We start from the raw sequence: 212472 nt of genomic DNA on the forward strand, positions 1-212472 counted from the left end.
TTCGCATTTACCGACGCTCATCTTCTCTCTGCGGATGACGTGACAGCGTTTTCGCCGCCGGATGTTAGGACCGAATACCTCCCTATGTACGGAGTCGAAGCACCGGAAACAGCGTGGTCTGCAGAAGGCGCTGCACCGGAACTCCGAGCGGGAGCGCTCGCGGAAGCCTGGGACCCGGAAGCGATTGAGGATGCGCTGCGACCGCTTGCCGACGGATATGCAGCTTGGGTGTCGCAGCTGAGCCAACGCATTGACGCGCTGCTCCCGGGACAGCGTCAGGCGGCGCGCGCTAATCTAGAACTCTGTTCTGCCTTAGCGAACCGATTGCACGACGCGGTGAACCTACTGCGTGCCGACGAGAATGTTAGGCTAGCGTTCTGCTTTGCGAACCGCGCAATGGCGATGCAGGGGACATGGTCGCGGGGGCGGCCTCTCGTCTGGCGCCCTTTCCAGCTTGCATTCCTGGCTGTTGCGCTTCGCTCTACTGCGGATCCCCGCGACTCGGGCCGCGACGTGTGTGATCTTCTTTGGTTCCCTACGGGCGGGGGCAAGACGGAAGCCTATCTGGCACTCGCCGCATTCACGCTCGCGTTTCGCCGACTACGCTCACCATTGGGGGGTGGCACCGGCGTCATCTCTCGCTATACGCTACGTCTTCTGACGATCCAGCAGTTCCGAAGAGCACTCGCTACTGTGACAGCGTGCGAAGTTCTGCGCGTGGAAGGACTTAGCGATCCGAATAGCCGGGCGGTTGGCTGGCGCCCGGCAGCGTGCCAGCGTCGCGAGACATTCCTTTGGGGGGGAACGCGATTTTCTGCTGGTCTGTGGGTTGGCGGAAACGTCACTCCCAACCGCATGGATACGATATCTGCCAGAATCGATAACAGCCTTCAGATCTATTTGGGGGCGATAGATATTCTGCGTGGAGCCCGCTTCGGCTATACAGGGCCGGACGCGACCCTCGCGCGCCTTGTACGGAGCGGTCGGATTCATCAAGGCGGCGAACCGGCACAAGTGGTTAACTGCCCCTGCTGCCGTGCCCTACTTGCAGTGCCTCAGTCGAATGGCGGCGCGAGCGGGCTCGGCACGGGACAGCATGTAGTGCACATTCCTCATGCGGCCCCAGGCCGACGGATCTCAGTGACGCGGCTCGTCGCGCCAGCACCCGGCGTCGAACTCGTCGGAGCGGAATCGGCCGGGCTTGTCGATGCCTTCTCAACGACACTCACGTTCCAAGTGGCCGAAGGAGCTATGTTGACGGGCGAGCGGCTAGATGAGTGGTGGCATGATGCTGTTGCGCCCGCCCTTCACCCAGGCGAACTCCTGTGCGCGCGTCCGGCCCGGCCCGGTTATTCGCTTATCCGAAGGAACGGGCCGGCATCCGCGATAGTCGGTTTCGAAGTCCTGTGTCCGAATCCGGAGTGCGAACTCAATAGAAGCGCTTGGGCAGAGAACGTTCCCGTCCTGCGCTCTGCGACCCGGGCTGTCGTACCGACTGACAGATCCTTCCGTGCGCCGGAACACGCTGCGCTACCATCGTTGGATGGTAGCTGGCAGGATCCACCGCTCGATCATGGACGCCTCTCTGCGCGTGTGTTCGGGCGCATACCGATACCCGCCTGTACGGTCGACGAACAGATTTACGCCCAGTGCCCCGGGTTGTTGGTCGCCACCGCCGATAAGTTCGCGAGACTGGCATACGAGCCCCGCGCCGCTGGCATCTTCGGCAACGTCGAGCGTTACCACGCGATTGAAGGCTATTACCGGAGAGGCGGGTGGCAGCCAGGCCAACCCCAGACATATCGCCCTGATCCTCCGGGTGGGCCCGGAGGACACTCGGCTTTACACGTAGGCGTTCCTGCCTTCGATCCTCCTGAACTCGTCATCCAAGATGAGCTTCATCTTATCGAGGGTCCGCTCGGCAGCATGGTTGGGCTGTATGAGACGGCGATCGAGGCGCTTAGTCGCGGTGCGGACGGGCGTCGCGCAAAATACGTGGCTTCGACCGCGACGGTTCGGCAGGCCGGACCCCAGGTGCGAGCTTTGTTCGACAGGGAAGTGGCTCAGTTCCCGCCGCCCGGGCTCAATGTGGATGACTCTTTCTTCGCGCGCACTTCAGAGCCACATCCCTTAAATGAAAAAGATGCAGGGAGACTGTACGTCGGCCTCGCCGCACCTGGAAAGGGTGCTCAGACGCCAATCGTCCGCATTTGGTCCAGCCTTCTCCAATCTGCCCTAACGACCAGACTGGCACCGATCGAGGAAGATCCGGATCGTCTTTGGACTTTGGCAGGCTATTTCAATGCCGTCAGGGAACTCGCTGGTGCGGCAACACTCTACCGACAGGACATTCCTGAACGCATGCGCCGACGCTACGGAACTACAGCTCGATCTACCGAGCCCGTTGGCTACATGGAGCTATCTAGCCGGGTTGATTCGGTGGAGCTTCCCAGCATGCTCGGCGCGCTCGAGACACCGTTCGGTGTCGACGTAGTCTGCGCGACCTCAATGTTCGGCACGGGCGTCGATATCGACAGGCTCGGGCTTATGGTCGTCCATGGTCAGCCCAAAACGACGTCAAGTTACATTCAAGCTACGGGCCGGGTGGGACGGCGGTCCGGCGCCTTGGTAGTTACGTTCCTCCGCGCATCACGTCCGCGAGATCTCGATCATTTCGAGTTCTTCTGCGGTTATCATCGCGCGTTGTACCGCCACGTAGAGGCGATCACGGTGTCTCCTTTCGCACCAAAGGCCCGCGACAGGTGTCTCGGACCGCTATCCGTTGCACTGTTGAGGCAGGGAGCGGCGCTCGATGGCGCCGCAGTTCACGAGGATTGGAGAGTCGAGCAAAGGCTGGCGGGCCAACGCTATCATAGCGAGGCTATGCGGATGGCTGCGCATCGGCGCGACGCCGAGGTACTTGCCCTTGGCGGCATTGTCGAAAGACGCTCCCAGACCCAACCTGCCGACATACGGCCCATCGCGGGCCTGACGCAGGTTGAGATGGAGTCTGAACTTGACCGCTGGCAGATGCTTGCTAGACGAGCCGCTACGCGAGACGATCTAGTGTACAACGAATCCGCGATGGTCCGGGCCCCAACCCGGGAGGTGGTGCTCGGTGATCCGCAACACACCGGCGCCAGCCTGGCACAAGCTTTTGAGAACGCACCTCAAAGCTTGCGCGCTATTGAGGAAACAACCACTTTCAAGATCTAGGTGTCGACTTGGCCGGACAATCCATCCGTCGTTCTCAGTTCATCACTACCTACGGCCCAGGAGCCATCTTGGAAAGTGCCGAAGGTCCGAGGATCATACGTGGCCTTGAATGGGCGGAGATATTTGACGACGCTCGGCCCGACGATCATGAGATTACAGAGAGGCGGCTCTCTGAGGGCCTTTTGAGCGGCGCCCGCATTGTCGCTGTCCCATCCAACGCGGAGCTCGGAGTCGAGGACAGCCGAGGCGTTTACCGGACTTTGCCTTTTCCTAAGTGGTCGCTGTGCGTCCGACACTCCGTCCTTTACCGAAAGAGTGACGGCGACAACCGCACGTGTCCGCTCTGCCCGCCCTCTCAGAATCATTTCGACGCCTGGCGCAAGGCGGGTGCCGAGAAGACACGCTTCATCCAAGTCTGCAGAGCTGGCCACATGCAGGACGTCGACTGGAATTACGTGGTCACGTCCATGGGAGGCCGCTGCAACGGCAGCTGCCGCCCGGACTACTTCCGCTGGGAAGGCGGTGGTGGAGCCCTGGCATCGGTGCTGGTCAGGTGTCCAAATTGCGGGCAAGCCGCCAACCTCGGCCAGGCGTATGCACGTGACTGGCGCTGCTCCGGTGATTTCCCGGAGGAGGGCGGGAACATTAGACCGCCGTGTCCTACCCACGGTCGTATCGTGCAGCGAGGCGCCTCGAACGTATTCATACCGGAAACAGTCACAGCACTGACCATTCCGCCGGCAGCGCTAGAGTTACACCGCCTTCTTGACCAGCGTGCTCTGCGACTGCTTTTCGCTGTTATGCGACCGACGGATTTCGCGGCACTCGCAAGCCTGCTGCAGCGAGCTGTGGACACGGGAAATCTCGGCCAACACGTCGTCGACGCGATTTTGGTTTACCCACCGAGCGAGGTAATGCGTGCGCTCGATGAGGTCACCAGGCCGATCGAAGCGCGCTCAGCGGCGGAAATGCGGCTCGACGAATATCGCCGACTTCGGGACGCCGCTGCAGAGGGTTATCCACTGCAACCAGGAGAGGCGCGCTCGCAGTTTGAAGTTGTTCTCGGCGACGTCCGTCAGTTCGATGTGGTGGGCACGGGTCGCTTCCGCGTCACGCCTGTCAGCAGGTTGCGAGTCGTCATGGCGCAAACAGGTTACCGACGGCTGGACGGTCAGCCGGTTGACCGCAAAGCATGGTTCGACGGGGATGCATGGTACCCCGGCGTCGAACTATTCGGCGAGGGCGTGTTCATCGATTTGATCGATGACGGCGGCAACCCGGCCCCTGTCCCGATAAATGGTGCCTCAGCACAAGCGTGGGCTGCTAATGCAGGCGCGACCTGGGCCGCCGATCCCATTCAACTCGATCCGGCCTTTGTTTGGTTGCACACGCTTTCCCACCGACTGATTTCCTCGTTGTCGCTGAGCTGCGGGTACTCTTCAGCGGCGCTCCGCGAACGTGTCTTTATTGATAGACAACTTGGTGAAGCAGCATTTGGAGGAGTGCTCCTCTATACCGTTCAGCCTGGCGGCGACGGTACGCTTGGAGGGTTGGTGTCATTGGTGCCCGGGTTCCGCCAAATACTCGACGGCGCGTTAGAAACCCTTGACTCTTGCTCTAACGACCCCCTCTGCGGACGGGAGCGCTTCGGTCCAGAACGCGTGAATGGCGCCGCCTGCTATGCTTGCCTCTTCCAGTCCGAGACATCCTGCGAACACCGGAACATGTCCCTGGACCGCAACGTGCTGCTAGGCCGATGACGCCGGGCCTTTTCGTGTCTGGATTCAGTTGGGTTGGCGCCGGCGTTCGCTCTATAGAGACCGGGCTCCACGAACTATTCACTCGAGCTCGACGCCGCGTCGTGGCCTCCACATACTCCATCGGTGGAGCCGCCTTCGATCTTCCAGAACTCTGGATATCCGGAGCACTTGATCGTGGAGTAGAGGTCGTGCTGGTTGTGAACCGCTGGGATGAGCAGCCAAAGGTTGCTCTCGCTCCGCTGCAGCGCCTGGCTCGGCAAGACAGTCGGCTGGCGCTGTACAGTTGGGACGGCCCCGAATGGCATGAACTTCACGCGAAAGTGGTGGTCCAAGACGAGAGCTTCGCTATGATCGGCTCGTCGAACTGGTCTGGAAACGGTTTTCTCCGCAACCACGAGATGGCTGTACTAGTGGAGGGGGAACCTGCGCGTACGGCAGCTCGACTCATCACCTCCCTCACTGGTTCGACTTACGCTCGAAGACAAGTATAGCGGCTAACCATGGTTCAAGACCTCAAGGAAGATCTACGTTTACTGCATGGCGCCGTTCAGGGCTCCGAGCCAGGACCTGTAGCCGGCGACCAACCGGCGGAGTGCTTCACCCGCTTCGTCATCGACCATCTGATCGAAATCGGGCGCGTAGACGATGGTCACGTGGCTTTTTGGGAGGGGCCCGCGGGGCGGGGCGCCGCCCGCATATCCGGCTACGGCATTGGTGAGCAACGCGACACACTTGATCTTTTCATCACCGAGCTCGGGTCGTCAGACGAACTACGCTCCGCAAGGGCCGACGATCTAGACAGGCTCGTCGGCCAGGCTGGTCGCTTTGCAGAGATGGCGCTCAAGTCGGGTGCAAACGCCAATGTCGATACGGCAGCCGGGGCAATGCTGTCTGCCATCCACGATGTGAGCGGCAGGCTTCGGCGGGTGAGAATCTTCATCATCACTGACGCAGTATCCGCTGCGCGTCGGATGCCGAGGCGCACGGTCGCCGCTTTGCCCGCGGAAATCGAAGTATGGGACCTTCCCCGGCTCACTCGCAGCATGTCGGTGGAGGGTGAAGGCGAGCCTATCGATATCGACTTCGAGAACTCGACATATGGCTGTCAACCCTTCCTGCGCTTGGACGGTGGGACGGAGCATTCGACACTACTGATGGTGATCCCTGGACAGGTGCTTTCAGAACTGTACGAAGAGCACGGTGCCGCTCTGCTTGAGTTCAACGTAAGGTCCTTCCTGTCGGTGCGAGGCAAGGTCAATAAGGGGATCCGGGACACAATTTTGGGAGAGCCCGGCAGGTTTCTTGCCTACAACAACGGTATCGTGATTACCGCCGAGTCGGTCTACGAGCAATTTGTGCCAGGGCTGGGCAAGGCCGTGGCCAAGCTAACCAACGTGCAGATTGTCAATGGTGGTCAGACGACCGCGACAATCCACGACACCGCCCGTCGCCTAGAAGCAGACATCTCGCATGTGGCGGTCGCAGCCAAAGTGGTGATCGTTGGGTCGGACGTTCGGGACGAGATAGTAAAAAGGATATCTCGCTTTGCTAACACTCAGAACCCGATGCAGCAGGCGGACCTATCGGCTAACGAGCCATTCCACGTGGCCGTCGAGCGACTGTCGCGGTCGACTTGGTGCCCTGGTGGCGAGCGGCGGTGGTTCTACGAGCGGGCTCGAGGGCAATATGAGGTGGAGTTGTCGCGGGAAGGTGACACCCCAGCTAAGCGAGCCAAGTTTCTGGCGCAGACTCCGAAGGAGCTTCGCTTTTCCAAGGTCGATCTCGCCAAGTTTCTGAACGCATGGGGCCGAAGGCCACACGACGTTAGCCTCGGTGGGCAGAAAAACTTCATCCAACTGATGGAGGACTTGCGACGCCGCAATGGCCTTGCCTGGGAGCCAGACCAGCAATGGTACCAAGATGTTGTCGCCGTTGCCCTTATTTGGCAGACCGCCGAGCGGGTCGTCCGCTGGGAAGGAATCCCCGCCTTCCGCGCCAACGTAACCGCCTATCTTGTGGCTTTGTTATCAGCCAAATCGTCGAGTCGCCTGGATCTCAAGCGCATATGGAACGCGCAGGCGGTAACGCCTCAACTGGAAAGTCTGCTCCGTTCATGGGCAGTTCCAGTGCGTGACGCGCTTGTGCAAGGAGCCTCAGCTCGACAGCGGAACCCTACGGAGTGGTTCAAGCGGGAAGAATGTTGGACCGATATTGGTGAACTACCGCTGCCTATGCCTTCACCACTACCAAGTGAGTTCGGCACCGCTTCCCGCGAGGTAGATCTCATTCCAATTGCCACCAACGGCGCCATATCAACCGATCTCGCCGCCGCGCTGCGGGTAAAAACGATCAAGGCAGGTCAATGGACGAGTATCGCGGAGTGGGGATCGCGAACGGGCAAGCTGCATTGGCGCCAGTCTAGCATCGCAACCACCCTTTCAGGCATGTCTGCCCAGCAGTGGCGTAAAGATCCCTCGCCCAAGCAAGTAGAGGCAGCGATCAACATCTTGAACTTGGTTGAGCAGCAAGCGCCAGAACTGGTGGCGCAATAGCCTGCCAGTGCGCGAAGATATTGTCTCTACCCTGCACCCGAGCTGGCTAATCACACGAACGAATTCCGGACGCCTGTCGGCCACCCCTCCCAGTTCCCGGCGATCTCTAGTTCCGGCTCGTCGGAATTAAGCCATCGCGTGATTTCCGCGACGACCTCGTCCAATTGTCGGCGGGCCCGCCCCTTCAGCGAGCACTCCCACACGATCGCTACGCGCCAGCCCTGCCGCAGCAACTCGGCCGTAGAGCTGGCGTCGCGTTCGACGTTGCGTTCCAGCTTTTTTACCCAGAACTCCGCGTTCGTGGCGGGCGTTATCCCCAGCGGGCATATGTGGGCATGCCAGAAGCACCCATGGACGAAAAGGGTAGCTCTACATCGCGTGAAGACTAGGTCCGGCGTTCCTCGCATGCCACGGACGTGGAGCCGGTATCGCAAGCCAGCACGGTGAAGTGCGCGCCGCAGCACCATCTCAGGCTTCGAGTCGCGCGAACCGATTTGCGCCATATTGTGCCGGCGCTGCTCAGGGCTGAGGGGATCCGGCCTGACGGCGCGGCGTCGTCCAGTCATTCGGTCGACGCTACCTTGCTCGATCGCATTTTGCTTCGGGTTCCCGAAAAAGGTGATTAGGCACGCACTATACGCCTTTAATAGTCCAGGCACGTTGCCGGTCCCCGCGCTTAGCATCTTGCCGCCTGTGCAAGACGTGGGCGACCCGGTCCGCTATCGCATGACTCAACATAGGCGGGACCGCATTGCCGATCATCTTAAAAGCTTCGGTGAGCGCGACGCCGCCGAAGGCAAACCAGTCGGGGAAGCTCTGGATGCGGGCTGCCTCGCGCACTGAAATGGTCCGCGGAGCCGAGGGATGCACGTAGGCATACGTGTCTTTCGACATGTGGCTCGTCATTGTCTTGGAGGGACGAGACGGATCGAGACGCGCCAGCCAATCGCCATGATTACTTTCGCGCTTCGAGATGTAATTGCCTGCGAGCAGGTGGTGAGGCGAGCGAAGACGCTCGCCAATCTGTTCGAGAAGTAGTCGAAGCGGCAACGCGCCGTCGAGATGCCCCCGGAGCGCCCGAAGCTCTTGCACCTCAGGAATAGGCGCGCCCGCGACTGATGATTTTTGTCGAATCATCTCGAGATCATCAGGGCCGAGTGCGAGAAGCCCGTCGAGCAATCCGGCCAGCGCGGCGCTCGTCCCGGCCTGGTCAGCGCGGTAGTCCATCCACCGCCTGCCTGGCCCAAAGAGCGCGAACAGCGCCGCATCATCGGATCGGGCCGCGCGGCAAGCATGAGCATCAACCTTAGCCGGTGCAATCCTCGTGTCCGGTCGCGGCTGTCGGATCCATCGCGAATAGGCATGCTCGTCGGAATCGAACGCATCGACGTCATGCTGAATATTCATGGCATTTCCAGGCTTTAACTCGCCACCGGTCACAGATGGCGTAGGTAGTCCGGCCAAGGCGAGCGAAAGGGGTACCTCCGGCTCCCGACGGACCTCCAGACAGGCCGTGGCGAGCGAACCTGACGATTGAGTATCGGTCTCCGTCAGGACGCCGGCCATAAAGTAGCGTTGACGAGTTTGCGGTACACCATGCCGAGATGCGTCCAAGACCTTTTGCGCCACCTCATAGCGAGCCTCGCCAAGCGACGCGCGTTCTATCGCCTCTTCTAGCAGTTCAGTCGCCTGAAAACTGACGCCGTCGACACGCACAATCGAACGGAAATGGGCGACATTTTCGAAGAGGAAGACGTCCGGTCGGAGGGCACTGAGCACCATGACGTATTGCTCAAACAACCTGTTCCGAGAGTCGCCCGCCTCGGAGTCCGCGTGTGCATGTATGCGAGCATCGCTGAGACTGCGAATCTTTCCCCGACCTATGCGACTGAAGCCCTGACAGGGCGGCCCTCCGACAAGCACAGACACCGGCGCGTGCTCGTAAAGCCGTCTCAGGCCAGCCGCGAAAGCTTCGTCGCAGAACAACGCTGAGCGCAGCGCCTGGCGCCTTGCCCGCCATCCTGTCCATGCTTCGCGGACATCCCTCATGACTTGTGTCGCAAGAAAGTCGACGAAAGTGCCCAGTCTCTTGGTCGAAGCAGTGAGTTGCCCGGCGCCGGCGCCAGCACGGCGATCGGTAAGTAGCTCGGCCTCCGCGTCCCAACCAGAATTTGCCTGCGCTAACCAGTCGGGGTCAACCGTGTGCCGCTGCGTCGGACCGGGGTTACGCTCCGGGGCCGGTCCACTCCATAGCAAGTTTGGAAGACCGACGACCTTCTTGGAGGGGTGCGGGAGTCGAAGACGATCATGGAAGCGCAGCACAGAGGTCTGATCTACTGCCCTTGGGTGTAAGGCTGCACACGCAGCAGCCCAGTCCGGCGACGATCTTATTGCGTTCAAGCGGCCAATAAACGTTCGATCCGCCTCGGATATATCACTCAGGAATAGCGGAAAGGCTCCGCTCTCCAAGCTGCGCAACCCTGCCTGAAGCTCGTTGTCGCCAAGCGTCTCACCCACGTGCTGTAGGTAAAAGGCCAGGAACTCGGAGGCATTAAGGAACTCAGTGAGATCAACTATCGCGCCGACTGGTTGCTCTCCGTGTCCAAGAGCCGCCGCATTACGATTCAATGTAGCGATCGGGGCAGCCTGGTTGTCGAGTGCGAGAACCGTCCTGAACTGCCGGCCCTCGCCTAGCAGATCGAATCCCAAGCTTAAGCCGCCGCAGCCAGAGAAGATGTCCACAACGAGTCTCGGTGCCGCCGGTGCCGGAGCCGGAGCATTTTGATCGACATCCAGGTCAAGTTGCCGTTCGACCGTCGGAAGCACGAACACGTTGCCCGTCAGTCTGCTGCCGGCAAGCCAATTGCGGTACTTCTGTGCCGAATCGCTGCGAACATGCTCACCCCGAAGATGATCCTCCAGGGTGCCCCTGCTTACGCCAATCAACGCAGCCGCATCCTTGTTCGAGAGACGGCGCGATGCGATCTGCTCTCGTACGCGCGCCATAAGCGTACCGTTCTTTTCACCGGCTGGGTTGCTCAAGCCCGCTCCCCTTTGCAAGTGGCATCAATCTTCTTTCTTCGCCCTTAGTCTTCCTGCCGATACTAAGTGCGTTAGCGACCCACCGCAAATCTGATTCCTGCACACCGGCAGTGTGTAGTCACGTAACATATTCATGGCAAGATCACACGGTGAAGGCTGACATGTATCTGATAGCAGTAGGCAGACAAGTCCGCAGCGCGCGACTCTCCCGCGGCTATAGCCAGGAGCGGCTAGCGGAGCTCTCCGGAATCCACCGAAACTACATTGGTCTAATCGAGCGTGGCGAGCGGAACATGCGAGTAGGTACTGTTGCTAAGCTCGCGGAAGCGCTGGACATGTCGCTAGCTGAACTCTTCGCGGATTTGCCTCGCCACAAGGCTGTCGCTGGGCCTTCGCCAGATCCAGCGCTCGACGTTTTGTGAGAGCCACCATATGACTTTGCTGTCCCTTTGGCGAAGCGATGCAGACAATCTGCGGACACTGACAGCGCGCCAAGTTCTTGCACTTGCCGGTGACGGACGGCTTCTCGACGGCTCAGCGTGCTCCATCGAGCTTCGCACCTACCTCGCCGAAGTGGAGGCCGATGACCTCGGTCGCTACGTACTCGAGTGTCTCGGCCCTCGCGACGGCGCGCGCAAGAGCGAGCGCGGATTCGAGGACAGCGGACTAGTCCTCCAAGACGTGGTCAATGAGATCGGCCGACGCCTCGACTACGACGTTATCGACGGGGTTTATCGCGGCACCCGTGGCACGATTGGTCACGACGGTGTCTGGCGTGATGGGTCAGGTCGAGATCTCCTTGTTGAGGTAAAGACCACTGATGCGTACACGATTAGGTTGGAAACGATCGAGGGATATCGCAGGGCACTCGTCGAGGAAGGAGCGCTTGGCCAAGATAGTTCAGTCCTCTTCGTCGTCGGGCGAGATGATACCGGTGCCCTGGAGGCACAGATCCGGGGCTCGCCTTATGCGTGGATGATGCGGATGATTGGCGCCGCAAGCCTAATGCGTTTGCTGCAAGTTAAGGTTAACGCGGAGGCTCCGGCCGTTGTCGACCGCATCCGTTCCGTTCTCCGGCCGATAGAATACACACGGGTCGACAGGATAGTGGACCTGATGTTCGACGTGCGTGTCGACGCGGATACGCCGACCTCAGAGCAAGAGCCGACGGTGGTCTTGGAAGCCGAGCGTCACGAAGTCGCCGGCGCCACACTTCGGCTTCCGTCGTCGCCGGCCAGCGGCGCCGTAGAGCCATTCCGCCGTCGCGCAGCGGAACTCGTATCCGAAGCGGTTGGTGCGAGGCTCACACAGAGGCGGCGATCTTGGTACGAATCACCCGATGGCGCGCGCCGCGCGGTGATCGCCGTCTCCAAACGCTATGAGCGCGACTACCAGTCTTACTGGTATGCGTTCTACGACACACAACGGAAATTCCTCGGAGAGGGAGAGTCGGCTTGGCTAGCCTTGTGCGCTCTCGACACTGAGCGGATTTGGGCTATTCCCGCCCCGGTGATTGAAAACTTCGTGTCGTCTATGAACTTCACAGAGCGTCCTGACGGGCAGACCTACTGGCACGTGCTGACAAAGCTCGTCGGTGATCGATGCCTTCTCGTTGCGGGTGACGGAGAGTTGGATTTGTCGCCTTACGAAGTCTCTATGCCTGCACGCAGCACGTGATCATTGAATTAATGTCGTTCTCTCGTATGGCGATAGATCAAATCCTCGCCGACGAGCGCCAGGGCCCGCAACGCTCAAGCCAAAAGAGCGAAGATGGCCACCTATGGCGGACACCTACGCCACGCGATCACAGGATGCGTCGAATGGCTTTGGCACTCGTATCGCGTACAGCAAACACGTCCGTCAGAATGCGCTCGACTTGTGACGCATCGATTCCCTCGGCCAAGAGACGGGCGGAAAACAGTTGAGTCAACCTATCAAGATCGGTCAAACCCTCCGGACCCGCGGATTTCCTTGGAGGCCTGCGTGATGTCTGATTGTTACCCGCGAGCGCCGCTGCGATTTTCTTCGCCACTCGACTGGCAGCACGCCTAGAAGGGTCGTTTTGCACGTGAGCATAGATAGCGGTCGAACGCGGGTTTGAATGGCCCAAAATCGCGCCGGTTAGTGCCAGGGCTTCACCGGTTGAGATCGCGGTCGAGCCAATCGTGTGCCGAAGGGTGTGGGGCGTAACTCCGGGGAGCTTGGCCTTCTTGATTGCCTTCGCCCAGATGCGTTTGGTACCCTGGAAATAGCTGTCGCCACGCTCAGCCGGGAATACGAAAGCGCTGCCTGCCTCACGTGGGAGGCTTTCGAGCAGCGTGACTGCGGCAGCTCCTAGCGGTCGGATTGACTTGCCGGTCTTGCTATCGTCGAGTTCCAGAAGTCCCTCGCCGAGATTTACCTCGGTCCATTTGAGCGATGCAATCTCCTCTCGCCGGCACCCTGTCAACGCCCAGAGCCGTGCAATATTGACCGCCTTCGAATTGACGCCTTCGGCCTCCAGCGCATCCAGCGCCGACCCGAGGAGCGCTACTTCATCGAGGGCAAGAAAGCGTTTTCGCTGATTGTCGGTCTTACGGACGGCCGCCGTCTCGCAAGGGTTCCTCTGGACGATTTCGCTCCGGATTGCGAAGCTGAACACAGCGGACAAGTCTCGCACCACCTTACGAGCGGCGCCCTCACCGCCCCGTACAATGATGCGTTTGCGGGGACCTATCTTCTCGTCTCGATTCGTCTTTCCGGCGGTGATGTCACGCACGAACCGCTCGATGTCGCCGGCATTCAGTTCGCTGACGCGCTTATGTCCGAGTAGTGGCACGACATGGTTGCGAAGGCGCGCGAGCGTCAATTGCTTGGTCAACGGCTTCATCGGCTGACCCTGCCGTTTCCCGCGCTGGATTACGCAGCCCTCTTCTTCATAGAGGTCGATCAAGGCACTTGTCTTCATCTCGCGTCGCCTGGCGCGGCGTTCATCGGCTGGGTCCTCGCCCTTGGCGACGCCTCCGAGAACAATCTTTGCCTGCTTTCGCGCCTGCTCGGGGGTAAGCGTGCCCAACCGGCCGATGGTCACGAATCGCTGCGCAGCCGTTCGACCACCGCCTTCGGCACGATAACGGACGACGAAGGTTTTGGCACCGCTCATTTCGACGCGCAGGCCAAAGCCGGACAGCTCGCTGTCCCAAATGAAGTACCGCCGGTCCCTCTTATCGGCGAAATCAACCACCCGCTTTGTAAGGGCTACGCCGACGCGCTTTGCCACAGAACTATCTCCTCCAAACTACCCTTTGGTCAACACCTGGTCAACACCGTGAGGGAAAAGTGTGGGTTACCTTAGCGAAGGGCCGAAAATAATGTCAAGTCTTATCAAGGCGTTATCGAACATTTGGATATTAGCGGATAGTGTGGAGTACCCCATCTCTAACCTTGCCAAGGTTGGGGTCGAGCGTTCGAATCGCTTCACCCGCGCGGTTTCTTCATCGATCGTCTAATCAGGGCCACCAGATGGTGGTTCTTTGCCTTCCGGTTGGCCGAGGCTCCTTCTGGTCGCAATCGACGGGGCTAATGCATGGCAGCTGGCCTTTCGCGGTAATTGCCGCGTTTGACCCAGCATCAAGCGCACATCAACACTACAACGGCTGACAAGCACGTCCGAAAAAAGCGCCGGTGGGCTAGGCCCCAAGACATTCCCGCGCAGCGAAAGTTTTCCTCGATCCTCCGTCGAACACCCTTATGTTCCATGGTCGGAGACCGCCCATGGCATTTCGATTCGTACACACCGCCGATATTCATCTCGATTCGCCGCTGCGTTCGCTCGCGTTGCGAAACTCCGAGCTTGCCGAACTCGTCGGCGACGCCAGCCGCCAGGCATTCGTCTCGATCGTGGATCTCTGTCTTGCCGAGCATGTCGATGCGCTGGTTATCGCCGGCGATCTCTATGATGGCGACCAGACGTCGATGAAAACGGCGCGCTTCCTTGCGTCCCAGATGGCGCGCCTGCATCAGGCCGGCATCACAGTTTACAAGATCCGCGGCAATCATGATGCGCTGTCGCGAATATCAAAACAGCTGGTGTTTCCCGACACCGTGACGATCTTCGGCGGCCGGCCCCAATCCGTCCTGCAGAAAGCCGGCGGGCTCGAGGTGATGTTCCATGGCTTGAGCTTTGCCAACCCCAAGGCGCCGGAAAGCCTGCTGCCCAGATATCCGCCCGCCCGCGAGGGGGCCGTCAATGTCGGCATCATGCACACCAGCCTGGCCGGGTCGCCGGGTCACGACGTCTATGCCCCATGCAGTGTCGCCGATCTGCACGGCTACGGTTTCGACTACTGGGCGCTTGGCCACATTCATGTGCGCCAGGTCCATCCCGGAAGAAGCACTGTGGTGATGCCGGGAATACCGCAGGGCAGGGACATCAACGAAGCCGGCGCAAAATCCATTACCCTGGTGACCATACGAGACGACCGTTCGATCGAGATCGAGGAAAGGCTGACCAGTGTGGCGCAATTCGAGCGCGCAAGCGTCGACCTGACCGGTACGGTCGAATGGCCTGACGTCGTCGGGCGTGTCCGTTCCGCCCTAGAAGCTGCCCGGGCCTTTGTTGGGTCGCGTCATGCCGTTATCCGCCTCAGCCTGACGGGCGCGTCACCTGTGTCCTGGGCGCTGATCCGCGACCGCGACCTGCTGCTCGCCGAGGCCGAGCAGGCAGCCGAACAGGTGGGCGACACATGGGTGGAAAAGTTGGAGCTTGATGTTGCTCCGACCGGGGCCGGAACGGCCGGGGAGGGCGCGGATCCGATCTTGGAGCTCGCTCAGTCGATGCGTGCTGATGCCGGCTCGCAGGCTTTCCGGTCCGAGGCGAGGGCGTTCGTGCAGAAAATGATTGCGGACCTTCCTGCCGAAGGGCGCGACTTCGCCGGAAAGGACGAGGCCGGGCTGGAGCTCTTCCTCGACAAGGTGCTGGCCGGCGGCGCCGACCTGGTCACGGCCCGTCTCAAGGCAGGCGGCGCGCAATGAGGCTGCGGCGTCTTGACCTCATCCGATATGGAAAGTTCACCGACAGCGTGATCGATTTCGGACCCAAGCCGGAATCGGGACCTGACCTCCATATCGTGTTCGGCCTCAACGAGGCCGGCAAGTCGACGGCGCTGTCGGGCTATCTGGATCTGCTGTTCGGCATCGAGGAGCGCAGCCGCTACAATTTCCTGCACGAGTACAGCGCCATGCGCATCGGGGGGTTGCTCGAGCTGGCTGGCACGGAGCATGCCTTCACACGCACCAAACAGCGCAGCAACTCGCTCTTGGACGCCATTGGCCAACCGGTGAGCGAAATGGCGATATCGGCTCACCTGGCCGGCCTGTCGCGCGATGCTTATCAGACCATGTTTTCCCTGGACGACGAAACCCTGGAAGCCGGCGGCAAGTCGATCCTGGAGTCGCGCGGCGATCTCGGCAAGCTGCTGTTTACCGCCAGTGCCGGCCTTGGACATGCCAGCGACACGTTGAGCGCACTCGAAGCCGAAGCCGATGGGCTATACCGGAAACAGGCGCATGGTACCGAGCTTGCGCTGCTCAAGAAGCGTCTTGCCGAGCTGAAATCAAGCAGGGATCAGATCGACACTTTGGCCTCGGCCTATGAGAGCCTGGAGGCCGAACGTCGTGAGGCGGCGCAACAATATGATCGAACCATCGCCGAGCGATCGCTGCTGTCGGCCAGGGTTGGCACCATTGCCAAGTACCTGCGCGTCGGTCCGATCCTAGCCGACCTCCGACGCAAGGCCGCCCGGCTGGCCGAGCTGCCCGACATGGCTTCACCGGCGCGGACCTGGACCGGCAGTGCTGCCGGACTGATCGATGACGATGCCAGCCTGAGAACGCGGCTGTCGGCAAATATCGATGAGGTCGAGCGACTGAAAACAAAGATTGCCGCGGTCGATGTCGACGAGGCGATCCTCGGCATCTCCGAGCGCATCCGCGGCCTGGCGGAAAGCAAGGTGCGCCACGTCTCGGCGGGCCTGGACCTTCCCAATCGCAGGATAGACCTGCAAATCCTCGACAATGCGGTTGCGGCCTCGCTTGCCGCGCTCGGACGGTCTTCAGAGACCGATCCCACCGCACTGCTGTTGCCGGCCGCTACTATAGGGGCTGTTCGCGCCATGGTCGAGCAACGGTCCGGGATCGCCACTGCTGCACGCGTTGCCCGTGATGAGGCCACAGCCGCCCTCGATGCGCTGCAGGCGGCGCAAGATCGCGTTGGCGAGGAGCGGGCAGTGCCCGAGCCGGCCAGGGCCAGGCTGAACGCGGCCCTGGCGAAGGCGAGGGCGAGCGGCCACCTCGGTGACATGAAGGCGGCACGCGAGGCGCAGGACGCTGGCGAGGTCAAATGGGAGAGCGCCCTCGGCGGTTTGCATGCGTGGTCTGGCGACGCGCAGGCGTTGGCCTGCATCGCCGTTCCGAGCGCCAGACAGGTTGGCGTCTGGAAAACGCTTGCCGCGCAGCTTGGTAAGAACAAAGCCGTCCTGTCCGAACGTCTCGCCGAACTCCAGGCCAACCACGAAACGCTAGCGGCGCGTCTAAGCGCGCTTCGCGCCTCGGTCGATGTCGCCGACGATGAGGTGGCCGCCGCCAGCCGGCGTAGCCGCAACGAAGCGTGGACAAGGCATCGTGCGGCGCTGAGCGGCGAAACAGCCGACGCCTTCGCCGCGGCGTTGGAACGCGACGACGACGTCAATGCAGGCAGGCTGGCTGGCGCGGGCGCGCTCGCCGATATTCGAGCCATAACGCACGGCCTTGCGGAAGCCGCGGCCGATATCGCGCGTATCGGCGACAACCTTGCGCGAGTCGACATGGAGGTCAACGCCGCATCGTCGCAGATGCGCGCGGCAGCCAGCGGCCTGCTTGGAGAACGTGTGGAGGCATCGCTCGAGGACCTGATCGAACTGATCGAGCGTCGCACTTCGGCTCGCGCTGATGCGCTCGCCGCCTGGCAGGAGATCGAACTGGCCGCCAAGAAGGTCGGCCGGGCGAGCGAAGACGAGGCACGGCTGAGGCTGGACCTCGCCACGGCGCTGGAGAGCGTCGGCATTGGTTCGGATCCTGGCGACAGTCTTGAGACGATCATGGGCGTTGCTGAGTTGTTTCTGGACCGGCAACGCAAGGTGGACGCCGGACATGCCGAGGCGCTCAAGACAGTCGCCGCCAGACAGGAAGAGCTGGCCACCCGGCGCCGGGCAGTTGGCGTGGCCGAGCGCCGTGAAGAAGAATGGCTGGCCGGCATTGTCGAGGCACTGAGAGGCACCTGGCTTGAGAACGGGCTGTCCGCAACGGGCGTCGGCACCGTTCTCGACCAGCTGACTGAGCTGGCCAGGAACCTTCAGGAACGCGACGCGATGCAACTGCGCATCGACAAGATGCAGGCCGACCGGGATAATTTCGTGGTCGAGGGCGCCGCGGCAGCAACTGAAGCCGGCGAGCCGGCAAATGGCGAAGACGCCGAGCAGCTGGCGATCCGGCTGGGCGAGCGCTTGGCGGATGCCGATCGCGCGCGCGAGGCGAAAGCAAATCTCGCTGCGGATTTGCAGCGCCTCCTCGACGGCCGTGAGCTCCTTGACGCCGAGATCTCGGTACACGAGCGCCGCAAGAACGAGGTGCTGAGCGCCTTTGGCGTTACGACGCTTGCCGAAGTGGTGGAACGCGACGAGCAGTTGCGTGAGCGCGACCGTCTACACGCGACAGTCACCGAACTGGAGGACCAGCTGGCGGCCGAACTCGTCGTTCAGACATTCGAGCAGGCGCGCTCGATCCTCGATGCGCTCGATTTCGGAGGCATAGCGATTGAGAAAGCGGAAGGGGAGCAACGGATTCAGCTCCTTGACGAAGCAATCCAGCAGCAGCTGATCCGGCAGACGCGTGCCGCCGACAAGCTCGATGCCATTGGCGGCGACAGCGCCGTCGCCCGAATAGACGCCGAACGACGCACGATCCTGCTGGAAATAGAGGACAGGGCGGTCCGCTACATCGAATTGAAGCTGGGCGTGATGTCCGCCGGAAATGCCTTGCGCGCCTACCGCGAGCGCCATCGCTCCGGGATGATGGCGCGGGCTTCCGATGCATTCGCGCTGATGACGCGCGGGCGCTACTCGGGGCTGACGACCCAACCGGTGAAAGGTGGCGAAGTCCTAATCGCCTTGCAAAGCGACGGGCAGTCGAAAGTGACCGAGGCGCTTTCGAAGGGCGCCCGTTTTCAGCTCTACCTGGCGCTCAGGCTTGCCGGCTATTACGAATTCGCGCAGTTTCGCCCCTCGGTCCCCTTCATCGCCGACGACATCATGGAGACGTTCGACCACGTCCGCTCAGAGGAGGTTTTCAGGTTGTTTGGTCAAATGGCGGATGCCGGCCAGGTGATCTACCTCACACACCACCAGCATCTGTGCGAGATAGCCAAGACGGTGGTGCCGGGCGTGATGATCCACGAACTCGGATAGCATCGACCTGTGCCAAAGGCGGACTTGTGCCTGCGATGTTGTGGCTTGCACCACGGCTCGGCCGAGATCTGCTTAGCTAAGGGCAACACAGAGACCAATAAGCTCGGCGGTGTTGCATCGGTTCGGCATGAGTGAGACATGGAACTTCGGCCCATCGGCGAGCTTCCAGATAGTCTGCTATGGGCGATGGCTCTCATTGAGCTTGAGGTCAGGGCCGAGGCACGCAAGATTGGGTTGAAGCGGACAGGTGTTTCATTGCCCTCCTTCACCAGCAATACGGGGAGAACGAGATGCGGAATCTTATGCTGGTCTTCGCGGCACTTGCCTTGGCCGCATGCCAATCACCTCAAGAAGTTCGGCAATCCGTCGCTGTTGAACCAGCATCGAGTCCGGCTGTTCTGCCTGCGGCAACGATGGTTCAATCGCCGACAATCACTCCTCCTGGAAAGGACGTGCCGGCAAAGTATGCCGCCTTTTCGGGCAGTTGGGTTGGCATGTTGGAGAGCACATCTGAAGGAAGGCTCGATGTTCAGTCCGTTTCCTCAAACGGGAAGGTGACCGTCAACTACGCATGGGGCGTCCTGGACGATAACAATCCAGGTGAGGCTGCCGGCACAGGAAAGATCGTAGGGAATGCGTTGAGGCTTGGCCGTCTTCCGAATGGCGCGGACGTCAGTTTTCAGATGCTGCCCGATGGAACCCTGGCCGAAACATTCGCGCTTGCCGGTAAGACCTATACCGGCGTGTTGACCAAGCAATGATTAGTCATTCTCGTCGCTATCCGGCGTGAAGCGCACGGTGACGGCCGATGACGCTTGGTGGCGGCCACCCGGAGCCAGCAAGGCCCATAAGGCTTGCCTTCCGAGGGAGCCTTCACCGGACGGCCATTGGCGGCACACGAGACCCATGTGGGAGGTTGGGGCTGCTCTTCAGCTTCAACCTCTAGTCCAATCGCTTGGTTTGCCAAGCAGCATCGAATAGCGCGGCTCCATCCATTTCGATTCTATCGACAAGGACCCGCGCTTGCTCGGTGTCGATGCCGGTTTCCCGGGACAGGAGCATGACCCGAAAACGCTTTTCTTCGGATGGAATAGGAAGGCCGGGCCGACCGCCTTCGGAGGACTCGACAGCCCTCCGCCTCGCTGGCTGTCCAGCTTTGAGCTTCGGAATGTCGTTCTCTGCCGGGGAGGTGGCCTGCTGGACGATCATCGCGTTATCGCAGACCAAGAAAGCTCAGGATTGCGATGACCACGACTACCGCTCCGATGATCCAAATCAATCTGTTCATGTCGTTTCCTTGCGTAAATAATTAACTACATCACCCTCGTTATCAACGAGATCGTGCCCACACTTGACGCTGAATGCGGTGATAGAGACGGGGGCGAGCAACCGCCGCCTCAGTCAATACTGCTGTTCAGTTGGAATCTCCCGCCTTCGTAGCGACAACATTCCCAAGCGAGGCTGGTTCCAGGCGCTTTCGAGAGTGGGACCTTTTCGTCTGTCGTTTCAGACTTAAGTCCGATCACAAGGGACCTCAGCGGGAATGTGATGTCCTCAGGCCTGATCCTAAATCGCCTCAGCCGTGCTTGTCGGCCCTTTGCAGTTCTTTGCGGCGCCTTGTTGGCAACCCGGTTCAGCCCCTGGCCTTGCGGCCGTCGAGCATACGATGGCGCAGCGGGAGGGCCTCCTGCACGACCAGGTGCAATACCTTGGCGTCGTTAAGAACCTGGCGCCTCATTATGCATCGGCGCGTCTTGTCGCCATGCCGATCATTGCCGGCGTGGGGATCGCAATCAAGGCGCTGGAAGCTCTCGCCGCCGGGCGTCCGATCGTCGCGTCGCCACTTGGCTTTCGTGGGCTTCCTCCGGATTTCCAGCCCCTGCGCCGAAGCCGACATCCGATGCTTTTGAATTCGCCGCGGCAATCGATCGGCTGCTCAGCGATGAGCAAGCGCGTGACGAGGCGCTTCAGTCCACGCGGAAAGCTAACCAGGCTCTTGGGATGAGAGAGCGCTTCGAATCTCAGATGGCGCAAGCTGTCGAGCGCCTCGCGAATTGTGCGATCGGCTAAGGCCTTTTCCACGCCTCGCAATCGCATCGCCAGGCAAGGCCCAGTCTTGTCGCTGGTCGCCAATAGGGCAGTCACAAGTCAGCGCGCGCAGACCGGTTGTCTTTATAGGAAGGCTCTGCAACAATTGCATCTGCGCCAGTTTCCGCGATCACCGTGTGAAGCTGTAGAAGGCCAGGGACGACACGACGAGTGTCTGAGCGTAACCGCTCGGGATCGTGGCTCACTCCAGGTGGGTTCCCCAACGTCCGGCCCGCAGCGCACCGCTGCCCCTGCCGGACCGATCCGCGGGAGGCCTTTGGCATGCCAAAAATCCACTCTGATTTCGCCGCCAGCTACAGCGAATTGACGCTCTGGGAATTGGCGGATCCAGCAGCGACGGTAGAGGCTGCGGTCGAACTCTACGGCCCGGACGCGGCGACCGCCGCGGCATGGTGCGCGCTGACTGCGAACTTCGACGGGCGCGAGGAGGACTATCGCTTCTGGTGCACGGTCTTCTCAAAACTGGGCAACAGACTCCAGTCTTGAACTCTGTTTGAGAACGAATGTCCCCGTTCCGACACAGTCGATGTGCAACGTCCCCGAGCCGCCTCACTGGAGGCGAGACAGGTGGCGGACAGGCCTGAATACTTAATGCACGAACAACATGTTTCCGGCGCTTAACGCCATTTCATCTAACTTTAGTACAGCGCCGGGAGTGACTGCGCTATCCTTCACCGACGCCGAGCCCGGAGGAAGAATGTCTTTCATCCGATTTCGGCCGGAGCAGATCCAAAGCCGGCATGCGAGGAAATTCATTTCACAGGAGTGTCGGCCACGATGATCGCTTCTGGTGCCAATCTGTTCAGGTCGACGGGAAGAATGACGGGACAAGAGCACAGTGGGAACACGGCCACCCAGCGCGACCCGTTCAGGGGCGTTGAGCGGGTTTCGCCAACCGCTTCGGACGTCGGCCGCGCCAAAATCGGGAATCCTGCCATCGGGATGGCACGTTGCATCGCACGCCACCGGCGCCTCGTGGCCGCCGTTGAGAGGTTCTCCCGGAAACGGTGCGCCAGCCGTTTTAGCCTGCTGTCGGCTGCCGCCTGGCTGGCTCTGGTCGTAAGCCGGCCTCTTGAACGATCTGCGTGGCGCCGACTGGTCCAGCGCAAGCCTGTTGAAAGCTGCGAGGCCGAGCAGAAAATTCTTTATCTGATTGCTGCAATCCTGGCGCGGAAGACGCATTTGCGACCTGCGGAGGTCGACGAAGTCAAAGCCAGTGTCATGGAATTCCAGTCGGGCATTGCTGATTTACTGCGGAGAAAAGACCCGTGACTCTCTGATGTGATCCAGAGGCCGTACTCATCGCGTCAGTGGCCGTTCGACTGTGCCCGGTTGGTGGCCGTCACATCTAGAGCGGCGACTTTGGCTGTTGCGAACTTGCGAGGGCTCGGCGCTACCGAACCGAGCTGGAAGCGCGCCTTCTGGCGTCCACAAAAGGCGGCGTGATCTCATATTTGCGCTCGGCGATTAGATTGGAATCTGCAACTGGCCTTCGCGCCAAACTACTGTCGATGGCCTTGGCGCGCCACTCGTCCATGTCGAGGACGTATGTAGACCACATTCCATAGCGCGCCGACATGGCGTAGCGTTGCCATTTCAAATAGTGCGAGTGGACCGGGGAGCCGGTCTCCACCCGCGCCCAGCCGACGCGCAGCATCTCCACGGCAAGGTCGTGCCCGTCGGCGACACACCTGCCTTTGAGGGCACCGTCGCGATCAGGGAACTCGCCTAGGAGACAGACAACTTGTCTGTCGCCGACCATCCGCTTCAGCCAGGCTTTTGCCAAGGCCCCGCACGGAACCGGCTTCAGAACAGCACTTTCGCCGCGCCGCTTGGCATCGAAGGCCCATTGCGGCAATTCGCAACTGTCGATGCCGGCAAGGCGAACTTTTTGAGCCGATCGAGGAAACCACAAGGTGCGGCCGTCGATCACGCTGGCCCGTCCCGCAATCGCCTTTGAAGATCGCCCAGCGGTCAGGGAAGCAGGCTCACCACTTTGCCCGCTCCCAGCCGCTCTGGCGATATCGGCGCCGGGCGAAGGAGAGGGGAGGCAAGAGCAAGCCAGCGCGGTCAGCGCCCAAAGCAAATGCCTCGCGGTCATGGCCGCGACGCTTTTGCGCCGGCAGCCTGACCAAGCAGGATCGCCGGATGCTGGACGTCCTTGAACTGCCACAGCCCGGCGTGTCTGGCGCGCGCCGCCTGCTCGGCGACGGCGTAGCCGGCGTGGTAGGGCAATCCGTCGGCACGCAGGGCCGCGAAGGCAAAGCCGCTTGTGATCATGAGATTGCCGAGATCAAGCCGATCGCCCTCGATCATGACGAAACAGGCAACATGCACGGTGTCGCCGACCCTCAGCACAGGGGCGCATTCAGGCCTGGTGTCGGCGATCAGGGCGCCGAACACCGCGAGCGAAGCCTCGCCACAATCGGCACGGCGGCCGGCGGCATCGGTGTAGAAAGTTCCGCGAAGGCACGCCTGGGTGCCGTATAGACGATACTTGGTGCCGGCTTCGACCCAACTATCGCCAGTCTCGAGCGTCACGCCCGGTCGCAGGTCGAAATATCCGGGCGGCGCGGCGCCTGCCGGGCCTGCGGCGAGCGCACCGGCCAGGAGAATACGAACGGTCCTCATTGCGCTTGCGCCTTCATCCTGGGATCGGCCCACATGCCATAACCGCCGCGACCGATCTTTTCTGCTTCTGCGAGATCCTTGCGCACCGCAGTGCCGTCAGGGTTCCTTGCCACCCGGTGGCTACCAACCGAAACCAGCTGCTCCTCGAACATGTCCACCGTGTCGAGGCTGCCGGGGTAATTGTAGTAGCCGTAGCAGGTCGCATCCTGAAGCGGCGCATTCGCCTCGCTGACGAAGGCCCGGCAGAAGATCACCTTTGGCGATTGCAACAGCGTCTCCAGTCCCTTCCTGGCATAGTCGGCGCAGGTGCCGGAGAAATCCTCGCGGCGGTTGACCAGATCGCCCTCGCAGGGCTCGATGCCATAGAGGCGGAGTACGGTTTTTGAATCGACGCGGAAGTCGATCGGCGAGACGGCCTTGAAGCCGCTCGTCGAAGCGAAGCCCTTGCGCTCGGCAATGCTTCCCTGGCCATCGTAGTATTCGACGACCAGGACCGTCTTTCCCGGCGCGGCGAGTGACCTGATGTAGGCCTGATCGACGGGTTCGGCCGCGATGGCCGGCACCAATGACGCCAGGCAAAGGACGAAGCTGCCGCCGACGCTGGCTCTCATATTTGACACTCCCAAATAGCATCTCGTTTCGATCCAGCTTGCCAATTACGGATCCTTTGCGCAACAAAAAACAATATCGATTTGACATTCTTTTTTCCGTCAGCTACCGATTTATCGAAACTTCGACCCACCGGCGTGGAAACTTGCGATGGTTTCTCCATTGTTCATATTGGCAAACCGGCGGCTGCTCCTGCTGCTGAGTTCGGCCCTCCTGAGTTGGCCGTCGGCATACTCCGCAAGCAGCGCGGCGGAAAACCGCGACCTGCGCCAGCCGCCGCGCAATTCAACGGTCTCCGCGGTCAGCGCGGGAGAGGCCGGCATAATCGACAGCGTTTTCCATAGCCGCTGGGCGGAGAGGGCAGGAGAGTATGTGCTCGATGGCCAAGGCAGACTTCGTCAAACCCAAGCCCCCACGCGCATTGACGTGGATGTGGCGCCGCCGGGGCAGACGGCGAGCGCATCACGCTCCATCGATCATAGTCAATTTGACTTCGCGTCGGCTAACAACGGACTTCCCGGCGACGCTGAATGCGGGCCATCACCCCTCAATTCGGAAGAGATCGCACGGCTCGTGGCGCAGGCTGCATCCAGGTATGGCGTCGATCGCGATTTCGCACTTGCAGTCGCGATGTCTGAAGGCCGCCTCGACCACAGCCGGAACTCTCCAAAAGGGGCGCGTGGCCCGATGCAATTGATGCCGTCGACGGCAGCCCATTTCGGCGTCAGCGACATCTGTGATCCGGCCGAAAACATCGACGGCGGCGTGCGGCTGCTGCGGGATCTGTTTGCCACCTATCGCAACCCGCTGATCGTTGCCGCCGCCTACAACGCCGGCGAGGCGAGAATCCTTCAATATGACGGCGTGCCACCCTTCCCGGAGACGGTCCGGTTCGTCGCCGACGTCATCAATCGGCAGCTGAAGCTGCCGCCGCTCAGGCGGCAGGCCGGCAGCGGCATAGCAGCTGATCCTGCCGATACCGGCAAGGCGCCTCCTCTCATCGGAGCGAACTCTAAAGGCAAGCCGCGGCAGTGGGTCGGCGGCGTCCTGCAATTTTGACGGAGGAAGACATGAAGCGAGCCCTCTCGAACGCTCGACGGACACGGGCATTTCGAATTGCAGGCACCGCCCTGGTCCTTGGCGTATCGCTGTGCGCCATTGCCGAGCCGGCGTTGGCGCAGACCTCCGGCGCATTTGCACCGCTCGAAACCGCGGTGCAAATGATCGTCGATTTCATAACCGGCCCATTCGGACGGCTGCTCGCCATCATCGCCGTCATCGGGCTTGGCTTTCTGGCCTTCGCCGGACGCCTCTCCTGGTTCACCGCGGGCGCCGTGGTGATCGGCATCGGGCTGGTGTTCGGCGCGCCGGCGATCGTCGACCAGATGATATCGGCTGTCGGCAACTGAGCCATGAGCGATCATTCTGACGACAGGCCGCAACTGACACCGCTGGTCATCGGGCTCACCCGGCCGCCGATGGTGTGGGGAGTCCCGCTCAGCGCCTTCTACCTCATCCTCGGCATCACGCTCATCGCGTTCCTGGTGACCAGCAGTTTCTGGGCAGCCGCAATCGCGCCTGTCACCTATCTCGCCCTGTTCGCGCTCTGCAGCCGTGACGTGCGCATCCTCGATCTGGTCCAGACCGCGGGGCGCCGCACACCGCGCACGCCAAACAGGACCTTTTGGCAAACCAATTCCTACGGGCCCTGATCATGCTCAACATTGTCGCCGAAGAACTGGGCTTCGGACGCCAACGGCGCCGCGACAGACCAATGGCCATGCACGTGCCCTACATGCGCCACCTCGCCAACACGGTGATCGGTCTAGAAAGCGGGGCGCTGCTCAGCGTCATCAAGCTCGATGGCTTGTTCTTCCAGACCGAGGACCAGGCCGAACTCAACATGCGGGCCAGCGTGCAGAACACCATGATCCGGGCCCTAGGCTCGAGCAGGTTTTCGCTGTGGTCGACCGTCATTCGCAGGCAAGTCATTCCAGAGATCGGCGGTTCTTTCTCGGATCCGTTCTGCGCTCTCCTCAACACACGCTACATGGCCGAGCTCAAGCAGCGCCGCATGTTCACAAACGAGCTGTACCTCACCATCGTTCGCTCCCGCATGCGTGGTGCGCTGGGCGTAGCCGATAGCCTTTCTGCCGTGTTCAGCCGGACGCGTGACAGGGACAGCCAGAAACAGCAGGTGCTCGAGCGCATCAACGAGTTGGAGGAAATTGTCTCCACTGTCGCACGCGACCTGCAGAAATATGGAGCCCGGCCGCTTGGCATCGTCTACCGCGACGGCCAGCCCTATTCGGAGCCGTGCGGGTTCTTCAACACGCTTCTGACCTGCGGGACGTCTGCCCCCATGCGGCTGCCGCGCATGGCGATCCGCAACTATATCGGCACCTCGCGGCTGCACTTTTCCAAAAGGACGCTGCAGGCGCAGGGTCCGACGACGGCTGACCACCGCTTCGGCGCCATGCTCTCGATCAAGGAATACCCGCCTTTTTCAGGACCGGGCATGCTGGACGGGCTGCTGCAGCTCAATCACGAATTCATCCTGACGCAATCTTTCACCATCGCCGACAAGCCGATCGCGCAAGAACGGATCGCAAGATTGCAGCGGCAGATCCAGGCGTCCGACGAAGCCGGCAGCACGGTCGAGACCGACATCGATTTTGCCTTCAACAGCCTCGTCAACCAGGAGGCCGTGTTCGGCTATCATCATTTCAGCCTCCTGTGTCTGGCGCACGACCTTGCCGGCGTCGACAAATCCGTCTCGGAACTCGGCGCCTGCCTCACCGACATGAACATCAACTGGCTGCGCGAAGACCTCAATATGGAGGCCTCATTCTGGGCGCAGCTGCCAGGCAACCACAGCTACATCGCCCGTTCTTCCATGCTGTCGAGCGCGAATTTCGCCGGCTTTTCGTCGATGCACAATTTCGCCACCGGCACGGCCACGGGAAATCACTGGGGCTTGCCGGTCGCGCTGCTTGAGACGACCTCGCAGACACCCTACTGGTTCAACTTCCACCAGCGCGACATCGGCCACTTCCTGGTCACCGGGCCGACCGGATCCGGCAAGACCGTGGTGCTGAGCTTCCTGCTCGCGCAGGCGCTTCGCATCTCGCCAGAGCCGCGTGCGGTCTTCTTCGACAAGGATCGCGGCGCCGAGATCTTCATTCGCGCCGTCGGTGGAACCTATGAAGTGCTGGAGCCCGGCGTCGCCACCGGCTTCAATCCGCTGCAGATGGACAATACGCCGGCCAACCGCGAATTCCTGCTGCGGCTGGTCAAGGCGATGCTGCAACCCGCCGACGGCCGCGGCTTCTCGCAGGAGGAAGAGCATACGCTGGAAGGCGCGATCGCGCGCATTTGCCAGGTGCCGGCGCAGCAGCGCACCTTCGCCAACCTCTCGGCTCTGCTGATGGGGCGATCGCGCTCCGACGCCAACGACCTCCAATCACGCCTCAGGCCATGGTTCGAGGGGGAGAGGGCCTGGTTGTTCAATGCGCCGCGCGATGTCCTGTCCTTCTCCGGCAGCCGCATCTTCGGTTTCGATATGACGCATGTGTTGGACAATGCCGAGGTGCGCACGCCTGCACTGATGTACCTTTACCACCGCCTCGATGAGCTGCTCACCGGCAATCCCGTCCTGATCTTCATGGACGAGGGCTGGAAGCTTCTGCAGGACAAGACCTTCTCCGGCTATATCGTCGACAAGATGAAGACGATCCGCAAGCTGAACGGGATCGTCGGGTTCGGCACGCAGTCGGCGGCCGACATCGCCAAGGCACCACAATCGCACACCCTCATCGAGCAGTCCTCCACCAACCTGCACTTTCCAAATCCGCGCGCCGATGAGGAGAGCTATGTCGGCCGCTTCGGGCTGACGGCCAAGGAGTTCGCCTTTGTCAGGAACACGCCACCGGAGCGGCGGACGTTCCTGATCAAGCACGGCAACGATTCCGTCATTGCCCGACTTGATCTCTCGACCATGCCTGACATCCTCAAAGTGCTGTCGGGCCGCAAGGAAACGATCGAGGCATGCGCAGCCCTGCGGGCGCGACTGGGTGATGATCCGGCACTCTGGCTGGCGGAATTCTGCGGTTGGAGGCAATCGACATGATCCGGCGTCTCCCCCTGCTTTTGCTGCTTCTTGCCTCGCCCTCGGCAGCCGATGTGGTGACCATCGACGGCTCGGTGCTCGAAAGGCGAAAGGACCGCAACGGCAATGTCACGGCAATCGAGAAGGCCGATCGCGATCGCTACAGCGTCGATCAAAGCATCACATGCGCGATGTATCGGCCGGGCCGCAAGGACGATCCGGTTGCCGCCGCCAACGTCAACCCAACCATCGCCGGCCTCGTCCGGCGGGTGGCCCGCGAGGAGGGCGTCGACGAGAACCAGTTTCTGGCCCTGGTCTACCAGGAGAGCAGGTTTAACCCCTGTGCAAGATCGAGCGCTGGCGCCATCGGGCTGGCGCAGCTGATGCCGGGAACGGCGGCGGAGCTTGGCGTTGACGCAAACAGCGTCGAGCAGAATCTGCGTGGCGGCGCGCGTTACTTTAAGCAGCAGCTCGAACGCTTCAACGGAAACGCCTCGCTTGCACTGGCCGCATACAATGCAGGTGCCGGCAGCGTCGAAAAGTACGGCGGCATCCCGCCCTTCAGAGAAACGCAGGGCTATGTCGCGGCGATAACGCAAAAGTGGCTGCCGGCCTTTGGCGGCTCGGACAAGTCGGGCATTCCATTGAACTATGGCGGAACGGGTGCCGCCTTCCAGGGCATGCGTACCGCAACGCTGGACGCCATGGGACTGACCAGTGCGGTCGGCGACGGCTCAAACGATGTGGCGTCCTGGTTTGAGCAATTCGGCTCGGCTGCCACCGGCACGGTTCAAGACAGCTGGGACAAGAATTCAGGCGCCCGCAACGCCAATGTCGAAATGCTCAACCGGCTGATCCAACTGGGCGCCAGTTTCGCAGACCTGGTCAACTCGAGCAACGCGGTGACGCTGAGCGACCTTTCAGGCGCCAGCCGTTCGGGTGGCCGTCCGAAGCCCGACGACCAGCCGCCGACAGGCGGATTTTGCGATGCGCGCGTCGGTCTGGTCTGGAGCCGGCAAGCGCAAGCCTGCGTCCACGAGCTCGAGCAAGAGGTCGAGCTGTTCTTCAACCCGCAACAAGGAGGTCTCCAATGAAACGTGCTCTTGTGCTGGTCGCCGCGACCGTGATGGTCACCTCGGCCAAAGCCGACATTCCGGTGATCGACAGGACGAACTATGCCGTCGCCAAGGACACCGCCGACAAGGCCGCGAGAATCCTGGACACCAACAGGGATATTCTGACCACCGTCGAAAAGACCCTGCAGGCAGTTACCGGCAACCGCGGCAGCGACGTCGGCTCGCTCAAGGACTTGGCGATCGGCAATGGTTTCAGCGTCTCCTCGGTGCCTTCCTTCGACAGCGTGCTTCAAAATGGCGTTCCGGATTTTGGCTCCATGGGTCCGGAGATCGCCAAGGCCGCGACGACCTTCATCAACGGCATGCAACTGGTGAAATCGCTTTCTGGCAAACAGCAAAGTTCTCTGGCGAGCGACAAATCGTACGAGGAGATGGTCAAGACGGTGCTCGGCGTGTCGGCTCTGATCACTGGCTCGCGACAGGCTGTCGCAACGCGGCGTGCCGCGCTTGAGCGAGCCGGGCAGGGGATCGGCCAGGCTCAGGACATAAAAGGCTCGATTGACCAGAACACACAATTGCAGGTGCAGACCGGACTGACCCTGAACGAGATGATCGGCGTCATGAACGGTGCCGTCCAGGCGCTGCAGGCGGAGAACCAGCGCAGGTTGACTGATATTTCAAACACCAAGAAGGCGCTGACCTACGAATGACACGAGGCCGGCACGAACCGATCGCGCTTAGCGTCGTGGCGCTGCTGCTTGCCGGGTGCGCCACGCCCAAGGAAAAATCCGCGCCCTGCAAACGGCCGGCCGCCGTGATGAGCTACGCGGCACAAGCCACCCACCTTGAGTGCGGGCCGATGCGGCCGGTCAACCCCGACAGAGCGGCGGCATGGGCAATGATCGGCGGCGATTTTCCCTCTCGAACGGAATAGGGCTGACGTGGATAATTTCATCGGCGAACTGCTGCAGCGCATCGATGCTTCGGGCGAGAATTTCTCCGAGCGTGCGTTCGAGGTTCTGAGCAGGGACATCGAGCCACTGCTTCGGCTGCTGTTCATCCTGGTCGTGCTCTTCTACGGAGTGCAATTGGTGCTGGGAACGTCGAGGCTCAGCGCTGCCGAGATCGTGGGCCGCGTCGCCCGCGTCATGGTGATCCTCGTTCTGGTCAGCACCTGGTCGCACTTCCAGGCTCTCGTCTATGCCTGGATCACAAAAGTCCCGGAGGCGGCGGGGCGGGCAATACTGGCCGCATCGGGCACAGGGGTGACGGAACCCAGCAACGGCCTCTCGGAGATCTGGCAGACCGCCAATCTGGCAGCGTCCACATTTGCCGAGCAGGCCGGCTATTTCTCCGTGCTGCCGGCCTTGATCGGCATGATCATCATGGCCTTTGCCGGGCTGTTCGTCTCCGTGGCGCTGGGCATCCTGGTCCTGGCCAAGGTGATCCTGTGGGTTCTGCTTGGCACCGCGCCGATCTTCATCGCCTGCATGTTCTTTGATGTGACGCGCAACTACGCGATGGGATGGTTGAACCAGTCGCTGCTCTACGCACTGATCCCGTTGTTCGTCTACGTGATCGCCGCCTTCCTGATCGCGGCGATGGCGCCGGAACTGACCAAGATCAACCAGATCTCGGGCAATCGCGAGCTGAAGCTCAGCGACCTTGCAGCCTTCGTGATGTTGTGCCTGGCCGGCAGTTTCGTTCTCTTGCAGATCCAGTCGCTGGCGCAAGGCATTGTCGGCGGGCTCGCGATGCCGGTTGGTCAGCGTTCGCGAGCCCTTACCGGCCGCGGCGTCCTTTCGGGGCGCGCCGCTGTTGCCGGCTCGGCCACACAGATGCAGGCCGCTATCAATCGTGTGCAGGCCCGATTGCGCAGCCCTCAAACGCCGTCGCGCGAGGCCATGCAGCGCGCCATCACCGCCAATGCACAGACGCGGTAACACCAAAACGCAACAGAATTGTCCTCCAACGCTCCGCAACGTCCAATGGCAGAACCCCTCGACGAAAAGCTGAGATCCTACTTCCAGGACGGTGACGTCTGGGAGCACGAGATCTTCAAGCGCGCCATGCGCTCCAGCCGCATCGCCTGGTTTTTCACGCTGCTATTTGCCTCGATCGCGGCCCTTGCCCTGTTGGCGCTGGTGCTGATGGTGCCGCTGAAGAGCTTCGAGCCCTATGTGGTCGAGGTCGACAGGAACACCGGCTATATCGAGGTCAAGTCGGGATTGACGAGGACCTCTGATCTCACCGGTCAGGAGGCTGTCACCCAGGCCAATGTCGTTCGCTACATCCGCAACCGCGAGGGATATGATCCTTTTGCCATCGACGAATATTTCGGGATCGCGGCGCTTTTGTCGACCGACGAGGCGGCCCGCGACCTGCAGATGCAGTTCAGCGCCGCCAACGCGCAAAATCCGGCGAAGATCTATGGCCGGCTGAAGCGGGTGCTTGTCGATATCAAGTCCGTCACCTTCCCAAACGCCAGTACGGCGATCGTGCGCTTCTCGACCACAGAAAAGAGCGAGACGGAAGCCATTCACAGGCATTGGATCTCGGTGGTGAGATTCCGCTACACCGAGAGCCCGCTCAAGAACGAATGGCGCTTCGAAAATCCGCTCGGCTTCCAGGTCTACAGCTACCGCCGCGACCAGGAAACGGTGACACCGGGCGGTTCCGAATGATGGCACGCGGTCTGGTCGTGGTCGCTTATCTGATCCTCTTCGAGTTCACCGCTGTGGCCTTCGGCGCGCAGACGCCGAAGGCCGGTCGCCTGGACGCGCGCATCACCAGCGTCACCTATCAGGAGAACAACGTCGTCCAAGTGCATGCAAGCTATGGCGTATCGACGATGATCGTCTTCGACGAGGAGGAGAAATTTCAGACCATATCGCTCGGCGACAGCGAAAGTTGGCAGGTCGTTCCTGCTGAGCAGGGCAACATCCTTTTCGTCAAGCCGATCGCCAGGAACGTGACGACGAACATGAACGTCGTGACCAGCAGGCGCATTTACTTTCTGGAGCTGAAGGATAGTGCTCCCGCAGGAGGCCGACAGGTGTTCGGCATTCGTTTCGCTTATCCGGAGAAGGACCGCGACGCGGCGCTGAGGAGCGAAGCTGAGCAGCGCGCGGCCTGGCCCAACATCGCCGCGATCGACAAGGCCAATGTCAACATCGACTATTCATTTTCCGGCGATGCGGGTCTGAAGCCGGCGTTAGTGTTCGATGACGCACAAAGACTTTCTTCCGTTTCGGCCGGCGTGCCGCGGCGATCTTCGCCGTCAATTCCGATTTCTCGGAGACGCTGAGGAACTTCCGCAAGGAAGGCGAGTACATCGTCGTCGACGGTGTCGCCGCCCAATACACGTTGCGCGACGGCAATCAGTGGCTGTGCATCTTCAATCTTCGAAAGCCCGATTTCGGCGCGCCCGATGCCGACGCGCTGGCGCCAGTGCGAGACGACATGGCAACGGTCCGCAGGAGGAGCGGAAATTGATCCAGCGAAGTCCCGAACTGGAGGCTTTGGCCGGCAATGACGACCCCGCTGTTGCGGACGGGTCCGTACGTCGCAAGCAGCTTGCCGGTGGTGCCGTCCTGATCCTGTTGGGGCTTGTGGCGGGCTATTTTACCTTGGCTGGGCGTCAACCGTTGCAAGGCCACGTGCCAGCCGGTGACGAGGAGTTCTCGACCACCAGTTTTCGGCCGCCTTCGTTCATGCGTGAGCGAGAACAGCCGGCGAAGCCCACCGCGCCCGAAGTGATGGAATTACCGCCACCGCCACCACCGCCGCCAGTGCCGAGTCCCAATGTCACGCCTTTCGATGTGCCACCGCCCGCAGCGCCTCTATCCGCTCCCGACGCCCCGGCAGCCCCAGGCGATGAGTTTCCCAAACGCTTTCGTTCCAAGATGATCGTCTTCGACGAAAAGGGGGCGACCAGCGACGAGCAAGGCGCCTCGGCCGGCGATGCGCAACCGCGCTCCGTTGCCGGCGAAGACCGTAACAGCAAGTTTCTCGCTGCAGCGGCCAACATCGGCGATCGCTCGGCACGGGCCAGGAAGATCGCCCGGGTCGATGCACTGATTGCGGAAGGCACGCTCCTTCCCGGCATTCTCGAGACCGCGGTTGTCAGCGACCTTCCCGGCCAGATCCGCGCCATCGTCGCCGAGGACGTCTATTCATTCGACGGCCGTCGTGTACTGATCCCGACAGGCACGCGGCTGATCGGTGAATACCAGTCCGAAATCACCCGCGGCCAGAAGCGCATCTTCGTGATCTGGACACGATTGCTTCGCGATGACGGTGTCAGCGTCCGCTTGAACTCGATCGGCGCCGACAGTCTTGGCCGCTCCGGGCTTACCGGCCGGGTCGACACCAAGTTTCGGGAGCGCTTCGGCGCGGCCATCCTGCTTTCGATCGTCGGCGGCGGCGCCAGTTACCTGACCGGCTACGGCAGCCAGACCGCGACAGGCAGCGACGAGGCAAGGCGCGCTGAGGATAACGCACGCTCGACGATTGCTCAGACGTTCTCGGACATGGCCAACCAGGCGCTTGGCGAGAGCCTGAAAATCCCGCCGACGATCAGCGTGCCGCAAGGCGAGCGGATCTTCGTCTTCGTGCGCCAGGACCTCGACTTTTCCGCTGTCTACGACGATCCGGTTTCAGAGGCATTGGAGGAAATTCGTCATGAGCGCGGTTTCGATCGAGCCTGGCAACAATGACCGGCACTATTTCCTTCACCGGTCTCTCGAACCGCTCAGGCCGCTGCTGACAGATCCACAGATTGTCGAGATCTCGATCAACAAACCTGGCCATGTCTATGTCGAGCGCCTTGGTGCCGGTCACATGGAATACCATCACATTCCAAAGCTGACAGCCTCCGAAATCGTCCATATGGGCGAACGGGTCGCGGCCGCCACCAATCAGTTCATTGGTCCCGCAAACCCGATCCTCAGCGCAGCCCTTCCAACTGGGGAGCGCATACAATTCGTGCTGCCGCCGGCAGCGCCCGAGGGGGGCGCGGTTTCGATCCGAAAGCAAGTCGTTGGCGAGTTCACGCTTGAGGATTATCGCGACGCTGGCGCCTTCAATAAGGTATCCGTTGCCATCAGCGGCATGAACGATGCCGATCGCGGCTTGACGGAGCTTTTGCGGAGGGACGACGCCTATGGCTTTGTCCGTAGCGCCATTTTCAGCCGCGTCTCCATGCTAATCAGTGGTGGCACCTCAAGCGGCAAGACCACATTCATGAACGCCTGCCTCAAGGCCGTCCACGAGGGCGAACGCCTGATCACGCTGGAAGATACTCGCGAGCTGTTTCCTCCCCAGCGCAACACCGTGCACCTGCTTTCATCCAAAGGCGACCAAGGCACGGCGAGTGTGACGATCCAGAACCTGCTCGAGGCCTCTTTGCGCATGCGCCCGGACCGGCTGTTCGTGGGCGAAGTGAGAGGAGGTGAGGCGTTCTCGTTCCTGCGTGCGGTCAACACGGGCCATCCAGGCTCGATGTCGACAGTCCACGCCGACACGCCTCGCGGCGCCTATGAGCAGCTCGCCATGATGGTGATGCAATCGGGTCTGTCGGCAGCTTACTCGAAAGCCGACCTTATTTCCTACATTCGCAGCGTCATTCCGATCGTTGTCCAGCTGAGGCGCGAGGGCGGACGTCGTGGCGTGTCGGAGATCTATTTCTCAAGAATGGATCGATCATGACCGGCACGTTCCGCATCGCCTATCTCGTTTTCTGCCTCGCGATTGGTTTTGTCGTCTGGCTGCTCGCCTACGGGGTGGTGCTACAGTTGTTGTATGGCGACGGCCGCATCTTGCAGGTCACCGCGACAACCAATCCGTTCGCAGCGCTCCAGCAGCTTGCCCGTTACCCTGACAACGCCGTGTTGCAGCGGACCAGTCTGGGGGCAGCCGCCGTGTCGGTCCTCATCGCCGGTGCGATCGCCTCTCTCGGTTTGAAGCGTGCTTCCGAACCGCTTGGCAATGCTCGTTTCCAAAATACGACCTCGCTGCGGCATGGCAGATGGTTCCGGCGCCACGGACACATTCTGGGGCGTTACGGGCGCCATGTCCTTCGCGTCCAAGACGAGCGCCATCACCTGGTCATCGGTCCGACGCGCTCGGGCAAGGGGACCTCCTACGTCATCCCGAACGCACTCACTCATCAAGGGTCGATGATCGTTACCGACCTGAAAGGCGAAATCTTCCGCTCAACGGCCGGGTATCGCAAGGCAACCGGAAACCAGGTCTTCCTGTTCGCGCCGGGCAGCGAAAGAACACATCGTTACAATCCGCTCGACTTCATCAGGCCCGACCGGGGCGATCGCACAACGGACATTCTGAACATAGCAAGCATTCTCGTCCCCGAGAGTGCCGATTCCGAGAACGCGATCTGGCAGGCCACCGCGCAGCTGGTGCTGGCTGGGGCTATCAGCTACGTGAACGAGAGCGACTCCTATCGCGGCCGCCGCAATCTTGGCGAGGTGATTTCATTCTTCAACAGCGGCGTCGATCTGCAGGCCCTGATGAGCCTCATCAAAGAAAAGGAGCCGAACCTGTCGCGCTTTACGCTCGAAAGCTTCAACGCCTATATCGCGCTGTCGGAGCGCGCCGCTGCGTCCGCGCTGCTCGACGTGCAGAAGGCCCTGCGTCCCTTTCGCAACGAGCGCGTGGTCGCAGCCACCGAGGTCACCGACATGGATCTTCGTGCGCTGAAGCATCGACCGATCTCGATATACCTGGCGCCCAACATCACCGACGTGGCGATGCTGAAACCGCTGCTATCGCTTTTTGTCCAACAGTCGCTGGACACGCTGCTGCTCACCCAGGACCAGAATTCGCTGCCCATCTACTTCCTGCTGGACGAGTTTCGGCAGCTGAGAAAAGTCTCCGAGATCACCAGCAAACTGCCCTATGTGGCCGGCTACAACATAAAAATGGCCTTCATCATCCAAGACCTCAAAAACTTGGATGAGATCTACGGCGAAACCGCCCGCCATTCGCTTATGGGCAATTGCGGATATCAGCTAGTGCTTGGCGCAAACGACCAGGTCACGGCCGAGAGCGTTTCAAGGGGACTGGGCAAGAAGACAGTGCGTTACAGGACGGAGTCGAGAACGATCGAACTGATGGGGCTGCATCGCCGCACCAAAGTCGAACAGGTGCGCGAACGCGATCTGATGATGCCTCAGGAGGTCAGGCAAATGCCCGCCGACAAGATGGTCATCCTCGTAGAAGGGCAGGCGCCTGTTTTGGCAGACAAGTTGCGCTTTTTTGCGACTTCTCCATTCAAGGCAATGGAGCGGTTCTCGCGATCCAATACCCCCGATGTACCAGCGACGGAGCTGCTGCCGCGGGCTGCGATACCCGCGCTCACAGACGCCTATTCCCAGTCGGGCGCGTCCGAAGATCGCCGCATTGCAGCATTCGGCACAGCTCATCCGCCTACGCCTCCCTCCGGAGCTGCGATAGAGGCGCGCTTTGTTGCTGCAGCTCGAAAACTGAAACAACTGACCACCACGGTATCCGAGAGATCCAGCGGCAAGGCAAAGCGGAATTGGTCCGCGATTTTTGATGAGATCGTGCCTGACGATCCGACCGGGCAGGAAGACGATGCATGCAGTCAGGGCCCGTCAACTTTCGGCACGAGCTAACTTGTTATCCATCCGGGGTGGTTCTTGTCCTACTCAGGACACCGCCTCTTCAAACGCCCTCAGCCGCGGTAGGGCGGCGGCACTGACGCTGGCGTGGATCGCTTCGGGAAAGTCACGAGGAAGGAGTTCAGTTACCCGGGTGAAGGCGCGTTCGCCACGTTCTGCGATATGGGCCATGGCCCCATTCACCACGCTGTCCGGCAGTTTGACCGCGGTGGCGGTCTGAAGGAAATGCCGCGGGTGAATTTGGTCTATCCGGTAGTTACGGTTCGTTCCCACTGCCATTGCCAGCTTCATCTGCTTGCGCGTGATCTGGTTCAAGTCGAGGCTCGGCTGAGCGGTTAGGATGTCGTAGAGCGGGGTCAGTTGGTAGCCGCCACCGGGCGCCAGAAACACGCTGAAATTCTTTGCGTGGCCGTCAGTCGCGCCTAGGATCCAGAACAACATCTGGGCGGCGAGGAAGGTCTTCTGGTCTTCTGCCGGCGTATCACTGCCTTTGAGGAGATTGAGGATTGCCGCCATGCCTGGCCCGCCCTCGTGTTGGTACTTGAGGGTCGGCGGCACAGAGAGGGCTTGGCAGCAGTCTTCCTGTGGAAGGCGGATGAGGCGTCCGCTCTCGGTCCAGCGTCGATCGAAGCGTTCGATGGCCAGCGCCTTGGTCTTGCCGAAGGTGGCAATGCGCGCCGTGTTGACGGGCAGGCCAAACGCTTCGGCCAGCGCCAGGCAGTAAAACTCGTTCTCGACGCTGTTGGTGAGGTCGATGCCGTTAGGCAGCGTGCCGATCTGCGTCTTGAAGATGTGTGTGGTGGGGGTGGTGCCGTGCGGTTTGAGCCACCGTCCGTCATGCCGGAGCAGGGCCGTCTTCTCCTGAGCGCCGGCGACAGAGATGCGGAAGTCATCATCGCGGCTCAAGCCGAGCGGAGCCTGTGCCAGGTTCTTGAGGAGTTTCTCAATCTCACCGTCATCGACGGCTTCGCCGCTGATAGCTTCGATATCTGGTAAGTCATCGTCTCCGGCAATGAATTGCAGTGCGCCCACGCAGTCGCGGCCAATCCGCGCCAGCAGGCTGTAGGCGTCTATACCCCGCGCGCCGACTTTCTCGGCCACACGGCGGCGCAGCGCGTCCGAGTCAGGCAGCAGATTCTCGAAAACGGCGTTGACGGGTTCACCCCGGTAGGCATCTTCGCGCAAAGGCAGGGAGAGGGAGACCGGAAACGCGCCCCGCCGCGCAAGCCAGTGATCCTCGTAGCGGAAGCGAACGGCGCCGCTGGACTCTTTGCTGAGCTGGCCGACAAGGCGGTTGTTCAGATAGACCCGCAACGGCACGTGAAGGGGCCGCCGACCCATCAGCTGAGCAGGTCTTCTATTTCAGAGGAGGACCGCTTGGAACGCGGCGCGACTTGGAACTCCAGGTCGAGGGCTGCCAGCAAAGCCAGCACGCTGTCAAGTCGGGCGGCTGGGTTCCCGCTCTCAATAATGGAAACGGAGGGCTGCCGCATACCGGCACGATCGCCAAGCGCGGCTTGGCTGAGGCCTTTCTGCTTGCGAGCGCGGCGGATGGCATTTCCGATTTGCTCAGGGGTACGGGCGAGGACCATGCTCGAATTATGCGTCAGCTTCTATATTTTGTAAATATGTGTTAGATCGAATATCCTGAACTTATCTGCTAAGTCGGATATACGCAATTATCCAAGGAAGCGCATAACAGATGCTCCCACGGGAACCCCCTTAATGCCTCGGCTGATCGCGTCGCGATATAGACGAGCAAGGCGCATTTGGGGCCGCGGCTCTCGAACCACCAATGGTGAGAGCCATCGATCTGCACGAGCCTCGCCCAGACAGTCACGCCGACCGCGCGGCTGATGCAGTTGGCGCTTCCGCTCACGGCGTGAAGTCCAGATTCCGGCTTCCGTCATCCATTTGCGTAGTGTCTCGGTGCTGACGGCAATCTGGTGCCATTCAAGCAGCTTCTCTCGGGCGAGCGTCGGGCCGAAGTCCCGGTAGCGATCGCTTACCAGATCCAATGTGGTGCTGCGGAAATCCTCATCATGGCGTCGATTGCTCGGCCGACCGCGCTTCTTGGACGCCAGCCCGCCGGCGCCGTCCTGGTCATAGGCCTGCAACAGCCGGTGAACCTGACTCCGGCTGAGGTGAAGGAGCTCCGCTGCATGTACGACGCTCAGCCGTCGGTCGCGGATCTTCTGGATGGCTTCGAGACGATGCAGCTCTTTTTGCGACAAGGTGACCAAAGCATGACGGCTCCCGCAATAAGCCCGCCCTCACGCCAGGCTCTGTGAAGTCGCTAGCCTTCCTTTCCAGCTTCATGTTGACCAGCCTCGGAAGCGGGAAGTGTCGCATCTCTAACTGGGGCAACTGTCGCATTACTAAATAGCTGCTAGAACTATTTGCGGCATAACATACATTATGGAACGGAATATTGTCGTTTAGATTCAACCATATAGAGAGTTGAGCTGGCCGCCGCCTGTAAGTCGTGCCCGACTGCCAAGTGAGGGCTGCCAGTATCTACCTCGATCTCAGTGCTGCTGATGCCGACCTTTTTGGCGTCAGTGAAAAGCTTTTGTGTCAGCTCGGCGACTGAGATGACGCTCCTGCGGCCTTCCAGCTTGCTTTAATCATTGCTAATGCAGCCCCTTGCTGCATTAATCCTCGATCATGCTAATTGGACAGGGAGTAACGATGGCCCAGATGATCCGGTTCGCGATCTTTGCGGTTTCGGCCGCTGTCGCCGGCTTGGCGTGTTTCGCCTTGCATTCCTGCTGGACGTGGACCGCGCCGCTCCTGATCATATCCGTCGGGTCCATGCTTGCCGAACATGCCTTCAACCGGCTGGCCTCGAACGAAGAAAAGCAGCGCGATCTGGAAGATCGCGTGCGCAATCTGCCAATGCAAGCCAATGTAGAACGATCGTGAACCTAGACTTCCTTGTCCCCTTCGCCCCAATGGCACGCCAGTGGGTAGGGGAACATCGACCAGCATTTCATGGGCAAGGCGTCCAGCCCTTACGCGTACCGCGATGAAACAGCGTTCAGGAAGGCCGCCGCGCGCTCCCCGACGGACCCCTATGGCGTGGCTACAGGGCTCAAAGACGGGCGCCCGCCGACGGGGGCGCGTGAAACAAATTGGGACTAAAGCTAAAGAGGCTGCAAGATTTGTGACGGCGATGGCCAATGCTCGACGCCTGTTGATCATGCACCTCGTGCTCGACCGCGAATTGCCGGCTGAGGCGCTTCGAGAGCAACTGGGGCTTAGCTCGTCGGCACTGTCACAGCACATGGCCAAGTTACGCGCACTCGGCTTGGTCCGCGTCCGCCGCGACCGTGACAACATAGTTCACTATTCCTGTTGCAATGACTCGGCCCGCAAACTGCTTGCCCTGCTGGACCACGCTTATGGAAGTGGCCCTTCGAAGCAAAACGCAGACTTGGGAATTCCAGATTGAGCCCTTGCGGACCCCGCATGAGGGACTGTTAAAGTCTATGCGGGAATCGACAGGGAAGGAACCGAGTTCATCCATTGGAATACCACCGGGCCTGTGCGGCGGCCTTCGTCAACCAATTGATGATGAGCGGCCCGGCTACCGAGGGGTTGATTTGGGCTTGAAGGTCCCCAACCGGGCCATGCCGGCGATCCCCCCCGGCAGAAGGATCATGAACTAATATTAGCAATAGCGCAAATACGAAACGGCGCCGGCATCAACGTCGTCAATATCGTAGCCCGATAGGATTCGTTCGCTATCTGGCACCATAGGCTTACCGTGCCCTGGTCGCCCGCGAGATTTACAGGCCGGCTGTCAGACGCCGATCGGCAACCCGTGAGCATGCTTCACCTGGCCCAACGCAAAGCTGGATTCGATCGAGGCCACGCCGTCGAGCCTGGTGAGTTTCTGCTTCAGGAAGGTTTCATATGCCTCTAGATCCTTGACGACGACACGCAGCAAGAAATCCATTTTTCCGGTCATCAAATAACATTCGACGACTTCCGGCCAACGACGGACCGCGCTCGAAAAACCATCGAGCTCTTCCTCCCGTTGTCGCTCAAGCTTGACGGAAGCAAAGGCGCTAACGGGCAATCCAACCTTCACCTGATCAACGATTGCCACGTAGAATCTGATCACGCCTGATTTTTCGAGCATCCGCACTCGGCGCGCGCAAGGCGATGGAGAGAGCCCGGCGATCTCGCTGAGATCTTCCGTTGTCGCGTGAGCATCCGACTGAAGTGCAGCCAGCAATCTGCGATCGATATCGTCAATCACATCTTTTGGCATAGGTTTTTGTTTCCTGCATAAAAATTAGCTGAGTCCGGCCGAAGCGGCTCTAGCTTATCGCGCTTTTAGCCGCAATCGCCCGCTGGATTTTCCTATCCTCCCTCCTCTCGGTGGAGTTATAAAATGAACGATCCTCAACTCGCGTGCCTCAAGGAACTCGAAAGCAAGGTACTGTGGCTTTCCACATGGATGGTCCACAACGCCAACAACCTTCGGCCGAATGACGACGGGCTCAAAGTTGGAGGGCATCAGGCCTCGTCAGCATCGCTCACCACGCTCATGACTGCGCTATACTTCGCGGTCTTGCATCCAGAAGACAGGGTCGCGGTGAAACCGCATGCAAGTCCGGTCTTTCACGCCATCCAGTATCTCTTCGGCAACCAGACACGGTCGAAACTGGAATCCTTCCGCGCTTATGGAGGTGCGCAGTCCTATCCATCACGGACGAAGGATACGGACGATGTCGACTTCTCGACCGGGTCTGTCGGACTGGGCGTCGCGCAAACCCTGTTTTCCTCATTGGTGCAGGATTACCTTCGAGCAAAAGGCATGGCCAACGACCGTCCGGAAGGCCGCATGGTCGCGCTTATTGGCGACGCCGAGATGGATGAGGGTAACATTTTTGAGGCTCTTCTCGAGGGTTGGAAACACGGTCTGCGCAACACGTGGTGGATCGTTGATTATAATCGCCAAAGCTTGGACGCGGTCGTAAGGGAGGGCTTGTGGGAGCGCTTCGTCTCTCTGTTTCGCGATTTCGGCTGGGAGGTGGTAATCCTCAAATACGGCTCCCTGCTCGAGCAAGCCTTCGAGGAGCCTGGGGGCGAGGCTTTACGCGCCTGGATCGACAATTGTCCCAACCAGCTCTATTCGGCTCTGGCTTATCAAGGTGGGGCAGCGTGGCGCAGACGCCTGCTCGATGAGATCGGTGACCAGGGTCAAATCTCCCGGTTGATTGAAAAGCGTTCGGACGAAGACCTTGCGTGCTTAATGACAAACCTTGGCGGTCATGATCTGCCCCTGTTGTTGAGGACCTTCGAAGAGGCCCGCAAGCATGACCGGCCGATCTGCTTTCTCGCCTACACGATCAAGGGATTCGGCCTGCCGCTGGCGGGCCACAAGGACAATCATGCAGGTTTGATGACCACCGCGCAGACCGAAGACCTGCGCGCTCGTCTTCGGATTCGGCCGGGCTGCGAATGGGAATTGTTTGAAGGTCTTCAGCTGCCTGCCGCTGAGCTGGCTGCTTTCCTCAAGGAAGCTCCATTCAATGCCCGGCGCCGTGGCCGCCACCGGGCACCGAAAATCGCTGTCCCTGAGGCGTTTGCCATAGAGGTGCAATCTCCTGTCTCCACACAGCACGGCTTCGGAATTCTCATCCACGAGGTCGCCAAGACGGAGACTGATCTGGCGAGACGGATCGTCACAACGTCGCCGGACGTCACCGTCTCAACCAATCTCGGCGCATGGGTCAATCGTCGGGGGCTCTTTGCCCGGGAAGAGAAGGCGGATCTATTCAAGAAGGAGCGGATCCCGTCGACCTTCAACTGGCAATTCTCGCCCAAAGGCCAGCATATCGAACTCGGCATCGCCGAGATGAACTTGTTTATAAACCTCTCGGCTCTGGGGCTTTCCCATTCGACATTTGGCGAGCGGCTTTTGCCGATAGGGACCCTTTATGACCCGTTCATCGAACGTGGGCTCGATGCGCTGAACTACGCCTGCTACCAAGATGCGCGCTTCATTGTCGTTGCCACCCCTTCCGGGATCAGTTTGGCGCCTGAAGGCGGCGCCCATCAATCGATAGCAACTCCACTTATCGGCATGGCTCAGGATGGGCTCGCCAGCTTTGAGCCAGCCTTCGTCGACGAGCTTGCAACCATTCTGCGATTTTCGTTTGACTACATCCAGCGCGATGGAGACACCCAGCCCGATCCCGTGACCTGGCTCAGGGATGCCACTGGAGGCTCGGTATATCTCAGACTGTCGACTCGGCCGATTGAACAACCCAAACGCGTCATTGATCAGACGTTGGCTGAAGACATCCTCAATGGAGGCTATTGGATGCGAAAGCCAGGGCCAAATGCCCAGATTGTGATCGCCTATACGGGAGCGGTTGCACCCGAAGCCATTGATGCGATTGGGTTGATTGCAGAGGATCGCCGCGATGTGGGCCTTTTGGCGGTAACGTCTGCAGATCGCCTGAATGCGGGATGGACGGCCGCGCAGCGCGCCAGGGAGCACGGCGTCGCCCATGCACAAAGCCCTGTTGAGCGACTGCTTGCCAGCGTCCCCTCACATTGTGGGCTCATCACCGTGCTTGACGGCCATCCCGCCACGCTTGCTTGGCTCGGATCCGTCGAGGGTCACAAGACCCGTTCACTGGGCGTGGAGCATTTCGGCCAGTCGGGCACCATCGCGGACCTTTATCGGCACCATGGAATTGACGCGCAAAGCATCGCGCGAGCCGCACAGTCGCTTTCACCTGGAAGGCCAATCCGACACTTACGAGCGGCCGTCTAACATCTCGGCTCTACAAGGCGCGAAGGTGTATTGGTCTAGCGCTCGCGCTCGTTGCGGTCACGCGGGTGCCTCTCTTCGATTTCCTGCTCCAATCCTGGCGTACGCTGCGCGGATTGCTGGTGTGGATCCTGTCGTGGCGAACTCGGCTCCGGCAGCCCTCTTTGTTGACCCGCTATTTTCCTGGGCAATCCCGTCCTTTCACCCGCACGTAGATCGCGGGGATCAAGAGCTTGATGGGCGCTGCGCAGCCGATCCTCCTGGGCAACCTCCCGGCTGCGGACCACAGGCGCATTCCCTGAAATCGGCTCGTGCTTTGAGTTCGATGTGGTTTGAGGGGCTCGAGATCCGCTCTCAAACAACTGCGAAAGCTCGCCACTGCGAACTGGGGTGTTGTGGTCAGCTTCGCTGGCGGCAAGCTGTTGTTCCGAAATGCGGAGGTTTTCCCGCCGGACGGTCATCACTTCGCGCGCGGCTTCAACGACTTCGTTGAATTGTTTGCGCTCCCATGGCTCGATTGAGCGCTCAATGTCCGCCAGAATAGTCCCTATCCGCTTTTCGTATGCCTCGAACTCAGGACGTGTCATAGCAAGCATGGCAGCTTCCTCGCCTCCAAAAAGTTCCCGGGCCAAAACGGCTTTGGGGTCGTCCCCGTCCGGTGTTTGCCGAGAGAATTCATTCTCAGTCGCGATCTGGGTGAAACGTGACGCGGCCCGGATTCGTTCGAGCTGATCTGCGGCGAACTCGGCCACCTTCTTATCTTGGCTATCGCGCGCAATTGCGCTCCATGCCTGACCAACTTCCGTCACGTATTTGGTACTGCGGATGGACCTCGCCGCGTGACGGAGATTGGAACGTTTGGCTGCATAGCGTGCCTGTGCCGGCTGGCTGGTGCCCTCATGCTCGCTTCTGCCGACATAGCTGACAGGACGCACCTGAGTACGAGCATAGGCCGGCGCACTTGCAAACTCGCGGCGGTCGGTCAGCTCCATGCGGATTCCGTGCTCCCGGGCCTTCTCAGCCATCAGTGAGCGCCATTCCCGAAACTCCCGCGGGCTCGTCTCGATGCGTTCTCCTGTCTCCGCACGCATGGTGACGATCGCGTGGGCGTGGACATGGGGCCGCTTGCCACCCTGCCCTGCCACTTTTGGATCGTCAGACGGATCGTGCATGGCATAAACATACCGATGCCCGGGGAATTGATCGCCAAGGAACTCCCGCACGGCATCTCGAAATGCAGCTTGATCGGTGCCCGCGCGCGCCGAGGCGACCAGATGCATGATGTCGCGTCCTGTGCGGCTTTGCATCTGCTTGCGCCAGTCTTTCTGGACGAGATCGCCGGCTTGTTTGACAGTCTCGATATGGCTGTCCGTATCATCACGGACCCGCCCTTCGAAGCGCTCCACCATTTGGCGAATCCGGCTCGTTGCGAAGGCAACGCCATTGCCGTGACCGTGGAACAGAACCCGTGCCTGGACGTCGCTGCCGATCTTGCTCCTGTTCAACCGCTCTTGGGCGATTGCCGCGGCCTTCGCGTCGCCGGTCAGGCGCTCGCCATCCGGCCCGCGCAGGAGCAGGACCCCCTGCACCCGCAAACGCTCGCCATCCGCTTGCTCGATTGCATAAACGAACCGGCGCTCGCCGAAGGCGGCGCGCAGGACGTGGCGAACGATTTGGTCATGCTCGCGATCGCTTGCCTTTAAGTTCACCGTCACCTGGAACAGACCTACGTCCCGGCTCGAGGCACGATTATCAAAAAGATGCTCCCATTCGGTGCGAAGTTGCAGCAGGCCCGCCTTGCCGATGATCTGCTCGCCCTTGTCGGTTTCTACGGCCAGTTCGCCATTCCGGGAGACGTAGCTCACCATCGCACCCATACGCGCTCCACGACCATAGGACGTGAGCTTGACCACCGCAGGCTGGCTCCCTTGAGCCACGGCTGTGAACCGTTGACGCATCGATCGGTTCGGCGCGACAGCTCCGGTGCGACAGGAACGCGCGCTGGCATTGTGGCCGGCGCGCGCCCTGTCCCCTCGCTTTACCGTTTCGTCTGGTGCCAACGCCACCCCGCCCCTTCGCCGCCAGTCACATTCATGCGCGTCGCGCCCCCGCTGCATTTCATGAAGCAGCGCTGCGCGACGCCGTTCCCACTCCCGTTCGAAAGCCCCCAGGAAAAATTCCATTAGCCAGCCCCCGAGCGCCGCGCCGCGCCGGCGCGTTTCGTCATCTGGGACAGCTCTGCAGCGACCGTCAATGAAATTGCGCGGGCATCATCGGCAGCTGCGGCGATATCCGAAACCGTGCTTAACCGCCCCGTGTTGAGCGCGCGTACGGCTTGATTGAGGCCATTGGCAACAGCACTCAGATCCGCGGCGAGGAGTTGTAGGATCGCGCGATCGGCATCATTGAGAAACGGGCGGATGCCCGCACCCTCGCAGGCGAGTGTGCGGATGAAGGCGGACACTGACATGCCGGCGCCATTCGCGGCCGATTTCATGACGGCAAGCTCATCCGGGGCGAACCGGATATGTGCGACCCTCTCCCGCCTCGGCGGCCGTCTTGCGATAGCTGCGCCGGCTCTCGTCATTACGCTTCTGCCTTGTTCGCGGCCGAAGCCGCGGATCGAGGGCCAGTCCCTCGATCGTCAGAAAAAACGTATCACGTTTTTGCGTATCCTGCCAACCGCTTTGACATCGAATTTTCCTGTTTACCGCAATTTAACTGATTTTTCTTGTAGTTTTGACTATGTTTTTCTATATTGATGGAAATCCATCTGTCCACTGATCCACTTTCGAACAGATCTGGATTCAAGTGGATGTAGGAACACACGTTTATGAGGAGAGCTCGCTCATGCCTGTCGTGATCTCCGCCATCAATGGCAAGGGGGGCGCCGGCAAGACCACCGCCTTGATGAACATTGCTGGCGAGTACGCACTGCGCGGTTCAGCCGTGGCCATGGTCGACATGGACGGGAGAAGCAATCTGACCAAATGGTGGAGCGAGTGCCACGACAAGAACGCGCAGCCGGAAGGCATCAGCGTTTTCAGCCACAAGACCGCCAAGTCCTTGGACGCGTTCGTTGAGCGCCATGGCCACCGTTTCGATTACCTCCTCATCGACACGCCTGGAGAGGATATTTCTACGATCGATCCGGTGATTGGTTGGTCCGACCTGGTGATATCTCCTGTGCAGCCGTCTAAACGCGAGGTCCTTGGCGCGATCGACTGCTTTCACTCCGTACTCAGGATCAACGAGGCTCGCGCCAGCGCATGCCGGCATGGTGTTTTGCGAACCCGCATCTCGATGACGGTTCGCCAGACAGAGCTCTACCGCAAGATTAGGCCAATCATCGAGGACAAGGTCGGAACCTATCTGTTTCGTACCGAGGTTATGGAGCGTAACGTCTACAAGGACATTCAAAACGGCATCGGCACTCTCCAGATGCAGACGCTGTCCGAGGCTGTCGCCAAAGCGCGGCGCGAGACCCAAGAGATCGTGAGCGAAATCGATGCACTGCTGAGCTCCGGCACAGAAGCGGGGCCCGCTTGATGAGCGGCAGGGAAACCCTGTCGCTCGACGAGTTCGCGCTCGCTGCCAGGAAGCAAGCGGTGAGAGGTGATGAAGATCGTGCGTCGGATCTAGTCAGCACTGACCCTAACTCAGACCGCACGTCGCCGAACCGGAGCGACCTTCGACAGGAGGCCCGAAAAGCCTTGCGCCGGATGAAACGAGAGCGCGTTAAGGGGCAAAGCTGCTTTGTCAATGTGAACCTCGACCGGCCAACCAAGCGCCGCTTGAAACTGGCAGCCTTCCATGACGACACAACGATGCAGGCAATCGTGGAAGCGGCGATCGTCAAGTATTTGGACGAGCTAGGCCTATAACTCCAGCCACGTGGTTCTTCCCTGGCGGATCGCGGAATTTGATGTCAGACCCCTCCCCTGCTAGACTCGCGGTCAAGTTGGCTCTGATTTTTCTCACATCGGGCAATTTGAGGTGGAAAGGCACGTCCTATCGATGTGCTTTCTCGACACGCACAGGAGCTGGCAAAAGCCCTCGAAATGGCAATCAAGGACCTTCAGAAATACATTCACGAGCACGCACTCACCGAAACGGAAGACGCCGAATCCGAAAAGCCGGTCTACAGGAAACCCGGCTTCGAAGGCGTACGGAGCTTCGGCGATATGGAGAAGGCCTTCGGTCGGTTTGTGCGCGAACGCCGCGAAGCCAGAAGGCTCAATCGCGCCCAGATGGGAACCATGGTCGGCCTGCATGAGACTATCTTTGCACGCTATGAGCGGGCCTTTTCGAAGCTGCATGCGACGAGACTCATCCATGTTTGCGAGATTCTCGACTGCTCACCGATCGAAATGATCCATTTTGCTGCCCCGCATTTTTTCGGCCAGAACCGGCAAGAAGCTGACGATAAGCTGAAACTGATTTTGCGTGTGCTTGATATGCCGGCTTCGTCGGCATCAGGCCTGTTGAACCTTGTCGAGGGTCTCGCCGGCGCAAATGCCGGAGACGATCCGGGCGATCGATGATGCGATCGCCGCGCCCTGTCCCCGATTCCCGGCCGGCGGCAACGTGCTCATGCCGGCCGCAACTGGCCCGGCCCGAAAGCCCGCTATTCGATCAAAGTTTTGAATCGGTCTCGAACCACCGATTCAGAAAATGCATTGGACGGTATTTGGGCGAACGCAGATAATCCGATGCATGAAGCACGCGACCCATCCACTGTTCCTGCGGCGCATAGACAGTGCCCGCAACATGGCGCGGTACTATGTCATGGCATTGCAACCCACGCTGTTCGGTGACGTGTCCCTTGTACGGCAATGGGGCCGCATCGGCACACGTGGGCGTCAGAAGTCGAGTTTTTCGACGATTGCCTGCAAGCAGCTGCGGCGCTGTCGCGGCTGGCCGCGCAAAAGTCCAATCGGGGATATTCGGGCAATCCCCATGAGGTATCCCCGGCAGGTGCGCCCGATCCGGCGTGCCAGCCGGTGCCGTTTGCCGGCAAGGCATCACAGAAGATCATCACGACCCCTGGCACGAAGTAAGCAGGCAGGCGTGGCGCATCGATGCTGCGCCCAATTCCAAATGACCTCATGCCTCGCCTTTGCGCCAAGCGCCCGGCCTGTTCGGCGGGCGCTGCGCGGTCGGTTGCCGGTGCCAGGCCATCGAGAACGGAACAGCGAAAACCTGCCCCTCCTTGTCCCCAACAGGTTGGCGCATTGGGCCGCTGAAGCGACGATCGTCTGACGCCCCGGGATCGTCGGGGACCCTGTTGGCTTGAGCGCCGTGGGTGACCCTTCGCCACAAAGGGCTCGCGACCCGTCGGATGAGCAGGCTTGCGGTCGAGCTTTCGCCGCCGGAGTTCTCGCCTTGTCCCTTCGCAGGATCGCGGCGCCCCGGGGGAGCGCCGCGTCCAATGCGTGGCCGCCTCAGCGCGACCATATGAGAGCGTATCCCTCGTCATTCTCGACCAGGCTCGCGTAGATCGGAGCGGGGAAGCTTGGATCATCAAGCTTGACGGAGTGGTATTCTCGGCCGGTTTCCTTGGCTGCCTTCTTCCAGCCGGCGCCAATCTCGATGGTCCCTGCGAGGGCCCGAAGGTCGGGCGACTTATCGCTTTCCTTCTCGGCCTCGATCAGGCGGGCCTTGATGTTGAGGTTGAGCGTCTTGATAACTCCGACAAACGAGCCGTCTTCGTTGCGAGTGAAAGTGCCGATCTGAGCCATGGGTTTTCTCCTTGCTGTATCAGGTCGCGACCATCGCGGCCTTGATGGCGATCGCAGGGCACCACGCGACCGGCCCGCACCCGCAGGGCTAAAACGCGAGTGGAAGGCAGCGCAGCGCCGAGCTTCTTGGCGCGCGAGGAAGCCGCGCGCAGCACGGCGGGGAAGAAGGTCGGCATGGCTGTTGCGGGATCGAAGTCGGGCTGCGCAGCAGCTGGACGCGGTGTGAGATACGCCACCAAGAAAGGCCGTAGTGGACGCTCCTCTGGTAACTGCGTGGAGCAGAGGACCCTCGGCGAGGCCAAAACCACCGCTGGCGATGCTATGTCCAATATCCAGGCGCGATCCTGAGGCCCGGCAAGTGTGACCGTGATAATGCGGGTATCTCGGAGGGGCCGCGAAGCGATGGCTCAGTCCGGTGGCATTGAGGGCGCGGGCTGAAGATCGTGCAGGAAGGCGACGGCTCGCTGTGCATGACCGGCAGCGGAAAAGATCGCCCGCTTGTCGCTGGCAAGGACCTGAAGCCAGGAGGCGAGATAGCTCGCGTGATCCGGCCGCGGCTCGAGTTCCGGCGCGATGCCCAGATCCGCGCAAAGGAAGCAGCTGCCAAGTTCGGCAATGAGCTCCTCCCGCGCCCGCTCGCTGCGATCCTTGGCATACCGGCTGAGGTCGCGGTTCACCCGTTGCGGCGCCGATGTCCAATGTGTGGCCTCGTGGCTGAGCGTCGCGACATAGGCCGCCGCATCGCGGAAGGCTTGGAGCGGCGGCATCTGGATATGGTCGGTCGCAGGCGAAAAGTAAGCGCGATCGCCGCCGTGTCGGATGACCGCACCGGTGTTGGCAAAGAAGCGGTCGGCGTGAACGATATGCTCGACCGGCTCACGAACCGGCTCAACCCGCTCATAAAGCTGGTCGGGCAGACCCTCGATCTGGCCGGCGTTGAAGACGCTGTAGGTTTTGAGAAACGGGATCTCGCGGTCGAACTCCTCGCCCGAGGCGTCGATTTGCGTCTTGGTGAGGCGGCCTGCGAAGACCACCAGGGTGCCCGACTCTCCCTTGCGCACCGCCCCGCCGAGCTCGAGCGCCTGCTTGAAGGTCATCCACATCGGGCTGGAGAAGCCCCGCGCGATTGCCTCTGACCACAGCAACAACACGTTCATGCCGTTGTAGGGCATGCCGTTATGCCGTACCGGTCGGGTCACCCGACCGACGGCGGTGGCGCAGTGCCATGGCTGCATCCAGGGGCGGACGCCCCTCTCGAGATCGGCGACAATCCGATCGGTGATCCGCGCATAGATGTCGACGCGCGGCCCTTTTCTGCTCATCTCTCTGAACCTCTGGTTTTGGAGGCCGCGCCGATCGCGGCCCCGTCACGGTCCGCCGGTGGCGAAGGAAGACGGGCAGCGCACCCGCAGGGCCATAGCGCCAGCGAAGGACGGCGCAGCCGTTGCGCTGACTGTCTTGCTGCGCCAGGACCGCGGGAAAGACGGGGCGCGAAAGAGGCGGCGCTGGGCGCCGCCTCGATACGTCTCGCAAGAAGGGTCGGCTCAGCGAATCGCACGGCCGCCCCGGTAGGGATCGTATTCGCAGAGGATTTCGACCTCTGCGTCATCGAGCTCGTCGGCGGGCAGGATGCCGAATTCGGCGTCGACCTGGAAGAGAACGACTGGGGCCATGAGGGTGCGGGCGAGATGCCAGGCGGCCTTCTGGGCAAGAGTGAGATCGTGCGACATCTGAGGGCTCCATCTTGGAGCGGGCCAATCCCCGCTCAATGGCTGCGTCGGGGTGCGGCGGCGGGCGCGATCATCGCGAGGCGACAGCCGAGCGGCCGCAGCTTGCTAGCGGACCCCTTGCGGGTTGATCGTGGAAGACCGCGCCGCACCAGGAAAGCCATCACGAAAGAGCGGGATTGGATTGCTCAAGTCCGGGCCGGCAGTGCTCGGTCGCATCCGATGTCACTGGCCTGAAGGCGGCTCCATGGATCGGCAGCGTGACCGCGGCGGCCATTCTGTCGGACATTTGGCGCGGCCGGGCGACCTGCCGGACCCAAGCTGAGCAGCGTTGGAATTGCGGCGGCAACGTGATCTCTCAACGGCTGTGTAGTGCCTGGCCCATCTTTATCGATCCTTGAGGCAAATCCGCATGCGCCACCAACACTCGAGCCAACGGGTCGCCCTAGGAACATCCGTTGAGTTGGCGGGTCCCGGGTTCAGTAGACCTCCCCCGCCGAGGCAGGCGGGAGAAGTTGGGGCGCGGCAAGCGAAGAGCGGGGCAGAGCCCCGCCCTGAAGGCGCCTACCCGAGAGCTGCCATCTGCAGCTCGGCCGCCTTGCGGTCGACTGTGGGGCCAGAGTTCTCGACCGACCGCTCGAAAGGCTTCCAGACCTCGCCAACAACGTGCTCATAGGCGATGATGGCCCCCTCGGCGGCCATGCGCAAAGCGTGGGCCTGGAGTGCCATGTCCGCAGCGAACTCGCGCTGGCGCTGGGCGGCGCTGTCGAAACCAACGGGACCACCGACATCTTCGTCCCGATCGTCACAGGCGGACTTGGCGGTTGCGTCGCGAGCTTGGGAGACCGCTCGGCTGTAGAACTGGCCGGCGCCGTAGGCGGACCCGACGAAGGCCCCGACGACGCGCTGCAGGTGGATCTGCATGGCGCGCTCGCCAAGCCCCTCGTCCAGCGCTGCTGCGGTGTCGACGATCAGCTTTTCGTGCAGGTCGCGGATGCCGTCGCTGTCGAGGACAGGCAGGCCGAAGCTCTCGGAAACGAGAGAGCACTGCGCGGCATCGGGGCAGGCGAACCGCACCATCTGCAAGGTGGTTGCCTTGCGCAGCGGCACCACGCGAGCGGTAGAGCGAGGATTGGCAGCTTTCTTGATCATGACACATCCTTTCTTCGGTTTCCGAAGCGCAGACCGGCTCCGTGCCGGCCCGCCCTCGGGCGCGGACCCACAGAACCGGCCGAGCGGCGTTCGCTTCAAGGTCCGGGTGGACCGAGGCGAGCAGGGCAGGTTTGCGGCCAAGCAGGGCTCCTTCCCAGCCGTCGCGCGGGACGCGGGGCTGCTATGCCGAGACTGGATCGCTCCGGCCGCCGCGCGGCGCGGAACGCGGCCTTGAAGTGAACGACCGCCGGTTCAGGACCGCTTCAAGCCCGGGGAGGACCGGCACGGGCCTAGTTATCGAAACGGAAAGGGAAGGACAGGCGCTCAAGACCATGTGCCTGACCAGCGGGCTGGACCTGTCCCATCGTGCCGCGAGCACCCTTACCAAGACGGTGCCGGTGTGCTTGCCGGATGCGGTATCGCCGGCGGCGCGCCAGGTCTCGCGCGAACAACTGCATCGCTCCACCTGCTCGCAGATATCCCCGCCTCGCCCTGCAGGTCGACAACTGTTGGCGATTGCTTGTCCGCCGCGCCAGCTAGCCGCGGCAACGCGTCAATCTCCGGCTGCCGCTCCGCCAGGAAGGGTGTGAACGGGCCCCGCAACTCCGCCTCGACGGCGCGGCTTAACCCGACGAGACGCTTTGGTCACCCAATCGGATAGCCAAGCTCCAAGAGCCATGCTTGGCGGCTGCGCGACGCGGGGCCGATATGAACGAGTTCGACATAGTCGCCGGGCCGGTCGAAGACCCGCACCGATCTCGGGGCGCTCGATGGCGGTGGAGCGCAGAGCTGGGCCTGGCGAGCAAGTGCGGCGGACCCGGATCGCGACCACTCCGCGGCTCATGGCCGGCTTCATGCAGGCACATCCCCTATGGCTCACCATCTTCTTCAGCCCTTCCGGACAGCTTCCTGCGGCTGCCACCGCGACCGGAGGGGTCAAGACCGCTCCTCCCCATCCTTTTGCGCCTTCATGTCAGGTCGGCATTCCAGTCGTCTAATTCTGGGCGCAGCCGCTCGGCGCTGCATCCGATCGCCTCGGCGAGCGCTAGAACCCTGCCGGCATAGATCTCGCCCTGGGCATTGTTGTCGGTGGCGGCGACGAGTTGGACACCTGCCCTGACAGCAAGCGCGTGGATCGCTGCGTGCGTACCCGGCGACCAGCCACCGGCCGTGCTGAGGTACAGAGTGTCGGGACGAAGCTGTTCCAGCGCAGCGAGACTTAGGGCGTCGATGGCCGCCTCGGTGACGCAGAGGCGGGACGCCTCCGGGCGGCCGAAGCGGAACAGTACCTTGGCACCGGCGGTGGCAAAGCCGCGCCAGTGCAGTCCACGTTCTTCCCAGCCGGTGACGGAGCCATCTGCATCAGTGTGCGCCGCCCACATGCTGCCATGCGGCCCCTCGCGCAGGAGACCGGCCATAACCGCGGCGCGCAGAATCGGCTCGGGGAGATGGCGACCGTCTCGCAGGTAGCGCCAAGTCGCCGATCCGAGCCATGGCTTGCGCCGGGCCTGCCAGCGAGCCGCTATCGACAGTTCGGGCTGCCGCTGACGGAAGCTGCGCTGCCACACCGGCGCGGTAACCGCGATGCCAACGAGGTCCGCGACTTCGTTGATCGCCGTGACGAAGGGAATGCCCTCGAGATGCTCAAGCAGCCCGAAGACATCTCCCTTGGCATCCGAGAGCGGGTCGAACCAGCCCTTGCCCTCGTGGATAACAATGATTATTGATGCGTCGCGGCGATATTTCATCGCCTTGCGCGTGCTTTCCTTGAGATCGAGGGCGAAGCCCGCGTGCTCAAGCACGGCGGCGCAGGGCACCTTGTCCTTCAGCTCTTCAAGCTTTACTTTTTCCATCTTCGCTCGCGCACCTTGTCGCGCTCCCTGTTTCGAGTCCGCCCAATATTCTCTGGACAGGGACCGGAGGCCGCGAAGAGCAAGGCAGGCAAGGGCGCGGGCGTGATGCGCATTTGTGCCGGGTTTGCGAGGCAGACGAGACCGCGGCGCCGCTTCCCTTGCCGGGCGCAGCACGCAAGCGGCAGCGATGACCAATGATTTCGGCAGCACTTCTCGTCAGCAACGCACACAGTGTGGATATGTCCGTTTTCGTCGAGGCGCGATCCGTGGCTCCTGGAGCGGTCACCTTGGCGCAGCGCGGCAACCCGGCCGCTGCCGGTGCCGGCCGGCAGCGCTACCTGTAACTGGCGCGCGCCATTAGGCCCCGACGCGGGTGCCCGGCATATTCTTGATTCCTAATGGAACAAAGAGCGCCAAGTCAGATTTGAAAAGGTCCGCTGGCTTTGGAGCCGCGGGTGGCTGCCCTCCGCCAGGCCGGCCTGCGCTGTCAGGCGCAGGCCACACGACGACAGGATTAACCCCATGAAACGTCTCCCCCTTTTTCTGCTCAGTTTGGGCGCCATGATGATCCCCACAACACTGCTGGGTGCGGCGCAATGGGAGGGCTTTGGCATCAAGCATCTCGGGTTCGTATTCGACGTTCCCCCGGGGTTTGTACTTGCCCAACGCACCGATCAAGGGGCAGCCTTCGAAGGCCGACACAAAGCATTTCTTGCCGTCTGGGGGGCGCAACTCGGCAAGGCAAGCTTTCGCACCGAGATCGAGCATCGCATTGCCGTGAACGAGAACGACGGCTGGAAGGTGACCTATAAGCGAGTGACGCCGCAATGGGCCAGCTATTCAGGAGTGAAGGAGGGCCAGATCCTTTATGTCCGGGCTATCAAGATTTGCCGGAACAGAGCTGCATTGTTTACCGTCAACTATGCTCGCACCGAGAAGGTCCCTTATGATCCGCTTATCATTCGCATGGTCAAATCACTGAAGGTCCAGGGCTGCTGAGGGTCGGTTACATGGCGGCCAGCCGAATTGCGTTTTTAGAGACAGGCGGCTCGCTTCTGTGTCGAACCATGCAGAACGTCAGCAACCTCGTTGTCCCGTCGCCAATGCGCAGCACCGACTCCTCGGCCGCTCCTCAAGTTCAACGGATCGGCTACGCGCTGCCAGCGGCGTCCAGCGAGGTCGGTCACCTCGGGCTCGCCAGCGCCAACTGATGCAAGGGGCAGCCGTAGGAGCGTCAGCCCTTGCGGCGCCGCAGGCGCGACGCGGGACCGACTGCAACGACGAGACCGGTTAAAAGGGTAGCCTAAGGAGCGTCAGCATGGCGCCGCCGCAGGCGGGACGCGGGTCAGACTACCCCCGGCCAGGAGTGCCGTATCGATTGCCGGAACGCTGCGCTGCGCGTTGGTCAGCCTTCTATGGCTCGGCCCGGCTGGGCTTCCTATGCAGAGGCGCGCGCTGACACGACCCCGAGAAGCTCTTGAAGCTCCCCCTTGGGCAGTGGCCTCGACAGTAGAAAGCCTTGGAGCTGGTCACAGCCGAGCTCGCGCAGGTAATCGCATTGGCTTTCGGTCTCGACCCCTTCGGCAGTTGTACTAAGTCCCGTCGCACGGGCCAGGTTGATAATCGCCTGAACGATGGCCTCGTCACCGTTGGAACGACCAAAGCCCTGCACGAAGCTTCGGTCGATCTTGATCCTGTCGACTTCCAGCGTCTGCAGTCTTCCCAAGGAGGAGAAGCCGGTGCCGAAATCGTCGAGTGCAAAGCGCACCCCGATGCTGCGCAGAGCCTCGATGTTGTTTCGGCATTCGCTCCGGCGCTCCGACAGAGCGCTTTCGGTAACTTCGATTTCGAGCCGCCGCGGGTCCATGTGCGTCTCCAACAAGATACTGGTCACCCGCATGGCGAAACTGGGATTATTCAGCTGCAGGGCCGACACATTCACCGCCAAGGTCTCGATGGGCCAGTCCGCCGCGTCAAGGCACGCCTGCCTGAGAACCAGTTCGCCAAGCTTTTCAATCAGACCGGTTTCCTCCGATAGCGGTATGAACAAATCCGGTGCAACCCAGCCCCGCTCCGGATCAGACCAGCGGGCCAGCGCTTCGACACCCGTCATCCGGTTTGTGTCAGCGTCGTATAGGGGCTGATAGTGGACCTGGATCCGACCGGTTGCATCCAGCGCGTTGCGCAGGTCTTGTTCCATGCCTTTGCGCATCGCCAGCGTCCGATCCATCTCATGCCCAAAGAAGGCGTAGCTGCTGCGGCCCCCCGCTTTGGCATGGTAGAGCGCCACGTCGGCTTTCCGCACCAACTCGACCGTGTCCAACCCGTCCTTGGGTGCAACCGCCACGCCGACACTCACGCCGACAAAGACTTGGATCCCGGCGACCTGAAACGGCCGACGGGCGGACTCGATCAAGTGCTCGCACAGCGCCTTGACCTCATCCTCGCCGCCGACCGAACGCTGAATGATGACGAATTCATCGCCGCTCAGACGCGCCACCGTGTCTCCTTCAGTCGTCAGCCGCCTTAGCCGGTCGGCGAATTCCCTGAGCAATTCGTCACCCGCTGGATGGCCAAAGCTGTCGTTGACCTGCTTGAAGCGGTCGAGGTCGAGGTAAAGAACCGCGAGCTGCTCGCCCGTCGACGGCAGGCGCGCCAATGCATCTGCCAGACGCTCGTTGAACTGACCGCGATTGGGCAGCGCGGTAAGCAGATCGTTATGAGCGAGGTGGTAGATCCGATCCTCGGTTTCGATCAGCTTTAGTGTCCGCCTGCGAAAGCCGACGAGGGCCATGATGACGCCCGCCAGCACCAGGCCGAACAAGGGGACGAGAACGGGCACGAGTTGAAAGAGGACAAATGCTCCGGGCCGGTACGGCCGCCAAACGAAGAAGCCGATAGTTCCAGATCGGTCGACAACGGGATAGGAAGCCTCTCCGGACGCAAGCTTATCGGCCCAGGAGAACCGCGCGCCATCGAGCAGATAGTCTTGGCGCAAGGCGGTGAGAAAACTGCCGTCGAGATAGCGAACGGCCACATGCAGGAATTCCTGGCCTGGCACCTGCGCGATGCGGCCACTGTCGGAAACCACGGGCTTGATGCTGACGACCGCGGGATGGCCGGCGACAACGGCCAGATCGGAGGCGCCTATGGTGAGCACCTGTTCCGTCACACCTTCGGTATCGCCTCGTTTCAACCTTGCCCTCAAAGTCTGGACCAGGGGCGTGGTGGTCGCGCGTATGGCGCGGTAGCTGCCCGGGTCAGCTGTCGACCCATCGGTGAACGCGTAGACCGGCGCATCATTGGCATCGAGAATATAAGCCTGGTCGTGACCGAAATAGGTGTGCATCCAGCTGCCGAGATTGGTATCGAGCCATTTCGCATCGCCGCTGCGCAGTGCGTTGACCGCGTCGTCCCAAACCGTGACGCTCTCCTGGTCGTGCGCTACTGCGCTCTCCAGCTTGGACGTGATCAGTCCAACCAGACTTTTCTGCCGCGCCGCGGCAACGTGGTCAGTCTGGATCGTGGACCAAAGCAATAGACCTGTCGCGGCTGCTGCAATGAGCAGTGTCAGCCCAATGACGGGCAAAGCCGTTCGCATCAGGAAGAGACGACCGGTCGGTTCGGCAAAATGTCGCAGCAGTTTCATGAGATCGCTATAAGCGATGAACACTTCTGGACCGTTAAAAGGCCCTGCGCGACAAGGGGCCGCGCGTGCCCTGCCCGGCAGGCTTGTTCGGGGTCGCTACATCGCCGCGGAGCCGACGCGCCAGTCCGGCGACGAATAGGATGAAAACCGGCGAGAGCTGGACGAGGCGGCGGCAGCCACGGCATCTGAGACCACAACGTCAACAGCTTTTCAGATCAACTGATCCGCTTCTGGGATGGTCTACCACGACCTATCGCACGGTACAAAGCGCCTTGGGTTAAACTGTGAGGATAGGGATAGACGCGCGACGTGTCTGTCAGCAGGCACATCGCCATCCCGGATATATGCAATTTCGCTAAAATTATCGGAACTCATCGCGGTCCCACGTTTTGACTCCGATTCCAGGAGTTCGCGTGCGCATGAGCAAGACCGAATACCGCCTGTCATTCATCGAGTTCCAATCGCCAACGCTGGTCGAGAAAGCTCCTGACCGCGGCAGCTGGTTTCACGAGATCAAGTATGACGGCTACCGGACCCAACTCATTGTGGAGGGTGCAACAGCGCGAGCCTTCACGCGCCGGGGTTACGATTGGTCACATCGGTATAAGCGAATCGTTGAGACCGCCGCGAGCCTACCGGCAAAGTCCGCGATCATTGATGGCGAGGCTGTCGTTCTTGGCGAGACCGGGCTCCCTGACTACCAGGCCTTGGAACGGGAGCTAGGCAATCCGGCCTCGCCGAGGCTTATCTTCTATGCGTTCGACCTGCTTCATCTCAACGGCAGCGATCTTCGGCAGCAGCCGCTTTTGAAGCGCAAGGCGGCCTTGGAGAAGCTGCTCATGGGTTCAGCGCCGACGCTAACCTATGCAGAACATCTCGAGGTGAGCGGCATGGATATGTTCGCCCACGCCTGCCGTATGGGCTTGGAAGGCATAGTGTCAAAGCTTGCCGATTCCCCCTATCGCTCCGGCGTTCAGACAAGCTGGGTCAAGGTCAAATGCATCAAGAGCGACACCTTTCCTGTCGTGGCTTTCGTCGAGAAGCTTGGCGCTCAACCGCGCCGGATCGCCTCGCTCTACATCGGCAGGCGTGAAGGCGACCGGCTGCTTTATGCCGGCAAAGCCCAGAGCGGCTACAGCTTGAGCATCGCGCGACAGCTCCGGGAGCGACTGGACTCGCTGATTGTCGACAAGCCGCCATTGTCGGAGCCGATCGACAAGCCCAAGGCCACCTGGGTTAGGCCGGACGTTCTGGCCGAGGTGCAGTTCAGCGGCGTCACCGACCGCGGCATCTTGCGCGAAGCAGTATTCAAAGGCCTTCGCGAAGATCTCGTCACGATGCCCGCAAAGCCGCTCGCCCCGTCGAAGCGGCGGAACAGGGCCGAGGGAGACGCAGTTCCCCGTGAGAACGTTCTTCAGCTGCTGCCGGACGCGATCTCGCCTTCCAAAGAAGCCCTTATGCACTACTGGGGACAGGTTGCCGAGCAAGCGCTGGTCCATCTCGGCCACCGACCACTGAAGCTGGTCCGCCACGCGAGCGGGACCACGTTCTATCACAAGGGCCCCTTGCCCGATGTGCCGGGCGCCGTGCATCAGCTGCGCGTCCAGAAGCGCGAGGGTGGGGAGGGCGTGCGGGTGTGGGTGGATGATCTCGCCGGTTTACTCGGGCTGGTCGAGATGGATGCTATCGAACTTCATCCGTGGAACGCCACCATCGACGACATCGAGCGGGCCGACCGCGTCGTGCTGGACCTCGACCCTGGCGAGGGCGTCGAGTGGGAGCAGGTGATCGAAGCGGCGCTGGCGCTACGTGACATCCTAGAGGCTTCAGGTCTGAAGAGTTGGGCCAAGGTCACCGGTGGCAAGGGCATCCATTTGATGGCCCCTCTTGAGACAAAGATGACCCACGACAACGCCCGGCAACTCGCCAAATCGCTTGCCCGGTGCCTCGCTGACGCTCATCCCCACCGCTACCTCCTGTCTGCTGCCCCGGCGGCAAGAACGGGACGTATTTTCATCGATTACCTTCGCAACGGGAGAGGCAACACGGCCGTGGGCGCGTTCTCTCCACGAGCACGCCTCGGATTTCCCATCGCACACCCTGTGACATGGGGCCAGGTTGAACGGGGGGTGCGTCCAGACGCCTTCACCATGGATCACCCGTTCAAGGCAGTCATCAGGAAAGCAGCCTGAGGTGAAGCCAGTGCGGCGTGCTTTGGCAGTGCTGTCCAATTTTGCTGCCCTTGCCGCCTCGATTCCGGCGCGGTAAGGGATCGTGCCGCTTCGGTCACGCATGAGGTCGCCGGGAGCCGAGCACTGCCGGAGCGGCCTCAACGCGGCAATTGTCATTGGCCCGATCCGCGCGCCTGCAAGGCTGGTGCAAGCGATCCCCTGCCGGAGCGGTCGGCGATTACTCCCGACGTGCATTGGCCCGATGGCTTCCGCAGCCGCGCTCGGCTGGAAACGACCATCATCTTCCTTGTCTGCGACTGGATACCACCATTTGTTATGGGGGGCATACGGGAAAAATGGCAACCAAAGACTGTGCAGAACTCGATTAGCCAACCCCTGCCTGCCTGATACGGATGCCTTCGGAAAAACCCGTCGTCCTCATCCTGGAAGATGAGGCCCTTATCGCTTTCGATATCGAGGCCGCGCTGAATGACGGTGGCTTCAACGCGGTTGTGCTGGCGTCATGTGCGGAAGGTGAAACCTTTTTGGCGGCAGCCCGACCAGACGCCGCCGTGCTGGATGTCTCGTTGAAGGACGGAGAATGCTCCGCCTTGGCAAAGACGCTCGTAGTTCGCGGCGTGCCGTTCATTGTCCACACCGGCAGTGACCCCGTGGCCAAGGATGACGTATTCAGTCGCGGCATTGCGTTCGGCAAGCCATCCAACCCGGGCTGCCATCGCGGTCAGCTCCAATGACGGGGGCGCGCCCGATGCGCTTGCAGCCAACTTCGCCAAGTCGCCGATTAAGACAGGTTGATTGCGACGTTGCGCAGCAGCGCAACGGATTTTCGCATACCTTCCATCGGGGTCAGCATCATGTCCTCGTGCTCAATTGACAAGACGTCGTCGTAGCCAACCTGCTTGAGAGCGGTACAGAACTGCCGCCACCAGGTCTCACCGTGACCGTATCCTAGTGTGATGTAATTCCACGCTCGTTCGGCATAGAGTTGTGGTGGGCGCGGGTCCAGCGTGCCGTCGATGGCTGCGACGATGGGCTCGACCCGGGTATCCTTGGCGTGGACATAGTAGATGGCCGAGCCGAGCGTGCGAATGCCGGCAATCGGATCCGCCCCCATCCACAGCGGGTGACTGGGATCATAGTTGGCCCCGACCGTCTCTCCGACAGCGTCACGCAGCTTGAACAATGTCTGGACATTGTACACGGCCTGATGGCCATGCAGTTCCAGGCATAGCTTGTGAATGCCAAGGTTCTTTGAAAACGCCACGAGGTCGCGCCAGTAGGGAATGATCCGCTCCTCCCACTGATAGCGCTGGATCTTGAGGCATTCCGGCGGCCAATCGGTGATGATCCAGTTCGGGTTGGCGTCGCCCGGTCCGCCCGGCAAGCCTGACATCATGACGACACGGTCGATCTCCATCAGGCCGGCCAAGCGAATGGTGTCCTGTGTCACACCATGATGGAGTTTCCCCTGGGGGCCCGGGTGCAGTGGGTTGCCCGAGCAATTGAGCGCTGCAATCGTCAGCCCGTGATCCCGGATCTTGGCGACGAACTCCTTGCGCGCGGCAGCGCTCGCGAGCATGGCTTGCAGGTCGATATGGGGCGCCGACGACCAGTTTCCGCACGCGAACTCCAATGTCTGAAGCCCAAGCTCGGCGGAGGCGGCTAACATCTCGTCGAATGAGAGGTCGCCGAGGCTGTCCGTAATCATGCCGATCTTCATCGGAAGCTCCTCATTTCGGTTGATCTAAAACCTGACGGTCTCGAACCGGCCCGACTTGGCGGAGGCAAGCGCTGCCTCGCATAGGATCATCGCTTTGCGGCCGTCGCTTGCCGTGACGTCGGGCCGTCGCCCCGTTTCAACGCAGGTAATGAAATGATCGATCTCGGCCGCGTAGGACTCGGCATAGCGCTCGACGAAGAAGTAGTAGGGCTTGTCGCGCGATATCGCCTTTGCGCCTGACATTTCGACCGATGTCGGCACCCTGTTGCCGGCCCTCAGCATCCCGTCCGCGCCATGCACCTCGACGCGCTGGTCGTAGCCGTAGGCGGCCCTGACGCTGTTATTGATGTGACATTGCCGGCCCGACGCCGTGCGCAGCACGAACATCGCGGTATCGTAGTCCCCCAGCTTGGCATATTGCGGCGCGACAAGCGACGACCCGGTCGCGAAGAGCTCGACCGGCTCCTCGCCCAACAGGTTTCGTGCCATGTCGAAGTCGTGAATGGTCATCTCCCGGAAGACCCCCCCTCCTCCCGCCAGCGCTTCCTCGGTTTCCGGCTCCGGATCCCGGCTGGTGATGATGACCTGTTCGACGGCACCGATCTCGCCTTGCGCAAGTCGCGCCTTCAGCGCCCGAAAGCTCGGGTCGAACCGACGGTTGAATCCGATCTGAAAGGGCACAGCTGACTTCTCGACAGCCGCCAGACATTGATCGGTGCGCTGGAGATCGAGATCGATCGGCTTTTCACAGAAGATCGCCTTGCCGCTGGCGGCCGCGGCCATGGCCAGGTCGGCATGCGTTCTCGTCGCCGAAGCAATGAACACCATGCCGATTGATGGGTCGTTCATCACAGTCTGGGTGTCGGCGATCTCGGCCCCTGTCAGGGCCGAAACCTTCGATGCAGCCTCGGGGTTCGGATCGACGATGTAGCGCAGGCGCACGCGGGGGTGGCGCGCGAGGTTGGCCGCATGTACCTGGCCGATAAGGCCCGCTCCGAACAGACAGACATCGATCATCTCTTTGATTTTCCTAAAAGGCAGCATGGTGCCGGGGCGGCCGTCAGCCTGGCCGGGACAGCGACTGATTGACGTGAGCGGCTGCCCAGCCGGGTCGTCATTTCACGGCTCCCATGGTGAGTCCGCGAACCAGGTGGCGCTGCACCAGCAGCGCGAAGACGACGATCGGCAACGCGCCGATAACGCCGGCGGCCGACATCGAGGCCCAGTCGGTGTCGATGCGGCCGATCAGCGTGGCGGTGCCGCGCGGCATCGTCATCGCGCGAGGCGTGGCCGTCAGCGCCAGGGCGAACAGGAATTCGTTGAAAGTGACAAGCACGGCAAAGATGGCGGTCGCCGCGAGGCCGGGAGCTGCCAGCGGCAGCGTGATGCGCCGGAACGCACCGAAGCGGGAATCGCCATCGACCATGGCGGCTTCCTCGAGATCCACGGGGATCTCCCGAAAGAAGCTCTCCATCATCCAGACGCAGAAGGTGATGTTGAAGGCGGTGTAGGTGGCGATCAAACCCAACCAGCTGTCGAGCAGGCCGAGCTTGAGCATCAGCAGATAGACCGGGATCAGGATCACGACCGGGGGCACGATGCGCAGCGTCAGCAGGAACAGCCCGACCTTGCGCTCCATCATGAAAGGCAGGCGGAAGCGGGCGATCGCATAGGCGCCAAGGGTGCCGCCGAGCAACGCGATCGTCACGGAGAAGAACGTCACCACCAGCGAGTTGGTCAGATAGGCGCCGAACTGCTTATCGGTGAACAACCTGATATAATTGTCCAGCGTCGGACCGTGTGGATAGAGTGTGCCTTCCTGGGTGATCTCGCGATTGGATTTAAGCGATGTCGAGACAAGCCAGTAGACGGGCAAGAGCACGATGGCCAATACGGCACTCATCAACCCGATCCGCGCCAGACGATTGTTCATGACGCATCGACCCTGCGCAGAAGCCGCACGGCGCTCAGGGCCAGCGCAAGCACGACGAGCCCGATAGTGACGAACAGCGCGGCCGCATAGCCCGTCTGCTGGAATTTGAAGGCGGTGTCGTAGCCATAGATCGAAACCAGCCGCGTCGCCTCGCCCGGCCCGCCCCGGGTGAGCACGAACACCTGGTCGAACGTGCCGAAGGCCTCAATCGTTCGCAGCACGATGGCGATCGCCAGCACGGGCCGCATCATAGGAAAGGTAAGATCGGCAAACACCCGCCACGCGCCAGCGCCGTCGACGCGAGCGGCCTCGAAGGGTTCATGCGGCAGCGACTGCAGGCCGGCCAAAAGGATCAGGAACATCAGCGGCGTCCATTCCCAGACGTCGAGCACGACAAGGCCGATGAACGCCTTGACGGGATCTCCGAGAATTTGCACCTGGCCGCCGCCCATCCACTCGGAGACTGCCGTCAGCATGCCCGCGTCGCTGGCATAGATCAGCCGGAAGACGATGGCGACCACGACCGGCGTTATCACCATCGGGATAATCAGGATGGTTCTCAGCAGGCGAATGCCGCGAAATTCGCGCAGGCAAAACAGCGCCAGGGCAAAGCCCAGAATTGCCTCGAAGGTGACCGCCAGGGCGACGAATTTGACCGTCACCAAAAGCGAATTCAAAAACTGGGGATCGCTCCACAGTTTTATATAGTTCCCCATGCCGGCATCGGCGACCACCGAGCCATAACGATAGGCCTTGGTGCTGGCGCGCAGGCCGTCCCACAAGGGATAGACGAGCACGCCGAGCACGATCAGCACGCCTGGCGCGAGCATGAGATAAGGGAGGGCAAGGTCGAACCCCGCCCCCTGCAGACGGTACTTGCGGTTCTGCGCCCCGCGATTTGGCATCAGTAATAGCCGACTGACGACAGGTAATCCTTGACCTGCTTGGCGGCGGTGTCCAATGCGGCCCCGCCTCCCGAGCCAGCCTGCAGCGCCTTGTTGAGCTCGATGCCGAGCAGTTCCTCAACCTTGGCCCAATCTGGCGTGCGCGGCCTCGGCAGCGCGCCAGCGTCGAGCTGCTGCAAGGCGACGGGGATCAGCCGGTTGCCGGGCTTGGCGACGCCGAAGGCGCTCCGCTTGACCGGGATGGAACCTGCTTCGGACAGCTTGGCCTGGACGTCGGCGCTGACATACCATTTCAGGAACTCGATCGAGTTGGCTTTGTTGGGCGCCGATTTCGGAATGCCGGCAATGAAGATGCCCATCTGAGCGATCGCCGCCGTCTGTTTCGGCACTACGCCGAAATCGAGCTTGCCAGCCACCTTTGTCTGCGTCGGATCGTCGGCCTTCAGCGCATTGCCGGAATATTGGATGATTGCACCTGCTTCGCCGCCGAGGATCGCCGCGCCTTCCTGGTCCGAGTCGAACTCGACGACACCGCTCGGCGCGTTTTGCTTCATGGTGCCGACGAAGAATTCGGCCGAGGCTTTGCCTTGGGCGGAATTGAAGACCGGGTTCCACTTGTCGTCGAAGAAGGAACCGCCAAACGACAGGAAGACCGGGTACCAGCTGGTCACGATCGGATTGCCTGATACGCCGCGGAAGACGACCGGATATTTGATCTTGCCCGCCACCACGCCTGCCTTGCCTTTGGCGATGACCTCGTCCCAGGTTTTCGGCGCACCGCCTGTGTAGACATCGTTGCGGTAAGTCAGCGTCTGCAGATCGCCGACGAACGGCACGCAGATGAGCGCCGGCGCGGCGGTTTCAAAACCCTTCACGCGCGGGCCTTTCTGAGGCGGCCAGTAGCCCATGTCGATCATCGAGCCGATCCAGTCCTTGTCGCCGCCATCGATGCCGGCCGCTCCAAGATCCTCGAGCACATTGGCGGCGCCGAACTGCGGCACCCATGGATCGTCGAGAAGATAGAGGTCGTACTGGCCGGCGCTGTTCTTGGCGTCGGCGAACCACTTCTCGAGCGTTACGCCGTATTCATCCTCGAGGAATTCGATGTCGAAGCCAGCATCCTTGGCCAGTGGGATGATCTTCTGTTTGAACGGCGTCAGGCCGCCATCGGCGAAGGCGCCAATGATCACCTTCTTGCCAGCGGCGCTCGCCGGGACAGGCAGGCCGAGGGCGGTAAGGGCCGTCGTGGCAAGTGCAAGGCCAATTCCCCCCTTGAGCACGGAACGGCGAGTAAGTCTGCTAATGCTGGACTGCGTCATTTCACTCTCCATCACTGTTGACCCTGTGGACGGCCGTCAGGCCGGCGGAATTGAAGAAGCATGCATTCGACACATCGAAAGTGAGCCCGATGTTGGCGCCCACCGCCCCCCGGAAGTCGCGGCCGGCACGAACCGAGACATTGCCGCTGCCGATGCGGACATTGACCAAGGTCTCGTTGCCCATCGGTTCGACGACATAGATCTCGCCGGGTAGAGCGGCCCGCGTGCCGGGTGCTGCAACACTCATGTCTTCGGGCCGCAGCCCGATCTCGACCGCCCGGGCAGCGCGGCATGTCGCCAGCCGGGGCGCCTGTATCGGAACCATTACTCCGCCGACTGCGATGCATTGTTCAGCAAGCGCGACCGGCAGAATGTTCATCGGCGGGTTGCCGACGAAGGTGGCAACGAAACGGTTGGCCGGGCGGTCGTAGATATCGGCCGGCGGCGCCATCTGCTGCAGTTCACCGGCGTGCATGACCGCGACGAAGTCGGCCATGGTCAAGGCCTCGACCTGATCGTGCGTGACGTAGAGGGTTGTTGCGCCAAGCCGCTGGCAAAGCCGCTTGATCTCGCCGCGCATGGTCAGGCGCAGGCGTGCGTCAAGGTTCGACAGCGGCTCGTCCATCAGGAAAGCGGCCGGATCGCGAACGATGGCCCGCGCAAGCGCCACGCGCTGCCTCTGCCCGCCCGAAAGCTGGCGCGGCCGGCGATCGAGCAGGTGGCCGATCTCAAGGACCGCGGCGACCTCGTCAATCTTGGCGCGGCGCGAGGCATCCGGCATGCCGCGAATCCATAGAGGATAGCCGATGTTCTCAGCGACGGTCATCTGCGGATAGAGCGCATAGCTCTGGAAGACCATGGCGATGTCGCGGTCGCGCGGCTGCAGCCGGGTTACGTCACGCTCACCGATGAAGAGCTTGCCGGCGCTCGGCATGTCGAGACCGGCAAGGATGCGCAACGCCGTCGTCTTGCCGCAACCCGAAGGACCGAGCAGGGCCAGGAACATGTGGTCGGGGACTGCGAGGTCAAGCGAGCGCAAGACGTTCAGCGCGCCGTAGTTCTTGACTACACTTTGGTACAGGACAGAACTCATTGCCGCTACCCAGCGCGCCCCAAGCGTATCAGTTCTCCCGTTCCTCGACCTCGAAACCGGCTCTGAGGGCCAGGTCGTGCAGGTTGCGATAGCCCATCGTCGCATAGGTAAGGGGATGGGCCTTACTCGGATCCTGTTCGGCCTCGACCACCAGCCAGCCGGCATAGCCATTGTCAGCCAGCACCCCTAAAAGCGTCGGATAGTCGATGGACCCATCGCCGGGCACGGTGAAGATGCCTTCCATCACCGCGCCCATGAAACTCATATCCAGGGCGCGAGCGCGCTTCAGCACATCGGGCCGCACATCCTTGCAATGCACGTGAACGACGCGACCGATGTGATGCCGCAGCAACGTCTCGGCATCGCCGCCGGAAAACAGGCAATGGCCGGTGTCATAGAGGAGGCCAACGGCTTGCCCTGAACCGGCCATCAGCCTGCCGATCTCGTGATCCGTCTCGACGATTGTCCCCATGTGGTGGTGAAAGGCCATGCCAACGCCAAAATCGGCGAACCGTTCAGCCAGTCCCGTTATCTTCTTGCCGTAGGATCTCCACTCGTCGTCGGCGAGCTTGGGACGCTGCGAGATCGGATCGTGAATGGCGCCATGGCGGCCACGCGACGTATCGGCGTAGACGACGTGCTTGGCGCCGAGGTCGCGCAGCAGCGTCAGATGCGGCAGGATGGCGTCGAATTCCTCCTCGACCTCCTTTTCGCAGATCCGGCCATCGTACCAGCCGGAGACCAGTCTAAGACCATGGGTCGCGAGAGCCACGGCGAGGTCCTTGCTGGCACGCGGGAACTTGCCGCCGAGTTCCGTTCCCGCGTAGCCGGCTTCGGCCGTTTCGGAAAGGCAGACCTCGAGTGGGGTATCCCCGCCCAGCTCGGGCACGTCGTCATTGCTCCAGGTAATCGGATTTATGCCTATGCAGACAGCCATCATCGTTCCTCATCGGACAGGCCGGGCCATTTGCTGGCGGTGCCTCATCAAAACCAATCAGGTCGATGAAGGCGTCGGCTCGTGGTGTCTGGGCCCGTTGTTCCCTCTTCCTTTCATTTAAGCGCCGATCTGTCTCCATCGCGAGAGCCAGTTCGGTGAGAAGTGAAGGTGCCAGTTTCACTTCGCGCGGCGCTCGTCTAAGCTCGATCCGCACTCATCCCGCGAGGCTTTTCCAATGCAGCTATCGAGGCGTAAGCGCCAAGGCTTTCCGATGGACGCGCTGATGATCAATCGGACTGTGGATGAACCGATTCATCGCCAGCTCTACCGGCAGATTGCCGCGATGATCCGTGAGCGTCGTCTGGCACCGGGATCGGAATTGCCGTCGACGCGCGCGCTGGCTGAGGATCTGGGCCTCGCCCGCAACACTATCGTGGCTGCGTATGACCAACTGGCGACGGAAGGTTATCTTACGAACCGGCAGGGCGCGCGACCGGTGGTCATCGACCTGCCCGTGAACTCGACCGATCAAGGTGGCAAACCCACGGCCGTGGCGATCCGCCGCCCGCTTTCGAGGCGCGGCGAGAGCCTGATGCAGCAACCCTTCCATCATGGAGCGCCAGGGCGCTTCGCCTTTCATCCGGGCATGCCGGACCCACAAAACTTCCCGTTTGGCGTCTGGGGCAGGCTGCTCGCACGCCGGGCAACGTTTGGCGCCGACATGTTGTTCGGCACCTATCATGTGACCGGCCTGCCGGCGCTCAAGGAGGCGATTGCCGGCTACCTGACCTCGGCCAGAGGGGTGCGATGTTCTCCCGAACAGATCGTCGTAACGACGGGGGCGCAGGCGGCGTTCGATCTGCTGGCGCGTCTGCTGCTCGATCCGGGCGACACAGTCTGGCTGGAGGAACCGGGCTACTACGCGGCCAAGGCAACCTTCACCGTCGCTGGCGCCAACATTGTGCCGCTTGTTGTCGACCGCGATGGATGGCAAATGAGCCAGCCCGAGATTTCACCGCGCCTGATCTATGTGACGCCCGCCTGCCAGCACCCCTTGGGAATCACGATGCGCATGGACCAGCGGCTGCGGCTGTTCGAAATCGCCGAGCGCAACAATTCCTGGATCATTGAAGATGATTTCGACGGTGAGTACAGATTTCAAGGAAGGCCGGTGCCCGCCATACAGAGCATGGATTGCGCGGACCGGGTCATCTATGTCGGCACCTTTGCCAAGTTGCTGTTTCCGGCGCTCAGGCTGGGGTTCATGGTCCTGCCCGCCGCCTTGTGCGAGGGCATTCCGCATGCGCTGAGCACCACTGGGCAGTTCGCGCCCCTCCTGCTGCAGGCAGCACTGGCCGATTTCATCGATGAAGGCCACATGACCCGCCATCTGAAGCGCATGCGGCGCATCTACGCCGAGCGCCGCAAGCTTTTCTACGAATTGTGCCAGACCGAACTGGCCGATCACATGACCCTTTCGGCGGCGGAAGCCGGAATCCAGGTCGTTGCTTCGCTTCACGGAAGTTGCGACGATCGGGCGGTCGTGCAATGCGCCGACAAACTCGGTGTCAACGCATCGCCGCTTTCGAAATATTACTGGTCATCCTCCGGGAATGGCCTCGTGCTTGGCTATGCCGCCTGCAACAAGGCCGACAGCGAAGCGGGAATCCGACGTCTGCGCCAGGCCATCGAGCAGGTACGGACTTTGTCATAAACCCGTCGGCCTGCCAGGAAGCGGGAGCCGGCATCACCTCGAAATCCTTCGCCATGGCTTGCCGAACACCTGGCTGCTGACCTCACCTGGCGGGGACGGGCGCTGAACGGTCTCGGGTCGGCGTCCGACGTCGGAGTTGTCCCGATTCAGTTCGATCTGGCCCTTGCGCAAATCGTAACATCGCATTGGCCCAGGACCTGATTGGCTCACAATGGCCAAGCAAATCCCGACCAGATACCCAGTCAACCGCCTCGCATGTGCCCCCCTGTGCAGGCATAGCGGTGTCTCTGTTCATCCGCCACAGATGCGTGGCGCATTAACATACCATCGAGCGAGCCTACCGCGCCTTCTCAATAATTGCCGTTGTAGTACCGGTCATCGCACGGCGCGGTGTAAATTCGGCCGTAGCGGTCCTGGTACCGGCAGAGCTGATCCTCACGACGCTGCGGGGTGGTGGCGGAGCCGACCACTGCTCCTAGCAACGCGCCGCCGGCCGCGCCGATCACGGTGCTCTTCGTGTTGCCGCCAATAGCCTGGCCGACCAGGGCGCCGCCGGCGCCGCCCAGCAGAGCGCCCGTAGTTGCCCGCTGCTGGCCTTCCGTCTGCGTTTCGCAGCCTGCCAGAGCTGCCGTCATCAGGACAGCCAAAACCGCTTTGTTGAGTCTCATCTGAGGAACCTCCTTGAGGCCGCGAGGGCCGATCGCGCCAAGTGCTGCGGCATTGCGGCGGAACGGCGGCGGGCTGTCTCACGAAGTGAGACATGGTTTCTCGCTGGTTGAACGTTGATCTAAAACGGGCCCTAATCAGCCAGATTGTTAGGCACGACGTTCCCGTGCCGGTGCTGACAGTTTCCCTGATTGGCGCCGGTCCGGCCATTTTCCCAGCAGCGGCGTTGCATTGCTCTCAATCACCGACGTGCCGAATATTGGGATGAGCGACGGCTCTTCAGCCTTTTTCCTACCTCCAGTTTTCAGCGCTGCGATTTCTTCATCGCGCCTCGTGATGCGGCTTTCCAAGTTCGCGATGCGCTCGGTTAGAAAGTAGCGGCCGGCGACGAATCCTCCGCTCCCGAACAGAACTGAAAAGGTGGCAAACGCTATGGGGTTGCCGATGACCAATGCGGCATTCGTTTGGAAGAAGGCGATCAGGTCGTGCATGTTGAACATCCTCTTGGGTTCCGGAGGGTGGAGTTCCGGTCCGAACGACCACGTCCTTCGAACTAGCCTCGCCGCCGCCGTTTTTGGCGCCCGGCACAAGCCTCTCCTGCTCATCTGCTTTCAGGAATAAGGAATATTCCTGTCTCGTCAAGGCCAATCCTTGACCTTTTGTTCTTATTTTGTTCACTGCTGGCCCATGACAGGAAGGCGAACGATGAGACTTCAGCTGGAGATCGAAGGAGGTTCCTCAACAGAGGAGCAGCGCGCCATCGAGGCTGCTAAGGCTGTGTTTGCGGCGGCGCGCATCTCGTCCGAGCAGGCAGCAGATGGGATGTCCGCGGTTGAAACTTGGGGCGATGCAGGCTGTCACGACGATCAAGCTCCCGTGCAGGACGAGGATATGGATGGGTGCCAACAAGGCCGCGATCGAGTTGTTGGATTGATGTGGGACTGCGATCCGCCTTCTCAGAAAGAGCCGAACTCATCGTCGTCGTGGCATTCGACCGCGGCCTAGATAGAGAACTGTTCACGGGTTACGGCCCGACTGATCAGCAAAGCGAGGAGCGGGTGATTAGGATCGCCAAGGCGCTCGCCTCGAAGCATGTCGGCGTGATTGCCTGAAGCCGAGATGCGGACGCTGCATTGGGCGACTACGGCCCACAACCCTCTTCGTCATCGCCGATGCCAGACATGGAATAAGCCCAGTCACTTTTGCGCCGCGCCTCCCGGGCGGAGTTGGCACGGCAGGAACCGGTCCCATCAAAATATCGCTGGGGGCGCGTATGACTGGAGCCGGACGAATATCGTGCCGCGGCAGACCCGGTTCCGTAGGTGGCCTGCGAGGTTCTACGGCAACAGAGCAGATCGGCTTCGCGCGCTACGCAGCATCCCTACCCGATTTTCGGCCCTTGGATTTGGTGCCGCCCTTGATGCCTTCCTTGGCAAGGCTCTTGCGAAGCACCGAGGCCAGGTCGATGACGTTTTCTTTTGGCGCCGGCGCCGGCTTGGGCGGTGCTTTGCCCTTGCGCTTGGCGTCGATCATGGCAATCAACGCATCCTCGTACGTGTCTTCGAACTTCGACGGATCGAACTTGGTGACTTTCTTGTCGATCAACAGCCCGGCTATTTCAAGAAGGTCTTCATCGTATTTGGGGCTTTCCAAGCCATTGAACACGGTCTTTTCCGACGTCATCTCGTCGTGAGTGCGCAGCTCGGTCAGCAGCATCCCCTTCTGGAAGGGCTGGATCAGCACCTCGCGCCCGCGCTGATAGAGCACCACGCAAGAGCGCGCGGCCACGCGCTTGTTCGCCATCGCGTCACGAAGAACCGAAAAGGCTTCGAGCGAGGCGCCGTCCGCCGGGATCAGATAATAGGGCTTTTCCAGATATCGAGTGTCGACATCCTCAATTGCGACAAATGAATCCACCTCAAGTGTGTGGGCCGATGTCAGCTTGAGCTTCTTGATCTCATCGGGCTCGATCTTGATGAAATGGTCCTTGTCTACCTCGTAACCCTTGACCTGGTCCTCGCCCTCGACGACATCGCCAGTCTCTTCGTCGACATAAGCGCTTTTGACGGGCAGCCCATCTTTCCGGTTCAGTATCTTGAAATGGATCTTCGAGGCCTCGCTGGTTGCACCGACCATCTTCACGCCGCACGAAACCGACCCGATCTTCAGGAAGCCTTTCCAAACCGCGCGGGGTGCCGCCATGACATCGCTCCTTGTCTGCCGTCAGTAAGAACACACGAAGTCGCCACCTGTTCCGTCGGCGCACCCCGGCTCCGCTACTCGGTCGCCGCCATCGGGCTGGTAATTACGACAGCGCGGACATCCCGGGGAATGCTGTGGACCGGTAGACGACCGCGTTCGCGCATGCGCGGCCGCGACCGGCGCTGCCGGTGATGTGCCCACCGTGCAACCTCATTTAAGTCAGCTCGAGCCAAGCGTAAGCCGGCCTCTCCGCGCCTGTACATGGCGCATCGACTGACCAAGTCCCCAGTCGGGTTTCCCTTGCAGCATGCGAATGGCCACCGCCTATACAGATCCGCTTTCAACGCTCTAACCGGCGGTGTTAGAGACGTGGAGCGGGGTTCAGAAGTCCTAATGCCGGCAGTGTCTTGACGCCAGCAAGGTGTTCGAGCTGCATCAAAACGGCGTCCACCAGGAGTGCAGCGGCTCCAGATGACCTGCCCAGTGTCGCGGAAACAGCCGCCTTAAGGGCGATCCCTGTCCGAAGAGATCGGTGGAAACGCGGCGGGCGAGTGCCAGGTCGTGTGCGGCCCGATTTTTCGGAGGCGCTAACATTGGTGATTCCGCTGGAGCAGCTTTCCGTGTTTGTTCGCAAACGGAAAATAGGCCGCCGTAGCGGAGCCTCAAAATGATGGACCGCATACGCCGGGTCGGAGGAAGTTTCGAGGCCGCAATGATCTTGATCATGGCCCTAGCAGCAATCGGAATCGTCTTGGTCATCACCACCGACATTTTGTGAGTTCTCAGACCTCATGGCCCTGGGCAGCGTTCGCTCGCTCGTCGAGTTGCGTTCCCAAACTGGTGGCTCGCAGACCTGATCTTGTCAGCACCGAAACTGGCAAAATGTCGAAACCCGGCAGCTACGCCTCGCCGTATCACTCCGGCGGACGCGCCGGCGTGATCGCCCTCCATGGGGTTCTCCGGCGCCATTGCACCGCACTGGGCTAACTCGACAGGAACAATCAACCGATCTTCTTGTTTGACGGCGATCGCGGTTGACCATCTGCCCTTTGCGCTGCCGCGGAACAAAATCCACAGGTGGCCGAGCCTGGAGACGGTCACCGCGCGGGGCGAAACTTCTGATCGTTCAGGTTTCGTAATCGGTAGCGGGAAAAAGAGATGCTGGACAAGACCTGGCGAATTACGAAATCGAGTGTGGCCGGCTTCATCGGCGACAGCGCTTTCAGTCATGGCGCCGCAATGGCGTTCTTCGCCGTGACCTCTCTGGGACCCATTCTGTTGTTGGTCGTGGCCGTAGCAGGCCTGGTATTTGGCCAAAGCGCCGCGCGCGATGCCGTCGCGGGACAATTGACGGGCCTGATGGGCGGTCAAAGCGCGGATGTCATACAAAGCGTACTGCAAAGTGCCTCCAACCGGTCGTCTGGTGCCATCGCCACGATTGTAGGCCTGGTGACATTGTTGCTGACAGCGTCGGGCGTGTTCGGTGAGATGCAGACCGCCTTGAATGAGATCTGGAAAGCAAAGCCCCAGGGGGGCTCCGTCTCTCGCTTAATCCGTGCACGGACGGCCAGCTTGGGACTGGTGATCGCCCTTGGCTTCTTGCTGATCGTTTCTCTTGCTGTGAGCGCCGCCATTACCGCGCTAGGCGACACGATAAATCGGCTTTTGCCGTTCGGATCAATCTTGATCGAAGGGCTGAATGTCTTGATTTCCTACCTGCTGATAGCAGTGCTCTTCGCCGCCATCTACAAGGTCCTGCCGGACCGCCATCTGGAGTGGCGCGACGTGTGGTTCGGAGCGTTTGTGACGGCCGCGCTGTTCACGGCTGGCAAGAGCCTGATCGGCTTGTACTTGGGTAGCAGCGCGATGGGATCGTCATTCGGAGCCGCCAGCGCGTTGATCATTGTGCTGCTCTGGATCTACTACTCCTCGCTAATTTTTCTTCTTGGTGCCGAATTCACTCACGCCTACTCTTTTGAACATGGAAGCCGGCGACCCTTGGGTGAGGCTTCATCGGGTTGAGCCACGGCCGCAGAGCGGCCGGATACGGGGCGAAGACGCGATTGGCAAAAGTGCGGGATTGTTGTTCCTGGAGCGAAGTCGGATCGCCAGGGCTACGAACCATCGACTTCGCCATGGGCGACCCAGGAACCACCCGTCGTTTTCGGACCCGTCGCCAGCGGTCCCCCCGCGATACTGACACGGGTTCGAGACGACGCATGGCACAGCGGGCCTTCGTCACTTACTCTCCTATGACCCCATCGAACATGTTGCCCTACGCCTCAACGCTCAGCCTCCGGAAAAGCCGAACTGGAACCTAAACGCACAGGGCTGGTTTGATGGCAAGAAAGGAGACCTCCATGATACGCTTACTCGTTCAATTCGGCGCTCTCTGTCTGGCGTACAATTTCGGCAAACAAATTGGCCGTGAGCAGGGCCGTCTTTCACCAACGGGCCAACCGCGACGCCGCTCCTTTTCGGAGGCGGGTGCCGCGCAGACTGGTGAGCGCAACGAACAAGGTTAGCCGCTTGCAGACTGCGCCCACCTGCGAACCGCGCAGCGCTTCTGAGGGACCACGCGACGTCGGGCCTCATGCTGGACGAGAAACCTTAGCGGCATGGCGCTCCGCGAGATTGCCCGGCAACTGATCGGGCGGGCATTGGGCGGGCTTTGCACGAGTGTCAGCGCGACGAGGGCCAACGGTGCCTCCTCAACCTGGTAATTGCAGAACGTCCGACAGTAATTACACCCCCACAGTCAATCCGCACTGTCAGCTTGTCGGCTTTGCGATCGATACGGATGATATCCCCGACGAGAACGACCTCATCTCCAGCGCGGGTTTTGGGTGGCGGGTCGACCGAATAGGGTTGACCATAAGACGGAATGTTTACTTGGGCACGTCCAAGATATCAATGCCGGCAAACTGACTTGGTTGCGTGAAATCGTAAGTCTCTCTCATCGCCCCGGTGAGGCCGAGCACCCTCTCCCCGGAGGGGCACAATGCGCGCGGTTAGGGAACTCCAACGCTCCTGATTGACCGCCCGCGATCCAGGAACTCACAAGCGCGCGCGGTAATCGCCCGGGCGCCGTGGACGTCGTACATGTCACCCCGAGCACCGCGTTTTCTTTCCAACTCGTCTTTTCGCGGCAGCTACATGCCACTTCCTGCGAACAAACGCGGTTTCGATCCTAGCAGCCAGGCTGCCATTGCCGCGTTAGGCGCTTTGCGCCAGATAGGCCACGGTCGCAGTCCCACAGCAGAGCCGTGGTGAGGTCATTCAAGTGATCTTCTCTGAATGTGGCAGCGAAGCGACCGTTACATTCTCTTCGCCGCAAGGGCTTCGCCGTGCCGACGATCACGTCTTGACGGATTGGGTTGGCGGCCGCTGCATGCCTTCGGCGCCGGCCCGGCGGGTTCCTGACCACAACGGGGCCACGGAGTCTGTTAGGGGTTATGAAAGCAGTGGATAGTTGCCGAGCAGAGGTGTTCCGGCACGGACTGTTGTTTTAGTCTGCCTCGCCGGATTAATACCCAAGGCGGCCATGCTCGAACGGTTTAGCCCATGTCAGTTTCTGCCTTTCCTGTCAGCCGAGAGCGTGCATCGGTTATGATCGTCGCCGACGCAATAGCTCGGCTTCCGAATGACGAAGCGGCCGAGCTTTGGTTGGAAACGGCTACGCATCTGTTGTCAGTCGCGATTGAACGCGGAGATGACACAGACCAGGCGCGCACTGAGGTCGTTCGGTTCTTCGATGCGGTTCAACGGATGCGAACCACGGTTTCATCAAAATAGATGGAGACGACAATCGTAGGCTGTGAAAAGCCTACAACTATGAACAGTCTCGTTTCGCACATAGTTGGCGTTTACCGGTGCCCAGGCATCCCAGCATTTGTCTGCGTGAGAGAGGGAACCAGGTGCAGTTACCTATCGCAGGACGTTTACAGAGCGTCTGGATACCAGCCCGAATTCGAGGGGCTGCCTTGGGAATCGGAATACCGGGCCGCCAGAAACCCGACAATCTTAGCAACCGATGATACGAAGCGGTAAGTGCCTAACCATACCATCATGGAACCAAGCCCAATCCGGCAGGTTCACCAACGTTATGCCGCTATACTTCTTCGACACGATTGAGAATGGACAGATCACCCGCGATGATCTGGGTGTCGAGATGAGTCCGTGCGACATGCGCGAGGAAGCGAAGCGGCTACTGCCTGCAATCGTGGCAGACCACCCGCTCCCGGCAGACTCAACGATTTTGCGGTATGGGTCCGCGACAAGTCCGGGTGCTGTGTCTATGAGGCGAGCTTAACGCTAATCACAAGGACGCTGCTTGCGCCAGCGTAGGCCGCCCAGGCTTTTTGGCCGAACCCTGGTGTCACCTGTAGGTCGTCCAAACGTTGCATGACGCAGCTTTTCTCGCGCTCGGACCTTTCCACGCCTGACAAGGTTTAGCCGTTAGCGTTGTCATTCGGACTGGTCCGCCGAGCTTTCCTTGCATGGTTTTCGCAAGCGCTTTTGTTTGCCGGCCTTGAAAGCGCCGAAGGCGCGCCGGGCGCAGCAGTCCGTCGCCATGAGCACCATGGCAGGCCTGCCGGACTCGCGCTGCACTCCATCGGTCGCGTTTTGATTATCCGGCAGTTCATCTTTGGCCCAGTGCGATAGGGGCTGGTGCGACGCTTGGCGACCATGCCTTGGTTGACGAGGTGAAAGACAAGTCCACCTCCAGTGCGGGGAAACACACAGCCCCGCGGTCCTCCGAGGCATCGGAGCCCACCAGGGAGAGCACTCATGAGTCGACATGGAATGGTTCAGCCTTCAGCTCAGGCACTCAGCCGCCAGCATCGACGCACGTCTATGGTGATGATCCACTCCAGCAGAGCCGGGCCCGGCCGCCCACCGGTCCCGACAACGTCCGGGCAACTATTTTTGCGCTTTGGCCATTTTCGGGCGGTGCGTTCTACGGGGCTCCGTTCGACTATGGCGGCCGCTATTGCGGCCCGCGCTGCCACAGTGACTATCCTGGTTATATGGCTCGGTATCCGCACCGCTACTCTAGGCATCACCACCGCCATTGCCGGGTCAAGCTGTTGCACCGGGACCATTACCAACTGGGTGTTGGAACGCGTGCAAATTTGCCCTTACTGACGGCCCGCCTCGGCTTCACTGATTTCTCTCGGTTAACTGGCCCCTCGTTACTTTGGTCGCGCCGATCACCGCCAAGCGACGTGTTCGACGTGCGAAGTCCATCGACAGGCGGCAATTGCGTAAAACGGTGGCCGCCACGGCACAATGAGCGCAAGTGACATGAGCGGAGGATGGGAATGATCATCTTGGCTGGCCAGCCGCCCGGCTGAGACGAGGGTCCCCGAAACACTACGGGCAAGTTGCTATTCCTATCCGAATCTGCTCTCCTCTTCCAAGGACCAGTCGCAACGCAGTTTGCTGAATCCATGGTCCCTGTCCTTGATGGCGACCGACGTTTCCCCCGCCCCCCAACCGGCGTCGGTCGCCCTGCTCTTTGGGCAGTTCAATCGCCGATGGCCATGGTTTCCGAGAACGCGGCAGACCTTGACCTGCCACTGAGAATTTCCTCCATCTGAGATTAGAGTCCGGCCCTTGATCGAAGGACGGACTGATGAAGAGAAAGCGGTTCACGGAAGAGCAGATCATTGCGGTTCTGCGCGAGCGGAGGCGGGAGCGAAGGCGGGCGATTTGGCTCGCAAGCACGGGGTCTCGGAGGCGACGCTGTATAATTGGAAGGCGAAGTATGGCGGGATGGACGTGTCCGACGCCAAGCGCCTGAAGGCCTTGGAAGATGAGAATGCCAAGCTGAAGAAGCTGCTCGCAGACCAGATGCTCGAAGCCTCGGCGCTGCGTGAGCTTCTGTCAAAAAAATGGTAGGGCCCGCCGCCAAGCGCGAAGCCGTTGCGCATCTGCAGGCCGTCATGGGCCTGTCGGAGCGTCGGGCCTGTTCCTTTGTGGGCGCTGATCGCAAGATGATCCGCTACCAGTCCCGGCGTCCGCCCGAGACGGAGCTGCGGGGTCGGCTGCGTGACCTCGCCAACGAGCGCCGACGCTTCGGCTACCGGCGGCTGTTCATCCTGCTCAGGCGCGAGGGCGAGGCACCAAGCATGAGCAGGAGGCAGTGCTTGAGGCTCACACCGCTAACCGCCAGATTGCATCGTAGTGATGCCTGTTCAAGTCACGGCATTCGAGATTACAACTCCGCCCTCCCCCCGCCGCCAGCCAAAGGATATGGAACGATGCTAAGTGGAGCTGTCACATCCCCCGTGCCTTGGGGATGCGCGTCGCCAACCTTCGAGCCCGAATGCAGGCGGCCGAGATCACTGAAGACGAATTAATGGCCTTCCAGAAAGTCGTCGCGATCATGGAAAACGGACTAGGCCGTATCGATGGCGACGATCTTATCGCGGCCTCCTTCGTCGACGATCTTTCGCCGGAGAACGTAGCCGACCACGCCGACATTCAGCCGACTTTGACTCCCGTGCCGAAGCAGCGACAAAGTCGCAGGCGAACTTGTGGCAGCGGAATCGCCCACGTACAGATCGCCGTCATGGGACCCGACCGCGACGAGTTGCTGGCTAGGGGGGCGCTCCAGCTGCCATTCTTGCGGCGGTGTTCAGGCCCGCTTGGACCTTTCGGGATTGACGCTCAGAGTGCGGGTTCTCGTCGACAGCACTTGCTAGGTGGCTTGCGCCAGCATTGCTGGCGGGCTGATCGGATTAATGTGAGCTGCGACGTTGAAGTCTCGCAGGGGGCGTCTCTGCTCCTTGCGACCTCATGCAGCGCCGAAGTTCGATGTTCCTCGTATGCAATGCTGGCCGAAAACTGGCGCACAGTGGTTTATTTTTTGAGCCCTGACAGAGGCACACGCATGGAGATTACCAACCCACCGGCCGCCCAGTCGCGCGAAATTGTGCCGTCGAGCCCAGCAATGGTTGCTTGCTCAAGCTGGGTACCGAAGCCCGAGCTGTGAGCAGGTCCATAAATCTCCGGACCTCCGGTTTCGCTCCAGATCAGAAGAAGGCTTTTGGCATCAATCATACTCAGAACATCCAATTTCCCTCCAGCGCTTGCGAAACAACCGTGTTTGGCCGCATTGGTCGCGAACTCGCTGATAATCAGCGCCAGCGATGTCATGGCACTGCTTCCGAGGGGGACATCTACCCCCTTGATGCTTGTCCCGATCTGGGGCGCATTTTTGTACGGCGCAAGAACCGCGTTGAGCAGTGCCAAGAGGGTCGTCTTGCGTTGAATTTCGGCGTCGTCCCGGAGGTCTGCCAAGATAAGATCATGGGCACGGGCCAGTGAGGCCAGCCGGTCTCGCATGTCGCCTGCCAACTCGGCCGCACTGCTCGCTGACCGCTCACTCACCGACACCAAAGCCGACGCGACAGAAAAAAGATTCTTCACTCGGTGATTCATTTCCCTCAGCAGCAGCTTTCGCCGTTTCTCGTTTCGCCTCCTCTCGGAAATATCCCTCGCGATCTTGGATGCGCCCAGAATTGTGCCACCATTCCCCAGAACAGGCGAGACAGTCACCGAAACCTCGACCAGGCTGCCGTCTTTGCGCTTCCGAATGGTGTCAAAATGTTCGACGCGCTCGCCCCGACGTATCCTCTCCAGAATGGCATCTTCCTCTTGCCGTCGATCTTCGGGAATCAGGATGAGTATCGATTGCCCGACGGCTTCTTCGGCCGAAAAACCGAAGATACGTTCGGCGCCGGTATTCCAACTGGTGATGATGCCTTCAATCGTCTTACTCAGGATCGCGTCGGTAGAGCTCTCGACGATGGAAGCAAGCCAAGCGCGTGCGTCTTCACTGCCCTTAGCGCCGATTTCTTCATCGGGCGGAGGCGGCACCAAATAGAGAGGCACAGCGGCTGGACCAATGTCACCCTGACCGAAACGCAAAAATCCATTCCTCTTGGCAGGCAAATGAACGGGCATCCGATTTCCTTGCTTCCAGAAAAATGGAAGCGTCGAACCGCGATAGCAAGTCTGCAGAGCGTCCCCAAAGCGAAAACTTGCAGTTAATTGTCGTGGAGAACGATCATGAAGGCCGCCAAGGTGACGGCGGATCAAAGGGACTCACCCGAAGGAACTACAGGATCATTGGTTCGGGGTGGTCGGTGAAGAGCAGGCTGCGGTCAGCAAATACAGTTTGGTCGGCCGGGATGGGCGTTCCGAGCACCCTTTCACATAGCTGCCGGTCGCTTCGATCTCGGTACTGCTGACCCCGATCGCCTTGGCCGCGGAGAAAAGATTGTGGATTGCGGCGGCCACCGAGATCACGTCTGGACTGGCCAAGCCTGACAAATTGCTGCTCACTCACTTGTCCACAAAATTGACGCCGGGAGTGCTCATGCAGCCCTCAGGCGACGAACGTAAGCGAAGCTTCGTTATTTCGGTGACACGCAGCCAGTTTTTTACCTTGTGCCTCAATGTGACCGGCCGGCCGAGGTGTGCTTCTGCCGCTTTGAATGGCACCTGGGCCATGACCTGCGAAGACACAACCGACCCGCCGGCCATGATCTCAACTCGATACTCGGCCACTCACGCCCCCGCGATTGTTACCCCACCGCGATATAATTAGTTCGAGCTAAAATGGTTCCGGAACTTCGGCGGAGCCAGATGTTGCAGCCCGCGTGGAAAGGCCCATTTGACCAGGGCGGCTCGGTGGCTTGATCTCGCAGGGCAAACCGCCGAGCCTAACTGGCAACGGTTGCCAGCTTATGTGAAATTAGCATCGTGGCCATTGGCCGGCGTCGTTCAAACACACGAGCAAAGAAGACAACGCGGCGTTAGGTTCCAGTGTCGCGCGTAGCGGCACCCACCCTGAAAACTTCAAGCTTCTCGCTGTAAGAGAGCCTTACCCTTTCGCCGCATCGCTTGCAGGTGAACGTCGTTACGGACTTGACCCAGGAGCCTTTCCTGACCAGTGGGTTTTTGCAGCTCGGACACTGGAAGGTCAGGTTTTTGTCAAGCAGCTGATTGGATAGAGCCATCTCATCTTCTCCCAAGATGAAGTGGCCGTGCAAGACTGGTGCCAAAAATGTGCGTATTAGAACGACACAATTGGCGGCGGATCGGGAGTCTTGCCAGGAGTCAATGTGAGGCTGGGCACTCTCGGCAGTCGAATCACTGCCTGGCCATCCCAGTTGGTAGCGGCCGCACCGGTCTCGGCGCAACCAGGCGCGCGTGCGCGAAGCTCCTGGGATCGTCTCCCGATAGATTTCACTACTTCGTCCGACACGTCACCTTTGGAGGGCCGCCTACACTATTGTTCCGGCTGAGCCTACTGGCGTGTGTCTCTGGGGCATTCTTTGAACTCGCAGGCTGGACTGGAACCAAACCGGAAAATAAGTCTTTCCCAAGGGAAGGGCTACAACGGACCCGACACAATAGATGGACATTTCGAACTGGAACTAGCCAAGGCCAGACTGAGTGTGAGCCAAGCAGAGTCGGAACTGAAACGTGTCGAGCGGACAAGCGCTAGGCGTGGGTATCGATCTCGCCCTCTGCGACACGATAGGAGGCGCCCAGCGCCGCGTCAATGAAGCAAGAGAGCACCTGGCGAGGATCAAGGTCGGCGATTCACCTGAGGTTTGCCCACGCGGGCACGGAGGCTAGTTCGTCAGGATAAGCGGTTCGGTGGATTGATCGCGCATCGGCAGGAAGACCGAGCTTAACCGGCAACCGCATCGCTTATCATCTTTCCCAGCTGAGCCTCAGATGTGCGCCATCTGCCCCCAAAGGCGCAATTGGAAGCAATTCGGATGCGACGGCTCCGTCAACTCTGGATCACAATGGCACTTCGAGTTTTGCCGCAAAATTGCCGCCCACGGCAAAGCCCGACTGCGGCGTGTAGCCGGCGGATCAACTACTAATCGGTTGCCGGCAACCCGTGAAGCGCCCTATCATCGGCACGGGGTTGGGAATGTGATGGCGCCGAGGTTCATAGCAAAACAGCTTTCTTGGCCGGCTGGGTTCGGCGGATGGCTCGTCCGAGCCGGTATGAACCGGGGCAACGCCCGCCTGAACAGCTACGCTCTCGACCAATTGCAGTTGGTTCCTGAAGACCGAGTGCTGGAAGTCGGATTCGGCGGCGGCGCAGCACTGCCGCGACTCGTTCTTGGCGCATCATTCGTCTGCGGTGTTGACCGCTCTCAGGATGTGACGAGCGCAGCCGCTCGCAAATTTGCCGATGCGGTGCGCGCCGGACGAGCCGAGTTTCACGTCGGGGCGGTTGAAAAACTGCCGTTGCGGGATGCGACATTCGACAAAGCCCTCAGCGTTCACACCGTATACTTCTGGGAAAGCCTCAAGGCCGGATCTTCGGAATTGGCACGAGTACTCACGCCTGGCGGGCGAATCGTGTTGGGCTTCCTTCCCAAGGCACGTATGGATCGGATGAACATGCCAGCAGATATCTTCACCCCACGTGAGCCTGACGAGATCATCGCTGCTTTGCAAGGAGTGGGGTTCAACGAGACGGAGCTTCGAAAACCGAACACGGAAACGGCATGGGCCGTCGCGACAGGTGTGCGAAGCTGAGCTGTCCGCGCCGATCCAGCGCGGCAAGAAAAAAGTTCGCAGGCGTGAGCCAGCGGCCTACGAGCATCTTTGCCGAAACATCGGGGTGCCGGTGGCGGCGGGATTAGCTGCAAATTGGTTTCCGTCGAGCAAGCAGGCCCGTGAGCCAGTCTGGATCCATCTGCGGCACCGAGGAGAGAAGCAGTTCGGTGTAGGCTGCGTGGGGTGGCGCGAGTACCTCGGTTTTCCAACCCTGCTCCACCACCTGCCCCTGGTGCATAACCACGACCTCGTCGGCAATTGCTCTTACCGTTGCGATATCGTGCGTAATGAAGATGTAGCTAATGCCGAGTTCGTGCTGCAAGCGCATCAGGAGCTTCAAGATCTCTTCCTGCACAATCTGATCGAGTGCCGAGGTCACCTCGTCACAAATAATAAGTTCTGGGTTCGCGGCGAGCGCGCGGGCGATGCAGATCCGCTGCTTCTGGCCACCCGACAATTCACCGGGCAGCCGGTCGAGGAAGCTTTCGTCCATCTCGATCATGTGCATGAGCTCGCCGACCCGCCGGTCGCGCTGCTGCCCCTTAACGCCCAAATAGAACTCAAGCGGGCGTGCGATTATCTCCTCGACCGTCTGGCGGGGGTTAAGCGCGCTATCCGGCGACTGATAGATCATCTGGATACGGCGCAGCAGGTCTTTCGAGCGGCGTTTCAACGAGAGGGTGAGCGGCTTGCCATCAAAGGACATCGATCCAGACAAGGCAGGCAAGAGACCCGTGACGACGCGGGCGAGGGTCGATTTCCCCGACCCTGATTCGCCGACCACTGCGACCGTTCGGCCGCGCGGAACCTTGATCGACACATCCACCAGCACCTTGACCCTTCCGGCATAAGCGGCGGTAACATTGTCGATGGTCAGTAAATGGTCCTCGGTCCGAATCTCGGGCTTCGCAAGCTTGCGCACTGCCCAAAGCGTCCGAGTGTATTCCTGGGTGGGAGCCGTAAGTATCTGCCGCGTATCGGCTTCCTCAACCGTTTGTCCGTGCCGCAAGACCATAATCCGGTCCGCCATCTGCGCCACCACGGCCAGATCGTGAGTCACATATATCGCTGCTGTGTTAAATTCCTCAACAATCCTGCGGATCGACGCAAGGACCTCGACTTGGGTGGTCACATCCAGCGCAGTTGTCGGTTCATCGAACACGATCAGGTCGGGGCGGCAGGCCATGGCCATTGCCGTCATGGCTCGCTGTAGCTGGCCGCCTGATACCTGATGCGGATACCGAAAACCAATGGTCTCAGGCTGTGGGAGTTGGAGGCGCCGATAAAGCTCCACGGCATCGCGATTAGCTTTCTCTCGGCTGGCGATCCCGTGCGCAACTGCTGTTTCAACCGTCTGGTCGAGGAGCCGGTGAGCAGGGTTGAACCAGGCGGCGGCGCTTTGCGCAACATAAGCAATGCGGGAGCCCCGAAGCCGCCGACGACGGGCTTCGCTCATTGACAAAAGATCGGCACCGTCGAAAAGCACCGCGCCTCGGCTAATACGGCAGCCCGGCTTTGCATACCCCATTGCGGCAAGGCCTATGGTCGATTTTCCGGCGCCGGATTCGCCAATCAGCCCGAGCACTTCTCCGCGTTTAAGCGAGAGATCCACGCCGCGCACGATCGGGTGCCAGCGCTCGTCGGAGAAGCCTTCAACGTGAAGATCCCGGACCTCGAGCAGATCTGTTCCCTTTTCGCGCAGGGCGGCACGGCTAGTTTTCATCACGCAGTCCGCTCGTCGAATGCAAAAACCAGTCCACGACAAAGTTCACCGCTACTGTGAGGAGCGCAATGGCGCCGGCCGGCAGTAGCGGAGTGACATCACCATAAGTGATCAGCGTGGCGTTTTCCCGCACCATCGACCCCCAATCAGCCGACGGCGGCTGTATGCCCACCCCCAGGAACGACAAGGCTGCAATCGTCAGAAACACAAAGCAGAATCGCAGACCAAATTCCGCGATGAGCGGCGGCAGAATGTTGGGCAGGATTTCCTTGCGCAGGAGCCATGCTGCACCTTCGCCGCGCAATCGCGCGACCTCAACATACTCCATCACCGCCACGTTGAGCCCGACGGCTCGCGCCAAACGGAACACGCGGGTGGAATCGAGCAGCGCTATGATCAATATAAGGCTGGGTATCGACGAACCGAATATGGAGAGGAGCATCAGCGCGAAAATCAGGCTGGGGATCGACATCAACACATCCACAGCGCGCGACAAGATCTGATCTAGCCACCCTCGGTACATTGCCGCCAGAAGCCCGAGTGTCACACCGGCTGCAAAGGATATGACGGTTGTCGCGAAGGCGATGCCGATCGTGTTGCGGGCTCCGTAGATCAGTCGAGTGAGCATGTCGCGACCGAGTTGGTCGGTGCCGAACATGAACTCGTGACTCCAGGGCGCGAACGCCTCGCTAAAGACCTGCGTTTCCCGGTACGGTGCGATCAGTGGCGCAAAAAGGGCGACGAGAACGTAGCAGAGGGTTACCCCCATACCGAACCAGGCACTGAGCGGGGCCTTCTTCAGCGATGTCGTCATGCGAGATCGGCGTGTGCGCCTTATCCTGGGCGCCCTGGGGGGCTGGATGACGGGCTCCGCGCTTGTCATCGCGGGTGCAACAGCCTCGGGTTGGTAGCGATCGAAATGATGTCGGCGATCAGGTTGAGCAAGATGTAGGTTGCGGCGAAGACGAGGGCGCAGGCCTGCACGACGGGTACGTCTCTTGATTTCACGGCATCGACCATCAGTTGGCCGACGCCAGGGTAGACGAATACAACCTCGACAACCACGACGCCGACGATGAGATAGGCAAGATTGAAGGCGACAACGGTCACGATCGGAGCCCAGGCGTTTGGCAAAGCGTGCCGAAGCACGACCACCATTGGCGTCATTCCCTTCAACCGAGCCATGTCGATATAGGGGCTTGAAAGCATGTTGATGATCGCCGCGCGCGTCATGCGCATCATGTGAGCGACGATGACGAGTGTAAGCGTGATCGACGGCAGGGCTGCGCGCCAGACGTGCTCCCAAAACGGCGTCTGATCGTTTATATTCGCCAAGGTCGGGAACTTCGGTACGACGTTCAAGGTCCAGTTGATCGAAGCCGCAAGCCATAAGGGCAGCGACTGCGCGAACTGCGTGCCCGCGAACGTATCGCGGGAGATGATCAGGAAAGCGAGCATGTAGGCGACGAAGAACTCAGGGAACGAAATTGTCGTGAGTGTCACCGTGTTTACAAGCCGATCGAACCAGCTGTTGCGGTAGAGGGCCGCAAGAATACCCAATCCCAATGCCAGCGGCACCGCGATGAGCGCCGTCATGACGGCCAGAAACATGGTGTTGTATAAACGCGGTGCGATAATCTCCACGACCGTGCGTCGGTAGCCGGTTCGACTGGCGAAGGATGACCCGAGATCCCCTCGTGCCATCTTGCCCATCCAGCTGAAGTAGCGTTCGACCGGGGGGCGATCGAGGCCCACCTCGTGCTGAAAAGCCGCTACGGTTTCGGGTGTAGCTGATTGACCAAGCATCGCCTTCGCAAAGTCGCCGGGCAGCATCGTGATCGCCGAAAAGATAATAATCGAGACGATGAACAGCGTAATCAGGCCGAGACCCAACCGTTGCAGGACCGTTTTTAAAACCGGATTCATACGCATGCTGCGCGCTTTCCCAAAAGCCCGCCGTCCATTGCGGACGGCGTGCTTGGCGAACATCTTATGCCTGTGCCATCCACCAGCGCTCGGCCATCTTCAGTCCGTCATTCTCCCAATTCGGCGCCACGTCGCCATGGGCTAGTTTCTTCGATTTGGCGCTGACGAAGTTGTTGAACACCAGCACTATGCTGCCACCATCGTCATGGGTCAGCTGCTGCATTTCGGCGTACATGGCGGCACGCTTGGCTTCGTCGGTTTCAGCTCGTGCCTTTACGAGCAACTCATTGAAGCGCGGGTTTTTCCAGAACGACTCGTTCCAACTGGATTCCGCTGCGAAGGCCTGCGTGAACATCCAGTCGGCCGTCGCGCGACCACTCCAGTAGGATGCGCACCAAGGCTTCTTCAGCCAGATGTTGTCCCAATAGGCGTCTTCGGCCTCGCGCACCACGTTGACGTCGATGCCGCACTGTGCGGCCGTCTCGCGAATGAGTGCGGCCGCGTCTACCGCACCTGCGAAAGCGGCATCTGCGACCGAAAGATCGATTTTCAGCTTCTCCATCCCCGCCTTCTTCAGATAATGGCGCGATTTCTCGGGATCGAAACTGTGTTGCGGCTCCGGGTTCTTGTAGAACTTGATCGCCGGCGCGATGGGACTGTCATTGGCAACGGTGGCATGCCCAAGGAAAATCTTGTCGGCGATCTCTTGACGGTTGATCGCCCATTTCAACGCCGTGCGCACATCCGGATTATCGAAAGGCGCCATGGTGACGTTCATCGGCAGCGTATAATGCCCGTAGCCGGTGATCTCGATGATGTCGATTTTGGGATTTCGCTTCAACATGCCGAGTGTCTTCAGATCGGCGCGGCCGATATAGTCCACCTCCCCGGTCGAGAGCGCAGCCATGCGTGCGGCCAAGTCGGTGATTGCGATGAACTCCACCTCGTCCAGGTAGGGCCTTCCGTTCTTGAAGTAGTTTGGATTGCGCTTGAGCTTGGCCGAAACGCCCGGTTGGAAGTTCTCGAGCACGAATGCGCCCGTGCGTGCGCCCGAAGCCCAATCCGCTTTCCCGTCAACGCTCGGCATGATCACGAGATGATAATCGCTCATGATGTAGGGGAAATCGGCGTTGCCGCTGTCGAGCGTGAAGACAACCGTTTGTGGGCCGTCGGCCCTGACGTCCTTGACGGAGGCAAGCAGAGACTTCGCGGCCGATTTGGTGTCGGCACCCATGTGATACCGCATGGAGGCCACGACATCGTCTGCCGTCACGCTTTTGCCATTGTGGAAGGTCGTGCCCTTGCGCAGCTTAAAGACCCAGGTCTTGGCGCCGTTGGATGCTTCGAAGCTTTCTGCAAGATCCGGCTGTACGCCACCCTTAGCGTCGACCTCCGTGAGGCCGTTGGACATCGCACCCGAAAAAGCAGTTTGGGAGAAGGTATCGGGATAGCCGGCCGGATCTACGGAATCAGTAGTCGCCCCGTGGGCCATGCCGAGCTTTGCGAAGCCTCCTTTTTGCGGTTCTGCTCGTGCCGCAGTGACAAAGAGCTGATCTGCGGCTGCGATGGCCAGACCTGCCGCCAATCCTAGATGGATGAACTCACGCCGCGAAACCTTGCCGCTCCCGACAAGACCTTTCGCGATGCGCAGTTTGTACTCTGATTCCGACATTGCCGTTCTCCCATTTGCGGATTTTCCGCGTTCTTTTTCCAACCGTCGTCGAGCACGCAATGCGTAAGTGCCCTGTCTTCGTCTTTTGTGTTCCTTCCTGTGCCTTCCGCTCTTGCCCGATCAGGCAGTCACATAGATGTTGCCGTCCTCGACCATGACGGGGAACGTTCGTGCACGCACGGTGGAATCGACCAGCGCCGAACCCGTTTTGATGTCAAACTCCCAGCCATGCCAGGCGCAGCGTACGATCTCGTTTTCCCGGTGATAGACGAAGCGCGCTTCGTCGACCGGCGCAGTGGTTCCGCATTGCGGGCCCTCACACAGCGGCGCCCCGCGATGCGGACAGATATTGAGTAGCGCGTGGAAAGTCTCTCCGATGCGAAACACGCCCACCGAAAGGCTGCGGACCTTTGCGATTACGGGTGTGCCCGTTTCGATCTCGTCGACGCGACAGATGAAGATTTTCTCGGCCATGTTCTGCTCCGTCAGGCAGCATTCGCGGTCAGGATGGGGGAAATGCGCTTGTAAACGTCGAGTGCATTTTGACCCATCACCTTCGTCCTCCAAGCGGGAGGAATGTGCAGCGTGTTGGCGTCGTCGTAGTCCCAATGCGGATAGTCTGACGCAAACATAAGCGTGTTTTCACCGTCCATTGCTTCCAGAATGGACCAGAGATGCTGCACATTCGCCGGCTGCTCCAGGGGCTGTGTGGAAAACCGAATATTTCGGCGGCAGTACTCGGACGGCAGCATCTTCAGCCAAGGCGTCTCCTTGCGAAGCGCCTTGTAATCGGCGTCGAGGCGCCACAGCACCGTCGGCACCCAGGCCACGCCGCATTCGACCACAACGAAATAGAGTTCCGGCCATTTTTCGAAGACTCCATGCGCAATCATGCTGGCGACATGGCTGATCGCCGACATGTGCAGGATGGCGTGTGTCTCCCAGAAGAATGTCGTGGGGGCAGGCGCGATGGCGTTCCAGTTGATTCCCCCATGGCCGCCGAGGTGGATGGCGAAGGGCAATCCCATTTCCGCGCAGGCTTCGTAGATCGGGTGGTAGAAGGGATCGCCGTACGGCCGCACAGAGCCTTGGGAGGCCAGAACCTGGACCATGCGCGGGTGGCTGCCGAGCCGACGGATCTCGGCCGCCGCCTGCTTCGGATCCTGAGGCGCGATGATAATCGAACCCATGAAGCGGTTGTCCTTCGGCAACCACTCCGCGACCTGATAGTCATTGTAAGCACTGACCAGCGCACTGGCATAATAGGGGTTGGCCAGCGTCGAGGCTTCAATCGGCTCGTCACCGGTGAGAATCGCCACGCCGACATTGTATTTGTCGAGATGCTTTTCTTTCATGATCCGGTAGTTGTCGGCTTCGGTCTCGGGCCGCACGTCCTTTCGCGAGAAATCTTGCGGATGGAACCAGGGCCGATGGCCATGCGGGAAGGATCCTCTAGGGCCGGTCTTTTCGCCCTCTATGAACATGTCCTTCCAGACGCCCGAGAGGTAGGGCTCGAGCACCGTGGCGCTGGACCAGTAGTTGTGGCAATCGCAGTCAACGATGAACACTTTAGCTTCGCTCCCTCTTTGCAGACCGCGTTCTGCTGGCCGTTAGTCTCTTTAGCTTCCGCCTTGACAAATGCCGGATCAAGCCAATGATCTCTGGGTAATGATCGGGTTTTTCGATTGAGGGTTAGTGCGTGCAGCTGGACCACATTGAGACGTTCCTCGACATCATCGAATCGCGGAACTTCAACCGGACTGCCGACCGGCTGAACATTACGCAGTCGACCGTCAGCAGCCGGATCAAGAGTCTCGAAAGCGCTGTAGGGTCGGAGCTTTTCCATCGTGGTCGCGCCGGTGCTGAACCGACAGCGGCGGGGCGACGTTTCGAAGCCTACGCGCGGGCGATGCTGTCGACTTGGTCGCAAGCGCGCCATGACGTGCGGGCCTTCAACCGGTTCGAAGGAACCCTGCGCGTGGCAGCGCAGGTTGGCATGACACGCTCAATGCTGCCTGGGTGGGTGGAGGCGCTCTGTCGGGCCCTTCCCACAGCCTCGATCCATGTGGAATCCGACTATTCCAACCAGATGGTGACAGATCTGAGCATGGGGAATCTGGATATAGCCGTGCTCTACGCACCCCGCTATCTTCCCGAGATTGCTTACGAGCATCTGATGGTCGAGGAATATGTGATGGTGTCGACCTTCGCCAGGACAATGTCGCAGGTCAATCCCGACAGCTACATTCGGCCGGGCTACACCGTCGTACTCGAGAAAACGCATTCCGAGCTTATCCCCTCCCTCGCAATCTCGCGTCTCTCCATGGGATCCGAAAGCCTGGCAGAAGCGATGCTGCGGCGAACTGGGGGGAGTTGTTACATGCGCAACGACGATGCCCGCAGGTTTACGGCCGAGTGCCCTTCCTTCCTGGTCGAGGACGCACCGACGCTTTATCAGCCTGTCCACACGGCTATGCTCGCGCGGCGCAAACACGAACCGATTATTCGAAAGGGGCTTCGTGCGCTCCAGCTCGCGGTGATGTCGCTCGAGAGCTAAATCGAAATTCCCGATTGAAGACAGGGGTTCAACCCACTGTTCCCGAAACGGTCCCGCTGCCATGTTGGGGGCTCACTGAAGAGCCCGACCATGAACGCACACACTTCCTTTTCGGCTTCCGACTTCGCAACGATGCGGCAGCGGCAATGGGCCGACGATTCGTCACAGGCGATCCTCTGCCGCAGGGTCATCGACGAGACGCACGACGTGAAGACATTTGTCTTCACGTCTGCATCAGACCACATGTTCTGCTTCAACGCGGGGCAATACATTGTCCTTCACCTCACAATCGGGGGCGTTGCGGTGACCCGTTCCTATTCCGTTTCGTCGCCACCTACTCGACCGCTCGATTTGCACATCACGGTCAAGCGGACACCAGGCGGGCTCGTTTCCAATTGGCTCCACGAGAACCTGCGAGCGGGCGACGAAGTCAACGTCGAAGGCCCACTGGGGTCGTTCAAACTCGACGGCTTGAACAGCGACAAGCCTCTCTTTCTTGCGGGAGGCAGCGGGATCACGCCTCTTATGTCGATGCTGCGCACCTTGACGGACAGAGCGTCCGATCTCGACCTGCGCCTCATCTACAGCGCGCGCTCGCCGCGAGATCTCATCTTCAGGTTGGAACTCGATGCACTCGCTGCCCGGTTTCGTAACCTACGGGTGACATGCGTCTGTTCCCGGGCAGACCCCTCATGGGCAGGACCGACGGGCCGCATAGACGGCCCCATGCTCCGGCGCCTGGTCCCCGATCTTGGCGAGCGCACGGTCTACGCGTGCGGCCCCGAACAGTATATGAACGCGTTGCGAGACGGTCTTGGCCAGGCGGGTGTTGATCCACGGGGGTATCATGAGGAGAGCTTCGGGCGCAGCCTGGGCGGTGTTACTGCGGACGTAGCATCTGCCGTCTCGTCCTCGGTCCACTTCGCACGTTCGAGATTGGACCATCGTTGCGCTCCCGGGGAGACCCTGCTGGAGGCGGCGCGCAACTGTGGCGTCTATGTTCCCAGCGGCTGCCAACAGGGAATTTGCGGCACGTGCCGAATAGCCAAGCTCTCTGGCGAAGTCACCATGCAGGATCTCGGCGGACTCACCTCCGAAGAAATCTCAGCGGGCTTGGTTCTGGCCTGCTGCAGCCGCGCGAAAGGCCCTGTTACACTCGATCTTTGACTTCGGCTAAGGTTCCGAACGGGTCCTAGCTGGCTGCAAGCAGGCGGTTTGCGATTTGCTTAGCTGTGCTAGCAGCTCGCACGTGCTCCACCTCTGCCGCATTGGGCACGTCTATCAAAACCTCGAGGCCCCCAAAGATATCCAATTCACCCTCACATGCGACAGCAAATGAATGCTGTGCCACCCCCGAATGTCCAGGGAAAGTATAAGAAAGTGAGTGTCTCGGACACACCAACTCGCCGGCTGCGGCTTGGGCAAAGTTTGTGTCAGTGCTTTCAAAAGCTGGCTCGGAAACGCCCAGGATGAAGAACACCGCGAGCTTGATCCGCGTATGCTGGGGATTCCCGAAGAAGCTGTCCGGCCCGCCTTGCTCGACGATCAGGCCGCATCCGAGTTCCATACGCCGACGACCGAGCATGGAGATGAACTGTTGCCGGCCGGCGGAAGAGCCAATAAAGACAACGGCGGCTAGCTATCGGCTGGGCTGGGCGGCTTCGCAGGGCTATCGATCCACGTCGCCCAAAACAATGTCCAATGAACCTAGTATGGCGGTGACGTCGGCTAACATATGGCCACGGCAGAGCAGGTCCATTGCCTGCAGATGAGCGAAGCTCGGAGGACGCAGCTTGCATCGGTACGGCTTGTTCGTGCCGTCGGCCACGAGGTAGACGCCAAACTCCCCCTTCGGCGCTTCCACCGCCGCGTAGACCTCGCCGGCAGGCACACGAAAGCCCTCAGTATAGAGCTTGAAATGATGAATCAAAGCCTCCATCGAACGCTTCATGGCCGCACGTCTGGGCGGGACGACCTTGCCGTCGGTATTCGAAACCGGCCCAGGTCCCTCGCTTACCAGCAGGTCGACACACTGCCGCATGATCTTGGCCGACTGGCGCATCTCCTCCATACGCACCAGATACCGGTCGAAACAATCGCCGTTCCTGCCGACGGGTATATCGAAGTCCATCTCGGCATAGCACTCGTATGGCTGGGACTTTCGCAAGTCCCAGGCGGCACCTGATCCCCGCACCATCACCCCTGAAAAACCCCACGCCCAGGCGTCACTTTGCGAGATCTGACCGATGTCCACGTTACGAAGTTTGAAGATGCGGTTGTCCGTTAGCAGCCTGTCCAGGTCGTCCACGGTTTTGCGGAACGGGTCGATCCAATTGCCGATGTCCGTGATCAAGTCTGGCGGCAGATCCTGATGCACGCCGCCGGGACGAAAATACGCGGCATGCATACGAGAGCCGCTGGCCCGCTCGTAGAAGACCATCAGTTTCTCGCGTTCGACAAACCCCCACAAGGGCGGGGTCAGTGCTCCCACGTCCATGGCTTGGGTGGTGACGTTGAGCAGATGAGAAAGGATCCGCGAGATCTCGCTGAACAGAACCCTGATCAGCTGGCCACGCCGCGGCACGGCTAGACCCATTAGTTTCTCGATTGCAAGGCACCAGGCATGTTCCTGGCTCATCGGTGCCACGTAATCCAGACGATCGAAATATGGCAGCGCCTGGAGATAAGTCTTGGTTTCGATCAGTTTCTCGGTGCCGCGATGAAGCAGGCCGATATGAGGGTCGACACGATCGACGACCTCGCCGTCGAGCTCGAGAACCAGCCGTAGCACGCCGTGCGCCGCAGGATGCTGGGGACCGAAATTGATGTTGAAATTTCGGACGGAATTCTCTGCCATCTAGCGGCTCCTTCGAGAAGGCCCGCCTAACTTCCTTCCGAGCCCGACGTTCCATCCGTGCGCCCGGTCGGCATTGTTCCACCAGAATTCGCCAGTCCAAACTCCGGCTCATGCCCAACCGCTTCGGCCAATTGACTGAGGAAATTCACCAGAGCAGCTTGCGGATCATCGAGTTCGCCGACGACCACTGAAATACCCCAACGCCCAAGCACCGCCTCCTCCACAGGGTTTCGGCTGGTCATGAAGATGAAAGAAGGAGGGCGATCTTTTTCATACCCGGATCGATGCCAGGTTTGCCACAGGCGATGCAACAGCAACCGGATGTTCGGGTCGGAGAGGCTATAGCCTATGAAGAGGATCGTGCTGCCAAGTGCATCGGAACGAAACCGCACATCGAGTGGGGAATTGAAGGAAAGCCGGTCGAGATAATCCGTTTCGGTCAGGACAAGAGAAGAATCCTCATCGAAGTCGCCATGGAACTTGACGATGTGGGTAACCCCCTGGCGGGCTTGCGCTACATCGCGTGCATTGGCCACCTTGACGTATCGCCGACCGTATATTTCGAACGCTAGTTCCAGATTCCGGTCGTAATTCGTGGTATAGATGATGGGAAAATTGAGCATCACGATGAGGCGATGCAACTCCGATTTTTCGATCCGGTCCTTGGCGACCGACCAGTTTCTGTCCATCCAACTGCGCAGCGGTCCGATGCTGCCATGCCGTATCCGATAGTACTCGGCTAGAGTTTGAAAACGTTCGCGTCGCATCGAAAACTCGTCGTCGATCCCAAGTTCTTTTGCCATCTGCTCGATCAGTTTCTCCCAAGACGGAAGCCCAACGCTGATCGAGACACCCGCCCCGACGAATAGGATCGCACTACCGCGGCCGATAGCTTTTGCCAGTGATGCGAGACCATCGCTCATGGACAGGTGCCGGTGCTGGATGAGGCGCTCCAAACAGTTGCGGCCATCGCAAAGGGCATTGAGGTTCTCTCACGCGTCACTGGCAATCGTTGGCGACCAAACCAAGAGAGCCACGCTGTGTTCCAGCGACGCGGTCCGAAACTTGCCGTGAGTGCCGTCGCGTTTGATGACCACTTTAGAGACCAGGGCGGCCGTTCCCCGACAACCACCTACCGAAGGGGACAACGGAAGCAGCCGGGACGTGAGGCTTCCGTCAGACGATCGGCCTTTTTCTTGGCCAGCACCTGGGCTGAATTGTCCTTGACCAAAACAAATTGGCGGCCTTTAACAAATCTAAGTGCGGGCGAGCCTCATTCCTGTACATTCACCAAGGATGGAGGCCGAGATGAGCCAAAAGCGCCGCGATCTGGACTACCTTGTTCAGCACTATATTGACTGCAGGAGAGGCAAACCTTGGCCGCTGTCAGTATCGGCGGCCGTGGTGGCGATACGGACAGTTTTCCGCGAAAACCTCGTTTCTGATCGTGAATTGGCAACGCTTATCGCCAGAGCTGCGATCGACCGAGGACAGGTTGTCGAGTTCGACCTCAATGAGCCTGCACAGGCGGCATAGTGCCGATAGACGCAGGTAGCTCGACCACCACGACTCAACAGGCTGTAACTGGGGCCCGGCACGGATAGCTCTTCACGACGACCCTGGACTGCTCGTCACACTACGTGGCCGTTCGCAAACTCGGTCAGTCGCGCAGTTGCCTATTGCCGTGGCGCTCTGCAGCGCAACGCTGGCGGATCAAGTCAAAGGCAGTGGCACGACCTGATCAGCAACAACACGCCGATTGCGTAAGGGACGAACAAAAACACCATAGCCACCCAGTAGCCAGGTTGCGCCAGCGCCGCCAAATCTGATCCAAGCTGTTCCATTGGCTGTCCAACGCAGGAGGGTCCAGCTTGTTCCCGGGTTACGACCTTAGAGCCCCCGGCGGGCATCCGGGTCTTACCATGATGGAGCTGCAGGCTCGGGCATTAGCCTCATCAGGTCTGATTATGCTTTCGCAGATCGTTGCGAAGTAACATTTGTGCGCCGTCAGCCCAAGAGTTGACAGTCGATAGCATATTCGACGCTTCCTCACCCGAACCGGGTTGGGCGGAATTTGGCCAACAAGGGATGTTCGTTTCCCGTGGCAATCTCGCCTGCAAGCAGTTCGCCCGCGATCAGCCCGAGCGTCGCGCCGCTGTGACTGAAGGCAACGTAATATCCCTCAGAGTCCTTCAGCCGACCAAATACCGGCTCCCCATCGCCCGGGATCGGCTTGGGACCGACCCCGTAGCTCTCCAACTCCAGCTTCGGATTGCCCTCGAGCACCTTCGAGGCTTCGTCGAGAAGCCCCTGGAGGGTCGAAGCCTTGACGCCATACGTGCCGTCGGAATTTACGAGTACCTCTTCTTCGGACCATGCGGAATCAAGAACGAGAGCTCCGTCCGGCGTCGGGCGAACAGCGACCCGCGGCGTGTTGAGCACCGCCCGAAGTGGAAGGGCGACAGGCTTGGTCCTGACCAGTAAAGCGATCGGCGTTGCGTCCGCGATATGCTGCCCGGTTTGCGCCACCGAGCGCGGCACGTCACTCCCCGTTGCCAAGAGAACCGCATCGGCAGCAAAAGTGGCGCCCATCTCCGTCGCGACGCCATTGGCGCGCCCGGCGGCGAGCGTCACGGTTGCGCGCCCCGCGTCGGTAACGAGCTGACCGCCCCGCTCCACGAATTCCCCAACCAGCAATTTGATCAACGACGGAAGATCGACCCAGCCTTCGCCCGGATTGAAGATCGCACCCTGGCGCGTGACCGCGCTTGCCGCGATGCCCGGTGTAGCCGAAGGAATGTCGCCTGCGAGCAAATGGCGTGCGTCATATCCAAGGCTCTTTTCATGTGCCAAAGCTTCCATGATCTCGTTCGAGGCGTCGTCCGCATCCCAGGTCAAACCACCGTCGAAGCGCAGCCAGGCAGCATCCGGGTACTTTGCCGACAAGGTTCTGTACCGGTCGATGCCGATCATGCGCAGCTGATGATATTCAGCCGAGCGCTTGCGTGCGGAGTTGAGCCAGGAAAGCGAGCGTCCGGACGCCCCACTGGCCAGCGGTCCGTCGTTGATGAGGATAGTTTCGACGCCGAGCCGCGACAGATGAACGGCGGACGAGACACCAAAAATGCCGCCCCCGACAACAACAACTTTTGAGACCGCGTGTGTAGCCATGGAATGTTCTTTCGCTGTAGATAATGAATCGTGTGAGCGGAATCGGGTCGTCCTGGTCTCTTCGGCTTCGGATCAAAGCACTTCGGCCAGGAAGCGCTTTAGACGCGTGCTCTTGGGGGTGTCGAAAATCGCTGCGGGTGTGCCGGACTCAATGACGCGGCCTTCGTCCATGAAAACGACCTGGTCCGCAACTTTGCGGGCAAAGCCCATTTCATGAGTGACTACGACCATCGTCATGCCGCGCTGGCCGAGGTCCGCCATCAGATCGAGGACGCCTTTGACCAGCTCTGGATCGAGGGCGCTGGTCACTTCGTCAAACAGAATAACCTCCGGATCCATCGCAAGGGCGCGGGCGATTGCCACACGCTGCTGCTGACCACCCGAAAGACTGCCAGGGCGATGGTGTTTGCGTGCGGCAAGGCCGACATCGGCAAGACGCGCCTCGGCGATCCGCGAGGCTTCCTGCACCGGGATGCCCTTGACCTTGGTCAAAGACAGCATGACGTTTTCAAGGGCGGTATGATCCGGAAAGAGATTGAACTGCTGAAACACCATGCCGACGCGCCGCCGCAGCTTCTCGGGTTTCATCGCCAAAATGCTCGCTCCGTCGAGCAACACGTCGCCGCCCTTGGGTTCGACCAGACGATTGAGGCAACGCAACAGGGTCGACTTGCCCGAACCCGAGGGTCCGATGATGCAGGTGACCGTACCCGCCTTGACCATCAGGCTAACGCTCCTGAGGACGTCGAGCTCGCCATAGGCCATATCCAGCTTGCTGACGGCGAGACTGCCGCCCTTGAACCGAGGATGCGCCGAATGAGAGTCGGAACCTACCTCCGACGATGGGCTGCAGGTGGCGCTTTCCAGTTCGCTCACCTCGGCCAGGCCGCTTGTGACCACGCCAGCTTTTTGCTTTCCAGTTCTTAGCCGGTTGTCGATGTGATTGACCACATGGGTCAAGGGCACGGTGATGACGAGATAAAAAACGCCCGCCAGCAGCAAAGGCGACAGATTTCCGGTCACTACCGCCTGATCCTGGCCGACACGGAAAATTTCGCGCTCCGATGTGAGCAGGCCGAGGAAATAAACCAGGCTCGAATCTTTGACATTGCCTATGAACTGGTTGACCAGGGCCGGCAGGACGCGGCGGATGCCTTGCGGGACCACGATCAGGCGCATGCCTTGGCCGTAGCTCATGCTGAGCGCCCTGCAGGCTTCCATCTGGCCGCGTTCGACGCTCTGTATGCCCGACCGGAAGATCTCGCCGATATAGGCGCCGGCGATCAGGCTGAGTGCAAGAATTCCAAGCGGATAAGGCGAAGGCCCGAAGATTTCACGGCCTATGCGGGCGAAGCCCTGGCCGATCAGCAGGATTGTGACGATCGCCGGAAGCCCGCGGAAGACATCCGTATAGATCCGGGCGGGAATGCGCAGCCAACGCGATTGGGAAATGCCCATGATCGCCAGGACCATGCCTATTGCGACGCCGAGCACCGTCGAAGCGGCCGCAAGCACCAATGTGTTTTTCAGTCCGATGGTGATCATGCTGGGCAGCACGTCGGCCATGGCTTGCCAGTCGAGAAAACTGCGACGCAGATTTTCAAGCCAGTTCATTCGGTCCCCTTCTCATTGCGCGGGTGCGAGCTCATCGAAGTGCGGCCAGCGAGGTTTCCAGCCGCCGGCCCTTGGCCGCCGGCTGGGGTGTTCACATCTTGGGGAGATATTGATCGGGCATCGGCGAACCGGGGAACCACTTTTCATAGAGAGTCTTCCAGGTGCCGTCCTGCATGGCTGCATGCAGGACAGTGTTCAGTGCAGTACGCAGCTTGTCGTTGCCCTTGCGAATGACGAAGCCCGCAGGCGCATCGAACGACGGAACATTGACCGCAATCTTCAGCTCCGGGTAGCGCTTGCCATAGTCCTTGGCCGCCTCATAATCGAGAAAATGAGCGTCGACGGTGCCGTTGTTGAGCGCTGAGACGGCCGAGTTGTTGTCCGGAAATTTGACCAGATCAGTTCCAGCAAAATTTTTTGCTGCGTAGATTTCCTGCAGCGTGCCCTGCACGACGCCAAGACGCTTGCCCTTGAGCCCGTCAGCCGATGTGATCGTCTTGTCCGCAGTCAGCACCGACAGGTACCCGGCGAGATAGCCGTCCGAAAAATCGACCGTCTTCTTACGCGCTTCCGTGGTGCCGATTGCGGCCACCGCGACGTCGAAGCGCCCATTGGCGACCGACGGCATCAGGGCCGAGAATTCCTGACCGGTGAAGATCACCTGATCGGACTTGAAACCTAGCCGGCTCGCGACATTCCGGAACAGTTCAATGTCGAAACCTGTGAAAGTGCCATCGGCCTGGGTAAAGGCGTAAGGCTTCGCATCACCCATTGTGCCGACGCTGATGACCTTGGCGTCGATAAGCCCGTAGGGATTGCCTTGCGCCGCACTGGCCTGCGAAACGAAAGCGGCAGCGACGCACGCAATTGCAAGAGCCACTCCGCCAGCCCGGACCGGCGCTATTAGCCATTTCATAATTCCAAACCTGCTCACGTCTTCTCTCCACTCTGAAGGTCAGTTGTTCTTGGTGTTGACTTGGGCCGCCTCTCGGCCGACTCGTCATCCGCGGCTGCGAGGTCCCTGCGGACGTACCGCAAAAGAGACCGGTTTCCATGTTATGAGACCGGTCTCAATCGTAAAGCTATCGCCCGATTGACCTCCCGTCAACATTTCTTGTAGTCGTTCGTACGATGACGAAAGTCCCATTTAGAGCCAGACCCAAAACGGTCGCCGATGTAGCGCGAGCGGCAAATGTCTCAAAAGCGACGGCCGCGCGCGTGCTGGGCGGGTATGGGGTGGTCAGCGACACGGTCCGTGAGAGCGTCACGGCGGCCGCCAAGGCCCTGGATTATCGGCCGAACGAACTCGCCCGCAGCATGACGACCGGAAGATCGGGCATCATCGGGGTGGTCGTCGGCGACATCGAAAATCCGTTCTTCAGTCTGGCCGTGCGAGGCATCAGCGATGCGGCCAAAGGCGCCGGTTTCAACGTCATTTTGGCGAACTCCGGCGAGAAGATCGAAGCGGAAAAGGCGGCTGTACGGCTATTGATCGGCAAGCGCGTCGACGGGCTGATCGTGACACCCTCGGAGTCACGCGACATCACCCATCTGCGCGACATCCATCGTTCCGGTCGGCCGCTTGCCCTGCTTGACCGAGCCCTGCCCGACCTGGATGTCGACACGGTCACGGTTGACGACCGCAACGCCGCCATGCAGGCGACGCGAGTGCTCATAGACGCCGGTCATCGCAATATCGCCTATGTCACTGCGGTCGATGCCAAGGGCAACGAATATATTGACCTTCGGCAAATCTACACGTCGTCGGTCCGCGAGCGCATTGATGGCTTCCTCACTACGTGCAGAGGGGCCGGCGTCGATCGACCTGAGCGCCACGTCCGGCTCGGCGCGACGAGCTCCGAAGCGACACTCAGGATCACTGGCGAACTGCTCTCCCAGCCGGACCGGCCCACCGCGATCCTTGCCTCAGACAGTGTCATTGCGCTGGAAATCCTGCGGACTATCCGCCAACGCGGCATGAAGATCCCCGACGACATTTCGCTGATCACCTTTCACGATGCGGACTGGACCGGTGTCACAACTCCGCCGATCACCGTCGTTGACCAGCCGGTCTATGCACTTGGCCATAGCGTCGCGGAACTGCTCATTCGCCGCCTGAAAGGCGATATCCAACCGCCGGAAAGGCTGGTCCTGCGGACCGCGATCATCGCGCGAGGCTCGGTGGGTCCACCACATCCGTGAGCCCACCACAGTTGACACAGCGCCATATCTTCACCTCGAATGGAACCAAGGAGACGACGACACCGATGGCTAAGAGCCCTAGAGGCCTCACCGGACGTTCGCTTGTGGCGTAGCGACCCCGCATGGAAGTCGTTGGTGCAAAAGAGGTGACGAGCAAAGCCGCACCAAGCAATTCACGTGGCGGGCAAATCCCCAACCAGAAGTGACTTGGCCCAGTGCAGTCGGAGCGCACATCAGGCGGCCATGTCCGCCCATCTCAGTTCCGAGAGGCTGTTGTCGCACAAGGATGGCGAGACTGGCAGTACGCAACCCGTGCGCCTCCCGTTAACCCGCAAGCGGCACCGCTCTTGAAGCTAGCCCTTCGCGATCGCCCTATGCAGCACTGAAGGAAATCGTCTCGACGATGTCCGGGCGTGGAGACCTGCCCTCTGGCCACCCTTGGACCGGAACTGACTGGTTCCGCCGCTTCGGAACAAAGGCGAGCGTTCATCATTCCTTGCTGGAAGGGATGAGGTTTCAGCAGGCAGGATATGGACACGAAAAATTTGATCCTGGGAACCTTGGCGCTTTGCCTTGCGGCTCCAACCATCTCTTCGGCCGCCGAGGCTGACGTGGTGATCTCCGCCCATCACCGGCATCACCATAACGGCATCAGATACAATGATGAGGGAGTTCGTCTTCATTACCGACCTCTCCGCCAAATTGCGTTCTATGACAGCGGTGATCATGAATGGCGCCACCGCCACGACCGCCGCGACACCGTCACCGTGACGAATTCCGTCCACCGTCATAACCAAAACCGTCCCGTGGTCATTCAGCAGGACGGCGGCGACAACGACTAACTGCCTGCCGACCCCCGGCTCCATGCCTCAAGGAAGGAGTCGGGTCAATCATGCTGGTGGTAGGCGGACCACTGGAGCGGCGTTTTGGAGATGCCAGAGGTGGCAGTTCTAGTGCTTATCAACGATGGAGCTGGAGCGGTCGCCGCACTCGACGACATTGCCACGACCGTACATGTCGGCTTGCTGAAGCGCGGAATCGAAGCAGAGGTAAGACTGGTCGCGGGCGGCCAGATCAGCGAAGCCGCCTCGCAATTCGTAAGCCAACAGACGAGGTCAGGTGAAAACATTCTGGTCGCCGGCGGCGGGGATGGCACACTCAGCTCTGCCGCGGCCGTCCTCGCCGAGACTGAGGTGGCCTTGGGTGTTCTCCCGCTTGGCACCCTCAATCACTTTGCAAAGGACCTCGGCGTGCCCCTGGAACTTGAAGCGGCGATGGATGTAATCGCGGCGAGACGCCCGGTGCTCGTCGACGTCGCGGAGGTGAACGGTCGCGTTTTCCTGAACAACTCGTCGATCGGCCTCTATCCATTCTTTGTCGCGGAACGCTCTGCAGAACAGAAGCGACGTGGAGCGGGGAAACTAGCGGCAATCGGTCCCGCTCTTGTCAGGACGTTCAGGGCGGTATCTTGGCAGCTCGTGCGTATCAGCGCCGACAGCGGTGCGGACCAGGTGCTGACACCGTGCGTTTTCGTCGGCAACAATTTCTACGATGCCGGCGATTTTGGGCGCCGCAAAAGCCTGTCTTCGCGAGAACTGTGCGTTTATGTCGTCACGCAGCGAACGTGGCTGGGACTGGCATTGCTCCCGTTCAAGATCGCTCTCGGCCTGATCGATACGCATCGCGACTTGGAACTGCTTCGGCCGTCCCGAATCGAGATCACCTCGAACAGAAGAGAGACCCTCGTTTCGGTGGACGGCGAGGCAACAAGGATGAAGATGCCGCTTCACTTTCAAACTCGAGCAGCGGCACTAAAGGTCCTCTCATTCCGCGACCCGGATACGAAGTAACCCCAGGTGGGAGATTGTGTTTGCAAACACTTGTGCACCTGTCCGACCTACATTTTGGCACCACGGACACCCGCATAGTAGATGCGATTGGCGCCGAGGTCTGGGCATGCGAACCAGATTTGGTAGTTATATCCGGTGATCTGACCCAACGAGCTCGCCGGGCGGAATTCCGTCAAGCACGAGAATTCCTCAATGCGCTTCCCACCCCACAAATTGTGGTGCCTGGCAATCACGACGTACCGCTCTTCAACGTCTTCGCGCGAACGCTCACGCCTCTTGCTCGATACAAGCACTATATCGAGGCAGATACGGATCCTTTTTATATTGATGACGAACTCGCAGTGGTCGGTATCAACACTGCACGGTCCTTTACAATCAAGGACGGCAGGATCAATGCCGGCCAGCTTGCTGCCATGACTGCCCGGTTTGGAGGCCTGGCTGACGAGACCACCAGGGTAGTCGTCACCCATCACCCGTTCGAAGGGCGAACAATCGGCCACGGAACCGGAGTCGTCGGACGAGCCAAAATGGCCATGGAGGCGTTCTCGAAAAGCCGCGTCGACATAATCTTGTCGGGCCATCATCACCTCCAACAAGCCAATCTCAGTACCGTTCGTTATGCGAAAGCGCGATATGCAGCGTTGCTCATACAGGCAGGGACCGCCGTCTCAACGCGCCGTCGCGACGCAGCCAACTCGTTCAACGTAATCCGCGTCGAACGTCCACGGATACGCCTTGAATGTCGTGCTTGGCAGCCGCAGGCGGGACAGTTCTCCACTTCGGCGAAGTATTCGTTCGGTCTGGGTCAAGATGGATGGGCGCTGGACGAAGCGTGACCCAGCAGCGGCCCAACCTGTTCGGACTTGACTTGATGGCGCCTCGGCAGCGAGCGGGGTACAAGGATTGACGAGACTTATCGGTTCGCTAGCTTGAACGGATGGAAATCAACCCGCCCTCTTCGTCAAACGACTTTCTGCGAGGCTTTCGCAGCGACGCTATTTGGCTGATCGCCTCATTGCTTGTGGCTGGCGGCCTTGTCCTCGGATTCAGCCTCCTGGCCGAGGAGGTTATCGAGGGTGACACGAGCACATTCGACCGCGCCGTTCTTATGGCGTTTCGGAGCGCCGATGATCCAACGAATCTGATTGGCCCGCCGTGGCTGGAAGAAATGGGCCGCGACGTCACGGCCCTCGGCAGCGTTGCGTTCCTGGGTTTTGTCTCGCTGGCGGCCATAGGTTACCTGCTGATAACGCAAAAGCGCAGATACGTCTGGCTGGTCGCCGCCGCCGTGGCTGGTGGTGAGGCCCTGAGCACAGTTCTCAAGGTCGCGTTTGATCGCCAGAGGCCCGACATTTTCCACACCACCAGAGTATTTACCGCCAGCTTTCCGAGCGGCCACGCGATGTTGTCCGCTGTCACTTTCCTTACGCTTGGAGCTTTGCTGGCCAGGGCAAGTCCTGATCGCCGGGTGAAAGGGTATTTCGTTGGCCTGGCGGTGTTCCTGACCATCATGGTCGGATTGAGCCGGATCTATCTCGGCGTCCACTACCCCACGGATGTACTTGCAGGATGGTGCGAGGGATCAGCTTGGGCAATCCTTTGCTGGTCGGCGGCCCATTTTATCGAACAGCGGCGCGCGTTCTGATCCCCTCACCTACCCTGTAGTCACGAAAAAATGCCAACGCCCGTTAACTCAGTGAGAGCCAGACGTCTATCCCGTGGCCGGCCATCTGCGAGATTGCGCGAAGCATTCTAAAGCCTTGGCGTCCATCGGTCGGCCGAGCGCGTAGCCCTGCAGCAGGTCGCAGCCGAGCTCTTTCAAGATGCGCGCATGCTCCATCGTCTCGACGCCCTCGGCCACCACTTCGATTCCGAGCGATTTCCCGATCTCGATGATGGATGACACCAAACGGCGTTGCGGCAGCGAGCTGGTGATGGGTGTGATCAGCTGGCGATCGATCTTCAGTCGCCGCGGCTGAAGCTTGAGCAGACTGACGATCGAGGCGTAGCCGGTGCCGAAATCGTCGATCTCAATGTCGATACCGAGGTCCTTAATGTGCTCGATGTTCCAGGCCACGAGGTCGTCATTCTCATCGAGGAAGATGGACTCGACAAGTTCGAAGGAGACCGTACCTTCGCGGATGTTGAGCTTGCGTAGGCCATCGATCAGGTCCTTGTCCTCAAGCCGGCGTGCCGAAACGTTGACCGAAACGTGTGGAATGTCGAGGTGTTGAAGCTGCCAGCGCTCAAAGTCGGCCAACGCCCTTTTGAGGACCGTTCGGTCGATCAGCGCGACGACGTTCAGTTCCTCCGCTACCCTCAGAAAGACGTCGGGACCCAGGATCCCGCGCGTCGGGTGCTGCCAGCGTGCTAAGGCTTCCACGCCGACAATGTCCAACGTGTCGGCGTCAAACTGCGGCTGGTAGAAAACGATGAATTCGTTGCGCTCGAGGCCACCCAGGATCTCGTCGGCGGTCCGCTTGGTCTGCACGATTTCACTTTGCAGCTCGTCGTTGAAGAACTCGTAGCGGTTTCGGCCCCGGCTCTTCGCCCGGTAGAGGGCGAGATCGGCATTGACCAGGAGCTGCCGTGCGTCGAACCCCTCGCCCGTGTTCGCCGCAATACCGATGCTGACGCCGAACCGGCATTGGTGGCCACGAAAATCGACGGGTTGCCGCATCTCATCGATGATGCGGTCGGCCAGCGCGGCGAGCTCGGCGTCGTCGCGCCCGGCGCAAATCACCACGAACTCGTCGCCGCCAATGCGTGCCACGAAGTCGGCTGGTCCCGCATTAGCCGTGATGACCTTCGAGGCATGCATCAACATGGCGTCACCGGCCGCGTGTCCGAGCGTGTCGTTGATCTGCTTGAATCGGTCGAGATCCAGATGCAGGAGCGCAGTTCGTTCTCCCCGACGCGTGCTCGTCGCCAGCATGTCGTCGAGATAGCGGCGGTTCGGCAGCCCGGTGAGCGAATCGTGGAGCGCCACATGTTCGATGCGCCCCTTGGCCACTTCAAGCTCGGCGTTCCTGAGTTCCGACAGATGCCTTTCTCGCACAAGGTTTTCATTGAGCTCGACGTCGCTTGTCACGTCCCATTCGGCGCCGATCATCCTGGGCGTCTCGTTGCGCTCCTGGAAATAGGTCGCGCGCGTGCGCACATGCCGGATCTCGCCATTCGGATGGACAATCCGGTATTGCGAGGAATAGGGGCCCTTCACCGCCGCCGCGGCATCGAAATCCTGCTGCGCCCGTTCGATGTCCTGCGGATGAATCACTGACGCCCAGTCATCATAGCCGCGCGGCTTCCGGTCAGCCGGCTTGCCGTAGATTTCGTTGACTCGGTCGTCCCACACCAGCTCGTTGGTGGCGATGTTGTGCTCCCAGACACCGATCCCCGACGCATCCAGCGCGAGTTCCAGGCGACCGGACAATCGCCTGAGCTCGGCGAAGTTTTTCTGCCTTTCGCCGAACAGCCGCCCCGCAACGAGAATGGGCAGCACGACAAGCGCACCGGCCAATAGCATGATGGCCCGCAAGATCCAGGCATTCTTCGCCGATGAGGCCCAGCCACCTTTTGGGATTGCGGCGATCTGCCAGGAACCGGAGGGCAGGTGCACCGTCTCGGTCACTGGCTTGGCGCGCGTTATACTCTCGCCACCGAAAAAGCGATCACCAGTCCCGCCAAGACCGTCCTTGCCGGTCAGGGCGATCTCGATATCGAGATCGGCGTCCAAAAGGCCGCTTGCTTTATAGAGGCGCTCGACATCAACGACGGCCGAGACGATGCCCCAGAAGCGCTCACCACCGCCCGCCGTCTTCACGAAGACCGGAAAGCGGCCAATGAAGCCATGGCCGCCCTGCGCCAGGTCGACCGGACCGGCCAGCACGGGCGCCCGCAGGTCGCGCGCCCTGAGGGCGGCGGTGCGTTGGGCATCGTTCTTGCGGTAATCCAGGCCGATGGCCTTTTCGTTGCCAACCATTGGATACATGAGCGAGATAATGAGGTCCGGCGCGCCAGCGATGTTGCGCAGTTGAGATTCCTGCTCAAGCAGGTTGCTTGCCAGCGCCGCAAACCTCTGTTGCCCCATATAGGGCTCGGTCACGATTGCCGAAACGAGGCCGCGCGTAAGCTGGAGATTGCCGTTGATGTTGCCTTCCAGCTTGGTCCTTATGATGTTCACTTTGGCCAAGACGTCGGCGCGCGCCAATTGGTCTGAAACGATCCTGTTTTCCCGGTCCGCCAAAACAGCGCAGACTACAAGCACCACAAAAGCGATCGCCGCCGGCACGTTTGCCGAAGAAAAAAACGAGTGTCTCAACCGGCTGAGACTGGATGCGGTGCTGGCCAATTGACCCAAATACCTTTCCCGGGACTAACCCTCGGCCGACCCTAGTAGAAAGTACTTAAATTTGGTTTTCCATGATGCCGGGCAATTTCAGCATTGGGTGGCGATAGCAAGGAGGTCACGTCCGGCGTGGGATCTCAGACAGCGGCACTCTTGGAAGCAGCGCTCCCGACGAGCATCCCGACCTGCCCGGACGAGCAAGACGCCGCGCCTGGCTGGGTGCATCGGAAGGGCAATTTGACGTGCCTGCAGGTTGGGAGCGGGACGGCGGCCCCCGGCGCTCTCACTTTCGATATCGCGCCATAATAGCGCTGAGCCAGTTGAACAGACTGATTTCCTCAGGTCGCCCCTCCGCCTCCTGAATGGCGGTGCGGAGCGTGAGCTCCACCAGATCATCTGCAGCCTCGACGGATTGCGCTCGATAGGAGCGGGCGACCAATCTGAGCGCGGCAATCAGGCGTGGATCTGTTGCGTCGGAAAGTTCATCTGCCGCAACCTGGAGAATTTTTCGGCTATCGGTTTGGTCTTGAAGCATGACATCCATCCCTGTTCTGGGGGGCGGTTCGTCACCGGAGTCGCGCTGACCATCGACGGATGGCGCAAACGCGTAAAACACCAGAGTCAACTTTGAAGCGTCCGCAGGCCGGACTGATAGAGCCGTTTACAGACTAAGCCGGGTATCGGGCCGAGCAAGCTCAAATGATAAGTGAAGGGGAGTTGGTACCAATCCGACAATCGAAATGCTGCCGGCTTGCTTTGAAGCGTCTTCACTTGGACTTCTCGCTGCTTTTGAGCCTTGTGCGCTTGCAGCAGATGTTTTGGCATCTTTTGAATGGGCCGCGACTGGCGCCAGCACCGGTCGCCTTCCGCGAAACCTGGTCTCTGTAGCGACGTCTCGACCCCCGCTGTGTCGCGTACCGGCTGGGTCATCTCTCCGCAATTTCCAGCAGCAATGAAACAATGGGCTAAGCCTTGTCCTGACGTTCAGCAAATCACGGCTCGGCCGTCGGAGCACTAGGACGGCTCGATAGCAGCATTTGAAGAGAGAGGCTCAGCCTGACCAGCTTCTTGTCATTCTCGTCCCGGATTTCAATCGCCAATTGATGCCCGTCGACGTCCTTCAGGGAGTCTCGAGTCAAGTCGATCAGACCTGCTAGCGCCTCGTTTCGTGCGGCTTCGATCCCCCCACATTCGATGCCTGTCTCATCTTTGATGACCGCATCGCTTTCGTAGGTGTCAAAGAAATATCTCGCCATAGAACCCACCTCCACCTCACAAGCTCGTCGCGTTCCTTTGGTGCAGGTAGGCGGTCTCAAAGTCTCCGGCTCGAACGAGGCCAGGCCAGTCAACAGCGTGAAATCGGGAGCCCTCGGTAACAATCAGTCCGTCGCCTCGAAGATCCTGCAGCGTTCGGTTCACGTGCACGGTCGACAAGCCCAAGGCGTCGGCAAGTTCCGCCTGCGTAATCGGAAGCTCCGCCACATGGTCCTTGATGAGCCCCATAGCGCGAAGGCGGACGATGAGTTCGCACAGAATATGCGCCATGCGGGCATACGCGTCGCGCCTTCCAACGTTGGTGACCCACTCTCGATATATAGCCGCGTCGATCAGCGTCGAGCGCCAAAACACCGTCGCAATCGAAGGATGTTGGTCGCAAATGGCCCGCAACGCATCATGCCGCATGAAGCCAACGCTGACGCGCGTGAGTGGTGAGAAGGTACAATCCAAAACAGACAGGTGCATTCCGTGGAGATCAGGAATGTCGCCCGGAACAAAGAACGATGTGATCTGCCGTTTACCCTCCCCAGTCAATTTTGTGGACCCCACCAGACCCTCCAGGATCACAAATGAATGGGTGGGGCGATCTCCTTCGCGCACAATGTCCTGATCGGCCTGAAAGTCCCGCTTCTGGAATTCGATCCCCTCTAAAATGCCGATATCTGACTGCGTCAGATCACAGATTGTCTGAAGCTTACGGATCAAAACGTTCGGGGAAGTGGCCTGTGTCAATTTTCGTGACCGGATTGCGTTACGTGCCGAACTTGGGCTGGGCGCTAATGTTCCTTGCACCCGGTCTGGGAAGGACCTGTTAAAGGGCCCGAGGCGTTTGCCAACTCAACGGCTGCAGTTCCGGGGCGCCTGGACCCTTGGCCAGAGCTTTCGCCTCTCGGACGAGGATGCGCAATTCGTCCCGAGCAGCGAAATGAACTCCAGTGCTTGTGCCGCCGTCACTCCGGTCCCTTTCACGAGCTTTTGGACAATGCCGCGCACAGGCTCGAGCGTCATAGGAGGGAATCCTGGGGGCGTCCTGACTGTAGACATTTGACGTACATTCCAGGTTCGTTTCTCTCCCCTCGGGAAGCCGACGGCGTCGAAGTGCGTAGCGAGGAATGCTGAGCAGTTTCCGCTCACGCTTTTCTTTATACTGCGGCCGTCACGGGCATCGAGCCGGAACAAATTGGGTTGATTTCGGTTCGGAGAACCTGATCGAGGGATCTCATGACCTCCACCTTCAATTCGCCAATGCGTCCAATTTTCATCTCCGGGCCCCGATGCGCACGAGACGTAGAACCCCAGCCCTCTCGCTCGACGTCTCGCAGCGGCAGACACCTCCTCCTCGGGGAGGCTTAGAACTGGTTAGGAACCGGCAGACCTGGCTCGCGCAGATATATGGGCGGCCGTGATGTCGCCGTCGTCACGGTTGGCCGCGCTGAGACGCATCCTGGGGAGCAGCCTGGGGCCGTCCGATGCATCAAATGGGCTCGGGCTCGATGGCGAGAAGAGAGTTCGGTGACTGATCTGACGCCGGAGCAATCGCGGATAGCGCGAGGTCTGCTGAATTGGCCGCAGGTGCGGCTCGCCGTGAAGTCAGGCCTCAGCGAAGGTGCGATACGAGATTTCGAAAGCGGTCGGCGAGTGCCTGGCCCGCGTAAACTTTCAGCGATTCGAAATGCATTTGAAGCGGGCGGCATTCGGTTCTCCACAGATGGCCCGATCAAAGCACAAGGTGAAGCAGGAGCACTGGAGCAGTGCCCTGCGACCCGAGAAGGCGGTTAGGGAAATGCAGGCCGCCCCTTTGAAACCCAAGCAGGCCAAATGCTGTAGCCGCGCGTGCGGTAGCACAGGGCAGGAACGACGCCTTAGCCAGCCATGCGCGCTGCAGGCGTTTGGAGCGGGGGTGCGGCGGCAGCACCGGAGCAGAAGTTCGGGAAAGCCAACAAAGCCGCGGGATGAACCGGGAGCGAGCCGGCGGCCGCGGGTTGACATCGGCGTCGACGCAGTGATCGACATGGTTCCGACCTCTGCCACAGCGAAGGAGAACCTCATGCCTTCATCCACAGCCGGATCAGCCATGCGGAGCCCGATCTGGCCCTTTCAGCAGAGCTATGCCCAGTTACCGGATCATTTCTTCGCGCGTGCCCCTCTCCACCCGGTTTCAAACCCCAGGCTAATCCGGCTGAACGAGCCCCTAGCTCTGGAGTTAAGGCTTGATCCCGATCACCTCGGGAGCCCTGCTGGGATCGCCGTGCTTGCCGGGAACAATTTTCCAGATGGACTGCACCCTATAGCTTTAGCCTACGCTGGCCACCAATTCGGCAACTTCGTCCCCCAACTGGGCGACGGACGCGCAGCACTGCTGGGCGAGGTCGTCGATATGCACGGCGTGCGTCGGGATATCCAGCTGAAGGGTTCAGGACCGACCCGATTTTCGCGCAACGGCGATGGCCGTGCTGCGCTTGGTCCGGTGCTTCGTGAATACGTGGTCAGCGAAGCAATGGCTGCGCTTGGCATACCGACCACCCGAAGTCTTGCGGCGGTGCTTACCGGGGACCCAGTCTACCGCGAGCGTCAGCTGCCAGGGGCTGTGCTGACCAGGGTGGCGGCGAGTCATATCCGTATCGGCACTTTCCAATACTTTGCCGCCCGCAATGATGTAGAAGCGCTGAAGCTCCTTTGCGACTATGCCATCCAGCGTCATTTTCCCGAGGCGGCCAGGAAACCGAGACCTTACCTGGCTCTGCTCGAGGCTGTGATCGCGGCGCAAGCGGAACTGGTGGCGCGGTGGATGTTGCTCGGCTTCATCCACGGCGTCATGAACACCGACAACATGTCGATATCCGGAGAGACGATTGACTATGGACCGTGCGCGTTCATGGATTCATACGATCCGCAAGCGGTGTTCAGCTCCATCGATCAACATGGCCGCTACGCCTACGGCAACCAACCTCGGGTGGCAGTCTGGAATCTGGCACGCTTCGCCGAGACTCTGCTGCCGCTCCTGAGCGAGCGCGAGGGTGAGTCAATCTCGCAGGCCGAGCAGGCACTAGGGGAATTTCACGCTCGCTACGAAGCTATTTTACATCGCGGGTTCAGGGCAAAGCTTGGGCTGCTGAATGAAGCTGACGGTGACTTGGACCTTGCCAACGATCTGTTGGATGTGATGGCGCGTGGGCGAGCGGATTTCACGCTCACCTTCCGCTTGCTGGGAGATGACCTCGACATCCCTGGCGCCCAAGCTACCGCGAGGCGGCTGTTTGAGGATCCCGGCCCCTTCGATGCCTGGTCGATGCGCTGGCGAAATCGCTTGGCGCGGGACGGCAGCGCCACCTCGACGCGCAAAGCCGCGATGCACGGCAGCAATCCCAAGTTCATTCCTCGCAACCATCGCGTCGAGACAATGATCAAGGCTGCGGTGGAGGACGATGACTTCCGAATCTTCGAGCAATTGTTGGCAGTCGTGTCACGGCCGTTCGAGGAACAGCCCACACTGTCCTATTATGCGAAACCACCCAAGCCGCACGAGCGCGTTCTGCAGGCCTTCTGTGGCACGTGACATCCCCGCCATGCCGCGAGACGCCACCGACGCGGGCGAACTCTGTAGGGCCGGGCCAAGCTAACGAGACAGGCCTCAGGACGCGGGCGGGCGAGGCCTCTCGGAGCCAGGCGAAGGATCGATTGCGTCCGCCACCATCTCCCTCTTGGAACTGGGAAGGACCCTCATCAGCAGGATAAAAGTGGCGAGCACGAGGCAGACAGCGTTGGTGACTATGATGGGCCATTCGCCTTTAATGATGCCGAAAGTCAGCCACAGCACGAAGCCCAGCACAGTGATGGCATACATCCACGCGGATATGCCAGCCGTGTCCCGGGTCTTGATGATCTTCCAGGCTTGCGGGGCAAAACTGGTCATTGAGCACAGTGCTGCCAGCGAACCGATGAGCGTGACCTTTTCCACGCAACCAACCTCCAACTATCGGCTCATTCGCACGCCCGAAAGGCCCGCTTCTTCGACCTCGGAGACACTGGCAAAGTCTTTGGTACCGAGGGCACAGTGCTTCCCCGGTTGGAAGCCGCCCAGCGAGAGCCAATCACAGCACTGGCCGAGATGGCCAGGGACGCCCTGCCGCATGGGGATGTTCCCACACAATCTGTCAGCAGATCAGAGCGGCTTCTGAGGGTGGTGATCAGGTTCGAAGCTCAGCCGCTTTGAGCCGCGACAGCAAGTCGCGGGACGCTTGGATAAGGCGCCGTGTCTCCTCAATGGTACGAAGCAAGTCTTCAGCGCTCGCCCGCGCCCGACGGCTACCGAGGTGAGCTGCTTCCAAATAGATCTTGCGTGCTTGCCGGGGATCACTCATCGCTCGACTTTATAAGTTGGAAGCAAGCGGAAGAAACTAACGTGTGTTAAGGCAAGCGGATCTTTGTGATACCCCACCAAGTAGCAGTGCGTCTGGGCAACAACGAGCCCTGACACGTCGTCCGTCTCGCCGGCGGCTGACCGGTGACGCTGGGCGGCAGAAGGTGCGGTGCGTTGACGAAGCCAGGGTTGAGGCAGTTCGAACCCTGTCCAGAGGGATCTTCCAACATGCAAATTTACAGGAAATGAGCTTGAGGGCGACGCCGCCGGATCGCCCAGATTGCCGCCGAGGCTCAGATAGACGGTGTTATTCGGGCCAGACAACGGTCACCTCGACGTAATCGAGCACGCCAGGCACCGGCGCATTGGGCTTGCGAACGGTGACCTCGGCTTTCCGGATCTGGGGAAAGCGCCCGGTGAGAGCCTTCGCGACTTCCAGGGCCAGCGCCTCGATCAGGAAGCGCCGGTGTCCGGTGATGATCTCCTCGATGACGGTGAAGGCGACGCCGTAATTCACCGTTTCCCCGATGGCGTCATCGACGAGCGCGCGTCCCGGCTCGACGGTGAGCGAGGCATCGACATAGAAGCGCTGCCCCAGCGCTTCTTCCTCGTCCAGCACGCCATGCCGGGCAAAGAAGGCGCAATTCTTCATGCGGATGACATACATGGCTCAGCGTTCCGATCCGGTTTCCCGCGCCAGCATAGCATCCGCCACCGCCAGCGCGTCCACGTTGATTGCGACATCATGGACGCGAAACAGATGCGCGCCCTTGAGCCGGAGAATGACGCTGGTCGCCGCCGTGCCGGCCGCCCGGTCGGCGGCGTCGCGGCCGGTGACGGTGCCGATGAAACGCTTTCGCGACGTACCGGCCATCAGCGGGAAGCCGAGCGCGCCAAGCTCGGCAAACCGTGCCATCAGATCGAGGTTTTCCTCCGCCGTCTCCTTGGCGAAGCCGAAGCCGGGGTCGAGCACGACATGGTCGTCGGCGACACCTTGCCCGCGCCCGATTTCAAGCGATTTTCCCAGGAACGCCAGCTGGTCGGCGATCACATCGGGCAGCTTGTCGCGATCCCGTTCGGTATGCATGATGACGAGCCCGGCGCCGGTATCGGCCGCCACCCGCGCAATGTCGGGCTCGCGCTGCAGACCCCAGACGTCGTTGACGATATGCGCACCGCTCGCATGAGCTAGGCGTTTATCTTGTCAAAGTGGCCGTCAGGAAGTGCAGACCGTCAGCTAGCCATCGTCCTTTGAGGACAGCCGAGCCACCGTTGACTGAGTTTGAATCAGCGGTTTGGCGCACTGAGTCCGAAGCTGCCTTGCAGTATACCTCAGACGTGAAGCGGCATGCACTCGGTCATCGTCTGGGCCACACCATTGCCGCAGGCGCTAGACCAAAGCCATCGGCAGATATCGAATCACAACCTGCTCCTGGCGGAAACGCCGCTCCAATTCCGAACGCCGCCTTTGCCAATCGGGCAGATCGACTTCGTGAGTCATAACCTCGAAGATGACGATCTCGTCTGCTCCCTGCCTCCACACACCTTCCGCAGGCGCGCGCAAATACGCGGTGACACCGTCGAAGCGGAGCGCGAGCTCCTCCTTCACACGGTCAAACTCTTGCTTGGCGAAGGGCTTTCCTGCGTTGTCGGCGCGAGGTAGCAGAATCTGGACCAGATGCATGTTTGCCCCTAAACCTCGCAATGCTTGCCTAGAGCCACTTCTTTGGAATGCTTGGCCTATGGTCGTCGACGGGCACAGCCGTCCAGCCTCGTGCGAGCTCTGCGCAGGTCTTTACCCCGTTGATCCTACCGAGTATCGGCGGAGCATGAGACGGTGGGGAGCCAAATACCGTGCTCCGAGCCATCTCCTGTGGGCCCTAGCTTCAGACGTCGAGCAGGCCGAGGACAACCTGTCGGTGCTAACGTCGGTCCTGTCTCCTCCGGGACGGAAAAAGGATTGGAGTTCCTGCATGTCGACGCTTTCATCGCCGTCCTCGTCGACAGCGTTGAAAATTCGCCCGATGAAATCCTGAACCTCCGTCCGCGACAGTGTACCATCACCGTCGGTGTCCATGATGGCGAACATGATCCTCATTTTGGCACCCTGCATCATATCGGCCCCCGCCCTGCGGCCGTGCTTCATACGTCCCGCATCACGATCGCTCATCTCGTCGTCCTGAAGCCTTGGGCCCCTGTGTCGCCAATCCGCCTCGGGGTCTCGGTCCCTTGCTGTTTTTTCCTGCAGCATCTCATCCATCATCTCGCGCATCATTTGACGCATTGCTTGCTGGTTCTGTCCGGCTTCGTCCGCCGTCCGATCCTGGGCTGGTGATGCGGGCTTGGGAACATCCGCCGATTGCGCAAAGGCGGACGGGGCGAGCATAGCGAACGCGGCCGCCAATACTGTAGTCGTGAATGCTCGTGTCATTGGGTTTCTCCATTAACTGCCACGCCGACCACCCGGCGTGCTGTCCAAACCAGCAGGTCGGTTCATGGTTCCTAGGCATCGGGCGCAAAAGCGGCATAGCTCCGATCACCTCAGCAAAGCGCTGGCTGTCTTTGTCGGAATCGACCTTACCGATCACCTGATCGCTGCGCAGATTTGCCAGCGGCGCAACGAAGATCGGTCTTCACCGATTTTGCCGAACTCATTGAACCCACATCGACAAAGGTGGCGCAGATTCCGCAGCCAGTTCCGAGAGTGCGGCTGGATGAAACATTCCAAGTTGGCGGCAACGGCATCGTCTCCGGCCAACACCGGCCGCTTCCCGGTCGCGAACGCCGCATGGGTGATGCCCTGCGAACTACCGTTCAGCAACCTGACGGCTTAGATGGCCACGAAGCAGGCGGATGTTGCGGTTGTTCGACTTGTAGTAAACATCGAAGATCGATCCGAGGACGGGCACGCTTCCCAAGACGGTATCAAACAGCACATTGGCCAACATCCGAGCAACCAACAGCTTCCCAGCGCCGCATTTGCGGGCTCGCAGCACAATTTAAGCCGAGATCAACCCGGTTGCTGTATCTCCCAGCACAGGCACCAGGCCTACCAGAGCATCCAGTCCGAACAGAATTGGCGTTCCCGGGATTCGCCAGCGCGAATCAAGCAGCACTGCCAAGAGGTCGAGCTCGGCGATTGCCCTCGCAGTCTGGCGATCCACAATAGGCGTTTCGCTTGTCCCTACTTTCCGGCTGCCATTGCTCGCTCGATCCAATCTCCTCGGTTTCGCACCTCTCCAGTCCGCTTCCGTCATGTGGAATTAGCTTTGTATCGGCCGGGAAGGCACGTCGTCGAGCAGGTTGGGCTGGTCTGGGACTTTTGTTCGGTGGTCTGCTGGGAGGGTGCCGTCGGGGGTCATCTGGTTAACCGCATCGGGCAAATCCCTGGTAATCCTTGCAATCAGCTCCTCGCGCGAGAGGCCGGTCTGGCGGGAAAGTGCTTCCAGTGTCTGAGCGTCAATCGCCGTTTCCACCTCGTGCGCCTCGATCGGCTGGTTCGGCCCAGTGCCAACCCAGGAGTCCACCTTCGACCCGGCACCTGCATTTCTAAAGCGGTCAAGAATATCGCCCAGCGCGGTGCCGGATAGGCCCTTCGACACCTGGTCCAGTATCCCGCCTTGCGGATTATTGGGATCGCGCTCTCCCGCTCCGCGGATCGCCTCCGCGATCTTGTCGCGGTTTTGATAAGCCAAAACCCCCAGCATAGCGATCGCAAGTCTTCCTAGATTGGCCACTCGTTCCTCCTGTGGTTTCGAACATGGAGAAGGTCTCGCCCTGCCAAAAGTTCCCCCGATTGCCAGCAATATCAGGAACGGCTTGGCAATCGCGACCGCTCCATCGCGCGAGACGGAAGGTCAAGTTTAGTAACGATAGAGCGCCCGAGCCGGTGCTTAAAGTTTCAGCTTTGCCCTCAGTGCATCTATGCGCTTAGACGCCTCTGCCTTGCTGAGGTTGTCTGCAAAGCTTTCCTGATCCTCAGCCTGCTCACACAGGGTTTTCAGATAGGACGCCTGGGACGGCGTCATCGGGTCGCCACCACTCACCCATTGGTCAGGATCTTTCTCGACGTTTGCATCGGTTTTTGCGCGCAAGTCTTCCATTGCAATCTCCTGTCGTAGCCTAGGGAATGCATTTGATCTCTTTTTGTTCCAATCGTTTTCTCAAGGCTGAGGCTCGCTTAGGTTGGGCTGGGGTGTCAGGCACGGCGGCGGCCAGCATGCGCGAGTGATAAAGCAAGAAACGGCCTTCCCCATTAAGCGTCAGCTTGCAGTTTCAACACGAAATCCCTCAATTCGTAACCGCCCGCCATATCCGCAACAGCTATGAACTCATTTTGGAGTCGCTGGAATATCGTGGCCTGTGACCTGCCATCGAGTTCATCGGCACTTCGACCGAAAACCAGCAAACCGCCATCGACAACTGTCTTTGCCACGGCGGTTACCGCGCGTTCGATTTGAAGACGAGGAAAGTTCCTCGTCCCAAGGGCGTTCATCACGCGCACGACGTCATACCGCACTGGCGAGGGCGAAAAAAAATCATCTCTGGTTGCCATGAAGCGACCGTCAGACTTCGTCTTTGCAATGACATCGGGATGAAAAAGCGACACGCGAGTTCGCGTTGCAAAGCTGGGGGACAACAGCCAGGCGAGAAACTCATTTGCTCGCTTGCTACGCAATGCGATAGCACCCAGCGCTACCTGAAGGACAACATTGTCGCTGTCGTAAAAGACCCAGCACACCCCTTTCCGGGCAGCGCTAATCTCATCGTAATAATCGCTTGCCGTCAGCCTGACAGGACGCTCCTGGCTTAGCCTGTTGAACAGTTCCAACGAGGTGATGCCGTCAGAGGCCGCCATATCGTGAACGGTGACTTCCTTATCCACAGGTAGCCGTCGAGTGGCCGATATGATGGCCGCATCCAAGTCCAGAAACCGATCAGACGGGTCCAAGATCGCCAGTGAACTGACGGACGCGTATGATGACTATGCTCCAAATGGTATGCACATAGTCATCAAGCTCGCCGGATCACAGGCGGCGCGCATCGGATCGAAGACTATCCCACGGATGATTTCGACAGAGTCTTGCGCACCAACCTGCGCAGCGTCTTTCTCTGCATGAAGCATGAGCTTCCGCTTCTGAAGCGCGGTGGCGGCGGTGTGATCTGCAACACTGCCTCCGTTGCGGCACTGACTGGCCCAGGCGGGATGTGTGCCTATGCGGCGTCGAAACATGGTGTTCATGGGCTGACGCGGGTCGCGGCGATGGAGAACGCCGCACACGGGATTCGAGTGAACGCCTTGGCGCCGGGGTGGACCGAGACCCCAATGTCGTAACGGCAAGCGCCCAAAATCCATCCTTTGCGGCACAGACGACGAACGCCATTCCTGCCAAACGAGGCGGTAGGCCGAGCGAAATTGCCGAAGCGGCCGTTTGGCTGTGCTCAGGCGCCTCAAGCTATGTTTTCGGCCAGATGCTGATTGTCGACGGGGGAATGACCATTGGCGGATTCGAGTTTGAGGAGATCGCTTGACTGCCTGGTCAATTCCTACTGACGCATAGTGCTGTCGGAATGGCGGCCCTACGTACCTGAGGCGTTCCATCGTTGCTATGGCACCAATCTGCCAGAATAACGAGCTGCATTCTACTCTTCCTTCGGGATAGGGCGCTCGGCCCGACGCTCCGCGCCCGGGTGAACGCCGCTAACGCGGAATTTTACGACGTCGATAGAGCACGATGCCAGCATGGTAGAGGACTCCATCTCTGAACTCACCATCGGCTGTGAAGCCGGTGTCATCCCAATAATCGATGTGGTTGCCACGGACCTCGTATCGGCCCTGGGTAAGCACTTTCTCCACGGCCACGCGCATCGTCATAGCGACCGTTCTGGAGGAGCGTTCGCTATCGCCGAGCGTGTCGCAAGCGGTGACGAACAAAGGTAAGGGCCCAGCTTCGACCTTATCTCGTTGACGGCGGCTCCAATGCTTTCAGCGGCTTGTTTGTCTAACGCGTTCTCCAGCAGACCTGCGGTGGTTTGGACAGACAGGATTCCGAGCGTGTCATCTCCGTCTGCGAATGTGCTGACGTGAATTTCTGTCGGCACAAAAGGTCGTGCCTTGCCCGTTGACTGTTTCAAGCAGGGTCTTCCCTGCCTACTCACGGTCACAATGTCGGTTCGATCGTTCTTTTGCAACCGGGCCTTCGTCCGGCTTCGCGACTTCAAATTCCGGATGGTAGCTGGGTACATCTCAAGAGCTGCCCTCTTCTCGCAAACACCCGGACGCTAACAGGGCCCGGGGCGTATTGCGCAGGCTTACTTCTTGGCGGAGTCGGCGGCGGCCACCTTAGCGGGCCGCGACGGGTTGTGAAGGCTTGCCACAGGTAACGGCCTAGCCAGGTAGGTTGCAGAGGTACCCGGCGGGCATCTTTGCAACGCTCCGAGAAAGAACCGCTCATCCCCTGAACCTTTCGGTGTACCAGGTGATCTTGCCGTCCACCTTCATCGGCTTGTGGATCATCAGACGCTTCGGAAGGTGCTCCGGATGGACTTCAAGGAGCGTGATCTTGATCGATGGCTTGCACCGGTTGCAGTCGAATTTCAGCTTCAAAGGATCAACGCCGCCGCCATAGACCATCATGAGATCGGCCGATCTGCAGTAACGGACATTGCCGCAACTGCATTCCACCTTCACAAGCATATTGTGCCGGGTCGCCTTCCCCAGCGTGTCGATCGGATCATGCGCCATGAGAACAGAAAAGGAACAAATTCCTTGCCCGTCAAGCAGTCTTATGGAATCTTTCCGCAGATGAGCGACGAACCGACCAGGCTTCCCGACGGCATAACGCCCGTGCCGCGCGAGCGCGCCAGAGTGCTAAGGCACATGTGCGAGCGCACAGGTTGCGCGAAGCGCGAGGGTTCGGCTTTGCTCGGCCTCGCCAGGATCCGCATTGGTTCTGTTTCGAGCACCGAGATGATGGGGAGCGCTATCTCTGAAGGAGGAAACCATGGCAGATAGACCACCGTATATGCCCACAGGAATTGGCATCGGCATGCTGAGGGACGACGAAACGAAGATCGGCGTCCTGATTTTCGAGACGGCGGAAGGCAATTTCGACTTCGCAGTCAACTTGCAGGCGGTCGACGTCATTCGGAAGGCGCTCAGCAAAATCGAGACGCACCTCACGAACGGCAAAATCTCGGACGTGGATTAGCTTCGGTGAAACTAATTTATGCCCCTGACGTTCTTGCCGTCTCAGGTAGGTGGGCAGGTGGTACTTGGCAGGATTTAGGAAGTTCGGGTGTCGGCAATGTCTCGGCGCCGGCAAGGTTTTTCAATGCGCAAAGTGGCTGAGCTCAAACGGCACGTGTTGCCCGACGGGAGTGCACCGAACCGGCTGCAAAGGGTCTACGATCAGATGCCCTATGTGTCGTGGCAGCGGCCTCCAAAGCCCAGAACCTAGACGTCAAACAGATCAGTAGGCCCGCGACCGATCTCATCAATGATGTCGGGCGTGTTGTTGCGCGGAGATCCGACCTTGCTGTCGATCGGCCACATCTTCATTAGATCGGACGGAACGGGCTTCATCAGCTCGCGAGGGTCCTGCTCCGGCCCAAGCCAGCGCATGTACTCGGCCGGCGCCAGGATCACCGGCATGCGGTCGTGGATGGTCGCCATCAGATCGTTGGGCTCGCAGGTGGCGATGGCAAAGGTCCGCACAAGTTCGCCCGTAAGCTTGTCGGCATACTCTTCCCATATGCCGGCCATGGCGAAGGGGTCATCAGACTTCATAGCGATAGCATAGGGCTGCTTCTTCTTCCCCGACGCGTCGAGCTTCTGCCATTCGAAATAGCCGTCGACGGGCACCAAGCAGCGGCGCGTATTGTAAGCCTTGCGGAACAAGCCATTACTGGCAATGGTCTCGCAGCGGGCGTTGACCGGCGGCGGGCGGCCGTCACCTTCCCGAGCCCATCCCGGGGCCAGGCCCCAGCGCGCCGACATAAAGCCGGCCATGCTGGTCGACAGCTCTTCACGGATGATGATCGGGTAGGTCAGGCTCGGAGCACCGTTCCAGAGAGGAAAGCTGTTGCCAAGCCGTTCGACCTCGCCAGGATGGGCGATTCGAAACCGGCGAACCATGTCGGGGATTGTGGTCTTTACGAAAACTCGTCCGCACATGCACCAGAGATAGGGACCCGAAAAGCAATAGTCTACTTCGGGACCGCTATTCGATCGCGCCACCCTCATGATTGCTGACAGCCTCCGCTATTACGGCGAAGACGCTGTCGACCTCCTCATCTATCTCACGCGGCCGGATACCAGCCTTGATCGCGTCGGCCATGGCCTGATCGGCAAGATGAGCGATCAGGCCCGGATCGACGGAAGCATGTTCGGGTATATTTTCGCTCATCCAGCGATAGAGGAAATCCACGCCGCGTGTGCTCATTCGGCGATAAGTGCGATGGGTGCCCTAAGTTCCCGGCTGGCACGCGTTGGCTATTGCTTATCCCGGAAATCGAGCAGCTTGGCGTAACGTAGCTTCTCCTCGCCCTTCAGGAACTTCACGCGGCCGACGAGGCCCGGCCTTAGCCATTCGGCCTTTTCCTTCGTGAGACCTTTCGGCGGCGGCGCGCCGATCTTACTCACGACACGGTCATTCGTACGGATGACGCATTTCCTGGTTCGTCGGCTAAGATTACTATCGGACGGCTCCCCTCAGTCTGGATTAAAAGATGATCTTGGAGCTATTTGGGCCCTCCGGCGCTGGTAAGACCACCTTGGCGTCCGAGTTGGCACGCGATCTGCGAGGTCAGGGCCAGCCCGTTCTTTTGCATATCGCTGACCGTGCACACCCGGTTAGAAGAGCCGCCTTTAAACTGGTTTCTGGCGTTCATTCAAAGTGGATTGGACAGCATTCTCTCGGAGAACTGTTTGAGATTCTCCCACCCAAGAACGAGATGTGGGCAGCTCGTCTGAACTGGCATCTTGAGGCTCTTTTGCAAGCTTGGCGCGCCGCAATGGCGTCTAATCAAAAGATCTCAATTTTTGACCAAGGTATGGTTCAATTCGTATCCTCACTGGCTTTGTTCAGCGACATCACGGATCGTGAAAGAGTGTCGCGTGCTCTCGAGCTTCTGCCCAAACCGGACCTTCTTGTCCGATTGCGGGCGCCAAGGCGAATTCTAGAGGTGCGGTTGAGGGAACGCCGGCGTACTCTCGGGATCATTCAGAAGTTCCTCGATCTTGATCTGCAGAGCAGTCTTGATCAAATCCACCACATTAATCTTGTCGAGGAAGAACTTAAATCGTTCCCGGTACCCACTATTAGTGTCGAGAGCTTGGATTCAGACGGCCTCAGAGCCGCCACTCGAGTAATAACGCTTCGATTAACAAGATTGCGCGGCGCGGCCGATATTCAAACGGGCCATCCACGGCGCACCTCCTTTAGCAATTAGCTAAAATAGTTTAGCAAGGCCAAGTGTTTGAAGGCCGCATGACTCTGATAGAGCTGGTTAGACATGCCGGTGAGGTTCTGGCCAAGACCGATCTGATGGACATTGCCTGGCCTGGAATATCGGTTGAGGAGAGCAACTTATCCGTCCAGATCGCGTGTCTCAGGAAACTCCTAGGCCCGGGATCCGACGGAATTGAGTGGATCGCGACGATTCCACGGATCGGCTACCGCTTTGCCGGCGAGATAGAAAAATTGGACGACGCGACAGCAGCACGCAGCCCGTCGGAACCCGGTCCTTCGATAGCCGTGCTACCATTCGCCAACCTTAGCGACGACATCGAGCAGCAATATTTCGCCGATGGGCTGGCGGAAGACATAATCACCCGCATCTCAACGGCTGCGCTGGCTCTTCGTATCCGCGCGAAATTCTTCGTTCAGCTACCGGGGGAAGGTCGTTGACGTGACGCAGGTCGGGCGCGAGCTCGGTGTGCGCTACGTCCTCGATGGAAGCGTGCGCCGCTCGGGCCAAAGGCTCAGGATAGGCGCCGAGCTCAGCGATACCCCCAGCGGCCGCCAAGTCTGGGCCGAGCGCTACGACGTTCAACTGGCCGATTTCTTCGAGCTCCAGGAACCAGATCGTCGACAGCGTTATCGGTGCCATCGAGCCGAGACTTTATGCGGCTGAGCATCGACAAGGCGACGGCCAACCTGCGCGCCATTCAGATCGTGCTCGGGCATACCAAGATCGAGAATACAGTGCGGTATTTGGGCGTCGATATCGAAGACGCTTTGCTCTTAACAGAACGAACTGAAATCTGACGCCGTAGGGGTCATTCGTGTACGGCGGATGACCTCTTCGCGGGACGGTATTGTTGTGCTGCTAGTTCGGGCTGGGGGTGGGAAACGGGCTCCCAGGTTTCGGGCTGCGAGGCCGCGAAAGCCTCCTTTCACCGAGTCATCGACCTTCGACCGCAATGCGACCAATTCCGGTCATGAATACCAGCCGGTATATTGCGCCATAACCGGACATTTGTCCAACGGGCTCGCGGTCGGCTCCTTAGCTGAGACCTGCAACGCGGAGCCCTGTGATGTATAGTGCTCGGTCTTCGGCCCGTACCATGGGGTAATATTTCTCGACCCATTCCACGCACAGCGGTGCAGGCCGTCATCGGGCATGCCTCCGTAGCCGTAGGTCGATCCTAACATCATGTGGGCGATCGCGAGGCTTGGGTTGAGGGCGATCGCCTCCGTCAGCGCTTCCACTGCCTGGGTGAAGTGCCGCGCCACCATGCACGCAAAACCGGCAGCGAAGTGTGTCACGGGTCTTCGGGCTCGCGCCGGATCGCCCGCTCCGCCATCTCGAGGGCGGCTGGCAGGTGCGTGGCCTGCGCGTCCAGACCGAGCAGCACCCGGGTGGTTAGCATCAGTGCCAGCAGACAGTTGGCGCGCGGATAGTCGGGGTCGAGATCCGTGGCCTGCTTCAGCAGTCCCTCGGCGGCATCGATCTCGGCCGCCGATCCCCACGTCCAGACATAGGGCATCGCCTTCATGACGAACCCCCAGGCATCCAGATTGCCCGGCGAGCGGCCCTGGAAGCGCTGGTCATAGCAGAGAATGCGTGCCATAATCCGATGCTCGAAATGGCAGTGAAATTATGGATGCAAATCACGCCTGCCAGAACGGCTTTTGGAGTTCCGCCTCGACGGCTGCCAGGGTGAGACCGACGTCGTCGATCCGCTGAGGCCCATCTTCCGCCAGTCGCTTCAGCTCCTCGCGATAGAACATGCGCTCGCGCCAGACCGCGACCAGCCCGCGCAGGGCGATGAGTCTCGCCCAGACCGATGCCGGTCCAGTCGTCCACGTCGGCTGTTCGCTCCAGAGAGACTGGTAGAATCTTGAGGTAAGAGAAAGCTGCGTGCTCATTTGGCTCGTCCTTTCTTGGTGCTGCTAGAATCGATGACGCTACTTTGGCGGATCAGCGGACCTGCGTACTAAAGCGCGGCCGAAACTGTTCCGAAAAATTCCGAAACGTCTAATATGGCGTGATGCAACGGGTTCACCTCGCCTTTGGTCCGTTCGTGCTCGACCCTGAGAAGGGGACGCTCCTGCGGCAAGAGCTACCGATCTCCATCGGGCATCGCGGCATCACGCTGCTCGCCACGCTTGCAGCGCGGTCCGGCGACATCCTGACCAAGGCCGAGCTGATGGAAGCTGCCTGGCCGGGTCTGGCGGTCGAGGAAAGCAATCTCACCGTCCAGATTGCGACGCTGAGGAAGGCGCTCGGCCCTACCGACCAAGGTGGCGACTGGATCGCCACCGTGCCTCGCGTCGGCTACCGTTTCACCGCGCCTGTCGAGCGCGTGGAAGGTTCAGTGCAGCGACGGATCGCGCCGTCCGGCAAACCCACCATTGCCGTGCTGCCCTTCGCCAATTTGAGCGGCGATCAGGACCAACACTATCTGAGCGACGGCATTACCGAAGATATCATCACCGAACTGGCGCGATACCGGTCGCTCGTGGTGATCGCGCGCAATTCCTCTTTTCAGTTTCGTGGACCAGCGCCGGACCCTGCGGAAGTCCACCGGCAACTCGGCGCGCGCTACGTCGTCGAGGGCAGCGTACGACGGCTGGGGGACCGCATCCGGATCACGGCGCAACTGATCGACGGGCCCAGCGGCTTCCATTTGTGGGCTCAACGCTACGACAGGGCGCTTGAGGACATCTTTTCGGTTCAGGAGGAGGTGGCGGCCCTTGTGGCTGCAACCGTCCAAGGCGCTGCCGAGGCAGATGCGACTAACCGCTCGCGGCGAACGCCGCCGGTCGATTGGGCCGCCTACGACTACTACTTGCAGGGTCGCGCGCACTACCATCAGTATGAAATGGACAAGGGCGAATCCATGTTCGCCCGGAGCGCCGAACTCGATCCGGCTTTTGCTCAAGGTCATGCCTATCTGGCGCAGTGCCTGGTTGCGCGCTTCTGGTATGACCACGATCATCGTACGCTGCAAAGAGCCTTGCAGTCTGCGCGCACGGCGCTCCTGCTCGACCGGAATGACGGCATCTGTAACCAGAGCATGGGTCTTGTGCTTGTACATATGCGCCAGCATGGGGATGCCGGACTGCATTTCCAGCAGGCCCGTACGCTCAATCCGCACGACGTCAACATTGCCGGAGACTATGCGAGCTGGCTCAACTACGGCGGCCAGCCTCAGCAGTCCTTGGCGGTCCTCGAAAGGGCCATACTGCTCGACCCGTTGCCCCCGGTCTGGTTCTGGGAGGTGAAGGGCAGCGCGCTCTTCCTGCTCGGCCGATATGCCGAGGCCATCGACGCTTATCGGAAGGCCGGCGACCAGTTCTTCATCCATGCCTTTCTTGCGGCGGCCTACGCACATCTGGGCGAGATGGAAAACGCCCATGTCGCAGTCGAGGCCACACTGAGCCGGCAACCGGACCTCTCGCTTGGCTACCTTGCCCACCTTCCCTTCGCAGACCCGTCATCATTTGAACTCTTCCTCTCCGGCTTCAGAAAGGCCGGCTTCTTATAGGATCCAGTCCGAGAACTCATCGCTGCATTTGGACATCTATTTCGCCGAGAAGAAGATCCTGGCAACCCTTCCCAAGATGGCAAAGGCAGCGCAAAGCCCTGACCTCAAGGCAGCTTTCGAAAAGCACCGCGGCCAGACCCAGGAGCACGTCGCGCGCTTGGAGAAAATATTCGAAGCCCTAGGCAAGAAGCCCCAGGGCAAGACCTGTGCCGCCATTATGGGCATCACCGAGGAGGGCGCCGAAATCATGGACGACTACAAGGGCTCTCAGGCTCTCGATGCTGGTCTCCTTGCGGCGGCTCAGGCAGTAGAGCACTATGAAATCTCCCGCTATGGTACGTTGCGGACCTGGGCTAGCGAGCTCGGCATGGCCGAAGCGGTTAAGCTTCTCGAGCTTACCCTTGGCGAGGAAAAGGACACCGACGAAGCCCTTACGCAGCTCGCCGAGTCAGCCGTGAACGTCGCTGCCGAGGCAGCTTAGGAACTGCGACTACGGAGTCTGTCATTCGCCGAGAGAGACTCGCGGATACCGCACCATATGGGTCGGTATCCGCGGCGGAACGCTTGGGAAGATCAAGCGCGCCCTGGTCTGACGGCATGGCCAAAACGCTTTCCGGTGTTCCCACGCAGGCGCAGACCGGGTCGCCGGAATCGGCACCAACGACGTTTCATTCTTTGAACAGCGGGAGCAGAAAGGGATATGACACAACAAGAAGCGATCATCAGCGCCTTGCGCGTCGCTGCGAGTTTCGATGCCGCCGCGGAGGCACGCCGACGCATCGACTTTCTAAGCGGGTACCTGCGTGCAGCCGGCCTCTGCACGTACGTGCTAGGCATAAGCGGCGGTGTGGATTCGCTCGCGGCGGCACTTCTGGCTCAACAGGCCGTAAGCGAACTGCGGAGGGCAGGATACGACGCCAAATTCCTTGCTGTTAGGCTGCCGTATGGGACGCAGGCCGATGAGAAGGACGCTCAGCGAGCACTCGAGACCATCGGAGCTGACGAAGCGCACAGGCTCGACATCAAACCGGCGGCCGACGCGATGCTCGACTCGATCAGGTCGGCTGGCGTGGAGCTCGGCAATGCTCGTCGGGAAGATTTCTTGCTGGGCAACATAAAGGCCCGTCAGCGCATGATCGCCCAATTCACACTCGCCGCTGCCAGACGAGGGCTGGTCATTGGTACCGATCATGCGGCCGAGGCAATGATGGGCTTCTTCACCAAGTTTGGCGACGGCGCCGCCGACATCCTTCCCCTTGCCGGGCTAAACAAACGCCGGGTGCGCGCGCTGGCGGCGCATCTGGGCGCTCCGCCGCAACTCGTCAACAAGGTGCCGACCGCAGATTTGGAGAACCTCGTGCCGCTTCGTCCTGACGAAGATGCGTATGGAGTAACATATGATCAGATTGACGATTTCCTCGAAGGTAAGGAAATCGACGAAGCGGCGCGGAAGCGTATCCTTGATGCGTATTTAAGCACCACTCACAAGCGTTCGCTTCCGGTGGCACCCGATCTCCCGCTTCGCTAGCGGCGTTTGGTCCTTGCCACCGTCGGACCGGCACCATGGCGCTGGGCGGCGTTGGGCGGCCGAGCCGCCTGAACATCAATGCATTTGCAGTCGGAGGATGAGACCGCACGCTGCGGGTGCCGTTCTCTCGTTCACAATTTTCGGTAATCGGCCTCAACACGAATTGGGAAATTGACGGAACGCGCGATGTAGCAAATCTCATGAATTCGATGATGGATGGCTGCAGCCTCGTCGAGATCGATGCCGCTTTCGACCTCGATCCTGGGCCGCAATGTGGCGCCCACGAAACGCCCGGCTCCGTTTGGCTCGCTCTCGCCATGGCCCACGGGTTGATCAGTATAAGAGTGGACGACAATTCCCGCGTCACTCGCCAGATGCAGGTACCAAAGCATGTGGCAGGCCGAAACGGATGCGAGAAGGAGATCTTCGGGATTGGGTAGCGCCGGATTGCCCCCAAGCAGCGGGTCATTGGAGCACTTTATCACAGGCTTTCCAATCGTGGTTATATCCCATGTCCGGTCGTAGCCCCGATACGTTCTGGTGCCGGCGCCGCGATTGCCGGTCCATCCTATGCGGCAGGTGTAGTCGTGGAATTTAGCCATTGCTATATCTCTTCTGTGTTTGGATTTTCTCTTATCGGCCCTCCGGCGCCACGTCGTGCAGGCGCCTCGCGAGATCTGCAACCTGCTCTGCTGTCCACTTCGAGTGTGTTCGTCGGCTGCTCGCTGGATCGTGCTCAAGCCCGAGACAAGAGCCCGCGCGCCATTCACGCCTGGGCCGGATCGGCCTTGCTGAAAAATTTCCGCCGCAAGTCGGGCAAACGTCGTGCAGGACCGTCGAAACGCACTCTGCACAATAGGTGCACTCGTAGCTGCAGATTCGAGCCTCCGAACTGCCCGGGGGCAGATCGCGGTCGCACCATTCGCAATTGGGCCTGATCTCGAGCATGGACCATATCTCTTTCCTCGCCGTCTGGATCGCACAAGGTTCTCGTGGCATAAATGCCATTATGACCTCGCATTCTGCCAACGCGCACCGCGAACGACTGATCGCCTTTCTGGTATTCGATCGCACGAAGCTTCTCGATGTCACCGGCCCGCTGCAAGTTTTCAATGACGCCAAGCGAGCAAGCGGAGAACCCGCGTTTCGTACCATCCTTGTTTCGCAACGAGGCGGGCCGATCGAGACGGATGCGGGCATTGCTCTCCACACCGTCAGTTTCGATCACTGCCGTGAGCTCTCGATCGACACACTCCTGATTTCAGGTGGGGCGACGGCCTTAGAAGCCGCAAAATCCCGTCCTGTTCGGGGTTGGTTGATCAGACAAGCAAAAGACGTGCGTCGGCTTGGCTCCATTTGTCTGGGAGCGTTCATTCTGGCCGAGTGCGGCCTGTTGGATGGCCGACGCGCCACGACCCATTGGGAGCGTTGCGCCGAACTTGCAGAGCGATTTCCCGCGATCGACGTCAGGCCAGATCCAATTTTCGTACGATGCGGGGCCGTCTGGACATCGGCAGGGGTAAGCGCCGGCATCGACATGGCGCTGGCAATGGTTGAGGAAGATCTCGGCCACACGACAGCCTTGGCAATCGCACGGGAGTTGGTCCTGTACCTCAAACGGCCCGGCGGACAATCGCAATTCAGCACTGCGCTTCGTCAACAAATCAGAGACCGCGTCGGCCGCTTCGACCGTCTGCATGCTTGGATCAGGCAAAATCCTGGCGCCGATCTGTCCGTCCCGGCACTGTCATCCTTCATGGCCATGAGCCCGCGGAACTTTGCCCGCGTCTACTCTAAGGAAAATGGACAGCCCCCAGGACGAGCCGTCGAGGCTCTACGCGTTGAGGCCGCACGAGACCTTCTGGAGACCAGCCGCCAATCTGTCCAGCAGATCGCACATGAGGTTGGATTCGGCGATCCTGAGACTTTGCGGCGGGCCTTCATGAGATCGCTCGGGGTTGCCCCAAGCGACTACAGGAGCCGCTTTGCGCAAGCTCCTCCGGATTGGGAGTGAACCTGACAAATGGCATAGCCACTCAGCCGGGATTCGCAGGCGAGGATGCTTCACAGCAGCAGCTGGCGGTGCGAGTTGGGCGAGTGGGCCATGCGACCTCCCGCAATGTCATGGCACCCCGCCCTAATTGGGCGGTCGCATGCGCTTGGCGGCACCTCCAATTGCGTTGCGGAAGGCAGCATCGAAATTTACGCCGGAAACCTCCCACTTTTTACCTTCTGTAACGAGTGGGAGGCGCCAAACCGCATGCCAGCCCGGCTCGTTGGTTTCCCAATCGAGGTGCCCGACCAAGATCGCGTCAGCTCCCAATCTGGATTTCAGTCTGGCCAGGCTCCCATCAGGTATTGCATCGACGTTATCCAGCGCGAGCGCCGATAGATCGGCCTCCTTCGGAAATATGATCGGTATCGCGAATCGCACCGAAGCATCTTCAAAGCTTTCGCGCAGGTCCGACCCGTGGACGCCATCGGCGGCGAGTACATAGCTACGCGCCATATCGGTAACCTCGATGACCAGCGCCAGCTTTGGGCGCGGCCCCAACCATGGTCTCTCACCCAGCAGCGCCATCGCATGGTCCATTCGCTTGCGGTCGAACTGGAACGTGAGATCGAAAGGCCGATCGCGTGTGCCCTGCTCGTCGTGAATTGGCCTGCCGAACATGCGGTCATGATAGGTGTAGGACCAAACCATGGCAGGCGCCCCGGTCGCCAGCGAAGCGAAGGCCGGATTGTGCACGATGTCGGGATTTCCGGTCAGCTTTTGCGCTGCCAGTGCGAAACCCTCAGGGATGGCAGGGACGCGCGTTTCCTCGCGATCTCCGGTGACGATCACGCTTGAGCGATAAAGGACATCGTCATTTGCGTGGGCAGTGACTGCAAACGCAAACCAGGACAAGAACGTCAACAGTGGCTTCTTCATTTGACCCGCCCTGCCCTCTTGAGTAACTGCTTATCAGGTTACATATTGACGATGATGGAATCAACAGAATTTGTCCGGACCTACCTCTCGCCGCGCGGCCCTATGCGAATGTTGGGTGGTGCGCCCGCCCTTGACCTTGCCAACACATTGCACTGGCGCGACGGAGCAGAGATCGACTGCATACCGAGCTATCAGGATCTGTTGGTCTTTTGCATTCCGGCCCTGTTGTTGTCGGAAAATGAAGGGCGGGTCCTCGAGCGTCGTGCCGTGACTTACCCACGCGTCGCCCGCGATGTGCATCTCGAGGTGCTAACGCTACGCGCCGCCCTCAAATCGTGGCTCAATGTCTGTGCGAAAAACCTCGGCCATGACGCCGCCTCAAAACGCGTTGCCCTGCGCAGCTTTCATAAAGCGATAGCGCAAGCGGGCGGCTCGGCTGGCCTTGGCGGCATCTTGAACCTCCAATCCTCGTCGGCAAACGAAAGGCTATACCTGCCGCTGCGCCGCTCAGCAGCGGCCGCTGCTATGCTGGTGCTGTTCCCCGCAGGAAAGGACATCCGGCGATGTGAGGCTGACAATTGCGGCGGGTTTTTCATCGACGACAGCCGCTCCAAACCGAGGCGCTGGTGCTCGATGGACAGTTGCGGTAACCGCGCCAAGGCGGCCCGCTACCGCTTGGCACATCGGAAGTAGCGCAGAATGGAAAGGCCGGGCCGGCAGCCAGTCCGCTCAAGACCTGCCGCATCGGACATCGAATGGGACTGTGTCGGTGGTCGCGATGGTACAGATTGTTGGAGGTAGGTCCGACTGTCTCTATCGGTCGACGCATATCCGCTGTAGCTGGGTACCCGGCGAGCGGCGGAACCAGGAGATTTTGAATGGGATCGACTGGTCCGGGCTGCGAAGAAACTCGGGGCACTCGTCCCTTTGACTCGCCCCGGCTGGGTTGAGGCAGGCAGACATTTGCTTGCGGGCCTTCAGCTTGCTGTTAGCGAAATCAATGGCGCTGGTGGCGTCGGCGGCAAGGCGCTTGAGCTGCTCGTCCGAGACACCGCAGCCGACCCACAGAAGGCCTTCGCGGCAGTGGATGAACTGGCTCGTTTGGGCGTGGTGGCGATAGCGGGAGAGTATCACAGTGTCGTTGCTCGCGCGGCGGCTATCAGGGCCGACGAGCTCGGCCTACCCTTTCTCTGCTCGTCGGCGGTACTCGACAGGCTAACGGAAAAACCAACGAAATGGGTCGCACGTCTTGCCCCGCCGCAGTCCCGCGGCTGGCAAATATATGCCGACTTTCTCTCGCGCGCCGGCCACGATCGGATCTCAGTTGCATCGCAGCAGAGTGTCTATTGGGCATCTGGCGTTCACATTCTTCGTGATCGCCTGCAAGCAAATGGCGCGACCTTACCGGACATCAGTATGAGCTCGCTGGACCCCTCAATGTTGTGCGACCAACTTATGGATCATGGCGCAACAGTCCTTCTTCTTCTGGTAGGCCAGCCAGATCCAGCTATCTCAATCGTGAAGTCAGTTCGCAATGACGGCCGCCTGTCCACGATCAAGATCGGCGCTCCAGCTGGGCAACCGGAATTCGCTGAATGGGCCACATTGCTAGGTAAGGATAGCGCTGCGATCCCCTTCCTGCGCTACCGACCCGGACACCTCAACCCGCTAGGATCACGCGTCGAAAGGGCGCTGCGGGAGACGTTGGGCGAGGCGCCCTCCTTCGTTGCTCTGGAAGGGTATGACACGATCCTCGTCCTTGCTCAGGCAATACGGACCTGCGGCACTGACCGGAACAGCATCGCAGAGTCATGGCCGCACATAGAGGTTGCGGGCACCCGTGGCCATATCCAGTTCTTTCGCACACCAGCTACGACCGTTTGGCAGTGGACTGGCGCGCCGATCCAAATCGCCGAAAGAACACCGGGCAACCTGGCGCAATTCAGGCGTGTTGACGATCCAAGGTGAGGCGGAGTTGGCTGGCGGAGGCTCGCGGCGGCAGCAGCGCTGTCACCATTGGCCGTCCAATGCGCCTTGGAGCATTCTCCAGGCTATGGCCAACGGGCTCCGAGAAATCTGAACCTGATGAATTGTTCCATGCAGCCGCTGCCGCAGGGAGCCCGCGTCGACCTCGTGCCGGCGCGGCGCGCTGCTCTCTCCCTTGGCAAGTGATGCTTTGGCATCAGCCCTGAAAATAGTTTTGGTGTTCCCAAACGAAAGGAACATCAGCGCCTAATTGAAGTTCGGGAGCCGATTCGGATCCGACTATTGGATCCTGGAAGGATATCCAATGACCAACGATCTCTCACGCAATCAGGAACGGCGAGGTACAGCTCGGATCGTGAGCTGGGCGGTCTTCGTGATCGCCCTCGTTTTTCTAGGCCTTCTCGCCTTTTTTATATTTGCGCCCTTGTCAAACGCTTCGCGGCAAGCGACACCCCTTAAGGTTGCCCCCGAGCAAAACCAAGGCGGCAACGCACCCGCGCCCACTTCGCCTGCCGCAGGCTGATAAGAAGCGCTCGTCTCGCCGCCAGACCCGGCAAGCTGAAGCTGCAAACCGCGATTACCTCCATACCTCTTCCAGTCCCAGCATCCGCTTCGGTGGCGTGATCTTTCTCGCGCCTCAGCGCGGGTGACCTGACCGACCAAACGGTGCGTATGAATGAACGCCTGTCAGCTAGGGAGGAATGGCCCTCACCAATATTGGAACAATGCGGCACCCGGGCGTCAGGCAGGAACAAAGACACCTCTGCCTCGTTGCCTTCGTGAAGGGATTTCAGGCATACAGGAATAGCAAAATGAAGGTTTTGATCTTAAGCGCTTTGGCTCTTTCGCTTGCGGCTCCGGTGGTCGCTTCTGCTGCCGAGGCTGACGTGGTGGTTTCAACACATCACCGGCATCACCATGGCACCACCATCATATACAACGACGAAGGTGACCGTCTTCACCACCGGCATCGCGGCCAGGACGCGTTCTATGACAACGGCCATCGCTCGTGGCGCCATCGGCATCATCGCCGTGACACCGTCGTCATCACCCGCTCGGTGCACCGTCACCACCACAATCGGCCCGTCGTTATCCAGCAGGACGACTGATCGCTCTCCGGTCCGGCTCCATGCGTCCAACACGGGAACTGGATTGACCATCTAGAAATGAGATGCGCGTGCCCTTCAGCAGGCGTGTCATCGCTTGTCGAAGAGCATCTGGGAAGAGGTCCTTGAGGACCTCTTGTCCGCTGATCGAGCAAGCGTGCCCGACCAAGCAGCGCGTTGCGACCCCAACAGAGCCGAATGGTCGATTAGAGATGCCTATCGCATAGCCAATGCCTGCCAGACGAGTGTACTTAGTACACGACCGAGCTAGGTACTCGGCGGCGGCACATCCCTGGCCCGATGTGGTTAAGGTCGAGCGTACTGGCAGACCTCGCCCGCCGCCGAAGGTGTCGGGCTTTTTTTGTGCCGGAGAGCTGTTCGAACAACTTTCAAACGCATCCCGCCGCCGCTGGTCGATCTTGAGGGAAACTCGGTATAACGTCGCGCGGGCGAGCGGATTTCACGCTCACCGCCGGCCTCGTCCGATCAGCGATTGCCGATCCCTGAATGGAACCGTTTCCTGCCGCTGCGCATTGATGGTCAAGTTAAATGGAGGGTAGCGCAGTGTCCATCATCGACAGCATCACCGGCATTTTCTCCTCCAGCGAGAAGGCAGCTAAGAAGGCTCCTGCTAAGAAGGCCGACCCTAAGAACGCAACTGCAAAGAAGCGATCAAGTGCGAAGGCGAGCGCGGTCAAGAAGACCGGAGCCGCCCCCGCAATGGCAGCCCACTCAAAGAATTCCGCTTCAAAAAGCCAATCTGGTCAGCCCAAATCGGCGGCGAGTAAAAAAGCGACTGCGCAATGACGCAAAGTCTTCCGCCTCGGCGGCTTTCATTGTGATTCGGCCGTGACGCTGAATGGAAAGGTCGTTCGGAAATATTGCCAACGCCGTTGCTCGAGGAGTGGGTCGGCCTATCACATTCATCCTTTGCATTGCGTTGATAGCGGTCTGGGGTTTCTACGGACCTGTGCTCGCCTTTTCAGAAACTTGGCAGCTAATCATCAACACCTCTACGACGATCATTACCTTCCTGATGGTTTTCCTCATCCAGAATACGCAGAACCGAGATGGGGCGGCGGTACAGGCTAAGCTTGACGAGCTGGTGCGGGTGAGTACAGGCAAGAACAGCTTCATCGGGATAGATCTTCTAACCGCGACCGAGGTTGAAGAGATCAGGTCGACCTGTGAGGCCGCAGTGGCCCGCGCCCGCTCAACCGGGCAGACACGCAAAGGCGGCGAAGGCGCAAGGAAAGAACATCGCTGACCGTAAGTATGAGAAACGGCATTAAACCGCTCCTCGCCAATGGCACGAAGCAACATGCCCGCGATCGCTGCCGTAGCTTCCTTAGTCATTTCAGTAGACCTCATATCGAGACGGGCCTGGGATCTCGCGGCGCTACCTCCTCTTCCAAAAATTCTCCATGGAAAGGTAGGTGAACGAGGCCGTCCAGCTCAACAGCACCAGGCCAGTGAGCGCCTCCGATGAGGCAATCAGTCGGATCGGACCCTCGGCCCTGATATCGCCAACTCCCAGCGTCGTGTAATTGGTGACGGAGAAATACAGGAAGTCGACCCATCCATTGGAGATTTCTCCGACGATTTCGCCGAACACCCGATAGCTATGGAGGCCCCAGAAGACGAACCCGTAGAACGTAATCTCGACGGTATGTGCCGCAAGCGCTCCGAAGATTACGATCAGCAGTCGTCCTCGGCTGGGGAACCCGCCGACCTCGGCTGAACGGGCAGAGCTCGCGACCATTTTGAACGCCTCGTAGTGGACCAGAACACACGCTATCGCCAGAACGAGCGATACGAGACTCACTGCGATGACGTTCATGACCATGCACCATTCAAGGAGGCTTCGTGTTGATCGCGCGATTGAGTGCCTGTGTCACGGTCTGATTTTCTGCGATATAGAATTATTGCGTCCGGCTCGTCCAAGTCGCGAAGAAACTTCATCGACGCCCGGTCGGTGGGTTTACTGGATTCGGGGTGGTAACTTGAGGATCTGTGCGGGCTCTTTCTCCAACAGGTCATGCCCAGGCACCTCATCCCAGAAGGCTTGACGCAGGCCCTACTGATCTGGAAATGGTTGGTGCTCGTCGGCGAGTTCAGACCCGCGAATCTTGCCGGGGATCGGCCGACCAAGGCCGGAGCGGCCCTTGCCTTCCAACCGAACTGGATGCTCGTCACGTGCGGCCAAGCTGTATTCATAGACGGCGGCTTGCTCTTCATCAACCACACGGAACCAATGTTCCTGCAGTGCCCTTGGGGACACTCTTTGCCCGGCAGCCTGTTCGGCTGCTTTCATCGGATCGTCCTCCACGACGACGCGAGACGACACGACGGTGTCAACGTAGATCTCTTCCACCTGGTACTTTGCCATCTTGGCCTCAGCGAGCCTTTAGTTCTTCGCTTCGCGTTCCAGCGTTTCGGCGTCATTACCGTGTTGCTCAATCAGGTCGCGGACTTGCTGGGCCGTAATCCCCGGACTTCCAGAGAGATATCGCACCTCGTAGTCTTCTTCGACCGAGACGCGGTTCCGATCCCGAGAGTCTCTCTTTCGCTTGTCGTCTGCCATCTTCATTCCTCCACTCCTGAGGGGCAACGTGGTTCGCCTGGCTTTGTTGCACAGGCATGGCCGCTTCGTCTCGGCGGGCGAGTCCGGCGCGGGGCTGAGATGCTGAGGGGGCTGGCCTACTAGCCGTCAATGCTCGCCGTGAGCCCCTTGGCCGCAATGGCATACTTTCCCCCTAGAAAGGCTCGGGTTGTCGGTGGCGTCGACGGCGACTTCGAACGGCAGAACTTTGGTGAGCCGGTAAAAAAGGAAACAGCCCTCCCCAGGGCCATGAAGTCCCATGACCGTAGCCTAATTTGAGAGGAAGTATTCCGATAACGCACGGCAAATCGTGCCCACGCTGGCGATCGCGACCTGTCAGCCCAACGACAGCTGGCGACCATTACGACCGCATGCCGCATCCTGCGCCGGCCGATTGCATGCGCAGGCTAGGACGCAGCAGTCTGGCGACCCGGTGAAGCCGTTGCCTCCGAAATCCCCCTTCCAAAAGAAGTGCGGGAAAAAGTTCGCTGATTTGTAGCTAGGCGCATTTCTTTAATTCGACAACCTCGACGCCGAGGCGGAACGCCTGCCCGTCCGCGTATGAGGGCGCGTACTCTTCAGATTCGAAAGTAAACGTGATGACGCTCCCATAGGCGGTCACACGCACGGTCCATTTCTTCTCGCGGATGATTTCAACGGCATGCTGCTCATGCGGAGCCATGCTCTCCTCCCAGACGTTGAGGCAGCATCTATAGCGTCGTGAAATTCATTTGAATGCAAATAATCCGACATGTGACGTGTCGAAATTCCGGAGCCGCGCCGGATTAGGCTGTTATGATCTTGAGCTGTTCGAGATGCTCCATGGCCAGCTTGTGCAGCGTTTCGGCCGTCTCTTCCTGGGTCCATCCTTGGGCGATGGAGGTGGCGACAAGGGCGGCGAATGCGGTTTCCAGAGCGACCTCGCAATTGACAGGTCGGTCCGGGCTGGTCTCGGGAAGAATGGGTGGAGCAACTTCAGGGGTTTTTGTCATGCACAGCAATCCGCGCGGCTGGAAAAGGTTCCAACCGCCGGCAGAGGAGTTTGGCCCAGCCGTAGGCTGCCTAACTTGTCAAGGTGCGCGGCCGTTCTTAACGTCGCGGTAACGATAACACGGGAGCAAGCAGACCGTGAATGAACGGACAGGATCGGCGGTGGTTATGTCTGGCTCAACAGGGGACCATCTCTTGCTCGTGACCGCCTTCGCCTTGCTGATCTCCTTCTCGGCCAGCCATGCCTCGCTTTCGTGGGCAGCGCCTATTACCGCTCAATCCATATCCGACCTGAACCGGTCCAGCCACGGGTGGAAACTAAGTCCAACAAGACCCACTCCTACACCGACGACCGGATATGAGGGTCCCCGGCGTCGGCGAGCGCCCGAGCGGATCGCTGCTCCTGCGGATTTGCAACTATAAATCGCTTGCCGCGTTGATGCTCGCACAACGAGCGAAGGGACGCCTCATGTGGTTCTTTACGGCCATACTGCTGGGGTTCGTCGTGGCCATCTCGCTCGGGTGGGCTGTCGGCAGTATTGGTCGGTGAGCCACCGGGCTACTCCCTCTAAAACGGACAAAGTGTCGACCCGGATTAGGAGAGAGGCACCGCCGCAAGCGGTTTGGCTGCCAGAGATCGGTTGCACGCGGGCAAAAACCTGTTACGCCCTTGGTTCGTTTGATGGTTGCGGATGTTGCTGGTTGAGCAGCGTGGAAAGGGCTGTGATGACCTGAGGCAAAGCAAACGGCTTCGTGCATGATGCTTTCTGGGACGCCCTCCGCGCCCCAGTGCGAGGCACTGTCCCCGCTTAGATATACCATCGTCGCATTGGATTGCCGCACATGCCGGGCAACTTCCCAACCCGATCGTCCATCACCCAGCCGTATGTACGAGATCAGAGCGCTGTACGAACCCGGGTCCGCATCAAAGGTCGACAGGGCTTCGCAGCGCTACTCACAAAACCTGGAAGCCAGCTTCTTCGAGAGCGTCCTGTAGGTCGAGCAGTATCATTGGCTCGTTTCAAAACGATCAGAACCGACCCATTTGCCATGATTCGCCCCGGATGGCACAACGCGCGGAAACAATTAGTTCCGTGTGATGAACGGCTGCCCGCGAGCGCAGATTTATCTGCAGTGGGAACTTCGACTGATCGCTTCTGCAGCAGTGATGCAGTCCTGTCGAGCGCACTCCCTTCAGCGGCCGCGACGGTCGGTTTGCTTGCCACCGTCCGCACCTGCGGCTGGTGTTCATGGCCCGTGAAGTCGCAGGTTGTAAGCGACGATGGCCCTTAGGGCTAGTCGTTCGGCGGATCGCCGAGCTCTCCCAAATACCAATTCGCAGTCTGCCGAATCAACTTGCCGACATGTCGGCACTGTTCACATCCCCAAGGTTTGATCGGGCTCCAGATGAAGGAAAGCTGCGAGCGAGCGACGAGCAGCGTCGTGGGCAGGGTGTTTAGTGGCTTGGGCGAACTGCACCAATGCGTGCTCCACTCCGCTCACCGCCGTTTCCGTTAGCTGCATGTGATAAAGGACCTGGTGGGTGAGCATTGCGAGCTTGGCGTCGCGGTACAACGGGCTGTGTTTGACCCGTCCGGTATCGAAGTCTCCGATCCGCATGATGGTTCCTCCAAGCATTGTAATGACTCCAAAGCAAATCTCTGGCGTCGGCATTGGTTCCGATGGCCTCGAATCGCTTTTTGCAAGGAATTGGCGCCCGCCGACGGCTTTTGGTCGTGGCTGAACTCGGCGCCGATGGCGGTAGGTCATGCACCTCACGCGGCGATATTCGCGCAGCCGAGAGACCGCGCACAGCGCGGCTGGACGTTGGCAGGTACACAATGTCCGAAACCCTGTGGCCACTCAGCCGGTATGGACGGCGAATGTTCAGAAGCCGTGCTCTTGGGGCTGACAGCGGCGCAGACGGCGTGCCAGGCCGCGGCGGCCGGCCAGCCTCCACCCGAACGTTGCGATCATTGTTCCGGCTGTGGTTCATTTTCGGCTTCCCAGCATTCGGAGCGGTGACCACCATCAACAGGCTGAAGATCACGCGACCCGCTTCCAATGGATCTGATATTCCGGCCGGTTTAGTTGGGAAGTCGCGCTTTAGATGCCGTTTGCAGCAGGTTGTGCGGCAGAGAGAGTTAGGCACTCGGTGGCGGGCTCAATCGAAGGCTGTTCGAACACAACTTACCGGCGCCCTCTGGCCGACAACTCGCAGGCGCTCACCCGATTTTGCGTGCCCTCGATACGTTCCCTCCAGACGCAGAAAGCCCGCCGGCCCGAGCCAGCGGGCAGTCACACGGAGCCGCGGCACCCGGCCCGATTTGGTCTTCTGGGCATCGGTTCAATGTCCACACCGCCTGCGCTCATCTGCCGCGATCGTCCCCACACAGCCTCGCCCGATCGGTTTGCCCGTACCTGATCGTGTGACCATGGCCATGTCTCCTGTCGGCGCGCGGCGGACCGGCGGGCTGCGATGGCCGGCGCGGTAAAGGCAGTGAGTTCGGTGCCTTGGCATCCACCTAGCGTTTCTTCGTCGGCTCGACATTTGCATGCAGGACGGAATGCTATCCCAGCCGATCGGCCCTCAGACGAGGCCATCTTCGCTTCGCGAGCTTTGCGCTCGGCATCGGTGACGACGCGAGTTTCCCGGTCGGTCTGTTCCTGCCTTAGCCTGTCGACCTTGCGACGACTATTGGCCCTTCAATAGACGACGCCGCGCCCACCAGCCGCCCACCCAGCCATGGTCGTTTAGGTTTCAAACGAAGGCGCCAGACGCGATCGCAGTGGGCCCGCCTCACTGGCAAGGGAAGCGGGCCCGGCCAGGTATTGGGGACCTGACCAGCAGCACGGGTGCTGCCGCCTGTCGAACCAGCCGACGAATATCAGGTTCCCCTACGTTGCATAAAAAGCGCCGGCCTGAGCCAGCGCGCAGATCACAAGGAGGCACCGCAACAGGATAAGCGGTCCGGCTCCGGAACCTCTGGCCGGACACATGTTCCGGCAACCAGCTCGGCGGCCGAAGTGCAGTCGAATGTGCCGCGGCGAAGCATCAGGCGAAAAGCCCGCTGGCAGCGCCATGCTTCCAGGCCAGCTCGGTCGATAAGGTGATGAACGCATCACCAGTTCCAGGCATTGCTTCGCTGAACTGAATGCGGCCACCGGTCGGGATCAATGCCTGGCGAATGTCGCGGCGGTCTTTCACCAGCACGTCGCGCAAGTCGTCCCGTCGAGGTGCAGGAGGTCGAACACCACCAGATAGAGGTCGCGCCGATGTGAGACTGGTAACGGCTGATTGCAGTGCAGGTCAGGCAGGCCAGCTTCATGGATAGTGATCGCCTCGCCGTCGATAATAAAGTCTTTCGCCTCGATCGCCGCTGCTTCGCCGGCAAGCTGGATGTATCAGCCCCCTCCAATCGTAACCATTTTGGTGACTAACCGAAGCGCGTTGTCATCCAATGACCCACCCATCGAATTTTATCTCATGGATCCACTCATCGCCTTGCGGCGGGGGTGCCGACCAGTTCGGGCGCGATCGGCCTGGTGAACTTCAAACGCATCAACTCACTGACGAACTGTCCGTTCCAATAAGCTTTAGCTAAAACAGCTCCGGAACATTTAGCCTGACCGGATGTTGCAGCCCGCATGACAAAGCTATCCGACCTTGGCCCTCCGATTCCCCGCAAACTGCGTGGAGGGCAGCATATTGAAGAGCATCTTCACTTCTACAACTGCCCGTACTGCGGTCAGCGGGTCGACCAACGCGATTTGCGCCAAATCTACTGGCACGAGCGGCCTGGTCATGAGCCGCTGGAGCCCGAGCCTGAGGCGAAGGTGATCGAATTTCCAAAGCGGAAATAAGAAATCCCAGCGAGCGCATGGCCGGCGACAAAGGGATGGGCAGTTCAGCAGACGACGAACACGCCGCAATTCCGCCTACCCGCCATTGAGCTTTACTCTGGAAGACCAGCTGCATTATGCACGATGGCATCGAGCACGGTTTCATAAAATGCTGCCGGTCTCTTGCTCGATGTCGGTGCTACCGATCCCGATCGCCTTCGCATCGGGAAAAGCTTCTGAATAGCCTCTGCCACCGAGATCCCGTCGAACCTGGCCAGACCTGACAGACCTGCTCAGCCGCTTGTCCAAAAAGTTTACGGCCGCGAGTGGTCTCCGCCGCCCTCATGCGACGAACGTAAGCGAAGGTTCGCCTCCCGCCCCTTGTTTCGCAGACACGCACCCAGTTTTCTTCTTGGTGTCTCAATGTGACCGGCTGGCCGACGTGTGCTTCTGCCGCTTTGAACGGCGCCTGGGCCATGAGCACCTGCGAAGACACAACCGACTCGCCGGCCATTATCTCAACTCGATACTCCGCCACTTCGCGCCCTCGCGACTGTTACACAACCGCCATTAAATTAGTTTGAGCTAAAATAGTTCCGGAACTTTGCCGTACTACGGCACTGGCATGTAGGTTATGTGCACCCTTACCTGGACGGCAACGGCCGTATGGCGCGGTTCCTCATGAATAAGCGGCAGCATGAATGTGAAGCCGTTTGCGGCGTTTGTGGCCGAGCAGGTTAACGAACAGGCCCGCTTCAAGAGGTCAGGCACTCGCGGCCGATGAAGGTGATCTGCCGCGTCCCGTGAACGATCTTGGCCTGCACAGCGAATTCAGGTGAACCTCGTGACGGCCTCCACCCAGAAGCCCCTTCCGAGCCGGGTTAGCGTTGCAGTGCGGACAGGAAAGTCAGGTCCTTAGCGACCAGACGATTGGACGAAACAATACGTTGCTCGCGGGATGAATTGGTCCAGCAAGTCGGATTTCAGGGAAAATGTTCCGGCCTCCTAGTGCGTTCGAATGCTTCACGAGTGCCTAAGGGAGCGCATAACCTCTTGGCCGGCGAGAGGACGCGGCCCCCCGCTAATCTCTCTGGCTGGGCTCGGCGTCTTTCAGACAACTCTCCTTCAGGGCGCCGAGCCGACAAAACTCTGCTTGCCAAGGCCGCAGCCAATTGGGATCGATCGCCCTCGGGACATTTTAGCTTGAATGTTCGATCGGCAGTCGAAGCATCCGCAAGGTCGGCCACCACCGAACCAAACACGGGTCCAGCTGATTGGCCGGAGAAGTTCTACCGACGCACAGCGTCGCAAGCCCGCAGACAGACGAGACGCCTGCAGGCAATTTTGCACGACACCATCTTTCGCGACACGGAAGCTCGGATTGTACGCACAGGCATCGACTGGGCTGACTTGGCCGCGCACCCGCTTTCAAGTAGGTCGAACAGATGAAGGCTGGGGAGGGTGAATTGGCGCGCGCCTCGCTCATGGCGTGACTTTGCGCATTTGACGCTGCCCCCTGTAATGGGTCATCAGGGAAAGCGAGGAACAAACGGCGAGCCTTTCGGCGATGGCGCTCTATTATTTCGACTTCGACGACAACGGAACGATATTCCCTGACGATGAGGGAACAGAAGGCCAAGACCTTGCCGCAGTCAAATATGAAGCGATCAAAGCTTTGGCGGAGATGACCAAAGACGCGCTTCCAGACGGTGATCACCACAAATTCTCGTAAGAGATGAGGGCGGCGATCTGGCCCTTCGAGCAAGCATCGTTTTCAAGGTTGAGGAGGAGCGGGACTCGTTTTCGTCGCGATCCTCCCCCACGCCTAATCCATGAACCTGCATTTGATCGTTCGACCGTCATCCTGTCTTGTGGCCCCGACGCCCCCTGCTGCGGCGGCAGCCGGCTATTTAGTCACCGTGCGAGATGCCCATTGTGCCGAATGGACGCGAAAAGTTCCGCGTGCATGCACCAGCTCGTCGTACGGAATCTTGGGGTCATCACGGTTCTGTTTTCCCCGAGAGCGCGGCTGATCTCCGGCCTCGTCGCAAGCTCGGTATCTCTAACGCAACGCGCAACTGTCTTGCCGTGGTGACGTCCTACCCTTCGCGCGCGGGTCTCTTCGGACGGCAAGATCAGCTTTGGTTCAGGGGGCCGCTATCTCACATGGGTACTCAAATCAGCCCCAGGCGCGCACCCGAATCCTGCCACAATATTGGCCCGCGCCTTCCTGAGGAGTCGCGGGCCGACCAAGATTGGGTCTTTGGTCAGCGGCGGATTCGGAGTGGGAATCGGCCGCCGTGGCTCAATTCGCCCTGCGCCGGAAAGTTCCCCAGCTGGCCTGTCACGATCATGGCCCGAGAGGTCGTGCCCACACGACTGACAGGCGTGCAGATTTGCTCAGAACGCGCCTCCACGGGCTCCCGCGGGGGTGTCCTCAACGCGGAGAGAACTGCTGCGGATGGGCGGGTTAGCCAGAGCCGCAAAAAAGCCCGCTGGCTGTAAGCCAGACGGGCAGTTCACATGGGAAGGACTGCCCGGGAGCAGGCAGGCCGGCACCCGAACCTTGGTCTCAAGCAATGTTCCAGCCCGCCAGGTCGGGCGGGACCCGCCAGGCAACTCTGCAGTCGGCCGACGGGGCCAACGATGACTGGCGGAGCAGGTCCACCGTAGAAACAGAAATGATCCGCATGCGACGTCGTCGGGAAAGCCCGCCCGAGCCAACGGCAGGTCACATGGAGGACCGCGGCGAGTAATAGTGAGAGATACCAACCTGATACCGGCCACACGCGTCCGAAGTGGAGAGCGGCCGGTCAAGGGCCCACCTGTTGCGGTCCCGCTCTCACCGGTGCGGGCGATCCTCCGCGATAACGTTGTAGAGAACACAGCACGCCAACAAGGAGACGACACCGCCGAGGAGATCATTCCCCGTCAGACCAGAAAAATAGACGAATTCAAACGCTGACACGGCGTCCTCTCAATTGGAAAACTCCACCGAGGTAGAACCGTCAGCAAGCTCTGATGTTCCGCTCCCGTGTGGCACTTCTGGACGTCCTTGACGCCGGGACGGCATGCCCCGTGTCAACCGTTTTGGCCTTGCTCCGACCGAAGCCGGAACCATCGCCGGCGCGGCGAAATCGTGTTGGTCACCGTCGGACGGCGAGCCTTTCTCGGCGCAGTGTCCAGGCGCGATGATGGTCCCGTTAAGGCAAGTTCGCCGGACTTGTGGAAAGGGGATGACGCTGCACGGCTTGCGAAAGGCGCTAGGCGTTTATCTCGCCAAGGCAGAAGCCCTCCACAGGCAGCTTCTCACGTGCTGAGGCAGGACGATATTGACGACGCGGAACTCTATCGTGGCGAAGCGTCGTGGGGATTTCTTGAGGACGCAGGCCATGGACCAGTTGTGCACCTGATGAGCAGCAAGCCGCCACTTGGCGGGCTTGTGCTCTGTCAGCCACACAAAGAGGATGTCAGTGTGTGAAAGTCGAGAGCGGCCAGTCCGTTTTCCACCCATGCTGCTCGATCGGAGGGCTCTCTGCACCGGCGATGCAAAGCCAATCCCATGCGGAATCGATTGCTTGCAGGCAATTTATGCTGCACTGCAGCAACCAATCTGGAGACGCGGCGTTCCGTTGTTCGATCCGCTCTGGATCGATGAAAGGATACCGACATGAGAAGTCTCGCCGATACCGTTGCACGCTTGGCTGCTCGGCGAAAACAGATCGACGGCGTCTTGAATGGTTCCGAAAAAGACCGGTTTTCCGAACTTCAGGCGTTCGGGTCAAATCCCGGAAACCTGCGAGGCTGGACATACCGCCCCAAGGATCTTGCGGCGAAGGCCTCTCTGGTGGTTGTCCTCCATGGCTGTACGCAGTCCGCTGCATCCTATGACCGCGGCGCCGGCTGGTCGAGGACGGCGGATCGCAATGGTTTTGCCGTCCTCTTTCCAGAACAGCAGCGCAGCAACAATCCCAATCTTTGTTTCAACTGGTTTGTCCCCGACGACACCCGACGGGGCTCCGGCGAGGCGCTTTCGATCCGCCAAATGATAGAGGCCGTGGTCACCGCTCACGACATCGACCGCACCAGGATCTTTATCACCGGACTTTCCGCCGGCGGGGCAATGGCCGCCGCCATGTTGGCGACTTACCCGGAAGTCTTCGCCGGCGGGGCCATCATAGCCGGTCTACCCTACGGCAGCGCCACTAGCCTGCCGCAGGCTTTCGACCGCATGCGAGGGCACGGCGGCCCCACTGCGAAGCAGTTGGCGACGACCGTCCAGCAAGATTCCGGTCATGACGGACCATGGCCGAAACTCTCTGTCTGGCACGGAAGCGCCGACACAACAGTCAGTCCGGTCAACTCCGAGCAGCTCGTCGGGCAGTGGCTTGCATTGCGCGGCCAAAGTAGAGTGCAACCCGAGACGCAGGTGCATCAGGGCTATCGCCGCGAGGTCTGGAAGAACGCTGCCAATGAGGAAGTCATCGAATCGTACCTGATCGCAGGCATGGCGCACGGGACCCCCGTGGACTCCGCGGACGGATTGAGTCACGGCGGATCCTTTATGATCGATACCGGCATATCGTCCACTTCGCTTATCTCCCGGTTCTGGGGATTTGAAGAAGCGGGCTCTCAGGTCCCATCGCCAGATGTGCGTTTACCGGCAAAATCTGTTGGGCACTCCCCTTTGGTGGTCGCACACCCACCCTTCGAACCGCGCAGCGGTCTGACGGCTGGGCCCGGTCCGCTTATCGAAAGCGCCCTTCGCGCTGCCGGCTTGATGAAATAGTTCATGGCTAGACTTTTTGATGAACCTTCGTCTAGCGGGGGTCGGCCTGCGACGCCGCTGTGGAAAAATGGGAGTGCCAGATGAACGAGCGTCTCAGATACCCTTGGCTGTCGAAACGGCAGCTGCTCCCGGGATGCTTATGCTGATTTTCAAACCGTCCGCTGCCCACTCCCGTAGGATCTCACCCTGAAGCTGCTTCTGGACAATTGCATTGACCATGGTCGTTCCGAAGCCGGGCGCCCCTGGCCGAGATTCAGCTTTACGTCTCCCGCTTTCTTCCCACCGCAGGTTAAAGCCGCCATGATGGCCCGTCCCATGCCAGCTGACCTGCAACCGCCCCGTACCCTGGGCGAGGGTCCCATGGGTGGCGGCGTTGACGATCAATTCATGGGCGACGAGAGCCAGTGGTTGAACGACCACCGCCGGGATCAGTACTTCAGGACCGCTCATTGCCGTCCTGCCAGACGCAAACTGGGCGACCTGCCTGGAGACGATTTCGTCCAGCGGCACATCGCGCCAGCCGCGCTCGGCCAATAAAGCGTGTGCGACTGCCAGAGCCTGGATCCGTCGTTGAACGGCCGCGGCATAGAGCGATGCATTGTCCGCCTTGCTCAGCCGAACGATACCATCGACAACCGCTAGAACGTTCTTTGCGCGATGGTCGACCTCCATAAGGAGGCGGTGCTCCGCCGCTTCCAGGCTCTGGATCATGCGATGTTTCGTAACGTCGATCTGCGACGCGAAGTAGTAAAGGAGCGCGCCTTCATCGTCCTTGATAGGGCTCAGATGGAGCTGGTTCCAGAACGGCGATCCGTCCTTGCGGAAGTTCAGTATCTCTACATTGGTCTCGCGTTCACGCTCTATCGCCGCTCGAATTTCAGCAACGGCCGCGGGTGATGTTCCCTCCCCTTGCAGGAAGCGGCAATTTCGACCCAAGACTTCATCGGATGTATAACCGGTCAGATCCAGGAAAGCTCTGTTGGCGAGCACGATAGGATTGTCAGGCTGCCGAGCATCGGTGATGACTATGGGCATGCGCGTGCGTTCGAACGCCGCCGACGCCAACTCCTTGCGATCCGCCCATGCAGTGGTGGCTGCTGCGGCCGGCGCGTCGCCATGGAGGGCTGACGGTGATTTAGCGTTGTCAGGCACTCTTTGCTCACTCGATAGAGGTCAGCGATAACGTCCGACTTCCTACAAGGTTTCCAATGTGATGTTTCGAACCGGACTGGTAGAAGGAGTAAAGCCGCGTAATCCGTTCTTCGAATTACTTGAGGCGAGCAACCGGGGTGCCGCAGCTAAAATGTGCAACCTACCGGGCAGACCAAACATCGCCGGCGTGTATCAGGAGGATACCTATGTTGTTCGACAGCTTGACCGATAGCCTCGATCGATGGCGAACCGATGAAAAGGTCGCCACAAAGGCGGAGCCGCAAACTGCGAACAGATGAGCGCCAAAGCGCATTACAGCCGTCAGCGCAGGACGCTCAGGGCGTCCCGACTTTAATCAATGGGCCATTCCGTACGCCACTTTCCATCGACGCCTTGAACCAATACCTCTGCATCGTAGCCAGTGGCCGAGGCACTGCTGGCTGCCTTGACAGCCGCACGGACGGCCTCCGAATGCGCTGAATAGCGATAGTCCTTGCCGTCAAACCGGACCAGCCATTGATCACCGGTCCTTGAAATGAAGTACCTGACATGCGCCATGGCCGCCCCCCCGATGCGTCGCATAGAAATCACGATGTCCACTGGCTGTGCAACAAGCATCACGAGATGACGGCATATTGCCCGGCCAGCCAAACGGTGCGACGTTCGAACGGGGTCAAACGAGTTCTCATTTTATCGCTGTGACCCTGCCGGCCCTGTCCAGTCGACAGTCGACCTCGGCCTGCCGAACTTCGACGCCCCCTTGCCTTGCATACTCTATTTGCACCTTGATTGGTGCCGTGAATGCACCTCCACCTCGACGCAACAACCCTGCGCTTAACGCCCGCACGCGGACAGCGCCAAGCAGCGTGGCCGCGGATGTGATTGCGGAGCGGCAGGCCTGCACAACAGCAGCCGGTATACCGGGCTTCGCTCTGAGGGGTCTCTGAGGCCTGATTGGATAGCCGTCGGTGAAGCCGCCGTCAGTAGATACGGAAGGCTTAAGAATTGGTGGCAAGGCAATCGATTGCTTACCACTCCCGGCGGACGCAGCGGCGGTGGGCCCAGCCGTTCCTTTGGGTGTGGTGGCTGGACTGCCACTGCCGGTAGGCGACCCGTCGTAGGCCGCCGGATCATCGCCCGTACCAATACTGGTCGAAACGCCTGCGCCTGGGTCGCCGACATTGCCGCTGGCACCAACGCCAACGCCAACTGATCCCTTGCCCGCGCCAACCGAAGCTCCGACATGTGATCCCCCTGCATCGCCGACGCTCGCTCCCACCCCGACCGATGCGCCTTGCGAACCGGCGTTTACTCCGGCGCCGACTCCGATTCCGCCGACGCTGGCGCCTACCCCTTTGTCGAGAGCGCAGGCAGGTCCGATTCCAATCCCGATCATCAGGGCGGCGGCGACGTACTGTTTCATTGCTATGTTGACCTCGGCATACATTCGGCTCCACGGTTCACTGGCGCGGGTCGAGCCCTTTCGGTGGTCGGGTCGGCAGCAATGCGAGGGGAAGAGAGAGTGGGCCCAAGACAGCAGCCTGTTTCTGTTTTTCTCGCGAGCCCGGTTTGCGCCTCCATTCGACACCTGATCTGGGTGGTGCACGTGCAACCACACCTGCCGGCTTATGGATCATTCGCGAGCGCGCCGCAGCCGCAGGCCGGTTCCTGGTTGCGAGGTCGTCGATTGCCTCGCGCGCGGCACTCAGGCTCAGGGCCAGACCGGTCGCCCGTTCACGTTCTTCGTCCAGCGCCGCGCTTAACCCTACCGAGGTCCGGTTTGAAGCGTCACGTTCCTTGCGAACGACGTCGAGATCACGGGCAGCTGAATCGGCTCGTTTGCGTTCCAGTTCGAGCGCTTCTCCAGCTTGCCGTAGGCCTGCTTCGGCCGCCTCACGGTTCTTATTGGCGTTGGCCAGCTCGACGGCGGCGGCATTTGCGGCTGTCTTGAGGGCCTCGATGGTTCGGTGAGCCGTTGTGAGCTCTTGTCCCAAGAGCTCAACCTTGTGCCGTTGGTCGTCAAGAGCTTGCGTCACAGCAGTCTCGGGGAGGTGGTTGGAGCGTTGGGTTGCAGCGGCGGCGGCGGGCTTCTCACCGCCCCAGAGAGTGGCTTCGGCCCTGAAGCTTTCGATGGCGCGCTGCGCCGTCTGCAGATCGAGCGAAAGGGCTTCGTCCTTTTGCTGCTGCTCTTTTAGAGCTTGTGCTTGCTTGGCTAGCTCGGCTCGTGCGACATCCAATTCGCGTCGTAACATCTCCTGATTTTCGCCGGGCAGCGTTTGCGCCTCTGTGTCGGGTGCCTGTGCTTGGCCGGCCACCAGCTCTCCAGGTGCGTGGGATCCGAACGCTCGCGCCGGTGTCTCGTCGGGCTCTTTGGCGACATTAACGTGTTCTGCAAATGCCTCCGACGAGCTGTCGCTGGCTGGGGGAGCCGCTGACGCGTCAGGCGCCCGCTGACTGTGTGCCGCAGATGCGAACAGCAAAACCAGGCATAGCGCAGAGAGGGTGAAAATGGCCCGGCCTGGACTTCCGCGCGTTGCGTGCGGCAAAAGCGAAGTCCATCGCCCAATCAAGCTGAACGCACCGAGGGGGGAAATCGCTCTCGTGCTCTGCCCATGACGCATCGCTGAACCTCAAGACCGCGGCCCTCACCGCATTGTATTTCCACCTGTTGAACATCCGCGCAGCCGAGCAAAAGCGCGAAGCCAGCGAAACATCAGCGCGCGCCAAAGCATCAGTTCGAACCTAACTGCTGATTCCTTAGCTGCCATCATTCGAACGAACGGGAGATTCGTTCTTTAAGTGCGTGCCTTGCTTGGCTTCCCGCCTTGGCTCCAGCCCATTCCTTTGGCTGCTCCACTGTCGTGCAAAAAGGAGGGAGGCTGCCCTTGAGCCGAACCGGCGGGCTACGGCAAGGGTGTTTCGCGCCACCGCCATAGCCGCCACCAGGACACCGTCGTCGTGACGAACGCGTTCCGCCAGTGGCCATCAGAGCACGCAGGCGGCAACAGTTATCCGCATCGTGTGGCGATCTCTTCGCTTGGGGGGTTCCAGGACGAAATCACCTTCGGCGAAAATCCCCTCACTCGGCCACGTCAAGAAACTGAACACGCAGAACGCGGCATACCCGGCGAGACCCGCCACGCCATCCCGGTATTGGTCGCGTATCGCCAAGAAGCGCGATGACCTGCCGCCTGACCGGAACTGCGCTGCAACCTGGACGTTGGGAAATGGCTGCAGCTTGGCTGGCTCAGGACTCTTTCATGTTCAATTTCGTCTTTGCCACCGGCATTGAAAACAGCGCTCCCACGATTAGTGGAGGTCGGGAGCGTGTCGACGAAATGGAGAAATGTCGCTTCTACCAGCAATGGCGCACCGACTTCGAACTGCTCCAGGATCTGGGTCTTCGCTTCCTCCGCTACGGGCCTCCAATTCACAAGACTTGGCTGGGCGACGGACACTACGACTGGACCTTCGCCGATGAGACCTTCTCTGACCTGAAGGCTAAGGATATTCTTCCGATCGTCGACCTCTGCCATTTCGGCGTTCCGGACTGGGTGGGCAATTTCCAGAATCCGGATTTTCCGCGGCTATTTGAATGTTACGCGCGCGACTTCGCAACCCGCTTTCCTTGGATCCAGCTCTACACACCCGTCAATGAGATGTTCATCTGCGCCACCTTTTCAGCGCGCTGGGGTTGGTGGAACGAGCAACTGAGCACCGATGCCGCGTTCGTCACCGCTCTCAAGCATATCGTGAAGGGCAACGTGGTGGCGATGCGGGCGATCCTGCAAGTGAGGCCCGACGCTATTTTCATTCAAAGTGAATCCTCGGAATACTTCCACGCTGACTCCCCCGAGGCCATCGGCAAGGCGGAGCGCTTCAATAGCCAGCGTTTCCTATCGCTCGACCTCAATTACGGGCATGACGTCGACGCCCGTACGTATCGCTACCTGCTCGAAAACGGGATGACCGCGCAGGAGTACAGCTTCTTTCTGGAAAACCATTTGCGCAGGCATTGCGTGATGGGCACTGACTATTACCAGACCAACGAGCACCGGGTTTGGGCGGACGGAACCACGTCGGCTTCCGGCGAGGTGTTTGGCTATGACGAAATTACGCGCCAGTATTTCAACCGTTACCGCCTGCCTGTCATGCATACAGAGACAAACATTCGCGAAGGCCCGAACGGGGACGAAGCCGTTTACTGGTTGTGGAAGGAGTGGGCCAACGTGCTTAGGATCCGCAACGACGGCATACCGATCGTCGGATTCACCTGGTACTCGCTGACGGATCAGGTGGACTGGGACAGCGCCCTGCGCGAGAACAACGGAACGGTCAATGCGGTCGGCCTCTATGACTTGGACCGTAATCCCAGGGCGGTGGGAACCGCATATAAAGCGCTCATCGCCAACTGGAACAAGCTGCTCGCCACCCAAAGTGTGTGCCTGGCTTTGCCCGTCTTTTTGCCGTCCGAGCAGGACGACCCAAGTGTTCGCGCACAGCAGGACTATGCGCGGGGCCTTTTGCATGTGGACCGGATCGCTGAAGCTGGGGCCGAACCGCTCGGACCCTCCAAGGACAAGGTGAAACCCGATGCGCCTGGCTGACAAGAGTGCAATTGTGACCGGCGCTGCAAGCGGCATCGGGCTGGCCATCGCGACCCGCTTGGGCACCGAAGGCGCCCGCGTTGTCATAGCCGACCTAGTTGGAGCCAATGCGCAGGCGGCCGCACAGGCAGTCCGAAAAGCCGGCGCACCGGACACCGCCGTGTCGGCTGGCGACGTTTCAGACGAGGTTGCAGTCGCACAGTGCTGTCGACTGGCGCTGGCGCGATTCGGCAAATTCGTCAACAACGCCGGCCTGATAATGTTCACGCCTCTCGAGGCGTTCACCAGCGCGGACTGGCTTAAGGTGCTGAGTGTGGACCTGCTGGGGGCAGTCCATTTCACGCGTGAGGCATTCGCGCACATGACCAATGGCGGGTCGATCGTGAACATCTCAAGCGTGCACGCGCTTGAAACGACGCCGCATGTTGCCCCTTACGCAGCGGCGAAAGCCGCGCTGCTGTCGCTCACCCGGTCGACCGCGATCGAAGGCCGGGCGCGTGGCATACGCGCCAATGCTATCCTGCCAGGGGCCATCGACACACCGATGCTTTGGGAAAATCCGAACATCAAGTCCGGCGTCGAAACCATTAGCCCGGAAGATGTCGGCAAGCCCGAGCAGATTGCCGCGGCCGCCGCTTTCCTGGCTTCAGACGACGCCGCCTTTGTGAACGGCGCGGCGCTCAACGTGGATGGCGGCCGGTTGGCGCGGCTCTAGACGTGCACGCGGTATTGCTGCGGCACTGCGAAGCCAGGTCTCGATGGATCACCCGCACCGGCGTGGACGGCGCGCGCGTGGGCAGGGAACAATCCTGGGCCCGGGGGCTCGAAGACAATCACATTGTCACGGCTGGAGAAAGGCTCGCATCAAGCTGGGCAGCCCAGATTGCATCCCTCAGCGCTCCGGCAGGAGCATCTCCGGACAGCGGCAGCGATGCGGACCAATGCCACGAAGGAGATCACGAGAGGCGCGATGGGCGGCATGAATGCGGACGAGCGGTCTCCAGCGGTCGGCCTACCAGGAGCCGAGCCTCGTCGGCCAACCAGCTCGCCGGCCGTCAGTCCATTCGATTGCCGTTGAGGTCGCCGCCACTGGCCGCCGCCTTGTTCCGCAATATTTGGAGAATCGGAGGTGCACAAGGATGGGACGGCGATGGCCGAGGAATGCTGCGTTTGTCCCGAGCGGCCGAGCGCCTCTCATTGAAAATTCGATCTAGATCACTGTGGCCCAGGGAGATCAGGCCGTGCTTTACACGCACTGCTGGTAGCGCTACCACTTCAGATGGAGGACGCGGCAAGACCGGAAGCTGCGTATGTGAAGTGGACGTCTTCTTGCAGGCGTCTAATCGCTCGGGAGGAAATCGATGGCGTCCGTTGCGATCCGCGATGTCTATAAGTCCTTCGGCGTCGCCGAGATTCTCCATGGCGTCGGCATCGACATAGAAGACGGCGAGTTCGTCACGCTCGTCGGCCCCTCGGGCTGTGGGAAGTCGACGCTGTTGCGCATGATCGCGGGCCTGGAGGGCATCACGCGCGGCGAGATCGCCATTGGTGGGCGCGTTGTCAACGCGGTCGCCCCCAAGGAGCGCGATATTGCCATGGTGTTCCAGAACTACGCGCTCTATCCACATATGACGGTGCGAGAGAATATGGCGTTCTCCCTGATGTTGAAGCGTGTCTCGAAGCAGGAGAGCGATGCCAAGGTTGCGCGTGCCGCGGAAATTCTCAACCTCACGCCGCTTCTGTCGCGCTATCCCCGGCAGCTTTCCGGCGGGCAGCGGCAGCGCGTGGCGATGGGCCGGGCGATCGTTCGCGACCCGCAGGTGTTCTTGTTCGACGAGCCCCTCTCCAATCTGGATGCCAAGCTGCGCGTGCAGATGCGCGCAGAGATCAAGGAACTGCACCAGCGCCTGAAGACCACGACCGTCTATGTCACTCACGACCAGATCGAGGCGATGACGATGGCCGACAAGATCGTCGTCATGCATGACGGCAATGTGGAGCAGATCGGGCGCCCGCTCGATCTTTATGACCGCCCCGACAATCTTTTCGTGGCGATGTTCATCGGCTCTCCAGCCATGAACATGCTGACAGGACGCATTGGCGCCAGCGGCTTTGAAGGCAGCTCCGGCGTCGCCGTACACTTGCCGCAGACGCCGAAAGGCCTGAATGGAGGTCGAGTGGTACTTGGCATCCGGCCAGAGCATCTGCGCCTCTGCGACCAGGGCTTTCCCGTCACCATCTCCGTCATCGAACCGACCGGGTCGGAGTTGCAGATCATCGGCCGCGCGCCTGGCGGCGAAGAGATCGTCGCGAATTTTCGGGAGCGCCACCCGTTCCAGCCGGGCCAAACCGTCAGGCTCGCCGCCGAACCAAGCCTGGTCCATCTCTTTGACGCAGATACGGGCCGCCGGCTTTGAATATGCCGAGGTTAGCCAATCAAACAGGAGGAAATGGCCATGAGATACACCAGAAGAGACGTGATCCGCACCAGCGCCGTTGCTGCGGCGGCCGGAGCAATCGGTAGCCGGCTGCTTGGCACGTCAGCCTTTGCCCAGGATGGGCCGAAATACACGCCCGAAAAGGGCGCCAAGCTCAGGCTCCTTCGCTGGTCACCATTCGTCCAGGGTGATGAGAACGCCTGGCTGGCGCAGACGAAGAAATTCACCGATGCCACCGGTGTCGAGGTGCGCGTCGACAAGGAGAGCTGGGAGGACATTCGTCCCAAAGCGGCGGTCGCCGCCAATGTCGGCTCGGGTCCTGACCTGATGTTCGTCTGGTTCGACGATCCGTTCCAATATCCCGACAAGCTCCTCGATGTGACCGATCTCGGAGATTATCTGGGCAAGAAATATGGCGGCTGGCACGAGGGCCCAAAGAGCTACGCCACCAAGGACGGCAAGTTCATCGGGCTGCCGCTGGCTACCATAGGCAACGCGATCGTCTACCGCGAGAGTTGGGTCAAGGAGGCCGGCTTTTCCGAGTTCCCGAAGGACACCGACAGCTTCCTCGAATTGTGCAAGGCTCTGCAAGCCAAGGGCCACCCAGCCGGCTTCACCCATGGCCACGGCGTCGGCGACGGCAACAACTACGCCCACTGGCTCTTATGGAGCCATGGCGGCAAGATGGTCGACGAGAACAGCAAGGTGGTGATCAACAGTCCCGAGACGCTGAAGGCGATCGAATATGCCCAGGCCCTCTACAAGACCTTCATCCCTGGCACCGAAAGCTGGCTCGACGTCAACAACAATCGTGCCTTCCTGGCCGGCGAGCTGTCGGTCATCGCCAACGGTATCTCGGCCTATGAAACAGCCAGGATCAACAAGGACAAGGATCCCAAGCTGGCTGAAATGGCCAAGGACATCCGCACGGCCAGCTTGCCGATCGGTCCGGTCGGCAAGGCGGTGGAGCTTTACCAGGTCACTTCGGCGGTGATCTTCAACTACACGCCCTATCCCAACGCGGCCAAGGCCTATCTGCAGTTTATGTTCGAGGAACCGCAGATGTCGGAATGGATCAAGGGCTCTTCCGGCTATTGCTGCCAGACCTTGAAGGCCTACGACGACAATCCGATCTGGAAGGCCGATCCAAACTATGCGCCCTATGCCAAGGCGTCAGCGACGCTGCGCAACAACGGCTACGCAGGGCCGCTCGGCTACGCGTCCGCCGCGACCATGGCCGACTATGTGCTGGTCGACATGTTCGCCAAGGCGGTGACTGGTCGGGCGACACCGCAGGAGGCAATGGAAGAGGCCGAAAAGCGCGCCAACAGGTATTACCGGGTGTAGTCTGGACGTCTTCTTCCATTCGCGGGGGAAGACGCTTGTTGTTTTCCAGTCCACCCCAGCAGGCGCCGCGACGTGCCGCCGAAAGGCACGCGCCCGCAAGGAGAGAGCGCGGACCAATGGGCCCGCGCGCCTGTAGTCCACGAAGGTCGAAGGACTGCTGCAACTCGATACCCGCCACAGGAGCCTTTCATGGCCGTGACAACCGCCGCCCCGCCCCGCCCTTCCTTCTTGTCGCGCATTGCCGAAAGCCGTGGCCTGCTCAGCTTTGGCTTTATGCTGCCGACAGTGGTGCTGCTGCTGGTCTTTCTGACCTATCCGCTCGGGCTGGGCGTCTGGCTCGGCTTTACCGACGCCCGCATCGGCAGGCCGGGCGTCTTCATCGGCCTGGAGAATTATGAATACCTCTGGGACGACAGCGTGTTCTGGCTGTCCGTGTTCAACACGCTTCTCTACACGGTGAGCGCGTCTATCCTGAAGTTCGCCCTCGGCCTTTGGCTGGCGTTGCTGCTCAACGAGAACCTGCCGTTCAAATCGTTTTTCCGCGCCGTGGTGCTTCTTCCCTGGGTGGTGCCGACAGTGCTATCGGCGATCGCCTTCTGGTGGATCTACGATTCGCAATTCTCGATCATCTCCTGGGCCCTCAAGCAGATGGGCCTCATCGACCACAACATCAACTTCCTTGGCGATCCGCAAAACGCGCGCGCTTCGGTGATCGCCGCTAATGTCTGGCGCGGCATTCCCTTCGTCGCCATAACGCTGCTTGCCGGCCTGCAGACGATCCCGCAATCACTCTACGAAGCCGCCACGCTGGACGGCGCCGGTCGATGGCAGCTGTTTCGTTATGTCACCTTGCCGCTGCTGACGCCGATCATCGCCATCACGATGACCTTTTCGGTACTGTTCACCTTCACCGATTTCCAGCTCATCTATGTGCTGACGCGCGGCGGCCCGGTGAACGCCACACATCTCATGGCGACGCTTTCTTTCCAACGTGGCATTTCGGGCGGGCAGCTCGGCGAAGGCGCAGCCATCGCCGTGGCGATGATCCCGTTCCTACTAGGCGCGATCCTGTTCAGCTATTTCGGCCTGCAGCGACGCAGATGGCAGCAAGGCGGCGGAGATTGAGATGGCTCTGACCGACCCCAAGGCCAACGCAGCCGGCGGCGACGAAGGTGGCATGAGCTATCTGCAAAGCATGCCGCGTCGCGTGGTCACGATCTATGTCCCGCTGGCCATATTTGTCATCGTGCTGCTCTTTCCCTTTTACTGGATGACGATCACAGCCATCAAACCCAACGCAGAAATGACGAGTTACGATACATCGAGCCCGTTCTGGGTCGTCCACCCGACCTTGCAGAACATCCGCTATCTGCTTTTCGAGACCTCCTATCCCGGCTGGCTGCTCAACACGACGATTATTGCGGTCGCCGCTACCGTGCTGTCGCTTGTCGCCGCGGTGTTGGCTGCGTATGCGATCGAGCGACTGCGTTTTTCCGGCTCGCGCCAGGTCGGGCTGGCCGTGTTCCTCGCCTATCTGGTCCCACCGTCCATCCTGTTCATTCCGCTGTCGGTGATGGTGTTTAATCTCGGGCTTTATGACACGCCCTTTGCCTTGATCCTGACTTATCCGACTTTCCTGGTGCCTTTCTGCACCTGGTTGCTGATGGGCTATTTCCGTTCCATTCCCTTCGAACTGGAGGAGTGCGCCCTCATCGACGGCGCCAGCCGCTGGCAAGTGCTAACCAAGATCGTGCTGCCGCTGTCGGTACCAGGGCTGATCTCGGCGGGTATCTTCGCCTTCACGCTGTCGTGGAATGAGTTCATCTACGCTCTCACCTTCATCCAGTCGTCCGAGAATAAGACCGTGCCGGTGGGCGTGCTGACCGAGCTGGTCCGCTCCGACGTTTACGAATGGGGTTCGCTTATGGCAGGCGCCCTGATCGGCTCGCTGCCGGTGGTGATCCTTTATTCCTTCTTCGTCGAGCACTACGTGTCGTCAATGACCGGCGCGGTCAAAGAGTAGCCCATGGCAGTGACCGGCGGCCATGGCACCTTATCGCGTGCGCCACGGCGCACCGGAAGCATTATATTCGCTTAAACTAACGCTTGCCGTTCGTGGCCCGCCGATTATGGTGAGGTTCCTGAGCCGGCACGGGATATGGACTTGCCTCGTCGATCAGTTCGATCGCATCTGCTTGCTTTGACCGCCGCCGCAGTTGTCCCGGTGTGGCTGTTTGCCGGCTATCTGCTAGGCCAATATGCCCTGCATGAACGATATCGTTTTGAGCAGGATGCCGTGCAAACGGCTCGCCAGGTGTCGCTCGTTGTAGAGGGCGAGCTGGCGAATCTCAAAACCATCCTCGACGGCCTGTCCAAATCCGCCGCGCTCGCCAGTGGCGATCTGCAAGCCTTTCACCGCGAGGCGCTCGATCTTGTCCACGGGACGGACCGGACGATCGTCCTGCGCGATCTTGGCGGCAATCAGCTGATGAACACCGAAATAGGCTACGGTGCCGCCTTGCCGTCAGTCGCACCTATAGCTTCTGTCGAGCGCGAGAAACTCAGCCGTTCCGGTGTTTTCGTCAGCGATGTCTTCAGCGGCAAAGGCTCGGGCGAATACCGCGTAGCTGTTGCCGTTCGGGTGCCCGCCCCGAAGGGGGAGGACCTGCTTCTTACACTTTCTGTGCCGACTGCCCGGATCCGCGATGTTCTGATGCCGGCGGTCCCGCAAGGATGGACTGTGGGCGTGGGAGATCGCGACGGAAATTACGTTGCACGTTCCAGGTTCCACGACGAATGGACCGGGAAGCGCGGATTGCCCGAATACGTGGAAAAGATAGTCGGGCGCTCGGGCTCATTCACGTCACGCAATTTCGAAGGGGAGACGCTGCTGGCGGGCTACTACAGGTCTCCGGACTCTGATTGGTTTTACACAGCAAACGTGCCGCTTGCAGCAGCGCAGGCGCCGCTCTGGCGCTCGCTTGCGGCGATCTGCGGGATAGGTCTCCTGTCGCTTCTTGTCTCGGTTGCTCTGGCATATTTCGTCGGCAAAGGATTCACCCGGGCCACCGCTGAACTGGCGACACGGGCCGAAGCGCTGGGTCACGGCCGCAGCGTCGAAGCCTTGTCGACCTCGGTTACGGAGTTCGCTGCCATCGCCCAGGCGATGGTGGATGCAGAGCGGGCGATCGCCGAACGGCGCTACGAGCTGGAGGCGGTGTTGGAGACAGCGCCGGCGGCAGTCTGGTTTACCTATGATCCGAAGGCTCTTCAGGTCATCCGCAACCGCTTCGCGGCAGAACTCATGGGCCTGCCGACAGACGCGCACAAAACCTTCGGCAGCCCCGACCTTGTCATCGACACGGTGGCCGTCAAGGACGGGCACATAGTGAGCCGCGAAGACCGCCCTCTTAGCCGCGCCATGCGCGGGCAGCTGACGGATCACGAAGAGTTCGTCTACACGTTGCCGTCAGGTATCGAGCGCCTTCTACTTTCCAGCGCACGTCCAATTCGCAACCCCAGTGGCAGCATTATTGGCGCCGTTCAAATCAGCCTCGACATAACGGAACGCAAACGCGGCGAGGAGCAGCTCAAATTGCTGACCAATGAGCTGAACCATCGCGTGAAGAATATCCTTGCCGTGGTTCAGTCCATTGCCTCCCAGACACTTCGCAACGCCACAAGCCTGGCTGAAGCAGGACGCACGCTCTCCAGCCGTCTCGTCTCGCTGGCCAAGGCCAACGATCTGCTTATTCAGCAGAACTGGAGTGGCGCCGACGTCAGGGATCTGATTGCCACATCGGTCAGCTCACACGCACCGATCGACCGCTTCGGGATTAGCGGCGAGTCGGTCTGGCTATCACCGAACGTCGCTCTTTCGGCCGCTCTAGCTTTTCATGAGCTTACGACGAATGCGCTCAAGTATGGAGCACTGTCGAACGAAACCGGCACGGTGTCGATTCATTGGAAGCTCGTCGGTCAAAAACAGCATCGCTGGCTCAATTTAGAATGGCGCGAACGGGGAGGTCCGCCCGTCGAACCGATCGAGCGAAAGGGCTTCGGCACGCAGCTCCTCGAGCGCGTGTTTGCGTCCGGCACGTCCGGACGCGTCACTCTGAAGTTCCACAAATCGGGACTGATCTGCACCATGCGAATGAATGCTGCGTCTGAGGTCAATCCCGCGGTGGACAACGGCGACAGCCGCAGAGGCGAAATGTAGAGATCTTCCTAGCGAAGCTCTCCCGGCTGCGCAGGAACGCGAAAGATCAACCCGTCTTTCGCATAGTTCGGTCGGCTGCCCAATCCGACGCATACACGATTGGTAAGGATGGGCCCGATTGAAATTAACGACCGCTTCGAGGCCAAGGTGTGCGGTCTTTCAGGTCGTGGACAAGTCAAACCACCCCGGCAAAGGCGCGAACGGATTAATGAGAGGGGGTCGATCACTGCTCCTCGTCTTCTTCCTGCGCACAGCTGTTCCAATCGAACGTTGCCCATTTCATGCATGTCGGTCGTGCACCGAACCGCCGCGATCACAGGCTTGCGCGCAGTGTGTGCCACCGTCGCCCGGCTCCCTGTCGAACGAACAGCCATTTCCGACTTCGATCTGGTCGCCAGGATTGGTCTTGAAAGCTTGCTCGATGGCGAGGTGCGAACCTAGCCACCCGAAGCGATTCGGTCGGCATCTATACCGTTTCTTGCAATATGCGAATGTCGGCCTCGATCTTGATCACCACGCTCTTCAAGTAGCCGCGCTCTTGAAGAGCGAAACCATAATGCTTGTCGTCTTCCGGGATTGCTTCCAGGCGAAGGATCGCGGCGATTACACCACGACTAGGCTCTTGATCGGGTCCATGTCACCCCCAATGCTTTGCTTGAGCATATCGGAGTTTTGACCGGATCGCGACGTCGAGATTTGCGGTCGCGCTCCTCGCCACGAGGCGCCCGTTGTCCGTCTCCGAGCCACCTTTCGGAACAGGAGCTCTGGGCGAACCCGGAGACGGTCCTTCTCGTCGGTGAAACTGGAGAATACCTCTTTCCGCCCCCTCTTTGAAAAGCGCCCTTGCGTGATGTGATTTGGCGAAGGCGAGCAGCTGGCCAGACGTACCTGATGAATCGGTAAGCCGAAGGTGGCCGGCGCCGGGTGGGAGCTGGGTGGCGTGGTTGGCGCCGGCCGAGCGGAATCAGGTCCGCCGCCAAAGCAATATCGCCCATATCGAGGCCCCCGGCTATTACGTGAACGCGCAAGGCCACGCTATCGCCAACTGGGATGCTAGGGTGGAGCGTTCACCTGCATGCCAGCTAAGCGGCGCTGGCTGCCGACAATTTTTGCCAGTCGAATAGCACACCGACGCCCGCCTCGTCGGGTGCCACTGCTAGCCCGCCATGAAGCACCAAGGGCCTGGTTGTATAGGAGTCGATGTCGAAACTGTGCGCTTCGACCCACCCGGCATTCTCCTGGCCAGCGACGAGGCTGACGTGAAGTTCCTGCATGCCGTGGCTGCACACCGGCACCCCGGCCTTGCGTGAACGGTGAGCGACCCGCAGCCAGCCGGTGACGCCACCGCAATTCGAGGCATCCGGTTGGATATAGGACAGCCTCGACCACGCAAAGGCGTGCTCGAACTCCTCAATCACGTGCAGATTCTCTCCCATCGCGAGCGGCATGCCAGTTGCCTGCGCGATGGTCGCGTAACCTTCATAGTCGTCGGGAATGATAGGCTCCTCGAACCATAATATGTCATAGGGCGCGAAAGCCTTTGCCGCTTCGATCGCGCGCGGAACATCCAACGCGTAGTTCGCATCCACCATCAACGGCGTATCAGGTCCGATACGCTCCCGGACGGCTCTCACGCGGGCCACATCTTCGGCAAGGTTGTCCTTACCTACCTTGATCTTCACTGCCGTGAAGCCTGCCTGGAGATAAGATTCGATGTTGGAAAGGAGCTGATCAAGGGTGAGATTCAGGTCGATGCCGCCGCGATACACCTTCGCAGTTCGGCCTGCTCCGCCTGCCATCTTCCAGAGCGGAAGGCCCGTCCGCAGGCCCTTGAGATCCCATAAAGCTATATCGACCGCCGAAATTGCAAAGGAAGCGATGCCGCCGCGCCCGACATAGTGAATATGCCACAACATGCCGTCGTAGACGGCATCTATGTCAGCGGCGTCGCGCCCAAGCAAAAAGGGCGTCAGATCACGCTCGATGAGGGCGCGGATGGCATGGCCGCCCTTGCCGCCCGTGTAAGTATAGCCGGTACCCTCGCTGCCATCGGTAAGCCTGACAGTCACGGTCACCAGTTCGAAATGGGTGTGGGCGCCATGCTTGGCATCGCTCATCTCTTCGCGCAGTGGCACACGGAACAGCCGTGTCTCGACGCCCTGGATTGCCGTGCTGCTCACATCGGAGTCCTCTTGTGCGTGTGAATTTGGTACGACCATAATTGCATCAGAAATGGCCTAACTGCAACGTTAAAGCCGGGCAGCCGCCATTTTGGTCCGACGAAATATCGTAGCTGCTTGTGCTTTGGTCCGATTTGCGCCTTAATGGAGGTGCGACATGGAGATCAGGCTTGCTGCAGACGGAACAGCATCGGGGAGCGCCGGCGATGGTCGGATCTGCTCGCGCGGCCGACATCATGGTAGCGGGCATCGAGCGCGACATCATTTCCGGAAAGCTTGATGATGGCAGCTATCTGCCGGCTGAGCGGGAACTCATGGCGCTATACGGCGTGGGACGTGGCGTGGTGCGCGAAGCAATCGCCCGGCTGGCAAGCCGGGGGCTAGTCGAAGCGCGCCCCCGCTTTCGCCCGGTGGCCCGTCGTCCGGGGCTCGATACAGCCCTTGGCGCGCTGGAAGGCATGGTCGGCCACTTGTTGGTCGATAAGGCCGGCGTGAAAACCCTGTACGACATGCGCGTCTTCCTGGAAGCGGCCTTGGCTCGCAGTGCCGCGATCAGCGCCCGCAAGGACGATGTCGCAGCGCTCAGGGCGGCACTTGCGGTGAACGAGGCCGCGATACCGGACTCCGAGAACTTCTATGCCACCGATGTGGCGTTTCACGCGGTGCTTTACGACATCGCGCGCAACCCGGTGTTGCCCGCCGTGCATAAGGCGTTTACCGCCTGGCTCTCCCCGCATTGGCTGCGCATGCCGAGATCGCCTGAGCGCAATCGGGTGAATTTCCTCAGCCATCGTGACATCTGTGCCGCGATCATCGAGCGTGACCCCGATGGTGCCGAGCGGGCCCTGCTCAACCATCTTGCCTCGGCATGGGAATATGTCCGCGGAACCTTTGAAACACCTGACGGACAGGAAGGATGACGAGGTCCTACGATCATATTGTCGTGGGCGGCGGAGCGTCGGGCTGCGTTGTAGCGGCCAGACTGGTGAGAGCGGGCCGGCGGGTTCTCTTGCTGGAGGCTGGGCATTCGCACCGCCATCCGCTGCTCGACATGCCGCCCGGCATTTTTAAGATGATCAACGGCTCAAAATTCATGAGCTATCATCGCACCGAACCTCAGGCGCACCTCGACGGCCGCGTCCACGAAATCTCGCAAGGCAACGTGCTGGGTGGCGGTACTTCGGTCAACGCCCAGGTCTACATGCGCGGCCGGCCCGCAGATTATGACGAATGGGATGAATTGCTGCGTGGCAACAATGCCGGTATCCGCTGGAACTGGCAGGCCGTGCTGCCGCATTTCACCGGCATGGAAGGTAACAACCGCCTTGGCGGCGAGTTGCACGGAACCGCCGGCCCCCTGCTTGTCTCCGACCCCGGTTATATTGACGATGTTTCGCGCTGGTTCGTGCAGGCGCTGCAAGGGCTGGGACTGCCCTACAACCATGATTTCAACGGAGCTTCGCAGCGCGGCGTAGGCTTCTACCAGTTCACGAACCGCGGTGGAAAACGCAGCAGTGCCGCCTATGCGTTCATCGAGCCTCTATTGCGTGATCCCAGGCTCACCCTGAGACTGAATTGTGCGGTCAGCCGCGTGATGATCGAAAACGAGCGCGCCAGAGGAGTCGCCTATGTGGATTCCTCTGGCACAGAACACACCGCCTATGCCGACGGCGACGTCATCATCTCATCAGGCGCGCTGATTTCGCCGAAACTTCTCATGCTGTCGGGCGTCGGCCCCGCCGATGCGCTTGCGCAGCATGGCATCGCCTGTACAGCCGACTTGCCAGGGGTCGGCGAGAACCTGATCGACCATCCTGAGGTGCCGATCATCGCCACCACCAACGGATCCTATGGCTACTTCAAGCAGGGCCAAGGCTGGCGAATGGTCAGAAACGGTCTGCAGTTCAAGCTTTTCGGCACCGGCACGATCCTGTCTGCTGGCGTCGAGGCGGGAGCTTTCGTCAATCCTGCCGATCCCGAAGGCGAGCCGACGATCCAAGCATTTTGCGTGCCGCACGTGTACCTGGACCGCGACATCCTCACGCTGGTCGCCAATACCTATGGGCTGACCGTAACGACGGTGGTTGTGAAGCCAAAGTCGCGCGGCTTTGTGAAGCTTCGTTCGGCAAATCCAAAGGACATGCCGGTCGTTTCTCCTCATTTGCTCGCACACCCAGAGGACATGAAGGAGATGATCTCGGGCCAGCGCTATTTCCTCGAGGCATTCCGAACGAAACCGCTGGCTGATCGCGTGAAGGCCATAGCCGTGCCGGCAGGCAATGAAGACAGTGACGAGGCTTTAGCGAAGCACTGCAAGCGGTTCGTCAAGACGAACTACCATCCGGCCGGGACCTGTCGGATGGGCCCCGACAGCGATCGGATGGCGGTGCTGGACGCTGGGATGCGCGTGCGCGGGATTGACAATCTGCGGGTCGCGGACATGTCGGCCTGTCCTAACATCAATGCCGGCAACACGGCCGCGCCGGCGATGATGCTGGGCGACCGCTGCGCCGACTTCATCCTGGAGGCGGCATAGCGGCCAAGGAAATCCAAAGGCAAAGCGGGCAGCCGCCAATGCAAGGATGGTGAGGAACATTCACAGTCGTCAAAAACGACAAATCAAGGAGGAAAGAGCATGATCATTACCCGTCGGAAATTGTTAATAGGCTCCGCCGTTGGCGCCGCGGCACTCACACTAGGATCGCGGGCCTTCGCGGCGCTTCCGCCACTTGCCAAAAAGGACAAGTACAAGGTCGGCTTCGCGCAGACGGAAAGCAACAATCCCTGGCGGCTGGCCGAGACCAAGAGCATGCACGACGAGGCCGCGAAGCTCGGCCATCAGTTGGTCTACACCGACGCAGCCGGGTCGTCTGCAAAGCAGGCCGCCGACGTAAACTCGATGATCGCACAGGGCGTCGACGCTATCTTCTTGCCTCCGCGCGAGGACAAACCGCTGGTGCCGGTCGTCCTAGCCGCCCGCGATGCCGGCATCCCGGTCTTCCTGATCGATCGTGACGTCGACCATACGATGGCAAAGCCCGGCGAGGACTATGTCTGCTTCATCGGTTCCGATTTCATCGAGGAGGCAACCCGCATCGGCGAATGGCTGGTCAAGAACGCCAACGGTAAATCGAAGATCATCGAACTCGAAGGCACGACTGGCGCGTCGGCAGCGACCGACCGAAAGAAGGGCTTCGACGATTTCATCGCGAAGCACTCGGAATTCAAGATTTTGGCGTCCCAGTCGGGCGACTTCGCCCGCGACAAGGGCCGCCAGGTGGCCGAGACGCTGCTCCAGGCGCATCCCGACGCCGACATTATTTATGCCCACAACGACGAGATGGCCCTGGGGGCCATTGCCGCCTTGGAAGCTGCCGGCAAGGCCCCGGGCAAGGACGTCCTGATCTTGTCGATCGACGGGGAAAAAGAAGGCGTGCAGGCGATCATCGACGGTAAAATCGGCGCTATTTGCGCATGCAGCCCACTGTTTGGGCCGAAGGCGTTCGCCACCATGGCCGACTACGCCGCCGGCAAGAAAATCCCGCCCTTCATCAAGAACGAAGATCACTTCTTTGACGCCACCAACGCCAAGAGGGATTTCGACATCGCGTTTTGATTGCACTTTCATGGCCTGCCCACATCCGCGGGCGGGCCATTCGGAGCTTGGCCCATGACCGCTCAGCCGGTTGAATCCGCTCGGTTGCTTTTGGATATGCGCGAAATCCAGAAGAAATTTGCCGGCATCCCGGCGCTGACCGAGGCCACGCTTCAGGTCCGTGCGGGTGAAGTCCACGCCCTCATCGGCCAGAACGGGGCGGGGAAATCCACCCTGATCAAGGTGCTTACGGGCTACCATCGCAAGGACGCCGGCGTGGCCCTTTTCCAGGGCCGTCCATTCGAGGCCGGCTCGCCGCACGAGGCGCAGCTCAGTGGCATCAGCACCATCTACCAGGAGGTCAATCTCGTCCCGCTGCGCTCGGTGGCCGAGAATATTTGCCTCGGTCGTGAGAAACGCCGCTACGGCCTCTTGGACTGGTCTGCCATGAACGCGGATGCGGAACGCCTGCTTAGCCGGTTCTCGATCCTCATTGACGTGCGCCGTCCGCTCGGCGATTTCAACACCGCCACCCAGCAGATGGTGGCGATCGCCCGAGCAATCGGCTTTTCGGCCCGGCTCGTCATTATGGACGAGCCGACCTCTTCCCTTGACGAGCGTGAGGTTGCGGTTCTGTTCAACGTGATCCGGCAGTTGAAGGCCGAGGGCGTCTCCGTCATTTTCGTCAGCCACAAGCTCGACGAGCTCTTCGAGGTTTGCGATCGGGTTACGATCATGCGCGATGGCCGGACGGTGCGAAGCGCTGAGATGGAGGACATCAGCAAGCTCGAGCTGGTGGCGGCGATGCTCGGCCGCGATGTCTCCGTGGTCGAGGGTCACGCAACAGCCTTCGGCGAGCGCGATCGCTCCAAGCTAGGCGATGTGTTGTTTTCCGCGCGCGGCCTTGCCGCCGGACAGTCGGTACGCCGTGTAAGCTTCGACGTACGTCGTGGCGAAATTGCAGGCTTTGCGGGCCTGCTTGGCGCCGGCCGCACCGAAACAGCGCGGCTTGTGTTTGGGGCCGACCCCCTCAGCGCCGGTGACATGACGATAGAGAACTCGCCTTACCGCCCTGCCGGCCCGGCCGATGCCATCGCCGCGGGCATGGGCTTCTGCACCGAGGACCGCAAGGCCGAGGGCATCGTGCCGGAAATGACGGTGGCGGAGAATGTCACACTTGCGCTGCTGCCGAAGATCAGCCGCAACGGTGTCCTGAGCGAGACGCGGCAGCGTGAAATCGTCGAGCGGTTCATCCGCGAACTTGGCATCAAATGTTCCGGCCCGAACCAGAGGGTTCGCGAACTCTCCGGCGGAAATCAGCAGAAGGTCCTGCTTGCCCGCTGGTTGGCGATGAATCCGAAGCTGCTTATCCTTGACGAGCCGACGCGCGGCATCGACGTCGGTGCAAAGGGCGAGATCCAGCGTCTCATCCGACGGCTCGCCGATGAGGGATTGGGAGTTTTGATGATCTCCTCTGAACTGGAAGAAGTGATCGAGGGCGCGGACCGCATTTTCGTCTTGCGCGAAGGTATCAGCGTGGCCGAGCTAGAAGGCGATGCCGCCAACGAAAAGGACGTCATCGCAGCCATGGCGCATGGCGGTTCACCGGCGGAGGTGTAAGCGTGACCGAGCTGACGAGACCCTCAACGGCTAGCGACACCGGGACGCGCGGCTTCGATCTGTTCGGCTTTCTGGCACGCTACGGAATGGTGATCGTGCTGGCGCTGCTAATGGCCTTCAATCTTGCCTACACCCAGAACTTCGCGACGATGCAGACGCTCAACGTTAATCTCACGCAGGTCTGTACAATCGTCATCGTTGCGGTCGGAATGACGCTGGTGATCGCAACCGGCGGCATCGACCTCTCGGTCGGCTCGCTGATGGCCATTTCCGGCGCGCTGGCTCCGATGATCTTCATGGGCAAGATCTTTCCGATTGATAATATCTACGTAGCAGTGACGCTGGCTATGAGCGCGTCGATCCTTGTCGCCAGCTTGTTTGGTCTCTTCAACGGCTGGTTGGTCGCCCGCTTCCGCATCCAGCCTATAGTGGCAACGCTGGTGCTGTTCATCGCCGGGCGAGGGATCGCGCAAGTTATGACCAATGGCAACTTGCAGACATTTCGCGTGCCACAATTCCAATGGATTGGGCTTGCCCGCCCCTTCAATATACCTGCTCAGGTCATCATCATGATGATGCTTGTTGCGGGCGCGGCTTGGATCCTGAAACGCACCGTGTTCGGACGTAGTATCCTTGCGGTCGGCGGCAACGAAAAGGCTTCTGAACTCGCAGGCATTGACGTCCCCAAAATCAAGCTGTCCGTCTATGCCATTAGCGGGAGTTGCGCCGGGCTGGCCGGACTCATCGTCATCGCCATCAACTCCTCAAGTGACGCAAATCTTGTCGGGTCGGGCATGGAACTGGATGCCATCGCCGCGGTCGCCGTCGGCGGAACGTTGCTCAGCGGCGGCAAGGCAACCATTATCGGTACCCTGCTCGGCGCGCTCACCATCCAGCTCGTTCGATATACCCTGCTTGCCAACGGGGTGCCCGACGCTGCGGCGCTTGTGGTGAAGGCGATCATCATCGCACTTGCTGTCTGGCTACAGCAGCAGCATCGGACATAGGCCGTGAACCGCGCCCATCTTGTCCGCATCATCGGCACCTACGGTGTGCTGGTTGCCCTTGCGGGGCTCGTTCTGTTCGGATTCCTGCGCTACGATCGTTTCCTGGGCTTCTTCAACGTCATGAGCGTCATGCGCTATAACTCGATGTTCGCGCTCGTCGCCCTTGGGATGTGCTTCGTCATCATGACCGGCGGCATCGACCTGTCCGTTGGCTCCGTAGCCGCCTTGGGCAGTGTCGCCTCCGCATTGGCAAGTCCTTTTGGGATGCTCCCAGGGCTCGCGGCCGGCGTGGGCGTCGGGCTTGCCGCGGGCCTGATCAATGCCTTCCTCATAACCCGCGGCAAGCTGATGCCATTTATTGCAACCCTCGCCACGATGCTGGCAGCCAGCGGCTCGGCGCTGCTGCTTGCCGGCAATCAAACCGTCTCGGTATCTTACGCCTCAGGGTTCACCAGGATTGGTCAAGGAAATTTCTGGGTGTTTCCTGTCCCGGCGGTGATTGCGGTAACCGCTTATGTGATCGGCTCCGTCTGCTTGAACTATACCAGCGCAGGACGCACGGTGCTGGCAATTGGCGGTGGCGAGGACGCCTCACGCTTGATGGGACTGCGCACTGACCGGGTCAAGTTTCTCGTCTATGCCGCGAGCGGCGGCCTCGCGGGGTTGGCCGGCGTCATCCTTGCCTCGCAATTTGGCGCCGGCCAACCGATCGAGGGCGTCGGCTGGGAACTCTTCGCTATCGCGGCGGTGGTCGTGGGCGGGACGCTGCTCACCGGCGGCTCGGGCTCGGTGTTGACCACGCTTGCTGGCGTCCTCCTGCTGGGCATCCTTTTCAACATCCTGAACTTTGAGAACGGTATGGGCTGGATTTCGCTCTCAGCGTACTGGCAATCCGTAATCCGTGGACTATTCCTGCTTGTCGTCGTCCTTCTTCAAGCGAGGCTGGCGGGAAAGCGTGTTCGGGCGCCGTCGTGACAAGTTCCGCCATCGTGGATCCTCGTGTGGTTGCTAACTTACCCCTCGACCCTCTGAACGCGAGTTGGGGAGCCCGCCCCCCGGACAGGAATTGCCTGTCGGGCCTCACGGCCGTGATCGCGGCTGTGCCTTGTACCCATAACTGGCTTTTGAGCTACCCGTCTCTGCTGCGGGTTCCATCGTGCGACACGCCGACCCTCAAGCCAAGAGATCACTTCAGCTCTGACGACCAAGGAAAATTCACATACTCGTTGCGGCTGTCGTAACAGATATTTCCATACATCTTCAGGTAGTGATCACGGCGTGCTGGATCGGCGTAAACTGAGGCTGGATCCAGCAAGTCGGCATTGTACCACTCAAGGTTGGCGCGTGTCAGTGCAATGGGAAGGATATCCATAGCCTGCGGGATGCTTTTGCCGTCGAGCCAATCGGCCGCAAACTGCCCCATGGCATACCCGAAAACCGGTGATGACAAGGCGATGCTCGCCTTGTAGGGGCTGTCCGCTTTTCTGATTTCAGAAACCGCCTCTGGCTCGCCATCAATTCCGCCGAGAAATTGATCCGGCCTGTCTTTGCCGGCAGCGCGCAATGCTTCCAGCGCGCCCAGCACGACGGCATCGCCGCCAAGCACCACGTCGACATCGGGGTTGGCGACAAGGATCGTTTGCATCGTGGCGAACCCTCCTTCCTTGTTGACCGGCTTCGGTGCGATGTCGGCTACGATTGTCACGCCGGGAATGGCATTCAGGCCATCTCGCATTGCCGTGAACCGAGGGGCCAGGAACTCCATGGTGTCCTGGGTCAGCAGAACGACCTTGGCCTTCCCGCCGAGCTTGGCCTTGATGTGCTCGATCGCTGCGTCAGCTAGCACCTTGCCTGTACGATATTGCGGAGCATTGAGCAGCAACGTCGCGGGTGGAGGCACGATCGTGCCGACAAACGCTCCCGACCAGATCGCCTGCTGAAGCGAGGGGCCGAAAGCCACCGGATCCGAAGACGTGCCCACGATGGCGCCAACCCTCGCCGCGACGAGAGAGTGAACCTGGTCTATGGCCTTGCCGACGTCATTTTCAGCCAGAACTCTTCGATACCCCAAGCCGCGATTTACTGCCGCCAGGGATAGGCCGTGATCAACCCCCTGCAAAAAGTCCCGGTCGTTTTCCTGTACATAGGCCAAAACCTTGCTCAGGCCGACCGGGGCACTGCATGAGGGTGCATTTGGGTCGAAGACGGGAAACACCGCCCGCCTAGTGATGCCTGGGGCACCTTCCTGGGCGCGCGCCGAAGCAAGCCCGGCCATAGAGGAAATGAGCAGCAGAGCTATCGCTTGGCCGAGCAGCCGGGCAGTCCTCCTCTTTAGACCAAACACCGTTTCTCCTCTCGTCAACGCGCATTCGCTTGACGGTAACTTTCTACTGAGTGGCTCAGCTATCTACAAAACCGCGGTAGCACGCCGTGGTTTTGTCGAAAACACCAAATGAGCCGCGGTCCCCGGTTGGAGATTGCGATACTCTATCTTGCCGCCAAGGCTGACACCCATGGCATTGATGATCCTGCTGCCCACCCCTGTACCTTTGGCGGGCAGGCCCTCGGCCCTCCCGATACCGGCGTCCTCGACCAGCAGCTCCGCTTGTTCGCCCGGCAGTGCTGTGAGCCGTACCTGAATGTCTCCCGCCCCATCGGGGTAGGCATACTTGAACGCGTTTGTAACGAGTTCAGTGACCACCACCCCAAGGTTGATGCAGGCATCTGTCTCGAGTTTGATCGGATCTACCTCGTAGGAGAGCCTTACGCCATGTCCCTGGCTTCGAAGCGACGTTTGCAGGTGATCGAGCAGCCCAGCAAGGTATTCGTCGAGGGCAACCGAGCGGACATCGGAAGAACTGTAGAGCCTCCTGTGCACCAGCGAGATCGCGAAGATGCGGTCCTGGGTTTCGGCCAGTGCATCTTTTGACGCATTATCCCCGACTGCTTTTGACTGGAGAGTTACAAGCGATGAGAGCAGTGCCAGTCTGTTCGCGACCCTGTGATTGACTTCCGATAGAAGCACCTCGGCCCGGTCGCGGGCCCTTGCCAGATCTTCAGTTCGGGTGCTGACACGTAGTTCCAAGTCGCTGTTGAGTGCATTGACCTCGTCGCGTGTCTTGCGAAGTTCTCTGGTGTAACGAGCGGCTGCATAGGCAGCCCCGGCAACGACGACGACGATGACAAGCCCGCCGACTGCAGAAACAAGCCGCAGCCATCCGCTGTTGGCACGCTGCTCGGCGACACCGGATGTAAGTCGGTCATCCGCCCGCCCGATAACACCCGAGAAGTACACATTGGCTTCGTCCGTCAGAGCCTTACCTCTGTTCGTTCGGAACAACGCTGAGATCTCTGCATCACGCTGGTCGCGCTTGAGTGCTATCGTCTGATCGAACTCTCCGAACTTGGCGGCAACGATTGCGGTGAGCCGGTGCAGCGTCGATTGGGAGTCGGGATAGGAAGTCAGCAACGTCTGCAGCGCTTCGAGGTGGCGCTGCGCTTGGGCTTTGGCTGTTTGATATGGTCCCAAATAGATTTCGTTGCCGGTGATCACGAAACCGCGTTCGGACGCCTCAGCCGTCTGCATTGCATTTCTCAATTCAACCGCCGCGACCCGGGTGTTTCGCGCTGCGATCGCATCATCGAAGTAGGATTGCGCTCTCTGGCCAAGCCAGAAATTTGTGACCACGATAGCCATGAGCGCAGCAAAACCTATGAGCAGGGAGGCGGACGTTAATCGGACAAGGTTACGGCTGGGAACTGACATCAGCACATTCCTGCCCGATTTCGCCTCCGTGCGCCATCATGTAGTAACGGCCAATGAGGCGCTCGGGGAGCAAGCGATATCTCCCTCACCACTGGGTGCGCCGCCTGTTCCGGGAGCCCGACAAAAGGATGACGAGGGCAGCATTACCGAGCCACCCTCGCCGATTGGAAGAACAGTAATCGAGGTCTGCGCAGTTCACCTCAAGTTGCTCAGTTGCAATTCTTCCGTCAGCACGCGCTCGTTCGGATCGATCGGACCCAGCTTCCTGACGACCCGGAATCGACGGCGCTCTGCCTGCGCAATGTACATGTTCATGCGAACATGGTGCTGACCGGGAACCATTTCGGCCGGTCCACCTGGTCCCTCGCTGATCCGAGCATGATTGAGCGCCGCGATGACGGCGCCCTGCTCGAGGGTGCCGGATTCCTTCACTGCTGCTTCCCACATCTTGATCGCCCGGTAATGGCCGGTGCAGCCGCTGCCTGCAGTCAACATGGCGCTGCCGGGGAAACGCGCTGTGTAGCGGTTCAAAAGCGCGCGGCCATATGGATCGTGGAGTTCCTGATAGTAGTCGAGGCAGCTGTAGAGGCCCTCGATCTGCTCGGACGGGACGAGGTTGAGAAAGTTCTCGTCAAAATAGGTACAGACGATCCTGCCGCCGCGCTTGCCGAATCCAGCTTTATGCAACTCATCTAGGAACGGCGTCAGCCCCGGCGGAACAATGGTGTTGAACACGACATCGGCACCGCTGACCATGATCTGCTGCACCGTCCGTCGGAAATCGACGGTATCGAGCGGGAAATACTCCTCGCCGACGATCTCGCCGCCATTGGCGCGCACTTGGTGGAAAAGATGTGGATGAAGCGGTCAACGTCCGCCACCTTCGTCGTTGCAAGAAGCATTGAATTTCCTCCTGTCGGTCGCGGCCACCATTGGTCCGTCGACAGGATTAGGATGCGCGCGCCGCAGGGGGCGCACATGGGGTGTATTCCCTATGGCTGCGTTTCGCCTGGCCTGACCAGCCCGTGCTCGACCGCGTAGAGCGCCGCGGCCGCACGGGTAGCCACGCCGATCTTGGAATAGACGCTCTGGATATGGTGATCCGCGGTCTTGGGTGAGATAAGCAGCTTGCGCGCGGCCTCCTTCGCGGTCAGGCCGGCGGCGATCAGACGCAGCACCTCGATCTCGCGCGGCGTCATGCCGGCCAGCGAGCGCGGGGCCGGGCGTCGCGACGGCTGTCCGGCGAAGGACAGTACAGCCTCAGCGGCGTCGGGGCAGATACAGCCCTCTCGAACAGAGGTACGCAGCTGCGCCGCCGCCGCCTCGCTGGACAACGCCTTGCGGTGTGGGCGCTCCTCCCGCGAAGTTTGGTACGCTTCGGCGGCGGCCAGGGTCCTCGCCGCCGGAGAGAGGTCGGAGCCGCCAACTTTGCGGTGATAGCCCGAGCCGTCCAGGCGCTCGTGATGGCGAAGCACGAGCCCAGCAATAGCATCGCCCTGAGGACCGAACGAGGCCAGCGCCCGCTCGCCGTAATAGGCGTGCAACTGTGCGGCGTCCCGCTCGCGGACGGATAGCGGCCCGTTCCGCATCCAGGTTGCCACCGGCACCACCAGTTCGCCGATGTCATGGATGCATCCAGACCAGCGCAGTGCGCGGACATCGGGCTCGGGCAGCCCGAGGCGTCGTGCTCCACCCTCGGCCAGTTCCGCCACCATCCGCGAATGACCTTGTGTGAACGGCATGCGCATGTCGATCATGTCGGCAACGGCAAGGAAAGCCTCGTCGCAAGCCGCCTCGTCCAGCGTCACCGGCGGGTCGGGCTCCAGCGCCAGGATCGTCTCGCGGTCGACCGTCGCGCCGATGCCCTCCATCAGCACGGCGGCGTTGGCGGCGACGAGCCGGGCCAGCTCCGCCTCGTAGGCACCATCGCCACGACTGGCGATGGTCTCGGCCATCGCGTCGATGCCGGCCGCGTCGCTGAGCGCAATAGCATCCTGCGCCAAAGTAATCAGGCGCACGGCGGGCAAGACGTCTTCGCCGCTCAGCCCACGCGGTAGGCCCTTGCCATCCCAGCGTTCGTAGATTTGTCCAAGATTGCGCCGGATCTCGTCGGACAGGCCGAGGCGCACGCCGATCCGCTGCGCAACCTCGCAATGGGCGGTGAGTACCGGGCGGGCCACGGCGAGAGCCTGCGACATCGCGGCCTCGATCGCCTTGGCCTGCGCATCGGGGTCGAGATCATAGTAAAGCCGCTTGAAGGCCTGTACGAAGACCCTGCCTAGTTCCGCGCGGTTGCCCATGTCGAGACCGACGAGATCCTGGCGCAACGCAATTTCATCGCCGAAGGTGGCCGACAGAAGGTCCGTGTCGGCATTGCAGCCGACATAGCGCAGCATCGACTGGTGATACGCATTGCGCCGGATCTGCTCCGAAAGGCCGGCAAGCTCGGCGATCCGCATCGCAAGCACGCAGGATTTCAGGGCGAAGTCGCGGGAATGGCCTGTCGCGAGGTCCGATGCATAAGCGAGGACCATCATGAAGTCCGCTCGGCGTATCGAGACTTCTGGCATCGCATACCCCAATCCGCAGATATGCTATCCTAGCGCGCCCCTAACACCAAGGGCAGAAGTCTGAGCCGGATGTGCATGCTGGAGAGGGCGGGGCAGCGACCGTTTGGAGCCCGTCCGCGGCGGTCTGGGTCGTCGTTATCGGGTCAGTGAAATTTGACTTCGAATGTTCCACCCATTGGGTATTTTCATGCGTAACGCCACGGACGTCTTGACGGACTCGCCGGCAGGTCTAATTTGCGCATTCTCATGTGCCTAGCCCGTCCTTCCCTGTGGCTTGGGTGCATCAACGGCGGTGATTCGGGAAAATCACCGCCGTTTGCATTGGAACCCAAAGAAAACAGGGTTAGCAACCCCTCTCGCCGGTCATGCTGTGCAGCGATTGGTCGGTGTAGAGCGTCGATTTACGGTTGGCATTGCGCAGCAGGATACCGCGCACAACGGCCTTGGTGGCGTGCTGGACGCGAACACGCGGGCTTTGCTATCACGCTCGACCAGACCGACAACGGCGCCCTTCGGCGTCATCTTGCGCTTCAAGCGGGCTGGCCGTTGCGCTGTGGTGAAAGGTAATCGCGGTCCCCGCGCCCCGATGTGGGTTTCGTTCTACGATCTTGCCTTCGCCGTCAAGCGGGCCACGGCTTAACCTTTTCCGACATCGGGTCGCGAATGCCGTGTATAGATGACGCCGAGTAGCTGGGGCGCGGACACGGCTTTCTTGGGAGAGGCATTGAGGTGCCAACCCAGCATCCATTTGTGCGGGCCGATCTCGCTCAAACACCGTTCCGACCCTGATAGGGAATGGCAGGCCATTCGTTGCACTTGTAGACGCCGGGGCGAGCAGATGTGGGGTCAAGCTTGGTGAGGCGCTCCGGTGGCATTGGCGCATCTGGGAAAAACGGACATTGTGGCCAATGAACGGCCACCAAATGGTCGCGAGCCATCTCGGCGGCATGGTCAATTGGGTTGGTCTTGGTGGAACATTGCGAGATAAATGGGGGCCTTGGCGATCGACAAGCACAGGTCTTGCACACCCCACCTGCGGGCGGTGTGTTGCCAGCGATGGCATCCACTCGATTCTTGCTGAAATTCCGGCTAGCTTGGGCGGCAGATGACTCAGTTCTGGTCGGTGAATCACAATCAGACCGCCCCTCAAGAGGTTGATGGGCAGCACCTTTGGTCCCCCCAGACCAAGGGCAATGGCGCACGAAGTGAGTTCCACAACAGATTTCGGCCGTGCGACGCCTGGCGACCAATCAATCGGCTATACGGGCAGGATTGCGGAATTCGCCTTCACCGTTCCGATCCAATCGAGTTTGGAGACACCGAAACTTATTGGAATCAAGAGGGATGATTTCTGCCGATCTTTTGGATACCACGCCCCCTTCGATCCCTCCTCAAACTTCAACAGGGAGTCTCGGCCCGCTCCCGCAAGGCGACATTCCCTACCCGGCAAGTTTCGAAGTCAGACAATCGGGAGGCCTGTCTGACAGGAGTTCCACAGAAGCGATACATTTGAGAATGGCGACCTCATTTTTCACAGCCACGATGGTTTCGAAGCGGCGCGTCGCTCACGGTCCCTCAAGTCGAGAATTCTAAGAGACTTTCAACAATGACCCAGCACACAGAAAACGCTCGAATTCTCATGTACAGCCACGACACGTTCGGGCTTGGCCACTTGCAGCGCTGCCGGACCATCGCGCATTCGCTGGTGGAGGATTTCCGCGGACTTCAGGTGCTTATCATTTCGGGTGCGACTATCGCTGGCGCCTTCGACTACAGAGCCCGTGTCGACTTCGTGAAGATCCCCAGCGTCATCAAGTTGCGCAACGGCGAATACACCTCGCTGGAAAAGGATATTGATCTGCATGAGACGCTGAGGATGCGCCAGTCGATCATCCGCCACACAGCTGAGACCTTCCGGCCGGATATCTTCATTGTCGACAAGGAACCGCTCGGCCTGCGCGGTGAGATTGAGGATACTCTGTCCTACCTCAAGACGCGTGGCACCACGCTGGTGCTTGGCCTGCGCGAGGTGATGGATGCGCCGCACCTGCTCGAGGCAGAGTGGGCGCGCAGGGATGTGATGCGCAAGATTGGCCTGTTCTACGACAAGGTCTGGGTCTACGGGCCGCCGGATTTCTACGATCCGCTGACCGGCCTGGATGTGCCGCCGGCTGTCAGGGCAAAGATGAGTTTCGTCGGTTTCCTGCAACGAAGCTTGCAGCGGAACGAGTTGCCCGGCCACCGGCCCGAGGGCGATTATATCCTGGTCACCACCGGCGGCGGCGGCGACGGTGCCGAATTGATTCACGACGTCATCGATGTCTATCAGCAGGATCCGCAACTGCAGCACAGGGCGCTGATCGTGCTTGGGCCTTACATGCCGGCCCGCAAGCGCAACAAGCTGCTCAAAAAGGGGGCCAAGATCCCCTACATCAAGATGATCGAGTTCGACAACCGCATGGAAGACCTGATTGCCGGCGCTAAGGCGGTGGTGGCCATGGGTGGTTACAACACCTATTGCGAGATATTGTCTTTCGACAAGCCGGCGTTGATCGTGCCGCGCATCGAGCCACGTCAGGAACAACTAATTCGCGCTCGGCGCGCAGCCGAACTCGGCCTCATCGAGCTGCTTTTGCCGCACGAAGCCAAGGACTCCCAGCGATTCGCCGATGCCCTCGTGGCGCTGCCGGATCGGCCCCGCCCCTCACAGAGTAATCCGCATCTGACGCTAGAAGGGCTGCCTCACATTTCCGAGATTGTCGCGGAATTGCTCGACCGGCGGGCCGGCCATCACCTTTCGGTCGTTGAAGGAACCAACTGACTTGCAACGTCGCAAGATCGTCGTGGTCCTGAAGGGCTATCCGCGGCTGTCGGAAACTTTTATCGCACAGGAACTGCTCGGTCTGGAACGCGCGGGGTTCGATTTGATACTCGTCGCACTCAGGCGGCCCACCGACGCAAAACGGCACCCCGTCCATGACGAGATCAAAGCGCCGGTCCACTACCTGCCGGAATATCTGCATGATGAGCCGCTACGCGTGCTTCGCTCGCTTTGTGCCTATTTGCCGCGGCCGAGCTTCTGGCGCGCGCTCGGTTCGCTGGTAGCCGATATCTCCCGCGACTTTACGCGCAATCGCGCACGCCGCTTCGGGCAAGCGCTCGTGCTGGCGGCCGAATGGCCGGAAGAAGCGGGATGGTTGCATGCGCATTTCGTGCACACGCCGGCATCGGTGACGCGCTACGCCAGCCAGCTTCGTAGCCTGCCCTGGAGCTGCTCAGCCCATGCCAAGGACATCTGGACTTCAGCGGACTGGGATTTGGCTGGCAAACTTTCCTCGGCCCGCTGGACAGTCACCTGCACGAAAACCGGCTTCGATCGTCTGAAAAAACTCGCCAAAGGCAACTCGTCTGTGCATCTGAGCTATCATGGGCTCGACCTTGATCGCTTCGGAAGTTTTGGCGACGCGCGACAACAGTATGACGGCTCGGAGCGCGGCGGAGCGGTTGTCGTTCTGAGTGTCGGACGGGCCGTCGAAAAGAAAGGTTACGATACCTTGCTGGAGGCCCTTGCCCTCTTGCCTGGCGATTTGGCCTGGCGTTTCGAGCATATCGGCGACGGCGAAGAACTGGAACGGCTCAAGGCGCTGGCGCAAAAACTCGGCCTGGATGATCGCGTCGCCTGGAAAGGGGCGCTTGCGCAGGAGCAGGTGCTTGAGCACTACCGCTGCGCCGACATCTTCGCCCTGGCCTGCAGGATCACCGCGAATGGGGACCGGGACGGCTTGCCAAATGTTCTTGTGGAGGCAGCTAGCCAGCGGCTCGCATGCGTGTCCACCGATGTTTCTGGTGTGCCGGAGCTTATATCGCCCGATGAAACCGGGCTGCTGGTACCGACAAACAGCCCAATCGGCCTGGCACAGGCGCTGGAGCGCCTGATCCGGGATCCCGTCCTGCGCGCCCGCCTGGGCGACGCCGCAGAGCGGCACGTGCGCGGCAATTTCGATCATACGGCGAGCATTGGACAACTCAAGGAATTGTTCGAGCGCGAGTGGCGGGCCATCGATTGAAGCAGCTCCGTGCCTTCCTCTATGTCCAGCACCTGCTCGGTATCGGACATCTCGCTCGCACCAGCCGCGTCGCGGCGGCTCTGGTCGATGACGGGTTTGACGTAACGATCGTGACCGGCGGAGCGCCGGTCGCAGGGTTTCCGGGACCGGGGGTAAAATCTGTAACCCTGCCACCTGTCACCTCCGGTGATGAAACATTTTCCGGACTTGTCGATCTGCAGGGCATACCCGTCGACGATGATTTCAAGAAACGCCGTTCAGAGATGCTGCTCCAAGCATTCCGGGATTGCAGGCCTGATGTCGTGATTGTCGAGGCGTTTCCATTTGGACGCCGGCAGATGCGATTCGAACTCTTGCCGCTGATCGAGGCGATCAACGCGACGTCGCCCAAACCGCTGCTGGCGACGTCCATCCGTGACATCCTTCAGGAGCGCGTGAAGCCGGGCCGAAATGAGGAAACGGTTGATCTCGTCAATACGCACTTCGACCTTGTTATGGTCCACGGCGACCCGGCTTTTGCAACCGTCGACAAGACATTTCCACTGGCCGGGGCGATCAAGGCCGAGGTCACCTACACGGGGCTCGTTGCCGCGCCGCCCTCGCCCCCGGCCTCCGAGCGCTTCGACGTTCTGGTGTCAGTTGGCGGCGGAGCTGCCGGAAGCAGCCTTGTAAGCTCCACCATCGCAGCGGCGCGGAATGCCAAGAACGGTTGGAAATGGTGTTTGATCACCGGCCCAAACCTGCCGAAAGACCAGTTTGACGCGATCGCACACGACGTCACGCCGGGCCTGTCCATCTTCCGGTTCCGCGAGGATTTCGCGAGCCTGCTGACAGCTGCCCGCCTGTCCGTCTCGCAGGCGGGTTACAACACGGTCTGCGATGTCCTGCGCGCGGGTTGTCGCTCCCTGCTCGTCCCATTTGCAGCCGGCGGTGAAACAGAACAAACGGTTCGCGCCCTGCTGCTTGAAGAACTCGGTCTTGCGACGGTTGTTATGGAAAGGGACCTAACGCCTGAAGGTTTGGCGAAAGCGATCGAAGCTGCGCTTGTGGCACCTAGACCATCCGCGCATCGCCTCAATCTGGACGGCGCCCGTCACTCGGCGCAAATCCTGCGCGACCGGCATCGAACATGGTCCCTAAAACAGGGCCCCGGCTTCAAGAAAAGCTCATGATCAACAGACGATGGATCCTAACGCGGTTCCTCGTTTCGCGTAAACCTTTGAACCGCTCTACCTCCTTGTTCTGCCGCAAGTCCGAACGGAGAGCCGTTCACATGTTCCTGGAATTTGCTCTAACGCGTGTCGCTTCTGGTGAGCTTCGTGCAAGGCGCTTCAAGGACGTGTATTAATGCCCCAAACCGCTACGCAATTTTGGGCGAAAAGCTAGACAGTTCCGATCAGCATGAAGCGCGTATAATTTTTGGTCGGCAGCTCGCCGGAGAAGCGCACCTCCCGCAGTGCCGCCATTGCTTCGAAGGCTGCCAGCGAAGCCACGCAGTTGACGTGCGTCGGCTCGCTGAAATAATCATTCGATTGCAGCAGAACATTCGTGCCCTGCGGAAGCAGCGCAAGCCAGGCGCGCAGATCGGCTATGTGTTCGCAGCTTGTATTGACGGTCAGGTCGGGACGCCCGGCCGCATAGTCGAGTGCGTACATATCTGCCGTCATGGCCCGGAACCGGTCGCCGGCGTCCCGGTTTAGCGTCAGGGCGACGGGCGCGACTTCGGGATCGATGTCAATGCTGTCGACCGCCGCAATGTCGAAGCGGACATCGTTGAAAAGCATCGCCGACAACACGCCATACCAACCACCCAGAACCCATATGCGCCCGAAGCGCCCGCCGCAGCTGTCGAACAGCCGATCGAGCGCCCACATCTTGCAGGCGACCTGTTTGTGGTTGAACGCGTTGCCCATATCGGCGTTCGGATGCTGGGCGATGACGCGCGCCAGCCCTGCCACGAGAGGTCGGTCGACATAGGCCCCAATTCCGCGCGTGAGGTCCAAGGCTTGCTCGCGCCAGTCCATGCCGGCATTGCGTGGTTGCGTGACATCCATCATATTCGTCTTGTATGGTGGGATTTCGGGCGACACAACGCAATCTTGCCCCCCGCAAGGCCGTTTTGATCCGCGGATTTGATTATGCTGTTAGCCGCTTCGCCATTGCCCGGTGCCGGAGAGAGCCGGCTGCATCTGTCGGGACCATCGGCGTCGTTCGTGCACTGCATCTTCGAGCTTGTCATTGGCGACGCAGAAATTGCCGATACGCCATGCGCCGGTAGCCGCTTCTTCGTCCCGCATCCTTCCAACTAAAGGGTCCACGGTCGCATATGGAACCCAGCCTAGCCCGCTATATCTGGACCCACACGAAAAAGCAGCAGCTTTGGATATTGATGATCGTCGTGCTTTCGATGGTCCCTTATTTCATGTCCTTCGACCTGCCGAAGCTGATCGTCAACGGCCCGATCCAAGGTAAAGGCTTCGACCAAGTGGGCGCGACCCAGCCATTCATGAGGCTGCATTATAGCCTGCCGTTCATTGGCGAGGTCCTGTTCTTCTCCGGTTTTCAGCTCGGCCGCAAGGCGACGCTGTTTGCCCTGAGCCTTGTGTTCCTCCTGCTGGTCGTCATCAACGGCCTATTTAAACTCTACATCAACACCTACAAGGGCCGTCTGGGCGAACGCATGCTGCGGCGTATCCGTTTCGATCTGGTCGATCGTGTGCTGCGGTTTCCGCCGATATATTTCAAGCGGGTGAAATCGGCCGAAGTGGCGACCATGGTGAAGGACGAGGTGGAGCCGCTGGGCGGCTTTATCGGCGATGCCTTTCTGCAGCCGGTACTGCTCGGCGGTCAGGCGCTGACCGCCATGCTCTTCATCATGGTCCAGAACGTCTGGCTCGGACTGATAGCGGTCGTGATCGTGACGATCCAGATCGTGCTCATCCCGCGAATGCGGCGGCGGCTGCTCGTGCTCGGGCGCCAACGGCAATTGACGGCGCGCGCACTTTCGGGCCGGGTTGGCGAAATCGTCGACGGTATCGGCGCGGTTCACGTCCACGATACATCAAACTACGAGCGCGCCGACATAGCTGCCCGGCTCGGGCTCATATTCAAGATCCGCTTCGATCTTTACCAATGGAAATTCATGGTAAAGTTCCTCAACAATTTTCTCGCGCAGCTCACGCCCTTTCTGTTCTACATGATCGGCGGTTACCTAGCCATTGAGGGTCGGCTGGACGTCGGCCAGCTCGTGGCCGTGATCGGCGCCTACAAGGACCTGCCCGGACCGATGAAGGAACTGATCGACTGGGACCAGGATCGGCAGGATGTCCAGGTCAAATATCAGCAGGTGGTTGAACAGTTCACTGTGGAGGGTCTCATTTCGCCTACAATCGAGGCGTTGGCGATCGACGATCCCGATCCGATGACCGCCCCCCTGTCGGCAATCGGTCTGTCCATAGCAGACGATGGCGGTGCGATCCTTCTCAACCGTGTCTCCCTCCAGGTCAAGCCGGGTGAGACGGTGGCGCTGGTCAGCACTGCAACAGGGGGAGCCGAAGCGCTTGCAGAGGCCTTTGCGCGGCTGAACTGGCCCGACAGCGGAAGGATCGTTTCGGGCACCCACGACCTGCTTGAACTCCCCGAAGCGGTGACCGGACGGCGCATGTCGTATGCCTCGTCGGATGTTTTCCTGTTCCAGGCAAGCCTCCGCGATAACTTGCTCTACGGGTTGAAACATGCGCCGCTGACGCCGGTGACTTACGACGGTGCAGCGGCAGACCAACACCGCTGGAACATCGAAGAGGCGCGCCGGTCGGGCAATCCGGATCTTGATATCCGCAGCGACTGGATCAACTATGCTTCCGCCGGCGCTACCGGCCCGCACGACCTCTTTGAAGCCGTGCGCCGGGTGCTCGACGCAGTTGTTCTGTCGCGCGACATTCTGGACCTTGGCTTGCGCTCTTCGGCCGACCTCAAGCGTCACACGGAACTTGCCAAGCGCATCGTCGAACTGCGTGCGGCGTTGCGAACCCGGCTTGAACAGGAAGGGCTGAGCGGACTGGTGGTTCCTTTCGAACCGGGCGCCTACAACAAGGAAGCGACAATCGGCCAGAACCTGCTCTTCGGCGCTGCGGCCGGCCCTGAACTGGCGGATAGGGCGCTGGCTGCCAACCCATATTTTGCTTCTGTGCTCAATGAAGCCGGTCTCGACCGCACGCTCTACGAAATGGGCATGGAGATCGCCGAACAGGCGATCGAGCTGTTTGCCGACCTGCCAGCCGATCACCAGTTTTTCCAGCAGCTCGCCTTCATGAGCGCCGAGGAGATACCGGCCTACGAAACCTTGCTGCAACGGCTCAAGAACCGTCCCTACGAGGCGGTTTCGGAGACCGACCGCGCCATGATCGTTAGCTTGAGCTTTGCCTATATCGAGCCCCGGCACCGCTTCGGCCTTTTGAGCGATGAGCTGATGAGCAAGATCGTCACTGCCCGCAACCGGTTCTATGAAAACCTGCCGACCGAGCTGCATGACGCGATCGAACGGTACGATCCGGGCAAATACATTGCCGCCGCTACTGTCATGGATAATGTGCTGTTCGGGCGTCTGGGCAACAATCACCCCGACGCGCCGGACCGCATACGCTCCATCCTCTATGACCTTCTTGACGAGCTGGGGCTTTATGGCGAGCTTCTCAATGTCGGCCTGGATTTCAACGTCGGCGCCGGCGGCAGGCGGCTGACCGGTGGACAGCGACAGAAGCTCGACGTTGCCCGAGCGCTGCTCAAGCGTCCCGATTTTCTCATTCTCAACCGGCCGCTGTCGGCGCTCGATCAGCGCATGCAAGATAAGGTGTTGCGGAACGTTCTCGAGGAAGCCAGACGCGACGACCATTCGCCGGCAATTGTCTGGGTGGTGACGAATCCGTCCATGGCGATGATGTTCGATCGCGTCATCGTGTTCGACTCGGGTGAATTGGTGGAAGACGGAACACACGAGACACTTTTGGCAGGCGACGGCGTCTTCAAGGAACTGGTGTCGTAGAGCGACGTCCCGGATACGGAACCAATTCCATCTGGGCGCGCGTTGCTCTAATCTGGCAAACGCGAATTTTGAGGTTTGCGACAATGCTGCTCAAGGATGAAGTTGGAATGCTGCAACGCGTTCCCTTGTTTTCTGGCATTGAGTTGACAAAGCTCAAACTGCTTGCGTTCACCTCCGATCGCGTCAGCTACGGCGCGGGCCAGATCCTTTTCCGGCAGGGCGACGAGGGAGATGCCGCCTATGTCATCCTTTCAGGCAAGGCAGATATTCTGGTCGATTCCGACAGAGGGCCGTTAAAAGTAGCCGAAATGGCGCCAAATTCGATTGTTGGCGAGATCGCCATACTGTGCAACAGCTCGCGCACAGCCACCGTCAGAGCGGCAAGTCAGCTGGAAGCCTTGAGAATTCGCAAGGATCATTTCCTGAGACTCATGAAGGAGTCCCCGGAAATGACCATCGAGATATTGCGGGTTCTTGCCGATCGCCTAAGCCACACCACCGCCGATCTGATCGATGCACGAAGTGCCAAATAGCCAATGAGATGCGGTCGACGCTCCCCGTCATTATAGCGCAAGCCTTTGGCTGAGAAGGTCACTGGAGGACATCGGCAAACGGAAAACGGTTCACACTTTTCCTGGTGCTAGCGGCAGTTGTTTGGCTACGATGAGTGACGGGACTGCGAAGGGGCTACCATGGACGACGACGTTTTCCTGGTCAGGTTTTGGGGAGTGCGCGGCAGCATCCCGGTATCGGGGCCAGAATTCTCTCGCTATGGCGGCAACACAAGCTGCATTGAAATGCGCTGTGGTAAGCATACGCTTCTGTTCGACGCGGGCTCTGGCCTGCGGCCTGCCGGCGGGGCGCTTCGGACGTTGGGCGTGACCGATTTCGACCTACTTTTCACGCATTGCCACTACGATCACATTATCGGGCTGCCATTCTTTGCGCCGATCTACGACCGGAGCGTCACGGTTACGCTTTGGTCCGGGCACCTTGCCGGGCGCATGACGACCCGGCAGATGGTCGATGCATTCATCCGGCCGCCTTGGTTTCCGGTGAAGCTGGAGGCCTGCAAGGCAAGCCTCGACTGCCGCGACTTCGTGGCCGGAGACGTGCTTCGGCCCCGCGAAGGGGTGGTGGTCCGGACGGGCAGTCTTGTTCACCCAGGCGGCTGCATCGGCTACCGGGTCGAATGGGGTGGCCGTGTGGTGTCGGTGATCACCGACACTGAGCACGAGCCCGACAAACTCGATCCCGCAGTGCTCGGCCTGATCCAAGATGCCGACCTCGTCATCTACGATTGCACCTACACCGATGAGGAAATGGAACGCCGCCGCGGTAACGGGCACTCGACATGGCAACAGGGGATCAAACTCTGTGGCGCCGCCGGTGCGCGAGGGCTTGCGCTGTTTCATCACGATGCGACACGCACCGACGAGGAACTGGATGAGATCGAGAAACTGGCCAAAGACAGGTTTACCGGCGCATTTGCGGCGCGGGATGGGCAGACCCTCGAATTTCCAGTCTCCTTGCCCAAAAAGCGGTGAGCGAGCTATCTTCCCTTACCTGCGCAGCGCCCGATCAATGTCCTGATTGGAAGCCATACGCAGGAGTCAATCTGTGCAGTGACCGTGAACAGCCGTTCAAGGAAAAGCCAGGCCGATTCATCGTGTACGAGATGATGAGTGAGCAGGCCGACCGGTTCGTCGTCGAATGCATCCTGCAAGCGCGCGACGATTGCCTGGATCAATAGACCGTGGTCGCGGCAGCCGCGCGTGCCATGCCAATCCATGATGTCGACATTGCAGTTGATGACCGCCAGTGAAGCCGGGTCCGGGGGCCCGAAGACCGACAATGCCGCAAATCCTATCGATCCAAGGTCGGAGACCAGGCCGGCGTCGATCCTGTTCCAGGGGGGCACGAGCATCGGGACGGTTCGCGCGCCGTGCAGGCCCGTTAGGTGCGACAGCCCGCCAGCCAGTTCTTCAAGAACGGCCTCCCCTGGCCGATGGGCGCCGAGCTCCTGCTTTTTGTGACCCTCGGGAGCATGATTTCGATGCACCCAGCCATGCATGGCCACTGTGGCATGCGGCGCCTCGTCTAGCCGGGCAGCAAGCTTCTCATCCGTGAGGGCCGGAATGACGGCCAGAGTGACCGGAACGGTGAACTCACCCGTGAGGTCGAGCAGCCGATCAAGCGCCGGCGTCGGATCCACGGCATCATCGTCGCGCAGCCAGAACTCTGCCTTGCGACCGGCCCGTTGCCGGCCCGCCAATTCTTCCACCAAGGGCTGCCAGACTCGATCGCAGGATGTCATGAAACCGAGACCTTCGAAAGAAGTTCGACCAGGCGCGCCGCTGCAATGCCGAGGGAACGTTCTTCAAGGATGAAACGTCTGGCTTCTGCTGCCATGATGGTTCTCTCGTCTTTACGGGCCAGAAGCCTTTCAATGGCAGAAGCGAAGGCGGCCACATCTCGCGGCGGGGTGAGAAACCCGGTCTGGCCGTCTCGCACGACTTCCGGCACGCCGGCGATGTCCTGAGCCACCACCGGAAGACCGGCGGCTTGTGCTTCAAGATAGGCAACGCCATAGGCCTCCCCGTAACCCGGCCAGACGTAAATTCCTCCCCCATAGAGGACATCCGGCACGGCGGCTGGATCGATCGCGCCGAGCCATTCGATACGCTCGGCGGCGAAGCCGGCAAATTGCGCCTTGACCTCGTCACGGGCAGGCCCGTCGCCGACGACCGACATCGTCCAGGGCAAATGGCCAATCTGACCCAGCGCTTGCGCCAGCATGCGATAGCTTTCGACTTTGTCGCCCTGGCGCATCATGGCAACAGCAACGAGGCGCGTCGGGCAACCTCGTGCCGGCAGTTCATGGAAGACCGATGTGTCGATGAAGGGTGACAGCATATCAAGAGCGACCTCGGGTATCGCATCTGCCAGTCCCCGACGATCTCTTTGCGTGAAGCAGATGTTCAGCGCCGCCTGTTGGACCGCTTGGACGACCAGCGCTTGTGTATCAGCCCACAAACCGGCATTGCGGCGCCTCGAATAGGAAGCTTCCGCTGTCACATATGGGACAGCAAAGGTCGACGCCAGCCCGGGCCCGATCAGGTCGGGCGCCTTGTAATAAGGATGATAGCAGAACCATAGATCGGGCTTGCCATCACGATCCCAAAGCCGCGTCAGCCGCGCGGCTTCCTCTTTGGCCTCTATCTTGAGCGCATCGAAACGTTCCGGCTCCGGTTCGCGTAGATAGAAGCGCAATTCGGATGCCAGTTCGACGCTATGTCCTCCATGCTCCAGCGCCTTGACCAGCGTGCGTGCCATCTGGCGGTCGCCGGAGGCAACGGAATGATTGGGTGACTTCAGCGGCGCGTAGAAGGCAATTCGCATTGCGCGACCCTATCATCGGAAAGCATGCGCAAGTCAAATTCCAAGCACCATCGACTGCACCTCCAAGCAGTGGAATGTGCTATCTGATACTCATGGAAACAGCTGCCGCCTCGGACCCGTTTGTCGCTTCTTTGCCGGTCTTCGCAAAATTCGAAAGCGTTGCCGACATCGACAACTATCGGCCCCTCCCCGATGGTTGGGCGCTGGCCACCGCCGACATTGTCGGCTCGACCAAGGCGATCGAGACGGGACGCTATAAAACGGTCAATATGGCCGGCGCCAGTGTCATTTCGGCCCTCCTCAACGCGCTGGGTCGGCAAGACCTTCCCTTTGTCTTCGGCGGCGATGGGGCGCTCGTCGCCTTTCCCGGCTCTGCGATGGAGCCCACCCGCAAGGCGCTGGCGGCTGTCCAGAGATGGGTGGCGGACGAACTGGACCTAACCCTGCGTGCCGCAATCGTGCCGATAAAGGATATTCGAGCGCAAGGCCTCGACGTTCGCGTGGCAAGGTTCCAAGCATCCGATGCCATCTTCTATACCATGTTCGCCGGCGGTGGCGGCAGTTGGGCGGAAGCCGAGATGAAAGCGGGGCGCTACCGCATCGATCCTGCTCCGGCTGGCGCACGGCCGGACCTGACCGGCCTGTCCTGCCGCTGGAACCCGATCGGAACCCGTCATGGCGAAATCGTCTCGATCATAGCCACTCCGGGGTCGTCGCGCGATCTGCGCGGTTTTCAGTTTCTGGCGTCCGACATCATCGCCATTGCCAGCAGACAGGAACGCGATGGCCACCCGGTGCCGGTGAATGGGCCGAGTTACAGCTTGCTGCCCGCCGGCCTCGATATCGAGGCGCGAGCCACGGCGCCGGTGGGACGGCGATGGCTGTCGAAGCTGTGGATAGTGTTCCTGATGGCGCTTACGGCCGTCGCCGATAGATATGGCTGGACCGTCGGCGGTTTCGATCCGAAGATCTACAAACGCGACGTGGCCAGCAATTCGGATTTCCGGAAATTCGACGACGGCTTGAAGATGACCATCGACGTTGATGCTGATGTGTTGCAACGGATAGAGAACCGGCTGAAACAGGCGGAAGAGGCCGGCATCTGCAATTATGGCCTGCACCGCCAGAAATCGGCCTTGATGACATGCCTCGTCGCCTCGCCGCTGCACCGCGATCATGTTCATTTCATAGACGGTGCGGCTGGCGGCTATGCGATGGCTGCTGCAGACCTGAAGGCAAAGTTGCCGGTCGGATGACGGCTTGCGAGAATCCACTTTCCGCAATATGCCTCGGCCATGGTTCTGTGGGACTGGTAAGCCGCGCCTGACACCGGCCATCCTGTCCCAACTAACGGGAAAGCAGATTTGGACGCTTCACGATCTTCGGCATATGACCGTCTGCTGAACCGTATCTCGGCGCACACCGCGCATATCGGCGTGATCGGATTGGGCTATGTCGGGTTGCCGCTCGCGATTGCGGTCGCACGCGCCGGCTTCCCGGTTTTCGGCTTCGACATTGAAGCCCAGAAGGTCGAGAGCCTGAACAACGGCCAATCCTACATTGAGGCGGTGACGTCGACAGCCCTCGCCGGCCACGTGGCGAGTGGACGGTTCCGCGCCACAGCGGATTTTGCCGAACTGTCGACCTGCGACATCATCATCATCTGCGTTCCGACACCGCTGACAAAAAACCGTGAGCCGGACCTCTCCTTTGTCAGGAACACGACTGGCATCATCGCAAAGCATCTGCGTCTCGGCCACCTCGTCGTGCTGGAATCTACCACCTATCCCGGCACCACCGACGATGTGATCAAGCCCATACTGGAAGAAACCGGCTTGCAGTCGAAGATAGACTTCTTCCTCGGCTTCTCGCCCGAACGCGAGGATCCCGGCAACCGCAACTTTGAAGTCGCGACGATCCCAAAGGTCGTGGCAGGTGACGGCATTGAAGCGGCGACGCTCGTGCAGGCTTTCTACCAAGGGGTCGTCAAAACCGTCGTTCCGGTTTCCAGCACGGCAACCGCAGAGGCAGTCAAGCTGACGGAAAACATATTCCGGTCAGTCAACATAGCCCTCGTCAACGAATTGAAGGTCGTGCTCGGCGCGATGGGCATCGACATCTGGGAGGTGGTCGAGGCGGCCAGGAGCAAGCCCTTCGGCTACATGCCTTTTTATCCAGGCCCCGGATTGGGCGGGCACTGTGTTCCAATCGATCCCTTCTACCTGACGTGGAAGGCGCGCGAATACGAACTGCCGACCCGCTTCATCGAGCTGGCGGCAGAGATCAACACTGCTATGCCGCGTCACGTGGTCGATGAACTGGCCAAAGCACTGGACCGGCGCTGCGGCAAGGCGCTCAGCCGCTCGCGCATTCTCATCATCGGGCTCGCCTACAAGAAGAATGTGCCCGACATCCGCGAAAGCCCCTCATTGCGGCTCATCGAACTTATCGAGGAATGGGGCGGCAAGGCGGAATTCCACGATCCGCATGTTCCCGAGATCCCGACCACACGGGAGCATATGGCCCTCAGGGGGCGCCGCTCGCTCGAGTTGACCGAGGCGGTGGTGAAGGATTTCGATGCTGTCGTCGTTGCAACCGACCATGACGCGATCGACTATAAGGCTGTCGCTGATCACGCCCTTCTGATCGTCGACACACGCAATGTTTTTGGCCGTCTCGGGCTGCTCCGAGAGACGGTGGTGAAGGCCTGACAAGCGCCCCGGTGGCGACTTTGCCGATGTCAGGAACGTGATTGCACTCCGGCCGCAGCTTCGCCACATAAGGCCGCAAGGCATGAATGCAGTTAAGCCTGTACCTTGGTTGCAACGACAGTCACTCGGGAATTCCTTCGCCTTTGCCGCCGCACGCGACCGTTGACTTGGGGTATCTTTGGGTCGCTGGCGGACTGTGTTATGGCGGATCGCAGTCGACGGGTTTCGAGGTGGTATGAGCATGGCGCGAGCAGAAATTTCCACAATTCTCATGGATAAGGTTGCCGACTGGCTTACTCAGTCGGCGCTGGCAGGCAACGAGCTGGAAACACTGGTAAAGGGGTTTTGCGAGCGGCTGGCTGCTGCCGGCCTGCCGTTGAAGCGGGTGCATTTGAGCTTTTCGATGCTTCATCCGCTCTATGACGCGCTCGGCTTCACCTGGCTTCGCGGCCAAGGCATGGAAGTGGAAGGCTTCCGCAAAAAGGACGGCGTTCATTCCGACACGTTCCTGACCAGCCCATACTACCATCTGCTCAGCAACAAGCTCGACCATCTGCGGCGTCGTCTCGACCCGTCGGTCCCGTCGGAATTTCCTGTCTTCGATGAACTCAGGCTTATGGGCGTGACCGACTACATGGCTTTCGTCCATCCCTTCAACGGCAATACCAGTCAGGGCATGATCGGGTCCTGGTCGACCGACAGTGCTTCAGGTTTCAGCGACAGCATGATTTCGGCGCTGCTGCGTATCCAAAACCATCTCGCCATCGCAACCAAAATGGCGGTGCTCACCAAGCTGGCCGACAACATGATGACCACTTATCTCGGCGGCGACGCCGGCAGACGCGTGCTGGACGGCCAGATCAAGCGCGGCGAGGGCGATACAATCCGGGCCGCACTGGTCATGGCCGACATGCGCGGGTCGACACGGCTTGCCGAAACGTCGGGCCGCGAAATCTACATCGATACGCTGAACCAATTTTTCGACGCCATTGCCGCACCTTTCAATCGCAAAGGCGGGCAGATCATGAGTTTCATAGGTGATGGCTTCATTGCCGTCTATCCTTGCGAAAGGCATCGCTCGCAGTCCGAGATCGCCTGCCAGGCTGCTCTGGCGGCAGCGCACAAGGCCACTGCGCGCATGATGGAGCTCAATCTGCGAAGAAAGGAAAAAGGGTTGTCCGACATAAAATTTGGCATCGGCCTGCATGTCGGCAACGTGATGTTCGGCAATGTCGGGCTTACCGACCGGCTCACATTCTCCGTGTTTGGCTCGGCTGTAAACGAGGTCCAGCGTCTCCAGACCCTGACCAAGAAATACCCGCACCGCGTTCTCGCCAGCAAGGACTTCGCCAGCTATTGCGGCGCCAACAGCTGGCTGACGCTCGGCAGCGAGGAACTGGCGGGGCTCAAGCAGAAGCTGACGGTGCTTTCACCAGATCTGTCGGGCGCTCTCGCGCTCGATGAAGAGAGTGCGCTGGAGGCGATCTACGACCGGAGATCGGAGGCAGAGCAGGTCATGCTGCTTCATCGCGATGCCGCACGGCTGTCGCCGGGCGACCCGAGGAAGCTCCAGTAGCCTGGCCCAATCTGATCCGAACACCTTGTTATGTCGGTCGCCCGGTTCGCCGCTGGCAACCCTTTCGAATCCAAGTTGCTCTAAGCCTGCAATACGCTAGTCTCACTTTCTGGTTTGCCGCCCGGCAGGCCGGCAAAGTGGGCTGGTGAGAATGAATTCGGGCGTTGATCTGCTGCGGGTCGAAGATGTTGGCATCTCTTTTGCCATTATCGGGGGACCCTTGCATGCAGTCAGGCGGGCAAATCTTCGCGTCCTTCCAGGCAAGGTTACCGCGCTTGTCGGCGAGTCCGGTTCCGGAAAATCAGTTCTCAGCCAGGCAGTGATGGGCATTTTGCCGAACACAGCCCATGTTCGTGGCCGTATCCTATTTTCCGATCCTGAAAAGCCCGGCACGACACAGGATATCCTGCAGATGCCGCGCGATGGACCCGAAATCCGGGCCTTGAGAGGCAGCCGCATCGGCAAGATCTTTCAGGAGCCGATGACATCGCTTTCGCCGCTGCACACGATCGGCAACCAGGTCAGCGAATCGCTGCAGATCCATACGCCCATGGCTCGGGCAGAGCGCAAGGCGCGGACCGAGGAAATGCTCAGCCTTGTCGGCTTTCCCAATCCCAAGCGCGCCTATGACATGTATCCATTTGAACTTTCGGGAGGATTGCGTCAGCGCGCCATGATCGCCATGGCGCTTATCTGCCGGCCCGCCCTGTTGATCGCCGACGAGCCGACGACGGCGTTGGACGTCACCATCCAGGCGCAAATCCTGCAACTGCTGCGCGAGCTTCAGAGCAAGCTGAATATGGCGATGCTGCTGATCACCCACGATCTGGGCGTGGTCGCCAATGTCGCCGACGAGGTGGTCGTCATTTACCATGGCGAGATCATGGAAGCGGGACCTGTCGAGGCGATATTCCGCCGGCCAGGTCACCCTTACCTGAAGGGCCTGATGGCAGCCGTTCCGCATTTCGACCTGAAGCCTGGTGAACGGCTAAAGGCGCTGCGCGAGGTGCCGGTGAATGTCGAGAACCTGCTTGGCAAACAGACGGCGCCGGCATCGAAGGGGCCGCACGACATCCTGCTATCGGTCAGGGACCTGACAAAAACCTTCACCATCCGCAAGTCGGGATGGTTCGGCGGCGATCATCAAACCTCAGTTCGCGCCGTGGACGGCGTGAGCTTCGATATCATCCGGGGTGAGTGCCTGGGTCTGGTCGGCGAAAGCGGCTCCGGCAAAACCACCGTCAGCAAGATGCTCATGCGAGCTGTCACGCCTAGCGGCGGCTCTGTGCTTTTCAATGGCCGCGATGGACCGATCGATGTGTTGGGAGGCGACAGAGCCGCCCTGCGCCTGCTGCGCGCGAAGATCCAGATGGTATTTCAGGATCCGGTTTCATCGCTTTCACCTCGCATGACGGTGGAGAACATCTTGAGCGAGCCGTTGGAAATCCATCAACGAGGTAATGCCGCGTCCCGACTAGCCACGGTGAAGAGCCTTATGCAGGCAATCGGGCTCGATCCGCGCTTCATCAAGCGCTATCCGCACAGTTTCTCCGGTGGGCAGCGTCAGCGTATCGGCATCGCGCGCGCGTTGGCGCTGGGGCCTGAACTGCTGATTTGCGACGAGCCGGTTTCGGCGCTCGATGTCTCTGTCCAGGCGCAGATTCTGAACCTCCTGAAGGACCTGCAGAAGGAACTGGGCCTGACTTACCTATTCATATCCCACAACCTAGCGGTGGTGGACTACATGGCAGACCGCATCGCGGTGATGTGCGGGGGGCGTATCGTCGAGCTTGCGCCGCGCGAAATTCTGCTTAGGAAACCGGTCCATCCCTACACGCGCTCGCTGGTCGCCGCAGTACCGTTTCCCGATCTCGACAGGCCAATGGATTTCAAGACGCTGAAGCTCAGCGGTGCTTCCGACAAGAGCGCATGGGGACCGCAATTCCGCGACGAGGGCGACGAGGATGTGCTGTCGCCGCTCGACCTTGGCGGCGGCCACCTAGTGCTGGCCCGACGTTCGGCCAATGTCAGCGAGCTACGATCTTGATCAGCCGGCGCACTGCCCTTGGGCTCATGGCTTCGGCATTTGTGCCGGGCAAGTTACGCGCAGGCGATCTGGAGCCGGAGTTTCTTCAGCCGCAGCTCACGGCCAGGGCGCTGCCGGCACTCGCCGAACGCCTGCCCAAGAGCCCGCGCGTATTGAATCTGGCTGCGATGGGCCGGCAACCCGGCCAGTATGGCGGCACGCTGCGCACGATCATCGGCAGCCAGAAAGATATCCGGATAATGACGATCTATGGGTATGCTCGCCTGGTCGGCTATGACGAAAAGCTTAACATGCAACCCGACATCCTCGAAAGTTTCGACGTCGCGCATGATCGTGTCTTCACATTCAAGCTGCGGGAAGGACATAAATGGTCTGACGGCAGCCTGTTGACGTCGGAAGATTTCCGCTATTGCTGGGAAGATGTCTGGCTGAACGATGAGCTGTCGCCAGGCGGGCTTGCTCCGGGCCTGGTGGCAGATGGCAAGCCGCCACGCTTCGAGATCGTCGACCCGTTGACGGTCCGCTACAGTTGGGAGACGCCAAATCCCGACTTCCTGCCCAAGCTCGCTGCTGCCTCGCCGCTATCGCTTGTTCTGCCGGCCGCCTATCTCAAGCAGTTCCACAAGAAATACCAAGATCCGTTCCGGCTCGCCGGCCTAATGACGGAGAACCGGGTCCAGAAATGGACGCTCCTGCATATCCGCATGTCGCGGCAGTATCGCCCGGAGAACCCGGAGTTGCCGACGCTCGATCCCTGGCAGAACCGGACCAAGCCGCCGGCTGAGCAGTTCATTTTCGAGCGAAATCCGTTCTTTCATAGAATAGACGAGAATGGCAGGCAGTTACCCTATGTTGACCGGTTTGTCTTGAATGTCAGCTCATCGGCGATCATTTCCGCCAAGACCGGTGCGGGTGAGAGCGACCTGCAATGCATGGGCATCGACTTCGCCGATTACTCTTTCCTGAAGGATACGGAGAAGCGTTACCCGGTGAAGATGCATCTGTGGAAACGCACACAGGGTTCCCGGCTGGCGCTGCTGCCCAATCTGAATTGTGCCGACCAGGTATGGCGCAGCCTTTTTCGTGACGTGCGCGTGCGCCGCGCCCTTTCCCTCGCTGTGGACAGGCGCGAGATCAATTTGGCAGTATTCTACGGATTAGCGCGGGAAAGTGCCGATACGGTCCTGCCGGAGAGCCCGCTCTACCGGCCGGAATTCGCGAAGGCCTGGGTCGCCCATGATCCCGACCAAGCCAACGCGCTGCTCGACGAGGTCGGGCTTCAAAAACGCGACGATGATGGCCTGCGTGTACTTCCCGATGGACGCCCGGCGCAGATCATAGTGGAAACGGCCGGCGAAAGCACGCTGGAAACCGACGCGCTCGAACTCATCACCGATCACTGGCGTCAGATCGGCATCGCCCTGTTCGTCCGCACTTCGCAGCGCGACATCTTCCGCAGCCGCGCGCTTGGCGGCCAGATCATGATGTCGATGTGGTCGGGCATCGACAATGGCGTGCCGACCTCCGACATGAATCCGTACCAGTTGGCCCCCACCATCGACGACCAGCTGCAATGGCCGCTGTGGGGCGCTCACTACCTGTCTCGTGGCACGCTCGGTGAGGCGCCCGATCTTCCGCCTGTGGTCGAGTTGATGGCTCTGCTCAAGCGCTGGAACGCATCGACCGAGGCCGCGGAGCGCGCCGAGATCTGGAATTCAATGCTGTCGATCTATACCGATCAGGTGTTTTCGATCGGCACGGTGAACGGAACGCATCAGCCGGTTCTGGCGTCCTCACGGCTGCGCAATCTGCCTGACAAGGCGCTCTACGGCTATGACCCGACCGCCTATTTCGGTGTCTACATGCCCGATACATTCTGGCTTGGAGAGTCCTGAGCGTGTTTCGATATATTGTCTGGCGCATCGCTGTGATGGTTCCAACGCTGCTGATCATATCGGCGCTGGTGTTCACGATCATCGAGCTTCCCCCAGGCGACTATTTCGACAGTTACATTTCCGAGCTTCGGGCCCAGGGCGAAGCGGTAGATTCCGACCGCATCCAAATGATGCGGAAGGAATATGGTTTCGACCAGCCGCCGGTCATTCGCTACTTCTACTGGGTCGGCGGGATGCTGCACGGCGATTTCGGCTATTCTTTCGAATATGAGCTGCCGGTTCGCGACGTCGTCGGGGACCGAATGTGGCTGACCGTGCTGGTTTCCTTCGTCACGATCATCTTCACCTGGCTCATCGCCTTTCCGATCGGCATGTACTCCGCCACACATCAATACAGTTGGGGCGACTACGGCCTTACTCTGTTCGGGCTTCTCGGCCTGGCCATTCCGAATTTCATGCTGGCGCTGATCCTGATGTATTTCGCCAATATCTGGTTCGGCACCTCCATCGGTCATCTCATGGACCCGCAATATCTCAGTGAGCCAATGAGCTGGGCCAAGGCGAAGTCGATCCTCGCCCATCTGTGGATCCCGGTCTTGATCATCGGCACCGGCGGCACGGCAAGCATGATCCGGCGCCTGCGCGCCAATCTGCTCGATGAGCTTCACAAGCAATATGTCGTGACCGCGCGCGCCAAAGGCCTTCATCCCTTCAGGGCGCTCGTCAAATATCCGCTGCGCATGGCGCTAAACTTCTTCATTTCCGACATCGGCTCTATCCTGCCGGCCATCATCTCCGGTGCTGAAATCACCGCGATAGTGCTGTCTTTGGAAACGACGGGGCCGATGCTGATCAGAGCGCTGCAAAGCCAGGACATGTATCTGGCAGGGTCTTTCCTGATGTTCCTTGCCTTTCTGACCGTGATCGGTGTCCTGATTTCCGACCTGGCGCTGGCGCTGCTTGATCCACGAATTCGTTTGCAGGGCGGCAGCACCAAATGAACAAGCAATCGCCCCTGCCCGCTCCGGGTGCCCCACTGCAACACTATGTTTCCATCGAGCCCTTTGACCTGCAATCGGTCGAGGCGATGACGGCCGAGCAGTCGAAGGTCTTTCAGGCGTCGCAGTTGCGGCTGATGTGGTGGAAATTCCGACGGCACCGGCTTGCTCTTGTATCCGGCATATTTCTGGCAGCGCTCTATTTCGGGATACTGCTCTGCGAATTCATAGCGCCCTACAATCTGCACACGCGCAACATGGACTACATTTATTCGCCGCCGCAGCGGGTACACCTGTTCCACAACGGCCAGCTTGTCGGGCCCTTCGTCTATGGTCGCCAGATGACGCTGGATATGGACACACTCAAGCGCAACTACATCGACGAACAGGATGACGTTCAGCGGATTCGCTTCTTCTGCAAAGGCGACAGGTACCGGTTCTGGGGCCTCCTCGAAGGTGACAGGCATTTCTTCTGTCCTGCCGAAAATGGCCAGCTCTTTCTGGCCGGCACGGACAGGCTGGGGCGCGACGTGCTCTCGCGTATCATCTATGGCGCACGCATTTCACTAACAATCGGCCTGGTCGGCATCAGTTTCAGCTTCCTGCTTGGCATTGTCATAGGCGGACTGGCTGGGTATCACGGCGGTATCTTCGACCTGATCGTTCAACGGATAATCGAAGTTCTGCAATCGATCCCCAGCATTCCGCTATGGCTGGCCCTGGCGGCGATCATGCCGATAACTTGGAGCCCAATCCTGATCTATTTCGGCATCACCGTCATCCTCGGGCTGCTCCACTGGACCGGACTGGCGCGGGCCGTGCGTTCAAAGCTTCTGGCCTTGCGCGAGGAGGATTACGTTCTGGCGGCACAATTGATGGGCGCCAGCAGCAGCCGCATTATCCGGCGGCACCTCATCCCCGGCTTCATGTCGCATCTGATCGCGACCGCCACGATCTCCATACCCGGCATGATCCTGGGCGAGACGGCGCTGAGCTTCCTTGGGCTGGGCTTGAGGCCACCGACAACCAGCTGGGGCATCCTGCTAACCGAGGCGCGCAGCGTCAGCGTGATCGCGTTCTATCCATGGCTACTTTTGCCGATGCTCCCGGTCGTTCTCGTCATCTTGGCGTTCAACTTCCTCGGCGACGGCCTGCGGGACGCCGCAGACCCCTACAAGTGAGATCGCTATTCAGGCGGCACGCTGTGCCGCCTGTTCCACCCGTTATGATCCCTGCGGCCGTACTTGTTGCAGTGTTCATCGTCCGCCCTTATATGTGCCGACACTCAATCGAGCTTAGCGCGTCGCCTTGGGGATGCACTCCTGAACAGGTCGTGTCGCGGGCATAGCCGATCTCTTGATCTGGTTCAGGATACAAAAAGCATATGAGTCGTCTCGAGAATTTCATCAGCAGGATGACAGCACAGCGTGACATTCTCGATCACGTCTGCCCCGAGGTGGCGAAGATGGAAGGGCTGGTGCTCGAGCTCGGCCTCGGCAATGGCCGGACGTTCCACCATCTGCGCGAGCGCCTGCCCGGGCGCCGGATCGTGGTGTTCGACCGCGAAGTCGGCGCACACGCCAGCTCAATTCCCGAAGCTGAAAACCTCGTGCTCGGCGAAATACGCGAAACCGGCCGCAAGTTCATTGGCATCGAGGCCGCCCTTGTTCATGCCGACATCGGGACCGGCTATGATGATCGCGATGCAGTGACCGCTACCTGGCTTCCCGATCTGATTGCGAGCCTGCTTCGCGTTGGCGGCTTCGCCGTCAGCGGCACGCCGCTCGATCACCCGCTGCTGCAACGCCTTCCGGCGCCGACGTCGGAGCCTGCCGATCGTTATTTCCTCTGCAAGCGCTTGTGAGCGGCCGAGAGCGCTCTACCATAACGCTGCTCCAGCTCTTTGTTTTAACGCAGTTCCCAAGCGAGAGCGCTACGCCCGCCTTTCCCCCGGAAACGTTTCGCACTCATCCTGCAATTCCTCAGGGGATTGTATACACCGCGATCTCCCGCTCAATGCCGCGCAGCGAGACTTCGTGAGGCACGGGCGTCAGCGCGTTCCTGTGCAACAGATCGGCGGTGAGATTGTCGTCGATCACCGCGCGGGTGGCGAAGATCGCCTGTGCGTTGGCCAGGTTCTGGACCCGTGAAGCAATATTGACTGTCTGGCCAAAATAGTCCTGCCGCTCGTTCATGGACACGGCGATGCAAGGGCCGGCATGGACTCCGATCTTGAGCAGCAGGTCCTCGCGCCCGCTTTTTCCATTGAGCCCACGCATGGCATCGCGCATCCTGAGGGCCGCGGCCACCGCACGATCAGGCGTCGCGAAGGTCGCCATCACCGCATCACCGATCGTCTTCACCACCGCGCCCGCCTCCGCCGCGACGATCTCGTGCAGCACCTGGAAATGCTCGCGCACCAGATCGAAGGCTGACAGATCGCCGACCCGCTCGTAAAGCTCGGTCGATCCGCGCAGGTCTGTGAACAGGAAGGTCAGGCTGGTGATCTTCAGCCGCTGGTTGATATCGAGCGTGTCCGTGCGATAGAGATCGCGAAACGTCTGGTTGGTGAGCAAGCGCTTGGCGGTCAGGAAGGGCCGGCGCTTGCCCAGGAAATCGTGCAATGCGTGGCCGGCGATGAAGACCGTCGGCAGCACGCGGGTTTCGGTCTTGTTTTCCAGGGAAATGCGCAAAGGGCCTGGTTGCATCTCCAACGTCTGGTTCTGGACATGGTCGCGGTCGAAAACCAAGGAGAGGCTTCGGCGCTCTTTTGTTGGTTCGCCCTTAGCGTCGATGAACTGCGCTGAATGCGTGACCGGCTCGAACACGATGACGAATTCAGGCGGAAGCTGTATGGGCAGAACCGCCTTTTCACCGGGCGCAAGCTCGATATCCTCCAGCGAGAACGCTTCCATCTTCTCCGCCAAATCTTCTTCCGGCAGGTCGGCGCCGGACGCCAAGTAGATCTGGCGGAAATATTCCACCAACGGCAGTTCGTGTGGAGTGTGGGCGGCAATCTTGCGTATGCGTGGACTGACGGTGAATGTCACCTCGACCATCTCGTCGAGGGTTGGCGAATAGCCCTCGGAGCAAAGCGCGCAGGTGTATTCGTCCTTTTGCATGGTTTTCAGCGTGGCGTTGGTGTCGAGCACGCCGCCGCAGCCCGGGCATAGAACATTCCAGGAAATGTCGAAGATGCCCACCCGCGCCGCATGGAGAAAGGCGCTGATGGTGCGTTCCTCGTCGAGGCCATTCTTGCTGGCGAAGGCCAGCCCATTGATGCGGCAAAGCTCGCGGTCCTTGCCCTCGGCGATGGTTCGCCGGATCGCATCGATTGCCTGCGGTTCGACATCGGTCGATTGCCGCAGAAGTGAGAACAGATCCTGAGCTTCGGTCATGGTGCAGGCTCCGGAAAATTGCGCCCCGAGGCGTATTGGCCGGACCGGGCTTCGGTCCGCGCACCGCATCTTACGTCGAAACGGATCGAACGGCCATTCGAATGGATAGATCTGATGACAGCTCAATTTGCATGCGGCGGATTTTCACCGGCCGCAAGCGGCACTATGATGGGTGCATGGGGCATTCATCTTTGGGGCTTTCTCCCGTGCCGACATCCAACAACCCGCCACTTCCCGCGGCGCTACGGCTTTTCTCGGCTGGGGTCATTATTGTCCTCATCGTCGGCGCCGGCCTGTTTTTCGCGCCTGCGCTGGTCAAGCCGCGCTGGCCCTGGCCCGTCACGCCGTTCAGTGCCCGCTTTCTCGGCGGCTTCTACACCGCCGAAATGGCAGTGATGGCGGCGCTCTTATTCTGGAATCGCTGGTCGCCGGGCAGGCTCGTGCTGGTCATGGCGTTCATCTTCACCCTCATAGTGTCGGTGGTTTCGTTGATCAATCTCGGCTATTTCGACTTCGAGCGAAAAGCGGCCTGGCTCTGGTTTCTGGTCTATCTTGGTTCGGTCGCCGTATCGGGGCTGTTCCTGTGGCGGGCCAGGGCCCGTCAGCCAGCAAGTGGCGTGACCCCAAGCCCGGCATGGCGCAGCTACATGTTGGCGGAAACGGCGGTCCTTTGCCTCTATGGCTTGGGCATGTTGCTGTTTCCCGCTATGGTCAGCAGCACCTGGCCATGGACGGTCGATCCCTTCCACGCCCAGGTCTATAGCGCCATCTTCCTCGCCGGCGCTGGCGGCACCTACCTTATTTGGAAAAGCGCGCCGCGCGAAGAATTGCTGGTGCTAGGCCTGGCGCAATTTCTGGTCGGCCTGCTTTCCATCCTTGGCCTCGTCATCACCGACGGCGCGGTGCACCGGATCGACTGGACGGCGGCCGCTACATTGAGCTGGCTCGCCCTTTTCGGCTGGATCGGCATCAGCGGCGCCTTAAAACTCTACACTGGCTTTCGGTATTTTGGTTTGCATTCGACAGCATAGGCGGCAGAGACGGCTGGATTTTCAGGTGACGTCCGGTGCATCGTGAGGGGCCGATACATTTCGCCAGGAAGCCATGACCAGCACGACCTCGCCATCCGAGAAGATCCAGCCGCAGCTCCGGGCCGTCCGGCGAAGCGATGCGGAGGCGCTTTGCGCGATCTTCAACATGCCGGGCTTCCGCTGGGGCACGTTCAGGATGCCCTTCGAGACGGTAGACCAGGTTGAGCGGCGCATCGCCAAGTCCGGCCACGAAGACACCTGGATCGTCGCCGAATTGGACGGCAAGGTCGTCGGCCATGGCAGCCTGGTCGTGCAAAGCTCGCCGCGCCGTTCACATGTCGGCGAAATCAATATCGGCCTAGACGACGGCTTTGTCGGCAAAGGTATCGGCTCTGCCATCCTTGGCGCGCTGCTTGACGTGGCCGACAACTGGCGCGCCCTGAAGCGGGTCGAATTGAGCGTCTATGTCGACAACGAACCGGCCATCCACCTCTACACCAGCCACGGCTTCGAGGTCGAAGGCCGGCATGTGAAGGCCGGTTTTACCGACGGCCAGTACCGCGACCTCCTGAGTATGGCCCGGCTGCGGTTCTAAGATCCGCTTTTATCAACGCTGCTGGCGACACGAGCGCGGTCGACAGCAGGTATCCTCGGAGTGCCGGGACCGCGACAACACGCAATCTGAGGCTCATTGCATCGTCCCCGACAACCTAGTTTATGGCGTTGACGTAGACAATTCGTGCCGGATCCGGGTAGTGGGTCAGTTTGAAATTCAAGTATGTCAGCACGTCATTTGCCGAACGCCAGAACCTCACCATGCGGATGCACATGCGCCGCTTTACGCGCCTAACCAATGGCTTTTCCAACAAGGTTGAGGCTCACGCCAACGCGGTCGCGCTGCATTTTATGTATTACAATTTTGTGCGCATCCATGCCACTTTGCGCGTGACGCCTGCGATGGCCGCTCGCGTGACTGACCAGCTTTGGGAGATTAGCGACATAGTTGCGCTTATCGAGGCGAAGGAAGCCGAGAAGCCAATGGTTCGCGGCCCGTACTAGACGCGCCCCGCATGAACATTGTGGTTCCATTACTGTCTATCGTCGGCCCGATCTATTTCGCCATTCGGGGCTTTCCCGTTGAATTCGTTTTGGTGTGGGCCGCTATTTGGACGGGGCTTCGCGCTATCGCTACTTGGAAACCGATTTTCGCTGCTATCAAAGGCGACTGCGACCAGCCACCGTCATGGCTCGACCGGCATCCTTCCGTCACTTTGGTCGGAGTCTTTGCAGCTACACTGGCAATGGTCGAAGCGACGCATGTAGCAGTCTACTATTGGACGATCTGGCGGTTAATTTCAAACTGACCCACTACCCGGATCCGCTCTCACTTGGCGTTTGCCCCGCAAGCGGCTAGACGGGACCGATGACCGACGGCTTTGATCCAACCCCTGCGCCTCCGGCGGAAATTCTGGCTGTACTGTCGCTGCTCTGCCCGGAAGTCGTGCGTGACATCGAGCAGAACTGGAATGCTCCCGTTTCCGACTACGCCCGCCATCTGTGGCGGCCGGTGGCAAGGCCAGTATCAAGCCCGGCGATCGCTGCCCGCTCGATCCTGCGCGAAGTCTTGCATCAGCGCCTCGGTGTAATTATGCAGCCTCAGCAGATCGGCAAGGCCCTCGATGAGTTTGAGTACAGACCGGTGATTCAGTCCGGTCTGCACTGCCTGCTTCTGATGGACCGGACCACCTTCGATGCCCTCCTGTTTGCCTGGCTCGGCGCGGTCGAAAACGGGCTGTCAGCCTTCGTCGGCTTCATGGGAACGACGATGACCATGGAGACAATTGGCCGGGAGGGGCCCGGGTGGCTCGATGTCGGTGACGACAAGGTCAACCTGTTTGGCATGGGGCGCCACAAGCTGTGCCGCAAAAGCGCCTGCGCAGCCGGTCCCGTCTCCCTCAACAAGCGCGCGCTCGAAGCGGTGGGCGATGAAACGGATGCCAGCCGCTGGCTAGGTACACTGCTTGCCCGCCAGGATAAGGTCTTTGGAACCGCCGCCGATGCCATGACAGCGCTGAACGAGGATCTGGTCGCCAACTGGGATCGCTCCGGCATGGCCCTGCCGGTTTTCATCGATGATCGCCTCGCCGCGGCTGCCATGGCGCGGCATCTACAATATGACGGCGGTCTTCTTTCCAGGCTGCTCATCGAACCCGCAAGACGCCGGCGTCTCGAACATGCCTTGCAAGAGGCCGCATCGGGCCCATTCGGCAGGTTCCTCCCCAATGCCACGGACTATTTCTGGGGCATCCGCGAGGAGCGCGTGCGCAAGCTCGTTCTTGAGGACGGGACCCTGATCGAGCTTGATAAGCCGCATGGTCTGTCCATCCCCTTCGAGCGGCCGCATCTCAAGCAGGCGCTGCTTGACGGCGTGCTGCTGCCGAACTTGTTCCTGACGTTCCTGGTTCTCGCCATCTTGCCGCGGGTGCGGGTTGTCGGCGGCCTGAGACAGATTGGCTATGTAGCGCTTTTCCACTCGATCCTCCTAGCTGCGTTGGACGAAACCGCACCGGAAGAGCGTGATCTGGCTGCGGAGCTGCAGGTAAGGGAAAATGCTTGGGGCACCCGGGTCATCGATGAAAAGATTTCGGTCCGCGAGCAGCTTGCCGGCCTACCGGAAGGGGCGCTCTTCGCGGACCTGCTCCGGCAATACCGTTCGCGGACATTTGCCGAGGCCACCGACAACCTGAAACTCGTCCGCGAAAACGCGCGATGGCGCAAGATCGGCCAAGCCTACAGCGTCTGATCCGGACGCCTGGCCCCACTTGTCATTGCTCTATACCGGCCTTGCGGAGCCCCTCCACCATGAGTTCGAAATCGGCAGGGTTCTTGTAGGGCAGGATTTTGCGACGGTATTCCAGCGAATAGTCGGGATTGACGCGAAGCACGTCCCGCCATGCCGCTTGGGCCTCGGCGAAACGGCCCAGCTGGCCGTAGCTGGCGGCCAGAAGCGCCCGCGATACGTCGGTGACAGCGTTGCGAGCCAGCCGTTGCAGCAAGAGGTCAGCGGCCTCTTCGTACCTTCCAAGTTGAAACAAGGCCAAAGCTTGAAAGTGGAGAAGCACATCCGGGAAATATGGATTCAAGAATTTCCCCCGGGCAAAACTCTCGAGGGCGTCTTCGGATCTGCCCGAATAGTACAACGCCTCGCCGAGGGCAACGTGCGCTTCGGCGAAGTTCGGATTAAGGACGAGCGCGCGCTCGGCCTCGTCGACGGCCCCATCGTGTCGCCGTGTGTACAGCTTGACAATAGCAAGCGCCCAGTGCGCCCAGGGATCGCTGCCATCCAGCATTACCGCTCGCGTTGCGGCCTCGTCCGCTTGCGCCATCGATTCGGGCGGCGACGCACCCCAGCGGTTCAGGTAATCGATGCCGTGGGTAAGGGCCAGGAATGCGTGGGCAGAGGCAAATTTCGGGTCCAGTTCGATGGCACGTTGCAAGAGGTCGCGAGCCGCGACGTTCGTCTCCCTCGTCAGCCGGTGCCACAGCTCCCTGCCCCGCAGGAAATAGTCATACGCCTCCGTATTGCGCGGGTACTCGGGCGCCAGCCGCTGCCGATCGCCCGCGGTCAGATTAAGCGACAGCGCGCCGACGATCTGTTGCGTCACGTCGTCCTGCACGGCAAATATGTCGGTCAGGTCGCGATCGAACCGCTCCGCCCAAAGATGGCCGCCCGAGGCTGCGTCGATGAGCTGCGCGGTGATGCGCACCCGGTTCCCTGACTTGCGTACGCTACCCTCAAGAACATACCGCACGCCGAGTTTCGTGCCCACCTCCTGCACATGGACGTTCTGGCCCTTGAAGGTGAACGACGAATTGCGTGCGATGACGAAGAGCTGCGACAGTTTGGACAGGGCAGTGATGATATCCTCGGAGATGCCGTCGGCGAAGTAGTCCTGTTCGGCGTCACCGCTCATGTTGGCGAACGGCAGCACGGCGATCGACAGCTTCGGCGGCACTGCCGTAGCCGGCCGGCTAGTTGCGCTTTCCGGGATCGCGGTATCGGCGCTGCCAACTTGTAGCGAATAGACCCGGATCGGCTCGGCGATGTTCTTGAGCTGTGTGCTGCCGAGATCGCTGACGGAGAGGTCGAGCCTGGCCTTGACCTGGCGATAGGCATCCTCGGACAGGCAGATGGCGCCGGCCGCCGCGAGTCCTTCCAAACGCGAAGCGATGTTGACGCCGTCGCCCATCAGGTCGCCGTCGCTTTCTTCGACCACATCTCCCAGATGGATGCCGATCCTGAACTCAATACGGCGGTCTTGCGGCACGCCTGCATTGCGCTCAACCATACCATTCTGAACCTCTATGGCGCAGCGCACGGCATCCACCACACTGCGGAACTCAACCAGGGCCCCATCGCCAGTGCGCTTGATCACCCGGCCGTGGTGCACTGCGATGATCGGATCGATCAGGTCGCTGCGCAGTGCCCGCAACCTCGCCAATGTACGATCTTCGTCCGCGCTCGCGAGCCGGCTATATCCGACCACATCCGCAGCTAGAATTGCGGCTAGCTTACGATTCTCGCTCAAGGGTCCGTCTCCTTATCTTCACGATAGCAGGAAGACCGAACCAAGAGGGAACTTTCGCAACCGACAGCCACGCAGAACCGAATTGGCTGCGCGCTGTCACAGGCCCACCCGATCGCCCGATGCCCATTTGCGCTGCCACTTGCCCATCCACCGCTATGGGTTCATGCTTGTGAATACACCGGCCGGGAAATGCGTAGGGAGAACACGCCGTCGCGGCCCCTAGTGAGGTCTGGCTCGATGGACTGCGCAGGCTGCGGTTTCGAGGTTGAGGGCGGTTACGCTTTCTGTCCGAGGTGTGGCAAGCGCCAGCCCGTGCCATGCGCCAGTTGCGGTTATCCCTGCGCATCTGATTTCGGGTTCTGTCCGAAATGTGGGGCAAGCGTCGGTGCGCCGGCAAAAGCCGTCGAACGGCTTGCTCCGACACCAAGCCGAACCATTGTGCCGCCCTCTCGAACTCCGTCGCTGCTTGCGAACATTGATAACGACGAGGGGCTGCAGCCCATCTCTGACGCCGATCGCCGGACGGTAACCGTCCTCTTTGCCGACCTTTGCGGCTTCACGACACTCAGCGAGCAGCTCGACCCTGAGGTCATGCAAACGCTGCAGAACGAGCTGTTCAAGGAATTGACGGCGGCGGTGCAAAATTTTGGTGGGTTCGTCGACAAATTCATCGGCGATGCACTGCTCGCTTTGTTCGGTGCGCCGGTCGCGCATGAGGACGATCCGGAACGCGCGCTTCGCGCCGCTCTCGACATGATCGCCCGGACGGCGCGGCTCGGCGAAAGCACCCCCCACTCCGGCTCGCCTCTATTACTTCATATCGGCATAAACACTGGCCCCGTCGTTACTGGACGATTAGGCATCGGCATCGCCAAATCCTATTCGGTGACCGGCGACACGGTGAATACAGCACAACGCCTGCAATCGCTGGCCGCACCGGGAGAAGTGCTGGTAGGCGAACTCACTCACAGGCTGACCCGGCATGCCTTCTCTTACGAGTCGATGGGTGATGTCGTGCTTCGCGGCAAGGCCGGCAGTGTGCTCGTCCATCGATTGGATGCACCGCTTGCGGAGCCGCGTGCAGCGCGTGGGCTCGAGGCGCTCGGCCTCAGCGCGCCGATGATAGGTCGCGGTGCGGAGCTCAACAGAACGCTGGCGAGCCTTGACCAGGCGTGCGGCGGCACGGCCCAACTTGTCCGCCTCGTCGGAGAAGCCGGTATCGGGAAATCGCGGCTGGTGAAGGAGTTCGTCGCCCGTGTCGGCGACGAGGACCGTTTTCGCAACGTCGCCGTGCGACAGACCACGTGCTCACCACTGGGCGAACAATCATTTGGCGCCCTGGGGGCAGTGGTGCGCAGTGCTGCCGGGATGATGCAAAACAACGATGGGAACGATATGCGGGGGAAGCTCTCAGGCTTGCTTGCCGATCTCGGCCTGCAGGGCGAGGAGGCGAAGCGGCTGATGCCTTTGCTCTACCATGTGGTTGGGCTTGGCGACCCGGATGCCACCTTGCAGCATGTCGAACCCGAGCAGCTACGGCGGCAAATCTTCTACGCGGTCCGCACCATCATCGAACGGCGGCTTGCGTTGTCGCCGCTGTTGATTGTCGTCGAAGATCTGCACTGGGCCGACGCCGTTTCGCTCGAGGCACTACGTTTCGTGATGGACAGGTTGGAACGCACGCGGTTAATGGTGCTGGTCACGCATCGCTCGGCACCGGAGAGCGGCCAGCTCGACTCAGGTCGGGTCAGTCACACGGCGCTCAGGCTTTCGCCGCTCAACGGCGATGAAGGGCGCAGCCTGCTGGTGGCGCTTTTCGGCGAGAGCTGGGTAAGCTCCGCAGCAGGGCTCGTCGATCAGATCCTCGACCGAGCGGGTGGCAACCCTCTTTTTGTAGAGGAGATTGTTCGCGGCCTTGTTGATCGCGGTGTACTGGTGCGCGAGGGGCAACGATGGCGGACCGTAGCAGGCGAAGTCGCAACCGACATTCCCGCCACTATCCAGGCAATGTTGCTTGCTCGCGTCGACCGGCTGCCACAAGAGGTGCGCCGGTTGGCCCAGGAAGCCGCGGTAATCGGCGCGCGCTTCGATGCCACCCTTCTGAAGACCGTGACAGCCGACCCCGCCCGGCTAGAAGCAGGCTGCGAACTGCTTTGCGATGCGGAAATCATCGAGGAAGTTGCCGGATCAGGCTCCATCTCGTCGCAAAGCTACCGCTTTACGCAAAGCTTGTTGCAGGACGTGATCTACCAGAATCTGCTCCGGCAACGCCGGACCGAAATCCACGGGCGGATAGGTGCTGCCTTGGAGCAACTGTGCGGCGATAATCCGGAACGGCTCGAGGACTTGACCGTGCTCGGTCACCAGTTCGCACAAAGCGCCGAGCGGGAGAAGGGCGCGCATTACCTGCAGGCGGCCGGCGATCGCGCCCGCATGATTTACGCCAACGACGACGCCCTTCGTTTCTACGAGCGAGCACTGACTGCGTTGGAGGCGACCGGGCAAACACCGCTCAAACTGAAAATTGCCGAGCGCATTGCCGATTTGAGCGGCTCGGCGGGCCGCCGCGAGATCGCGCACCACCACTACGAGGCGGCCTTGCAGGCATACCGTGAGTCGGCTGATCGCGTAGCCTCTGCGCGCGTTTTGCGTAAAATCGGTCGGCTGCTCTGGGACGTCGGCAAGCGGGACAAAGCAGAATTCCGCTACGCTGAAGCGGCAGCGCTCCTCGAAGGAGCGGATGCTCCGGTCGAGCAGGCGCATCTCTGGCAAGAACGTGGCCGACAGGCGTTCCGTAGCGGAGATCACGCTCTCGCGGCAAAATGGGCAGACGCGGCGTTGGATTGCGTACGCACTCGCACCACGGAGCATGTCTCCGAGGTGGGGCGTGATGCCACTCTCGTGACCGCCGAGGCACTCAATACCAAGGCTGTCGCACTGGCTCGCCTTGGGCGAAACCGTGAAGCCGTGCGTCAGGTCGAGCATAGCATTGAATTGGCCGAAGCCGCCGGTCTGCTGGGCGCGGCCTGTCGCGGCTACACCAATCTAGGCGTGCTTTACACGACCATCGATCCCGCACAGGCGATGGAGGTCTGTCGGCGCGGTCTTGAAGTCGCGCGCCATATTGGGGATTTGGGCTTCCAGGCGCGCCTTCTCGCCAATCTGGCGGTCGCTTGTTGTACTTTCACGGATCGCTGTCCAACAGAGGGCGTGCCTGCTGCCGAGAAAGCTATCGAGATCGACCGCGCACTCGACCAGCGAGAGCACCTGCCGGTGCCGTTGCTTGTGCTTGGGCAAATCCACCAGTGCAACGGCCGTCCGGAACTGGCCCTTGGCTTATTCCACGAGGCACTGGAGGTAGCGCGCGAAACGGGCGAACCCCAACTGCTGTTTCCGTGCTATGATGGTCTGGCAACGCTTAATCTCGACCTCGACAATCTTGCCGAGGCAGAACGCTACTTTTCCTTGGCGCAGGGTATATGCGCCCAGCACGGGCTCGACCCGGAAGCGCTTGTGGTGCTGCCCTTTCTCGATTAGCCGGGGTTGGAGGTTGGAAATGTCCGCGCGTAGTGACTTGGTACCGCTTCAACTGGGCGACCGTGCGCCGAACTTGGTCCTCGACGCCATTACCCAGGATGGCAAGATCGCGCTTGACGACTTTCGCGGACAAAAACCGGTGCTGGTTGGTCTGTTTCGAGGTCTGCATTGTGCGTTTTGCCGGCGCCATATCGCCGCTCAGGCGCGGCTTGATCCGGAGCTGCGCGAAAAGGGCGTGGAGAGCCTGACCGTGGTCAACACACCGATCGAACGGGCGCGTCTTTATTTCCGCTACCACCCGATGCCGACTCTGCTTGCGGCCTCGGATCCTGAACGCGCTTCGCATCGTGCTTTTGGGCTGCCCAATCTCGAATTCACCCAAAACGAGACGAACTGGCCGTACAAGGTTTCGATCGCAGCCGCAAAGGATATGCTGGTCGACATGCCAAGCGAGTTGCCCGGTCCAATGGATCCTTTTGCGGCCACCGAAATCCTCAACAAGAGCGATAATTATGAAGTGACCGAAGCCGACGAGCAGATGATGGCGACGGGACACGGACAACTGATAGGTCAGTTCCTACTGGACCGGCAAGGGATTGTCCGCTGGAGCTTCACGGAGGTGCCAGAAGGTGGGCGATACATGTTTGGGGCGCCAAACCCGCAAGAGCTGATGTCAGCCGTGTCCCAAGTCGCTCAATAAGATTTCGGAAGACTGCATTGCTGCCATCTGCAATGCGGACAAGAAGGCCACTATCGGTCAAAACTTCGCGTTACAGCTTGGGGCTTGAGATGAATGGGCCCAGGATCGGCACTGCTGCGCGGCAATCAGGCCGGGAGCCGCCACATTCGCACACGACCTGTACCACGCAATTCCGTTTCCTCGAGTGGGTCGCAAGCAAAATTTGGTCCAAGCATTTGGCGAGTTGCATCCGAAATTCGGATTTCATCGGGCTCCGCGGAGGTCTGAATACGCGAGGCAAGATTGACCGTCTCGCCCCACAAATCATAGGCGAACCGCCTCTTGCCTATGACGCCGGCGACGATTGGCCCTGAGTGAATTCCAATTCTGAGTCTCAGCGGTTCTCCTGCGAAGCGTTCGCGCTTGACCGCCTTACGCAGCTCAAGTGCATAGCGCGCGAGTGCCTTCGCATGATCGGCACGCGCGGTGGGCAGGCCAGCGACCACCATCACACAATCGCCGATTGTCTTGATCTTTTCGCAGCCGTATCGTTCCGAGAGCCGATCCGCCGCCTTGAAGAAGTAATTCAAAATTGCGAGTGTCGTTACGGCTCCGACGCTCCGCGCTCGTTCTGTGAAACCGACTATGTCGGCAAAAAGCACACTCACTTCTGCATGGTTGTCAGCAATTTTTTTGTGCGCCTTTAGCCGCTCCGCGATCGACGCCGGAAGTATGTTGAGGAGCAGGGTTTCGGCGCGATGGTATTCACGCGCCAACCCCTCCTGGCTCTTCCTCAACGCCTCGTTCGTCGATTGTAATTCCTTGTTGAGTTGACGCTCCCTCTCTTGCAGGAGGGTCATTTCATAAGCCTTTTGTTGAAGCCGCTGCCTATTGTCGCGTTCGGCAGTGGCGTCAAGAAAGAGCAGCCACACGCAGCCATTGTCAGCAAAAAAATGAAGGTCAGCGACACGCCCGCTGGGCAGTTCGACCATGGCAATGTGAAACGGAAGCTCCGGGCAAGGCAGCAAACCTTCCATGAATTCAAGCTGCTCGGCAACACGCTCGCCAATGCGAAGCGAGGAGAGCCCGTAATGCTCAACATTACCGCCCTTCGCAGCCACGCAAAGCTGAGGGTCGATTTTCAGATACGCGACGGAGTTCCCATTGTAGAAGAATTTGAAAATCCAACTGCTAACTTCTTTGGGCAATCCGTGCATGGTCTACTTGGTTACCATCAAGGCAAGTTGACGAAACGCATCATCGACATTCTCACCCGAGAGTGCACTCGTGAGATAGATTTGCCATCCACGCTGCCTGAGTTCGTTGATATCACCATCCGATATTGCCCACCGATCGGCCAGGTCGGATTTGTTGATCAGCACTACGAACGGCATTGCGCCGAATTCGGCCTCGGCCCGTTCGCGCAGCGTGAGCGCCACGGCAAGTGTCGCAGCGCGGGTTCCATCGACGACTAGCACAAGCCCGGTTGCACCTCGAACATAGCTGACGCGGAATGAGCCGATGTCGTCTTCGCCGGCCAAGTCCCACAAAATCAGATCGACGGTTTTATCCGGGAGTGCGACATTCTTCTTGTCGATTTTCACTCCCACCGTGGTCAGGTAGGTTTCTGAAAAAATGCTTTGCACAAACCTGCGAACCAGGCTCGTCTTTCCGACGGCGAACCCGCCCAGCATGCAGATCTTTCTTTGCACCATCTTGGGCTCCCCTAGTCCAGGTTTACCGTAATCGAAACCCGGCGATTGGTGGAGCTCCCGGCTTGACTGTTTTCAGGCACCAGCGGCTCAAAAGTGCCCGCGCCCCGAACCAGCAGCAGTTCCGGAGCGACGCCGCGTTTGTTGAGAAGCGCACGAACGGTCTCGGCGCGGGCTGCACTGATCGACGCGTTGGCCGTCTCACGGCCAGTGGCGTCCGAATGCCCGGTCAGCATGAAGCGCGCAGCTACGCCTGACTTGCGGGCATTTTGGGCGAATTCCTTTATCTGATCCGCCAGCCTGTCGAGAACCGGCAGCTGCTCTGGTCCCGGCACAACTTTGCCGGAAGAGAAGAAAATGTCGGTCGTCTGGATGGCCTCTCTCAAATAATTAAGTTCTGCAAGGTTAAGCTCGCGCAGCTGCGAGACATCCAGAACCACTCCGTCGGCCGAAAGCTGTTCAGCGGCGGCCTGCGCCCGGTTGATCCACGCAGCAGGCGCCTCCCCCACGACTAGGATGCGACCTTGGATGATCGAAAGCTGAACCGATTTCGGCGGGGACAGCGACGCCGTCAGCCGCTTCACCACGAACTTTGGATCAAGGCTCTGAAAGAATTGCCACTGTGAATGAACGCGGGCAGGATCAACCTGCGTTCCAGACAGCAGAGCTTGCGGGTCGGCGGCAAGCGGGTCTCTCAGGCCAGAAATGTAGAACTGGCCGCCCCTAACCGTTTGCTGAGCGACGATGATCCCCGGTTGGGCCTCAAGTCGCGACACATAATACTGCCAGTGCTCGGCCTCGCGTGCTTCGGGGCTCACATCACGAACCCTGGAGATGTCGAATTCCGGTCCGCCTACCGAAAGCTGTCGGGCCGCGGCGCGCGCCCGATCTATCCAAGTGTCGGGAGCCTCACCCTCGGCAACAATGCGATTATCGACGATCGAAAGCCGAACCGATTTCAGCGGATAAAGCGACGCCGTCAGCCGCTTCAACACGAACTCCGGTTCAAGGCTCTGATAGGATTGCCACTGCGAATGGACCCGGGCGGTATCGAGCTGCGTTCCCGACAGCAGGGCTTGCGGGTCGACGGCAAGCGGGTCCCGCAGGCCGGCAATATAGAATTGGCCATCGCGTATATCTTGTTCGGCAACGGTGATGCCCGGCTGGGTCTCCAGGCGCGACACATAGGCCTGCCAGTGCTCTGCCGCGCGTGCTTCGGGGCTTACATCGCGGACCCTCGAGACATCGAATACCGGTCCGCCTGCCGAAAGCTGTCGGGCGGCGGCGCGCGCCCGATCTATCCAGGTGTCAGGAGCCTCACCCTGGGCAACGATGCGCCCATCGACGATGGCAAGCCGTATTGACGCCGGCGGAGTTAGCGACGCCGTCAGCCGCTTCAACACGAACTCCGGTTCAAGGCTCTGATAGGATCGCCACTGCGAATGGACCCGGGCGGTATCGAGCTGCGTTCCCGACAGCAGGGCTTGCGGGTCGACGGCAAGCGGGTCC

186 protein-coding genes and 9 pseudogenes (1 of these 195 cut by a window edge) are annotated in these 212472 nt (G+C 60.3%); 106 read left to right on the forward strand and 89 right to left on the reverse strand.

Going from position 1 to position 212472, the window contains the following annotated elements; all coding sequences use genetic code 11:
* The 3 genes from drmA to FJW04_RS19145 form a co-directional block, all read left to right on the forward strand.
* Nucleotides 1-3216, forward strand: partial view of a DISARM system helicase DrmA gene (gene drmA, locus FJW04_RS19130; RefSeq protein ID WP_140716036.1) — the 3' portion only. It extends 774 nt beyond the left edge of the window; the window shows 3216 of its 3990 coding nt (coding positions 775-3990); the start codon falls outside the window, past its left edge; it ends in the stop codon at nucleotides 3214-3216.
* Nucleotides 3217-3224: 8 nt separating this feature from the next.
* The gene (locus FJW04_RS19135; protein WP_210241307.1) at nucleotides 3225-4976 is read left to right on the forward strand and encodes a DUF1998 domain-containing protein; all 1752 of its coding nucleotides are present in this window, start codon (nucleotides 3225-3227) and stop codon (nucleotides 4974-4976) included.
* A gap of 500 nt (nucleotides 4977-5476) precedes the next feature.
* Complete coding sequence (locus tag FJW04_RS19145; RefSeq protein ID WP_140716040.1) at nucleotides 5477-7528, forward strand: AIPR family protein; 2052 nt, start codon at nucleotides 5477-5479, stop codon at nucleotides 7526-7528.
* A 50-nt stretch (nucleotides 7529-7578) separates the two neighbouring features.
* Here FJW04_RS19145 and FJW04_RS19150 read toward each other — a convergent pair whose 3' ends face one another.
* Nucleotides 7579-8211, reverse strand: a complete 633-nt coding sequence (locus FJW04_RS19150; RefSeq protein ID WP_348641986.1) for a very short patch repair endonuclease — start codon at nucleotides 8209-8211, stop codon at nucleotides 7579-7581.
* Nucleotides 8162-10570 (reverse strand): DNA cytosine methyltransferase, encoded by a 2409-nt coding sequence (locus tag FJW04_RS19155; protein WP_140716043.1) that lies wholly within the window; start codon nucleotides 10568-10570, stop codon nucleotides 8162-8164. Before FJW04_RS19155 ends, FJW04_RS19150 begins: the two co-directional genes overlap by 50 nt.
* Nucleotides 10571-10731: 161 nt before the next feature.
* Between FJW04_RS19155 and FJW04_RS30655 the strand changes: the two genes are divergently transcribed.
* Nucleotides 10732-10992, forward strand: coding sequence for a helix-turn-helix transcriptional regulator (locus FJW04_RS30655; protein ID WP_140716045.1), 261 nt, complete (start codon nucleotides 10732-10734; stop codon nucleotides 10990-10992).
* A 10-nt stretch (nucleotides 10993-11002) separates the two neighbouring features.
* A complete protein-coding gene (locus FJW04_RS19165) occupies nucleotides 11003-12247 on the forward strand; it encodes a hypothetical protein (RefSeq protein ID WP_140716047.1) in 1245 nt (414 codons plus the stop codon).
* Nucleotides 12248-12374: 127 nt separating this feature from the next.
* Here the strand turns inward: FJW04_RS19165 and FJW04_RS19170 are convergent, their stop codons facing one another.
* Nucleotides 12375-13829, reverse strand: coding sequence for a site-specific integrase (locus FJW04_RS19170; protein ID WP_140716049.1), 1455 nt, complete (start codon nucleotides 13827-13829; stop codon nucleotides 12375-12377).
* A 494-nt stretch (nucleotides 13830-14323) separates the two neighbouring features.
* On the opposite strand from FJW04_RS19170, the gene FJW04_RS19175 reads away from it, so the two are divergent.
* From FJW04_RS19175 to FJW04_RS19185, 3 genes are all read left to right on the forward strand, one after another.
* Nucleotides 14324-15583, forward strand: coding sequence for a DNA repair exonuclease (locus FJW04_RS19175; protein ID WP_140716051.1), 1260 nt, complete (start codon nucleotides 14324-14326; stop codon nucleotides 15581-15583).
* Nucleotides 15580-19050, forward strand: a complete 3471-nt coding sequence (locus tag FJW04_RS19180; protein WP_140716053.1) for an AAA family ATPase — start codon at nucleotides 15580-15582, stop codon at nucleotides 19048-19050. The genes FJW04_RS19175 and FJW04_RS19180 overlap by 4 nt, the downstream gene beginning before the upstream one ends.
* A gap of 290 nt (nucleotides 19051-19340) precedes the next feature.
* Nucleotides 19341-19811 carry a hypothetical protein gene (locus tag FJW04_RS19185; RefSeq protein WP_140620375.1) on the forward strand — a complete coding sequence of 157 codons (471 nt, stop codon included), beginning with the start codon at nucleotides 19341-19343 and terminating at the stop codon, nucleotides 19809-19811.
* 181 nt (nucleotides 19812-19992) lie between these two features.
* On the opposite strand, the gene FJW04_RS19190 is transcribed toward FJW04_RS19185, so the two are convergent.
* Together FJW04_RS19190 and FJW04_RS30390 are read right to left on the reverse strand one after the other, a co-directional pair.
* Entirely contained in the window at nucleotides 19993-20259 is a 267-nt protein-coding gene (locus tag FJW04_RS19190) for a hypothetical protein (RefSeq protein WP_140620377.1), read from the reverse strand.
* Nucleotides 20260-20683: 424 nt separating this feature from the next.
* Nucleotides 20684-20947, reverse strand: a complete 264-nt coding sequence (locus tag FJW04_RS30390; RefSeq protein ID WP_246673906.1) for a hypothetical protein — start codon at nucleotides 20945-20947, stop codon at nucleotides 20684-20686.
* Between the two features lie 473 nt (nucleotides 20948-21420).
* Here FJW04_RS30390 and FJW04_RS19200 point away from each other — a divergent pair, with 473 nt between their 5' ends.
* On the forward strand, nucleotides 21421-21645 hold the full coding sequence (locus FJW04_RS19200) for a hypothetical protein (RefSeq protein ID WP_224682167.1): 225 nt from the start codon (nucleotides 21421-21423) through the stop codon (nucleotides 21643-21645).
* Nucleotides 21646-21936: 291 nt separating this feature from the next.
* Nucleotides 21937-22431, forward strand: a complete 495-nt coding sequence (locus FJW04_RS19205; protein ID WP_140620381.1) for a hypothetical protein — start codon at nucleotides 21937-21939, stop codon at nucleotides 22429-22431.
* Between the two features lie 121 nt (nucleotides 22432-22552).
* On the opposite strand, the gene FJW04_RS19210 is transcribed toward FJW04_RS19205, so the two are convergent.
* The 3 genes from FJW04_RS19210 to FJW04_RS19220 form a co-directional block, all read right to left on the reverse strand.
* Nucleotides 22553-23092: a thermonuclease family protein gene (locus tag FJW04_RS19210; RefSeq protein ID WP_224643157.1), complete on the reverse strand. Its 540-nt coding sequence runs from the start codon at nucleotides 23090-23092 to the stop codon at nucleotides 22553-22555.
* A 164-nt stretch (nucleotides 23093-23256) separates the two neighbouring features.
* Nucleotides 23257-23790 carry a thermonuclease family protein gene (locus tag FJW04_RS19215; RefSeq protein WP_140620385.1) on the reverse strand — a complete coding sequence of 178 codons (534 nt, stop codon included), beginning with the start codon at nucleotides 23788-23790 and terminating at the stop codon, nucleotides 23257-23259.
* Nucleotides 23787-24401 carry a hypothetical protein gene (locus tag FJW04_RS19220; protein WP_140620386.1) on the reverse strand — a complete coding sequence of 205 codons (615 nt, stop codon included), beginning with the start codon at nucleotides 24399-24401 and terminating at the stop codon, nucleotides 23787-23789. Before FJW04_RS19220 ends, FJW04_RS19215 begins: the two co-directional genes overlap by 4 nt.
* A 148-nt stretch (nucleotides 24402-24549) precedes the next feature.
* On the opposite strand from FJW04_RS19220, the gene FJW04_RS19225 reads away from it, so the two are divergent.
* From FJW04_RS19225 to FJW04_RS19285, 13 genes and pseudogenes are all read left to right on the forward strand, one after another.
* Nucleotides 24550-25458, forward strand: coding sequence for a lytic transglycosylase domain-containing protein (locus tag FJW04_RS19225; protein WP_140716057.1), 909 nt, complete (start codon nucleotides 24550-24552; stop codon nucleotides 25456-25458).
* Nucleotides 25459-25469: 11 nt separating this feature from the next.
* Nucleotides 25470-25808, forward strand: a complete 339-nt coding sequence (locus tag FJW04_RS19230; protein ID WP_140620390.1) for a TrbC/VirB2 family protein — start codon at nucleotides 25470-25472, stop codon at nucleotides 25806-25808.
* Nucleotides 25809-25811: 3 nt separating this feature from the next.
* Nucleotides 25812-26111, forward strand: a complete 300-nt coding sequence (locus FJW04_RS19235; RefSeq protein WP_140716059.1) for a VirB3 family type IV secretion system protein — start codon at nucleotides 25812-25814, stop codon at nucleotides 26109-26111.
* Between the two features lie 2 nt (nucleotides 26112-26113).
* Nucleotides 26114-28528, forward strand: coding sequence for a VirB4 family type IV secretion system protein (locus tag FJW04_RS19240; protein ID WP_140716061.1), 2415 nt, complete (start codon nucleotides 26114-26116; stop codon nucleotides 28526-28528).
* Nucleotides 28525-29601 (forward strand): lytic transglycosylase domain-containing protein, encoded by a 1077-nt coding sequence (locus FJW04_RS19245; protein WP_140620395.1) that lies wholly within the window; start codon nucleotides 28525-28527, stop codon nucleotides 29599-29601. Before FJW04_RS19240 ends, FJW04_RS19245 begins: the two co-directional genes overlap by 4 nt.
* Nucleotides 29598-30293: a type IV secretion system protein gene (locus FJW04_RS19250; protein ID WP_140620397.1), complete on the forward strand. Its 696-nt coding sequence runs from the start codon at nucleotides 29598-29600 to the stop codon at nucleotides 30291-30293. Before FJW04_RS19245 ends, FJW04_RS19250 begins: the two co-directional genes overlap by 4 nt.
* Nucleotides 30290-30517, forward strand: a complete 228-nt coding sequence (locus FJW04_RS19255; RefSeq protein WP_140620399.1) for a hypothetical protein — start codon at nucleotides 30290-30292, stop codon at nucleotides 30515-30517. The genes FJW04_RS19250 and FJW04_RS19255 overlap by 4 nt, the downstream gene beginning before the upstream one ends.
* 7 nt (nucleotides 30518-30524) lie before the next feature.
* Complete coding sequence (locus tag FJW04_RS19260; RefSeq protein WP_140716063.1) at nucleotides 30525-31526, forward strand: type IV secretion system protein; 1002 nt, start codon at nucleotides 30525-30527, stop codon at nucleotides 31524-31526.
* Between the two features lie 45 nt (nucleotides 31527-31571).
* On the forward strand, nucleotides 31572-32267 hold the full coding sequence (locus tag FJW04_RS19265) for a type IV secretion system protein (RefSeq protein ID WP_140620403.1): 696 nt from the start codon (nucleotides 31572-31574) through the stop codon (nucleotides 32265-32267).
* Nucleotides 32267-33078: pseudogene (locus tag FJW04_RS19270) on the forward strand (TrbG/VirB9 family P-type conjugative transfer protein). Before FJW04_RS19265 ends, FJW04_RS19270 begins: the two are co-directional and overlap by 1 nt.
* A complete protein-coding gene (gene virB10 / locus FJW04_RS19275; protein ID WP_140716192.1) occupies nucleotides 33078-34301 on the forward strand; it encodes a type IV secretion system protein VirB10 in 1224 nt (407 codons plus the stop codon). Before FJW04_RS19270 ends, virB10 begins: the two are co-directional and overlap by 1 nt.
* Nucleotides 34267-35292 carry a P-type DNA transfer ATPase VirB11 gene (gene virB11 / locus FJW04_RS19280; RefSeq protein WP_140716065.1) on the forward strand — a complete coding sequence of 342 codons (1026 nt, stop codon included), beginning with the start codon at nucleotides 34267-34269 and terminating at the stop codon, nucleotides 35290-35292. Before virB10 ends, virB11 begins: the two co-directional genes overlap by 35 nt.
* Nucleotides 35289-37241: a type IV secretory system conjugative DNA transfer family protein gene (locus tag FJW04_RS19285; protein ID WP_140716067.1), complete on the forward strand. Its 1953-nt coding sequence runs from the start codon at nucleotides 35289-35291 to the stop codon at nucleotides 37239-37241. Before virB11 ends, FJW04_RS19285 begins: the two co-directional genes overlap by 4 nt.
* Before the next feature lie 33 nt (nucleotides 37242-37274).
* Here FJW04_RS19285 and FJW04_RS19290 read toward each other — a convergent pair whose 3' ends face one another.
* The 3 genes and pseudogenes from FJW04_RS19290 to FJW04_RS19300 form a co-directional block, all read right to left on the reverse strand.
* Complete coding sequence (locus FJW04_RS19290) at nucleotides 37275-38588, reverse strand: type II toxin-antitoxin system HipA family toxin (RefSeq protein ID WP_140716069.1); 1314 nt, start codon at nucleotides 38586-38588, stop codon at nucleotides 37275-37277.
* Nucleotides 38588-38839 (reverse strand): helix-turn-helix domain-containing protein, encoded by a 252-nt coding sequence (locus FJW04_RS19295; protein WP_140620410.1) that lies wholly within the window; start codon nucleotides 38837-38839, stop codon nucleotides 38588-38590. Before FJW04_RS19295 ends, FJW04_RS19290 begins: the two co-directional genes overlap by 1 nt.
* A 155-nt stretch (nucleotides 38840-38994) precedes the next feature.
* A pseudogene (locus tag FJW04_RS19300) lies at nucleotides 38995-39490 on the reverse strand (helix-turn-helix domain-containing protein); the annotation flags it as partial.
* 448 nt (nucleotides 39491-39938) lie between these two features.
* Between FJW04_RS19300 and FJW04_RS19310 the strand changes: the two are divergent.
* Complete coding sequence (locus FJW04_RS19310; protein ID WP_140620412.1) at nucleotides 39939-40172, forward strand: hypothetical protein; 234 nt, start codon at nucleotides 39939-39941, stop codon at nucleotides 40170-40172.
* Between the two features lie 250 nt (nucleotides 40173-40422).
* Nucleotides 40423-40701 (forward strand): ArsR family transcriptional regulator, encoded by a 279-nt coding sequence (locus FJW04_RS19315; RefSeq protein ID WP_263492612.1) that lies wholly within the window; start codon nucleotides 40423-40425, stop codon nucleotides 40699-40701.
* Between the two features lie 351 nt (nucleotides 40702-41052).
* On the opposite strand, the gene FJW04_RS19320 is transcribed toward FJW04_RS19315, so the two are convergent.
* Nucleotides 41053-41526: an Lrp/AsnC family transcriptional regulator gene (locus FJW04_RS19320; RefSeq protein WP_140716073.1), complete on the reverse strand. Its 474-nt coding sequence runs from the start codon at nucleotides 41524-41526 to the stop codon at nucleotides 41053-41055.
* Nucleotides 41527-41649: 123 nt separating this feature from the next.
* Between FJW04_RS19320 and FJW04_RS19325 the strand changes: the two genes are divergently transcribed.
* Nucleotides 41650-44046: a 1-deoxy-D-xylulose-5-phosphate synthase N-terminal domain-containing protein gene (locus FJW04_RS19325; protein WP_140716075.1), complete on the forward strand. Its 2397-nt coding sequence runs from the start codon at nucleotides 41650-41652 to the stop codon at nucleotides 44044-44046.
* A 35-nt stretch (nucleotides 44047-44081) separates the two neighbouring features.
* On the opposite strand, the gene FJW04_RS19330 is transcribed toward FJW04_RS19325, so the two are convergent.
* Complete coding sequence (locus FJW04_RS19330) at nucleotides 44082-46226, reverse strand: conjugal transfer protein TraA (RefSeq protein ID WP_140716077.1); 2145 nt, start codon at nucleotides 46224-46226, stop codon at nucleotides 44082-44084.
* Nucleotides 46226-46540 carry a plasmid mobilization relaxosome protein MobC gene (locus FJW04_RS19335; protein WP_224643191.1) on the reverse strand — a complete coding sequence of 105 codons (315 nt, stop codon included), beginning with the start codon at nucleotides 46538-46540 and terminating at the stop codon, nucleotides 46226-46228. Before FJW04_RS19335 ends, FJW04_RS19330 begins: the two co-directional genes overlap by 1 nt.
* Nucleotides 46541-46893: 353 nt before the next feature.
* Between FJW04_RS19335 and FJW04_RS19340 the strand changes: the two genes are divergently transcribed.
* From FJW04_RS19340 to FJW04_RS30660, 4 genes are all read left to right on the forward strand, one after another.
* Nucleotides 46894-47592 (forward strand): ParA family protein, encoded by a 699-nt coding sequence (locus FJW04_RS19340; protein ID WP_140716081.1) that lies wholly within the window; start codon nucleotides 46894-46896, stop codon nucleotides 47590-47592.
* Complete coding sequence (locus tag FJW04_RS19345; protein WP_140620426.1) at nucleotides 47592-47927, forward strand: hypothetical protein; 336 nt, start codon at nucleotides 47592-47594, stop codon at nucleotides 47925-47927. The genes FJW04_RS19340 and FJW04_RS19345 overlap by 1 nt, the downstream gene beginning before the upstream one ends.
* A gap of 300 nt (nucleotides 47928-48227) precedes the next feature.
* A complete protein-coding gene (locus tag FJW04_RS19350) occupies nucleotides 48228-48587 on the forward strand; it encodes a helix-turn-helix transcriptional regulator (protein WP_246671875.1) in 360 nt (119 codons plus the stop codon).
* A gap of 244 nt (nucleotides 48588-48831) precedes the next feature.
* The gene (locus FJW04_RS30660) at nucleotides 48832-49305 is read left to right on the forward strand and encodes a WGR domain-containing protein (RefSeq protein ID WP_348641987.1); all 474 of its coding nucleotides are present in this window, start codon (nucleotides 48832-48834) and stop codon (nucleotides 49303-49305) included.
* Between the two features lie 182 nt (nucleotides 49306-49487).
* Here FJW04_RS30660 and FJW04_RS19360 read toward each other — a convergent pair whose 3' ends face one another.
* From FJW04_RS19360 to FJW04_RS19380, 5 genes are all read right to left on the reverse strand, one after another.
* A complete protein-coding gene (locus tag FJW04_RS19360; protein ID WP_140716087.1) occupies nucleotides 49488-49784 on the reverse strand; it encodes a DUF736 domain-containing protein in 297 nt (98 codons plus the stop codon).
* A gap of 407 nt (nucleotides 49785-50191) precedes the next feature.
* Nucleotides 50192-51106: a zincin-like metallopeptidase domain-containing protein gene (locus FJW04_RS19365; protein WP_140716089.1), complete on the reverse strand. Its 915-nt coding sequence runs from the start codon at nucleotides 51104-51106 to the stop codon at nucleotides 50192-50194.
* A 222-nt stretch (nucleotides 51107-51328) separates the two neighbouring features.
* Nucleotides 51329-51514 carry a hypothetical protein gene (locus FJW04_RS19370; protein WP_140620436.1) on the reverse strand — a complete coding sequence of 62 codons (186 nt, stop codon included), beginning with the start codon at nucleotides 51512-51514 and terminating at the stop codon, nucleotides 51329-51331.
* Between the two features lie 561 nt (nucleotides 51515-52075).
* Nucleotides 52076-52663: a hypothetical protein gene (locus FJW04_RS19375; protein ID WP_140620438.1), complete on the reverse strand. Its 588-nt coding sequence runs from the start codon at nucleotides 52661-52663 to the stop codon at nucleotides 52076-52078.
* Nucleotides 52664-53631: 968 nt separating this feature from the next.
* Nucleotides 53632-54516, reverse strand: coding sequence for a DUF3991 and toprim domain-containing protein (locus tag FJW04_RS19380; protein WP_140716091.1), 885 nt, complete (start codon nucleotides 54514-54516; stop codon nucleotides 53632-53634).
* 522 nt (nucleotides 54517-55038) lie between these two features.
* Here FJW04_RS19380 and FJW04_RS19385 point away from each other — a divergent pair.
* A complete protein-coding gene (locus FJW04_RS19385) occupies nucleotides 55039-55515 on the forward strand; it encodes a hypothetical protein (protein ID WP_140620442.1) in 477 nt (158 codons plus the stop codon).
* A gap of 439 nt (nucleotides 55516-55954) precedes the next feature.
* Here FJW04_RS19385 and FJW04_RS19390 read toward each other — a convergent pair whose 3' ends face one another.
* Nucleotides 55955-58165, reverse strand: coding sequence for an EAL domain-containing protein (locus tag FJW04_RS19390; protein WP_140661270.1), 2211 nt, complete (start codon nucleotides 58163-58165; stop codon nucleotides 55955-55957).
* A gap of 419 nt (nucleotides 58166-58584) precedes the next feature.
* Here FJW04_RS19390 and ligD point away from each other — a divergent pair, with 419 nt between their 5' ends.
* Together ligD and FJW04_RS19400 are read left to right on the forward strand one after the other, a co-directional pair.
* On the forward strand, nucleotides 58585-60357 hold the full coding sequence (gene ligD, locus FJW04_RS19395) for a DNA ligase D (protein WP_140716093.1): 1773 nt from the start codon (nucleotides 58585-58587) through the stop codon (nucleotides 60355-60357).
* A 392-nt stretch (nucleotides 60358-60749) separates the two neighbouring features.
* Entirely contained in the window at nucleotides 60750-61091 is a 342-nt protein-coding gene (locus FJW04_RS19400; protein WP_140716095.1) for a response regulator, read from the forward strand.
* Between the two features lie 47 nt (nucleotides 61092-61138).
* Here the strand turns inward: FJW04_RS19400 and FJW04_RS19405 are convergent, their stop codons facing one another.
* The 7 genes from FJW04_RS19405 to iolE form a co-directional block, all read right to left on the reverse strand.
* Nucleotides 61139-62077: a sugar phosphate isomerase/epimerase gene (locus FJW04_RS19405; protein WP_140716097.1), complete on the reverse strand. Its 939-nt coding sequence runs from the start codon at nucleotides 62075-62077 to the stop codon at nucleotides 61139-61141.
* A gap of 24 nt (nucleotides 62078-62101) precedes the next feature.
* Nucleotides 62102-63094, reverse strand: coding sequence for an inositol 2-dehydrogenase (gene iolG, locus FJW04_RS19410; protein ID WP_140620452.1), 993 nt, complete (start codon nucleotides 63092-63094; stop codon nucleotides 62102-62104).
* A 97-nt stretch (nucleotides 63095-63191) separates the two neighbouring features.
* On the reverse strand, nucleotides 63192-64010 hold the full coding sequence (locus tag FJW04_RS19415) for a carbohydrate ABC transporter permease (RefSeq protein ID WP_140620454.1): 819 nt from the start codon (nucleotides 64008-64010) through the stop codon (nucleotides 63192-63194).
* Nucleotides 64007-64915, reverse strand: a complete 909-nt coding sequence (locus FJW04_RS19420; protein WP_140661274.1) for a sugar ABC transporter permease — start codon at nucleotides 64913-64915, stop codon at nucleotides 64007-64009. The genes FJW04_RS19415 and FJW04_RS19420 overlap by 4 nt, the downstream gene beginning before the upstream one ends.
* Nucleotides 64915-66234, reverse strand: a complete 1320-nt coding sequence (locus FJW04_RS19425; RefSeq protein WP_181172992.1) for an extracellular solute-binding protein — start codon at nucleotides 66232-66234, stop codon at nucleotides 64915-64917. Before FJW04_RS19425 ends, FJW04_RS19420 begins: the two co-directional genes overlap by 1 nt.
* A gap of 1 nt (nucleotide 66235) precedes the next feature.
* The gene (locus FJW04_RS19430) at nucleotides 66236-67327 is read right to left on the reverse strand and encodes an ABC transporter ATP-binding protein (protein ID WP_140661276.1); all 1092 of its coding nucleotides are present in this window, start codon (nucleotides 67325-67327) and stop codon (nucleotides 66236-66238) included.
* 28 nt (nucleotides 67328-67355) lie between these two features.
* Nucleotides 67356-68264 carry a myo-inosose-2 dehydratase gene (gene iolE / locus FJW04_RS19435; RefSeq protein ID WP_140661277.1) on the reverse strand — a complete coding sequence of 303 codons (909 nt, stop codon included), beginning with the start codon at nucleotides 68262-68264 and terminating at the stop codon, nucleotides 67356-67358.
* 283 nt (nucleotides 68265-68547) lie between these two features.
* Between iolE and FJW04_RS19440 the strand changes: the two genes are divergently transcribed.
* Nucleotides 68548-69978 (forward strand): PLP-dependent aminotransferase family protein, encoded by a 1431-nt coding sequence (locus tag FJW04_RS19440; protein ID WP_224643183.1) that lies wholly within the window; start codon nucleotides 68548-68550, stop codon nucleotides 69976-69978.
* 350 nt (nucleotides 69979-70328) lie between these two features.
* On the opposite strand, the gene FJW04_RS19445 is transcribed toward FJW04_RS19440, so the two are convergent.
* A complete protein-coding gene (locus tag FJW04_RS19445) occupies nucleotides 70329-70646 on the reverse strand; it encodes a YMGG-like glycine zipper-containing protein (protein WP_015316698.1) in 318 nt (105 codons plus the stop codon).
* 147 nt (nucleotides 70647-70793) lie between these two features.
* On the reverse strand, nucleotides 70794-71135 hold the full coding sequence (locus tag FJW04_RS19450) for a hypothetical protein (protein WP_140716099.1): 342 nt from the start codon (nucleotides 71133-71135) through the stop codon (nucleotides 70794-70796).
* A gap of 214 nt (nucleotides 71136-71349) precedes the next feature.
* On the opposite strand from FJW04_RS19450, the gene FJW04_RS29990 reads away from it, so the two are divergent.
* Nucleotides 71350-71649, forward strand: coding sequence for a hypothetical protein (locus FJW04_RS29990; protein WP_181172993.1), 300 nt, complete (start codon nucleotides 71350-71352; stop codon nucleotides 71647-71649).
* 363 nt (nucleotides 71650-72012) lie between these two features.
* On the opposite strand, the gene FJW04_RS19460 is transcribed toward FJW04_RS29990, so the two are convergent.
* Nucleotides 72013-72846 (reverse strand): Ku protein, encoded by an 834-nt coding sequence (locus tag FJW04_RS19460; protein ID WP_140620467.1) that lies wholly within the window; start codon nucleotides 72844-72846, stop codon nucleotides 72013-72015.
* Between the two features lie 1158 nt (nucleotides 72847-74004).
* On the opposite strand from FJW04_RS19460, the gene FJW04_RS19465 reads away from it, so the two are divergent.
* The 3 genes and pseudogenes from FJW04_RS19465 to FJW04_RS19485 all read left to right on the forward strand — a co-directional run.
* Nucleotides 74005-74868: a YihY/virulence factor BrkB family protein gene (locus FJW04_RS19465; protein WP_140661278.1), complete on the forward strand. Its 864-nt coding sequence runs from the start codon at nucleotides 74005-74007 to the stop codon at nucleotides 74866-74868.
* 1542 nt (nucleotides 74869-76410) lie between these two features.
* Nucleotides 76411-76641, forward strand: coding sequence for a DUF6074 family protein (locus tag FJW04_RS30400; protein WP_140661279.1), 231 nt, complete (start codon nucleotides 76411-76413; stop codon nucleotides 76639-76641).
* A gap of 1843 nt (nucleotides 76642-78484) precedes the next feature.
* Nucleotides 78485-78989, forward strand: a pseudogene (locus FJW04_RS19485) (transposase); the annotation flags it as partial.
* A 724-nt stretch (nucleotides 78990-79713) separates the two neighbouring features.
* Here the strand turns inward: FJW04_RS19485 and FJW04_RS19490 are convergent.
* Together FJW04_RS19490 and FJW04_RS19495 are read right to left on the reverse strand one after the other, a co-directional pair.
* Nucleotides 79714-80820 carry a PAS domain S-box protein gene (locus tag FJW04_RS19490; protein WP_140716101.1) on the reverse strand — a complete coding sequence of 369 codons (1107 nt, stop codon included), beginning with the start codon at nucleotides 80818-80820 and terminating at the stop codon, nucleotides 79714-79716.
* A gap of 162 nt (nucleotides 80821-80982) precedes the next feature.
* The gene (locus FJW04_RS19495; protein WP_140661282.1) at nucleotides 80983-81201 is read right to left on the reverse strand and encodes a DUF768 domain-containing protein; all 219 of its coding nucleotides are present in this window, start codon (nucleotides 81199-81201) and stop codon (nucleotides 80983-80985) included.
* A gap of 1686 nt (nucleotides 81202-82887) precedes the next feature.
* Here FJW04_RS19495 and FJW04_RS19505 point away from each other — a divergent pair.
* Complete coding sequence (locus tag FJW04_RS19505) at nucleotides 82888-83427, forward strand: methyltransferase domain-containing protein (protein WP_181172994.1); 540 nt, start codon at nucleotides 82888-82890, stop codon at nucleotides 83425-83427.
* A gap of 103 nt (nucleotides 83428-83530) precedes the next feature.
* Here the strand turns inward: FJW04_RS19505 and FJW04_RS19510 are convergent, their stop codons facing one another.
* The 6 genes from FJW04_RS19510 to FJW04_RS19535 form a co-directional block, all read right to left on the reverse strand.
* On the reverse strand, nucleotides 83531-85171 hold the full coding sequence (locus FJW04_RS19510) for an ABC transporter ATP-binding protein (protein ID WP_140620485.1): 1641 nt from the start codon (nucleotides 85169-85171) through the stop codon (nucleotides 83531-83533).
* On the reverse strand, nucleotides 85161-85985 hold the full coding sequence (locus FJW04_RS19515) for an ABC transporter permease (RefSeq protein ID WP_181166434.1): 825 nt from the start codon (nucleotides 85983-85985) through the stop codon (nucleotides 85161-85163). The genes FJW04_RS19510 and FJW04_RS19515 overlap by 11 nt, the downstream gene beginning before the upstream one ends.
* A gap of 65 nt (nucleotides 85986-86050) precedes the next feature.
* Nucleotides 86051-87097 carry an ABC transporter permease gene (locus FJW04_RS19520; protein WP_140661386.1) on the reverse strand — a complete coding sequence of 349 codons (1047 nt, stop codon included), beginning with the start codon at nucleotides 87095-87097 and terminating at the stop codon, nucleotides 86051-86053.
* 64 nt (nucleotides 87098-87161) lie between these two features.
* Nucleotides 87162-88811, reverse strand: a complete 1650-nt coding sequence (locus FJW04_RS19525) for an ABC transporter substrate-binding protein (RefSeq protein WP_246673907.1) — start codon at nucleotides 88809-88811, stop codon at nucleotides 87162-87164.
* A 78-nt stretch (nucleotides 88812-88889) separates the two neighbouring features.
* Nucleotides 88890-89243, reverse strand: a complete 354-nt coding sequence (locus FJW04_RS19530) for a Rieske (2Fe-2S) protein (RefSeq protein ID WP_140620490.1) — start codon at nucleotides 89241-89243, stop codon at nucleotides 88890-88892.
* A gap of 11 nt (nucleotides 89244-89254) precedes the next feature.
* Nucleotides 89255-90337 carry an amidohydrolase family protein gene (locus FJW04_RS19535; RefSeq protein WP_140661285.1) on the reverse strand — a complete coding sequence of 361 codons (1083 nt, stop codon included), beginning with the start codon at nucleotides 90335-90337 and terminating at the stop codon, nucleotides 89255-89257.
* A gap of 131 nt (nucleotides 90338-90468) precedes the next feature.
* Between FJW04_RS19535 and FJW04_RS19540 the strand changes: the two genes are divergently transcribed.
* From FJW04_RS19540 to FJW04_RS19550, 3 genes are all read left to right on the forward strand, one after another.
* Complete coding sequence (locus FJW04_RS19540; RefSeq protein ID WP_140716105.1) at nucleotides 90469-91326, forward strand: LysR family transcriptional regulator; 858 nt, start codon at nucleotides 90469-90471, stop codon at nucleotides 91324-91326.
* 90 nt (nucleotides 91327-91416) lie between these two features.
* Nucleotides 91417-92493 (forward strand): hybrid-cluster NAD(P)-dependent oxidoreductase, encoded by a 1077-nt coding sequence (locus FJW04_RS19545; protein WP_140661286.1) that lies wholly within the window; start codon nucleotides 91417-91419, stop codon nucleotides 92491-92493.
* Between the two features lie 250 nt (nucleotides 92494-92743).
* Nucleotides 92744-92965: a hypothetical protein gene (locus FJW04_RS19550; protein WP_140716107.1), complete on the forward strand. Its 222-nt coding sequence runs from the start codon at nucleotides 92744-92746 to the stop codon at nucleotides 92963-92965.
* A gap of 30 nt (nucleotides 92966-92995) precedes the next feature.
* Here the strand turns inward: FJW04_RS19550 and FJW04_RS19555 are convergent, their stop codons facing one another.
* Both FJW04_RS19555 and FJW04_RS19560 read right to left on the reverse strand, forming a co-directional pair.
* Nucleotides 92996-94183 carry an NADH-quinone oxidoreductase subunit D gene (locus tag FJW04_RS19555; RefSeq protein WP_140620500.1) on the reverse strand — a complete coding sequence of 396 codons (1188 nt, stop codon included), beginning with the start codon at nucleotides 94181-94183 and terminating at the stop codon, nucleotides 92996-92998.
* 26 nt (nucleotides 94184-94209) lie between these two features.
* Nucleotides 94210-95106 (reverse strand): SIR2 family protein, encoded by an 897-nt coding sequence (locus tag FJW04_RS19560; RefSeq protein WP_224643708.1) that lies wholly within the window; start codon nucleotides 95104-95106, stop codon nucleotides 94210-94212.
* A gap of 385 nt (nucleotides 95107-95491) precedes the next feature.
* Between FJW04_RS19560 and FJW04_RS19565 the strand changes: the two genes are divergently transcribed.
* Nucleotides 95492-95719, forward strand: a complete 228-nt coding sequence (locus tag FJW04_RS19565) for a hypothetical protein (RefSeq protein WP_140620502.1) — start codon at nucleotides 95492-95494, stop codon at nucleotides 95717-95719.
* A 513-nt stretch (nucleotides 95720-96232) separates the two neighbouring features.
* Here the strand turns inward: FJW04_RS19565 and FJW04_RS19570 are convergent.
* From FJW04_RS19570 to FJW04_RS19580, 3 genes are all read right to left on the reverse strand, one after another.
* Nucleotides 96233-97354, reverse strand: a complete 1122-nt coding sequence (locus tag FJW04_RS19570; protein ID WP_140620504.1) for an FAD-binding oxidoreductase — start codon at nucleotides 97352-97354, stop codon at nucleotides 96233-96235.
* A gap of 72 nt (nucleotides 97355-97426) precedes the next feature.
* Entirely contained in the window at nucleotides 97427-98968 is a 1542-nt protein-coding gene (locus FJW04_RS30590) for an amino acid ABC transporter permease/ATP-binding protein (protein WP_140716109.1), read from the reverse strand.
* A 91-nt stretch (nucleotides 98969-99059) separates the two neighbouring features.
* A complete protein-coding gene (locus FJW04_RS19580) occupies nucleotides 99060-99884 on the reverse strand; it encodes an ABC transporter substrate-binding protein (protein WP_140716196.1) in 825 nt (274 codons plus the stop codon).
* Nucleotides 99885-100099: 215 nt separating this feature from the next.
* Here FJW04_RS19580 and FJW04_RS19585 point away from each other — a divergent pair, with 215 nt between their 5' ends.
* From FJW04_RS19585 to FJW04_RS19605, 5 genes are all read left to right on the forward strand, one after another.
* On the forward strand, nucleotides 100100-101170 hold the full coding sequence (locus tag FJW04_RS19585) for a LacI family DNA-binding transcriptional regulator (protein WP_140620508.1): 1071 nt from the start codon (nucleotides 100100-100102) through the stop codon (nucleotides 101168-101170).
* A gap of 530 nt (nucleotides 101171-101700) precedes the next feature.
* Nucleotides 101701-102012, forward strand: a complete 312-nt coding sequence (locus tag FJW04_RS19590; RefSeq protein ID WP_140661288.1) for a hypothetical protein — start codon at nucleotides 101701-101703, stop codon at nucleotides 102010-102012.
* A 99-nt stretch (nucleotides 102013-102111) separates the two neighbouring features.
* Nucleotides 102112-103020, forward strand: coding sequence for a diacylglycerol kinase family protein (locus tag FJW04_RS19595; RefSeq protein WP_210241308.1), 909 nt, complete (start codon nucleotides 102112-102114; stop codon nucleotides 103018-103020).
* Nucleotides 103021-103040: 20 nt separating this feature from the next.
* On the forward strand, nucleotides 103041-103856 hold the full coding sequence (locus tag FJW04_RS19600; RefSeq protein WP_140620513.1) for a metallophosphoesterase: 816 nt from the start codon (nucleotides 103041-103043) through the stop codon (nucleotides 103854-103856).
* 101 nt (nucleotides 103857-103957) lie between these two features.
* Nucleotides 103958-104665 (forward strand): phosphatase PAP2 family protein, encoded by a 708-nt coding sequence (locus FJW04_RS19605; RefSeq protein ID WP_140661289.1) that lies wholly within the window; start codon nucleotides 103958-103960, stop codon nucleotides 104663-104665.
* A gap of 66 nt (nucleotides 104666-104731) precedes the next feature.
* On the opposite strand, the gene FJW04_RS19610 is transcribed toward FJW04_RS19605, so the two are convergent.
* On the reverse strand, nucleotides 104732-107287 hold the full coding sequence (locus tag FJW04_RS19610; protein WP_224643705.1) for an EAL domain-containing protein: 2556 nt from the start codon (nucleotides 107285-107287) through the stop codon (nucleotides 104732-104734).
* Between FJW04_RS19610 and FJW04_RS30415 the strand changes: the two genes are divergently transcribed.
* Nucleotides 107205-107375 (forward strand): hypothetical protein, encoded by a 171-nt coding sequence (locus FJW04_RS30415; protein ID WP_224643713.1) that lies wholly within the window; start codon nucleotides 107205-107207, stop codon nucleotides 107373-107375. The two genes, FJW04_RS19610 and FJW04_RS30415, sit on opposite strands and share 83 nt — an antisense overlap.
* Nucleotides 107376-107651: 276 nt before the next feature.
* On the opposite strand, the gene FJW04_RS19615 is transcribed toward FJW04_RS30415, so the two are convergent.
* The 3 genes from FJW04_RS19615 to FJW04_RS19625 form a co-directional block, all read right to left on the reverse strand.
* Nucleotides 107652-107993, reverse strand: a complete 342-nt coding sequence (locus tag FJW04_RS19615; protein WP_140620519.1) for a hypothetical protein — start codon at nucleotides 107991-107993, stop codon at nucleotides 107652-107654.
* Between the two features lie 367 nt (nucleotides 107994-108360).
* On the reverse strand, nucleotides 108361-108624 hold the full coding sequence (locus FJW04_RS19620) for a hypothetical protein (protein WP_140620521.1): 264 nt from the start codon (nucleotides 108622-108624) through the stop codon (nucleotides 108361-108363).
* Between the two features lie 16 nt (nucleotides 108625-108640).
* Nucleotides 108641-109378, reverse strand: coding sequence for a Crp/Fnr family transcriptional regulator (locus FJW04_RS19625; RefSeq protein WP_140620522.1), 738 nt, complete (start codon nucleotides 109376-109378; stop codon nucleotides 108641-108643).
* A gap of 660 nt (nucleotides 109379-110038) precedes the next feature.
* Here FJW04_RS19625 and FJW04_RS19630 point away from each other — a divergent pair.
* Both FJW04_RS19630 and FJW04_RS19635 read left to right on the forward strand, forming a co-directional pair.
* Entirely contained in the window at nucleotides 110039-110425 is a 387-nt protein-coding gene (locus FJW04_RS19630) for a helix-turn-helix transcriptional regulator (protein WP_140716113.1), read from the forward strand.
* Nucleotides 110426-110693: 268 nt separating this feature from the next.
* Nucleotides 110694-112202, forward strand: a complete 1509-nt coding sequence (locus FJW04_RS19635; RefSeq protein ID WP_246673909.1) for a protein adenylyltransferase SelO — start codon at nucleotides 110694-110696, stop codon at nucleotides 112200-112202.
* A gap of 75 nt (nucleotides 112203-112277) precedes the next feature.
* Here FJW04_RS19635 and FJW04_RS19640 read toward each other — a convergent pair whose 3' ends face one another.
* The 4 genes and pseudogenes from FJW04_RS19640 to FJW04_RS19660 form a co-directional block, all read right to left on the reverse strand.
* On the reverse strand, nucleotides 112278-112604 hold the full coding sequence (locus FJW04_RS19640) for a SemiSWEET transporter (RefSeq protein WP_140620524.1): 327 nt from the start codon (nucleotides 112602-112604) through the stop codon (nucleotides 112278-112280).
* 709 nt (nucleotides 112605-113313) lie between these two features.
* Entirely contained in the window at nucleotides 113314-113673 is a 360-nt protein-coding gene (gene folB / locus FJW04_RS19650; protein WP_023773903.1) for a dihydroneopterin aldolase, read from the reverse strand.
* Between the two features lie 3 nt (nucleotides 113674-113676).
* Nucleotides 113677-114201: pseudogene (gene folP, locus FJW04_RS19655) on the reverse strand (dihydropteroate synthase); the annotation flags it as partial.
* Nucleotides 114202-114396: 195 nt separating this feature from the next.
* Complete coding sequence (locus FJW04_RS19660) at nucleotides 114397-114690, reverse strand: hypothetical protein (RefSeq protein ID WP_015316681.1); 294 nt, start codon at nucleotides 114688-114690, stop codon at nucleotides 114397-114399.
* Nucleotides 114691-114966: 276 nt separating this feature from the next.
* On the opposite strand from FJW04_RS19660, the gene FJW04_RS30420 reads away from it, so the two are divergent.
* Entirely contained in the window at nucleotides 114967-115341 is a 375-nt protein-coding gene (locus FJW04_RS30420; RefSeq protein ID WP_246673911.1) for a hypothetical protein, read from the forward strand.
* A gap of 472 nt (nucleotides 115342-115813) precedes the next feature.
* Here FJW04_RS30420 and FJW04_RS19670 read toward each other — a convergent pair.
* The 4 genes and pseudogenes from FJW04_RS19670 to FJW04_RS19685 form a co-directional block, all read right to left on the reverse strand.
* Nucleotides 115814-116263: pseudogene (locus FJW04_RS19670) on the reverse strand (DUF4112 domain-containing protein).
* Between the two features lie 6 nt (nucleotides 116264-116269).
* Nucleotides 116270-116743 carry a YidB family protein gene (locus FJW04_RS19675; RefSeq protein WP_140716117.1) on the reverse strand — a complete coding sequence of 158 codons (474 nt, stop codon included), beginning with the start codon at nucleotides 116741-116743 and terminating at the stop codon, nucleotides 116270-116272.
* A gap of 156 nt (nucleotides 116744-116899) precedes the next feature.
* The gene (locus tag FJW04_RS19680) at nucleotides 116900-117109 is read right to left on the reverse strand and encodes a DUF3072 domain-containing protein (RefSeq protein ID WP_140716119.1); all 210 of its coding nucleotides are present in this window, start codon (nucleotides 117107-117109) and stop codon (nucleotides 116900-116902) included.
* A gap of 152 nt (nucleotides 117110-117261) precedes the next feature.
* Entirely contained in the window at nucleotides 117262-117930 is a 669-nt protein-coding gene (locus FJW04_RS19685) for a hypothetical protein (RefSeq protein WP_140716121.1), read from the reverse strand.
* Nucleotides 117931-118089: 159 nt separating this feature from the next.
* Between FJW04_RS19685 and FJW04_RS30595 the strand changes: the two genes are divergently transcribed.
* Nucleotides 118090-118341 (forward strand): SDR family oxidoreductase, encoded by a 252-nt coding sequence (locus tag FJW04_RS30595; protein WP_281405549.1) that lies wholly within the window; start codon nucleotides 118090-118092, stop codon nucleotides 118339-118341.
* Nucleotides 118317-118538 (forward strand): SDR family oxidoreductase, encoded by a 222-nt coding sequence (locus tag FJW04_RS30600; protein ID WP_281405550.1) that lies wholly within the window; start codon nucleotides 118317-118319, stop codon nucleotides 118536-118538. The genes FJW04_RS30595 and FJW04_RS30600 overlap by 25 nt, the downstream gene beginning before the upstream one ends.
* A 169-nt stretch (nucleotides 118539-118707) precedes the next feature.
* Here the strand turns inward: FJW04_RS30600 and FJW04_RS19695 are convergent.
* Nucleotides 118708-118900: pseudogene (locus tag FJW04_RS19695) on the reverse strand (Atu4866 domain-containing protein); the annotation flags it as partial.
* Between the two features lie 647 nt (nucleotides 118901-119547).
* On the opposite strand from FJW04_RS19695, the gene FJW04_RS29995 reads away from it, so the two are divergent.
* Both FJW04_RS29995 and FJW04_RS19710 read left to right on the forward strand, forming a co-directional pair.
* Nucleotides 119548-120021 carry a hypothetical protein gene (locus FJW04_RS29995; protein ID WP_181173003.1) on the forward strand — a complete coding sequence of 158 codons (474 nt, stop codon included), beginning with the start codon at nucleotides 119548-119550 and terminating at the stop codon, nucleotides 120019-120021.
* On the forward strand, nucleotides 120011-120217 hold the full coding sequence (locus FJW04_RS19710) for a hypothetical protein (RefSeq protein WP_140620253.1): 207 nt from the start codon (nucleotides 120011-120013) through the stop codon (nucleotides 120215-120217). Before FJW04_RS29995 ends, FJW04_RS19710 begins: the two co-directional genes overlap by 11 nt.
* A 245-nt stretch (nucleotides 120218-120462) precedes the next feature.
* Here FJW04_RS19710 and FJW04_RS19715 read toward each other — a convergent pair whose 3' ends face one another.
* From FJW04_RS19715 to FJW04_RS30000, 3 genes are read right to left on the reverse strand one after another with little or no spacing between them, the layout of a single operon-like run.
* Entirely contained in the window at nucleotides 120463-121182 is a 720-nt protein-coding gene (locus FJW04_RS19715; RefSeq protein WP_140716125.1) for an SOS response-associated peptidase, read from the reverse strand.
* 46 nt (nucleotides 121183-121228) lie between these two features.
* Nucleotides 121229-121450 carry a DUF768 domain-containing protein gene (locus tag FJW04_RS19720; RefSeq protein WP_140620249.1) on the reverse strand — a complete coding sequence of 74 codons (222 nt, stop codon included), beginning with the start codon at nucleotides 121448-121450 and terminating at the stop codon, nucleotides 121229-121231.
* A 50-nt stretch (nucleotides 121451-121500) separates the two neighbouring features.
* Nucleotides 121501-121650 carry a hypothetical protein gene (locus FJW04_RS30000; protein ID WP_181166477.1) on the reverse strand — a complete coding sequence of 50 codons (150 nt, stop codon included), beginning with the start codon at nucleotides 121648-121650 and terminating at the stop codon, nucleotides 121501-121503.
* A gap of 86 nt (nucleotides 121651-121736) precedes the next feature.
* On the opposite strand from FJW04_RS30000, the gene FJW04_RS19725 reads away from it, so the two are divergent.
* The 3 genes and pseudogenes from FJW04_RS19725 to FJW04_RS30005 form a co-directional block, all read left to right on the forward strand.
* A complete protein-coding gene (locus tag FJW04_RS19725) occupies nucleotides 121737-122459 on the forward strand; it encodes an AAA family ATPase (protein ID WP_140716127.1) in 723 nt (240 codons plus the stop codon).
* 38 nt (nucleotides 122460-122497) lie between these two features.
* Complete coding sequence (locus tag FJW04_RS19730; protein ID WP_210241309.1) at nucleotides 122498-122917, forward strand: winged helix-turn-helix domain-containing protein; 420 nt, start codon at nucleotides 122498-122500, stop codon at nucleotides 122915-122917.
* A 228-nt stretch (nucleotides 122918-123145) separates the two neighbouring features.
* Nucleotides 123146-123277 (forward strand): annotated as a pseudogene (locus FJW04_RS30005) (integrase); the annotation flags it as partial.
* A gap of 171 nt (nucleotides 123278-123448) precedes the next feature.
* On the opposite strand, the gene FJW04_RS19735 reads toward FJW04_RS30005, so the two are convergent.
* From FJW04_RS19735 to FJW04_RS19745, 3 genes are read right to left on the reverse strand one after another with little or no spacing between them, the layout of a single operon-like run.
* Entirely contained in the window at nucleotides 123449-123748 is a 300-nt protein-coding gene (locus tag FJW04_RS19735; protein WP_140716129.1) for a hypothetical protein, read from the reverse strand.
* A 26-nt stretch (nucleotides 123749-123774) separates the two neighbouring features.
* Nucleotides 123775-124083: a hypothetical protein gene (locus tag FJW04_RS19740; protein ID WP_140716131.1), complete on the reverse strand. Its 309-nt coding sequence runs from the start codon at nucleotides 124081-124083 to the stop codon at nucleotides 123775-123777.
* Nucleotides 124084-124123: 40 nt separating this feature from the next.
* On the reverse strand, nucleotides 124124-124381 hold the full coding sequence (locus FJW04_RS19745) for a hypothetical protein (protein ID WP_140716133.1): 258 nt from the start codon (nucleotides 124379-124381) through the stop codon (nucleotides 124124-124126).
* A 122-nt stretch (nucleotides 124382-124503) separates the two neighbouring features.
* Here FJW04_RS19745 and FJW04_RS19750 point away from each other — a divergent pair, with 122 nt between their 5' ends.
* The 3 genes from FJW04_RS19750 to nadE all read left to right on the forward strand — a co-directional run bounded on the left by FJW04_RS19750 (nucleotide 124504) and on the right by nadE (nucleotide 127531).
* Nucleotides 124504-126003 (forward strand): winged helix-turn-helix domain-containing tetratricopeptide repeat protein, encoded by a 1500-nt coding sequence (locus tag FJW04_RS19750; RefSeq protein WP_140716200.1) that lies wholly within the window; start codon nucleotides 124504-124506, stop codon nucleotides 126001-126003.
* A 28-nt stretch (nucleotides 126004-126031) separates the two neighbouring features.
* Nucleotides 126032-126484 (forward strand): DUF892 family protein, encoded by a 453-nt coding sequence (locus FJW04_RS19755; protein WP_281405551.1) that lies wholly within the window; start codon nucleotides 126032-126034, stop codon nucleotides 126482-126484.
* A gap of 219 nt (nucleotides 126485-126703) precedes the next feature.
* Nucleotides 126704-127531 (forward strand): ammonia-dependent NAD(+) synthetase, encoded by an 828-nt coding sequence (gene nadE, locus FJW04_RS19760; RefSeq protein ID WP_140661328.1) that lies wholly within the window; start codon nucleotides 126704-126706, stop codon nucleotides 127529-127531.
* A 131-nt stretch (nucleotides 127532-127662) separates the two neighbouring features.
* Here nadE and FJW04_RS19765 read toward each other — a convergent pair whose 3' ends face one another.
* Both FJW04_RS19765 and FJW04_RS19770 read right to left on the reverse strand, forming a co-directional pair.
* Nucleotides 127663-128133: an OsmC family protein gene (locus tag FJW04_RS19765; RefSeq protein ID WP_140619136.1), complete on the reverse strand. Its 471-nt coding sequence runs from the start codon at nucleotides 128131-128133 to the stop codon at nucleotides 127663-127665.
* A gap of 31 nt (nucleotides 128134-128164) precedes the next feature.
* A complete protein-coding gene (locus FJW04_RS19770; protein ID WP_140619134.1) occupies nucleotides 128165-128479 on the reverse strand; it encodes a DUF1272 domain-containing protein in 315 nt (104 codons plus the stop codon).
* On the opposite strand from FJW04_RS19770, the gene FJW04_RS19775 reads away from it, so the two are divergent.
* On the forward strand, nucleotides 128478-129545 hold the full coding sequence (locus tag FJW04_RS19775; RefSeq protein ID WP_246673913.1) for a GlxA family transcriptional regulator: 1068 nt from the start codon (nucleotides 128478-128480) through the stop codon (nucleotides 129543-129545). The two genes, FJW04_RS19770 and FJW04_RS19775, sit on opposite strands and share 2 nt — an antisense overlap.
* 123 nt (nucleotides 129546-129668) lie before the next feature.
* Here the strand turns inward: FJW04_RS19775 and FJW04_RS19780 are convergent, their stop codons facing one another.
* Complete coding sequence (locus tag FJW04_RS19780; RefSeq protein ID WP_140716135.1) at nucleotides 129669-130463, reverse strand: DUF2066 domain-containing protein; 795 nt, start codon at nucleotides 130461-130463, stop codon at nucleotides 129669-129671.
* Nucleotides 130464-130514: 51 nt separating this feature from the next.
* Here FJW04_RS19780 and FJW04_RS30155 point away from each other — a divergent pair, with 51 nt between their 5' ends.
* The 5 genes from FJW04_RS30155 (at nucleotide 130515) to FJW04_RS19810 (ending at nucleotide 134822) form a co-directional block, all read left to right on the forward strand.
* The gene (locus FJW04_RS30155) at nucleotides 130515-131156 is read left to right on the forward strand and encodes a CGNR zinc finger domain-containing protein (protein ID WP_210242367.1); all 642 of its coding nucleotides are present in this window, start codon (nucleotides 130515-130517) and stop codon (nucleotides 131154-131156) included.
* Between the two features lie 270 nt (nucleotides 131157-131426).
* A complete protein-coding gene (locus FJW04_RS19790; RefSeq protein WP_246673914.1) occupies nucleotides 131427-132431 on the forward strand; it encodes an ABC transporter substrate-binding protein in 1005 nt (334 codons plus the stop codon).
* An 830-nt stretch (nucleotides 132432-133261) separates the two neighbouring features.
* Nucleotides 133262-133558 carry a hypothetical protein gene (locus FJW04_RS19800; RefSeq protein WP_140619126.1) on the forward strand — a complete coding sequence of 99 codons (297 nt, stop codon included), beginning with the start codon at nucleotides 133262-133264 and terminating at the stop codon, nucleotides 133556-133558.
* Between the two features lie 561 nt (nucleotides 133559-134119).
* A complete protein-coding gene (locus tag FJW04_RS19805; protein ID WP_210241311.1) occupies nucleotides 134120-134362 on the forward strand; it encodes a hypothetical protein in 243 nt (80 codons plus the stop codon).
* A 52-nt stretch (nucleotides 134363-134414) separates the two neighbouring features.
* Nucleotides 134415-134822, forward strand: a complete 408-nt coding sequence (locus FJW04_RS19810) for a low affinity iron permease family protein (RefSeq protein WP_140619124.1) — start codon at nucleotides 134415-134417, stop codon at nucleotides 134820-134822.
* Between the two features lie 132 nt (nucleotides 134823-134954).
* Here the strand turns inward: FJW04_RS19810 and FJW04_RS19815 are convergent, their stop codons facing one another.
* From FJW04_RS19815 to FJW04_RS19845, 6 genes are all read right to left on the reverse strand, one after another.
* Complete coding sequence (locus FJW04_RS19815; RefSeq protein ID WP_181171415.1) at nucleotides 134955-135395, reverse strand: two pore domain potassium channel family protein; 441 nt, start codon at nucleotides 135393-135395, stop codon at nucleotides 134955-134957.
* A 237-nt stretch (nucleotides 135396-135632) separates the two neighbouring features.
* Nucleotides 135633-135944 (reverse strand): hypothetical protein, encoded by a 312-nt coding sequence (locus tag FJW04_RS19820; RefSeq protein WP_140661330.1) that lies wholly within the window; start codon nucleotides 135942-135944, stop codon nucleotides 135633-135635.
* Between the two features lie 18 nt (nucleotides 135945-135962).
* Entirely contained in the window at nucleotides 135963-136145 is a 183-nt protein-coding gene (locus FJW04_RS19825; protein ID WP_318011836.1) for a DUF3606 domain-containing protein, read from the reverse strand.
* Nucleotides 136146-136656: 511 nt separating this feature from the next.
* Nucleotides 136657-136839, reverse strand: coding sequence for a hypothetical protein (locus tag FJW04_RS19830; RefSeq protein ID WP_140661331.1), 183 nt, complete (start codon nucleotides 136837-136839; stop codon nucleotides 136657-136659).
* A 103-nt stretch (nucleotides 136840-136942) separates the two neighbouring features.
* A complete protein-coding gene (locus tag FJW04_RS19835; RefSeq protein ID WP_140619116.1) occupies nucleotides 136943-137149 on the reverse strand; it encodes a hypothetical protein in 207 nt (68 codons plus the stop codon).
* A gap of 1375 nt (nucleotides 137150-138524) precedes the next feature.
* A complete protein-coding gene (locus FJW04_RS19845; protein ID WP_140619114.1) occupies nucleotides 138525-138767 on the reverse strand; it encodes a hypothetical protein in 243 nt (80 codons plus the stop codon).
* 356 nt (nucleotides 138768-139123) lie between these two features.
* Between FJW04_RS19845 and FJW04_RS30425 the strand changes: the two are divergent.
* Nucleotides 139124-139204 (forward strand): annotated as a pseudogene (locus tag FJW04_RS30425) (DUF2269 domain-containing protein); the annotation flags it as partial.
* Between the two features lie 998 nt (nucleotides 139205-140202).
* On the opposite strand, the gene FJW04_RS30010 reads toward FJW04_RS30425, so the two are convergent.
* On the reverse strand, nucleotides 140203-140370 hold the full coding sequence (locus tag FJW04_RS30010) for a hypothetical protein (RefSeq protein ID WP_181172996.1): 168 nt from the start codon (nucleotides 140368-140370) through the stop codon (nucleotides 140203-140205).
* 1256 nt (nucleotides 140371-141626) lie between these two features.
* On the opposite strand from FJW04_RS30010, the gene FJW04_RS19860 reads away from it, so the two are divergent.
* The 3 genes from FJW04_RS19860 to FJW04_RS19865 all read left to right on the forward strand — a co-directional run bounded on the left by FJW04_RS19860 (nucleotide 141627) and on the right by FJW04_RS19865 (nucleotide 145779).
* Nucleotides 141627-141731, forward strand: a complete 105-nt coding sequence (locus FJW04_RS19860) for a Fic family protein (RefSeq protein WP_246673917.1) — start codon at nucleotides 141627-141629, stop codon at nucleotides 141729-141731.
* A gap of 826 nt (nucleotides 141732-142557) precedes the next feature.
* Nucleotides 142558-142722: a hypothetical protein gene (locus FJW04_RS30015; protein WP_181172997.1), complete on the forward strand. Its 165-nt coding sequence runs from the start codon at nucleotides 142558-142560 to the stop codon at nucleotides 142720-142722.
* Nucleotides 142723-144660: 1938 nt separating this feature from the next.
* Nucleotides 144661-145779: a PHB depolymerase family esterase gene (locus FJW04_RS19865; protein ID WP_140619108.1), complete on the forward strand. Its 1119-nt coding sequence runs from the start codon at nucleotides 144661-144663 to the stop codon at nucleotides 145777-145779.
* A gap of 93 nt (nucleotides 145780-145872) precedes the next feature.
* Here the strand turns inward: FJW04_RS19865 and FJW04_RS19870 are convergent, their stop codons facing one another.
* The 4 genes from FJW04_RS19870 to FJW04_RS19885 all read right to left on the reverse strand — a co-directional run bounded on the left by FJW04_RS19870 (nucleotide 145873) and on the right by FJW04_RS19885 (nucleotide 149246).
* Nucleotides 145873-146931: a PAS domain-containing protein gene (locus FJW04_RS19870; protein ID WP_140661333.1), complete on the reverse strand. Its 1059-nt coding sequence runs from the start codon at nucleotides 146929-146931 to the stop codon at nucleotides 145873-145875.
* A 351-nt stretch (nucleotides 146932-147282) separates the two neighbouring features.
* A complete protein-coding gene (locus FJW04_RS19875) occupies nucleotides 147283-147489 on the reverse strand; it encodes a DUF2188 domain-containing protein (protein WP_181166425.1) in 207 nt (68 codons plus the stop codon).
* A 127-nt stretch (nucleotides 147490-147616) separates the two neighbouring features.
* Nucleotides 147617-148354, reverse strand: a complete 738-nt coding sequence (locus FJW04_RS30430; protein WP_140619288.1) for a hypothetical protein — start codon at nucleotides 148352-148354, stop codon at nucleotides 147617-147619.
* A gap of 37 nt (nucleotides 148355-148391) precedes the next feature.
* Nucleotides 148392-149246: a hypothetical protein gene (locus FJW04_RS19885; RefSeq protein WP_140716139.1), complete on the reverse strand. Its 855-nt coding sequence runs from the start codon at nucleotides 149244-149246 to the stop codon at nucleotides 148392-148394.
* A gap of 945 nt (nucleotides 149247-150191) precedes the next feature.
* Here FJW04_RS19885 and FJW04_RS19890 point away from each other — a divergent pair.
* The 7 genes from FJW04_RS19890 to FJW04_RS19920 all read left to right on the forward strand — a co-directional run bounded on the left by FJW04_RS19890 (nucleotide 150192) and on the right by FJW04_RS19920 (nucleotide 159542).
* Nucleotides 150192-151538, forward strand: a complete 1347-nt coding sequence (locus tag FJW04_RS19890) for a family 1 glycosylhydrolase (protein WP_140716141.1) — start codon at nucleotides 150192-150194, stop codon at nucleotides 151536-151538.
* Nucleotides 151525-152253, forward strand: a complete 729-nt coding sequence (locus tag FJW04_RS19895; protein WP_140716143.1) for an SDR family oxidoreductase — start codon at nucleotides 151525-151527, stop codon at nucleotides 152251-152253. Before FJW04_RS19890 ends, FJW04_RS19895 begins: the two co-directional genes overlap by 14 nt.
* 646 nt (nucleotides 152254-152899) lie before the next feature.
* A complete protein-coding gene (gene ugpC / locus FJW04_RS19900) occupies nucleotides 152900-153955 on the forward strand; it encodes a sn-glycerol-3-phosphate ABC transporter ATP-binding protein UgpC (RefSeq protein ID WP_140619096.1) in 1056 nt (351 codons plus the stop codon).
* Nucleotides 153956-153994: 39 nt separating this feature from the next.
* The gene (locus FJW04_RS19905) at nucleotides 153995-155323 is read left to right on the forward strand and encodes an ABC transporter substrate-binding protein (RefSeq protein ID WP_140619094.1); all 1329 of its coding nucleotides are present in this window, start codon (nucleotides 153995-153997) and stop codon (nucleotides 155321-155323) included.
* 189 nt (nucleotides 155324-155512) lie between these two features.
* Nucleotides 155513-156448: a sugar ABC transporter permease gene (locus FJW04_RS19910; protein WP_140661337.1), complete on the forward strand. Its 936-nt coding sequence runs from the start codon at nucleotides 155513-155515 to the stop codon at nucleotides 156446-156448.
* Between the two features lies 1 nt (nucleotide 156449).
* Nucleotides 156450-157346: a carbohydrate ABC transporter permease gene (locus FJW04_RS19915; RefSeq protein ID WP_140619090.1), complete on the forward strand. Its 897-nt coding sequence runs from the start codon at nucleotides 156450-156452 to the stop codon at nucleotides 157344-157346.
* Nucleotides 157347-157481: 135 nt separating this feature from the next.
* On the forward strand, nucleotides 157482-159542 hold the full coding sequence (locus FJW04_RS19920) for an HWE histidine kinase domain-containing protein (RefSeq protein WP_140619088.1): 2061 nt from the start codon (nucleotides 157482-157484) through the stop codon (nucleotides 159540-159542).
* 1082 nt (nucleotides 159543-160624) lie between these two features.
* Here the strand turns inward: FJW04_RS19920 and FJW04_RS19925 are convergent.
* Nucleotides 160625-161722, reverse strand: a complete 1098-nt coding sequence (locus tag FJW04_RS19925) for a mandelate racemase/muconate lactonizing enzyme family protein (RefSeq protein WP_140619085.1) — start codon at nucleotides 161720-161722, stop codon at nucleotides 160625-160627.
* A 170-nt stretch (nucleotides 161723-161892) separates the two neighbouring features.
* Between FJW04_RS19925 and FJW04_RS19930 the strand changes: the two genes are divergently transcribed.
* From FJW04_RS19930 to FJW04_RS19955, 6 genes are all read left to right on the forward strand, one after another.
* Entirely contained in the window at nucleotides 161893-162642 is a 750-nt protein-coding gene (locus FJW04_RS19930) for an FCD domain-containing protein (protein ID WP_224641807.1), read from the forward strand.
* Nucleotides 162639-164258, forward strand: coding sequence for a GMC family oxidoreductase (locus FJW04_RS19935; protein ID WP_140661339.1), 1620 nt, complete (start codon nucleotides 162639-162641; stop codon nucleotides 164256-164258). The genes FJW04_RS19930 and FJW04_RS19935 overlap by 4 nt, the downstream gene beginning before the upstream one ends.
* A 99-nt stretch (nucleotides 164259-164357) precedes the next feature.
* Entirely contained in the window at nucleotides 164358-165338 is a 981-nt protein-coding gene (locus tag FJW04_RS19940; RefSeq protein ID WP_140716145.1) for an ABC transporter substrate-binding protein, read from the forward strand.
* A gap of 54 nt (nucleotides 165339-165392) precedes the next feature.
* On the forward strand, nucleotides 165393-166937 hold the full coding sequence (locus tag FJW04_RS19945) for a sugar ABC transporter ATP-binding protein (protein WP_140716147.1): 1545 nt from the start codon (nucleotides 165393-165395) through the stop codon (nucleotides 166935-166937).
* A gap of 2 nt (nucleotides 166938-166939) precedes the next feature.
* The gene (locus FJW04_RS19950; RefSeq protein ID WP_140716149.1) at nucleotides 166940-167944 is read left to right on the forward strand and encodes an ABC transporter permease; all 1005 of its coding nucleotides are present in this window, start codon (nucleotides 166940-166942) and stop codon (nucleotides 167942-167944) included.
* 3 nt (nucleotides 167945-167947) lie between these two features.
* A complete protein-coding gene (locus tag FJW04_RS19955; protein WP_140619075.1) occupies nucleotides 167948-168919 on the forward strand; it encodes an ABC transporter permease in 972 nt (323 codons plus the stop codon).
* Nucleotides 168920-169130: 211 nt separating this feature from the next.
* On the opposite strand, the gene FJW04_RS19960 is transcribed toward FJW04_RS19955, so the two are convergent.
* The 4 genes from FJW04_RS19960 to FJW04_RS19975 form a co-directional block, all read right to left on the reverse strand.
* Nucleotides 169131-170288 (reverse strand): sugar ABC transporter substrate-binding protein, encoded by a 1158-nt coding sequence (locus FJW04_RS19960; RefSeq protein ID WP_246673918.1) that lies wholly within the window; start codon nucleotides 170286-170288, stop codon nucleotides 169131-169133.
* Between the two features lie 63 nt (nucleotides 170289-170351).
* Nucleotides 170352-171710: a CHASE3 domain-containing protein gene (locus tag FJW04_RS19965; RefSeq protein ID WP_140716151.1), complete on the reverse strand. Its 1359-nt coding sequence runs from the start codon at nucleotides 171708-171710 to the stop codon at nucleotides 170352-170354.
* Between the two features lie 195 nt (nucleotides 171711-171905).
* Complete coding sequence (locus tag FJW04_RS19970; protein WP_246673920.1) at nucleotides 171906-172550, reverse strand: ABC transporter substrate-binding protein; 645 nt, start codon at nucleotides 172548-172550, stop codon at nucleotides 171906-171908.
* Between the two features lie 152 nt (nucleotides 172551-172702).
* Nucleotides 172703-174247: an HD domain-containing phosphohydrolase gene (locus FJW04_RS19975; RefSeq protein ID WP_246673921.1), complete on the reverse strand. Its 1545-nt coding sequence runs from the start codon at nucleotides 174245-174247 to the stop codon at nucleotides 172703-172705.
* 1639 nt (nucleotides 174248-175886) lie between these two features.
* On the opposite strand from FJW04_RS19975, the gene FJW04_RS19980 reads away from it, so the two are divergent.
* The 3 genes from FJW04_RS19980 to FJW04_RS19990 are packed head-to-tail and all read left to right on the forward strand — an operon-like array spanning nucleotide 175887 to nucleotide 179519.
* Nucleotides 175887-177101, forward strand: coding sequence for a glycosyltransferase family protein (locus FJW04_RS19980; RefSeq protein WP_140619064.1), 1215 nt, complete (start codon nucleotides 175887-175889; stop codon nucleotides 177099-177101).
* A 1-nt stretch (nucleotide 177102) separates the two neighbouring features.
* Nucleotides 177103-178347, forward strand: coding sequence for a glycosyltransferase family 4 protein (locus FJW04_RS19985; protein ID WP_140716154.1), 1245 nt, complete (start codon nucleotides 177103-177105; stop codon nucleotides 178345-178347).
* Nucleotides 178344-179519: a glycosyltransferase family protein gene (locus FJW04_RS19990; RefSeq protein ID WP_140619060.1), complete on the forward strand. Its 1176-nt coding sequence runs from the start codon at nucleotides 178344-178346 to the stop codon at nucleotides 179517-179519. Before FJW04_RS19985 ends, FJW04_RS19990 begins: the two co-directional genes overlap by 4 nt.
* A 210-nt stretch (nucleotides 179520-179729) precedes the next feature.
* On the opposite strand, the gene FJW04_RS19995 is transcribed toward FJW04_RS19990, so the two are convergent.
* A complete protein-coding gene (locus tag FJW04_RS19995) occupies nucleotides 179730-180401 on the reverse strand; it encodes a class I SAM-dependent methyltransferase (RefSeq protein ID WP_140619282.1) in 672 nt (223 codons plus the stop codon).
* A 272-nt stretch (nucleotides 180402-180673) separates the two neighbouring features.
* Here FJW04_RS19995 and FJW04_RS20000 point away from each other — a divergent pair, with 272 nt between their 5' ends.
* From FJW04_RS20000 to FJW04_RS20010, 3 genes are all read left to right on the forward strand, one after another.
* Nucleotides 180674-183388, forward strand: coding sequence for an ABC transporter ATP-binding protein (locus tag FJW04_RS20000; RefSeq protein ID WP_140716156.1), 2715 nt, complete (start codon nucleotides 180674-180676; stop codon nucleotides 183386-183388).
* A gap of 83 nt (nucleotides 183389-183471) precedes the next feature.
* A complete protein-coding gene (locus FJW04_RS20005) occupies nucleotides 183472-183921 on the forward strand; it encodes a cyclic nucleotide-binding domain-containing protein (RefSeq protein WP_140661343.1) in 450 nt (149 codons plus the stop codon).
* 159 nt (nucleotides 183922-184080) lie between these two features.
* On the forward strand, nucleotides 184081-184935 hold the full coding sequence (locus FJW04_RS20010; protein WP_140716158.1) for an MBL fold metallo-hydrolase: 855 nt from the start codon (nucleotides 184081-184083) through the stop codon (nucleotides 184933-184935).
* 5 nt (nucleotides 184936-184940) lie between these two features.
* Here FJW04_RS20010 and FJW04_RS20015 read toward each other — a convergent pair whose 3' ends face one another.
* The gene (locus tag FJW04_RS20015) at nucleotides 184941-185705 is read right to left on the reverse strand and encodes a polysaccharide deacetylase family protein (protein ID WP_140619051.1); all 765 of its coding nucleotides are present in this window, start codon (nucleotides 185703-185705) and stop codon (nucleotides 184941-184943) included.
* The gene (locus FJW04_RS20020; RefSeq protein ID WP_140619049.1) at nucleotides 185702-186790 is read right to left on the reverse strand and encodes a glycosyltransferase family 4 protein; all 1089 of its coding nucleotides are present in this window, start codon (nucleotides 186788-186790) and stop codon (nucleotides 185702-185704) included. The genes FJW04_RS20015 and FJW04_RS20020 overlap by 4 nt, the downstream gene beginning before the upstream one ends.
* A 92-nt stretch (nucleotides 186791-186882) precedes the next feature.
* Here FJW04_RS20020 and FJW04_RS20025 point away from each other — a divergent pair, with 92 nt between their 5' ends.
* The 8 genes from FJW04_RS20025 to FJW04_RS20060 all read left to right on the forward strand — a co-directional run bounded on the left by FJW04_RS20025 (nucleotide 186883) and on the right by FJW04_RS20060 (nucleotide 197881).
* Nucleotides 186883-188046, forward strand: coding sequence for a DUF3095 domain-containing protein (locus tag FJW04_RS20025; RefSeq protein WP_140619280.1), 1164 nt, complete (start codon nucleotides 186883-186885; stop codon nucleotides 188044-188046).
* 108 nt (nucleotides 188047-188154) lie between these two features.
* Nucleotides 188155-189501, forward strand: coding sequence for a nucleotide sugar dehydrogenase (locus tag FJW04_RS20030; protein WP_140716160.1), 1347 nt, complete (start codon nucleotides 188155-188157; stop codon nucleotides 189499-189501).
* A 235-nt stretch (nucleotides 189502-189736) separates the two neighbouring features.
* Nucleotides 189737-191077 carry an adenylate/guanylate cyclase domain-containing protein gene (locus tag FJW04_RS20035; RefSeq protein WP_140619044.1) on the forward strand — a complete coding sequence of 447 codons (1341 nt, stop codon included), beginning with the start codon at nucleotides 189737-189739 and terminating at the stop codon, nucleotides 191075-191077.
* A 151-nt stretch (nucleotides 191078-191228) separates the two neighbouring features.
* A complete protein-coding gene (locus FJW04_RS20040) occupies nucleotides 191229-193124 on the forward strand; it encodes an ABC transporter ATP-binding protein (RefSeq protein ID WP_140619042.1) in 1896 nt (631 codons plus the stop codon).
* Nucleotides 193121-195019 carry an ABC transporter substrate-binding protein gene (locus FJW04_RS20045; RefSeq protein WP_140619278.1) on the forward strand — a complete coding sequence of 633 codons (1899 nt, stop codon included), beginning with the start codon at nucleotides 193121-193123 and terminating at the stop codon, nucleotides 195017-195019. The genes FJW04_RS20040 and FJW04_RS20045 overlap by 4 nt, the downstream gene beginning before the upstream one ends.
* 2 nt (nucleotides 195020-195021) lie before the next feature.
* On the forward strand, nucleotides 195022-196020 hold the full coding sequence (locus tag FJW04_RS20050) for an ABC transporter permease (RefSeq protein WP_140619040.1): 999 nt from the start codon (nucleotides 195022-195024) through the stop codon (nucleotides 196018-196020).
* Nucleotides 196017-197198: an ABC transporter permease gene (locus FJW04_RS20055; protein WP_140716162.1), complete on the forward strand. Its 1182-nt coding sequence runs from the start codon at nucleotides 196017-196019 to the stop codon at nucleotides 197196-197198. Before FJW04_RS20050 ends, FJW04_RS20055 begins: the two co-directional genes overlap by 4 nt.
* A 203-nt stretch (nucleotides 197199-197401) precedes the next feature.
* Nucleotides 197402-197881, forward strand: a complete 480-nt coding sequence (locus tag FJW04_RS20060) for a class I SAM-dependent methyltransferase (RefSeq protein ID WP_140619036.1) — start codon at nucleotides 197402-197404, stop codon at nucleotides 197879-197881.
* A gap of 118 nt (nucleotides 197882-197999) precedes the next feature.
* Here the strand turns inward: FJW04_RS20060 and FJW04_RS20065 are convergent, their stop codons facing one another.
* Entirely contained in the window at nucleotides 198000-199415 is a 1416-nt protein-coding gene (locus FJW04_RS20065; RefSeq protein ID WP_140716164.1) for an adenylate/guanylate cyclase domain-containing protein, read from the reverse strand.
* Between the two features lie 101 nt (nucleotides 199416-199516).
* On the opposite strand from FJW04_RS20065, the gene FJW04_RS20070 reads away from it, so the two are divergent.
* The 5 genes and pseudogenes from FJW04_RS20070 to FJW04_RS20090 all read left to right on the forward strand — a co-directional run bounded on the left by FJW04_RS20070 (nucleotide 199517) and on the right by FJW04_RS20090 (nucleotide 203249).
* Nucleotides 199517-200446 carry a hypothetical protein gene (locus tag FJW04_RS20070; RefSeq protein ID WP_246673922.1) on the forward strand — a complete coding sequence of 310 codons (930 nt, stop codon included), beginning with the start codon at nucleotides 199517-199519 and terminating at the stop codon, nucleotides 200444-200446.
* A gap of 73 nt (nucleotides 200447-200519) precedes the next feature.
* Nucleotides 200520-201041, forward strand: coding sequence for a GNAT family N-acetyltransferase (locus tag FJW04_RS20075; RefSeq protein ID WP_140716166.1), 522 nt, complete (start codon nucleotides 200520-200522; stop codon nucleotides 201039-201041).
* Nucleotides 201042-201226: 185 nt separating this feature from the next.
* Nucleotides 201227-201505 (forward strand): annotated as a pseudogene (locus FJW04_RS20080) (IS1 family transposase); the annotation flags it as partial.
* Nucleotides 201506-201516: 11 nt separating this feature from the next.
* Complete coding sequence (locus FJW04_RS20085; protein WP_140716168.1) at nucleotides 201517-201810, forward strand: hypothetical protein; 294 nt, start codon at nucleotides 201517-201519, stop codon at nucleotides 201808-201810.
* 59 nt (nucleotides 201811-201869) lie between these two features.
* Entirely contained in the window at nucleotides 201870-203249 is a 1380-nt protein-coding gene (locus FJW04_RS20090; protein WP_140619030.1) for a hypothetical protein, read from the forward strand.
* Nucleotides 203250-203271: 22 nt separating this feature from the next.
* On the opposite strand, the gene FJW04_RS20095 is transcribed toward FJW04_RS20090, so the two are convergent.
* Nucleotides 203272-205035: an adenylate/guanylate cyclase domain-containing protein gene (locus FJW04_RS20095; RefSeq protein WP_140716170.1), complete on the reverse strand. Its 1764-nt coding sequence runs from the start codon at nucleotides 205033-205035 to the stop codon at nucleotides 203272-203274.
* Nucleotides 205036-205272: 237 nt separating this feature from the next.
* Here FJW04_RS20095 and FJW04_RS20100 point away from each other — a divergent pair, with 237 nt between their 5' ends.
* Both FJW04_RS20100 and FJW04_RS20105 read left to right on the forward strand, forming a co-directional pair.
* Entirely contained in the window at nucleotides 205273-208572 is a 3300-nt protein-coding gene (locus tag FJW04_RS20100) for an adenylate/guanylate cyclase domain-containing protein (RefSeq protein ID WP_181172999.1), read from the forward strand.
* Nucleotides 208573-208591: 19 nt separating this feature from the next.
* Nucleotides 208592-209272, forward strand: a complete 681-nt coding sequence (locus tag FJW04_RS20105; RefSeq protein WP_140619026.1) for a redoxin domain-containing protein — start codon at nucleotides 208592-208594, stop codon at nucleotides 209270-209272.
* Nucleotides 209273-209397: 125 nt separating this feature from the next.
* Here the strand turns inward: FJW04_RS20105 and FJW04_RS20110 are convergent, their stop codons facing one another.
* The 3 genes from FJW04_RS20110 to FJW04_RS20120 all read right to left on the reverse strand — a co-directional run.
* Nucleotides 209398-210468, reverse strand: coding sequence for an adenylate/guanylate cyclase domain-containing protein (locus FJW04_RS20110; RefSeq protein ID WP_140716174.1), 1071 nt, complete (start codon nucleotides 210466-210468; stop codon nucleotides 209398-209400).
* A 3-nt stretch (nucleotides 210469-210471) separates the two neighbouring features.
* A complete protein-coding gene (locus FJW04_RS20115; protein WP_140661355.1) occupies nucleotides 210472-210966 on the reverse strand; it encodes a Rab family GTPase in 495 nt (164 codons plus the stop codon).
* An 11-nt stretch (nucleotides 210967-210977) separates the two neighbouring features.
* On the reverse strand, nucleotides 210978-212472 hold a 1495-nt coding region (locus FJW04_RS20120; RefSeq protein WP_140716176.1), incomplete at its 5' end, for an OmpA family protein.

This window comes from Mesorhizobium sp. B2-7-3 (genome assembly GCF_006440715.1).
Lineage (GTDB): Bacteria > Pseudomonadota > Alphaproteobacteria > Rhizobiales > Rhizobiaceae > Mesorhizobium > Mesorhizobium australicum.

What these genes read in the sequence shown, in the direction of transcription:
- FJW04_RS19145 (WP_140716040.1), top strand. Translation starts at nt 5,477, where the DNA reads ATGGTTCAAGACCTCAAGGAAGATCTACGTTTACTGCATGGCGCCGTT.
- FJW04_RS19150 (WP_348641986.1), bottom strand. Translation starts at nt 8,211, where the DNA reads ATGCTAAGCGCGGGGACCGGCAACGTGCCTGGACTATTAAAGGCGTAT.
- FJW04_RS30655 (WP_140716045.1), top strand. Translation starts at nt 10,732, where the DNA reads ATGTATCTGATAGCAGTAGGCAGACAAGTCCGCAGCGCGCGACTCTCC.
- FJW04_RS19165 (WP_140716047.1), top strand. Translation starts at nt 11,003, where the DNA reads ATGACTTTGCTGTCCCTTTGGCGAAGCGATGCAGACAATCTGCGGACA.
- FJW04_RS19175 (WP_140716051.1), top strand. Translation starts at nt 14,324, where the DNA reads ATGGCATTTCGATTCGTACACACCGCCGATATTCATCTCGATTCGCCG.
- FJW04_RS19180 (WP_140716053.1), top strand. Translation starts at nt 15,580, where the DNA reads ATGAGGCTGCGGCGTCTTGACCTCATCCGATATGGAAAGTTCACCGAC.
- FJW04_RS19185 (WP_140620375.1), top strand. Translation starts at nt 19,341, where the DNA reads ATGCGGAATCTTATGCTGGTCTTCGCGGCACTTGCCTTGGCCGCATGC.
- FJW04_RS19190 (WP_140620377.1), bottom strand. Translation starts at nt 20,259, where the DNA reads ATGATCGTCCAGCAGGCCACCTCCCCGGCAGAGAACGACATTCCGAAG.
- FJW04_RS30390 (WP_246673906.1), bottom strand. Translation starts at nt 20,947, where the DNA reads ATGTCGGCTTCGGCGCAGGGGCTGGAAATCCGGAGGAAGCCCACGAAA.
- FJW04_RS19200 (WP_224682167.1), top strand. Translation starts at nt 21,421, where the DNA reads ATGCCAAAAATCCACTCTGATTTCGCCGCCAGCTACAGCGAATTGACG.
- FJW04_RS19205 (WP_140620381.1), top strand. Translation starts at nt 21,937, where the DNA reads ATGATCGCTTCTGGTGCCAATCTGTTCAGGTCGACGGGAAGAATGACG.
- FJW04_RS19215 (WP_140620385.1), bottom strand. Translation starts at nt 23,790, where the DNA reads ATGAGGACCGTTCGTATTCTCCTGGCCGGTGCGCTCGCCGCAGGCCCG.
- FJW04_RS19220 (WP_140620386.1), bottom strand. Translation starts at nt 24,401, where the DNA reads ATGAGAGCCAGCGTCGGCGGCAGCTTCGTCCTTTGCCTGGCGTCATTG.
- FJW04_RS19225 (WP_140716057.1), top strand. Translation starts at nt 24,550, where the DNA reads ATGGTTTCTCCATTGTTCATATTGGCAAACCGGCGGCTGCTCCTGCTG.
- FJW04_RS19230 (WP_140620390.1), top strand. Translation starts at nt 25,470, where the DNA reads ATGAAGCGAGCCCTCTCGAACGCTCGACGGACACGGGCATTTCGAATT.
- FJW04_RS19235 (WP_140716059.1), top strand. Translation starts at nt 25,812, where the DNA reads ATGAGCGATCATTCTGACGACAGGCCGCAACTGACACCGCTGGTCATC.
- FJW04_RS19240 (WP_140716061.1), top strand. Translation starts at nt 26,114, where the DNA reads ATGCTCAACATTGTCGCCGAAGAACTGGGCTTCGGACGCCAACGGCGC.
- FJW04_RS19245 (WP_140620395.1), top strand. Translation starts at nt 28,525, where the DNA reads ATGATCCGGCGTCTCCCCCTGCTTTTGCTGCTTCTTGCCTCGCCCTCG.
- FJW04_RS19250 (WP_140620397.1), top strand. Translation starts at nt 29,598, where the DNA reads ATGAAACGTGCTCTTGTGCTGGTCGCCGCGACCGTGATGGTCACCTCG.
- FJW04_RS19255 (WP_140620399.1), top strand. Translation starts at nt 30,290, where the DNA reads ATGACACGAGGCCGGCACGAACCGATCGCGCTTAGCGTCGTGGCGCTG.
- FJW04_RS19265 (WP_140620403.1), top strand. Translation starts at nt 31,572, where the DNA reads ATGGCAGAACCCCTCGACGAAAAGCTGAGATCCTACTTCCAGGACGGT.
- virB11 (WP_140716065.1), top strand. Translation starts at nt 34,267, where the DNA reads ATGAGCGCGGTTTCGATCGAGCCTGGCAACAATGACCGGCACTATTTC.
- FJW04_RS19285 (WP_140716067.1), top strand. Translation starts at nt 35,289, where the DNA reads ATGACCGGCACGTTCCGCATCGCCTATCTCGTTTTCTGCCTCGCGATT.
- FJW04_RS19290 (WP_140716069.1), bottom strand. Translation starts at nt 38,588, where the DNA reads ATGGGTCGGCGGCCCCTTCACGTGCCGTTGCGGGTCTATCTGAACAAC.
- FJW04_RS19295 (WP_140620410.1), bottom strand. Translation starts at nt 38,839, where the DNA reads ATGGTCCTCGCCCGTACCCCTGAGCAAATCGGAAATGCCATCCGCCGC.
- FJW04_RS19310 (WP_140620412.1), top strand. Translation starts at nt 39,939, where the DNA reads ATGGCCCAGATGATCCGGTTCGCGATCTTTGCGGTTTCGGCCGCTGTC.
- FJW04_RS19315 (WP_263492612.1), top strand. Translation starts at nt 40,423, where the DNA reads ATGGCCAATGCTCGACGCCTGTTGATCATGCACCTCGTGCTCGACCGC.
- FJW04_RS19320 (WP_140716073.1), bottom strand. Translation starts at nt 41,526, where the DNA reads ATGCCAAAAGATGTGATTGACGATATCGATCGCAGATTGCTGGCTGCA.
- FJW04_RS19325 (WP_140716075.1), top strand. Translation starts at nt 41,650, where the DNA reads ATGAACGATCCTCAACTCGCGTGCCTCAAGGAACTCGAAAGCAAGGTA.
- FJW04_RS19330 (WP_140716077.1), bottom strand. Translation starts at nt 46,226, where the DNA reads ATGGAATTTTTCCTGGGGGCTTTCGAACGGGAGTGGGAACGGCGTCGC.
- FJW04_RS19335 (WP_224643191.1), bottom strand. Translation starts at nt 46,540, where the DNA reads ATGAAATCGGCCGCGAATGGCGCCGGCATGTCAGTGTCCGCCTTCATC.
- FJW04_RS19340 (WP_140716081.1), top strand. Translation starts at nt 46,894, where the DNA reads ATGCCTGTCGTGATCTCCGCCATCAATGGCAAGGGGGGCGCCGGCAAG.
- FJW04_RS19345 (WP_140620426.1), top strand. Translation starts at nt 47,592, where the DNA reads ATGAGCGGCAGGGAAACCCTGTCGCTCGACGAGTTCGCGCTCGCTGCC.
- FJW04_RS19350 (WP_246671875.1), top strand. Translation starts at nt 48,228, where the DNA reads ATGGAGAAGGCCTTCGGTCGGTTTGTGCGCGAACGCCGCGAAGCCAGA.
- FJW04_RS30660 (WP_348641987.1), top strand. Translation starts at nt 48,832, where the DNA reads ATGGCATTGCAACCCACGCTGTTCGGTGACGTGTCCCTTGTACGGCAA.
- FJW04_RS19360 (WP_140716087.1), bottom strand. Translation starts at nt 49,784, where the DNA reads ATGGCTCAGATCGGCACTTTCACTCGCAACGAAGACGGCTCGTTTGTC.
- FJW04_RS19365 (WP_140716089.1), bottom strand. Translation starts at nt 51,106, where the DNA reads ATGAGCAGAAAAGGGCCGCGCGTCGACATCTATGCGCGGATCACCGAT.
- FJW04_RS19370 (WP_140620436.1), bottom strand. Translation starts at nt 51,514, where the DNA reads ATGTCGCACGATCTCACTCTTGCCCAGAAGGCCGCCTGGCATCTCGCC.
- FJW04_RS19375 (WP_140620438.1), bottom strand. Translation starts at nt 52,663, where the DNA reads ATGATCAAGAAAGCTGCCAATCCTCGCTCTACCGCTCGCGTGGTGCCG.
- FJW04_RS19380 (WP_140716091.1), bottom strand. Translation starts at nt 54,516, where the DNA reads ATGGAAAAAGTAAAGCTTGAAGAGCTGAAGGACAAGGTGCCCTGCGCC.
- FJW04_RS19385 (WP_140620442.1), top strand. Translation starts at nt 55,039, where the DNA reads ATGAAACGTCTCCCCCTTTTTCTGCTCAGTTTGGGCGCCATGATGATC.
- FJW04_RS19390 (WP_140661270.1), bottom strand. Translation starts at nt 58,165, where the DNA reads ATGAAACTGCTGCGACATTTTGCCGAACCGACCGGTCGTCTCTTCCTG.
- ligD (WP_140716093.1), top strand. Translation starts at nt 58,585, where the DNA reads ATGAGCAAGACCGAATACCGCCTGTCATTCATCGAGTTCCAATCGCCA.
- FJW04_RS19400 (WP_140716095.1), top strand. Translation starts at nt 60,750, where the DNA reads ATGCCTTCGGAAAAACCCGTCGTCCTCATCCTGGAAGATGAGGCCCTT.
- FJW04_RS19405 (WP_140716097.1), bottom strand. Translation starts at nt 62,077, where the DNA reads ATGAAGATCGGCATGATTACGGACAGCCTCGGCGACCTCTCATTCGAC.
- iolG (WP_140620452.1), bottom strand. Translation starts at nt 63,094, where the DNA reads ATGATCGATGTCTGTCTGTTCGGAGCGGGCCTTATCGGCCAGGTACAT.
- FJW04_RS19415 (WP_140620454.1), bottom strand. Translation starts at nt 64,010, where the DNA reads ATGAACAATCGTCTGGCGCGGATCGGGTTGATGAGTGCCGTATTGGCC.
- FJW04_RS19420 (WP_140661274.1), bottom strand. Translation starts at nt 64,915, where the DNA reads ATGCCAAATCGCGGGGCGCAGAACCGCAAGTACCGTCTGCAGGGGGCG.
- FJW04_RS19425 (WP_181172992.1), bottom strand. Translation starts at nt 66,234, where the DNA reads ATGACGCAGTCCAGCATTAGCAGACTTACTCGCCGTTCCGTGCTCAAG.
- FJW04_RS19430 (WP_140661276.1), bottom strand. Translation starts at nt 67,327, where the DNA reads ATGAGTTCTGTCCTGTACCAAAGTGTAGTCAAGAACTACGGCGCGCTG.
- iolE (WP_140661277.1), bottom strand. Translation starts at nt 68,264, where the DNA reads ATGGCTGTCTGCATAGGCATAAATCCGATTACCTGGAGCAATGACGAC.
- FJW04_RS19440 (WP_224643183.1), top strand. Translation starts at nt 68,548, where the DNA reads ATGATCAATCGGACTGTGGATGAACCGATTCATCGCCAGCTCTACCGG.
- FJW04_RS19445 (WP_015316698.1), bottom strand. Translation starts at nt 70,646, where the DNA reads ATGAGACTCAACAAAGCGGTTTTGGCTGTCCTGATGACGGCAGCTCTG.
- FJW04_RS19450 (WP_140716099.1), bottom strand. Translation starts at nt 71,135, where the DNA reads ATGCACGACCTGATCGCCTTCTTCCAAACGAATGCCGCATTGGTCATC.
- FJW04_RS29990 (WP_181172993.1), top strand. Translation starts at nt 71,350, where the DNA reads ATGAGACTTCAGCTGGAGATCGAAGGAGGTTCCTCAACAGAGGAGCAG.
- FJW04_RS19460 (WP_140620467.1), bottom strand. Translation starts at nt 72,846, where the DNA reads ATGGCGGCACCCCGCGCGGTTTGGAAAGGCTTCCTGAAGATCGGGTCG.
- FJW04_RS19465 (WP_140661278.1), top strand. Translation starts at nt 74,005, where the DNA reads ATGCTGGACAAGACCTGGCGAATTACGAAATCGAGTGTGGCCGGCTTC.
- FJW04_RS30400 (WP_140661279.1), top strand. Translation starts at nt 76,411, where the DNA reads ATGTCAGTTTCTGCCTTTCCTGTCAGCCGAGAGCGTGCATCGGTTATG.
- FJW04_RS19490 (WP_140716101.1), bottom strand. Translation starts at nt 80,820, where the DNA reads ATGCCCGTTCATTTGCCTGCCAAGAGGAATGGATTTTTGCGTTTCGGT.
- FJW04_RS19505 (WP_181172994.1), top strand. Translation starts at nt 82,888, where the DNA reads ATGAACCGGGGCAACGCCCGCCTGAACAGCTACGCTCTCGACCAATTG.
- FJW04_RS19510 (WP_140620485.1), bottom strand. Translation starts at nt 85,171, where the DNA reads ATGAAAACTAGCCGTGCCGCCCTGCGCGAAAAGGGAACAGATCTGCTC.
- FJW04_RS19515 (WP_181166434.1), bottom strand. Translation starts at nt 85,985, where the DNA reads ATGACGACATCGCTGAAGAAGGCCCCGCTCAGTGCCTGGTTCGGTATG.
- FJW04_RS19520 (WP_140661386.1), bottom strand. Translation starts at nt 87,097, where the DNA reads ATGAATCCGGTTTTAAAAACGGTCCTGCAACGGTTGGGTCTCGGCCTG.
- FJW04_RS19530 (WP_140620490.1), bottom strand. Translation starts at nt 89,243, where the DNA reads ATGGCCGAGAAAATCTTCATCTGTCGCGTCGACGAGATCGAAACGGGC.
- FJW04_RS19545 (WP_140661286.1), top strand. Translation starts at nt 91,417, where the DNA reads ATGAACGCACACACTTCCTTTTCGGCTTCCGACTTCGCAACGATGCGG.
- FJW04_RS19555 (WP_140620500.1), bottom strand. Translation starts at nt 94,183, where the DNA reads ATGGCAGAGAATTCCGTCCGAAATTTCAACATCAATTTCGGTCCCCAG.
- FJW04_RS19560 (WP_224643708.1), bottom strand. Translation starts at nt 95,106, where the DNA reads ATGAGCGATGGTCTCGCATCACTGGCAAAAGCTATCGGCCGCGGTAGT.
- FJW04_RS19565 (WP_140620502.1), top strand. Translation starts at nt 95,492, where the DNA reads ATGAGCCAAAAGCGCCGCGATCTGGACTACCTTGTTCAGCACTATATT.
- FJW04_RS19570 (WP_140620504.1), bottom strand. Translation starts at nt 97,354, where the DNA reads ATGGCTACACACGCGGTCTCAAAAGTTGTTGTTGTCGGGGGCGGCATT.
- FJW04_RS30590 (WP_140716109.1), bottom strand. Translation starts at nt 98,968, where the DNA reads ATGAACTGGCTTGAAAATCTGCGTCGCAGTTTTCTCGACTGGCAAGCC.
- FJW04_RS19580 (WP_140716196.1), bottom strand. Translation starts at nt 99,884, where the DNA reads ATGAAATGGCTAATAGCGCCGGTCCGGGCTGGCGGAGTGGCTCTTGCA.
- FJW04_RS19585 (WP_140620508.1), top strand. Translation starts at nt 100,100, where the DNA reads ATGACGAAAGTCCCATTTAGAGCCAGACCCAAAACGGTCGCCGATGTA.
- FJW04_RS19590 (WP_140661288.1), top strand. Translation starts at nt 101,701, where the DNA reads ATGGACACGAAAAATTTGATCCTGGGAACCTTGGCGCTTTGCCTTGCG.
- FJW04_RS19605 (WP_140661289.1), top strand. Translation starts at nt 103,958, where the DNA reads ATGGAAATCAACCCGCCCTCTTCGTCAAACGACTTTCTGCGAGGCTTT.
- FJW04_RS19620 (WP_140620521.1), bottom strand. Translation starts at nt 108,624, where the DNA reads ATGGCGAGATATTTCTTTGACACCTACGAAAGCGATGCGGTCATCAAA.
- FJW04_RS19630 (WP_140716113.1), top strand. Translation starts at nt 110,039, where the DNA reads ATGGGCGGCCGTGATGTCGCCGTCGTCACGGTTGGCCGCGCTGAGACG.
- FJW04_RS19635 (WP_246673909.1), top strand. Translation starts at nt 110,694, where the DNA reads ATGCCTTCATCCACAGCCGGATCAGCCATGCGGAGCCCGATCTGGCCC.
- folB (WP_023773903.1), bottom strand. Translation starts at nt 113,673, where the DNA reads ATGTATGTCATCCGCATGAAGAATTGCGCCTTCTTTGCCCGGCATGGC.
- FJW04_RS19660 (WP_015316681.1), bottom strand. Translation starts at nt 114,690, where the DNA reads ATGCATCTGGTCCAGATTCTGCTACCTCGCGCCGACAACGCAGGAAAG.
- FJW04_RS19680 (WP_140716119.1), bottom strand. Translation starts at nt 117,109, where the DNA reads ATGGAAGACTTGCGCGCAAAAACCGATGCAAACGTCGAGAAAGATCCT.
- FJW04_RS29995 (WP_181173003.1), top strand. Translation starts at nt 119,548, where the DNA reads ATGGACTTCAAGGAGCGTGATCTTGATCGATGGCTTGCACCGGTTGCA.
- FJW04_RS19710 (WP_140620253.1), top strand. Translation starts at nt 120,011, where the DNA reads ATGGCAGATAGACCACCGTATATGCCCACAGGAATTGGCATCGGCATG.
- FJW04_RS19715 (WP_140716125.1), bottom strand. Translation starts at nt 121,182, where the DNA reads ATGTGCGGACGAGTTTTCGTAAAGACCACAATCCCCGACATGGTTCGC.
- FJW04_RS19720 (WP_140620249.1), bottom strand. Translation starts at nt 121,450, where the DNA reads ATGAGCACACGCGGCGTGGATTTCCTCTATCGCTGGATGAGCGAAAAT.
- FJW04_RS19725 (WP_140716127.1), top strand. Translation starts at nt 121,737, where the DNA reads ATGATCTTGGAGCTATTTGGGCCCTCCGGCGCTGGTAAGACCACCTTG.
- FJW04_RS19730 (WP_210241309.1), top strand. Translation starts at nt 122,498, where the DNA reads ATGACTCTGATAGAGCTGGTTAGACATGCCGGTGAGGTTCTGGCCAAG.
- FJW04_RS19735 (WP_140716129.1), bottom strand. Translation starts at nt 123,748, where the DNA reads ATGGTGGCGCGGCACTTCACCCAGGCAGTGGAAGCGCTGACGGAGGCG.
- FJW04_RS19740 (WP_140716131.1), bottom strand. Translation starts at nt 124,083, where the DNA reads ATGGCACGCATTCTCTGCTATGACCAGCGCTTCCAGGGCCGCTCGCCG.
- FJW04_RS19745 (WP_140716133.1), bottom strand. Translation starts at nt 124,381, where the DNA reads ATGAGCACGCAGCTTTCTCTTACCTCAAGATTCTACCAGTCTCTCTGG.
- FJW04_RS19750 (WP_140716200.1), top strand. Translation starts at nt 124,504, where the DNA reads ATGCAACGGGTTCACCTCGCCTTTGGTCCGTTCGTGCTCGACCCTGAG.
- nadE (WP_140661328.1), top strand. Translation starts at nt 126,704, where the DNA reads ATGACACAACAAGAAGCGATCATCAGCGCCTTGCGCGTCGCTGCGAGT.
- FJW04_RS19765 (WP_140619136.1), bottom strand. Translation starts at nt 128,133, where the DNA reads ATGGCTAAATTCCACGACTACACCTGCCGCATAGGATGGACCGGCAAT.
- FJW04_RS19775 (WP_246673913.1), top strand. Translation starts at nt 128,478, where the DNA reads ATGGACCATATCTCTTTCCTCGCCGTCTGGATCGCACAAGGTTCTCGT.
- FJW04_RS19770 (WP_140619134.1), bottom strand. Translation starts at nt 128,479, where the DNA reads ATGCTCGAGATCAGGCCCAATTGCGAATGGTGCGACCGCGATCTGCCC.
- FJW04_RS19780 (WP_140716135.1), bottom strand. Translation starts at nt 130,463, where the DNA reads ATGAAGAAGCCACTGTTGACGTTCTTGTCCTGGTTTGCGTTTGCAGTC.
- FJW04_RS30155 (WP_210242367.1), top strand. Translation starts at nt 130,515, where the DNA reads ATGATGGAATCAACAGAATTTGTCCGGACCTACCTCTCGCCGCGCGGC.
- FJW04_RS19800 (WP_140619126.1), top strand. Translation starts at nt 133,262, where the DNA reads ATGAAGGTTTTGATCTTAAGCGCTTTGGCTCTTTCGCTTGCGGCTCCG.
- FJW04_RS19810 (WP_140619124.1), top strand. Translation starts at nt 134,415, where the DNA reads ATGGAAAGGTCGTTCGGAAATATTGCCAACGCCGTTGCTCGAGGAGTG.
- FJW04_RS19815 (WP_181171415.1), bottom strand. Translation starts at nt 135,395, where the DNA reads ATGAACGTCATCGCAGTGAGTCTCGTATCGCTCGTTCTGGCGATAGCG.
- FJW04_RS19820 (WP_140661330.1), bottom strand. Translation starts at nt 135,944, where the DNA reads ATGGCAAAGTACCAGGTGGAAGAGATCTACGTTGACACCGTCGTGTCG.
- FJW04_RS19825 (WP_318011836.1), bottom strand. Translation starts at nt 136,145, where the DNA reads ATGAAGATGGCAGACGACAAGCGAAAGAGAGACTCTCGGGATCGGAAC.
- FJW04_RS19830 (WP_140661331.1), bottom strand. Translation starts at nt 136,839, where the DNA reads ATGGCTCCGCATGAGCAGCATGCCGTTGAAATCATCCGCGAGAAGAAA.
- FJW04_RS19835 (WP_140619116.1), bottom strand. Translation starts at nt 137,149, where the DNA reads ATGACAAAAACCCCTGAAGTTGCTCCACCCATTCTTCCCGAGACCAGC.
- FJW04_RS19845 (WP_140619114.1), bottom strand. Translation starts at nt 138,767, where the DNA reads ATGCGGATCGGAGACTTCGATACCGGACGGGTCAAACACAGCCCGTTG.
- FJW04_RS30015 (WP_181172997.1), top strand. Translation starts at nt 142,558, where the DNA reads ATGGCGCTCTATTATTTCGACTTCGACGACAACGGAACGATATTCCCT.
- FJW04_RS19865 (WP_140619108.1), top strand. Translation starts at nt 144,661, where the DNA reads ATGAGAAGTCTCGCCGATACCGTTGCACGCTTGGCTGCTCGGCGAAAA.
- FJW04_RS19875 (WP_181166425.1), bottom strand. Translation starts at nt 147,489, where the DNA reads ATGGCGCATGTCAGGTACTTCATTTCAAGGACCGGTGATCAATGGCTG.
- FJW04_RS30430 (WP_140619288.1), bottom strand. Translation starts at nt 148,354, where the DNA reads ATGAAACAGTACGTCGCCGCCGCCCTGATGATCGGGATTGGAATCGGA.
- FJW04_RS19890 (WP_140716141.1), top strand. Translation starts at nt 150,192, where the DNA reads ATGTTCAATTTCGTCTTTGCCACCGGCATTGAAAACAGCGCTCCCACG.
- FJW04_RS19895 (WP_140716143.1), top strand. Translation starts at nt 151,525, where the DNA reads ATGCGCCTGGCTGACAAGAGTGCAATTGTGACCGGCGCTGCAAGCGGC.
- ugpC (WP_140619096.1), top strand. Translation starts at nt 152,900, where the DNA reads ATGGCGTCCGTTGCGATCCGCGATGTCTATAAGTCCTTCGGCGTCGCC.
- FJW04_RS19905 (WP_140619094.1), top strand. Translation starts at nt 153,995, where the DNA reads ATGAGATACACCAGAAGAGACGTGATCCGCACCAGCGCCGTTGCTGCG.
- FJW04_RS19910 (WP_140661337.1), top strand. Translation starts at nt 155,513, where the DNA reads ATGGCCGTGACAACCGCCGCCCCGCCCCGCCCTTCCTTCTTGTCGCGC.
- FJW04_RS19915 (WP_140619090.1), top strand. Translation starts at nt 156,450, where the DNA reads ATGGCTCTGACCGACCCCAAGGCCAACGCAGCCGGCGGCGACGAAGGT.
- FJW04_RS19920 (WP_140619088.1), top strand. Translation starts at nt 157,482, where the DNA reads ATGGACTTGCCTCGTCGATCAGTTCGATCGCATCTGCTTGCTTTGACC.
- FJW04_RS19935 (WP_140661339.1), top strand. Translation starts at nt 162,639, where the DNA reads ATGACGAGGTCCTACGATCATATTGTCGTGGGCGGCGGAGCGTCGGGC.
- FJW04_RS19940 (WP_140716145.1), top strand. Translation starts at nt 164,358, where the DNA reads ATGATCATTACCCGTCGGAAATTGTTAATAGGCTCCGCCGTTGGCGCC.
- FJW04_RS19945 (WP_140716147.1), top strand. Translation starts at nt 165,393, where the DNA reads ATGACCGCTCAGCCGGTTGAATCCGCTCGGTTGCTTTTGGATATGCGC.
- FJW04_RS19965 (WP_140716151.1), bottom strand. Translation starts at nt 171,710, where the DNA reads ATGTCAGTTCCCAGCCGTAACCTTGTCCGATTAACGTCCGCCTCCCTG.
- FJW04_RS19975 (WP_246673921.1), bottom strand. Translation starts at nt 174,247, where the DNA reads ATGATGGTCCTCGCTTATGCATCGGACCTCGCGACAGGCCATTCCCGC.
- FJW04_RS19980 (WP_140619064.1), top strand. Translation starts at nt 175,887, where the DNA reads ATGACCCAGCACACAGAAAACGCTCGAATTCTCATGTACAGCCACGAC.
- FJW04_RS19995 (WP_140619282.1), bottom strand. Translation starts at nt 180,401, where the DNA reads ATGGATGTCACGCAACCACGCAATGCCGGCATGGACTGGCGCGAGCAA.
- FJW04_RS20000 (WP_140716156.1), top strand. Translation starts at nt 180,674, where the DNA reads ATGGAACCCAGCCTAGCCCGCTATATCTGGACCCACACGAAAAAGCAG.
- FJW04_RS20005 (WP_140661343.1), top strand. Translation starts at nt 183,472, where the DNA reads ATGCTGCTCAAGGATGAAGTTGGAATGCTGCAACGCGTTCCCTTGTTT.
- FJW04_RS20010 (WP_140716158.1), top strand. Translation starts at nt 184,081, where the DNA reads ATGGACGACGACGTTTTCCTGGTCAGGTTTTGGGGAGTGCGCGGCAGC.
- FJW04_RS20015 (WP_140619051.1), bottom strand. Translation starts at nt 185,705, where the DNA reads ATGACATCCTGCGATCGAGTCTGGCAGCCCTTGGTGGAAGAATTGGCG.
- FJW04_RS20020 (WP_140619049.1), bottom strand. Translation starts at nt 186,790, where the DNA reads ATGCGAATTGCCTTCTACGCGCCGCTGAAGTCACCCAATCATTCCGTT.
- FJW04_RS20025 (WP_140619280.1), top strand. Translation starts at nt 186,883, where the DNA reads ATGGAAACAGCTGCCGCCTCGGACCCGTTTGTCGCTTCTTTGCCGGTC.
- FJW04_RS20035 (WP_140619044.1), top strand. Translation starts at nt 189,737, where the DNA reads ATGAGCATGGCGCGAGCAGAAATTTCCACAATTCTCATGGATAAGGTT.
- FJW04_RS20040 (WP_140619042.1), top strand. Translation starts at nt 191,229, where the DNA reads ATGAATTCGGGCGTTGATCTGCTGCGGGTCGAAGATGTTGGCATCTCT.
- FJW04_RS20055 (WP_140716162.1), top strand. Translation starts at nt 196,017, where the DNA reads ATGAACAAGCAATCGCCCCTGCCCGCTCCGGGTGCCCCACTGCAACAC.
- FJW04_RS20060 (WP_140619036.1), top strand. Translation starts at nt 197,402, where the DNA reads ATGAGTCGTCTCGAGAATTTCATCAGCAGGATGACAGCACAGCGTGAC.
- FJW04_RS20065 (WP_140716164.1), bottom strand. Translation starts at nt 199,415, where the DNA reads ATGACCGAAGCTCAGGATCTGTTCTCACTTCTGCGGCAATCGACCGAT.
- FJW04_RS20070 (WP_246673922.1), top strand. Translation starts at nt 199,517, where the DNA reads ATGGATAGATCTGATGACAGCTCAATTTGCATGCGGCGGATTTTCACC.
- FJW04_RS20075 (WP_140716166.1), top strand. Translation starts at nt 200,520, where the DNA reads ATGACCAGCACGACCTCGCCATCCGAGAAGATCCAGCCGCAGCTCCGG.
- FJW04_RS20085 (WP_140716168.1), top strand. Translation starts at nt 201,517, where the DNA reads ATGAACATTGTGGTTCCATTACTGTCTATCGTCGGCCCGATCTATTTC.
- FJW04_RS20090 (WP_140619030.1), top strand. Translation starts at nt 201,870, where the DNA reads ATGACCGACGGCTTTGATCCAACCCCTGCGCCTCCGGCGGAAATTCTG.
- FJW04_RS20100 (WP_181172999.1), top strand. Translation starts at nt 205,273, where the DNA reads ATGGACTGCGCAGGCTGCGGTTTCGAGGTTGAGGGCGGTTACGCTTTC.
- FJW04_RS20105 (WP_140619026.1), top strand. Translation starts at nt 208,592, where the DNA reads ATGTCCGCGCGTAGTGACTTGGTACCGCTTCAACTGGGCGACCGTGCG.
- FJW04_RS20110 (WP_140716174.1), bottom strand. Translation starts at nt 210,468, where the DNA reads ATGCACGGATTGCCCAAAGAAGTTAGCAGTTGGATTTTCAAATTCTTC.
- FJW04_RS20115 (WP_140661355.1), bottom strand. Translation starts at nt 210,966, where the DNA reads ATGGTGCAAAGAAAGATCTGCATGCTGGGCGGGTTCGCCGTCGGAAAG.